This window comes from Acidobacteriota bacterium (assembly GCA_026393755.1).
In the GTDB taxonomy this organism is placed as follows: Bacteria; Acidobacteriota; Vicinamibacteria; order Vicinamibacterales; family JAKQTR01; genus JBAXOX01.
Genome location: JAPKZO010000039.1, coordinates 1 through 207899, shown reverse-complemented (window position 1 = coordinate 207899; position 207899 = coordinate 1). Strand labels below are relative to the sequence as shown.

Sequence of the window (207899 nt, the reverse complement as noted above, 5' to 3'; positions counted from 1 at the left end):
GTGGCCTTTCGTTGCGGGGTTGAGGGTTGAGTGGTATCTCCTTCTACCCTCAGCGGAAGGCCTTTTTCAATAGAAAAGTAAGTAATCAGGGCGTGGGCCGCTCCGTTGCGCGCGCACTCACGATTGACGCATCAAGGTTAGTTCTCGGCTTCGTCTGTATCTCTCTCTTATATGGGACAGTCTGGATCTGCGACCAGCCGACGAGACCAGCACGGGAAGAAGCCGGCTGACCAGGCGCTGGATCCGACCGCGCTGGACCTTTCGCCGGCGGCGCTGCGGCTCAGAGCGAGACGTTAGCCGCAGCAACGACTGGAGTGGCGGTTCACCCCGAAAACTGGCAAGATCAGGCCACGTGAGTCCTACCATTCTTCAGAGCGGTCCGTATCGGTTCTTTTTCTTCTCGAGCGACCGAGCCGAACCGCCGCACGTGCACGTCGCACGCGAGCGAAGACTGGCGAAGTTCTGGTTGACGCCAGCCCGACTGGCGACCAATCTCGGATTCGGGGCGCACGAGGTGCAGCGACTGGCGGGTCTCGTTCAGCAGCACGAGGCCGAATTCCTGAAGGCATGGCATGAGTACTTTGGCATCGGCGGCGGCAACGGCGGCGGCCAAACAGGTTCGCGTCACTGAGGACGTGTTGACTGTGGCACTTGCCGATGGGCGGGTGGTATCGGTTCCGCTAAGTTGGTATCCACGACTGGCGGACGCGTCTCCCCGGGAGCGCCGGGCGTGGGTGTTGGTAGGGCCCGGAGCTGGCATCCACTGGCCGGACATCGACGAGGACATCTCGGTGGAGGCTCTGCTGTGTGGGTTGCCTTCAGGCGAAAGCGCGGCGTCGTTGCGGCGTTGGCGGGCTGCCCGCAAGCGCCCGGCTAACAGGGCGCTGCAGCCGACGAGCCGCCGGAGAGGCGACACCAAGTCAACGCGCCCCGTACAGGCGGCTCGCGGCTGAGCGCTGATCGTAGGCTGACTGAAACCAACATGATCCATCGGGCTTCGCGCGACCGACTTGCCGAACGGCTGCGGCATTATGTCTCCGGTCGAATCACCAACGACGACTTGGATGAAGTCGAAGTCGACTGGCGAGACCGCGGGGCCGTGGCGGTGAAGCAGATGGCCTGGCAGCTCTATGACGACACCAAGAACCATTTCGTCGAGGGCAGGCTGCCGCGAGGGTCAGTCGGACGGAGGACCGTATCTCGTTGGATCGCCTTCCTGTATTCAAACGAGGAGTACTTCTGGCCTGAGTACTCGTTCATCCGGATCGTGAATTGGCCGCTCAACCTTGTGACGTTCGGTTGGTGGGAGCGCATGAAGCGCCGAAAGTGGGAGGAGTTCCTTGAGGCCGGAGACTTCGAGGCGTGGCCGTTCTGCCGGAAGGACGTACTGCGGGTGATCGTTCGCGAGCCCAGGCTCTTGGCAGGCCGTGGTCGGACGACCGACCCGGTTCGTGGTGAAGGCCGATGATGGCGTAGACGAGAGGCGGCAGCCTAACGCGCTGCACCCGACGGCGCGAGTGGCATGCTGCGCGCCGGCGGGTGGCCGCGGATCGTTAGCCATCCAATCGGACGGGAGTGATGAACAGGGACGATCTCGTTCGCGACACTTATGCCTATTACGGCTTGGCCATGTACAGAGCGCAAGTCCTGGAGCATGTCATCGTAAATGCGATGGTCATTGCCCGAATGCCGGATCGCGGCCGAATTGCCAGGCCACGGATCGACGCATTCATGGATCGCCAGTTCGAGAGCACGCTTGGTCAGCTTCTGCGCGAGCTCAAGCAACACGTCGACGTGCCGGCAGATCTGTCGGCACGTCTTCGAGAGGCCCTCTCCAAGCGAAACTGGCTCGCCCACGACTACTTTTGAGAACGCGCCATTGAGTTCATGACCGAACTCGGCTGCCAGCAAATGATCATCGCGCTTGAAGCGGCGCAAGAGCTCTTTCGCGACGCTGAACGCAGACTCGAGGCGCTGGTCCGGCCGATTCGAGAGACGTTCGGAATAACCGACGAGGCCATCGCTGCGGAATCAATCAGGATGGTCAGCGAGGAATCGGGGCTGAATGGCTAACAAGCGAATGGAGCCGACGGAGACGAAGTGGTGCGGCGACCCGTGAGCCGCAGGCGTTAGACAGCTTTAGTCCGAGTCGAAGTCAGCGGAGGCTCTTGGTGTGGTCGCGGAGCCACGCGACCAATTCGGCGCGCGAGACGCGACTTGTGGCAAGCCCGAGCATCAACTGCTCTTGCTCGTCGACAATGGCGTCGACCTCGAGGCCGTTCAGGATGAGGAAGGTCTCCATGGCGGCGTGCGCTAATCGCTTGTTGCCATCCAGGAACGGGTGGTTCTGCACCAACGAGTACCCGAGCGCGGCTGCTCTTTCGGCAAGCGACGGGTAGAGGTCAGCGCCATCAAACGTACTTCGGAGTTGCGCCAAGGCCGATTCGAGTGCCCCCAGGTCGCGGACGCCGACGGCACCTCCTGACGTTTCGACAATGGACCGGTGTAGTGCGACGACCTCGCCCAGGGTCAGGTAGCGCATCAGGCAAGGCGTCGGTACAGTTCGTCGTTCTTCTTGACAACGCGTTCGGCGGCCGTTCGGAAGTCGTCGTCTTTGGCCGCGAGCAAATCGACCACGGCGGCGCGTGCCAAGTCGGCAGGCGGCACACCGAGCCGGGCGGCTTCCTCGCGCAAGCGGGCGACCTGAGCGGCCGGGAGTTCAATGGCCAGTTCCATAGGGCTACTCTACAGCCAAGGGCGCTGCCCAACAAGCTCTCGCAGCCGACGGCGGCCGGCGAACTGATCCGGAGTGGAAGGCTCACCGGCCGAGGATGTCCCGCTCGATGCGGCGCTTGACCTCAAGACGCGTGGACTCTTATGCAATCGAAACTGTCCAGTATCGCATTATTGAAGCAGCCGAGTGCCTGTGTTCCGGTCGCGATGTCGATTGCCGCGCTCGCCATTGTGCTTGTTCACATCATCATGTCCGGCGTGGCTCGCGAGGTCGACGAGGGCACCGCTGCCCATCTTTGGCAGCTACTGATGGCTGCACAGATTCCGATCGTTGCGCTGTTCGCGATCCGCTGGCTGCCCCGGAGTCCAAAATCTGCACTGTCAGTGCTGGCGCTGCAAGCGGTCGCGGCGCTCGCAGCGCTGGCACCGGTCTTCTTCCTTGATCTTTAACCTGGAAGGTCGTCTGCCACGCCGGACCGGCGCCGGCCGCACCTCATGCGCCAGCACCAGCGAGCTGGAAGGACAGAATCGGGCGAACGCGCCTCGCGGAACCCTCAGTGTTTCGCGGCCGGCTTGTCCTCGGTGAACACCCACGCGTCGATAGGGGTGTTGTACGTCACGCTCGTGTAGACAAACGGCGTCTGGCTTTCGCCCTGGCGCGTCTTCGCGGTCTCCAGAATTCGAGTTGGCCACACGACCCCGCCAAACGTCTTGAAGTCCGAAAACACCCGCGAGCCCGATGGCGTCGTCTCCTTGAGGAAGCGCGACGTCTCCTTGTCGATGTAGATCTCGCGCAGCTCCTTACCGACCGTGACCGCCAAGACAAACGTCCTTCGCGTCTGCGGCGCCGGTGTTGCGCCGGCCTCGCCCGTTGGCTTCCACGTCACGTCGGCGTCGGGCTTCATCTCCGGGATCCCTGGCTGGTGCGCGTAGAACGCGATGCCAGAGCAGTGATCCATCCAGCGCTGCATCCGGGCGGTGTCGTAGCTCGCCACGACGAGATTCCGTCGGCTCCAGGCCACGCCGTCGTGCATGAAGTACTCGTAGAACAGCCGGCCGTGGTCGGCCGTCATGTCCTGGTCAACGCGAATGCGACCCGGCGCCTGCGCGCGCAGCAGAAACGCCGCGTTGTACGAGATGCCATCCTCCATCCGCACGGTGCCCTTGATTGTGAGCGTCTGCCACCTGATCAGCTTGTCGCCGCCGTGCGCCGCGACCGACTTCGCCAGAATCCCGCCGGCGGTTGACGTCGCCTGCGGCATGACGGCAGCCAGGTCCAACGGCCCGCCGGATGCTGATGGGCTTGCGCCGCCGACGGCCAGGCAGGCCGCCACGAGCATCGCGGCCAGTGTCACCAGAATTCGTCTGTCCATCATCGTCTCCTCACGCAAACCGCAACTGGCGATCCGCCTCGACCAGCCGATCACGGACGCGCAGACCGTACGGACAGGCCGGCTCGCAGGGCGCCGAACAGCCGGCGCAGGCCGTGGCCCTCGTCGACGCCGGCACCATGCCATAGCGCTGCATCGCGAACTTCTGGTCGCCGTAGTCCTCGAAGTACATCTTGTAGCGGAGGATGTCGGCCACGGGCACGTTCCTGGGACACGCCTCGTGGCAGGCCCCGCAACCGGGCCGGCAATAGCGCGAACTGACCGAGGCCGAGACCATATTCAGATACTTCTGGTCCTGGCGACCAAGGGACGTCGTCCCGGAGACCGCGAGGTACTCGTTGACCTGGTCGTAGTTGGGCATTCGGACGACGAGCGTATCGAACAGATCCGAGGCCAGGATCCACTTGAGACACGCCTGGCGAACGTTCGTGTGCTGGTTCTGAAGCGCGCGGATGTTCAGGCCAGACTGAACGACGGTCATCGTCTTCATGGCGATGGTGCCGACTCCTTTGGCCCGCGCCTTCTTGAGCACCGGCTCGACGCCCTTCGTCAGGAAGTTGGCGCCAATCAGGATGACGTCGAAGCGGTTGTTATCGAGTCCCCAGTTCATCTCCTCGATCATCTTCACACCGTGGCTCGACGCGCCGGTGAATCGGATCTTCTTCAGGCGCTTCGCCTCGTCCCACGCCTCGTAGATCGCCGGATTCTGGATCCGCTCGAGGCCGCCGTAGCGGGGGTGGCCAATCGAATGGATCATCATGCAATCGATGTACGTGGTGTTCAGCTTCTTCAGGGAGACGTCGAGCGCCTCGAGCAGCGCCCCCTTGGTCACCGTCGCTGTCACGAGCGGCGGATCCCACTTGTCGAGGACGAAGACCTTGTCGCGCCATGTGGGGAGCGCCTTGGCGACAATCTCCTCGTGCCCGCCGTACTGCGCGCCGGTATCGATCAGGTTGATGCCGCACTCGAAGGCGTGATTGAGCACGCCCGGGTCCTGCTGGCCCGATCCGGCAGAGATGTCGCCCACCTTCCATCCCGTCTTGCCGAGTGTCTTGAATCGACGAACGGTCGACCCCGTGGCCGCCTGCGCTCGTGCCGGCTCGTTGCTGATCGGAATGGCCGCGGCAGCGGCCACGGCAGTGGACGCGCGAAAGAAATCGCGGCGGCTGAAACGGCTCATCGCAAACCTGCCTTTCGGGACGACGCGGCGGAGAATCGAGTGAGGCTGCCACAGATGTCCGTCAACAGCGCGCGGGCAGCGCGTTCATCCGGGTTCCCGAGCGAGATGGCAAGCCACGATCCAGACCGGGCCGCGAAGATGAGGCCGGAGAACCGGTCATGGGCGAGCACGCTGCCATCACACGGCGCCGGCGCCGACGTGATGGGCTTGCCGTTCTGTCCGAGAAAGGCCCGGTATGTCGCGAGCGCGGCACGGGCGCCCTCTGCGTCCTTGAACGGCACGATGACCAGCGTCGAGGTTTCGGGAGTCGCTGCGTACTTCGCCTCGAAGCCGCGGCTGAATCCGGCCTGGCCGAGCATGTTGGCCGGTATGTACCGAATGGAACCGGCGACGAGACCTTTGGCAGGGAACAGCGACAATTCACGCGGCGGTGTGCCAGAGTCGCCAAGGCCGCCTGCGACGGTCGCGCCGAGTGCCACCGACGCGTCTTTCGGCGACTTGCCTGGCGGGGTCGACACCATTTTCACGTAGTAGTTGGCGCTCCAGAAGCGCACCGAGTCGGCGCCCGCCTGCCCTTCGACGCCAAGCCGGACGGGGGTGGCCTTTGGATTGTCCTCCTGGGCGTAGATGCCAAACGCGCCGACCGGCTCCTCCATCTGGTAGATGTCGACCGTCGCCGTGGCGCCAGCGGCGTTCGAGTACTTCGCGGCGACCACTTCCTGGAATCCGTAAGACACGTACTGATCTGCGCCACCGTCGATGTACTCCCAGAGATCGTCGGGTCCGTACCGCTGCGGCGCGCCGGTTCTGGTCCAGTCGCCCGCCTTCTCGGGCAGCAATCGCATCATTGGCGAGGCCGGTCCGCCTGTTGCCGTCGTGGATTGGGCGACCGCGGACGCCTGCGCGGCCGGAACTCCGGCGGGTGGCGAAGCTGGAACGGACGATCCGCCTCCGCACGCCGTTGCCGCGAGGATGCCCAGCAGCGCGATGAGACATCTTCCGAACACCTGCGCCTGGACCGCCCGCCGAAGACTCATCCCACGTAATCTCGCGAACACGTTGGTGACACTTCCAGGGGTCTCATCTCGTCGAGCGAAGCAGTTTGTCGTCACCCCGGCGAAAGCCGGGGTCCAGTCGCGCATGTCACAAGCTCCTGTAACGATCAACGAGAAGCCGGGGCGCCTTCGCTGCCTGCGGCAGCTTCGGCGTCCCAAAAGCGGAGACGGCGCCACGCGCGGCGCCGCCCCCCACCCACACTGACGCAAGCGTTACTGCAACACGATCGTCTTCTGCACCGTGCCGCCCTTGAGGCTGTCGTACTTCACCGAGATGCTGCCGGTGCCCTTGACGAAGTACTGGATCGTCTTGGTCGTCCGGCCCAGGTGTCCGCTTCGGACCATGATCCGCTTCAGGTCCTTCTGATCGATGATCTGCGCGACTGCCGGCCGCCACTTCGTCGGCAGCCAGCTCGCCGACACCACCTCCACGCCTTTCCCGTCAAGCGTGATCAGGTCCGGGCGCACCACGTTATTGGCCGCCGCCTTGGCCATGATGGTCGGCGCGATGCCGTCATTCTGAATGTCCAGCCACACCTTGAACACGCCATCGGCGAGCTTCTCCACCTTGGCGTCGCCCATCTTCATCTGGGGCATTTCTTCCGCCTGGTAGAGCGTGAACGCCATATTGCGGTGGCACAGCTCTTCGTTCATGAACCGGGGCGGCACGCGGCCGAACGTCTTCTTCATGACGCCGCCGATTTCGACCTTGCCGAACTGTGGATGGGTGAATTCCTTCCACTCCGTCAGCTCGTCGCCGAACTCCAGGTAGTCGTTGAAGAAGGTGTTGGCGACGCGCGGAGCAATCGGGCTGTTCGGATCTTTCTGCTGCTCCTTCAGTTCCGGGCTGGTGAAGTACTGCCCGTTGTTCCAGAGTTCGTTCGAGAACGAGAGGATGCCCAGCGTGTCGTTGCTCCAGTCGGTGGTGCCACCGTGTACCGTGTAGAGACCGCTCCAGATGACGAGATACCGGTAGAAGGGCAGCAGGCGCTCACCCATCCGGCCGATTTCGTCGTACGCGCGGACGTCAGAGCCCGGGTACTCGCCGGTCTGCTCGGCGCCGGGGCTGCGCAGAATCATGCCGCCGTTGTTGTGGTACGTCTGCAGCCCGGCCACGTTCGGATGCGCCAGCAGGAAGTCGTTGACCGCCTTCGCTTCGGGCAGTTCGAACGGGTAGTCCATCGAGCCGCTCTGAATGTAGTTCGGCTGCCAGTCCGCCGGGAAATTCCGATTTGGATCGTAGCTGCCCAGCCCATCCTCGCCCACGCGGCCGTCTCCGTCGTGATCGATGCCTTCCTGACCAAGCAGAATGTAGTCGCCCTTTTCGCCCGGGCCCACCGGCTCCATCATCCGTGGATCGGCGGCGCTCTTCCGGTGCGTGCCTTCGCCGGGGACGTACTTGCGGATCTGCTCGATGACGCCGTTCCCGTTCAGATCCTCCGGGCCGTCCTCATCGAATTGATAGTCGTTGTCATCATCGACCGGCATGTGGCCCGAGCGCGCGTTGCCGCCGGGGCCGTGCATGAAGTAGTCGCGGCCGTCCGGGTTGACCGTCGGCACGATGTAGAACGCCCGCTCGTTGACGAGCTTGGTGATCTTGTCGATCTTGCCGTAGTTCTCCATCAGGTACCAGATCGTGTAGATGCAGATCTCTCCGCCCTGGATCTCGTTCCCGTGAATGTTGGCTTCGATGTACATCGCCGGCTTCGACGTGTCCGGCCCCGTGTCGGGGTTGTTCACGATCATGGCGGCCAGATCGCGCCCGTCGTAGCTCTTGCCGAGCGTGATGTACTTCAGGAACTTCGGATACGCCTTCTCGAGCGTCCGCAGATCCGCCTGGAGTTCCGCGACATCGTGCCAGCGGTTGAAATCAAGCTTCACCTTGTACGTGCGCTCGGATGTCGGGGTGTCCGCCCACGTCTTGGGCGCCTGAGCGGCCACCGTGGCCTTGGACGCCTGGCTCGCCGCCGCGAGTGTGGGCTGCTCGGCTGCGGCCGGCCTGGCCTGGCCCGAGACGCCGGATGAGGTGCAGACCGCCACTGCTGCCAGCAGACCAGCGGTCGCGATGAGCTTCGCATGCATGTTCATGTCTCTTCTCCTGCGAGTGGCTGGTAATTACTGGAGGGTGATGGTCGCGGTATCGGCACCGCTCTTCTGCGACACGACCTTCAAGGTGACCGCCTGCGCCGGCTTGCCCTTGATGACCCATTCGAACGACTGGCGCGTGCCCGATCCTGCCAGGGCGTTGATGTGGTTGGTCTTCTCGTTGCCCGTGATGATCGATTCGGGGGGCACGCCCAATTGCACCATGACGGGTTTGACCGAACGGGCGATTACCCCCTGGACCATCGCCGTCGGCAGATAGCCGGTGTTCTCAACGTCGGCCCGGATCCGATAGATCCCGCCGCCGAGGGCAGTGACTTCCGTGTTCGCGATCTTCACCTTCGCGAAGAGCGACGTCAAATAGAGAACAAACTTCGCGTGGCTCGCGCCGAGATCGGCGATCTTCGCAGCTGGCGGGTTGGTCGTGGAGTAGGGCTTGAAGCCGCCGATTTCCACCTCGCCAAGCGTCGGATGCTTGAACGGCGTCCAGTTGACGAACCCGTCGATCTTCTCGCCATCCATCCACTGGAGCAGTCGCAGATCAACCCCTTCGGCGACAGTGCCCTCGCCGCCGCCTCCCGCCATCATCCCGCCGCCCGCCCCGCCGCGGCCGCGACCGGGTCCCGCCCCGGCCGTCATGCCAGCCGGCGCGGCCCCTCCTCGTCCGGTGTCGCCACCCGGCGTGCCAGCGCCCGCTGGTCGACCTGCGCCAGGCAAGCCCCAGCCCGGCGTCGAGAACGACGGGACACCGTACTGGTAGTAACCGTATTCGTAGAAGGCCCCGGCCGGTGCGCGTGTGTAGCCGGCATTACGCAGGCCAGTGATCTCGCGGTACTTGGTCATGATCGCGTTGACGTACTCGGCATCGGCGGCATTCACCGTGGTGGCCGCGACCGCTCCAGCGCCCCCGCCGCCCCGCCCGCCTGACGCCGCCGCCTGCTGTCCGCCGCGACCCTCACCGCCCCCGCCGCCCCCGCGCCCGCCGCGCCCGAATCCGCCCGAGATCTCCGGGAAGATGCCGACTCGGCGTGCATCCGCAAGGCTGCGCTCGGCGAAGTCGATGAGATTAATCGGGTTGGCCGCACCGGCGCGCGTGGAGATCAGATTGTCGTTTTCACCGAACGTGAGCACAGAGGCGATGTTGCGGTGCTTGATCACGTAGTCGAGCATCGCGCGCGTCTCGGACTCGCTCACCATGTACCGGCCCGCGTCGGTCTGGTAGTACGGGTACTGATGCTGGAAGTTGCGGTTGATGTCGGTGCCGCCCGGGCCGTCCTCGGCGATGAATCCATCGCCGTCCTTGTCGGTCCCTTCCCAGTAGATCGCGTAGCGGCCGGTCTCGCCCTTGGCTGGATCAGCGCGCTTCATCAGCCGGGCATCATCGGGATGAACCATGTACGGACCCTTCGGGTCCTTGACGCGCATCACGGTGATGAAACCGTCCTTGTTGAGATCCTCCGGCCCATCCTCGTCGATCCGGCCGTCGTTGTCGGCGTCGAACTTCGTGCCGTTGGTGCGGCGGCCGGTCTTGACCGGCGCGAACATCAGCTCGGCGCCGTCAGGATTGACGCGCGGCACGATGTAGAAGACGTGGTTGTCGAGACGCTGCTTGACGACGGCGTCCGTGGCGTACGAGGTGAGCAGATAGTCGGCCAGGTAGACGGCCAGCTCGCTGCCGATCAGGTGATCGCCTTCGAAGTTGGCCGCGATGAGCAGGCCGGGCCGCTGGTCGACGGGTGTGCCTGACTGATTGGCGATCTCGATCGCCCAGATGTCTCGACCTTCGGCCGACTTGCCAATCGACACCAGCGTCGCCAGATTCGGATGCGCGGCGGCCGCGGCCTTCAACGCCGCAGAGAGCTCCGCGTGAGTGTGGTACTTCGTGGTGTCGGCGGCCCCGGTCGGCGCGACAGCCAGCCATCCGATGATGGCCGCCAGCGTCGCCGCGCGAGCCGTGGCTCGACCGACGCGTCCTGCTGTAATCCGCACTGCGTCCTCCTGATGGAAAAATGGTGGGCAGGACCCTGCGCCGTCAGACCATGAGAAAGCGGGGTGCTGCAGGCAGAAGTGTGGCGCGGCAAGCGGGGAAACCTGCGCGGGCACACAATAAGCCCCGGTGTTTGAGAGAGGCTATCACAGCTGATGCTGCCGCGGCTGGATTCCTGCGGTTGGGTAGTGGTCAGGTTTGGCCGAAGGCTTGTCGCGGCCTACTCTTTTGCTTGGCGGTCTTTCTATTCGGAGAGGTTCCACTTGCCGCCACAGGCAATCAATGGCTGTCCAGACAATGTTGCGATCTCTCCACCTGGCGGCAAAGTGTACGCACAGAATCTCGTCACATGGCGTTTGCCAAAACTGGCGTAGCTGAAGTGGCCAAAGAACACCGGCCGCCTTGCGTTGTCCTGTATCTCTTTCAACAAGCCCTCCGTCAAGGGTTTAGCATACAGAGACATGTGGATGGATTTTGCGCCGGGCTCCAGACCGCCCGCCTCCGTCCTTTCGGGAAGGCTGAACTCAGCATTCGGTGGCAAATAGGGCAGTTGAGCGAGTTGCAGGTCGTTCAGGGTCTTCGGGCGCGTAACGATGTACAGGAACCAGGGTTCTGCCCGGATTCCAGCCATGATCTCGCTGTGCGGCTTCTTGCCAATGTCCGACATCAGGAGCGCCGGAAGGCGCATGGAGAAGAAGGCGCTCCGTTGATCTATCGCAGCCGAATGGCCGACATTCTCTACTTCGACCTGAAGTCTCGGGCGTTCACCGATCACCAACGGTTGCAGTTCGTACTTTGTGATAGCCAATCTCGCTCGGAGCGAATCTTCAGTGAGCGCGACTTGAGTCTTGGCGGCGTTTGCTTCGATGGCGCCGTATTCGACCTGCCTTTCAGCCAAGGCAGCGCTATTCTTTGCGGCCCGAGCCGCATCTTGGGCGGCTCCCACAGAGGCCTGGGCCGCGACGGATTGCTTTCTCATCTCGGCAAGAGACGCGTCGAGAATCATGTTCTGACGCAGAACAATCCCGGCCGTCAGAACGGTCGCGACCATCAAAAGTCCGTTGAACCACAACTGGATCTTGCGCTGTCTGTTTTCGCGTCGTGTTTCTTCGGCCTATTCTCTTTCTTTGCGCTCGGCCGGGCTCTCGATCAAGAACGGACCGTTGGAATTGTCGGCCATATGTTGCTGTGCTTTGTCCTGTTCTGCGCGGCGGTGTATTCCGTTAGCTTAGGCCTGGGATTCCTGACGGAGGCTAATTACTCGTCACGGCACATCCAGGCGCAGGGCGCTCAACGATGGGTATCCAACTCCTGTTGCCCGTCCAGTAAGCGCAATGTGTCCCCGAGGCTCCACAGGTGGTCCGCCAGACCGGCCTCCATCGCGGGGGTCACGCGGAGCGTCTGATGCACTGGGGCGAAGTTGTAATACATGAAGTAAAGCGCCACGGCCGAGATGTGGTTCTCGACCTTCTTCGAAAATCCGTTCGTCAGGCACGTGAACCGCCGCATCGGTCAACTTTGACAACTACCGGCGGTTGGCATGAATGACGGGACAACCAGACAGCGGGGTCACACATTGGCCGACAGCACGCATCGGCGGGCTGGGCCTCTAGCGTTGAAGGCCGGGTCTTCGGACGCGTCGCGAGATTGAGGCCGAGGCGGTGCGGCCTGGCCGGGTCTTCGGACCCGGCGACAGAGTGCCTGTCCGGTGTGAGATGAGGCACAGAGCACGACGACATGACGATGCTGTTCAGGGGACCATTCGAGGTCCGTGCGCGCATTTGCGGACGATGTTAGGATTAGCAGAGCCAAGATGAAAACCCCTGACGCGTCGTCTCAACTCGCGCCGGATCTCGATGCGTTCCTCCCGCCAGAGATCGGCTCGCTGGAGAACGACAAGACTGGCATTCCCAGGATCGCCCGAGATCCCAAACTCACCGGGCTGATCCACTCCAGGCTCCGAGATATTCCCACTCACCATTCGTTGTACTGCCACGATTCTCGGTCGTTGGACTTCTTACCCGATGAGAGCCTTCATCTCGTCGTCACGTCACCACCATACTGGACGCTTAAGAAATACCGCGATACTGAGGGTCAACTCGGGCACGTCGAGGACTATGAGGAGTTTCTGACGGAACTCGGCAAGGTCTGGCGACATTGTTTCCGAGTGCTTGTGCCGGGAGGCCGGCTCATAGTCGTCGTCGGTGACGTGTGCCTTTCCCGCAAGCGGAATGGCGGACGCCACATGGTGGTTCCCTTGCACGCTTCAATCCAAGAGCAGTGCAGGGCGATCGGTTTTGACAATCTGGCGCCGATTATCTGGCACAAAATCTCAAATGCGGTGTACGAGGTGGAAGGTGGCGGAGGGTTCCTTGGCAAACCCTACGAACCGAATGCTGTCATCAAGAACGACATCGAATTCATTCTGATGCAGCGCAAGGCTAGTGGATACAGAACCCCCTCCCTCGCCGCCCGGATCTTGAGCGTGATTTCTGCAGAAGATCACCGCGTGTGGTTTCAGCAGATCTGGTCTGGACTGACAGGGGCGTCAACCAAGGACCACCCGGCTCCCTATCCAGTAGAGCTCGCGGAACGCCTCATTCGGATGTTCAGTTTCGTCGGCGATACCGTCTTGGATCCATTTGGAGGCACAGGCTCGACAACGCTGGCCGCATCCAAGTCTGGACGTAACAGCATATCGGTTGAGCTGGATGCTGAGTATTTCAAGTTTCTGAAGAGCCGACTTGCAGAATCGCAGAGCAACTTCTTCTCGCGGGCACACTTCAGTTTTCATCCAGCGAGCGCTTCTGAGTCTGCCAGAAGTGAGTCCGGTCAAAGCAGGACACAGAAGGGAACGACGAGACCTCAGGGGCCGCGCCCTAGTACCGGCGCGCAGGCAGCGTCGAGAAGCGTTCGTCGTAGAAGCGGCTTATCCGAGTGATGAACGTAGCGTAGTGGTCCCTGTCGCCGGGCTGTGGCGCGGGTGGGTCAGTCCATAGCTTGACTTTCGTGACGTTGTCGCAGTCGATCACGACGGAAGCGTAGGCATCAAATCCGACCTTGCCGACCTCGTCCCGAATCGGCAATCCTCTCAAATGCAGGAGCATTCCAGCGGCCGCCTCAGGCTGCTTGTGATCAGAAACGTATATTCCCTGACCTGGTTGTCGGCGCAACGGAGAGACGAAGGTCCAGGCGATATTGACGACGGTGATTCCAGCTGCGATGGCATCGGGCCGACCCTGGTGGACGATTTCGTGGGATGAGCTCAATTCGTCGTACACACGAGGCTTGGATTTCCCGTGCTCGGTCATCACCGTCTTGGCCTCACAGGCTATCAAGACATCCGCGATGGCACCCTGACGGATTAGTGCCCCACCGGCCGGCGGAAGCGGATCTTGGGCCGTTCCGATTGCGAGGTCAAGCGTCTTCGTCTTGCCAGATGACGGCCACGTGAACCTGCAGTTGATCTCGTACGACAGGATTCCAAGTGCGGCGTGCTTGCGCAGAGTGGGAGAAGTGTCGAGCAGGTCCTTGAGGATTTCCTCGCAGAGTGCAATTGAATGGGCGTCGCTCCGGGAGTGGTAGCGGTACACACGACCGGTCTTCCGATCCTTGTGTTGATGGTCGTTCATCCACCGTGCGAAGCGGGCCGGTCCCTGCATTCTTCATGTTTCGGCTCGACGAAGCTGCTACTGTAGACAATTCCACGACAACATCGACCGCAGTCCGTGTTTGGCGTAGGACGAGGCCGACGGCGCGATTGTCCTGCATACCGAACCGGCGCCGGCCGCAGCGCGTCTACTTCCCTGGGATATGCTGGGTTTCAGATTGTGGAGGTGTTCATGCGCCGATTCGTGCGATCTCTGTTCGCGACGATGCTCGTGGTTCTGGCCTCCGCCGCCGGCCCCGCTTTGGCCGACGACCGGCCTATCGTGAGCGGCGAGGTCGGCAAGCGGCTCGACGAGTACCTGACCCGGCTCGAACGGTTCGGTTTTTCTGGCGGCGCGCTCGCGGTTCGCGGCAAAGACGTCTTGTTGAAGAAGTCGTACGGCCTGGCCGATAGGGCGCGGAACATTCCTCTGACCACCGCCAGCGTGTACAACCTGGGCTCCATCACCAAGCAGTTCACGGCGGCCGCCATCCTCACCCTTGAGATGCAGGGAAGACTCGCCGTCACCGACCTGGCCAGCAAGTACCTCGACGGCGTGCCTGCCGACAAGGCCGCCATCACCCTGCATCATCTGCTGACCCATTCATCGGGCCTTGAATCGGACTTCAGTCCGACCGACTATGAGCCGGTCGGGCGTGAGGAATACGTGCGGCGCGCACTGCAGTCGACGCTGCTCTTCCCGCCCGGCAGTGGCTACGAATACTCGAACGCCGGTTACAGCCTGCTGGCCGCGATCGTGGAGAAGGTGTCCGGCACGTCCTACGAGACGTACCTGATCGAGCACGTGCTGAAGCCGGCGGGCATGCTCGAGACGGGCTACAAAGCTCCAGCGTGGGCGGCATCACGCATTGCGCACGGGTACCGCGACGGCCAGGACTGGGGCACCATCCTCAAGCGCATCGAGCCGCCGGAGGCGCCCTACTGGATGCTGCGCGGCAATGGCGGATTGCACACGACGCTGGACGACATGCTGGCGTGGCACCGCGCGCTCAACAGCGATGCGGTCCTGTCGAAGGAGGCGCGGGCAAAGTACGTCAAGCCATACGTTGCCGAGGGACCCGCCGCACGCTCGTTCTATGCCTACGGCTGGGCTGTCGGCAAGACCGTGCGGGGAACGACTGTCGTTCAACACAACGGCGGGAACGGCGTCTATGTGGCCGAGTTCCTCCGGTTCCCCGACGAAGACGCGATGCTCTTCCTGACGTCAACCAACGCGGAGATGAAGGCCAGCCCTGTCGTGCAGGTCCTCGATCGGATTCTATTCGGCGGAGCGGTGGCGATGCCACCGGTTGTCGTCACCGTCACACCCGAGACGCTGGCGCCGCTCGCCGGCCGCTGGACGCTGCCCGGGGGCGGCGCGATCGCGATCGCCGCCGACGGCAACGCACTCGCCGTCCGCGCCGATGATCAGGAAGCCATGGCGGCGCTCGTTTCGCCGCCGGCGGGGCAGGCTGAGCGGTTTGCCCAGTTGACCTCCAGAACCGCCGACATCTCATCGCGCTCGTTCAAGGGAGATCGCTCGGGCTTGCGCGAGGCCATGGGCGGTGAGAGAACGCTCGAAGACGTCAAGACGCAGGAAGCCGGGATGATGCGCGACCGCGAACAACGGCTCGGGAGGTTCGTCAAATCGGCCGTGCTGGGGACGGTTCCCCGAGGAGGCGACACGGTCCAGACCATCGTGCGTCTCGATTTCGAGAAGGCCTCAGTGTTCAACATCTACGTATGGGGGCCGCGGCGTCTGCTGGGAATCCTCGGCATGCCGCAACTCCCCGCACTGCGCTACCTGCCCGTGTCGAACCGGCGCTTTGTGGTCTATTCGCTTGAAATGGGTGGCGCCGAGCAGGCGCTCTCATTTGCGACGACCGTTGGCGAAACCGTACTCGTGCTGCAAACGCCGGCCGGCCCCGTGACGGCCCGAAGGAAGAAGTAGGTCAACCGCGGGCCGACGTGCTCGCCGGGCTCAGCAGGTACGCGTTGGCGGCCAGCCGCCCCAGCATGACCGCAACCGCGGCGGCGAGAGCGCCCACCAGGTTGAACGTACCCACCGACAGGAAGAGCGCAGCCGCGAGGCAGACGGCTTCGATGGCGGTGGCGACGGTCACCATTCGGGTCTTTCGCGCCACAATCAGACGCGCGCGTTGGAACGAGAGGAGGTACTCGAGCGCCGGCAGCAGCACCAGGATGCGGGCTCCGTCGATCGCGAATACCCGCAGGTCGCCCTGCAGGCCCGCCACCACCCGGAACCAGACGTCGGCGACGGGCGTAAAGACGATGACCCCAAGGGCAAGGGTGGCGGCTGCGGCCAGCAGTCCGGCGACGCGCCGCACCTCAGGGACGTGCTGGTGGCGGATTCCGATCAAGGCTACGGCGACTTCCTGGTATCCAATGCCGCCGCTTCTGAACAGGAACACGAATGCGCTGATGACCGGCCAGACCGCGAGCGACTCGATCGGCGAGCGGCTGTGGCCGAGGAAGAACGTGACCAGCGGCCCGGTGATAAGTGAAATCACGGAGGTGAGTGCGAGTGGATAGTAGAAGCGGCCGATGTCCCGCAGCGACAGGGCTGAGGCCGACGGCGCGTCGGTTGCCGCCAGCAACTGAGCGACGATCTGCCGTGCCATCCATCGGCTCGCGGCGGCTTCGGCCACCACACCCGCCGTGAGCGCCATCGCCCCGATTGCCGCGCCTGGAAGCGTCGTCGTCCACGCCAGACCCGCGGCTGTCACCGACATGAAGGTCAACCGGACGACCGTGCCGTACGCGACGCGCCGCGTCAGATGATGGCGCACGAGAATGCCCTGGTAGAACCGGCGATAGCCGATGGCCGCGGGCCACGGAATCAGCAGCGCCGTGGCGATGTGCGCGAGGCGCGCCACCTCGGGGGGCAGGCCGATCAGCCGGCCGGTCAGAAAGGCAAACACCGGAGGGGTGACACCGACGAGCAGCACCGCGGTGACGCCCGCGTTCAACAGCCGCGTGAATCGCCGGAGGGCGAGAAACGACTGCCGGTCGTGCACCAGCGCATTCGACGCCGTCAGCAGCATCATGATCGGCGATTCGGCGAGCCACCCCAGCGCGAACGCCACACCGTAGGCCGCCAGGTTGAATGCCGCATCGGGCATCCGCGCGATGATGGCGGCGACGTACGGACCTTCGACCGCCATCATGAGCCACGTGGCTGCCAGCGGAAACCAGAAGGCAAGAATGAATCTGGCGCGGAGCGGACGATCCGGGGCGATATTCACAGGGATGTCATCTTGATGAAGACGGCGAGATGGGCGGCAGGGCTTGGCAACATCTCCGCCTCATTATGAATGAACGGGACGCGTTCGGGAACCACGGGCGCGAGTGTGCACCCCGAGACGCGCACGGTGCACGGCCATCGCACGGGGCGACAGAACAATTCCGGTCTCCCTCCCGTCCAACTCCTGAGGCCGTGTGTCTAACCTTGAGACGGTCCTCCGTCCGCAGTCAGGAGCGATGGTGGCGGGTACATCGACGATTCGACGGGCACGAGGGATATTCGGAGCCCTGATCTCCATCCTCATCTTTGCGAGCGTGTGCGGGGCACAGCCGGCCGCCGCTCCCTCCACACCCGCGGCTGTACCCAGCGCTCGGGCCGTCAGAACCGTGGGCCACATCGTAATCGACGGCCGTCTCGACGAGGCGGACTGGCAGCGGGCCGAGCCGGCCACCCATTTCATTCAGCGCGATCCGAACGAGGGCACGCCTGCCGAAGAGCGCACGGAGGTTCGGATCCTGTATGACGCGGACGCCATCTATTTCGGGGCGCGAATGTTCGACCGCGAGGCCGGGAAGATCGCCCATCGCCTCACCCGTCGCGATGCCGATTCGGGCGGCGTGGCCGACACTCTCATCATCGGCATCGATCCCCACCACGATCACCTGACCGGCGCCCTCTTTGCCGTCACGGCCGCCGGGAGCGTGCGCGACGGGGTCCTCTTCAACGATTCGAGCGAGGACGACTCATGGGACGGCGTCTGGGAGGCGGCTGTCTCGATCGACGACCAGGGATGGACGGCCGAGGTGCGGATTCCATTTTCCCAGCTCAGGTTCTCCGCCTCGGATCACCAGACGTGGGGAGTGAACTTCGTGCGCACGGTGACACGGACCAATGAGGAAGACTGGTGGTCGCTCGCGCCCAAGAAGGACAGCGCCGTCGTGTCGCGAGCGGGGCACGTGACCGATCTCGACGGCGTCCGGGGCCGCCGACACCTGGACTTGCTGCCCTATGCCACCGCGAAAGGTGAGGCCAAGAGCACCGTTGAGCCGGACAACCCGTTCACGAGCGGACATACCCTCGCAGGCAGCATCGGCATCGACGCAAAATGGGGCGTGTCGAGCAACGTGACTGTGGATGCGACGGTCAACCCTGACTTCGGCCAGGTCGAGGTGGACCCGGCCGTCGTCAACCTGTCGGCGTTCGAGACGTTCTACGACGAGAAGCGGCCGTTCTTCATCGAGGGATCCGAGGTGTTCAGCCGGTTTGGCCGGAACGGGGCGTCCAGTTCCTGGGGATTCAATCGAGCGAATCCGACCCTGTTCTATTCACGCCGGATTGGCCGCGCGCCGCAGGGTTCGGCCAGTGGGGATTTCGTCGATGCGCCGGGGTCGACGACGATTCTCGGGGCGGCGAAGATCACGGGCAAGACGACCAGCGGATGGACGTTCAATCTGATTGATGCGGTGACCTCGGCCGAGCGGGCCGATGTCGCCACCGGCTCGGCACGCAGCCGCGTCGAGATCGAACCGCTGACCAACTACGTGGCGGCGCGCGCGTATCGCGACCTGGGCCGGCGCGGGGGAATCGGGATGCTCGCGACACTGGTGAATCGGAGTCTGCAGACTGACAGCCTTCGAGATCGCCTCGTTGATGAGGCGTACGTCATCGGTGTGGACGGCCACGCCTTCCTCAGCAGCGGGCGCGACTACGTCGTGACGGGTGCCCTGTCGGCCAGCCGCGTCGCGGGTTCCCCGGCCGCGATCTCACGGCTCGAACGGGCGTCAGCGCGTTACTTCCAGCGTCCGGACGCGACACACCTCACGTTTGATCCGGCGGCGCAGGCACTGACGGGCTGGAATCTCCAGACGGACTTCACGAGAAACACGGGCAGTCTTCGGCCGGCCGCATCATTCTGGGCGGTCAGCCCCGGCTATGAGGCCAATGATGTCGGGTACATGAACACGGCGGATCGGATGGGCATGCACGCCGGTGCCCTTTGGCTCAAGCCGACACCCGATCGCTTCAGCCGATCCCGAAACCTGATTGCCGTCAAGTGGTACGTGTGGAACTTCGCGCACGAGAAGATGAGTGACGGAGCTTACCTCAGCGGCTCAACCACCTTCCGGAATTACTGGTCGGTTAATGTGACAGGGATACACGTCATGACCGCGTTCGACGACCGCCTGACGCGGGGCGGACCGATGATGCGCGACCCGGGTGGCAGCAACTACACCGCCTCGGTCAGCACCGACAGCCGAAAGTTGCTCGTCTTCAACGTGAATGGCAGTTACTCGACAGCCTCATCGAACTCGTGGGATTCGTCGGGCTCCGTGACCGTCACCGCGAAACCGATCCCCGCCCTGACCGTTGAGCTCGGCCCTTCGCTGCTGCGGTCGTTCGGCGTGGCGCAGTACGTAACGACATCGCTCGATGCGGCCGCCTCGGCGACCTTCGGCCGGCGAGATGTGTTTGGCGAGATCGACCAGACCGAATGGTCCATGACGACGCGCGTCAATCTCATGGTCAGCCCGCGGATGTCGCTGCAGGTGTTCGCGCAGCCCCTGCTCTCGGTTGGCCGGTACAGCAACTTCAAGCAGGCCGCGGCGCCGCGGACCTTCACCTTCCAACGGTACGGCGTTGATCTCGGTACGATCGGCTTCGATCCGATCTCGGGCACGTACAACGTCAACCCGGCCGGCAGCGACGGCGGGACGCCGTTCTCGTTTGGCGACCCGAATTTCAATTTCAAGTCACTTCGCGTCAACGCCGTCTTCCGGTGGGAATTCAAGCCAGGCTCGACCGTCTACCTCGTGTGGACGCAGCAGCGCGAAGACTACGCCCGGCCGGGACAGTTTGCCTTTGGTTCGGACATGTCCAGCCTGGTTGGCGCTCCCGCCGACAACGTCGTGATGGCCAAAGTGAGCTACTGGTTCAGCCGGTAGCATCCACGTTCTTCGGCACGGACCTCCGCTTCCAGAGCAGGTAGATCGCCGGATACACCAGCAACTCCATCGCGAAGGACGTGACCAACCCGCCCACCATGGGCGCCGCCACGCGTTTCATGACGTCGGCACCCGTGCCCATCGACCACATGATCGGCATCAGACCCATCATGGCGGCCGCCACCGTCATCATCTTCGGGCGCACGCGCTTGACCGCGCCGTGAATGATGGCCGTGTGCAAGTCCTCCCGCGTGGCCAGCCGCCCCTTCACTCGCGCCTCTTCGTACGAGAGGTCGAGGAACAACAGCATGAAGACGCCGGTTTCGGCATCGAGGCCCATGAGCGCGATCATGCCCACCCACGCGGCGATCGACACGTTGTAGCCGAGCACGTACATCAGCCACACCGCGCCCACGACAGAGAACGGCACGGCCAGCATCACGACGGACGCCTTGAAGGCGGACTTCGTGTTCATGTAGAGCAGGAAGAAGATCAGGAACAGCGTGATCGGGACAACCACCTTCAGCCGCTCGCGCACCCGCAGCATGTTCTCGTACTGGCCGCTCCACTCGAGCGAGTAGCCGCTCGGCAGCGTCAACTTCGCGGCGACCGCTGCGCGGGCGCGCTCCACATAGCCTCCCACGTCGCTATCCGTCATATCCACGAACACGTAGCCGGCGAGCAGCCCGTTCTCGTTGCGAATCATCGATGGGCCGGTCAAGGTGCGTATGGCGGCCACCTGCGCCAATGGGATCTGCGCGCCAGACGGCGTCATCACCAGCACCTGGCCGAGGCGATCGAGATCGTCGCGCAAGGCGCGGGGGTACCGGACGTTGACCGGGAACCTCGCGCGGCCCTCGATCGTAGTGGTGACATTTTCGCCGCCGACCGCCGACATGATGACATCCTGCACCGCGCCCACCGACAAACCGTACCGGGCCAGCGCCTCCCGATTCAGATCGAAATCAACGAAGTACCCGCCGGCGGCGCGCTCCGCGAACACGCTGCGCGTGCCCGGCACGGCGCGGAGGATCTCCTCGAGGCGCGCTCCGATAGCCTCAATCTGCTTCACGTCGGCACCGAACACCTTGATGCCCACCGGCGTCCGCACGCCGGTGGTGAGCATGTCGATCCGCGCCTTGATGGGCATGGTCCAGGCATTCGTCGTGCCGGGGATCTTCAAGGCGGCATCCATCTGATCGGTGAGTTCGGTCCAGGAGATGCGGTCCGCCCAGATGCGGCGCAACAGGAACGCCTGGAGCCACTCGGGCGCCCGGTCGGAGTACCAGCGCACTTTCGGCCGCCACTCGGCCGGCGGCTTCAGGATGACTGTCGTCTCCATCATCGAGAACGGCGCGGGATCGGTCGACGTCTCCGCGCGGCCGGCTTTGCCGAACACCGACACGACCTCAGGAAACGACTTAAGAATCCGATCCTGCGTCTGGAGCAGTCGACTCGCCTCGCTCACCGAAATGCCCGGCAGCGTCGTCGGCATGTACAGGATCGTGCCTTCGTTCAGCGCCGGCATGAATTCGTGTCCCAGCTTCTGGTAGATCGGGATCGTGGACACGACAATCAGCACGGCCGTCACGATCGTCGCCTTGGGAAAGCGCAGCACCAGGCGGCATGCAGGCTCATAGATCCAGAACAGCATCCGGCTGATCGGGTGCTTCTCTTCCGCGTAGTAACGGCCCACCGTCACCTGCCCGACCAGCCACGACAGGAATCGGGGACGCCAGGTCGGGAAGTCCATCCGTGTGAAGAGCATGCGGAGGGCCGGATCGAGTGTCACCGCGAGCATCGCCGCGATGAACAGCGTGAGGTTCTTGGTCCAGGCAAGCGGCGTGAACAGGCGGCCTTCCTGATCCACCAAGGTGAAAATCGGCAGGAACGCCACCGCGATCACCAGCAGCGAAAAGAACACCGACGGGCCCACTTCAAGCAGCGCCTCGAGCCGCACGGCGTGATAGTCGCCCTGGCGCCCGCCTTCCTGCCAGAGTTCGAGCTTCTTGTACGCGTTCTCGACCTCCACGATGGCCCCGTCTACCAGCACGCCGATGGAGATGGCGATGCCCGCCAGCGACATGATGTTCGACGAAATGCCCATCATCCGCATGGGAATGAACGCCAGCAGCACGGATACGGGAATTGTGATGATCGGGACGATGGCCGACGGGATGTGCCAGAGGAAAAGCAGAATGACGAGGCTGACGATGGCGATCTCCATGAGGAGCTCGTGGCGGAGATTGGCAATCGACTCGTCGATCAACTGCGACCGATCGTACGTGGTCACGAACCGGACGCCCTTCGGAAGGGACGTCTCGAGTTCCTTGAGGCGCGCCTTGACTCGTCCGATGACCTCGCGCGCGTTCTCCGCGTGGCGCATGACGATGATGCCGCCGACCGCCTCGCCGGTGCCGTCCAGATCAGAGACGCCGCGGCGCATTTCGGGACCGATGGCGACGTTGGCGACGTCGCGCAGAAGCACGGGCGTGCCGAGTGCGTCGGTCTTGAGCACAATCTGTTCAAGGTCGCCCTTCGACTTGACGTATCCACGCCCGCGGACCATGAACTCCTTGCCCGCGAGCTCCAGCAGGCGGCCGCCGACCTCACTGTTGCTGGTCCGCACCGCGTCGGAGACGTCCATCACCGCAAGGTCATACGTCTTCAGGCGGTTCGGATCGACGGTGACCTGGTACTGCTGGACAAACCCGCCAATCGAGGCAACCTCAGCGACTCCCGGCACCGATTGCAGCCGGTAGCGCAGGTTCCAGTCCTGGAGCGTCCGAAGATCGGCCAGCGACTGCGTGCCCGAATCGTCGACCAGCGCATACTGGAACACCCAGCCGACCCCCGTCGCGTCGGGGCCGATCTCGGTCTTCACGCCGCTCGGGAGCAGCGGCTGAATCTTCGACAGGTACTCGAGCACGCGGCTGCGCGCCCAGTAGATGTCGGTGCCGTCCTGGAAGATGACGTAGACGTAGCTGAAGCCGAAGTCCGAGAACCCGCGGATCGTCTTCACCTTCGGCGTGCCGAGCATCGCCGAGACGATCGGGTACGTGACCTGATCCTCGATGATGTCGGGGCTGCGGTCCCACCGCGAGTAGATGATGACCTGGGTGTCCGACAGATCCGGGATGGCGTCGATCGGAATGTGCTGCAGCGTGTAGACGCCGTAGGCCACGACGACCGCCGTGGCGAGCAGCACCAGAAGCCGGTTATGGGCGCTGAAGCGGATGATGGCGTGAATCATGGCCGATCCTCAACGCTTCTGGCGGCCTGGCGCCGCCTGCGACGTGAGGGCCGAGATGGCGGCATTCAAGCTCGACTCCGAGTCGAGGAGGAAGTTGGCGGCGGTCACGACGCGGTCGCCTTGTGCCAGGCCCCGCAGCACCTGGTAGCCGTCCGGGATTCTGACGCCGACTTCGACCTCCCGGGGTTCGAGGGCGCCGTCGGGGCGGTCGAGAAACACGAGTTTGCGATCCCCCGTGTCGATAATCGCGCTGTCGGGCACGACCAGGCCCATGCCCATGTCGGTGTGCAGGCGGACATCCGTGTACATGTCGGGCTTGAGCGCACCGTTGGCGTTGTTGACCTCGATCCGAACCTTGATCGTGCGGGTCTTCTCCTCAACCGTCGGGGCGACATTCGTGACCGCGCCGCGCCACGCCGTTCCCGGCTGGTACGACAGCGTCACGTCGGCCATCATCCCGAGCCGTACTGTCGACAGATCCGATTCGTAGACGTCGGCGAGCACCCACACGCGCGAGAGATCGGCGAGATCGAAGAGCGTGTCTGCTGGCATCACGCGCATGCCGAGAACGACGTTCTTCTGAACGACGTACCCGTTGACCTCGGAGTACAGGTCGAAGGTGCGCCTGACCGTGCCGGTGCGTTCGACCTCGGCGATGTCCTGCGGGCGGATGTCCCACTGGAGCAGGCGTTGTCGGGCCGCCTCCAGCAGGTCCGCGCTGCCCTGCGCCACCGACGGGATCACGCTCGACCCGAGCTGCTTCCGCGCCCGCAGCGCGAGCAGGTACTCCTGCTGGGTCGCGACCAGGTCCGGGCTGTAGATCGCCAGCATGGGGTCGCCCTTCTTCACGTACATGCCCGTGAAGTCGACGTACAGGCGTTCGACCGTGCCCTCGAACCTGGTGTGGAAGTGGGCGAGGCGCCGCTCGTCCGCTGTCACACGGCCCACGGTCCGAAGCGTCTTTTCGATGCGCATCAGGCGAACGTCCGCACTGCGGAGGCCCAACAGGTTGCGTCGTTCAGGCGTCAGCGACACGAGCGCCCGCCCGGCCACGGCGCCGGCTGACGCCGCGGTCTCGTCCTCGTAGACCGGCAGAAAGTCCATGCCCATGCTGTCCTTCGAGGGTGTGTCTGAGTGGACGCTCGGGTCCATCGGCGATCGGTAAAACAGGATTCGGCGGCTTCCGGTCGCGGGCGCCGCCTGGGCCGCTGGCGCCGGTTGGGTAGCGGGCTCGATCGGCACCAGCCTCATGCCGCAGATCGGGCAGTCGCCTGGAACATCCGACACCACCGTGCGATGCATCGGGCAGTGGTACTTCGCCGCGTGTGCACCAGCCGCAGGCGTTCCAGACTGGGCCGCCCGGCGGCAGCCGGCCCACGTCAGGCCACCGGCCACGATCATCACCAGCACCGCTGCGACCATTCCGTTTCGTGTGATCCGTTTCATCGTCATTACTCCTGGCGCCCTGCCATGCCCCCACCCATCGCACCCGGCACTCCGGATGGCTGGGCCGCGGTCACGGCCCCGACTGCCGCCATTTCTGGTGACGCCTCGAGGCTGGCTTCCTTGATGCTTGCGAGCAGTCGTGCGTGGTCGGTGATGAGGGTCTCCCGTGTCCAGCGGTCCGCATAGAGGGATGTCATCGCCTCGAGCACCGACACAAACGGCACGCGGCCGGACTGGTAATTGGCGATCGCGGCCTCGACCGTCATGCGGTCCTGCGGGACAATGCCCTGATCGTAGAGGTCGACGATCTTCTCGGCGGTCCGGGCTCGCGTGTATCGTTCCTGCGTCCGCAAACGCAACTGCAGTTCAATCGACTCAATCACCCGGTCGTCGCGTTCTGACCGCAGCTGCGATTCGGCAACGGCGCTTTGGCGTTTCGCCTTGTTGAACGGCCAGCTCACCCCGACGCCGGCCAGCCACATCGGACTCAGGCCCCCCCGGTTCATGTAGCTGGCTTGAACGGAGAAGTCGGGCTTGAAGTCGAGCTTGGCAAGGGCGAGGACCGACCGCTCCGTGGCCACGGCGAGTCTGGCCGCGGCGAGGTCCGGGCTGGAGGTGCGGGCCTGTTCGATCATGTCTGGCAGCGATGCGGTCATCGGGTGAAGTGCGAGCTTGGCTGACGTTTCGATGCGTGCCTCGATCGGCCGCGCCAGGAGACGATTCAGCTCAGCGAGCCGCAATTCCGCTTCGGATGCCTGTTCGATTGCGCGCTGTTCGATGCGGGTCACTTCGACCTGGACGCGCAGCACGTCCTGCTGGGCGCCCTCGCCGACGGCGTAGCGCGCCCTGGTGACCACCTCCACCTGCCGCCACAGTTCGCGTTGTTCCTTCGTGAGCTCGGCCAGTTCGCGAGCGAGGAGCAGCCCGTAGTAGGCGCGCGTCACAGCGGCCTCAATCGCGAGCCTCGTACGGGTCAGCTGCGGCTCGCCCTGGCGGGCTTCGCTCATCGCCACCTCCATGCGCTGCTGTCGCTTACCCGGGTAGGGCAGCTCCTGACTCGCCATCAACCCAAGCGTCGTCATTGGCATGCTGCCGAGGCTCGGTGCCCAGCCGTCGTTCGTCAAGATCAAAGAGACCATCGGATCGGGCAGTGCGCCGACTTGACCCGGGCGAGCGTGCGCCGCCTTGATAGCCGCCTGTGCGGCGGCCACGTCAGGATTGCGCGCCAACGCCTCGGCGACTAGCGCCTCCAGGACCGGATCGGCTCCGGGCTGAGGCCGGGCGTCCTGGCCTGCGGCGGCCCACGGCGCCACGAGCAGCAGCGTCACCACTACCGCCGGAATCACTTTCCGAATCGAGACCGCGTTCATGAATCCTCCACGCCGCGACGGCGGACCCGTCACCCCGTACGCGGCAGGCGCCGGCGTACGAAACCTGTTACACACACGCAATGAGAAACAGCAGGGCAAGCCGAAGGACAGGCACTCCTCCGGCGTCAGGGCGAATCAGACGCGCAAGATTCGGACAGGTGGGGATGAACCGCACGTCAACGCCTTCACAGGGCGGGCATCGATGCGGGCGTCGCACGTGGCGACCGGCGTCGAGACGAACAGGGGCGGCGCGACAACCACGACATCGGGAGACGTCGCGGCGCGCGGCACGAGCTCAATGTGGCAGCACGTCATCCCGGTTCCGCCGACCACCGGCGCGTGGCGATGGCAGCAGCTTTGGGATTCGGGCTGATGAGTGGGGGAATCGGGGCCCCTGTCGCGGCAGAGACAGACGCCAGCCGTGGCGTTGAGCATCGCCACCGCCAGGTACGCAATCGCGGCGCACCGAAGAACCCGCCACATGCTCCAATACGAGCATGGAGCGCGAGCTGGTGTCAAGTTCTGCCGTACACGAACGACCCCGGCCGGCAGAAGCCGGCCAGGGTCGTGAGAGGAGCATCCAGGTGCCGCGCGCGCCCGGGAAGAGCGACTACTTCAATTGCGTCAGCAACTTTGCGATCTCGTCCACCACCTGTTTGGCCATCGTCATGTTCTGCTTGGTCGTGTCGTCCGCAGTGGCGGCGGTGGGCCCGGCCATCTCGAGGAACTTGGTCATGTCGCCCTGCGCCGCGATCAGGTGCGTCTTGATTTCGGCCGTCTTGGTCTTGTCGATGGTCCCGGCGAAGTGCCGCGACGCGACGCCCCGGTAGTAGTAGCCGGACGCTTCCTCCGGGAACCGCGTGACGGCGAGGTTGAAGTACTTGTAGGCCTCGTCTGACTTGGAGGCTCGCAGCAGCATGAACCCCGGGTCGTTGAGGTCGAGCGGATCGGTGATTTGCGTCAGATCGATCGAAGAGTAGACCTGCCACGCTTCAGCGTACTGCTTCGCCTTGATGTACTCCGTGCCGAGATAGGTCTTGACGCGCACGTCAGTCGGGTTCGCCGTGACATACAGCTGCAGCTCGGCGGCGGACTCGGCGAACTTGCCTTCCATGTCCAGGCACTGCGAGAGCGCCAGATGCAGGCGATTGTACGTGGGATAGGTCGCGAGCAGCTTCGCATAGACCGCCTTGGCTTCGGCAACCTTCTTCTGTCCGATCAGGGCCCGTGCCTGATCATTGCCGTACGGCACCGCGAAGCTGGGATCGGTGCCCTCTTTGGTCATCTTCAGTTCGATGAGGGGTTCCTTGACCTTGCCGCCGACCTGAACCGGGATCATTCGCGGGTCGAACCCGTCCTTCCAGTACTGCAGCGACCACATGCCTTCGGCGATGTTCTGGAGTCTCCATTCTCCCTTGGCGTCGGTCACGACCTCGGGACCCGCATTGGCGGGAATGAACTGGAACTTGATCGTCACGCCCGGGACGAGCTTTCCCGCCTCGTCGATGACTCTGCCGCCCATCCTGCCCTTGCCGTGCCAGCCTGGCGCCGCCGCCGCGGCCGGAGCCTGCGTCTGAGCCATGCCCGCGCCGACAGAGATGAAGAACGCGATGATGGCAAATCGGAAAATCCTGACCATTGCTTCCTTGTCCCTTCAGAATGCCTGGCGAACGCGACCACAGCCCCTCTCCCAGCCCGTGCGTTCCCGAATGTGTTCGGACTGGACATCGACGACGAAACCGCCGCGCGCCATCGACGGGCGACGCGCGTCTGGCGCCGTCGCCGCGGCGCCGGTCCCAGTACGATATTGGAGTCCGCGTCCGGAGGCAATACCTTGATGGCATAATGGCTCTCTGGCCCGCTGCCGGGCCTGTCGAGGGACCGTTATGAACCGACGCCTTGCAGTGCTGTTGTTGCTGATGTCCGTGTCAATCACCGCACAATCCGGAACCCTCAAGTACCCCGACGCGAAGAAGGTGGCGCAGGTCGACAACTTCTTCGGCACGATGATCGCGGATCCGTATCGCTGGCTTGAGGATGCCGACGCGCCGGACACCCGAGCGTGGATCGAGGCCGAGAACACGATCACGTTCGGGTATCTCGACCAGATCCCCGAGCGCGCGCGCATCAAGGCGCGGCTTATGAAGCTCTGGAACTACGAGCGCTACAGCGCGCCATCGCGCGAAGGCGACTGGTACATATTCAGCAGGAACGACGGTCTTCAGAATCAGTCGGTCATCTACAAGACGAAGGCGCTCGATGTGGCGCCAGAGGTGCTGCTCGATCCGAACACTCTCTCGGCTGATGGCACCGTGGCGCTTGGCGAGAAGTCGTTTTCCGAAGACGGCCGCTACATGGCCTATTCGATCGCGGCGGCCGGGTCCGACTGGCAGGAGTGGAAGATCCGGGAGGTCGCCACCAACAAGGACCTGCCGGAGACGCTCAAGTGGTCGAAGTTCAGCGGGGCGGCCTGGCTCAAGGACGGATCCGGCTTCTACTACTGCCGGTACGACGCGCCCACCGACCGGAACCTGCTTCAGGCGGTCAACAAGAACCAGAAACTCGTCTTCCACAAGGTCGGGACGCCGCAGGACGCCGACGTGATGGCGTACGAGCGGCCAGACAAGCCCGACTGGGGCTTTGCCGCCGACGTGACTGACGACGGGCGGTTCCTGCTGGTGTACCAGACCGAGGGCACCGACAACCGCAACCGGGTGTTTGTGCGCGACCTGAAGAATCCTCTCGGCCGGATCGAGCCGTTTCTCAACGATTTCGACGCGGCGTACACCGTCGTGGGCAATGACGGCGACATGTTCTACGTGCTCACCAACAATGACGCGCCACGGTACCGGCTGGTCTTCATCAACCGCAAGAGCGGGGCTGCCGGTGCGATGACGGTGATCCCGGAGGCGCGCGGACGGGACGTGCTCGAGAGCGTCACGATGATCAACGACCAGTTCGTGACGATCTGGATGACCGACGCGAAGAGTGCGGTGCGCGTCTACGAACTCGACGGATCCAATCCAAAGGAGATCACGCTTCCGGGGATCGGGTCTGTCCCGGAACTGCGCGGGCGCCGGAAGCACCAGGAGGCGTTCTACGCCTTCACGTCGTTCACGTATCCCACGACGATCTACCGGTACAACTTTGGGAAGGAAACCAGCACCGTCTTCAAGAAGCCCAGCGTGGATTTCGATTCAAGCCGGTACCAGACCGAGCAGGTGTTCTACGCATCGAAGGACGGCACGAAGATCCCGATGTTCATCACGCACGCCAGGTGGGTGACGAGGAACGGGCGCAATCCGACGGAACTGTACGGCTACGGCGGTTTCAACATCAGTTCGACGCCGGCCTTCTCGCCGGCCACGGCCGCCTGGCTCGAAATGGGTGGCGTGTATGCGGTCGCCAACCTTCGGGGCGGCGGGGAGTACGGCCAGGCCTGGTACGACGGAGGGCGGCTGAAGAACAAGCAGAACGTGTTCGACGACTTCATGGCCGCCGCCGAGTACCTGATCCATGAGAAGTACACGTCCACGCCGAAACTCGCGATCGCCGGCGGGAGCAATGGCGGCCTGCTGGTGGGCGCTTGCCTGACGCAGCGCCCCGATTTGTTTGGGGCGGCGCTGCCGGCGGTCGGCGTGATGGACATGCTGCGCTACCACAAGTTCACCATTGGCTGGGCCTGGAAGTCCGACTACGGCGATCCCGACACGAAGGAGGGCTTCGAGATCAACATCAAGTATTCGCCGCTGCACAACATCAAGCCCGGCACGAAGTACCCTGCAACGCTCGTGACGACTGCCGATCACGACGATCGCGTCGTGCCCGCCCACAGCTTCAAGTTCGCGGCCACTCTTCAGGCCGCGCAGGCGGGAACCGCTCCCGTGCTGATCCGCATCGAGACGAAGGCCGGGCATGGCGCCGGCAAGCCGACGGCCAAGCAGATCGAGGAACGCGCCGATGTGTTCGGATTCCTGGTGAGGGAACTGAAGATGACGCTGCCGGGGACGTTTGCCCCGGCTGTCGCGAAGTAGCGCCGCTCGGGCGGGCGAGCGGCCGGGGGAATGGACATGCTTCGTTGTCATGGCGTCACAATTGGGATTCGGCAGATTCGTTTCACGCTTCTTGCCACGGCGGTTGCGTGGGTCGTGCTCGCGGCGATGACGCCCGGTCAGACTGGCGGAGGCCAGACCATCGCGGGAAGCTGGCGGGTCTACTCCGAGCGTCTCTTCTACGACCGCGGCGGCGCCGGGACCACCATTACGGCTGTTTCCACGAGGTTGGAGATCCTCCCGGACGGCACGTGGACGTTCGGCAGTTCCAACGGGAAGTGGCGGATCGCGCCCATTGCGGTCGGCGACTGGAAACGTTGGGGCACCAAGCCGTACGGCCCGACGCGCAGGGCCGTGTTCGAGGGCTGGCACCCCGGCACCGCGGATGGGCCGATCGAGGAGGAACCGGGCCGCGTGAACTTCGTGTGGGTGATCTACCACGCGGATCCCCCAGTGGTGCGTGCGCCGGGCACGGTGCAGATGAAGTTCGGCCGTTGAGCGAACCGGGCGCTTCCGTCTTGCGCTCCGCTGGACCATCCTGGATAGTCGTGCCTTACATCGGGAGTTGTCACACATGATCAGTTCGAAGTCCATCGTTGTGCTTGCCTGTCTGGCCGTTGCCGGCTGCGCGACAGCAGCTTCGGCGCAAATCGATGCGCGGATGCTGCGCTATCCGGCGGTCTCAAAGAACCAGATTGCCTTCGTGTACGCGGGTGATATCTGGCTCGTCTCGAAGAAGGGCGGCACGGCCGTGCGACTCAGCTCGCCGCCCGGTGAGGAATCGTTCCCACGGTTTTCTCCTGACGGAACGAAGATTGCTTACAGCGCCTCGTACGACGGCAACACCGATGTCTACGTGATTCCGGCTGCCGGCGGCGAACCCGTGCGTCTCACCCATCATCCGATGGGTGACCGCGTGATCGGGTGGACACCGGACGGCACGCGGGTCCTGTTCGCGTCTGGCCGCGAGAGCGGCCGCCAGCGCTTCAGCCAGTTCTTCACGGTCGGCGTCGAGGGAGGTCTGCCCGAGAAACTCCCCGTCCCGTACGGCGAATTTGGCACGTACTCCCCTGACGGCAGGCAGTTCGTCTACATGCCGATGTCACAGGACTTCCGAAACTGGAAGCGGTACCGCGGCGGGTGGGCGCCGGATCTGTGGCTCTTCGATTTGAAGACGTTCGCGTCGAAGAACATCACTGCCAACGAGGCCAACGACGCGCAGCCGATGTGGCACGGCGATACGATCTACTTCCTCTCGGACCGCGGCGCAAACCAGCGCAACAACATCTGGGCCTACAGCGTGACGAGCGGGAAGGTGCGCCAGGTCACCCGGTTCGATGACTTCGACATCACGTTCCCCTCGCTCGGCCCGGACGGCATCGTCTTCCAGGCCGGCGGACGGTTGTACTTTCTCGATCTCGCCACGGAAAAGCCGGCGGAAGTTCCGGTGAGCGTCGTCACCGACGAAGCGACGCTCAGACAACGGACCGCGAAAGTGGAACCGCTCATCCAGAATGCCGCCGTGTCGCCAACCGGCAAGCGCGCCGTGTTCGAGGCGCGCGGCGACGTGTTGACGGTGCCGGCGGAATTCGGCGCCGTCGTCAACATGACCCGTTCGTCGGGCGTGGCGGAGCGCTATCCGCGGTGGTCCCCCGATGGAAAGACCCTTGCGTACTGGAGCGATCGCAGCGGCGAGTACGAGCTGACCCTGCGTCCGGCGGATGGGACGGGTCCGGAACAGACCGTCACCAAACTCGGTGCGGGGTTCCGCTACCCGCCGCAGTGGTCGCCCGACAGCAAGAAGTTGGCGTTCATCGACCAGGCAATGCGCATCCGCATTCACGACCTCGACGGGAACCGCACGACCGCAATCGACCAGTGCCCCGACTGGATCGCGCATGACGGCCTCGAGAACTTCCGCTTCCAGTGGTCGCCCGACTCACGGTGGCTGACCTACGCTCGGCCGACGGCCAGCGCCAACAGCGCGGTGTTCCTGTACGACACGAAGGCGGCAAAACTGCACCAGGCGACGACCGGCTATCTGAACGACACGCAGCCGACTTTCGATCCGGAAGGGAAGTACCTGTTCTACGCGTCGGATCGTGAGTTCGAGCCGGTCTACGGCAGCTTCGACAACAGCTGGACGTATCCGAATCCGACGCGGCTGGTGGTCCTTCCGCTGCGGAAGGACGTCACGTCTCCACTGGCCGCGCGCAACGACGTGGAGAATGCGGCCCCCGATGCCGGCAACAAGCCGGCTGACAAGAAGGGACAGCCGGCCGGGAAGACCGACAAGCCGGAGGACAAGCAGGGCGAGCAGCCGAAGCCGGACGACAAGAAGGAAGAAGCGAGCCCGGCGGCGCCGGCCAGCGTCGAGATCGACCTCGACGATTTTGAATCGCGCGCCATCGTACTGCCCCCCAAGGCGGGCAGTTACGCCGACCTGCAGGCGATCAAAGGCAAGTTGCTGTACCGGCGCCTGCCACGGGCCGGCTCCGGCGAGGAGAAGAGCCCGATCGTGTACTTCGATCTCGCCGAGCGCGAGGAGAAGACGGTCCTGGACGAAGCCGGCGGGTTCGAGGTGACCTTCGACGGCAAGAAGATGCTCGTGGCGAGCAAGCGGAAGTTCGCCATTCTCGACATCAAGCCGGCGCAGAAATTCGAGAAGCCCCTGGCGACCGCCGACATGGAAGCACCGGTGGATCCCCGCGCCGAGTGGCGCCAGATCTTCGCCGACGTCTATCGCTTCGAGCGCGATTTCTTCTACGACCCGAACATGCACGGCGTGGACTGGGCCGCGTTGCGGACGCGCTACGGCCGGCTGCTGGACGAGGCGGTGACGCGCTGGGACGTGGATTTCCTGATCGGTGAGTTCATCGGCGAGCTGAATGCGTCGCACACGTATCACGGCGGCGGCGACATAGAACAGGCGCCGCAGCGGTCGGTCGGCCTGCTCGGGGTGGACTGGGAGCTTGCCGGTGGCGCGTATCGCATCAAGCAGATCGTCCGCGGGGGGCCGTGGGACGCCAGCGTGCGCTCGCCGCTCGACGAGCCCGGTCTCAACGTCAAGCCGGGCGAGTACGTCCTCGCGGTGAACGGCGTGGCCATCGACGCCAGGACCGATCCCTGGGCCGCGTTCCAGGGCCTGGGTGACAAGACGGTCGTGCTGACGGTGAACGCGACGCCTTCGACGACGGGCGCGCGGCAAGTGGTCGTGAAGTGTCTCTCCAGCGAGGTCGAGTTGCGCTTTCGCGCGTGGATGGAGCAGCGCCGGCAGATCGTCGACAAGGCGACCGGCGGCAAGGTCGGCTACATCTACGTGCAGAGCACCGGCGTGGACGCGCAGAACGAGCTCATGCGGCAGTTCATGGCGCAGTGGAAGAAGGACGGCCTCGTCATCGACGAGCGGTGGAACAGCGGCGGGCAGATCCCGGACCGCTTCATCGAGCTGCTCAACCGTCCCATCCTGGCGTACTGGGCCGTCCGCGACGGCGCGAGCCAGCAGTGGCCTCCGGTCGCGCACCGCGGGCCCGAGGTCATGCTGATTAACGGATGGAGCGGATCAGGCGGCGACGCGTTTCCCACGTACTTCCGCGAGGCTGGTCTCGGGCTGCTCGTCGGCACGCGGACGTGGGGCGGCCTGATCGGCATCAGCGGCGCACCGTCGCTGGCCGACGGCGGTAGCGTCACCGTCCCGACGTTCCGGATGTACGATCCGAAGGGGCAATGGTTCGCCGAAGGACACGGCGTCGAGCCGGATATCAGCGTGGAAGACGATCCTACCGAGCTCGCCAAGGGCGTCGACCCGCAGTTGCAGCGAGCCATCAAGGAAGTGATGGATCGCGTGGCGGCGGCGCCGAAAGGACCGGCACGTCCCGCGTACGAGAAGCGAATCCCCAAGGGCGGCGTCCAATAGAACACGGCCTATAATGAAGGCACACGCATCCCGCGCCGGGCAACCTCCCGGGCCGTCGTGGTGGCCACGCGGCTCTCGTGGGAATGGCGATCACGACACCCGGAGCCGATCCGGCAGGAGGACAATCCGATATGCGAACCCGTTCTGTCGCGCTGCTGAGCGCAATTCTCGTGCTGACCTCAACATTCGGCCTCAGCGCCGACGTCAAGTCGCAGCAGAAGACCCAGATCAAGTTGGAAGGCGTGCTCGGCAGCGTTGCCGGGATGTTCGGCGGCAAGGCCATGAAGGAGGGCACGGTCACGACCATCGCCGTCAAAGGGAACCGGCGGATGTCGACCACCGACACGAGCGCGGAACTGGTCGATCTGGATGCCGAGAAGGTGTATCGCCTCGATCTGCGCGCCAAGACGTACACGGTCAAGACGTTCGACGAAATGCGCGCCGAGTTCCAGAAAGCGATGGCCAAGGGAAAGCAGGAGGCCTCCCGGGAGAAGTCCGACGCCAAGCAGCCGGAGATGGAGTTCAACGTCGACATCAAGAAGACCGGCGAGAAGAGACTGGTTGCGGGCGCCTCGTGTGATCAGGTCATCATGACGCTGACGGTGCACGAGAAGGGCAAGACCGTCGAGGATGCGGGCGGCATGATTCTTACATCGGACATGTGGATGGCGCCGAAGGTTCCCGCGCTGCAGGAGCACATGGCGTTCGAGATGAAGTACTTCCAGAAGCTCTATGGCGATCAGGCCGTGCCGGCTGCGCGCGATCTGGCACAGGTGATGGCCACGTACCCCGGGATGAAGGACGCGATGGCGCGCATCCAGTCAGAAGGCCAGCGGCTCGATGGCACGCCGATGTTGACCACGATGACGGTGGCTGGCGCGTCGGGCCCAGGCGGCTCCGACACGCGGGCCAACAAGGACAGCGGCGGCGGCAGCCCGATCGGAGGCGCGTTAGGCGGACTGCTCGGCCGGAAGAAGAAACCTGAGCCGGCGGCGGAAGGCACGGCTGGCGCTCCAGGCGCCAAGACGCGCACCACAATCCTGACAACGGTCACCGAGGTGTTGTCGATTGAGACAGCCGTAGCAGCTGGCGACGTGGAAATCCCGGCCGGCTTCAAGCAGAGGTAGCGATTAGATAGAAACAGGCCGGACCGCCCGTCGGGACGATCCGGCCTGTTCCCACACCTACCGCCTGACCCCGGTTGCCACGGGGGGCGTCCTTACTGTCTGACCAGTTGACCGCGCAGAACGCCGGCCGTGTTCAGCCCCGAGTAGAGGTTGAAGTAGTACCCGGCCGGGTTGGCGAGAATCCCGCTGGCGACAGCCGACGTCACAGTCACGCCGTTGATGGTGATGAGCACTGTACCGGTCGGGCTCAGAATTGGAGCCGTCTGCGATATCGGAAGCGCCACCACCGGCGCCCCAAGCGCGCCAGCCGCTCCCTGGTGGACGTAGCCCGCCACAATGGCTGACCCGTTGTCGAGCGGGTACGGGAGCACGCCCTGCGTCAACAGGCCTCTGAGAGAGAGGGAGAAGCTCGCCGTGTAGTCGCCGCCAGTTGTCGGCGTCATCGTCATCTGGAGCGATCCGGTCGCGCCGGCTTCAAGAGCCGTGGCGCCACCGAGATAACCCGCCGGCGGCACGTTTGACGCGCCTGCCAACTGGGCCACAAGTGTGACCAACCCGGTCGGCACCGCAGGGCTGATGCTCTTGTCGCAGCCAGCCGCCACAAGACTCATCGCGCACACGAGGACCACAAAGCGCTTCATCGTAGGGGACCTCCTCCAGTAGCAGTTTCCAGAAAGTCGAATCATACACGAGGCGGGGGCGCCGAGGCCACCGGATATCGCGCGGGTGGTCAACTCCTCCGTTTCCTTGAAGTTACGGCTCAGGTCAGGGACCCGGCCTGAGCGCTCATCGAATCGGCTTGCCCACATTGAGCTTCTTCGTGGCCGCGATCCGGGCCAGGGTCCTGGCGGAAGGACCAGGCGTGAGGCTCTCAGTCAACCGTCAGGGTCTTACTCAGGTTTCTCGGAAAGTCGGGATCGTGCCCTCGGGCGACGCTCATCTTGTAGGACAACATCTGCAAGGGAATCGTCGCCAGCAGAGGATTGATCAAGGCGCCGGCGGCCGGAAGCGGCACGATATCGTGGGCGTTGCCGGTCAGCCGGCTGTCCGGCTCCGCGATGGCGATGGCGCGTCCGCCCCTGACGGTGACTTCGTTGATGGCGCTGATCAGCAACGGCACATCGTCCGGGCCGACGACGAAGATCACCGGGTAGCCCTCGTCGACGGCGCTGAGCGGGCCGTGCTTGAATTCGGTGCTCAGCATCCCCTCGCAGTGGGCGTACGTGATCTCCTTAAGCTTCAATGCGCCTTCGAGCGCGATGCCGTATGTCAGGCCATAGCCGAGGGTGTAGAGGTCGCTTCTCGGATTGACGCTGGGCAGGATTCGATCGACGTGGGCGTCGGTTGTGTCGATCGTCTGTTCCAGCAGATCCGGCACCGTCCGCAGCGCCTTGGTGTCGTGGCCGCCGATCCGCATCGCCAGATAGAGGAAGGCGAGCACCTGGTTGAGGAAGGTCTTGGTCGCCGGCACGCTGATTTCGTACCCGCACGCCAGCGGCAGGTAGGCGCTCGCATGGTGCGCCAGCGATGAACCCAGCACATTGAGCAGGCCCAGGCACCTGGTGCCCGCTCGTTCGGCGACGTCGAGCGCGCTCAGGACGTCCTTGGTCTCTCCGCTCTGGCTCACAAAAACTACCGCATCGTCTTTGGTGAGTGTGGGCCCGTACTGCGCCACAAACTGCGGGGCCAGCACCGGGATTGCGGACCGGCCGGCGAGCCTGGCCGCGTACACCGCCCCCACCATGCCTGCGTGGTAGCTCGTGCCGCATCCGACGTAGTAGAGATGCTGCGCCGATCGCATGGCGGACGCCATTACGTCCACATGGCGCGACGCCTCGAACAGGTGGAGCAGCTCCCGTGCGACGTCCGGCTGCTCGTGGATCTCCTTGAGCATGAAGTGCTCGTAGCCGCCCTTGACGGCCGCGTCCATGCCCTTGGTGAACACTTCGGGATCGCGCTCGACGCGCGCGCCGTCGGCCACGCTCCAGAGACTGGCGCCACCGGGATCGAGCACGACGATCTCGCCGTCGCGCAGGCGCACGATGCGGGTCGTCAGCGGCAGCAGCGAGGGCAGGTCGGACGAGCAGCACGTAAAACCGTCCCCCAGGCCGACGACCAGGCCTGAGCCCTTCTTGAAAGCGTACAAGCGTTCGTCGTGGACCGACGCGATCACAAACGCGTAGTCGCCCTCGAGCACGTCGTAGGCGCGGCGGATCGCCTCCACCATGTCGAGGCCCTGATTCACGTATCGCTCGACGGCGTGGACGCAGGACTCGCCGTCGTTGGTTGAACGGACGGTCAGGCCCTCGGCGATGAATTCCTGCCTGAGTGCGACGTTATTGACGACATTGCCGTTGTGGGCGCCGACCAGGTCGCCGTCGCTGTCGAGATGCGGCTGCGCGTTGATCTGCGACGGGGCGCCGAACGTGGCCCAGCGGAGCTGGACGATGCCACGGTGGCCTCTCAGCGCCGAGAAACCGAGGCGCGGCGCGACTTCGTCAACCTTGCCGACGTCCTTCCGCAGATCGACGTGACCCGCGCGATCGATGGTCGCGGCGCCCACCGAGTCGTAACCGCGGTAAGACAGACGCCGCGCCGCGCCGAGCAGGATCTCGCCCAGGGGTTGGTCGTCTCGCGTAACGATGCCGAAGATTCCACACATGGTCCGATAGTGTAGCGCGGGATTGCTGGCGGCTGTACGCCGACCCCGCCGGCACACCGTCTACATCATGTGCTTCTTGATCTGGCGGTCGAGGCCGTGGATGTGGGACCGAATCGCTTTGAGTTTCGCGTGATCGTGCGCCTCGACGGCTGCATCCCGCTCCTTCTTCAGGACGCGAATGCGTGCCTTAAGGGCGGCCTTATTGATCCCCACCACATCGTGATGCTCGTGAATGGGGATATTCAAGGCCTTGCAGATCGCAACCAGCAGATGATCCTTGTTCATCTGCGAGTACCCCTGCACGGCGTCATGCTGAATCTCTTTGGCAATCTCGCGCAGATCGAAGACCGTCTTGTCCTTCAGTTCGTGATACGTGTGCGCCATGTCGATGGACCTCATATTCGCAGCCGTCCCGGCTGAGCGGCTCCCGTGGCCGCCGGGCGACTCGAGAATTCAGCGCATTCTACCGTAAATGCCGAGCGTTCACCGACAGGATGCGCGAAACAATTTCGGTTGGGCCGTTACGCCATCTCCCTGTTGATCACGAGCAGCCGGGGTTCGGTCATTTCTTCGATCGCGTAGCGTGGACCTTCGCGCCCAGTGCCCGAGTCCTTGACGCCTCCGTAGGGCATGTGATCAATCCGCCAGGTGGGCACGTCGTTGACGATGATGCCGCCGGCTTCGAGGGTGTCGTAGGCTGCCAACGTGTGGAGCAGATCGTTGGTGAAGACGCCGGCCTGCAGGCCGAAACTCGACCGGTTCACGGCGGCCATGGCGTCATTGAAGTCGGTGAACCGGTACAATCCGATGACCGGCGCGAACACTTCCTGCGCGCAGATCCTGGATCGTTCCGGCACCTGCTCGAGGACCGTCGGGGCAAAAATCGAGCGGCTGATGGGCGAACCGCCGGTCAGCACGCGCGCGCCCTGCGCGACCGCTTCCTTCACCCACGCCTCGATCCGATCCACTTCGCCCGCGTCGATCATGGGGCCGAGGTCGGTGGCCGGGTCGAGCGGATCGCCGATGACCAGCCCGGACAGCTTTTCAATCAACAGCGTGACGAACGCGTCGTACACGTCCGCATGCACGAAGACGCGCTGCACCGAGATGCAGCTTTGTCCCGCGTACGCAAACCCGCCTGTCACCACCCGCCGCGCGGCGTACGCCAGGTTGGCGCTGGCATCGACAATGACGCCGGCGTTGCCGCCAAGTTCGAGGAGGACCTTCTTCTTCCCGGCGCGCGCCTTCATCGCCCAGCCGACTGGCGACGAGCCCGTGAAGGTCAGCAGTTTGAACCGATCATCGGTCACGAGCCGGTCGCCCAGTTCGCGCGACATCGGCAGCACGCTGAGCGCGCCTTTGGGAAGGCCGGCCTCGTCGAGTGCCGACGCCAGGAACAGCGCCGACAGCGGCGTCTTCGACGCAGGCTTGAGCACCATCGTGTTGCCGGCCGCGATCGCCGGCGCGATCTTGTGCGCCGAGAGGTTGAGCGGGAAGTTGAACGGGGAGATCCCCGAGACCGGTCCGAGCGGCACGCGACGCAGGATAGCCGTGCGGCCCTGACCGTGGGCGGCCAGGTCGAGCGGGATGACCTCACCACCCAGCCGGCGGGCCTCTTCGCTTGCGACGTGGAAGGTCATGGCGGCCCGATCGACCTCCGTCAGCGCGTCCCTGATGGGTTTGCCGGCTTCACCGGCGAGCGCCCGTCCGATCTCGTCGCGTCGTCTGATCAGCACGGCTGAAGCCTGTGCCAGGATCTCCGCCCGGCGGTAGGCCGGGAGCCGACGCATAGTGGGCGCTGCCTCGACGGCCCCCGCCGTCGCCCGCTCGACGTCAGCGTCGGCGGCCAGCCATGTGGCCGCGACGACTGAATCGTCGTACGGGTTGGTGACGGCGAGCTGGTGGGTTGACGTTTCCCACTCGCCGGCCAGGTAAAAAGGGTATTGGTGGGTCACGGTTGCGACTCCAGGGGGCGTGTTGTGAAGGATCCTGGAGGCCCCTCGCCACGCCCTGAGCTTGCCGAAGGGCGGGCTTCGACTCAGGACGAATTCAAGACCTTGGCTCTGGATTAGCCCTGAGCCAGGCGCATCAGCACCGCGTCGAACGGGCTAGCAGCCCGTGGTGCAAGTCAGTCTGCATTCGACCGACGCTGCATACCGCCTCGCGGCGTTGCTCAACGCTCAAATATTCCCGATATTCTCGCGTTTCGCGCCTTGCGATCCGGCCGCATCGACGGTCTCGGTGCGACGACCGACTTCCGCCACGGGCTGCTAACTCGCTGTAACATAACATGATATGGCGAATTTCGATCGGCAAGTGGAGGCGGGGCAGTCGCCTCACGCTCGGTCATCACGCTATAATCAGAACGGGTGCATAGACCACCCGCAGGGAGTTGAACATGGTGAACGTTTCGGCATCGGCCGCCGCCCGGATCAACGAGTTGCTGGCTGAAGAACAGAAAACAGAAAGCGGTCTTCGCGTCTTCGTGCAGGGAGGCGGCTGTTCGGGATTTCAGTACGGCCTGATGATCGAAGACAGTCCGGGACCCGGCGACCAGTCGTTCGAATCGAACGGCGTGAAGTTGTTTATCGATCCGATCAGCGCCCGGTACCTCGGGGGCGCGGAAGTGGATTTCGTTGACAGCGTGACGGGCGGCGGGTTTACCATTCGCAACCCCAACGCGAAGTCGACTTGCGGTTGCGGATCGTCGTTCAGCGCAGAATAAGGGAAAAGGGGCCGGGCCGCTTTTCCCAACCAACTCTTGAAGAAGTGGCCCGACCTTGTTTCCCCACGATGTCAACGCCAGCTGATCCCGTCGTGCCGGACGTTTCCCGTTTGGCCCTGCCAGGCGGCAAACGCTCCACCAAGCGTGAGCGCATCCTCGGGGTCTTCCTCAAGCACGAAGGCCATCTCTCGGCCGACGATCTGGTGGACCTGATCCATCGCGAGGACGCGCGCATCAGCCGGGCGACCGTCTATCGGACGCTGCAGTGGATGGTGGAGGCCGGTATCGCCCGCAAGGTGGATTTCGGCGAAGGCCGGTTCCGGTTTGAGCACTCGTATCGGCATCCGCGCCACTTCCATCTCATCTGCAAGACGTGCAACCGGTCGCTCGAATTCCTCAGCTCCGACATCGAAGCCCTGATCGAGGAAGTCGCGGCCGCCAGGAGCTTCTCCGCTCGCCAGAGCGTGCTGCAGATCTACGGCACCTGTGACGAGTGCCGCACAGGCAAGCCCGCGGTGGTCGATGGCGACACCAGTGAAATGGTGTTTGCCCGCGATGCATTGAGGATCGCCATTGCCACCGAACGCAGCGGCCTCGAGTTCTACACGCGTGCCGCCAGGACGACCCGGGACGCGCGGGGCAGGCGGGTGTTCCAGAAGCTGGCCGACGAGGAACGCGATCACCTGTCCGCGCTCGAGTCGCGCTATCAGAAGCTGCTGCAGCAGGATCCGCAGCTCGAGTCGCGGCCGACGTTCCTGTTCTTCAAGGGAGCCGCCAACGGATTGTTCGCGGCGGCGGCCGAAGAAGTGGCGCGAGGCGTGGACGATCGACAGGCGCTCAAGATCGGCATCCGATGCGAGCGGACGTCGCATCGCTTCTTCAAGCGATACGGCGAGCGATTCGAGGATTCCACCGGCAAACAGATCTTCCTGGAATTCGCCGACGAGGAACGCGGGCATCTCGATCTCCTGCTGCGCGAGTACATCAGTCTGACGAAGCGGGAGAACGAGGCCCGCGCGGCGCGCCGTGCCCGTTCCGCCCGACGCCGGGCGTAATGCTTCGACTCGCAATGACGTGGCGCACTCCCCCAATGCGATCCGGCGAAAGCGCTCACTCAGCACGACGTCCTGAATAGATGCCCTCGTGACCGACCTCATGAATCGAAGGACGTTGTCCGTGCAGAACCCCGACGCCTCTCCGCATCCGGGCCGCCCGTCACCGTTGATCGATCTGCACCTGCATTCGACGGCCTCCGATGGCGTGGACGCGCCCGAAGCGCTCGTGGCGAACTGCGCGTCGGCCGGCCTGTCGGTCGTCGCCGTCACCGACCACGACACGACTGCGGCGATTCCCGCGGCGGAGGCGGCCGCACGGTGTGCGGGCCTGGGGTTCGTGTCCGGCATCGAGATCACGGCGGTGTGGCGGCGCAAGGACGTGCACGTGCTGGGGTACTTCTTCGATCCGCTCGCGCCAGCCCTGGCCGCGTTCCTGGCCGATCAGCGCCGGGACCGCATCCGCCGCGCACGCGTGATTGGCGTACGGCTGGCGTCGATGGGCGTGCCGATCGATATCGAACAGGTGATCGCGTCGGCCGGCGACAGACCGGTGTCCAGACCGGCCATCGCGCAGGCCCTTGTCGATGCGGGCCACGTCCAGCGGCGGCAGGACGCCTTTCAACAGTACGTCGGGGAGCGCGCCCCGGCGTATGAGCCGAGGGCCGGGGTGACCGTCAGGCGCGCCATCCGGATCATCAAGGACGCCGGCGGGATCGCATCGCTGGCGCATCCGGGTGTGGCCGGGATTGACCGCGTCATCGCCGACCTCGCGGGCGCCGGTCTTGATGCGCTCGAGGTCTACCACGCCGATCATGCCGACGCGGACACAAGTCGCTATCTGGCGCTGGCCCGCCGACTGAACCTTGGCGTCACGGGCGGATCCGACTATCACGGTGACCAGTCGCATCACCCGGGCGGCCTCGGTCGCTTCGTCCTGCCCGCCCGCGATTTCGACGACTTGTGCCGCCGGGCCGGGCTTCGAGGTATCACCCTGTGAAACTCCTGCTGTTCGATGTAGACGGGACCCTCGTGCTGACCGGCGGCGCCGGCGTGCGCGCGATGAACCGGGCGTTCGAGGCTGTCTTTGGCGTTCCCGACGCCTTTCGGGGTGTGCCGATGGCGGGACGGACCGATCCGGCGATTCTGTCGGATGCGCTGGCGACGTTCGGGATTGAGCCGTCGGCAGGTCATCTTGCCGACTTCACCTCGGCCTACCTCACGCTGCTCGAACACGAGATTGATTCGCCGGTGCCCCCACCCGCCAGCGGTGCGTCCCGCCGCTGGTTCAAAGGCGCACTGCCTGGCGTTCCCGAACTGATCGGCCGCCTGGCCGCCATCGACACGGTGTTTCTCGGGTTGTTGACCGGGAACTACGTGGATGGCGCCAGGATCAAGCTCGCCTACTTCGACCTCTGGCGCCACTTCCACTGCGGCGCGTACGGCGGAGATGCCGCCCTCCGGCACGAGTTGGTACCAGTTGCCGTCGCCCGGGCCGCCGAAGCGGGTTGTCCTCCAGTGGAATCATCAGACGTCATCATCATCGGCGATACGCCGCTCGATGTGGACGCCGCGAGGAAGGCCGGGGTCAACTCTGTCGCCGTCGCGACCGGCGGCTTCGACCAGGCGGCACTCCGAGCGGCCGGCGCCGGTATCGTGTTTGAGAATCTGTCGGACGCTGACGCGGTCGTCCTCGCATTGACGCGCTAGTCCGGGCGCCTCAGCGTCAGCCCGAACTTCCAGATGGCGAGCGCGCCAAGCAGGGCCGTGGGCGCGACTTCCGCCACATGGAGGATGACGGCGAAGCTCATCGCCACTTCCGGCGTTGCGCCAAACAGCCTGAGCGCCCCTGCCGCGGCCAATTCGAACGTGCCGATATTGCCGGGCGTGGCCACCACCGCGATGCTGACGTTGATGATCAACAGGATCATCGCCGCCCGCATCACGGGCCAGTCGAGCCCGAATGCGTGGAACATGATCCACACGACGATCACCCGCGTGCACCATGAGCCGATGGCCCAGGCGATCGCCTGCGCCAGAATGTGATGCTGTCTCAGCGCGTTCAGGCCGCGCACAAACGACTCGATCCGCGGCCCGAATCCGCCGGCGCCGCTGTTCCTGCGGTGCCACCGAAGGCGCCGCCACCCCGCGGCGGCCAGCGCCACGAGCAGCAACGCCCCGCAGACCACAACCAGCAGGGCGCGAAGACTCGGCAGTCTGACGCCAACGATCGGGCCGACGATCGGCGGAATCACCATCAACAGGATGACAAGGGCCGCCAGATCGACCAGTCGATCGAGCACCACGGTAGAGGCCACTGTCGCGATCGGCGCCTTGGCCAGCCGCGCCACGGCCCACGCCCGCGCCGCCTCTCCCAGCTTGAACGGCAGCAGGACGTTGCCGACGGTTCCGACCAGCATCGCCCAGAACGCCATGCTCGCCCGCACGGCGACATCGCTGGCGCCGAGCACCGTCCGCCACCGCAGCCCCTGGACCCAGCTGTCAACGATGTTGACGGCGGCCGACGCGACCACCCACGGCCAGATCACGCGCGCCCAGGTCGCGATGACGGCCTGCCAGTCGAGCCGGTGCAGGATCACCGCCATCACGATGAGGGCGATGGCCAGCGCGACGAAGCTCGCGCGGGCTTTCATCGCCGACGCTCCCCGGCGATCAGCTGGCCGACGGTCGCGAAGCGGTAGCCGCGCCGGCGGGCCTCATCGATGATGCCAGGCAGAGCCTCCGCCACCTGGCTCGCGTCCGCGCGCAGCTCCAGGCCGCGGCCGTCGTGCAGCAGAACGATGCATCCGTTGCTCACGCCGTCGATGACGCGTCTTCGGATCACGTCGGCTCCGGGCCGGTCCGTGTCGTACACGCCCAGCGTCCACGCGACGGGCTCGCAGCCCTCCTCGCGTGCGACCCGATCCACCCACGGATTCCGCCAGCCATGCGGCGCCCGGAACAGGCGCGGGCGCACGCCGCCGATCCGCTCGATGATGTCGGAGGCCCCGCGAATGGCCGCCCGGATGTGGCGCGGGCCCCGCAGGGGAAGCACGGCGTGATCAACGGTGTGGTTGCCGAGTTCGTGGCCGTCGGCCACGATGCGCCGTACGGTCTCCGGATAGCGCTCGGCATTGGCCCCGAGCACAAAGAACGTCGCCTTGACTTGGGCGCGCTCAAGCACGTCGAGCACGCGCGACGTGTGGGGTTCGTTCGGCCCGTCATCGAATGTCAGCGAGATGACCGCGTATTGCACGGGTCCCCGCCACCAGATGCGTCCGAACACCAGAGCCCGCCGCTCGAGCATCGCGTAGAGCGCGACGGCATCGAGCAGGAGAAAGACCGCGATCCACTGGCCCACGCCAACGACCGGGAACAGCGACAAGGCCTGGGCCAGGCGGCTGACGACAAAGGCCGCACCGACATGCGCCAGCGTGACGAGGGCGATGACGCGGTAGATCATCGGGGGCTGTGTGCGGGGCGTTCCCGGCTTCCGCGAGAACGGCTCAGGATCTCCTCGTAGAAGGCGACCACCTGCCCGGCGACCTTCGGCCACGCATAGCCGGCGGCCTTCGCGATGCCGGCCCGTCCCATCCGCAGGCGGAGGTCCTTGTCGGCCAGCAGCGGCAGAATCGCGTCGGCAAACGCCTGGGCGCTGCCGTACGGCACCAGGACGCCCTCTTCGGGCCCAAGCAGGTCGCGATAGCCGTCGTTCTCGGTCGCGACGATCGGCGTCGCCGACGCCATGGCCTCGAGCAGCGTCATACCGAACGATGCCGTGCTGATGGGGGCGCAATAGACGTCGGCCGTCCGGTAGTACGACGCGCGCTCGGCCAGCACCCGGCCAACGAACTCGACGTCGTGCGCGTACTCCCGCGGCACGCTCCGTTCGTACTCCGCGCGCCCCGGGCCATCGCCGACCACGATGAGGCGAACGTCGGGCCGCTGGCGTTTGATGATCTCGAAGGCTCGGAGCACCACGTCCAGCCCGGTGCGCGGCTCGATTCGGCTCAGAAAGAGCAGATTCAGCTTGCCATCGTCGTACTTCGACAGTTTCGGGGCAGTCGGTGAGAACGCGTCGACGTCGATACCGTTCGGGATAATCCGGGCGCTCACCCGGAAGTACGGCTCGAGCGCGCGCACGCAGCTTTGTGATACCGCGATCTGTCCGTTGAGCCTGTCCAGGAACTGGCTCTGGATCACCTTCCGCAGGATCCAGTAGCTCCGGTAGTAGCCGAAGGAGCTGTGAAACGTCGCCACTATTGGGCCTGGGGCCGCGAGGATCGCGAGCGCCGGCAGCGTCGGGACGAGGGGGGAGTGGACGTGCACGATGTCGAACCGCTCCCTCAGCATCACGGCGCGCATGTCCGCCCACAGGCGCCTGAATCCCAGCGTCACGCCGGCCACTGAGCCGTTTGAGCGCACGCGGCAACCGCGGCCGAGCCGCACGATGGTGAACGGACTGTCGTCCGGCCAGTACTTCTCGGTCTCCTCCCGCCGGGGCTGGTTCGACGTGATGATCCAGACCTCGTGGCCCAGGCGGACGAGCTGCAGGCCCGAATTATGGACGTGCTCGCTGATGCCGCCGAGGAGCGGATAGTAGTACTCAGTGACGATGCAGATCTTCATGAGTCGCGCCGCACCAGCCAACTGGACGCCGTCGATACTCCCAAGACTCGTAGGATTCTACCGGAAGAAAGCCGGGGGCGTCACACCATACCTGGTCGAGCGACACCGCGTCACGCGCCGCGGGCAGCGGCGTCTGTCTGGGGGGCTCACCAGATCAGCCGCCCAGGCCGATATGGCGCGTAACCGGGTTCCCATTGTGCCTGCGCAATCACGGAACTGATCTTCTGATCGTCCATGAGCCGCCCCAGCCCGGCGTCGCGTGCCTCGATGGCGACCGCCTTCGCGATCACCCGCGACACCGCCCTGATGTCGTCCATCGGCGGGAGGAGACAGCCCTGTTGTTCCTGGGCCGGCGTCACCATGGCGGAGAGCGCCCGGCTGGCGGCAAAGAACATGGCATGGGTCACCTTGGGCGCTTTCGCGACCAGCGCGCCAAGGCCCACGCCCGGGAACATGTAGAGGTTGTTGCACTGCGACGTCGTGATGGTCCGCCCCTCCCACGACGTGTCTGGGAACGGACTGCCCGTCGCGATCAGGCCGTGTCCATCGGTGGCGCGCGCCACATCGTCTGGCGTGCACTCCGACTTGCTCGTCGGGTTGGAGAGCACCAGCACGACAGGCCGCCGCTCCCTCCGGGCGATCGCCGACAGGATGTCCTGGCTGAAGAGGCCGGGTTGGGCGGTCACGCCGACCACCACCGTGGGGTGCGCGTTGGTGACGACGTCGAGCAGATCAATCCGGCCCTGGGAGTGAAGCGTCCACCCGGCGACCGTCTCGCGATCCTGGGCGAAAGGCTTCTGCCACTTCGACAGGCCGGGAGTGTCGTGCATCAGCAAGCCCGGGACGTCGATGGCGAAGATGCGGCGCCGGATTTCCTCGTCGTTCAGTCCAGAGGCCTTCATCAGCGTGCGGATGTTCATCGCGATCCCGACGCCGGCCTGGCCCATGCCGGCACTCACGAATCGCTCGTCGCTGATGCGGCTCTTCTTGATGCGCATCGCCGTCATGATCGACGCAATCGCCACGGCGCCGGTGCCCTGGATGTCGTCGTCGAACGAGAGGAGGCGCTCCTGGTAGCGTTCGAGCAGCGTGAACGCCTTGTGTTTCGCGAAATCCTCCCACTGGACCAGCGCCTCGGGGAGGTTGCGCTTCACGCCCAGCACGAACTTTTCGACGAAATCCCAATACTCGTCGCCATCGAGCCGCGGGTGCTTCCACCCGAGATAGAGCGGGTCGTTCAGGAGCGCCTCGTTGTTGGTGCCCACGTCGAGGCAGACCGGGAGGCAGCAGGCCGGATGCAGGCCCCCGGCGGCGACGTAGAGCTTGACCTTGCCGACCGGGATGCCCATGCCGTCGGACCCCAGATCGCCCAGTCCCAGGATGCGCTCGCCGTCGGTGACGACAATCAGGTTGACGCTCGGCAGCGAGAGGCTCTGCAGCATCTGATCGATGCGGCCGACGCTCTCGGGGCTGATGTAAACGCCGCGGTACCGCCGCGTGATCTTGCTCAATTGCAGGCAGGCCTGGCCAACCGTCGGCGTGTAGATGATGGGGAGCATTTCGGGGAGGTTGTTCACCAGCAGGCGGTAGAACAGGACTTCGTTCCGATCCATCAGGCCCTGGAGATAGATGTACTTCTCCAGATCGTCCCCGGGCTTGCGCCGGTAGGCTTCCAGCGTGCGCTGTTCCTGCATGTCGAGTTCAGACACGCCAGACCGCAGCAGGCCCACCAGGTCGAGCGCGATCCGCTCCTCTTCGGTGAAGGCGGACGCCTTGTTGAGCAGGGGATCGCTGAGCAGTTGCTGGCCGCGCAGGAACACTTCCCAGTATTCCTCGTTGGTGAGCGGATCGACCTTGATGGCAAACGTCTTCATCGTGGGCCTTTCGTCGTGCCCGGTGCGGCGTGTTTTCGGCCGGGGGAGGTATCAGGGGGCGTTCGTCCGCCGTTCTCTCGGGGGCGCGGGCGGATCGGGTGAGCCGCGGCCCACACCCATCGTGCGTCCAAGCCGATCGTGGTGTCAAGAACCGGGAGGTTGAACCGGGAGGTTGGCCGACCCGGGCGGTGCGGAACATCGACAGGGGATTCCGGACGGTTCTGGTATGATAATTAGAACCGGTGGCCGCGAAATCTCGTGTCGACACCATGTCACACTGTTTGGAATCTGCCTCAGCCCCATGGCGATACATATCGGGATCGATGTCGGGTCGGTCAGCATTAACACTGCGGTGTTCTCGGACGCGCCTGAGGATGCCGAGTACCTTCAGCGCCTGACGGACAACCACGGGTTTCAGCCACCGCGCCCGCTGCACAACGAGTCGGTTGGCCATGGCCGGCTCTGCGTCGGTCCCTATGTGCGGATATCCGGCGCCCCTGCGGCGCAGGCGCACGCGACCCTCGAACGCCTGCTCGGCGGTATCGGCCGGGCCGCCCTTGGTTCGATCGCCGGCACGGGCGCCGGCGCCGAGATGCTCGCTCGGGCGTTCCAGATCGAGCCGGTGAGCGAGGTCCGGGTCGTCGCGCGGGCCGTCGAGGCCTTGCTGCCGGGCGTGCGGACCCTGTTTGAGATCGGGGGTGAGACGTCGAAGTACGTCCGCTTCGACAACCACGGCGAGGGTGGCCGGCTCCGGATTTCGGATTTCAACACGAATGGTGACTGCGCGGCTGGCACCGGGGCATTCCTTGATCAGCAGGCTGGCCGGCTTCAGTTCCGCATCGAGGACACCGGGCAGATCGCGAGCACGGCGCGGCGGACCGCGCAGATCGCCGGACGCTGTTCGGTGTTCGCGAAGAGCGACATGGTGCATGCCCAGCAGCGGGGCTTCGCGCCCGAGGAGATCCTGAAGGGCCTGTGCGAGGCCGTTGCGCGCAACTTCAAGAGCTCGATTACCAGGGGGCGCTCGCTCGAACGCGACATCGCGTTTGTCGGCGGCGTCGCGGCCAACAGCGAAGTCTCGCGAGCGTTGGAGCGGGTGTTCGGATGGGAGCCTGGCACACTGCTGGTTCCCCCTGAACACGCCTCGTTCGGGGCCATCGGGGCCGCCCTGCTGGCCTCGGACCGCGCCCGCGGCTCGGCCAGTTCGGCCTCTTCACTGGTCCTGGCCGGGAATGCGCCGAGCACCCACCAGTTTCCGCGCGCCCCCGCGCTGACGCTCGACAATGTCCTGCTGTTGCGGGAGCAACTGACCGCGAAGCCGACCGAGGAACTGCGCGGCACGGTCGACGCCTATCTCGGCATCGACATCGGGTCTGTCAGTACGAACCTGGTCGTGATCGACGGCGACGGCGCCGTGCTGAAGGAGATGTACCTACGCACCAACGCCCGGCCGATCGAAGTGGTGGCCAGCGGGCTGCGCGGGATCCAGGAAGCGCTCGGTGATCGGATTCGCATTTGCGGCGTCGGGACCACCGGGTCTGGACGGGAACTGATCGCGGAGCTGATCGGCGCCGACGCCGTCAAGGACGAGATCACGGCTCATAAGACCGGAGCGGTGATCCTGGACAAGACCCTGCTCGGCCTTGGCGTTGACACGATCTTCGAAATTGGCGGCCAGGACGCGAAGTTCATCGGTCTGCAGGATGGCATCGTCGTCGACTTCGCGATGAACGAGGCGTGCGCCGCGGGCACGGGCAGCTTCCTCGAGGAGCGCGCAAAGGAGCTGGGCATTCGGATAGAAGGCGAATTCGCGGCGTTGGCGATGTCGAGCGACGCTCCCATCCAGCTCGGAGAGCGCTGCACCGTGTTCATGGAGCGCGACGTCAACAACCGTCTGCGTGACGGGGCGGAGCTCAAGGACGTCGTCGCGGGACTGGCCCTGTCGGTGGCCACCAACTACATCAACCGGGTCGTCCGGGGCCGGCGGATTGGCGAGGTCGTCTTCTTCCAGGGCGGCACGGCCTACAACGATGCCGTCGCCGCGGCCATAAGTGCCATCATCGGCAAGCGCGTCATCGTGCCCCCGTTCAACGGCGTCATCGGCGCGCTGGGGGTTGCGCACCTGGCGCGGGAGAAGATGAGGGACGGCCGTCCGACGTCGTTCCGGGGATTTGCGATCGACCAGGTGGACTACGACATGTCCGAGTTCACCTGCAAGGGATGCACGAACGAGTGCCAGATGCAGCGCTTTACGATCGACGGGGAACAGACCTACTGGGGTGACAAGTGCGCCGTGCGCTACCGCAAGGCCGCCCGGTCCGATCGCCAGCCGGCCATCGAGGATCTCGTGTCGTTTCGGGAGCGCGAATTGATCGCGACGTACAACCCTGAAGCGGGCAGCGGTCCGGTCGTCGGACTGCCGTTCTGCCTTTCGACGTATGACTGGGCCCCGTTCTGGCTGGCGGTGTTCAAGGAGCTCGACGTTCGGGTCCTGCTTTCGGAGCCGACGAACAATCAAATCGCGAAACGCGGCCTCGAGGCGACCGTGGCCGAGCCGTGTTTTCCGGTGCAGGTCGCTCACGGTCACATCCGTTCGCTGCTGGAGAAGGGCGTCGACTTCGTGTTTGTGCCCAACAGCATCTCCGCGCCCGGGGATCCACAGGAGAAGCCGTCCTTCTTCTGTCCCTGGAACCAGACACTGCCGTTTGTGGTGCGCGCGGCGCCGTTCATCTTCGAGCATCGGCACAAGGTGGTTGCGCCGACACTCTGGTTCAATGGCGGCGCTGCTGTGGTGGCGGCGTCGCTCGCGGAGGCGTTCGGGGCGATCGGCCTTCGCTGGCGCGCCCGTCAGGTTCAGCGGGCTGTCCGAGTGGGGTTCGAGGCGATGGGTCAGTTCCAGTCATCGATCGCCGAGGCTGGCCGACGGGCTCTCGCGACGCTCGACGAGACGGGCGAGCCTGGCGTGGTCCTGCTCGGCCGGTCCTACAACATCTACGACCGTGGCGTCAGCCTCGATGTGGCGACCAAGCTCAGGAAATATTACGGCGCCAACGTCCTGGGATTCGATTTCCTCGCCGCGGAGGCGGATGGCCAGCGGTGGCACGAGGACACGATGTACTGGCATTCGGGCGCCCGTGTCCTGGCGGCCGCCTCCTTCACGCGCGACCGGCCCAATCTCCACCTCATCTACATCACCAACTTCAAGTGCGGACCCGATTCGTACGTCAAGCACGGGGTGCTTGACGTATCCGGGAGGCCGTTTCTGACACTGCAGTTCGACGGCCACAACAACGACGCGGGCATCCTGACGCGGTGCGAGGCGTACCTGGAGAGCAAGGGGGTTCTGCAGTGAGCACAGGCGAGCGTCCTGGCACACCAGTCGATCAACCGGGCGGTCCGCTGGCCGGGCGCAAGTTGTGGATCCCGGAAATGGGCCGCGGCTCGTCGATCGCGTTCGCTGCGGCGTTCCGCAGCGTGGGGGTCGACGCCGAGATCTGTCCGGAAAGCGATCAGCGGACCCTGGAACTCGGGGGGCGCCACACCTCTGGCGAGGAGTGCCTGCCCGCCAAGATCACGCTCGGGAACTTCCTGAAGGTCACCGAACAGCCGGGGTTCGTACCGGAGCGAACAGCCTTTTTCATGACGACGGCCGACGGGCCATGCCGGTTCGGCCAGTACGCGCCGTATATCACGGGCGTCCTCAAGCACCTCGCACTCGACCAAGTGACGGTTTTCTCACCCAGCAGCCGGGACGGGTACGGAGGGATCGGCGTTCATGCGCGCGAGTTGATGCGCACCGCCCTTCGCGGCCTGGTGTGTGCGGACGTTCTGCGAGCGATGGTCCACCGGACTCGGCCCTACGAGGTCACCAGGGGCGACACGGATCGAGTGCATGATGATGCGATCGCGAACGTCGCACGCGTGCTGGAGCGTCCCGGAGTGACCCACACGATCCGGATGCAGCAACTCGAGGCCGCGCTGGCGGGCGCGCGCCGGCAGTTTCAGCAGATCGCGACCCGCCAGGCTGGCGACCGGGTGCTCATCGGGGTGCTCGGCGAGATTTACTGTCGATTGACTCCGTTCGCCAACAACACGCTCATCCGAAAAATCGAGGACCTGGGCGGCGAGTGCGTGCTTGCCCCCCTTGTCGAGTGGGTGCGGTACACCAACGAGGAGCACCAGAAGCGGTTGCGCCGGAAGGGCCTCCGGTTCTCGAAAGCCATGTTGGGGGCCAAGATCTCGGACTTCGTCCAGGGGCGCGACGAGCACCGGCTGTATCGGGTGTTCAGGGAGGAGCTTCGAGGGTACGAAGAGCCATCGATCCGCGAGGTGCTCGAGGCATCACAGCCCTACCTGCCGCATACAGGAGCGCTTGGGGAGATGACCCTGAGCGTGGGCAAGGCCGTGTGCTACTACCGTCAGGGCTGCGACGGCGTGGTTGATGTGTCGCCGTTCACGTGCATGAATGGCATCGTGACCGAGGCCGTGTACCCGCGCGTCAGCGCGGACCACGATGACATTCCGATTCGCAATACCTACTTCGATGGCGTCCGGGCCAATCTCGATCGAGACCTCGATGTATTCATGGAGCTGGCCCGGTCGTACCGCGGGCGCAAGATCACCCGGCGTGGCACCCCGGCGCCGCGGTCTGGCTCGTCGCCGGCAGCCGCGTGACCCTGGCCCGCGCCTCGGTTGATCAGCGCCACGGTGCGACATGCGTGTGGCGGGGTCGGCTTCGCGGTCGTCCGTGCCTTTGTCTGATCCGCTCGAGATGGGATAATCTATACAGCGCCATTCTTCGGCTGGAGGCATAGGGGCCGGCCGCCATCACTTCCTAACGTCCCCCGCGGAAGCGTTCTTTGCTCATCAGGTTCCAGGTGAGGCCACTGTCATGATCAAGATCAGCGACGACGATGTGTTTGAGTACCACGAGAAACCAAGGCCGGGGAAGCTCGAAGTCATCACTTCGAAGCCCTGCCTGACCCAGCGCGACCTGTCCCTCGCGTACACGCCCTGGGTCGCGCGTCCCTGCCTCGAAATCGAGAAGGATCCCGAGGCAGCCTACCGCTTTACCGGCAAGGGCAACCTGGTGGCGGTCGTGTCGAACGGCACGGCCGTGCTGGGCCTGGGCGACATCGGGGCCATGGCCGGCAAACCGGTGATGGAAGGCAAGGGCGTGCTGTTCAAGAGGTTCGCGGGCGTTGACGTGTTCGACCTCGAGGTCAACACTCACGATCCGGACGAAATCGTCAGGATCGTCAAGGCGCTGGAGCCGACGTTCGGCGGCATCAACCTCGAGGACATCAAGGCGCCCGAGTGTTTCTACATCGAGGAGGCGCTCAAGAAGATCATGAACATCCCCGTGTTCCACGACGATCAGCACGGGACGGCGATCATCTCGGGTGCGGCGCTGGTCAATGCGCTGGAGGTCGTCAATAAGAAGATCGATCAGGTAAGGGTCGTCTTCACGGGCGCCGGCGCGGCCGGCATCGCGTGCGCCGAGATGTACCTGAACCTCGGCGTCAAGAAGGAGAACATCCTCTTCATCGATACCGTCGGCGTGATCTGGAACGGCCGAACCGAGAAGATGAACCCTTACAAGCAGCGGTTCGCCGTCGACACGAAACTCCGCACGCTGACAGAGGCCATGAAGGGCGCTGATGTCTTCGTGGGCGTGTCGGCCAAGGACCTGGTCACGCCCGAGATGCTGAAGACGATGGCGGCGAATCCGATCGTCTTCGCGATGGCGAACCCTGATCCGGAAATCGAGTACCAACTGGCGCTGGCGACCCGCAAGGACGTCATCATGGCCAGCGGCCGGTCCGACTATCCGAACCAGGTCAACAACGTCCTGGGGTTCCCGTTCATCTTCCGCGGCGCCCTCGATGTGCGGGCCACGGCGATCAACAACGAGATGAAGATGGCGGCGGCGCGCGCCCTGGCGGCGCTGGCGAAGGAGGATGTGCCCGAGGTCGTGCTGAAGGCCTACGGCGTTGACGCGATGTCGTTTGGCCGCGAGTACCTCATTCCGAAGCCGTTCGATCCGCGGGTGCTGACCTGGGAGGCATCCGCCGTCGCCAAGGCCGCCTGCGACACCGGCGTGGCGCGTAAGCCCATCACCGACTGGGATGCGTACCGCGAAACGCTCGAACGGCTGCTGGGGCCGTCGCGCAAGATCATGCACTTCGTGACGCGCAAGGCCCGCACGGACAAGCCGCGCCGGATCGTGTTCCCCGAAGGCGAACACGATTCGATTATCCGCGCCGCGCGCGACATCATCGATCAGCACATTGCGATGCCGGTGCTGCTGGGCCGGAAGACCGAGATCCTCGCGAGAGCGCATCGGCTGGGCATCGATCAGGTCGACTTCGAAATGGTCGACGTGCCCAACGAGAAGAACGAACAGGCCTACGCCGAGTCGCTGTACCAACTGCGCCAGCGCAAGGGCGTGACGCTGTTGGCGGCGCTGGACATGGTCCGCGATCCCACCATCTACGGGCTGATGATGGTCCACAACGGCGATGCCGATGGGTACGTCGGCGGCATGTTCAAGGCGTACCCCGAGACGATCCGGCCGGCCATCCAGATCGTGGGCCTCAAGCCCGGGGTGTCGCGCGTGTCGGCGGCGCACCTGCTGGTGCTGAAGGACCGCATCTTCTTCTGCGCCGATACGATGGTCAATATCCAGCCGACCGCCGAGGAACTGGCCGAGATTGCCGGTCTCGCCGCCGATCTGGCCCGCACCTTCGACACGGATCCGAAGGTTGCCATGCTGGCGTTTTCGAGCTTCGGATCGGTGCCGCACCCGATTTCCAAGAAGGTGGCCGACGCGGTCGAGATCGTCCGCAAGAAGTTCCCGGGATTGGTCGTTGACGGGGAAATGCACCTCGACACGGCCGTCGTCGAGGAAATCGTCGAGAAGAACTACCCGCACTCGCGCATCAAGGGCGACGCCAACGTGCTGGTGTTCCCGGACCTGACGTCCGGCAACATCGGCTACAAGCTGGTGCAGCGCCTCGGGAACGCCGACGCGATCGGGCCAATCCTGATGGGCATGAGAAAGCCCATCAACGTGCTGCAGCACGGCATGACCGTCGCCGAGATCGTCAACCTGGCGGCCATCACCGCCGTGTCGACCGACCTGCAGGCATCGGTCGGCCGGATGGTGCCGCCGGCCCCGGTTGGCGCGAGGTAAGTGACAGGCGCGGGTGCCCGGGTCGTCCGGGTTCCCGTCGCTTTGCTCCCAGTTCGCACGAGCAGAAACAAAACGGGGGATGCCGCTGCCGGCATCCCCCTTCGCGTGTCTGTCGTGATGAACTCGTCAGAGCCCTACGCGAGCTTGCGGCCGCCTTCCGCCGCCCACTTCTCGAGCATCGCCGTGGTCACCGACTTCGGCCGCTCGAGGGCATAGCCGAGTCCGCGGTCCCAGGTGATATTCGCCATGCAGCCCAGCGCACGGCCGACGCCGAACAGGACCGTGTAGAAATCCCGTTCCTTCAGGCCGAAATACCACTGGATGACGCCGGACTGTGCGTCGACGTTGGGCCAGGGGTTCTTCGTCTTGCCGTGCTCGGTGAGCACGATCGGCGCGACCTCGAAGATCATGGAGACCAGCTTGAATAGCGGGTCGTCCCTCAGGCCCGGAGTCGCCAGACAGAACTCGCGCTGCGACATGTAGCGGGGGTCGGTCTTGCGGAGCACCGCGTGGCCATAGCCCGGAACCACCTGGCCGGCGTTCAGCGTCTCCCAGAGCGCCTTGGTGATCAGTTCCTTGGTCGGCTCGGTCGTCGCGCAGTACTTCTGCTGGAACTTGATCGTCCAGTCGAGCACTTCCTGGTTGGCGAGGCCGTGCAGTGGGCCCGCCAGGCCATTGAGGCCCGCCGAATAGGCGTAGTAGGGATCCGACAGCGCCGAGTGCACCAGGTGCGTCGTGTGCGCCGAGACGTTGCCCGACTCATGGTCGGAGTGCAGGATGAAGTACATCCGCGCGACATCCTTGTACGCTTCGCACTGTCCGATCATGTGCGCGAAATTCGCGCCCATGTCGAGCGTCGGGTCGATGGCGTTCTGCTTGTCGCCCCGGAACTTGAGGTTGTAGATGAACGCCGCGATGACAGGGATGCGCGCCACGATGTCGGAGGCGTCTTCGTAGACGTACTCCCACGCCGACATCTTGTTGAACTTGCCTGAGTTGTAGAAGTTCTTGAACTTGGAATCCTTCTGCAGCGCCAGCAGCCCGACCGACAACATCACCATCGGGTGGCTGTCGCGCGGCAGCGCGCGGATCGCGTCGAACACGTACTGCGGTACGGCCTGGCGGATCTTCCACTCGGCCACGACTTCGTCGACCTGCGTCTGGGTCGGCACTTCACCGGTCAGCAGGAAATACCAGAACGACTCCACGGTCGGATACTTGGAGCCCGGGGCCTTCGGAAGCGCCTCGAACGTTTCGGGAATGGTCTTGCCACGGAACCGGATTCCTTCCTGCGGATCCAGGTAGGAAATGTCCGTGACGAGAGACCGGATGTCGCGGGCGCCGCCAATCGCCTGGTCGATGGTGACCTGGTCGATGATGACCTTGCCGAATTCCTTCACGAGCTTCGTGGTTCTTGGGCGGAATTCATCGATCTTCTGCTTGAGCGTTTCCTTTAAGGCCATGCGATTCTCTCCTTCAGAGTGGATAATAGGGGGTCGGAATAATCCCGCGGAGGCGGACCCGATAATACTCTAAAATGGCGTGCGCCGGTCTACAGGAATCGAGGGAACCCTGCGCCGTCGCAGGCGCCATCCTCTGCCGCATTTGTCCGTTCTTTGCCCGCCGCGCAGGCTATATTACAAGATTGTGGCTGCTCACCGAGAAGACGGGTAAGACCCCGTAGCCCCTCGTGGATTCCGGTTACGGCCCACCACGGTTCGCGCGCGGCAACATCGCCCGTCGAGCCCCCTTGTCAGCAGGCACCGCCGGCCTCGTCTGGCGCACAGTGGCTCCTTGCTCTTGTGGTGCGCCCCCCGCCCAACGCGGGTCAGCAGGAGAACTCGTATGTCGAAATTACAGGCAAGACTGGCACAGCAGGTTCCAGGCCTGCGCGAGAACGTCAAGAAGCTCACCAAGGGGAGCGGCGCCGTCAAGATCTCGGAGTGCACCATCGAGCAGGCGTACGGCGGCATGCGGGGCGTCAAGTCGCTGGTGTGCGATACGTCGGAAGTGCCGCCGGATAAGGGGCTCATCATCCGCGGCATCCCCGTCGGGCAGTTGACCGAGCAGCTGCCCGAAGAGACGCTGTGGCTGCTGCTCACGGGCGAGACGCCCAAGGCCGACGAACTGGCCGATTTACAGGCCGAGTTGCGAGCCCGCGCCAGGGTGCCCGACTACGTCTGGGACGTCTTGTCGGCGATGCCCGCCGATTCGCACCCGATGGTGATGCTGAACACCGCCATCCTCGTCATGGAACGGGAGTCCGTCTTCCGCCAGCGCTACGACGCGGGCATGAGGAAGGACGAGTACTGGGTTGCCACGCTCGAAGATGCACTCAGGATCGTCGCCGTCCTGCCCGAAATCGCGGCGGGCGTCTACCGCAGGCGTTTCGGCACGGGCCCCCGCATTGCCCCGAACCCCGAGCTTGACTGGGCAGCCGACTACGCGGCGATGCTTGGCATCGCCGATCCGACCGGGAACTTCGCGAAGTTGATGCGCCTTTACATGGTGCTGCACTCCGACCACGAGAGCGGAAACGTGAGCGCGATGACGACGGCCACGGTGAATTCGGCGCTGTCGGATCTCTACTACTCGCTGTCGGCCGGGTTGAACGGCCTGGCGGGACCGCTGCACGGCCTGGCGAACCAGGAATGTCTGGCGTGGGTGCTCGACACCAACAGGCAGTTCGGCGGCCGGCCGACCAAGGACCAGATCAGGACCTACGCGCAGGAGACACTGGCTTCCGGCCGCGTGATCCCGGGGTACGGACACGCGGTGCTGCGGATCACAGACCCTCGCTTCAATGCGTTCCTCGCGTTCGGCAAGAAGTACATGGCTGACGACCCGGTGTTCCAGACCGTGTCGAATGTGTTCGACACGGTGCCGGACATCCTCAAGACGATACAGAAGATCAAGGATCCCTGGCCCAACGTGGACGCTGCTTCTGGAGCGCTGCTCTATCATTACGGCCTGACCGAATTCGCGTACTACACCGTGCTCTTCAGCGTGTCACGCGCGCTTGGCGTGTGCTCACAGGCGGTGATGGCCAGGGCCCTCGGTCTGCCGATCACGCGCCCCAAGTCGGTGACCTCGAAGTGGCTCGAAGGCGAAGCCGCCAGGGCCGCGGCCGCGAAACCGTAGGCCTTCCCGCTATAATCAACTCCAGACAACAACGACAGACCCGTCGCAGAAAGGACCGGAGACCGCATGGGCGATGCTGGCGAGGGACTAATCGACGCGACCTCACGGATCGAGGAGCGCATGGAAGAGATGCAGGAAAGCCGTCGCCTGTCCAGGCAGGGGGGGCCGCCGCTCGATCCCGAGCGCGTTCGGGCGACTGAGTCGCTGCGCCTGGCCCGGGCCGACATCGAGCGGCAACTGGCCACCATGGTCCACGAGGCGCGTCGCCAGCAGTTGATGAGCGCGCTCGCCGAGATCAACCGCCGCCTCAGCGATTTTCAGTAGACGGTCTCGCGAGGCTCGGCCTCAATGCGCGGGAATTCAGTTTCATTCCATTCCTTTCCGTACGTTGCCAGGGCGTCCCCAAAGCCGATAAGCTGAGTTCATGGCACTCGAACAGGCACAGATTCTCCAGGCGCTGTCCGGCGTCTCAGACCCCGATCTCCACAAGGACATCGTCTCGCTTGGCTTCGTGAAGGACGTCGCGATCGACGGCGGGCGCGTGGCCGTCACCATTGAGCTCACGACACCGGCCTGCCCCGTGAGGGAGCAGATGAAGGAGCAGGCCCGGGCGGCCGTATTGCAGATCCCGGGAGTTACCGACGTCGACATCAGGATGACGGCGCAGGTGCGGGCCGCGGTGTCGCAGGACCTGAACAAGGGGTCCGTCCCAGGCGTCAAGAACGTGATTGCGGTCGGCGCGGGCAAGGGCGGCGTCGGCAAGACCACCGTGGCGGTGAACCTCGCGCTGGCGCTCGCGAGGACGGGCAGCCGGGTCGGCATAATTGACGGCGACATCTACGGCCCGAATGTGCCGATCATGCTGGGGATCGACGCCCCACTCGGCAGCGACGGCGAGAAGATCCTGCCCGCCGAGAAGTACGACCTGCAGGTCGTGTCGATGGGCTTCCTCGCCACAGATGATGCGCCGGTGATCTGGCGAGGCCCGATGCTGCACGGCGTCATCCGCCAGTTCTTTCAAGAGGTGCGGTGGGACAATCTCGACTACCTGGTGATCGATCTGCCTCCGGGCACCGGCGACGTCGTGCTCAGCCTGAGCCAGATCGTGTTCGTGGCTGGCGCGATTGTCGTGACCACGCCTCAGCAGGTGTCGCTTGCCGATACCAGGCGTGCGATCGCGATGTATCAGAAGCTGGAGATCCCCATCCTCGGCCTCATCGAGAACATGAGCCACTTCGTGTGCCCGTCGTGCCGCCACGAGAGCGACATTTTCGGCAGCGGAGGGGGCGAGAAACTGGCCGGGCAGATGCACGTGCCGTTTCTGGGTCGGGTCCCGATTTCCGAACCCCTGCGGGTGGGTGGTGACACCGGCGTGCCGATCATCTTGAGTGATCCGACGTCGCCCGCAGCGCTCGCGTTTGTCGCCGCTGCCGAGCGCACGGCCGCGCAGGTGTCGATCCAGAGCTTCCGCAAGGCGCCGATCATTCCGCTGCGCCAGGTCAACTAGCCCGCGTCCTGGCCCGACAAGCTCACGTTCAACGTCGTGGGTTCGCCGCTTCGGATTTCGACATCCGTCTTGAATGTCCGGAACCCGTCTTTTCGAATCTCGATGTGATGCACGCCAACCGGCAGATGCACGACCAGGCGATCAGCTCCCGGCGAACTGTGCCAGGCCTCGCCATCGATGAAGACCTGGACCCCGCCTGGCTGAGCCTTGATTGTCAGCTGCGCGTAGTCCGGCGTCTCGCCGACCGCGGGAGAAGGAGCCGGTTGCGACCGTGCCGGCTGCTGCGGTTCCGGCGGCTGTGAACGAGGCGCTGGCCGTCGAGGCCGGGCCGGACGATCCGGTGGCGCCGGCTGATCGGGCGCCACGGAGAGATCGCGACGGGCCCGTGGCGTTTGCGCGACGGGAGGAGGCACCGGTCTCGCGTCCTGCAATTCGCCTGTCGCGAGCGGTACCATCTGGCAGCTCAACTTCAATTGCCCCTCAAACTGCACGTGGACTTGCTGCGTGACTGTTCGATAGCCCAGAGACCATAGCGTGACCTCGTGGTTGCCCGGAGCAACGTTGAGGCTCCGGAACCAGCCGCCGAAGTCGGCGGCGGCTCCCGCGTAATAGCCATCGACGAACACGTCCGTGGTCTTCGGCTTGACATCAAGCTTGATCGAGCTGCCCAGATCGTCTCCACGATACCCGTACGGTTTGTACCAATACGGCCCATACCAGTAGGGCACGTACCCGAACGGATACCACCATCGCGGGAACCCCCACGTGAGGCTGCTGTAGTACGACGGGCCCCAGTACGCCCCCATTCCGAACGATCCCCGCCCGACGATCCGGCCGACGGGCTGCGGGCGCGCGACCTGCGGACGTGCAACCTGCGGACGTGCGACCGCGTGTCCGCCTCCGCGGTGCTGCGCAGCGGCGACGGCAGGCGATAGCACTATGAAGCTGCCGATGACGGCAGCCGAGAGAAGCATGTTCTTGACTCGCATAATCAGTCTCCTCGGATACTGGCAATACCCAGCATCTATGCAATCTCAGTACCTATTGCCAGATTGAGGATCTGGCCTAAAAACCATCAGACCCCAGGCAGCTCGGCCGGCATACCCGCCCCACCTGTGGCCCCCGTGGGACTGCGTGTCGCCGGCAGGTGACGCAGCGGGTTCGATATCGGTTGGAGTCCGGTGGTTGGCGAGTTGACTTGACTGGGGTCGTCCACTACCGTTGCGTGGTGCTTCGACCAGCAGTTGCGACTGCACCTTCGCGAGGCGACCCGGTGCGAGACACTCGCTCAGCGCCAGGCTCCGCGTGAACGCGTTCGTCGCCGAAACTGTGGATCGAAGGACCTAGAGGGGGACGCGGTGTCATCTTCGTCGATGGATGCGCCTCAGGGACCGGTTCCCGTGGCGGCAGCAAACGACTCAGACCGGCCGCAGCCGGCGCAGTCGTACAAGCTCGACGAAGTGCTGGCGATGTATCGATCGATCCGCGAGGAATTTCTCCGCGAGCTTCAGAAGCACGACATCATTCAGATTGCGATCACTCCCTCCGGGGAGCGGTCGATCCTGTTCCAGGACCTGCTGGTCGTGCGTCGGCTCCACGGCGAACTCCAGCGTGGGGCCTCGTTCAGAGCCGTACTCCGGGCGATCAAGACGACTCGCGCCGGGCAACTCGTACTCGATTTCCGGAAGGACGCCAGGCCGGGACAGGTTGTGGTGCTCAATCAACCGCCGGTCGTGGTCCAGGCCCGAGCCTCGCTCGAGAGTGCCGGAATCGCTGCTGCGGAATCAGCGCCGGCTGATCCGTCTCTGGCCGAGCAGTACTTCCGCCTCGCGTCGACACTCGATGACGGGACCATCGAGAACCAGGAGAGGGCCGCGGCGGCGTACCGGAAGGCGCTTGAGTCGGATCCGCATCTGGTGCCAGCGGTCATCAATCTGGCCAACATCCACTACGCGTCCGATGAACTCATCGAGGCGCAGGCGCTGTACCAGCACGCGATCGGCCTCGACCCCGACGTCTTCGAGGGCCACTTCAATCTGGGCAACATCCATCACGATCTTGGACGGTTTGCCGACGCCGAGCGTTATTATCGCCGGGCGCTGGCGATCTGCCCGGGCTACCCGGAGGTGCATCTCTATCTGGCCGTCGTGCTCGAGAAGGCCGAACGTCCAGCTGATGCCCGCATCCACTGGCAAAGCTACCGCAATCTGGCGCCCGACGGCGAGTGGGCCGAACTCGCCCATGAGTTCTCCGAGACGCCGTAGGGGAGCGATTCCTCGAGCCCGTGCGTTGAAGATGCACTGCGCCGGTCGTCGGTCGTCGGTGATCAGCAGGCAGACGCCGGGCGCGAGACGGAAGTCAAAGGCAAGCAGCAAGCAGCGGGAACAGGGGCGGTCGGATTCGGCTAGTAGTAGATGCGATTCTCCGGCACCTGCGGCACATGCTTATGCGGGTTCCGGCGAACCTTGTAAAAGCCGCAATCCGGACACCAGGCGTCTGGATCGAACCCGCACGTCCCGGCCATTGGCTGGACGTCTCTGTGCGTGCAGTGGTCTGGCACTCCGTCTTCGGCCTTCTCGCGCCACCGGCATGACTGAAACCGCAGGACGGCGGCCGTTATCTGGGGCGCTGGTGCCGGGGCAGCACTGCCGGCGGGTGTCTCAGGTTGAGGCACCGGAGAGTCAACGGGATCCAATTCAAGACCTGCCATATCCAAATATTGTGCCACATCGGTGCACTTCGTCGCAACCAAGAGGCGCCGGGCCGGAACCTGCGCCGAGCGCCCCTGGCGAATTGGGGCCTGGCCCCTTTTCTCATCTCAGTCTCATTTTCGCGGGTCGGTGGCCCGCAGAACGAGGGATGGACCGATCGGCGACACACCAGGAACTGTGGGCGGCCCGGAAGCCTCACTGGACGGAGGACTGGTTTGGTGGAGGTGGGCTCGGGAGCGAGAGAATCTCGCGGGCAGCGGCGATCGCATCTTCCAAAGTTGCGACAGAGCCATCCAACTGGCGCTCGTAGACGGCCTTCACGATTCGACCGATTCTTGGGCCCGGTTCGAGATCCATGGCGAGCAGATGCCGGCCCTTGAGCAGCGGTTCGGGCGGGCGGTGCTCGACCCCGAGCGCCCGCGCCCGCTCGACAAACCAGTCCATGGCCGAGCAGTCGAAATTGCCCGTGCGGCCCCGGCAGTCGGCCCGGGCCAGCCGGGCGAGCAGTTCGAGATCCACCTTCTGTGCGAGCCGTCTGAACGCTCCGTCACCCACCGGTGTCGCGGCCTTGTGCCACATGCCTGGCGCCAGGTGGTACGCCACCAGGCCGACGATGTGATGGCGCGCGTCGAAGCCGTCGACGGTATGGACGTTGAGGCGGTCGAGGCACGCCAGGGTCGAGGGCACACCGACAGGTTCGTGATTGGGTGAGCGGATGCGGCCGTCAACCAGCGCCGTGGTTGCCGGCTTGCCGAAGTCGTGGCACACAGCCCCCAACATGACCGTCAGACCCCTCGCCCGATCGAGGTCGTCGATGGCTACGCGGGCGTGGTCGATCACCATCAGCGTGTGCACCCAGACGTCACCCTCAGGATGCCATTCGGGCTCCTGCCGACATCCGACCAGCGCGGCCATCTCCGGCATCACGCGGGCGATCACGCCGAGATCCAGGCCCAGCGCGAATCCCACGGACGGCCGGCGGGCCCAGAGCAGCAGCTTTTCGATCTCCCCGAAGACCCGTTCGCCTGGCAGATCGTCGAGCGCGATCGACCGGCACAGCGCGCGGGTCCGGTCCTCAACCAGGAGATCGAATCGTGCCGCGAACTGAAGGGCGCGCAGCACGCGCAGGCTGTCATCGCCGAAGGTCGACGCGTCCACGGCGCGCAGGATGCGCCGATCGAGATCCTCCCGGCCATGGCACGGGTCGAGGTACTCGCCGGTCAGCGGATCCCACGAAATGGCATTGATGGTGAAGTCGCGCCGCCGTGAGGCCTCGGCGATCGACATCGACGGATCGCCCTGCACGTCGAAGCCGCGGTGGCCGTGGCCGATCCTGGATTCCCGTCGTGGCAGGGCCACGTCGAGGCCGCCCATCTTGAAGACGGTGAACTGCTCGCCGACCGTGTCGACCCGCCCGAAGCGTTCGAGCAGGGCTCGCAGCGCCGGGGCGGCGATGCCGTAGACCTCGATGTCGATGTCTTTAGAGGGAATTTCGAGGATGCGATCGCGGACCCACCCGCCGACCACGAGGGCGCGACCACCGGCCTCACCGATGGCACGGGCAATCTGCACCAAGCCCTCGGAGGGCTGAGATGGCGGGGCGGTCGCCGCGTCGAACGGGACAGCCGTCAGCGTTCTCCGAAGATGCCCTTGAGAACGAATCCCACGTTGGCCGGACGCTCGCCCAGCCGCCGCATGAAGTAGGGAAACCACTGCTTCCCGAATGGAACGTAGACCCGCAACCGGTATCCGTCCCGCACGAGCGACGCCTGCACATCACGCCGGATGCCGTAGAGCATCTGGAATTCGTACTTGTCCTTCGTGATGTGCCGCTCGGCCGCGAAGGCCTTGGTCGCCTCAATCATGGCGGGATCGTGAGTCGCGATCGCGGGACACACGCCATCGGCGAGCAGCGTCTTCATGATCCGGAGGTAAGCCGCATCAACATCGGCCTTGGCCTGATGCGCGAGGATCGGGGGCTCCTTGTAGGCGCCCTTGACCAGCCTGACCCGGATGCCGGCCTTGCACATCGCGCGGGCATCGTCTTCGCTGCGAAGGACCGCTGACTGAACCGCCACGCCCGTGTTACGGAACCCTTCGCTCCACATCGTGGCAAACACATCGAAGGTCTTCTGGAGGTAGGGCGTGTTCTCGATATCGACACGAACGAACATGCCGTGCTGTGCGGCGAGCGTGAGGATTCGCCGCAGGTTGCCGCAACAGACCTCAACGCCGACATCCAGGCCCAACTGCGTGAGCTTGACGGAGACGTTGCGATCGACGCCGGCCGCCACCACGCTGTCGATCAGGTTCAGGCATCCCCTGGTCGCGGTAGCGGCTTCCTCCGCGCTCGTGACGCTCTCGCCGAGTTGATCGAGCGTGAGCAGCATGCCCTGCGCCTCGATCACGCGGGCGGCCGCGATCGCCTCCTCAACGGTTTCGCCTGCGATAAAGCGCCGGCCGAAGCTGGTCGGCCTGGCCATGCCGTACCGCGACGCGAGACGCTCGATGGACTGGCTGCGGGCCAGGGCGTGGAAGAACGATTTTGACAACGCATCCAGCATGATCAGGTCCTGTTCGGGACAGATGGAAGAAGATGTTGAATCGACTTGGCATAATAACGGAGAAGTCCGCGATCACGCACGCGAATCCGGCTGCGTTCCACGTGGAGGATCCCGCGTCTGGCGAGCGCGGCCACGCCGTCGTCGACCGCCTGCCGCGCGTCACGCACGCCCATGTTGGCCTGATTCCCGGCCAGTTGGTCGAGCAGGGTGGCGACGCGCGACTCAAGATCCCGCCTGGTCAGCGAAGACTTCATCGCCGCCGAGACCAGGGCCGTGGGCAGCACCTTGTAGAGCTTGCCGATCGCATCCCGAGTGCGGTGCGCCAAATCGAGCACGTCACGCCGCGATTCGTGCGAATACCCGTTCAGCGGGATCGAATCACCGAAAGTGACGAACGCGCGCGATCGATACCCCACGGCGATCGTGGCCATTTCGGCCAGCTCCCGGGCAAACGACCGCTGCCGCCGTTTGACGCCCTGGCGCGCCACAATGCGGTCCTCGAGCACCAGATCGTAGGCAATCGCCACCGGCACGATGACCACGTTCGGCAGTTCGGCCTGCATGGCCGCATGCAGCAGACCGGTCTTGGGCGCTTTCAGTTCGCCGGTATACGAGCGTCCCCCCTCGATGTAGAACAGCAGATCCCGGCGATGCAGCAATTCGGCGACGTAGGCCTTGAGCGTCGTCAGATAGATCGGGTCCTTCGTGTTGCGGCGGATGGGGATGGCCCCGGTCACGTGCCGGTGCAGCAGGCCGAGCGCCCCCCCGAACAGGTTGATGCCTGCCGCCGTGATCGGCGGCCGGATGCCATGATCGTCGAGAATGATCGGCTCCACGAGGTAGTCGGTGTGGCTCCGGTGGTTCGACGCGTATATCACCCGGCTGGTCTGAAGCGTCGCCTGCAGCGAGTCGATGCGTTCCACGATCCGCTTGATCTTCCGCAGGATCGGATAGAGCGGGTGCCGCAGCGCGTGATAGAGGAAGTACCGCTGCGTCGTGTGCAGTTCGTCAATGTACGCATGGACGCGCTCCTTCGATTCGGGCGCGCTGTCGCCGTGCGTGCCCTGCAGCAACCGGACCACCTCGTCGCGAGCGAGCACCGCGCGCGTGATGTCGTCGAGCAGTTCGGGGTGTCGCATTGGCGTTCGATTTGCGCTCAGGCCCGCGCCTGCGCGCCTGTGTGTTCGATGTCGCGGCAGACGGCCTCGGTGAATTCCGTCGTGGTGGCGGTACCGCCCAGATCGCGGGTCCGTGTGCGGGGATCGGCGACCACCCTGGTCAGGGCCTGCGTCACCGCCTCGGCGCGTTCCGATTCCCCGATGTGCCTCAACATCATGACCGCCGACAGCAGGAGCGCCATCGGATTTGCCAGGTTCTTGCCGGCAATATCCGGCGCGGTGCCGTGCACCGCTTCGAACACGGCGACGCTGGTCCCCATGTTCCCGCTGCCCACCACGCCGAGGCCGCCGACCAGGCCCGCGCACAAGTCCGACAGAATATCGCCGTACAGGTTCGGCATGAGCAGCACGTCGAACTTCTCGGGCGTCATCACCAGGTGCATGCAGGCGGCATCGACAATCCGCTCGTCGTAGGCCAGATCGAGAAAGTCCCGCGCCACGGTGCGTGCACAATCGATGAACAGGCCATCACTGAGCTTCATGATGTTGGCCTTGTGCACCGCCGTCACCCGTGTTCGTCCGTGCGTGCGCGCGTACTCGAAGGCGAACCGCGCGATGCGCAGCGAGGCCCGCTCGGTGATGATCTTCAGGCTCTCGACGACCCCCGGAATCACTTCGTGCTCGAGCCCCGAGTAGAGATCCTCGGTGTTCTCGCGCACCAGCACCAGATCGACGTTCTGGAACCGCGACTGCACGCCCGGCAGATTGTAGACCGGTCTCAGATTCGCGTAGAGATCGAGCGCCCTGCGCAGGCCGACGTTCACGCTCGTGAATCCGGCGCCTATGGGCGTGGTCAGGGGGCCCTTGAGCGCCACACGGTTGTGCTCGACCGAGTCGAGCAGGGGATGGGGCAGCGTGGTGCCGTGCCGCTCGAGCGCGACGATGCCCGCGTCGTGGCGCTCCCACTCGATCGCCGCCCCGGACGCCTTGAGAATACGCACCACCGCGGCAGTCACTTCCGGACCGATGCCGTCGCCAGGAATGAGCGTGATCGTGTGTGTCATGGCCACCGCCGATCAATCGCGAACTGCCGGGAGCAGGTCGGCCGGCGCGCTCTCGCGCGGAACCGGCTCGAACACGGGTGGCATCCGCCGCTTGTGATCGCTGGCCCGTGCCAGCGCCTCAATCTTCAGCGTCACCGCGGGGGGCACGGCGGCCGGGCCCTCGCGCAGGAACCGCTCGAGTTCGGCGTAGCTGAACCCCATCTCGCCCTCGTCGGTCTGGCCGCGCCAGAGCCCCGCGCTGGGCGCCTTCTCGATGATGCCCCTCGGCACATCCAGTTCGCGCGCCAACTCGCGCACCTGACTCTTGACCAGCGCACCCAGGGGCAGCACATCCACGCCGCCGTCCCCGTACTTCGTGAAGTACCCGATCGCGATCTCGCTCCGGTTGCCGGTCCCCGCCACCAGATAGCCGTAGCGATTGGCCACGGCGTACAACGTCGTCATGCGCAAGCGCGGCTTCAGGTTTGCGAGCGCCAGCCTGGACGGCGCCTCGGTCGCTGCCGCGCCCCTTCCAGCCTGGTTGTCCAGCGCCTGTCCGATGATGTCAAGCAGATCGTCGTAAGCCGCCGACAGGTCCACGACAACGACCGGGAGCTTGAAGCGCTCGGCGACCAGCCTCGCGTCCTGCTGGTCCTGGTGATCGCTGTGGGCAGGCATGATCACGCCGAGGACCGCGTCTCCCATGGCCAACTGGGCGACCCGAGCGACGACGGCCGAGTCCACGCCTCCGCTCAATCCGACGACTATGCCTTTCTCGTTGGCGTCTGCGACCTGCTGTCGCAGCCAGACCGCCATCTGATCGACGAAGATGGACATGATTTGACTATAGCCTATCCGCGCCGCTCCTCCGCGTTGACGATGGCCTCGGCTGCGGGCGAATCGGGCCATGAGGGAACCGGCGCCGCCGTGTACTCGGCGTGAGCGAGCGACTGCTGAAACAGCGCCGTCTGCGACGCGTAGAACATCAGCTTCACGAAGAGGCGCGCGAAGATGTAGATCTGGCCAATGGCAAATGCCGCCCAGATCTGGAGGCCGCCGCCTGCGGCTCCCGGCGCGACCACAGCATAAAGCATCAAGACGATGACGAGGCATAACCCGTTCAGCAGATACAGTCCGCCGGCCGCGGCGGGCCGGCGGATCACGAACCGCCATCCGGCCAGCATCGCTCCCAGCATGCTGTACCGGTCTTCTACCACCGCGCGGATCTTCGCGTAGTCGAGAACGACATTCCAGATCGCGAGCAGCGCTCCGAATACCGCGTACAACGCCAGGCGCAGCACAAATGCCGTGCGCTCGACGGTCAGGTCGTGGGTTACCGCATTCCACGCGCGCTCGAAGAGCCACCCGTGCACGAATGCGAAGAGCAGCCAGTACCCGACCAGGCCGAGGATGCCGAGGCGGAGGAAGCGCGGAAAGTACACGCCGCACGCGCCAAAGAACGCGCGGCCCCGGGTGGCTCGGCTGCGCGCGAACCGATCCAGAATGCCGCCGGCCAGGAACAGCCAGCCGAACATGTATGCGGCGGCCAACCCCACCACGGCGATCGGCAGTGACCCGTTGTCGAGCAGCCGGCTCACGTTGTCGAGGGTCGCGCCGAATCCGATGATGGTCGGCGAGAAGCTCTTGCTGAGGCCGGACGCGGATTCGCCAAACCGGTCCCACCACTCCAGGCTGACGCCATTCACCATCGTGTCGGCGTCGGCGCTCGAGCCAAGCGACAGGGCGATGTCCTCCCGGACCACAAGTCCAGGAAGCGTCGTCGTGATGAGCATCAGCAGGTACACGCCGGCCAGGATGACCGGTGCCCGCCACACGCGCCTCGTACCGTCCGTGAACGCGGAGATGATGTTCGTCATAGCGATTCGCCCCGCTAGATCAGATGAAGAACGCGTACGTGGCCAGCGCGTCCTGCAGCCACACCATCCACTTCAGCATCCATTTCTGCGCGGCCTGGCCAGAAACTGGATGCGCCCGGTAGCTGTTGTTGGTCCGGTTGATGTCGAGCAGCAGGACTCGATCGGGATCGACGACAACGGTCTCGACGCCGACGCCGCGCTCGTAGACGTACGATATCCAGCGCTCGCGGCCGTCCCAGTGTTCGCGCGCCTGCTCGCCATTGGCGAACGTCACCTGGACGTCGACCGGGAAGATCGCTTCGCCGTACCTCCGGACCACGACCGTCGAACGGACACGCGCTGGTCTCCCCGTGCCGCTGTCGAAGGCCACCTTGCCGTTGCGGTCCACGTATCCCGGCCCCGGGACCGGCTGGCTGGCCACGGTCTGGACCCCGTAGTCGAACACGTTCGAACTGCGATACACCTGGTCGAAGAACCAGGTCATGTCCTGGCCCGACACCTCGTTGACCACCTCAAAGAAGTCCTGCGGGGCCGGGTGCCTGAACTTCCAGCGCTCGAAGAACGTGGACATGATCCGCTGCATCGTCGGCCAGCCGAGGTGGCGCTCCAGGGTGTTCAGCCAGAGCGCCGTCTTGTCGTACGAAAGCGCGCCGCCGGATGCGGGAAAGTACTTGTAGCTCGGTGTGGCCGGCGTGTCCGACTTGGCGTCCACACGATAGCCGCTCAACCGATTGCCGAACACTTCGCGCGACATCACCATGTCCGGGAATACGTGCGGAACGAAACCCCCGAAGTACCTCCGGGAATAGAAATTCGTCTTCAGCCGCGGATTCGCCTCGATCGCTCTGGCCGTCGAGAAGGTATTCAGCCCTTCGTCGAGCCACGCGTCTTCAAACTCGTTATTGCCGACGAGGGCGTACCAGAACTGGTGGCCGGCTTCGTGGATCGTGACACCCTCGGGTTGCGTGACCTGCGCAGGCACCAGGTATCTGGATCCGGCCGTGAACAGCGTCGGATACTCCATCCCGCCGGTGCCGCTTTGCCATGCGGGATCGATGATCGTGATGTTGGGATAGGGGTACGCGCCGAACCACTCACCGTAGAACCGCAGGGTCGTCCGCGTCGCATCGAAGTGGCGCTCCGCCTGGTCCGCGTGCTCGGGTTGCAGCAGCAGGCGCATCTCGACTGACGGCAGTGACGGGTGATCGAATCGCGCCCGGCGTTCGATGAAGTCGGGGCTGGTGGTCCACGCAAAATCGTGCACGTCCTCGGCGTGGTACACCCACGTCGTCGTGCTGTCCGCGTTGTCGGTGTGCGACTGCTCCCGGCCGCTGGCGCCGACGATCCATCGCGTGGGCACCTTCATCCGTATGTCATAGACGCCATAGTCCGAGAAGAACTCCGTACCGGCGTGGAACTGGTGGCAATTCCAGCCGCTCGGCTCGAGCACGCCGAGCTTGGGAAACCACTGGGCGATGAAGTAGTAGTTCCCGATCGTGCCCGTGCGTGAGAAGGTACGCGGGACTTTCGACGTCCACGTGACCTCCACGGTGATCGTCTCTCCTGGCTGGACCGGCGCGGGCAGCGGCACCTGGAGCACCGTCTGATCGTTCGGGTTGCCGTCATCGGGACTGATGTAGCGCCGGCGCGACGTGAGGTCGACGGGGGACGAACCGCCCGTGAGCAGCCGCACGGAACCGACCTCGATCCAGCCCCAGTCACCTTCCGCGATCGTGTCCGGCTTGCGCTCGGTGAGGGCCCGCTCACGCAGCCACGTCGACTGGCTGTTCTTCCAGGCGTTGTAGTACAGGTGGAAGCGCAGTTCGGACGTGCTCGCACTGGTGATGTTGCGCCAGGTCACGACTTCCCGCCCGCTCAACGTCCGCGAGGTATGATCCAGCGCGACATCGACCGAGTAGTTCGCGTTGCGCGGCGACAGGGCCCCCGGCTGCGCCGATTCCGCCACCGACGCCACCGCCGGTGGCACTGGAGTCGCACCGGGCTGGGCTGCCGCCGCCGCAGCAGGGCGTCCGGGCCGTTGTGCGAACCCAGATCCGGCGCCGGCCGACGTTGCCACGGCCAGCGTCAGGACCGCGATAGGCAGCAGGTGAGCGCGCATGAGCATCCTTCCTGATAGCGACGTGCGTGCAAATCGTAGCAGAAGCAAGTAGCAAGTAGTAAGAAGTAAGAGGGAATGCGACACATCACCGCGACCGCGCCGACCAGAATCTGCGACTGTGGCGGGTGGACGGATACCTGGTTTGCCAGGCACGGCGGGGTGTTTCACATCGCCATCACCCCTGGGGCTCAGGTGGACGTGCAGACGAGCGCGCGCCAGGCCGGCGATGTCCCGGTCACGATTCACGCCGAGAACTTCGGCGACACCTACGACTTCGTCCCCGGCTCCCGGCCGTGGGGACGCCACCCGTTGATCGAGGCGGCGATTGAGTCGATCGGCGTTCCGGAGGGAATGCGCCTGGATGTGCGGGTTCGTTCAGGGATGCCGCCGGGCGCGGCCGTCGGCACCTCGGCATCCGTCTGTGTCGCGCTGGTAGGCGCTTTGATGCGATTGGCGGGTGATGCCGTAGACCGACTCGCCGTGGCGACGGCGGCACAACAGGTCGAAACGGAACGGCTGGGGCAGCAGAGCGGCATTCAGGATCAACTGGCGGCTGCGTATGGCGGTGTGAACTACATCGAGATTGACGCCTACCCGCGCATCCGCGTCCATCCGATCGTCCTGCCGCCGGGAATCCGCGATCGGTTGCAGGCGCGGCTCATGCTGATTCTGCTCGCGCAGCGTCACCAGTCAACGGCCATGCACGAACGCGTGATTCGTGACGTCGTCGACACCCCGCTTGCGCAAACCGCGCTGCAGGATCTTCGTCGGGCGGCCATCATGGCGCGCGAGGCGGTCCGATCCGGCGACCTCAGTGCGCTCGGGCGCGCGATGCGCGACAACACTGATGCACAGCGCCGGCTGCATCCGGCGCTGGTGTCGGCGGAGGCGAAACGTCTCATCGATCTGGCGCGGCGGCACCACGCATCGGGCTGGCACGTCAACGGCGCCGGCGGGGAGGGCGGGTCGCTCACGATTCTGTGCGGGCTCGGTCCGGCCGATCGAGCCGCGCTCGAATCCGCCATCTCCGCGGCCGTGCCCGACTGTCGAGTGGTGCCCGTTCGGATCGCGGCCGAAGGGCTGCGCGTGACTGAACACGAGACCTAGCAGCCCGTGGTGCAAGTCACGGGATAAGTGGTCGGTAAGACCCGGGGGGATCGACATGATCGATCCCTTGTACTACACTGACGCCCATGGCGATGGGCACACGCCGGCAACGGCGCCGACAAGAGAGCCTCTGGATTTCGGTCGCGGAGTTGCCGAGCACGGCGGCGCATCCGTTCTACCAGCGGCTGAATGACATTCTGGACGACGCGGGCTTTGATGCCTTTGTCGAGCAGGCATGCGAGACGTTCTATGCGCCGACGATGGGGCGGCCGAGCCTGGCGCCGGGGCGTGGCCGTTGAGGTGCGCTATCTTCGAACACAGGAGCGGTTGCGCGGCGAGCGCTCGCTCAATGCCCTCCGCGACCTCGGGCTTGCGCTCCAGAAGGTCGACGGGCCGAAGACGATGCTCCTGGTGTCGGGTGGAAGCCCCCCGCCGGATTCGAAATCCAACACCTCGTACACGCTCATCGCAAACGCGTTTGCCGCGGCAGAGATATCCCTTTACACGCTCTATGTCGAGCAGCCTGAGTTCGGCCAGGTGAAATACCGAGCATCGCCGACAGCCGCGCAGGACCACGTAATTGAGCGTGAGGGCATCGAGAATGCGACATCCGCGTCAGGCGGCACATTCATGGAAGCTGTCGGCACGTGGGGCCAGCACTTCGACCGCATCGTCAGCGAACTCTCGGGAGCATACCTGCTGGGCATCGAAGTGGAACCGGCGGATCGCAATTGCCGACCGCACCAGGTGTCGGTGAAAGTCACCCGACGGGATGTGGACGTTCGGGCCCGCCGGCAGTACGTCATCACATCCCGCGTTCAGGAGCCTTCGGGTGACGACCGACGGGAAGGTCACGATCAAGAAATAGGGGCGACTAGGCTGCTAGCCTTCTCGAAGCCTCGCGGCTAACTCATCGTTGACCACCGCCGCCCGGCGCACGGGTTGCTCGACGAAGATCAGGCGTTCAGTCACCCGATCGGCAAGCGACACGATAATGGTGCGAGTGGAGCCGTCGGCGAGCTTGAGCGCCACGGTCACCGGCACATCGAAGAGCAGCGGTCCCTGCTCGGCCCTGATCGTCACCGCGCTTCCGCCGTCGCGCGGTTCGATGGTCGTAGTGATGGCCAGCGTCGGCAGGGTCTCGCCGTAGACCCATCCTTCGAAGAAGCGCTCGAGCGAACGGCCGGCTTCGGCTTCGAACACCCGCCGCACATCTTCGGTTCCCGCGTGGCGGAACTGGAACTCCGCGTAGAATCTGCGGATGCTCCGAAAAAAAGCGTCGTCGCCCAGCATGAGGCGCAGCATATGCAGGACCAGCGCGCCCTTGTTGTAGACCAACGCCCGAAAGACACGGCTGTCGCCCTGGAGGTGGCCAAGGCGTGAGCCCAGGTGAATCGGGCCGTCGGCGCTCCTGTCCATCGTGGACTTGCGGAACTGCCTGATGATCGCGCGGTAGGCGTCGACACCGCGGATCCGTTCGGTGTAGAGCGCCGCGAAGTACTGGGCAAAGCCCTCGCTGATCCACTGCTCGTGATAGTTCTTGGGTCCGACCGCCTGACCCCACCACTGGTGGGCAAGCTCGTGCGCGAGAAAGTACTCCGGATAGTCGGGGAACGCAGACGGATCGGACGACCACTTGAGGTTCGAGCGCCCGGAACGTCCGACCTTCTGAAGCATCGCGAAGTAGGCCGGGCTGTGGCCGCCTGGCAGATCGTCCTCGACCAGGGCGAGCGCGAACGCGGGGTACGGGCATGCGCCCGCGATCTCCGTGTAGACACGCGCCATCGACGCGGCCTGGGCCATCACCTCCTGGCCTTCCGATCGGAAACGCGCGGAGACTTCTGCCGACAGCCGCAGCGGCGTTGTGGCGCCTGACGCCTGGCCCGTCGCTGGCGAAGCCGATCCCGGGGAAGCCGCCGCTGCCACATCCGGCTCGAGGTGCGTCAGACGGCTCGCGACAAACGCGAGGTACTTGATCGGGCGCGCGGCTTCGAACGTGTAGACGCGCTGCGGCGCCGACGGCCCGGACTGCCCGACCACACCCGACACCGATGGCGCCCCGTTGAGGAGTTCGCCGCTGGCGACACAGGTATAGGCGGTCGGTACGCGCAGCGTCATCCGCGCCGTCGAATAGCCCTCCTCGTCCGCCTGCGCGTACCAGTAACTGCGATTGCTGTACAGGAAAGACGCCTCGAGCGATCCCGGCGGACTATCGTCGTTCTCGCCGGCGGCCGAACCGGGAGTGATCCGGCCCTCGAGCTCGGGCGATTGGGGCGACAATCGGCCCTTGTACGCGACCACCACATCGAGCGTGCTGCCAAGGGCGGCCGGTTTGGGCAACGCCACAACCAGCGTGTTGCGATTCTGGACACGCAATCCCAGCACGCGGCCGTGCTGAGCTGTCCATACCGATTCGACCTCCAACGAGTCGGCCAGCCGCAGCGAGACCCGCGTGAGGTTGTCGGTGAGCACCTTGACACTCAGCCGGGTTCGCCCCTGGATCCACAGCCGGTCCGGGACGAAGGTGGCGTCGACGTCGTAGTGCAGCACCTCGTAATCCCGGCCGTCGCTCTCGCTGTAGAAGCGGCCGCGGGCCGCCAGCTTGTCGGGTGACGCGTAGAGGGCGATGTGGCGCCGGCGCTGTCGATCGAACAGCGTCACGTCCTCGTGTGCCTGCCACGAACGGGCGTACGTGAGCGTGCCGTATTTCTTCGTCCGGACTTCGGCCACCAGGTCGCCCGACAGCGGTTGCACCCACCAGCGCTCGGGACTGAGGTCGCCGATATTGACGACAAAGGATTTGTCCGACTCGGCATTGAAGATCTCAGTCGAGCGGTTCAGCAGTTGCCGGTCGACGGTCTCAGGAGTGAGGGCGTCCTGGCGGAGCAGGCGATCGGCGTCGAGCGGCGAAAATCGAAGGTACGCACCCTCGAACTGGGCGCGCAGAGTGTCGGCGCCAGAGAAGATCCGCACCTGACCGCGCTCGACGGGGGAGGACGGCGCAAACGTCATGTCGCCCTCGCCAACCAGGACGGCCGCCGTCAACTGGCCGCCGGATCGCACCACGAAGACGCGGCCCTCCGGCAAGCGAATCTCAACGTCTTCGGCTTTGATCACCAGATTGAGCGCGCGATATTGAGTGGATGGATCGATCGACAGGCGCTCCAGCCCCTCGACACTGGTCAGTCGTTCGGCGGCCAGGATGCGCCACATCTGGCCGGCCGGATTCGACGTCGCCGACGCCAGCGGCGGTACGATGTCGAGGTGGCACGCGTAGACGTCGGCTCGAGGGCCCTTTTCGATGAGGACGTCGACAGCGAGCCTGACCCCTGGCGCCGCAGTCGAAGAGGAGAGCGGCACACGACCGCGCTCAACAACGGCCACCCGGCTGGCAGGACCCGACCCCAACAGGGCGCGGGCAAACGCGAGCGCAGCCTGGCCATCGGCCTCCGGAGCCGTCAGCCGCAGGTATCCTTCGACATCGCCGTTCTGAACGACAGTCCGGAAGGCGGCAAGCAGGCTGGCCGGTTCAGACTGCGCGGCAGACGGGAGCGGAGCCTGGCCAGCCACGGGGACCGCCAGCGCGATGGCGATAACCGCGCCGCACACCCGCCATCCGAACCACCTCGGGCGAGTCCGCGATTGGTTCATCATCGGTGGAGACGCCGAACTGTCAGTCGATGTTCCCACGTTCTGTTAGACACCCAAATCGAGATTGGCGGTGTCTAAACTGGCCATGACAGGAATCGGACGCCGCGCATGGGCATCGGCCGTCATGGCCGCGGCGTTGGGGCTGGCGTCCTGCTCGTCGATCCGTCCGCGCGTTGATTTCACGCCGTCGTTTGCGGCCACGGCGGATCTGGCCAGGGCGGACGAACTCGTGAGGGCCGGATGCTACAGGTGCCTGGGCGAGGGACTCGCCATTTACGAGAGGCTCGCAGCGGGATCCACGGCGGTTCCGGTTGCCGCCTATCGCGCCGTGGATACGGCCGTGCTGCTCGCGATGCGCGAGCGGGAGCTGGGACTGGGAAGTGGCCGATCGCGCCAGGTCGCCGAAGATCTTGCAGCCCGGCTCCCCGTACCTTCTGATTACTCGCCGTTCCTGATGATGGTCGACGCGATTGGCTGGACTCGCACCGGCGTGTCAGCGGAGCAGCAGGACGCGATCCTCGCGACGCAACGATCGGTCAACGCAAACTTCTCACAGTGGAGGGTGAACCTCCTGGCGCAGGCCCCAACCGACCAGTTGAGTGCGTACGGACTGGTGGCGCTCGATTGTCTCTACACGTACCGGCTGAGGGAGGCGAAGCAGACGCCCTGGGCGCTGCCAGCCGGGGCACCGCCGCTGTTGCGTTTCCGCGCGGCCATCTGTGCGAATGCACGCTCGGGTCTTCTCGACGCGGTCCTGCGCGATGAACCTCGGCTCCGCGAGCTGTATCTGTTCACGGGCGAACGCGCGTTTGCGCAAGGCACGCTTCGCACCGCCGAGCGCCATCTGTTGACGGCGCTCGAGGAGATCCCGGTCCTGATGCCGGCGAAGCTCGTCCTCGGTCACGTCTACCTTGGGATGGAAGATGTTGAGGCCGCGTTCAGGGCGTATCACGACGTGGTCGCCGCGGTTCCGGGTCAGCGCGACGCGATGATTGGCGAGGCCAAGACGCTCAGTTATCTCGATCGCTCCGAGGAGGCGATTGCCGTCCTCGACGAGATGGTACGCCTCGGCACGTGGTATCTCGGTGAAGCGCACTACTGGCTCGGATGGAACCGGCTGCATCTGGCGCAGAACGATCGGGCGCGTGACGAAGTCGCCGCGGCGCGGAGGTATCTGCCGATGGACCCCCTGGTCGACAAGCTCTCTGGGCGCGTGGCGCTGGCGCGCAACGAGATTGAGCAGGCCGAGCGCGAGTTCCGGGCGGCTGTGGAGCACTTTGCCGGACGCCAGACTCGCGATTGCGACACGAATTACCTGCTGGCGAGCGTGGTGGTGATGCAGCGCAAGTGGCCCGAAGGCGCCGAGATGTTCAGCCAGGCCGTCCCGTGTTTCGTCGAAGATGAGCAGGCCGCGCGCCGCAAGATCGACGAGATCAACGCGGCCGACTTGCCGGCCGAGCGAAAGGTCAGACTGGTCGCCGCCAAGCAGAAGACGATTGCCGCGCTCCAGTCGCAGCAGGCGCGCGCCGCCTACAACGGCGCGGTGGCCTACGCCAATCTGGGTGACAAAGAGAAGGCACGGTCGCTGGCGGAGCGCGCGGCCCAGCATCCCGACCTGGCCGACCTGGCCAAGAAGCTTCTGGCCCGCCTCCAGTCCGGCGGCGAACGCTAGCGCGTCGCCGTCGGATTCGGTCGACCGCTTCGCTCTTGGCTGCTTCCACACCTCGCTCGTGGCTCTCGACCGTCCCGTGGCCGCCTTGCGGCGGGTGTCGCTAAGGGTCATCCCGTCGCGCGCGGGTTCACGGGCAATGGACTTCAGAGGGCCTTCCATACCAGAATCACCCCGTGACCCACTCCCTCATCATCGGCAGCGGTTCGAGCATTCCTACGCGGTGCATTACCAACGACATGCTCGCCACGGTCATGGAGACAAGCGACACGTGGATTCGCGAGCGCACGGGTGTCGAGACGCGCTATTTCGTGGATCCGGGCACGTCAACGCTCGACCTGTCGATCCCGGCCGCCAGGCAGGCGCTCGAAGCCGCCGCGATCCAGCCCGGCGACATCGATGTGGTCGTCTACGCGACGATGACGCCGGATCACTACATGCCGGGCAATGGCGGACTATTGCAGGCCCGGCTGGGCCTGCGGAATATCCCGTGTTTCGATATCCGTCAGCAGTGTTGCGGCTTCCTCTATGCCTTGCAGTTGGCCGACGCGCAGATTCGCTCGGGTCTGGCGAAGACCGTGCTGGTCGTGGGTGCTGAGGTCCACAGCATCTTCATGACGTTCGGGGCCGGGAGTTGGGCCCGGCTCAGCGGAGTCCTCGACGCTCCCGTCCCGCAGGAGGAATGGGACCTCACCACCAGGAACCGTCATCTTGTCGTGCTGTTCGGGGACGGGGCCGCCGCAGTCGTCGTGCAGGGGCAGCCAACCGGAAACCGGGGCATCATCGACCACATCATCTGCGCCGATGGCACCGACTATGACCGGTTGTGCGTGCCGGGTGTCGGGTCGGCTCATCGGCCCTACGTGGACACGGACATGATCAGCCGGGGCGATCACTACCCGATGATGGACGGCCGCTACATCTTCAAGCAGGCGACCGGGCGAATGGCCGAGGTCGCACAGGCCATCCTCAAGCGCAACGGCCTCACGCCGGCGGATCTCTCGCTGGTGTTGATGCACCAGGCCAACCGCCGCATCAACGAATACGTGCAGAAGGTGCTGGGCCTGCCGGACAGCAAGGTGATTCACAACATCCAGAAGTACGGCAACACGACGGCCGCCACCATCCCGCTGCTCTGGGACGAAGGGGTCCGCACGGGCCGCATCACCCCGGGCGGCCTGGTGCTCTGCGTGGCCTTCGGCGCGGGCGTGAACTGGGGAGCGACGCTCATTCGGGCGTAGCGGCCTCTCCTCTCGGATTTTCGCCGAGTTCACGGTACAATTCCGGCGTCCCGTGAGCCCGGGTGGATACGGGCGGCGGTGCCTCAGACCGCTCGAGCGGGCACCGCCAGTGTGAGGTCCTTTCCTGGCAGGAGGTCGCGATGCACGCACCGCATAAGTACCTCGAGAAGCTGCTTTGCATATTCGCCAATATCGTCTGGTACCTGATGCTTCCGTTCTTCCTGTTCTCGAAGAACAAGTCGTTTACGCCGAAATGGTCTGACGTGCCACTGCTGAAGTCGAAGGAAAAGTACAAACCAACATTAGGCGTGCCGCGCGACACGACGTCGCTCTGCCCGGCGTGCGTGCCCGAACTGCGGCAGCAAGTGGTGGACGGGAAGGCCGAACCGGACGTGTTCGTCAAGGCGCGCGCCGGCGAGATTCCCGCGCAGATCATCGAACGCGATGGCAAGATCCTCATCGTCAAGGACTGCCCGGCGCATGGTCATTTCGAGGACGTGCTGTCGACGGATCCGGCGTTCTACAAGCGGATGGAGGCGCTGCACCCCGGCGGCGACATCCCCGTCCACGGCGACGTCAGGCTTCACCATCACGGATCGAGCGACATCCATTACGGGCGCGGCGCGGTGCTGAACGTCGATCTGACGAACCGCTGCAACATGATGTGCGACCCGTGTTTCACCGACGCGAATCAGGTAGGCTTCGTCCACGAGCTCGACTGGCCGGCGATCAAGGCCATCCTGGACCGCTCGGTCGCCGCCAAGCCCCACCGGCAGATGTCGGTGCAGTTCACGGGAGGCGAGCCCACGCTTTCTCCGCACTTTCTGAAGGCGGTGGCCTACTGCAAGGAGATTGGCTACAACAGCGTGCAGGCCGCGACCAACGGCATCGAGTTCGCCCGCAGCCCCGAGTTCTGCCGGCAGGCGTTCGAGGCCGGTCTCCGATCCGTGTACTTGCAGTTCGACGGTGTCGGCAATGCGGCCAATTCGCACCGGCATGTTCCCAACCTGTTCGATGTGAAGCTGCAGGCCATCGAGAACCTGCACGCCGCGGGCATGGATATCGTGCCGGTCAGCACGATTATCAATGGCGTGAACAACGAACAGGTCGGCCGCATCGTCGAGTTCGCGCTCGACAATCCCAAGAAGATGACGCTGCTTGCGTTCCAGCCCGTGTCGTTTACGGGCCGCGACGAGCACATCAGCGATGAGCGGCGGGCCGCGCAGCGCTACACCGTCGCGGATCTGGCGCACGACATCCAGAAGCAGACCGGCATCGGTGACCCGCTCCGCGACTGGTTCCCCATTTCGATGATGAGCACGTTCGCCGACTGGGCCGATCTGGCGCATGGCCCGCTGGCGGAGTGGGGCTACCTGAATTGCTCGAGCCACCCGGATTGCGGCGCGGGCATGGCGGTGATGGTGGACAAGGAAACCCGGGAGCGCGTGGCCATGACCCGGTTCGTCAATTTCGAACGCGGTGCCCGAGACGTGGCGATCATCAACGATGCCGTCCGGCGCACCCGACCGATGTGGCTGGTGAAGCTGCTGTCGCGCGTCCCGTACATGGAGCAGTTGCTGTATCCGTCAACGCTGGCGATGGCGGCGTCGGTGCTCCGCAACTTCGATCCGTTCAAGTCGCCGAAGCATTTTCGCCTCTTTGACCTGCTGGCCAGAGTCGACAAGTTGTTCGGCGCGACCCCGCGCGATTATGGCCGCGTGGGCAAGGAACGGACCGCCGAAGATATCACCCGGCGCCGCTCCGACAGGTGGCTGGTACTGGTGGCGGCGGGCATGTGGTTCCAGGATCTCTGGACGTACGACTTCGACCGCACGCGGCAGTGCATCATTCCCTACGGCACCGAGGAAGGCGAAATCTCGTTCTGCGCGTACAACACCGGCGTGGGCTGGCGGCAGATGATCGAGAGGAAACACCAGACGGCGACCTTGGCCAAGTGGTACGACCTCAAAGGCCGCCACGAGATCTATACCGGCGGCCGGCCGGTGCCGTTGCCCACGACCGAACACTCGTTCAAGCTGGACCCTGCGGCGATGGCCGCCGGGCCGCAGCATGACCTGGAACTGGCCGGGATTGCCAGGACGGCGCGCGAAGAGAAACTCAAGGCCAGGCAGAGCGAACCCGCGAAGTAGTCTGCACCGGCAGGCGCCAGGGTCTTGCCAAGAGCGAGGATCGGTGGGGCAGCCACTTCCGGTCCGCCTTCGCTCGCCCAGCGAGCTTCGGCGCGACAGCCTTCGCGTGTCTCTGGCTCGCCAGCCGAAGCGATCCTGAGGAAGAAAGCGAGCCGGAAGGATCGCGAAGGCTGGCGGAAGCGCCTGGGAGTCGAACCCAGCCCCCCCGCGGGTAGCGGGGAGCGACCGATTTTGAAGACCGGGAGGGCCACCGGGCCCCGTTCGCTTCCGTTCCAGAGAGCGCGCGGACCTCATCTCGTTATCTGCCACTCTCATTTTCGGACTTGACGCCGGCTTTGGCAATGGCCGCACAGATCTCAGACGATCCACCAGGAGCGGGGCGGATGGCGAGTCGGTAGATTCGACGCGCTGGAGGGTCGCCGGACGAGTCTCCCGCAGGAGGGGCGCCAGCAGCAGCTTTCACGACGCGCGACCAGAACGAGCGACGCGGCCGGTCCCGGACAAACCGCAGGACCGGCCGATCGGAAAGAACGCTATCCCTCGATCAAACGAACGTCACCCGCGCGCGGTCCCTTTTGCGACTCCTCAACCACAAACTCCACGCGCTGGCCCTCGCGCAACAGTTCGAAAACCGCGCCCCTGACGGCGCTCCGGTGGAAGAAGTGCTCGAGGCCGGCCTCGTCGCGGATAAAGCCGAAACCCTTGTCGATAAGAAGGCGTGCAATTGTGCCCGTCTGCATAGTCTGCTCCTCCGAACAGATGTTACCCAGGATCGTCCTGGGGCTCCCCCACGAGCGACCTGCCCGCCGCACATTCGCCTTGCAGACGAAGACCCGGCAGGCCAATCGGGTCGAGAATTGCCGCCAGTGTAGGGGCATCGCTACTGGAAGTCAAGCGTTTAGCGACATTTACGGGTGCCCTACCGGGCAGGGTCGCCTGAGGGCGTGCCGGGGAGGTCATGACTGGCCTCAGGGCGGCATTGTCGCAATTCCAAAACATGGCGCGCACCGGCGTCCAGAACCGCGTCCCGTCCGCGCGTGTAGCATAATCACGCCATGGTGATCGGCATCATTCTCGCCGCCGGCGCGTCGACGCGAATGGGACGTGCGAAAGCGCTTCTGCCAGTTGGGCCTGACACGTTTGTCACCCGGCTGGCTCGATCATTTGTCGCCGCAGGAATCGACGATCTGGTCGTTGTCACAGGCCCCGAACGTGATGCCATCGATTCGGCGCTGGCCGCCAGCCGGATCCCGGCCCGAGTCGTCCGGAATCCCCGACGCGACGACGGTCAACTCTCGTCGCTGCTGGTGGGACTGGCGCTGGCCGACACGCCAGGCGTTGTGGCAGTGGTTGTCGGCCTGGTGGACGCGCCTCTAGTACTGCCCGGTACCATTCGCGCGGTTGTCGAGGCCTACCGCCGCACGCGCTCGCCAATCGTGCGTCCTGTGAGCCACGGCCGCCACGGGCATCCTGTGCTGTTCGCGCGCGAGGTGTTTGACGAATTGCGGCACGCGGACTCGGCCCTCGGAGCGAAGGCCGTCGTCCGCGCGCATGAACAGGATCGACTGGACGTGCCGGTCGATGACGACGGCGCGTGGGCCGACATCGACACGCCAGACGATTACGCTCGCCTTATCGGCTCTGCTTCAGGTACTTGAAGAACTCTCCGTCGGTCGACAGGATCAGTGTCGTGTCCTGCGCGAACGTCTTCCTGTACGTCTCCATCGTCTTGAGGAACTGGTAGAGCTCTGGGTCTCGGCTGTACGCCTCGGCGTAGATGCGCGTCGATTCGCCGTCGGCCTTGCCCATGATTTCCTGGGCCTTGCGGTAGGCCTCAGACTGGATGCCCTTCAGTTCGCGTTCCTTCTGTCCGCGGATCTCGGCCGCCTTGCCCTGGCCCTCCGACCGTGATCGTTCTGCCACGCGGCGCCGTTCGGAGATCATCCGTTCGAACACTTTCTGCTGGACGTCCTGGATGTAGTTGACGCGCTTGATCTGGACATCGACCAGCTCGATGCCGTACTTGGCCACCAGCGGGCGCGACTTCTCGAGGATGGCCCGCGTGATCTTCTCGCGCCCCATCGTAATGGGCCGGCTCGCTTCGGCCGTGCCCATGTCGGCAACCTCCTCGGTCTCGGCGAACTTGCGATCCGTGCTGCGCACCATTTCGATCAGGTCATTGCTGGCCACGACGTTGCGGATCTCGCCGTCCACGATGTCGTCGAGGCGCGACTGCGCATTGGTCTCGTCGGTGACCACCTGGAAGAAGACGACGGGGTCCTTGATGCGCCACCGAGTGTAGGTTTCCACCTCGAGGAACTTCTTGTCTTTCGTGACCATCTGGGTGGGTGCGCCGCTCCACTCGAGCCAGCGCTTGTCGAATCTGATCACCTGTTGGATGAAAGGCATCTTGATGTGCAGGCCAGGATCAGTGTGCGCTGGTCCGACAAGCTCGCCGAATTGCGTAATGATGACCTGTTCGGTCTCGCTGATCGTGTAGAGCGAGCTCGAGAGGACCAGCAGGCCGCCGACGACGATCACGCCGATGATTGGGCCCTTCACTGTTTTGGCTCCTGCTTGATAGTGTCGAGGTTCAGGAGCGGTAGCAGCCCCTTCATGTTCGCGTCGACAATGAGCTTGCGCCCCGTCTTCGGCAGGACGTCGTTGAGGGTCTCGAGGTACAGCCGCCGGCGCGTGACCTCGGGCGCCTTGCGATACTCGTCATAGATGTTGACGAAGCGCGCCACGTCGCCGCGCGCGTTGTTGACGCGCTCCAGGGCGTACCCCTCGGCCGTGCGGATGGCGCGCTCGGCCTCGCCCCTCGCGTTGGGCACGGTCTGGTTGTAGTCCGCCCACGCCTCGTTGATGAGGCGCTCCTTCTCCTGGATCGCCTGGTTGACCTCGTTGAACGCCGGTTTCACCTTGTCCGGAGGGTTTACGTCCTGGAGCACGATCTGATCGATCTGGATGCCGGTTTCATAGCGCTCGCAGAGCTGCTGCAGCTGCGCCTTGGCCTCCATCTGGACAATTTCGCGCCCCACCGTCAGCACCTCGTTGACGCTATGGTCGCCAATCACCCCGCGCATCACCGCCTCGTTCATGTCCCGGAATGTGGTCTCGGTGCGCCTGCTTGTGGAGTCGAGGTTGCGGACGTTGAAGAGGTAGTCTCTCGGGTTCTTCACCTTGTATTGCACGATCCATTCGACTACCGCGACGTTCAGGTCGCCTGTCAGCATCTGGGATTCGTTCCGGGTTGACGGGCTGGCCTCCTCGTAGGTCGATTGCACGTCCGCCACCTTCGTCCGGAATCCGAATTCCGCCTTGAGCTGGCGCTGCACCGGCACCTTGGTCACCTTCTCGATGAAGGGGATCTTCAGGTGCGGGCCCGGGGCGGTTGTTCGCACATACTTGCCGAACCGCTGGACGACGCCGACGTCCTTCTGGTCGATCTGGTAGTAGGTGGAGAAGAGCCCGATCACAACAAGGAGGACCAGGGCCACCTTGCCGACCAAGCCTCCCCGCCCCTTGAGAGAGAACGACGGCAGGTTGCCGACGTCAATCACCGACCCTGCCCGTTTCTGCCAATCAGAGACATCCATACGGCCTTGTCTTTCTGCGGCTCACATATCCGCCGCGTCGACGTGGAAGAGTCCTGCGGCTCGCGCGAGAGTGTCTGTTCTCGGGTTGAATCAGGGAAGGTCCACCTTTGCCCGGCCGCTTGCGATTGAACGGGCTACGGTGGACAACCTTCGCCGGAGTCAGCGTCACCCCCATTCGAACGGTGGTTTACCAGCCGAAGCTCGGCGTCCCGTTGAGGGAGCGAAGGTTGGTGGACCAGACGGGGATCGAACCCGTGACCTCGTGAATGCCATTCACGCGCGCTCCCATCTGCGCTACTGGCCCACAGACGATGGAATAGACATTCTAGCGCAAACCAGCGGGACTGGGCCAGCCGATGCGGTGCCGGACCGGATGATCAGTATTCGAGGAACATCCTCTGGATTTCGGCAGGGTCGTTTGTCCTGGTCAGCGCGAGCATCAGCAGGATCCTGGCCTTGATGGGCTGCAGGTCCTCGCCTCCGACAAACGCCCGCCGCCGGCGCGGAACCTGGGCCGGGCCGGTCGCTTGTGCACCCCCACCGGCGGGTGTGCCGATCCCTCCGGTGCCAGCCGGCGCAGCGGCAGTCGCGCCGATGGCGGCTGCTGGAGACGCTCCCATCGACCGGCCTCCGGAAATTCTCCCGCTGCCGGTGCGCGTCGTTGTGACCACGACGGCGCCTTTGTCTGCCGCGTACGACAGGCCGTCCGACTGTGTGCCACTGGTCGCACCGGCGCCGGCCGAGGCGATCACGATCCCCTTCGCGCCGAAGTCGACGGCCGCCTTGATCAGATCGCCTGGCGCGCCTTGGTACACGATCAGCACATCCACGCGCGGAAGCGTAGCGATCTTGGACACGTCGAATTCGCTGTGGGATGTATGCCGCTTCACGGTGCCACGGTAGAACACGACGCGGTCGGCGTCGACCACTCCAAGCACGCCCACGGTCCTGCTCTGAAACGTCTGCAGCCTCAGCGCATCTGTCTTGGTCACTTCGCGGGCCGAGTTGATCTCATCGTTCAGCACGACGAGCACACCCTTGCCGCGTGCGTCCGGAGAGGCTGCCACGCGAAACGCCTCCAGCAGATTCGCCGTTCCCTCGTAGCCGACAGTGCTCGGATTGCGCATCGATCCGACCACGACGACCGGTCGCTCGTCGCGCACGGTGAGGTGCAGGAAATAGGCGAGCTCCTCCAGCGTGTCGGTGCCGGATGTGACGACAATGCCACCCAGATCAGGCTGCGTGGCAAACAGCTCGTTCAGCCGCCGCGCCAGCGCGAGCCACTGATCAAGTGTGATCTCGGAACTCGCGACATTGGAGAACTGTTCGAATTCCGGCCGCGCAAACCGCTGCACGTCGGGAATCATCGTGACCAACTCGCTCGCCGTCAGCCGGCTTCCCACGCGGTTCGAGATCGTTCCGCCCGTGGCTACCAGCTTCACGCGCGGCAACTCAGCAGCCGTCGCAGAGGCGGCGGCTGCCAGCAGCAAGCCAAGGTAAACAACAACAAGTCGTCGTCGCAGAAATGTCATCGTTGAGGTACCCTTCAGCCGGTGTTGAGCAGCGCACCAACCGACTCTACTGGCATGTGGTCAAGGTCTACTTGGCCGGTTCGATCGCGACGTGGTGAGCGAGCGAGAGCCACTGCACCAGCCGCGTCGCCGCATCGTCTGGCGTTGTGCCGTAGAACGGCATCAGCGCCGACGCCATCCCCGGCCGGCGTGCAATCTGGGCGCGCCAGCGATCCGTGTGGATCGGCGACGCTTCGATCACGTACACCTGTCCGCCGATTTCCTTCTCGAATCGATGAGTGACCGTGGTCATAAATGATTCCCGCCGCCGGCAACATCCGTTGTGGAAGTCCATGCATTCTACGCGTTTCAGTCACGCAAACAAGCGAAGATCTGCACGAAGGTCGCATCCACAACCGGGAATGACGAGTGTCGCCATATTCTGCCGCGTTGTTTCGTTCGCATTGTCTGATCGTCCACAGGCTTTCGCCTCGACATTCACAGTATTTCCACAGGACCGGCTCTGTGTCGTGCGCGCCGACGCGCTTGACGCTCTCAGGGGCCCGCACTACGCTTGCGACGTGCCTCGATCCCGAACGACGGCCACGACAATCCGAAGCCTGATGGTCGAGAATGCCTGCGGTATGCGGGGCAGGACTCATCCGCGGCTGTTCCGGGGACGCAGTGGCTGCTGCGGGCCTGTCCATCGGCTCGCTCGATGGCTGGCGACGGGAATGCTGCTGATGTGTGCCGTGTCGGCGGCCGCCCAGCCCGCCGCCTTCGAACCAGTGCTGTATCGCATCTTCCTCAAGACCGGCACGCCGCTGGTGAGTTGGGGCGAATTCGCACGCGTGGGTGACCGCGTGGCCTTTACGCTGGCTCTCGGTGATCCGATCCGCCCGGACACGCTGCAGATGATCAGCCTGCCGTCTGACGTGATCGACTGGGAGCGTACCAACCTCTACGCCGACACGGTACGAGCGCGCCGGTACGCGCAGACGCGCGGCGAATCCGACTACAAGGCGTTGACCGACCAGATGGCGCGCGCCTTGACGTCCATCGCGTTCTCGACCGACTCGGTGGCACGGCTGGCGCTGGCCGAGCAGGCCAGGCGGAACCTCGTCGAGTGGCCGGCTGAGCATTTCGGCTACCGCGCCGCCGACGTCCGCGACCTGGCATCCGCCGTCGAGGAAACGATCGCCGGCATTCGCGCTGACGCCGGGGAACGCCACTTCTCGATTGATCTCGTGGCGACGGTGGAGCCGCCGTCGGCGCTCCTGCTTGATGCCCCAACCCTCGGGCAATCGATCGAGCTGGCGGCCGAGGCGGCCCGATCCACCGACGTGCCAGCCGACCGGATCTCGCTGCAGACGGCGATTCTCGTGACACTCGCCCGCAGTCAGTCGTCGCTCGGTGCCGTCTGGGTGACGGCGATGAGGCAACGGCTCAGCAAAGATGCGAACGCGGCGGCGCGGATCGATCGTCGATACGCAAGCCTGGTGTCACACGCAACCAGAGACGCCGAGCGACGCGCAGCACGGGCCGACGTCAAGGGCGTCGAGCGTGTGCTGGCGGACGTGCTCCGTCAGGACGAGCAGTTCGGCCGCCGGCGCACGACGGAGATCAAGACGCTGGTTGCGGCGTTGGAATCACGCCTCGATGCGGCCCGGCAGCGAAGGCTCGATCTGGATCGATGGGCGTATCGGGACGAGACGTATCGGGCGTACCGGCGCGGCATCGCCCGCAGCCTGAAGCTGGTGGAAGATGTCACTCGGGCCGCCGAAGCCATTCGCTCGATGTCCGGTCCGGACCGTCGGGGCCTGGGCGTGGCCGACCAGCGTCTGGTCGAGGCAGGCGCGGTCGCGGCACTGCTGTCGCCTCCCGACGAACTTCGGGCCTCACATGACGCGCTCGTGAGCGCCGTGCAGCTGATGCGAGCCGCCGTCAGCTCGCGGGGCTTGGCGATGCAGACCTCCGACCTCGAGGCCGCCCGCAATGCATCTGCAGCCGCGGCCGGCGCGCTGCTGCTGGTGGCGCGCGCCCGCGAAGAGATTGACGCGTTCTTCGCTCCCCCGAAATTCCAGTGATCACGCCCCGGACGACTCGCCTGATTCGGGCCGATGACCTGCGCGAGTTCCGCGATTGGCTGGTGAACCTCGCACTCGCCGGCGACGTGGCCTCCGTCAGGAGCCGTGCCGTGATCGTGCCGACGCGGACCGCAGCGGAGCAATTGCGGCGTGTGCTCGAAGACCGCGCGCTCGCCTCAGGCGGCCGCGCGATCGTGCTGCCGCACCTGGTGACGCGCGACCAGTGGCGGACGCTGCTGCACGACGGACTGACCGACCGCCGACACGGCCTGTCGTCGCACGAGCGCGAGGTGCTGCTGGCCGCAGCCGCGCGAGACGCGGTCGCTGGCGGTGTGACGCCGCCCTTTACGATTCGCCCTGGGATCGTGGCGGAGATGCTGGCCTTCTACGACGCCCTTCGCCGGCACCTCCACTCCATCGCCGACTTCGAGCGGCTGATTGGCGAACGGTTCGCGCGCGAAGTGGAAACCGATCGGGGAGCGGTCCGCCTGCTCGCGCAGACGCGGTTCATGGCAGAGGCGTTCCGGGGATACGAGGCGCGGCTGCCGGCCTCGGGCGGGCTCGACGAGCATCAGCTCCGCGAACGCCTGCTCGACGAGCCGGTTGCCCGCTTCATCCACGTCGTTGTGGCCGTGGCCGACAGGGCAGGCGATGCCAACGGATTGTGGCTGGCGGATTTCGATCTGCTGGCGCGGATGTCAGGCCTCGCGCGCATAGACGTCGTCGCTACCGCATCAACGCTCAAAGCCGGATGGCTGGGTCGCGTGCGTGATCTGTTGCCGGGAATCGACGAGGAGGCCGAGTCCGACGCGGCCGCCGACACGCCTCCAGTCCTGGTGGCGCCCGGCGGCCCGGATGCTCCGCTCCATGCCGTGCATCGCGATCGCGAAGAGGAGCTGCGAGCGGTCGCCAGACGCGTCAAACGCGACGCCCGCGATGGAACCGCGCCCGCCCTCGGGCGAATCGGCATCGTGTTCAGACGCCCCTTGCCATACGTGTACCTGGCCGGTCAGGTCTTCCCTTCTGCCGGCGTGCCGCACGACGTATTCGACGCCCTGCCCCTGGCGTCCGAACCCTACGCCGCCGCATTGGATCTCGTGTTCGACTGTCTCGACTCGAACTTCGCGCGCGAGGCGTTGGTGGCGCTGGTCAGATCACCCATCTTCACCTTCGACGTGAATGGCTGCCGCCTCGTACCCGCCGACGTGCTCGCCTTCGATCAGGCGCTCAGTGAGGCGCGATTCCTCGGTGACGCGGCGGAACTGCGGAAGCTCGCCGGAGCCTGGTCCGTCGCGCCGAAGGGAATCCCCGGCTCCGGCAGATCGAGGAGAGGCCCTTCGCCACTGCCGGCCTGCCTGGCAGCGGTCCGAATCGCGGACGAACTGGAGGCGCTCACCCGCGTCGATCGACCCTCGACGCATCTCGAGACCGTGATCGCGTTTCTCGCGGCTCACGAACACGTGGCCCCCAGGGACGACGAGACCCGCGACCGCCTCATGCGGGCACGCGCCGCGATTCACGGATCGATCCGCGGCTTGCGCGACGCGCACCGCCGGCATGATGACGAGCCCCGGGCATTTGCGGAAACGGCCGCGTCCATCCGGCGCTGGATCGGTCAGCAGACGTTTGCCCAGCACCGCGGGCGTTCCGGCGTGCAACTGGTCGACGCGGATGCCGCGCGCTTCGGCGAGTACGACACGCTCTACCTGGTGGGTCTGACGGAACGTGACTGGCCAGGCTCCGAGCGCCGGAACATCTTCTATCCGGCTGCGCTGCTGTCCCAGCTGGGCTGGCCCGCTGAGCCCGACGCGCGGGCGGCCGAGCGCGCGTCCTTCGGGGATCTGCTGCGGGCGCCGTCCCGCAGGCTCGTCGTCTCGACATTCACGCTCGAAGACGATGCCATCGTCGAGCCGTCGCCGTTTCTCGAGGACCTGTCAGAAAGCGGGCTGGCCGTCGCGCGCGACAGTGCGGCCTCTCAGACCAGGATTTTCGAGGAGGAGGCGGTGCGTCTGGACCCGATACGCGCGGATGCGCTCCACGGGCCGGCGTCAGACTGGCTGTCGATTCGCCGTGACCGCACGGCGGCGTTTCTTCCGCAATTTCACGGACAGACGGGCGATCCGCGGTTGGATGCCTACAAGGTCAGCTCGCTCGATCTGTACCTGGCGTGCCCGTTTATATTCTTCGCGACGCAGGTGCTTCGGCTGACCGAAGACCCCGATGATGAGGAATCGCTCGGACCACGGTCGCAGGGCAAACTGGCTCACGAAGTGCTCCAGTTCTTCTTCCAGGCGTGGCAGCAGGAAGGGGGCGGGGCAATCACGCTGGACAACCTGGACCTGGCGCGCCGCCGATTTGCGGAGGTTGCCGAGGAGCGTCTCGCGCGGCTTTCCGAATCTGACGCCGCGCTCCAGCGCATGCGCCTGATGGGCTCGGCCATCTCGCCCGGCTTTGGAGACACCGTCTTCCGCATCGAAGCCGAGCGCCCCATGCCTGTCGTGGAGCGGTTGACGGAGTTCTCTCTCAACGGCGACACGCGCCTCAGGTCCGGGGGCACAGAACGCTCGGTGCGACTCAAGGCCACCGCAGATCGGATCGATCTGCTGGCCGACGGGACGTTCCGGTTGCTGGACTACAAGCTGTCACGCGCCCCGGCGCCCAGTCGGGTGGTCCAGTTGCCTGCGTACGCGGCGAGCGCGCGCCAGCGGCTCGAGGGACACCGCGGAGGCTCGTGGCGTCCGGTGGACGCGGCCTACATCACGTTTGGCAAGACCCACTACGTGCCGCTGGCAAAGAGGGCGGGCGAACTCGACGCGGTTCTCGCCGAAGGGGAAGCGCGGCTCCTGGCGGTGGTTGATCGCATTGAACGCGGCGAGTTTCCGCCCTCGCCGCATTCGCGGCACATGTGCGCGCACTGCCCGTATTCGTCCGTGTGCCGGAAGGACTACGTCGGTGACGAATAGGGTGCCACCCCTGTCGGGTCCGTTGGGTTCGTTGCCCGGGCCTGGGCGGCTTCATGACGCGGATGCCCGCGCGGCGGCGGTCGACCCGCGTCGCAACGTCGTGCTGGAGGCGTCGGCCGGCACGGGCAAGACCCGCGTGCTGGTGGGACGATACGTCAATCTCATCAGACTGGGAGTGGATCCGGCCAACATCCTCGCCATCACCTTCACGCGGAAGGCCGCGGCCGAGATGCGCGAGCGCATCGTCGAGGAACTTCGCCGGGCATCGACCGAGTCGCCCGAGGACGCCGAGCGCTGGCGAATCCTGCGCGACCGGCTCAATGAGATTGCCATCTGCACGATCGACGCGTTCTGCCTGCTGCTGTTGCGCGAGTTTCCTCTCGAGGCCGACCTTGAACCGGGCGCGCCTCGATGAGGATGTCGCGTTGCTGTTCGCCCAACTGGGTGACGCCAGGCTGCGGGAAGGGTTGACGGCGCTGCTTGGACGGCGCCAGGTCGCTGCTGGCGTGCTGCGCCGTGTGCTCGCGGCGGGACCACCCGACATGACCGTGGCCCGTGCGTGCGCCCTCGGCGCGCGGCGGCTGCGAGACCTGCTGCGCGCGGTGCCCGGCGGCCTCGATGCATTTCTGGACGAGGGACCGGCAGGGCACCCGAGATTCGCGATGCTCGCAGCCGGCATTCGCGCACTCGTGGAAGCCGAGCACCCCGACCCGGCGTCGCTGCGAGGCCTGATCGAACAACTGCGCTCGCATGTCCTGACCAAGGCCGGCGAGCCACGCAAGCGACTGCCCTCGGAGTACGACGAGACCTGCTTCTCGAGCAAGGCGGCGCGAAAGGCGCATCTGCAGCGCGTCGCGGCAATAGCCGCCGGCATTGACGAAGCCGTTCGCGCGCTGCGGCGCGATCTCAATGTCGTGTTGTCCCGGGCTGTCTGGCAGGTGTTCCAGATCGCCGCGGACCGCCACCGGCGGACACTCGAATCGCACGGCGTGCTCGACTTCGGCGAACTGCTTGCACGCGCCGGCGAGCTCCTGCTGCAGATGGACGAGTTCGCCCGCAGCCGCTTTCTGCTGGAGGCGCGGTACCACCACGTGCTCGTGGACGAATTCCAGGACACCTCGCGCGCCCAGTGGGACCTGGTCCTGCAACTGGTACGCGCCTGGGGCGAGGGACTCGGCCTGGCCGATGAGGCCCCGCTCCGGCCGTCCATCTTCATCGTCGGCGATCGCAAGCAGTCGATCTTCGGATTTCGCGACGCCGAAGTCGCGGTGCTGGACGAAGCCGCCGAGGCCATCGCCGGTCTCAGAGAGAACGACGATCCGCTGCAGAGCATCCGGCAGAGTTTCCGCTCGGTGCCGCCGTTGCTGGCGTTCGCCAACGACGTGTTCCACGAAGTCGTGAAAGCGCCGAATCGGGCCGACGCCTTTCGGTACGACGATCGGGACGAGTTCCCAATCGATGATGCAGCCGGCGACGCGACGGCTGAGCCCGCGCTGGGCGTCATCGCCGATGACGAGGCAGGGAAGTGTGCGGCCGCAGTGGCGGCCGAGATCAACCGTCTGCTCGCATCCGCCACAATTCGCGATCGCCAGACCGGCCTGCCACGGAGGATGCGGCCTGCTGATGTCGCCATCCTGTTTCGTTCGCGATCGAGCCACCGCGAATTCGAACGGGCGCTGGAGTCCCGCGGGATTCCGACGTACGTCTACAAAGGGCTTGGGTTCTTCGACGAAGACGAGGTCAGTGACATCTTCGCGCTCGTGAGGTACCTGTCCGACCCGGCATCGGATCTGCGGGCAGCAGCGTTCCTCCGATCGCGGTTTGTGCGGCTGTCAGACCCGGGTCTGCAGCGCCTGGCCCCGGGGCTGGCCGCGGCGCTTTCTGGCGGACGCGCCCCCGCCCGGTTTGGCGATCTGGACCTCGAGGATCAGCGGGTGCTTGGCGCGATTCGCGCGAGCGTGCCCGGATGGCTCGCGCTGGCGGACCGGATTCCGCCGGCAGAACTGGTGGATCGAATTCTCAGCGAGACCGCGTACGCGTTCGAAATACGCGGCGGGCGAGCCGAGCAGGCGCGCGAGAACATCAAGAAGATGCGCGGGCTGATTCGCCGCATCCAGAACCGCGGGTTCTTGACACTTGCGAGACTCGCCGCCGATCTTGATCAGTTGTCGACGGGCGATGAGTCGAATGCCGTCGTGGACGCGCTCGATGCCGTCAGCCTGATGACCGTTCACTCGGCGAAGGGCCTCGAGTTTCCGGTGGTGTTCGTCGTCCATCTCGCCCGCGGGGCGGGCGGCCCCCCGGACCCGATCCGGATTGCCCCCAACGCGCCTGACGATGAAGCGGTGGCCGTCGGAGACTTCCAGGCGGAGTTCGACGAGGATGTCGCCGATCGCGACGGCGAGGAACTCAAGCGCCTGCTGTATGTGGCAATCACGCGTGCTCGCGACCGGCTGTACCTGGCGTCGGCCACGAGAAAAGGCGTCCTTGTGCCGGGACGGGGGAGTCTGGCCAGCGTGCTGCCCAGGACGCTGTGTGACGTCGTTGCCAGCGCTGCGCAGCCTGACGCGAGCGGAGCCGGCCTCGAGTGGCGGGCCGCGTCAGGTCGCGTACACCAGTTCCGCCGGTGCGTGGTCGCGCCACCCGCGGAGATGGCCCGGATCACCGGCAGCGAGCCGGCGATCGATGTCACGCACGAACCCCCGGGAGCGTCTGCGCAGGACAACCAGGCAGCGACCGTTGGCGCCGCGCGTCCTGATGATTTTGACAGGCTCACCGATTCCGGCGCGGTGGCACGCGCCGCAGTCACCGACGTCGTGGCGCCAGAAGCGGCGCTCGACCACAACGGCCCCGCCTCCGGGCGTCACGATTCTGCGGCAGCGGGCCGTCTCGTGCATCGGTTGTTTCAGTTTGGCGTGGACGCGTCTGACGCCGATGCGGTCACGGGGAGGGCCGGAGCGCTGCTCGACGAGGAGGATCGGTACGATGTCGAGGATCTGGATGGCATGATCCAGCGCGCCGTCTCGGTATACCGACGCATGCGAAATCAGCCCGAGGTCGCTGCCATCCTCGGCGGTTCCACTTGTTTCTATGAAGTGCCGGTGTCGGTGGCCATCGACTGCGCGCCCGGCCGTATCGTGCGCGGTGTCATCGACTGCCTGGCTTGCGCCCCGAACGGCGAGGTCGTCGTCATCGACTTCAAGACGGGTGCCCCGCGTGAGACCGACCGCCGCCAGCTCGACGTCTATGTCGAGGCGGCCCGCGGGCTGTTCCCCGATACCACCGTCCGTGGTCTGCTGGTCTACCCGGAGTGACTACTTCACGCGGCCGCTCGCCCGATCGTCGGCACGCTGCTCGGCTTCCTCTTTCGTCCGGCCGACCAGCAGGATCGATCCGTCCGGCTTCCCGTCCGGCGTCCTGACGATCCAGGCCACCCAATGACCGCCGCGCAATTCAGACCGGATTTCGTACGTCGTTGTGCTCATGTCGCGATCGCTCCACGCCGCCCGCGCCGATACCGTCCACCGGCGGATGCGGCTGAACGAATATACCTCACCGCCGCCCGCTGAAGATCTTGATTGCCTCCGGCGCCCGCCATTCCATACAATCAGTAGACGTGGCGTAAGCCTGCGCGGGCCTGATCCGCGCGTGAAGGAGTTGACAATGGCTGTAGCGTGCCCCAGTTGCGGCAACGCGAAGAACTTTCTCGTGAAGACCCTGCAGATGCACGTGGTCCAATTGGAAGGCTCCGACGTGAACGTGGCCGAAGAGAGCCGCCCGTCTGTATTCGAAGTGTTGTGCGACGAATGCGAAGCGGAGTTGGCATTTGACCAGTTCGACGACGACATCCGTCGGGAGATCCTGCTGAGGCTGGGCGCTCGCTGACCGCCCCGGAGGAACCCGCTGCTTGGATTGGTGACGCGGGCGGCGCATGTCATTTAGTCCCGCGCCTCAGTGCTTCGACTCGTCATTGCGGTCACGCATTCTTGAGAGGCGCCGCGGTCAGATCGCTCGCTCAGCACTGAGTCCTGAGGGAATCGGGTTGATGACCGGACTCATGAATCGAAGGACTCAGTCATTTTCGCCGACTTCCTCCTCATACGAACACTCCGGGCACTCCCATTCCTCGACATCGCGCGTGACGGTCTGGCCCGTCCCCGGAATGCGCTCGGTCAGCTTGCGCGGCTTCCGGTGCATGTTCTCAAAACAGACCGGGCATTCCTTCTCTTTCGCCCGCGTATCGGTGTCGGCGTCTGGCATCGGACAGCCTCTCCTTGAAAAGTCATCAGGACAGATCGCGCGGCTGATGGCAGAATACTAGCACGCGCCGTTTGCGCTTGAGGACCATCAGGCATGACTCGACACGTGGACCTGCTCGCCGTCTTATACCAAATCTGGGGCGCACTCGCGCTGGTAACCGGGCTGGCCATCCTCGTGCTCGGCTTGGGTGCCGTGGCGGTCGTGACCTCCGCCCAGCATGCGGCATACGAGGGCGGCCTGCTGGCAGGTCTCACCGCGTTCACGTTCTTCGTCTTCGGGATTGGCGCGATGGTGTGGGGCGGCGCCCACTTGGTCATCGCCAAGGCCGCGCGCCGGCGCCGGCACTGGGCGAGGCTCGGCGGCCTGTCGCTCGCCGTGCTCAATTTGTTCTTCCTGCCCTTCGGCACGGCGCTCGCGATCTACGCGTTCTGGGTGCTGCTCAACAACGAATCGCGGCGGCTGTTCGACACGAAGAAGTAGTGCTACGGCATGTCCACCGTCCCCCTCGGCGTCCAGGGTCCGCAACGAATCACGCGCCTGGCGGCCAGCCACGACCCGCGAACGATCCCGTCGCGCGCGATGACCGCAGCCGCGTAGCGGCTGCAGGACGGCGTAAATCGACACTCGATGCCAAGCCGGCCCATCAGCGGCGAGAGTGTCGACTGGTAGACGCGAATTCCGAGAAGCGCCGCCCGCGAACTGATCTGGGCGGACGGCGAACGTGTGACGTCGTAGGCGAGCGCGACCAGGACCAGCACGAGCAGCGCACGTCGAGCCAGCCTCACTCTCAGAACTTATTGGCGAAGTCGCTGACAACCGGGATAATCAGCCGCTTCCCGTTCAGTCCCTGGACGATGGCGAAGATGTGGAGGCCGAGAATCGCCAGCCCGATCAGCGGTCCGATCAGGGCGACCAGACAGCCAAGGCCGAGCGTCGCCATCGCGAACAGGTTCATGAAGATCGAGAACACGATCCAGAACGCGAATTCGGCGACCATCAGGACGATGCCGTGCTTCGCGTGCCAGCGAACTTCCTGATCCTCCTTCTCCGTCAACAGTGGCACCAACGCGAGGATCCAGAGGTACGACAGAACAATCATGACTCCGCGGTTGCTGGGCTGAGCGCTCGGGGAGGTCGAATCGGCCATGGTGGATCTCCTTCGTGTATGGGGCGGACAGAACCCGAGCGAAGTGTAGCGAATCGCCAGCGTGGCGTAAAGGCCGCGTCTGGTCAGACGTTGACCGTCGTTACCAAGGGGTCGCCCAACCCGAGCATGGCCAGCCTGGATTCGAGCGTGCCCCGATCGCCCACGGCGACCACGACCAGTTCGTCCGGATGAAGGTGGCGCCGGGCCGCAGCGGTGAGGTCGCCGGCTTCGACCGATCGAATGCGGGAGACGAAACGATCGAACGTGTCGCCGGGCAGATCGTACATGGCCAACTGCGCCAGCGCGCGCCCGATCTGGCCCGTGGTCTCGAAGCTCCGCGCGTAGCCGCGTGTCAGCGTCGCGCGTCCGAAGTCGATTTCCTGCAGCGTCGGGGGGCGCTGGTCCCGGATGGAGGCGATCTCGCCGAGCGATGCTCCAATCGCGTCGGCGGTGGCATCGGTCTGGACACTGGTCTCCAGCACGAACGCCCCAGCCAGCCGGCGAAAGTCGAATGCCGTGTGCGCGCCGTACGTGTAGCCCTTCCGCTCCCGCAGGTTCAAATTGATGCGGCTGACGAACTGTCCGCCCAGGATGGCGTTCAGCAGGACCAGGGCGTGATAGTCCGGCGTGCTGCGCGGCACCGCCACGTGTCCGATCCGGAGTTCGGTCTGCGCCGCGCCCGGGCGATCGACCAGCAGAACGCGAGGCGCGGACGAAAATGGGGCCAGGCCCCATTTCTCGTCTGGCGGCGAAATGGGGTCTGACCCCATTTTCCATCCGCCGAACGCGGCTTCCGCGATGCGCGCGACGCTGGCGGGATCGAGCGACCCGACCACAATCATCGTCGTGGACTCAGGCCGATAGGCGGCCTCGTGCAGTCGGGTCACATCCGAAATCGCCATCCGTTCGATCGCGTCGGTCAAGCCCCACGGCTGATGGCCATACGGATGGGCCCAGAAGATCGCCTGCGCGAATGCCTGATCGGCGACCGCGGACGGTGAATTGCGCAGCTGCCGAAGGCGGTTGAGCCGCAGCGTTCTCACCCGCTCGAAATCCTCATCGGCCAGTGTCGGCCGCATCACCAGGTCGGCGACAAGCGCGCAGGCTTCGTCGGCGTGACGCGGGAGCACTGCGAGCGACAGCATGACCGCGTCCCAGGCTGCGTCGGTTTCGAGCGTGGTGCCCAGGCGTCCGAGCGCCTCCTGAATTTCGATCGCCGAACGGCCGGCGGCGCCTTCGTCGAGCATGTCGGCGGTGAGCGACGCCACTCCAGGGAGCGCGATCGGGTCGATCGCCGATCCGGCCGGCACCAGAACCGACACGCTGACAATGGGCAGCCCGCGGCGCTCGACAAACCAGACGGACAGACCATTGGCCAGCCGGATGCGCGTGACGGGCGGAAAGACGACCGGCTGATCGGGGCGGATGTCCGGCGGTTGACGACGGGCCGTGGTGTTCACGAGACGTCCACCGGGTCCGATCCCGACGCCGCCAGCGCTGCGCAACCGGCTGGGACCACGCTCAGGGTCACCTGGTGTCCGGGCAGCAGATGGCGAGCGGCAGCCGCCCGAACCGATTCCGTCGTGGCGTCGCGATAGCGGTTCAGATCCCTGGTAAAGAACCCGGGCTCTCCCAGCGACACGTTGTAGCTGTTCAGCTGATCCGACCGGCCGCCGAACCCTCCAACGTGCTGGAGACGCGACACGAAGGCCGTTTCGGTGAGCGCTTGTGCGCGGGCCAGTTCGTCGCGGGCTGGCCCCTCCCGCGCAAACGCGGCCAGTTCGCCGGCGACCGCCTCTTCGATGACGTCGAGGCTGACGCCGGGGACGGCGGTCACGGCGACGGCGAAGAAGCTGCCGAGATCGCGCGAACTCTGCGATGCGCTCACGTCGGTAGCGATCCGATCCGCGTACACCAGGCGCCGGTACAGGCGAGACGGCTTGCCGCCGGCGAGGATGTCGGCCGCCAGATCAAGATCGGCATCGCCGTCGGCGAAGTGGGCGGGCGTGAGCCACGCCTGGTAGAGACGCGGCAGCTCGACGCGGTCCTCGAGAACCAGACGCGAGGTCGCCGCGCCGACCGGCGCGAGCGCAATCGCCGGCGGCGCCTCGCCGGCAGAGCAGGTCCCGAAGTAGTCGTTGACCAGGTCGAGCACGGCACTTGGATCGACATCGCCGGCGATCGCCAGCGAGGCGTTGGCCGGATGGTAGAACTGGCGGAAGAACGCCTGCACATCGCCGAGTGTCGCATTGCGAAGATCAGCCGGCGCGCCGATGGTGATCCAGTGATACGGATGATCGGGAGGGAAGAGCGCCGCCGCGAGCGCGACCATGGCCAGTCCGTACGGCCGGTTCTCGTAGTTCTGGCGCCGCTCGTTCAAGACCACATCGCGCTGGGTCTCGAACGCGGTGGACGTAAGGCTCGGCAGCATGTTCATCATGCGATCCGATTCCATCCACAGCGCCAGCTCCAGCGCATTCGATGGCACAAGCTCCCAGTAGTTGGTGCGGTCCGTGTTGGTCGATCCGTTGATCTGGCCTCCTGCGCGCTGCAGCAGTTCGAAGTACGTCTTCCCGAAGTGCTTCGAGGGCTCGAACATCAGGTGCTCGAACAGGTGCGCAAGACCGGTGCGGCCGGCCGCCTCGTTCTTCGATCCGACGTGATACCAGAGATTGACGGCTGCCAGCGGGCACGCGTGATCCTCGTGGATAATCACCTGCAGCTGGTTGCCGAGGATGTGCTTGCTGAAGGGAACGTCGATGGACTGGCTCTCCATGCTGGTCATCGCGTAGGATGGTCACTTCGCCTGACTCATCGTATCGGTAAACGCGGCACATGGGAAACCAGCAACAGGCATGGCGCATGCTCGCGCTGCTCGGACTTGCCGAGCTGCTGGGCATGACGCCGTGGTTCTCCGCGACCGCGGTGACCTCCGGCATCGTCGCCCACTACCACCTCACGAGCGCACAGGCCTCATGGCTCACGATGGCCGTGCAGGGCGGGTTTGTGGCCGGAACGCTGGTGAGCGCACTGTTGAACGTAGCGGATCTCATCAGCGCCCGCTGGGTGTTCGCGATCGGCTGCGCGGCGGCGGCCGGCGCCAACGCGCTGGTGACTGTGGCCGCGTCGCCGCTTGAAGCGGTCGGATGGCGCTTCGTGACGGGGTTGGCGCTGGCGCTGGTCTATCCGCCGGCGATGAAGATTGCCGCAGGGTGGTTCAGGGAACGGCGCGGGGCGGCACTCGGGATCCTGATTGGGTGCCTGACGCTCGGCAAGGCCGTGCCGTACCTGCTGGCGGCAGTGTCCGACGGGACCTGGGCGTCGATGATGCTGTGGTCGTCCTGGTTCGCCTGCGCCGGCGGCCTGATCGTGGCGGTCACGGTTCGCGACGGCCCGTACGTGTCTGCCAGCGCACCATTCAATCCATCGGCAGCGCTGTCGGTCTTCGCCAGGCGCGGCACGCGGCTCGGCATCCTCGGCTACCTCGGGCACATGTGGGAGCTCTACGCCATGTGGACCTGGGTTGGCCTGTACGTCGCGGCAGCGATGCGCCTGCAACACGATCCCGCCGCCGATCATCTGGGATCGCTGGCGGCGTTTGTGGCCCTCGGCGCCGGCGCGGCGGGGTGCGTGGTGGCCGGCTTCTGGGCCGACCGCGCCGGCCGGGCCAGGGTGGCGGCGTGGGCCATGATGGGCAGCGCCACATGCTGCGCGCTCACCGCGGCGACATTCAGTGCGCCGTACGCGGTGCTGCTTCTGCTGGTCGGGGTCTGGGGGTTCTTTGTCGTTGCCGACTCGGCACAGTTCTCGGCGATCGTCGCGGAGACGAGCGACGACGATTACGTCGGCACGGCGCTGACCGTTCAAACGTGCCTGGGCTTCCTGCTGACCATGTTTTCGATCAGGCTGACCTCGGCGGTGGCGGATTGGATAGGGTGGCAGTGGGCATTCCTCGTGATTCTGCCGGGCCCGGTGCTCGGCGTGCAGGCGATGATGGCGCTGATGAAACCGCGAATCAGACGCGAATAGGCAATGGTAAGATCCCGCGCCGGAACATGCGACGGCGCAGGCACGTCATATCTAGGGATTCGGGCGGGCCGCGTCCTTTGGCTGCGGGAGGTCTCCGTGATTGACGTATCCAACCTCCGCAAGAAGTTCGGCGACAACGAAGCGCTGAAGGGCATCTCGTTCCACGTCGCCGCCGGCGAGATCTACGGCCTGCTCGGGCCGAACGGAGCCGGCAAGTCGACCACCATTGGCATCCTGTGCGGCTTGGTGAAGCCGGATGCCGGGCAGGCGCGGCTCAACGGGATCGACATCGCGCAACGGCCGGTCGACGCCCGGCGCGTGCTCGGGGTGGTCCCGCAGGAAGTGGCGCTCTATACGGAGTTCTCCGCCCGGGACAACCTGAAGTTCTTCGGGCGGCTGTACGGGCTGTCGGGAGCCGATCTCGCCGCGCGCATCGATCGCGTCCTGGCGCGGGTCGGCCTGACCGAGCGCGCCAAAGAGCCGATTGAGGGCTACTCAGGCGGCATGCTCCGGCGGCTCAACATCGCCGCGGGGCTGGTGCACGATCCCAAAGTCGTGCTGATGGACGAACCGACCGTCGGCCTCGATCCGCAGACACGTGCGAGCATCCTCGATCTGGTCCGCACGATTGCGTCGGCTGGAGCCGCCGTCGTCTACACGACGCACTACCTGGATGAGGCCGAGCGGCTCTGCGACCGCCTGGGCATCATCGACCGCGGCACGATTCTGGTCGAAGGCACGCTGCAGGAACTGCGCGAGGCCGCAGGCGCGCGCGAGATCATCGCGTTGCGCGGCGTATTCAAGACCGACGCCGTAACGCGCGAACTGCAGCAGCATCCCGAGTACGAGCTGCTCAAGGCGTCTGATGCCGAGCTCCTGCTGACCGTGCAGCGGGCCGACCAGCACCTGGCCGGCATCCTGGCGATCGCCGGCAGTCTCGGATCGGTGCGCGAGGTGGCCATCCGCCAGCCGAGCCTCGAGAGTTTGTTCATCAAGATGACGGGGAGAGAACTGAGGGAGTAGTCAGTCGTCTACGAACAGATTCGGATCCTCATGACTGCAGCCATCACCATCGCCACGCATCATCTCCGCCGGGTGGTTCGCAACCCGGGGCTGATCCTGCTGCTGGTCGCCATCCCACTCACTATCGCCCTCATCGAGTACGCCGCGTTCGGCCAGACGGCCGCCGCCGGCAAGCTGCCCCCGACCAAAGTGCTGTTTCTCGACGAGGACGGATCGCTGGCTTCGGGTGCGGTGCCGCAGGTGTTTGCCGGCAGCCCGGTAAAAGACATGTTTGAGCTTGCGCATGTCGCGAGCCGCGACGAAGCGATCGGCCTGTTCAAGAAGAGCCAGGCGGCCGCGCTCATCGTCGTGCCCAAAGGGTTTCAGGACAACCTGCTGGCCGGGAGGCGGTCCGAGCTCGTGCTGTACAAGAACCCCATTCAGAGCATCGGACCCGACATCGCGCAGAGCATGCTCGAGATGACAGTTGTCATCGGCAACGGGCTCTACGGACAGGCGATTGAGCCGATCAGCCGGATCAAGACCTACGTCGACCAGCGACGGGATCCGACCTCCGACGAGGTGGCTGAAGTGTCGCGGGGGTTCTTCGAGGCGGGCCGGCGGATGGTCAGCCTGCAGGGCCTTCAGAACATGAAGGTCGGCGTGATCCGTCCCGGAGAGGCAGCCGCGAAGACCGGGTTCGGCAACGATCCGAAGCTGTTCTTCGCGTACGTGTTTCCCGGGCTGGTGGTGTTCGCGTTGATGTTCATCGCGCAGTCGCTGGCGATGCGGCTCCTGCGCGACCGGATGAAAGGGCTGCAGCGGCGCATCGCCATCGCCCCGGCATCGGGCCTGGCCGTGATCTTTGGCGGGGTGATCTTCATGGTCGTCTCGATGCTGGCCCTGCTGCTCGTTCTGGCCGCGCTCGGGGCCATCGTGTTCCGGCTCCAGCTTCGCGACCCGATCGCGCTGATGGCGATCGGCATCGGCTTCGCGATCTTCGCCTCGGGCCTGCACCTGTTGTCGAACAGCCTCGCGAAGAGCGACCGCGGGGCGTCGTTTGTCGGCGGCGTCGTGGTGATGCTGCTCTCGCTGGTCGGAGGATCGTTTGTGCCGGCCGAGCAGTTCCCGCCCTTCCTTCGGAGTGTAGCGATGATCGTGCCGAACGGCGCCGCCCAGCAGGGGTTCATCGACGTGCTCGTGCACAAGCTGCCGATCGCGCAACTGGGCGGGCGCCTGGCCGTGACGTGGGCCTGGGGGCTGACAACGGTTGGACTGGCCATGTGGTTCGAAGGTCGGAGACTCAAGCAGTGATGCACCCGGCTCTTGTGATTGCCTGGTACGACATCAAGCGCGTGTTGCGCGAACGCGAGACGCTGTTCTGGCTCTTCGTCGGGCCGGTCATCTTCACGGTGTTTTTTGGCCTGCTGTTCAGGCCCGAACCCGCGCGCCGACCGATGCTGATCGTCGTGAACCAGGACGCAACCGACGACATCGTGCGGCGCGTGTCGCCCTATCTCGAGCAGGACGGCGTGACCGTCAGGCTGGCAGACGCCGTCGCGGCGAATCGCCTGTCGCTGGTCGTTCCGGCCGGCGCGCTGAAGGCGCTCGAGGCCGGCAAGTCTGTCGACTTCGTGCTGCACGCGGGCGCCGAGGAAACCGGCAGCGAACGCACCCTGCGGTTCAAATTCCAGAAGGCCATCACGAACGTGTACTTCGCACTCGATCGAAACGCCGACCGACCGCACGCGCCGGCGACCGGCGACGGCCTGGCCACTGTCACTTCAGGACCGTTGTTTATGACCCAGGCCGACATCGGCGTGCGGAAACAGGACGTGACGGCCGGATTTCAGCGCAGCGTGCCGTCGTATCTCGTGATGTTCGTCTTTCTCAACCTGCTCGTCTCAGGCGCGGGCATCGCGGAAGATCGCGCCAGCGGCAGGCTTCGCCGGATGAGCATGGCTCCCGTGTCGCGTCGCGCGATCGTGCTTGGCAAACTGCTGGGCCGGTTCACGATTGGATGGATCCAGATCATCTACATGCTCGGGTTCGGCCTGATCGTCGGGATTCGCTGGGCGGACCATCCGTGGGTGTTCTTCGCGTTCCTGAGCCTCTTTGCCCTGGCTGCCGCCTCGCTCGGCATCCTGCTGGGCACGCTGTTCAAGGACCCGGACAAGTGCGCCAGCCTCGCCGTCTGGGTGGCGGTGCTGCTATCGCCGCTCGGCGGGCTCTGGTGGCCGATCGAGCTGGGCAGTCCGGTGATGCGCCAGATCTCCTATTTCGTGCCGACCGGGTGGGCCATGGAGGGAGTCAACTCGATGCTGGCGTTCGGAGCCGGTGCGGTTGACGTCGCACCGTTCGCCCTCGGCTTCCTTGCGCTGTTCGCCGTCAGTTTTCCCCTCGCTGCACGGCGCCTGGAGACGGGACCCTGAACTCGACGCGGTCGGACCGCGGCGGCCACGCGCCGCGCTGGTGGCCGAGAGAAGGCAGGGCGCGAGTCGAATTGTGAGCACAGCCCCAGCCAGATGCTTCCGCCCGGCGTCCAAGAGGGTAGAGCGGTTGCCGATGGGGCTCTCACCATAATCTGCAACCCCCCGAGCGTCCGGCGCGTATAAGTATCTGGATGCCCGGTGCGGGGTGTAAACTATGCTCGGGTCGCTGCTGTCTATGAGCTTTGCCCGCCTAAGCCTCAGCCTGTTCGGCGCCGTGGCCGTTGTCTCGGCGGTGCTGGCCAGCGCGACCATCTGGCTGCTGATTACTGATCCGGTAACCGTCGCCGATGCCGTCGAATCGGGACAGGTCTCGCCGCTGGTCCAGGCCCTGGCCGGTGTTCTCTACACGGCGTTCCAGGGCATTCTCAAGTATCTCTAGAGATTGGACCCCTACAACTCCTTCTGCAGAAACCGCAGCAGGTAGAAGGCGTCCAGGTACTTGAACGGGGTGACGCCCGTCGTGTAGTGTCCGCAAGGCAGCACACGGATTCGCGTCGGCGTGTTGTGCGCCCGGAATTCCTTCACCGCCGCGCGAGACAGATGAAGCGGGAATGACAGGTCGTACAGCCCGTAGATGATCAGGGAAGGCCTGTTCGCAATCCGGTGCATGTACGACTGCGGGCTGATCGGTCCCCAGATCTCGCGCAGCCGCGGCAGATCGATGTGTCCTTCCATCCCGGCCCGCACGTGCGCGGTCGAAATGCCTTCCCAGATCACGTCGGCGAACCACAAAGACGCGTGGTTGAACGCCATTGCCTTGACCAGCGGCTCGTGCGTGGCCGTCAGCATCGAGAGACAGGATCCGAGGCTGGTGCCCATCAGCCCGATGCGTTCGTATCCCTGCTGATCGAGCCACGCGACCGCGCGGCGCGTGTCGAGGACGGCCTGCCGACAGACCTGCAGCGTCTGCGCCATATTGCTCGATACGATATAGTCGGCGCGCTGCAGCTCGGGCGGCCTGCGCCTCTCGTGATACGGCAGCGTCAGGCGCAAGGCGCTGATGCCGATGCGCTGCAGCAGCCGGCACAGCGCGACGTGTCCTTCCTCATCGGCGTTCCATTGCGGCGTCACCACCACCGCGCGCCTGGTCACGGGCGCGCCTTTCGCGCGAGGCTTCGCCACCGCCGGAAAGTACCGCGTGTAGACCGTGTTGTTCTCCTTGTCCCTCGTGGTGACCCCGCTCTCAAACGTCACCATCCGTTCGCCCGGCTTCGCGTCGGCCGGCAGAGTGGCGGTCCCGTAACTGCTCGCGGGCTCGACGGCAAACCACGCGTCAGAGTTGCTCATGGCGCGCTCGACCCAGGCCCGCACCACCAGTGCCGGATCACGGTGATCGACGCCGTCGCGTTCGGCGGCCGGAATCCAGTCGACGCCCCACTCGAAGGGACGGACGATGCGGTTCTGGTCAGCCGCGGCGAGCCGGCGCTCCCACCGATGGAAGTAGTGACGTGCAAGACCCACGCTGGCATTATCTTCGGTTTGGGCAGCCGAGACACCCGAATTGGGCCGCCAGCCCACGTGATATCATCCGTTTTCCGCAGTCGAATCTGCTGTCTTCGATCGACGAGACAGCCGGGTATCGCCGTGGAGATGCCGATGAAGCTGTCCATCATCATGCCGGTCTACAACGAACGCGTGACGATTCGCGAGATCGTCAGGCGTGTGCTGGCCACCGATCTCCCGACGCTCGATCGTGAACTGCTGATCATCGACGACGGCTCGACCGACGGCACGCGCGACATGATCGCGGAGATGGACGGGCGCGACGGCATCCGGGTCGTGCTGCAGCCTCAGAATCTCGGAAAGGGTGCCGCCGTGGCGCGGGGTGTTCGCGAAGCCTCCGGCGACATCCTCATCATTCAGGACGCCGATCTGGAGTACGACCCGGCGGAGTACCCCATCGTGCTGCGGCCGATCCTGGCTGGCGACGCCGATGTCGTGTTCGGGTCGCGTTTTCTCGGAACCCCCTCGGGCCATCGCGTGCTGTACTTCTGGCACTCGGTCGGCAACTTCTTTCTGACGCTGCTCTCCAACGCCGTCAGCGGGCTGAATCTCACGGACATGGAAACCTGCTACAAGGCGATGACCACCGCCGTGGCCTCCCGCCTGGATCTGCGGTCGCGGCGTTTCGGCATCGAGCCGGAGATCACGGTCAAGGTCGCGCGCCTGCGCGCCCGGGTGTTCGAGGTGCCGATCTCGTACTATGGGCGGACCTACGAAGAAGGCAAGAAGATCGGGCTCAAGGACGGGTTCCAGGCGATCTGGACCCTGTTGCGCTTCGCGTGGTGGAAGGCGCCGAAGCGATAGGGCAGCCTCGGGCGGCAGCCCTGGCCGCCCGCGCCTGCGGTCAATCACGATGATTCCAGACACCGCGCAACCCGCCCCACACCGGATACCCATGTGGCAGCACGCCGCAGTGGCGCTGCTCTTTTGCGCGCTCACGGCCCTGATGGTCCCATCGCTGGTGAGCGATCCGTTCGGCGTGGTGATCGGCTGGCCAGGCGACAACACTTTCTATATCAGACAGTTCTGGTGGATGAAGCGAGCGCTGGTCGATCTGCACACGTCGCCGTTTTTCGACCCATCGACCTACTATCCGGCCGGCCATGCGACGGCGAACGGAGAACTCGTTCCGGCTGTCACGCTGCCCGGGATCCCGCTCACGATGATGGGGGGCGCGGTCTTCGCCTACAACATCAGCCTGTTGGTGACGTTTGCGATGACCGGGTTCGGGACCTATCTCTGGGTGCTGGAATTGACTGGCAGCCTGCCTGGCGGCATTGTCGCGGGCATCGTCGCGGCGTTCCTGCCGTACCGATTCGCGCACGTGCTCGGTCATCTCCCGATGGTGAGTACCCACTGGGTACCGCTCACACTGCTGGCGTTTGAGCGATTCTTCAAGCGCCGCCTGGTCTGGCCAGCCATCTTGCTGGGATCGAGCTTCGCCCTGGTCGCCCTCTCGTCCTGGTACTACGCCTACGCGATAGGGCTGATGCTGCCGATCTACGCCTTGGTGCGCAGCCGGCCATGGCGAAAGAACTGGGATGCAGCGTGGTGGCGGGGTCTGGCGGTGGCGGCGGCGACGGCGGCGATGCTGTTGCTGCCGTTCGTCGTGCCGTACCTTCGGCTTCGGGCAGGCGGAGGTTTGACGCGGGGCATCGGAGAGATGGAATCGTGGTCGTTGAACTTCTACGATTTCCTGCTGCCCAATCGTCTCAACCCCGCGTTCGCCGGATTTGTGCTGCACTGGTTTCCGCAGCAGGCGGCGCAGTGGGTCGAGCGCGGCGTGTCGCTTGGCTACACCGCCATTGCCCTCGCACTGGTGGCTTGGGCGGCTCGACGCCGTCACCCGGCGATGGCTGCTCTGCTGGCCGTGTGGATCGCGTCGTTCGCCATTGCGCTCGGACCGACGTTTCACACCGGCGACCGGCAATGGCTGATTCCTGTCCCCTTGCCCGTCACGGCACTAGTGGCAAAGGCGTTCGGGTCGTTCGGGTCGATGGCCCAGATCAAGGATGAGATTCTCGCCCGCCAGGCGCTGGCCATTCCGATGCCCGCCATGTTCCTGTTTCTGTTCGTGCCAATGACCAGCGGTATGCGCGTCATGTCGCGCTTCGGGATGTGGACGGGGCTGATGACGGCCGGTCTCGCCGGCTGGGGCACCGCGCTGGTGCTGCAGAGACTGCACCAGAGGTTCGGCCATCGCCCCGTGATCACGGTTATCGTGGTTGCCGTGCTTGGAGGTCTGGTGCTGTCAGAAAGTCAGAGCCGGATTCCGACGATGGCCCTCCGACCGCGCGGCGTCGACGTGTGGCTGGCGCAGCAGGCGCAACCCGGAGCGGTGGCTGAACTGCCCCTGGAGTCAGCGTTTCTCCCCATCCAGGACTACTACAAGACGATCCACCAACGACCCACAATCTTCGGTCCGGTGGGCGACAGCTTCTTCCCGCCACTGTTCGAGCCGCGCAAGGCGGCGCTGGCAGACTTTCCGTCCGATCCGAGCGTGGCAGCGCTGCGGAGCTGGGGGGTGCGGTACGTGCTATTCACGCCTTCAATCATAGGCGGCTGGGCGACGCTGAAGCAGAAGGTCGATGCCCAACCAGGGTTGTCCTTCGACCGCGAGATTGACGGCGTGCTCGTGTACCTCATTCGCTAGGCGTCCGGGCGTTGCCAGATTTTGGCACTCAACGGACAATTTCTGTCGGACCCCCCTCACAGTATTGCAGTCTGGAACGGACCCGGACGTTGGTCAGGCACCGTTCGCCTCGGGTGGCCATGCGGGCATGGCTCTTGCTCTCAGATCCAGAAGGTGCAGTGTCTCCAGCGTCTTCTAACGGGCGGCGCAGGCGCCGCCGTGTACCCGAGGGAGTGGCAATGCGGCAGGGAATCCTCGCCATCGCGGCCGTTGGTCTGGTTGCAGCAGCTTTGGCATCGCATGCGGCCGGCCAATCCGTGGGGGCGCCAGCCAGCCAGATCGTCGTGGCGGCTGGACAGGATTGGGCGACGCGGACGTTCCAGAAGCCCATTGACATGAATCAGTGGACCGATGTCAGTTGGTGGCTGTATGCCAACGACGGCCCGCTCACGAATTTGAGCGGCGTGACTCACACCACCTGCACCGGCGGCGGATCGACCTCGACCTGCCTCAAGGCGACGACGTCAGGTACCGACAGCAACCTCTGGATCCTTGAAACAGGCAACCCTCCCAGTTCGAGGATTGGCAAGACGGGCGACAACTTTCCGATCGACGCCAGCACTTACAAGACTGTCGCCGTTCGCATGAGACTCGATACCGGCGGAGCCTGCACGTTGGCGTTGCCGACGCTCGCGTGTACGGCCGGCTACCTCTGGCACAAAGGGACCCTCTACGACACTCCGACGACTGAAACTCGTTCGAATAGTTTCTTCACCTTTGACGGATGGCAGATCTACTTCATAGACCTGCCGACGTTCGGCTATGCCAGCGGATCCCCTCTGGCGCCGTGGACCGGCACGATCGGCGACCTGCGGCTGAATCTGACGGCCACTGCCGGCGCGGCGATCGAGATCGACTGGATCCGGCTGGTTCCCGATAACCTGCCCACCCAGACCATTACATGGAGTGGTTTTTCGGGTAACGTGGACGTCTATCTGGACGACAACCAGACGGCGTCAGATGGCAACCTGGGTGTGCTCACCGCGTCCAACCAGGCGCTGCCTGCGCGCAATGTCTCAGGCGGGTCGCACACCTTCCAGCCCGGCGCCCTGGCCGCGGGCGACTATTACGTGGAGATTTGCCCGACCGGCGCCGATCCGGCAACCAGCAACGGGTGCAGGTACTCGTCCGGTTTCTACCGCGTCAACGACACTCCGACGTTCACGTTCACGTCTCCCTCGCCCGAGGGCAGCAGCGACGACTTCGCGACGGTCCAGCTGAACCAGGCGTGGGACATGACGAGCACGTCGCAGGTCGACTATGCCGTCAACGTCTCAGGCCTGACCGCGACGACGATCGCCGCAGTCAATGAAGCGGGAAGCTCGCTCGGGAACGTCAACGTCCTCCAGGGCACCAGTGCGGCGGCAGGGCAGGTCGGGTCTGGCGATCCGTACATGTACTTCCTGTGGTTTGCGGGTGATGGGCGCGGGCGCTACAAGAAGATCGACTCGAGCCGCTACCACATTCTCACGCTGGAAATGGGTGTTCCCGACAAGGCCCGCGACATCAACCTCGGATCGATCGCGCGCGTCGTCTGGCTGATCGAGGGCGAAGAGGCCAAGGAGAACGTCAGCAAAGACCTGATCTTCAACTCGCGCGCCGGCTCTAACGTGATGTCGAAGATCATCACGTCGATGCGGACATGCGAGCCGTCGGTAACCGAATGGAATCACTGCCTGCGGATCGTGACCGAAGCCGGCACCGAGCTGTCGACGACGGGGTGGGCCGGCAACATCGAGAATTTCCGTCTCGATCCGCACGAGTACCCGGACGCCACGACGTTCTACGTCAAGAACTTCAAGCTCGCCGCCAACGAGAAGACGGTCAGCAACCAGTACACCATCCGGTGGACGTACGCCGATTTGCTGGCGCCGGGTACCCCGACGCTGACGCTGTACTACGACACCGATATCGACCCGTCGAGCGGCCTCACACAGATCGTCACAGGCGTGAATCCGGCGATCTCCAGCAGCTACACGTGGAATACGACCGGTGTTCCCAATGGCACCTATTACATCTACGCGAGCGTTTCGGACGGCCTGAACGCCAACGCCGCGTATTCCCGCTGGCCGATTATCGTGGATTCGTCGACAACCAGCGCGTTGTTGCCGCGAATCGCGCTGAATCGCCGCCGCCTCGATTTCGGTGGCAACGACAATGGCCGACTCGTCGGCGATCCTCAGACAGTCAGCGTCGCAATCTCAGGAACTGGCGCGAGCAGTGTACGGTGGAAGGTCACGTCGAGCAATCCGTTGGTCCTTGTCTCGCCGGTATCGGGCACTGGCAGCGGCACCTTCGACGTCTCGATCGCGTCGAGCACGATCTACCCGGACAACATGTGGGGCGACTACTACGTGACGGTGGAGGAGTCGGTCGCGGGAACGACATCGAATTCCGCGCAGTACATCCGGGTGGTCTTCACGATGTACCCAAAGACAGGAACCTCCGCGCCATTCGGAGCGTTCGACACGCCAGTGAACGGTACGGCCGGGATGCAGGGGTCGTTCGCGGTGACCGGTTGGGCGCTTGACGACGTCGGGATCGATCACGTGGAGATCTGGCGAGACTTGACGCCGACAGAGAATCTTGCTCATGCCTACACTTCCGATCCGTCTCACCCCGCGTACGGCAAGGTGTTTATCGCGAGGCCGTTGTTTGTGGCAGACGCGCGCCCGGACGTAGAGAGTTTGTACGCCGGCACCCCGGCAGCCTACCGCGCGGGCTGGGGGTACCTGCTGCTGTCATGGGGACTGGAAGGTCGAGGGAACGGCTCGTACACGCTCTACGCGTTCGCGTTCGACAAGGATGGCCACGCGACGCCGCTCGGAACCAAGACTATTTCCGTGGACAACGTGCATGCGTCCAAGCCGTTCGGATCGATTGATACGCCGGGGTACGGGGAGACCAAGTCCGGGGTCTTCGTCAACTTCGGCTGGGCGCTGACGCCGGCGGGGGACTCGTCGTGCCGGATCGACAACGGTCACGTGTTTGTGAGCATCGACTCGCTCCCGCTCGCGCTGGTCAACTATGGGGACGCGCGCAGTGATATCGCGACGGCGTTCCCGGACTTCTTGAACGGCACCAACGCCAGTGGCGCCTACTACGTGGATACGACGGCGCTCACCAACGGCCGACACCAGATCGGCTGGCTGGTGTACGACAACTGCGGCCGGGGTGATGGCATCGGCAGCCGGTTCTTCAACGTGCTGAACAGCGGCGCCAGGCCTTCCCTCGATTTCGCGGCGGCGTCGGGCGCCCGACCTCCGGCGCCTGCGCTGCCTGGCGTCAGCCGCGAGCCCGTGACCGTGCGCCACGTGGCTGGCGACTGGCAGGTGATCGAGCCCAACGCCGATGGCGTTCGGGTGATCGAGGTCGGACAATCCGACAGGATTGAAGTTCGGTTGCCGCTGGCAGCAGGTTCGTACACCGGGTATCTGGACACGCAAGGTGCGCGGCGCCGGCTGCCGCTCGGATCGTCGCTTGACGAGCGCGGCGGCATCTTCTATTGGCAGCCGGCCCCGGGTTTTCTCGGCCGCTACGACCTGGTATTTGTCGCACCGGGCGGCATGGGCGTGCGCCTCGGGGTCGTCGTCGGGCCGTCGATGCGGATGGCGATTGACACGCCTGCCAGCGGCGCCGAGGTGCGCCGGCCATTTGCCGTAGCGGGCTGGGCGCTCGACCTGGCTGGGGAGCAGGGCTCAGGCGTCGATACGGTGCATGTGTGGGCGTACCCTGCCGGCGGCGCCCCGCCGATCTGGCTCGGCGTGGCCGAGTACGGTGATCCGCGGCCGGATGTGGGCGCGCTCTACGGAACGACATTCACGAAGGCGGCGTACACGCTCGTAGTCGGTCACCTTTCGCCGGGCACCTACGACATCGTGGTCTACGTGCACCGGGCGAAGACCGGATCGTTCGACGCCGCCCAGATCGTGCGCTTCACGGTCAGATAGCCTGGTTCATCTGCCTTCGCGAAAAGCTCCGGCGGCCGTGCCCGTCGGCCCGGGAACTACCGGACGGCGATCCGCACGATCTGCGCGCCTTCAAACGCGTTGGTCCGCGCGCGGTGAGGATAGACGACGACATCGTAGGAACCAGGCGCCAGGTTGCCGACGTTCAGGCTGTACGACGACTCACTGAAGGCCGCTCCGTAGACGTCCCCGACATCAGGGCGGGGATCGCCTCGGTCGGCAACACCAAGCCATATCGGTGCGGATCCGTCGAGCGGGTACGCCCACACGTGCACTGTATCGATTCCCGACCCGTTCTCGCTGGCAAGATCGACGGCCCAGCCCTCAACCGTGAAGGGCCCCGACACTGTCCGGTCGGATTCCGGTACGTCGATGGCCATCCGGACCGCAGGGCCAACAATCACACGCACCGCGACGGCCGCCTCATCGGGCGTGACGAACAGTAGATCGAAACTGCCAAGAAAACCGGCGGCGGGCTGCCAGTAGTAGACGCCCTCGCCGGTGTCCAGTGACGAGCCCAGCGGCAAGGGCCGGTGCTGCCCGTTCACCATCTGGTATCCCCTGAACGTGCCGGATCGTCGGTGGGGCAGCGCGATGTCCACGCGGCCGTCCTGAACGATTTCGACCACTCTGTCACCGCCGCGGTTCGGCCAGACAGCCTGCCACACCTCGCCACCGTGCCGAACCGAGATTGCGTCGGCGCTGACGGAGGGAGGCCGCGCCTTCGTCGCGCCCGCATCGACGGCAGGCCGGGCGCCGCCGCCTCCATTCAGCACGGTGAAGAACCGGCTGCCGATGCCATCCTGCCGGCCGCAGCTATCGGTCACCAGCCAGCCGATCTGATGCTGGCCATTGGACAACTGCCTGGTGTCGACCAGGTACGCGCCGCTCGCGTTCGTGCTATTCAAGAAGGCTGGAAAGGCCGCCGCAATATCACTGCGCGCGTCCCCATACATGGCGGTTGCGAGCGGGAGCGAGTCAATGCTCACCTGCACACCGCCGTTGTCAATTCGGCACGATGCCGATCCGAGCGGCGTCAGGGCCCAGCCGAAGTTGAAGAAGCTCCCGGACGTCGTTTCCCCGTACGCCGGCGTATCAATCGATCCAAACGGTTTGGACGCATGCGCGTTGTCCACGGAGATGGTCTTGGTCCCGAGCGTCGTCGCGTGGCCTTCCTGGTCGAACGCGAACGCGTAGAGCGTGTACGGTCCGTTCCCCTGACCTTCGAGCCCCCACGACAGCAGCAGGTAACCCCAGCCTGAGCGGTACGACTGCGGGAATGTCGGATACGCCGCCTCGACGTCTGGTCGCGCTCCTTGGACGAACAGCGGATTCGCGATGAACACCTTGCCGTACGCGGGATGAGACGGATCGGTGGTGTAGGCATGAGCCGGGTCCTCTCCCGCTACCAGGTCGCGCCAGATCTCGACATGATCGATCCCGAGGTCGTCGAGCGCCCAGCCCGTCACAGCGAACGAACCCTGCATACCGGCTGTTCCATCGGTCGGCGTGTCGAACGCGCCGAATGGCGCGCCCGTCGTACCAGGCAGGGAGATCCTCAAGGTCACCGGAATCGACGCCGATGACGCTGGCGTCGTTAAGGTCGATACCGTGATCGTCCCGCTCAGCAACGTGCTTCCAGCAATGATGTCGGCCGGATTGACAATGCTCACGGTGAACTGTCCCGCGCCGGTTCCAGACCCGCCCGTCACCTGCAGCCACGCCTGACCCGCTGTCGCGGTCCACGCCGTCGAGATGCCCGACACGCTCACGGTTTGTGCCGGCGTCACAAACGCAATCGCCCGTCCCGCCCCGTTCTTTGAAGCGGCGAACAGCAGGGGCGACGGGTCGAGCGTGATCTGGCCTGAAATCGTCAACGTCGCCGCGTTGGTCGGCGTGCTGCCTCCGTCACTGGTGAACACCGCACGGTAGCGGTTGTTGTGATCGGCGGCAGCCGCAACAAACGTGTACGTGGTTGCGGTGGCTCCCGTCAGGTCGGTGAAGGTCGCTCCGCCGTTGGTGCTGATCTGCCACTGCACCGTCGGAGCCGGGCTGCTGCTGGCTGCGGCCGAGAAACTTACGGATCCGCCGGCCCGGGCCGTCGCATCACTCGGATGCAGGGTGATTGAGGGCGGCGTCCTCACCGTCAGCGTGGCGGCACTGGTCGCCGCGCTGCCCATGAAGTTGGTGAACACGGCGCGGTACTGCTTGCCGCTATCACCGAATCCCGCGACGAGCGCATACGTAGCGGCAGTCGCCCCGCCGATGTCGTTCCAGCTTCCACCGCCGTCCGTGCTCACCTGCCAGCGAACCGTTGGCGAGGGGTTGCCACTTGCCGACGCCGCAAATGTCGCGGTCGATCCCGCCGTGACCGTCTGGCTGCCCGGCTGGGAGGTGATCGCGGGACCCGACGGCGAGGCCGCCTGCCGGAAATTCGCGACGGTGAACGCCGTGTTGTTCAACGCCTGGTGATCGTCGGCGTCGCACGACATGTTCGAGGCATCACCGGTCGGGCAGTCCGTCTTCGTGCCGCCGGGAATGCCCATCGGGGCACTCCCGTTCGCGCCAGGGGACATGATGGCGGGGTTCGACCAGTAGAGCAGCCGCGTGCAGCTGAAACCCAGATCCTTGGTGCAGGCGAAGTTATAGGCCATCACCGTCCGAAACCGGTTCCGGGTATCGACATAGCCATGTGCGTACGAGTAGGGCGTTGTCGAGTTGTCCATGTACCAGTCGTGCTGGGCCCCCATGTTGTGGCCGAGTTCGTGAGCCAGCGTGAAGCCGGGGATGCAGGACCGGTCGACAACGTTGAACGCATAGCGCTCGAAATACAAGCCCACCGAATCCATCATGTAACCCATGCCACACCAGTCGGTCGCCCTTCTGATGATCAACGACACGAGATCGGCCCCGTAGCCGTCGCGAAGACCTGCGACGCCGCTCAAGGCACCCGCTCCGCCTTGCAGGTTGTCCAGGTCCCGCTCCATTCCCGTGTTCGTGTCGCCCGAGACGTACGGGCTTTCCGTGTACTCCACCTCACCGACATACACCGCGTTGAGTCGCTGCGTGATCCCGCTGTTCGCATACGAGGTGTTCGCGTCACTGACCCCCTGATTGATCAGCGCACGAATGCCGCTCGTGCCGCCGGCCTCCGCTGCCGCCGCAGGCGTGTAGAGCACCATCACATCGATCGTCGCCCCGCTGTCTCCCGCGGCAGCCGGATCGCGAGGTGCGGCGGCGGCTGCCGTGCGACCGACGGACACGGCGATCGGATTGGCCTCCGGAAGAAAGTTCGCCTGATCGATCTGAGCCACCTCGTGGACGCCGCCCCCGACGTACCTGATGGTGTAGGCCGCTTCCGGCATGACGATGCCCCCGGCGACCACACCGTCAACCGTCGCCAGCGTCACCGTGCTGAGATCATGGCCAGGGATGTGACCGACCCACGTGAAGCCCCCGACAGCGGGATCGATGCGATCCACGACAGCGTTGTACGCGAGGTCGTCGAACAGATTGATCAGAAGGGACGGGCCAGCCGCGGCGCCAGGATCGACAGGCCGCGCGGCCTGAAGCGCGCCGAGGTCGATGGTCACAAGCCGGGACCGAATCACTGTGGGATCGGCAGGTCGAGCCTGGGCCGCTGGCTGCGAAGAGGCGGCAAACAGGATTCCACGAATGTCGCGGGAGCGGAACGCCGACAACGGCGAGCCGGCAGGGGCGCCGAGCGCGAGGACCGCCACCAGCAGCAGACCGAACGTCCTCGTGCTCGGGACAGACATTTCAGCTCCGCAAGAGAATCAGCAGGCGCTGCAGGGGGTATATCGGCTATTGTCGCACGGTTATCCGCACGGACAGCGCCGCTTCAAACGCGGTGGTTCTGGCCCGGTGCGCGTATGCGACAACGTCATAGGTGCCAGCTGGCAACTGGTCCACGACGAGCGAGAACGACGCGTCAACAAACGTCGGTCCGTACAGGGCGCCGACGTCGGGTCGCGACCCTCCGCAGGCGGCCACTCCGAGCCACAGAGGCGCGCCTCCGTCGGCTGGATAGGCCCACACGTGAACGGTGTCCACACCCGCGCCGTGATCACTTGCCAGATCCACCGCCCAGCCGGAAACGGTGAAGGGCGATGACACGACCGCTGCCTGAGCCGGCGTATCCACGACCATTCGCATCGGCGGGCCGACGACGACACGCACGCGAACGAATCCGTCCGCGCCATCTACCGGCGCGAAGAGCAGGTCGAAGATCCCCAGGAACCCGGGCGATGGCTGCCAGTAGAAGATCCCTGCGCGCGCGTCGAGCGACGAGCCGAGCGGAAGCGGCCGCCGGCCCGGGCCGAGCTGCTGGAATCCTGCGTAGGTCCCGTGCAGCAGTGCGGGCAACTGCACTTCGATGCGTTGATCCTGATCGACCTCGATGACGCGCGTCCCGTCCGCATTCAGGGCCACCGCCTGCCATTCGCCGCGCAGACGACGCACGTGCACGGGGTCGGTGCGCACCGCGGGGCGGGCCGCCGCCGCGGGCGCCGCCCAGTGCACAGCATCAGGCGTCTGCGTTCCCGCGTAGGGGCGCGATTCATCGCGCCCGGCCGCGGTGGCAGGCTCTCGAGCGGGCGCCATCAATGGCGCCCCTACGGCCCGGGCTGAGCCGGGGCTCGTCGCCTCGGCGCCCGCGTCATCCGCCGGCCGCGCGCCGCCATTCAGTACATTGAAGAACCGGCTGCCGACTCCGTCCTGCCGGCCGCAGGTGTCTGTCACGAGCCAGCCAATCTGATGGATGCCGTTGCCGATCGTCGACGTGTCGAGGTAGTACGCGCCGCTGCTGCCAGTGTCGTTGCTGAAGCCCGGAAACGCAGCCGCGATATCGGTGCGGAGATCGCCGTAGTTGACGGCAAGCAGCGGCCCCGAGTCGATATTCATCTTCACGTCGCCGTTCGAGATGGCGCACTCCGGTTCCGCAGGCGGCGTGAGCGCCCACCCGAAATTCCAGAACGCGCCCGCGACGGTCGCGCCGTACCCGGGCGTGTCGATCGCGCCGAACGGCCTGGTCGCATGCGCGTTGTCGACCGTGATCGTCCTGGTGCCGAGCAGGGAGTGATGGCCCTCCTTGTCGAAGGCGTACGCGTAGAGGGTGTACCGATCGTTTCCCTGATTCCACAGTCCCCACGAGAGCAGCAGATAGCCCCAGCCGGCCCGATTCGCAAAGGGAGATTCCGGGAATGCCGCCTCGACATCGGTTCGGGCTCCCGAGACAAAGAAGGGATTGGCGATGAAGATCTTCCCGTAGGCCGGGTGGGCTGGATCGGTGATGTACGGCGGCGTCGTCTCGTTTGGCACCGGGTCGCGCCAGAGTTCGACACGATCGATTTCGATGTCATCGAGCGCCCAACCGGTCACCGCAAGTGACCCTTGCAGGCCGGTGGCACCGTCCAATGGGGTGTCGAAGGACCCGAACGGAGGGGCTGAAGCCATGTCGTTGGTGAGCACGACCGGCACATTGATCGTGCGCACGCCCTCCACCGAACCCGGCCCCGACACGGTGACGACCGCCGTGTAGGTGCCAGGAGACATGAGCGCCATCCGGCCCGGGTCCACTGAAATGGTGAAGGTGCCGTCGCCATGGCCCGACTCAGGCGATAGCACAATCCACGGTTTGTCAGCGCTCACTGACCAATCCACCGTTCCGCCGGTCGGCTGGCTTACCCGCACAATCTGTGTGGACGTGAAGTTGGCCGTGACGCCTTGCACTTGTTGCACGGTGAAAGCCACGGACGTGCGATCGACCTTGAGGGTCGGCGCCCACCCGTCGCGCAGATACTCGGCGAACCGCCGCAACGCGGTTTCGAATCCGGTGTCCAGGATCCTGTAGGCGCTCGACTCCCACATGAATGGCGCGAGCACCCGGGGGCGGTAGCGCCGCAGGATCTCGATCTCGTCCTGGTAGATGGCGGTATCGAACGGCTGGGGACCCGTTCCCGGGCTTCCGGACCCGGGGGAGCCCGGAGATCCAGGAGAGTCCGAGGACACCAATGTGGCCGGCGCAGCACGCGCTGCCCAGCGCCGCTGCTCGGATTGCCGCAGCGCCCGTTCGGCAGAGTCTGCCGACGCCAGCGGCACCACCGGGTTCCACTCGAAGATGCCCCACGAGGTGCCCGCGAGGCCTCCCCGTCCTTCGACGCAGGTCGGCGGCGACGTGATGCCCGGCTCGCACGACTTGATTGCGGCGGAATAGCCTGGCAGCGTTCTCAGGTACGTGTTGGTGCCGAAGCGAACGCCGAACGACGTGAACCCGAGGCCGCCATAGGGCATCACATTGGCGGTCCACCACGGACTCGCCGACCCGAGCAGGCGCGAGTTCGGATTCTCCGGGGTTCCGCCAAACAAATAGTCCGCCGGGATCTGATATGAGAACCATCGATCAGCCGGGACGACACGACCCATGTCGTCGGGCGTCGTCGTCATCCACCTGGCCAGGTCCTTGTTATGTCGCCAGATCATGGTCTGGCGGAACTGATCCCAGATGTTCCACCACGGGTCGGACGCATTCACAATCCGGGAGGCATCGAAGTACTGCGCGCCGGCGTCTGGCATCGGATCGAAGGCGGCGTCCGCATAAACGCTTTTCGGGATGGCCTTGGGATCCGGCGTGTCCGGGTCGGACAGGGACCAGTCGAAGTAGCGAAGATTCCACGATGTGAACGATGTGCCGAAATCCCCGTTGAGGGTGTGTCCATCGCCGTTGGTATCGACCGCCGGGCTGGCATCATGACGGTATCGCGCCGCGCTGGCCCAGGCTTCGCCATCAAACGGCGCACCCGGGGCATACAAACCCTCGCCACGGAGCCAGTCGCGGAATTCCGCAATCGCGAATGGCGAATAGTCGGCCACCTTCGGCAGGTCTTCCGAGTCGAGTTCGATCTCGCCGTCTCCCGCGATGGCGACGAGCGTCTCCGGATCCTGGGCGATGCGCGAGGCGAGGATCTTCGCGACTTCCTTCATGTAGGCCTGTTGGACGCGGTACTGCCGCCGCGCATACCGTGAAAACGTCCACCAGCCGTCTTTCGCCTGGTTGTCCCCCAGCCATTGCATGACCCGTCGATCCTCATCGCACGACGTCCGCTGCGCGGGGTCGACCTTGGCCCGGAGGGCCGTCAGCATGGTGACGACAAACGGAATATTGTTCGCCCGCGCGTGTCGGATGCCTGCGTCGAGTTGACCCTCGAAATCCCCGAGCGCCGCGCGGATTGCGGCGGGTGACGAAAGGTCGACATTCCAGTCGGCCATGTTGACGAACAGATAGGCCGCAAATCCCACCTTAAGGCCCCCGCCCTCGCCGATCCTGGTCCGAAGTGTGGCCACCTGGGCCGCCACTTCCGCGTCCGAGGCCCCAATGATGCCGCCCCAGATGGGAGTGAGGTACGTCACGTGAGGCGTGGGCGGCACGGGGCCGGACTGAGCCCGCACGACGCCCGTACATACGACTGCCGCCGTGATGACGGCGGCCGGGATCAGTCTGATCAGTCTTGCAGAAACACTGTGCCTACGTGGCATTGAGCATGAGTGTACCCTACGTGACAATGCTCTGGCGGAGTCGTATGATGCAAATCAGGCTCGAAAAGGTACTGGTCGTGAAGATCCCACTGCCGCCGTTCGTGTAGAGGGCAGCCTCGGGCGCGACTTCGCAGAAGAACCCCAGGGAGGCAGTCGTGGCGGACAGACGGTGTGGCCGGTGTGGCGCGAACCGACGGGTGCGTGTGATCCTGGCGGCGGTCTCGATCTTCTGGGCCACTGGCAGTGCAATTGCCGCGGGCGGCCAGCAGCCTTCTGCCGGTCAATCCGGCGACCAGGTCTGGCAGGCCGTCAGCGCGCAAGCACGCGCACTGGACGCCCGGCGACCGGATCTGGGTGGGCCGTACTCCCGCCTGCGATTCAACAAGACGGCCTTCGATGCCATTGCACGGCGGGCGCAGCGCCAGCGCGCGGCGCGCAACGCCGTCGCCGACGTCATCCTGACATTGCCCATGCCGGACGGCCGCTACGAGCGCTTCCGTGTGCAGGAGTCGCCCATCCTGGCGCCGGAATTGGCGGCGGCGTTTCCCGAATTCAAGACCTATCGCGGTCAGGGCCTCGATGATCCCGCTGCCACCACGCGGTTCGGGTGGACCGCCGCCGGTTTCCACGCCATCATCCTGTCGGCCGGCGGAACGGTGTACATCGATCCATGGGCGCGCGGCAATCTCGACGACTACGTGTCGTTTCGCAAAGCCGATGCCGTCCGGCAGGGTGCCAGACCCATCTGCATGGTCGGTGACGCCGGTCATACCGGGCAGAGCCGTGGGGTCGACACGTTTCCGATCACCAACGGCGACACGAAACGCACGTACGTGCTGGCGCTCGCGGCCACCGGCGAGTACACAGCGGCCGCCGGCGGGACCAAGGAACTGGCGCTCGCGCGGATGACTACGACCATCAACCGCGTCACCGGGATCTATGAACGGGATCTCTCCGTCACGCTGACGCTGAAGACCGGCACCACTATTGATCCCACGGCTTTGATCTACCTCAACGGCAGCACCGATCCGTACACGAACACCGACGCCGTGGCGATGATCGACGAGAATCAGAGCAACCTCGACGCCGTCGTTGGCACGGCCAGCTACGATGTCGGCCATGTCTTCTCCTCGGCTGGAGGAGGATTCGCCGACGTCGGCGTGATCTGTTCGGCGAGCTTCAAGGCCAAGGGCGCGACCGGCTTGTCGAACCCGACCGGCGACGCGTTTGACGTCGACTACGTCGCGCACGAACTCGGTCACCAGTTCGGCGGCGACCACACGTTCAACAGTACGTCGTCGGACTGCGGCGGTTCCGCCAGGTCGTCGACGCACGCGTACGAAGTGGGCAGCGGATCGACAATCATGGCCTACGCCGGCATCTGCTCGCCGGAGAATCTGCAGCCTAACTCGAACGATCAGTTTCACGTCGAGAGCCTGAACCAGATCACCGCCTACCTGACGTCGGGCGCCGGTGCCTCGTGCGGAACCACCTCGGCGACTGGCAACGCGCTGCCGGACGTGAGCGGCGGTTCCAATTACACGATCCCCAAGCAGACGCCATTCACCCTGACCGCCACGGGCAGCGACGCGGACACGGACCCCATCACGTATCAATGGGAGGAGTTCGATCTGGGCACCGCGTCATCCTCGGTGGCGACGGCAACGACCGATGATGGTTCGCGGCCGCTGTTCAGGTCGTACCTGCCGAGTTCGAGCCCGACGCGCACGTTTCCGAGCCTGGCGTACATCCTGAACAACGCCAACGTGCCGCCGGCGACGTACTTGTGCTCCAGCAACACGTGTCTGACCGGTGAGACGCTCGCGGTCACGAACCGCACGATGAACTTCCAGGTGACTGCGCGCGACAACCACTCCGGCGGTGGTGCCGTGGCGACGTCACGCGTGCAGGTCACCGTGACGACGGCGGCCGGGCCTTTTGCGGTGACCTCGCCCAACAGCAGTGTGGGTTGGACCAGCGGCGCACAGACGGTGACGTGGATCGTGGCGGGCACGAGCGCGTCGCCTGTCAGCGCCGCCGACGTGAAGATCTCGCTTTCGACCGATGGCGGAATCACATTCCCAACGGTGCTGACCTCGAGCACGCCGAACACCGGAAGCGCGGTGGTGGCGATCCCGGACGCCGCCACAACCACGGCTCGCATCAAGGTCGAGGCCGTCGGCAACATCTTCTTCGACATTTCAGATGCCGACTTCGCGATCGTGGGTCCGCCCGCGGCGCCGACATTAACGACGCAACCGTCAGATCAGTCGGTGGCCCCGGGTGGCGCGGCATCATTTACAGCGGCGGCCAGCGGCAACCCCGCGCCGACGGTTATGTGGCAGGTGAGCACCGACGGTGGCTCCACGTGGACCGATATCGCTGGCGCCGCGTCACCCACGTACGCATTCACGGCGTCGATCGCAGACAACGGCAAGCGTTACCAGGCGGTCTTCACCAACTCATCGGGTTCGGCCACCTCCAACTCCGCGGAGCTCACGGTGTATGGGCCCGCCACGGCGAGGCCGTCGTCGTTGAGCTTCGGGGCCGTCAAGGCCGTCGGATCGGCGACGCTGTCGTCGCAGACGCCGGCGCAGACGGTGGTGCTCACATTCAGCATCGCATCGAGTGTGTGGACCGCGACCACGACGGACGCCTGGCTGAGCGTCACTCCGGGATCGGGAGCCGGTGCCGGCACGTTCACCGTTGCGATTGTGAATCCGGGCGACACGATCGGTGCGAGCACCTCGCTCTCGGGCGCGGTGACGATGACGTCGCCGACCGCGTCCAACTCGCCGCTGACGATTCCGGTGACGCTGACCGTCTTGCGCCCAGGCGCGTCCGCGCCGCCGTTCGGCGCGTTCGACACGCCGGGGGACGGCACGACGGGGATGCAGGGGTCGTTTGCGGTGACGGGGTGGGCGCTGGATGATGTGGCCATTGACCGGGTGGAGATCTGGCGGGACCTGGTGCTGGGGGAAGATCCCGCTCATGCCTACACGACGGATCCGGCGCACCCCGCGAATGGCAAGGTATTCATCGCGAGTCCGCTGTTTGTAACATACGCGCGTCCAGACGTAGAGGGGATTTATGCAGGCTATCCGGCCGCGAACCGGGCGGGCTGGGGGTATCTGCTGCTGTCGTGGGGCCTGGAGGGGCAAGGGAACGGTCCGTACACGCTCTACTCTTACGCGTTTGACGTGGACGGGCACTGGACGAGCCTCGGGAGCAAGGCGATTGCGGTCGACAACGCGCATGCGTCCAAGCCGTTCGGGTCGATTGATACGCCGGGGTACGGGGAGACCAAGTCCGGGGTCTTCGTGAACTTCGGCTGGGCCTTGACGCCAGTCGGGGACTCTTCGTGCCGGATCGACAACGGCCATGTGTGGGCAACCGTCGACTCGCTCCCGGCCGCGCTCGTCAACTATGGCGACGCGCGCAGTGATATCGCCTCATCGTTCCCGGGCTTCTTGAACAGCACCAACGCGAGTGGCTCGTACTATGTGGATACGACGGCGCTCACCAATGGCCGGCACCAGATCGGCTGGCTGGTGTACGACACTTGCGGCCGAGGGGACGGGATTGGGAGCCGGTTCTTCAACGTGCTGAATGGCGGCGCGCGGGGTTCGGGATCTGATCCGACCGTAGGGGCGCCATTGATGGCGCCCGATCGAGAGACCGCCGTCGCGGCCGGGCGCGATGAATCGCGCCCCTACGCGGGAACGCAGACGCCTGAGGCTGCGCACTGGGCGGCGCCCGCGGCGGCGGCCCGTCCCGCGGCGTCCTCGAGCACTGTGTCGGTGCGTCATCTGGGCGGTGACTGGGAGGACCTGCCGGCAGATGCCGAAGGCGGCCATCTCATTGACGTGACGCAGGGCGGCCGGATTGAAGTGCAACTGCCGCCCGCGGCGGGTGGGGCCTACACGGGCCACATCGTGGTGAACGCCGAGCGCCGGCCACTGCCACTGGGATCCTCTTTCGACGCGATGGCCGGGATCTTCTATTGGCAGCCAGATTCGGCATTCCTCGGCGCATTCGACCTCGCGTTTGAGGCACCCGGAACGAACGCGGTGCGGGTGCGTGTGGTCGTGAAGTAACGGAACGACTGCGGGCTGGCGCGGCGTATGAGCTGGCGGTGGACCCGCTGCCGCCCGGCACCTACGACGTGGTGGTGTTTCCGCATCGCGCGCGTCCAGCGCGCCGCGTGATCTGTTATCATCTCGCCGATTCTCAAGATTCGCGGTCGTCGCCCCCCCCGATGAATGGGCGTCGTTCAAGCATCTGCCCCTTCCCGGCAGTTCACCATGTGAACGAACGAGGAACACGATCATGACAGCCTGCCGTTCGCGTCGTACGTCACGACTGATCTGCCTTTGCGCGGTGATCGCTCTCGGGGTGATCACGCCTGAGCCTTCGCCCACCGAGGTCGGCGGGCGGTCGCTCGCGGCGACACCGCGTGTCGATCGTTCGCACGGGGCAGCCGGTGATGCGCCGACGTTGCCGTCGGGCGTGGCGGCAGACTGGTGGACGGCGGTGCGCGCGCAGATTGAGCAAGACGCCTACGCCGTGCGGCCAGTGGCGGACACGGCCCCGGGGACCTACGAAGCGGACAATCCGGGGCAGCGGTGGAAGGCGCGCTTCAGTTCGATGGGTGTGGCCATCACACCGATGCGGCCGCCAGCACGCGACCCTCGAGAAACGCGGCACTCGCGGACCCCAGTGGACGCCGACTCGCCGGGAACGAGTGCATCGACGACCGAAGCAGGATCTGACATGGACTTGCCGGGCGCCGTCGCGGATTGGACTGTCGGTCTGCGGCTGGTGGCCTACGGCGTCGGCGACGACTTGACGCCGATGCCGGTCGTGGCGCCGCGGGCGGAGGGCGGCCGCGTGGAATTCCGGCATGGCGATTCACACGAGGGCGCGCCGGCACTGAGCGAATGGTATGTGAACGAAAAGGGGGGCATCGAGCACGGCTTCACGCTGGCAGAGGCGCCGGCCGGCGCCGGGCAAGTGACGCTCAAACTGGCGGTGACCGGTGAGCTGCAGCCTGCTCTCCAGCAGGACGGATTGGTGGTGGAGTTGCGCGGGCCCGACGGTGTGGTTCGCGCCCGATACGCCGATCTCATCGTGACCGACGCCAGCGGCCGCACACTGCCCGCCACGCTCTCGGTTCTCTCGGGCGAATCCGCACATATTCGCCTGACGCTCGACACCCGTGGCGCCGTCTACCCGGTCACCATCGATCCCCTGCTCACTGAACCGCCAACGACGCTGACGGGGGAGGCTGCCAACAACCACTTCGGCTTTCCCGTCGCGCCGGCGGGAGATGTGAATGGGGACGGCTACTCGGACGTACTCGTGGGAGCGTATGGCTACGGGAGTGACACCGGGCGCGTGTACTTGTACCTCGGGGGAGCGAGCGGCCTGGCGACGACGCCTGCGACAACACTGACGGGCGAGGCGGTCGGCGACATGTTTGGCTACACCGTGGCAACCGCGGGAGATGTGAACGGGGACGGCTATGCGGACGTAACGGTCGGAGCACCAGGCCGCAGCGCGAACACCGGGCGGGCGTATGTGTATCTGGGGGGACCGGGCGGTCTGGCGACGACCGCCGCGACGACACTGACTGGCGAGACGGCGGGCGACTTCTTCGGCGCAGTCGTGGCGCCGGCAGGGGACGTGAACGGGGACGGCTATGCCGACGCCGTGGTCGGGGCGCCCTACTTCAGTGGTGCCGCCGGACGCGTGTACGTATATCTGGGAGGGCCGAGCGGTCTGGCGACGACAACGGCGACGACATTGACGGGCGAGTCGGCCGGCATCAACTTCGGCTTCTCTGTGGCCACGGCGGGCGATGTGAACGGCGACAGCTACGCGGACCTGGTGGTCGGGGCCTATGGTTACGCCACGAACACCGGGAAGGTGTACGTGTATCTGGGCGGCGCAAGCGGCCTGTCGACAACGGCCTCGACGACGGTGCTGGGCGAGACTGCTGGCGACTACTTCGGCTTTTCGGTGGCGCCGGCGGGTGATGTGAACGGCGACGGCTACGCGGACATCGTGATCGGGGCATTTTGGTACCAATCTGCCACCGGACGGGCATACGTGTTCCTGGGGGGCGCGACCGGCTTGGCGGCGACGGCGCCGACGATCCTGACAGGCGTGGCGCCCGGCACCAATTTCGGCGTCTCGGTCGCGACGGCGGGAGACGTAAACGGGGACGGCTACGCTGACGTGGTGGTCGCGGCGGAGGGCACCGGAAGTCTCACAGGATTGGTGTCCGTGTATCTCGGCGGGGCGAGCGGCCTGGCGACAACGGCGGCGACGACACTCTCGGGTGAGGTGGCCGGCGACAGCTTCGGCAGATCGGTTGCGACCGCGGGAGATGTGAACGGCGACGGCTACGCCGATTTGGTGGTCGGGGCGCACGCCTACAACAGCAGTACTGGGCGGGCGCATGTGTACCTTGGCGGCGGGAGCGGAGTGGCGACCACGGCGGCGACGACCTGGACGGGAGAAGCGGGGACCTACAGCGACTTCGGCCGGTCGGTGGCGTCAGCGGGAGATGTCAATGGCGACGGCTACGCGGACGTCGTGGTCGGGGCGTACTACTACGATTACTCCGGGACCGGTCGGGTGTATCTGTATCTTGGCGGACCGAACGGCCTGGCGACGACCCCCGCGACCATCCTCACGGGCGAGACGGCTGGCAACGAATTCGGCTATGTGGTGGCGACGGCAGGGGATGTAAACGGAGACGGCTACGCGGACGTCATCGTCGGTGAGACTGGCTATGTCAGAGGATACGGACGGGTATACGTGTATCTGGGCGGGCCGGGTGGCCTGGCGACGACGCCAGCGACAACGCTGACCGGCGCGGTCGATGAGCAGGTTGGCTGGTCGGCGGGGACAGCGGGAGATGTGAATGGGGACGGCTACGCGGACGTCTTGGTGGGGGCGGCTGGCAGTGGGCGGGCGTACGTGTATCTGGGTGGGGCGGGTGGCCTGGCGACAACGCCGGCTACGACGCTGACGGGCGCGGCAGGCGACCAGTTCGGCTGTTCGGTGGCGACGGCCGGAGACGTGAATGGGGACGGCTACGCCGATGTCGTCGTCGGCGCGAAGAGCTACAACAACTGGGATGGGAAGGCGTATCTGTTTCTCGGTGGAGCGAGCGGCCTGGTGACGTCGCCGGCAACGACAATGGCAGGAGCGGGAAGGGAGGCGTTGGGAGCCTCGGTAGCGACGGCGGGAGATGTCAACGGCGACGGCTACGCAGACGTTTTGATCGGAGCTGGGCAGACTTTCACCGGCGCCATCGGGCGAGTGTACCTGTATCTGGGAGGCGCGAATGGCCTGGGAATGGCGCCGGCAGCGACGCTGGACGGTGTCGGAACCAACGAGAGCTTCGGCTATTCGATAGGGACCGCGGGAGATGTGAACGGCGACGGCTATGCGGACATCGTGGTCGGGGCACCTGGCTACGTGACGGCGACCGGGCGGGTATATGTGTATCTGGGCGGAGCAAGTGGTCTGACGACAACGCCCTCGACGACCCTGACCGGCGAGACGACCAGCAACAGCTTTGGGGTCTCAGTGGCAACGGCCGGAGACGTGAACGGGGACGGCTACGCCGACGTCGTCGTTGGGGCAGATGCCTATGACTACTACGTCGGCCGGGCGTATGTGTACCTGGGCGGCGGGGGGCCCGGGAGGAGTCTGGCGCCGCGCGCCCGCCAGGCGGACAACTCCGCTCCCATCGCGCATGGGGGCCGATCCGAATCCATGACGGCGTTCCGGTTGGCGGCGATCGCGCACAGTCCCTTCGGCCGCACCCAGGTGAAGCTGGAGTGGGAGGTGAAGCCACTCGGCACCTCGTTCACTGGAAGCGGAACGAGCCGGAGTACGGCTTGGCTGGATTCGACGATGGCGGGAACCAGTTTCAACGAACTGGTGAGCGGCCTGACTCGGGCCACCTCGTATCACTGGCGCGTGCGCGTACGGTATCACTCGGCCAGCAGTCCGTTCGCCCAACACAGTCGCTGGGTGACGCAGCCCTGGGTGGGTGCGCAGGAATCGCGACTGCGGACGAAGAACGCGGCGCCGACGGTATCCCAGATCTACCCCGCGAGCGGATCCACGTTGGGCGGCACCGTGGTGACGATCAACGGCACCGGTTTCGTCCAGGGCGCCACGGTGACGATCGGCGGCGTGGCGGCATCGGATGTCACGGTGACGAACGCGACGACGCTGACGCTGGTGACGGCGGCACATGCGGAGGGTGTGGTGGACGTCGTGGTGGCCAATCGCGACGCGCAGGCGGCGACGATTGGCGGATCGTTTACCTACGTGGCGATGAAAACGCCGGTCATTACATGGGCGACCCCGGCGAGTATCGGGCTCGGCACGGCACTGTCTTCGACCCAGTTGAATGCGACCGCGAGCTTCGACGGCGCGGCGCTGCCTGGCACGTTCGCGTACACGCCCGATGCCGGGATCGTCCTCGCGGAGGGGACGCACACGCTCTCGACGACGTTCACGCCCACCGATAACGTTTACTACACGACGGCTACGAAGACGGTGGACTTGGTCGTGCTGCCGGCGCCGACGATGGTGGCGGCCCCGGCGTCGCTGTATTTCGGCGCGGTCAAGGCCGTCGGATCGGCGACGTTGTCGTCGCAGACGCTGGCGCAAACGGTGGTGATCACGTTCGGTGGGGCGTCCAGTGGGTGGACGGCGACGACGACGGACCCCTGGCTTAGCATCACGGGGGGATCGGGGACCGGTGCCGGCACGTTCACCGTGGCGATTGTGAATCCGGGCGACACGATCGGTGCGAGCACGTCGCTCTCGGGCGCCGTGACGATGACGTCGCCATCGGCGTCCAATTCGCCCCTGTCGGTGCCGGTGACGCTGACCGTATCGCGGCCAGGCGCGTCCGCGCTGCCCTTCGGGGCGTTTGACACGCCTGGGGACGGCACGACGGGGATGCAGGGGTCGTTCGCGGTGACGGGCTGGGCACTCGACGACGTGGCGATTGACCGGGTGGAGATCTGGCGGGACCTGGTGCCGGGGGAAGATGGTAGGCATGCCTACATCACGGATCCGGCTCACCCGGCCTTCGGGAAAGTGTTCATTGCGAATCCGCTGTTCGTGACCGACGCGCGCCCGGACGTCGAGAGTTTCTATCCGAGTTACCCGTTCGCGAACCGCGCGGGCTGGGGCTATTTGCTGCTGTCGTGGGGCCTGGAGGGTCAGGGGAACGGCCCGTACACGCTCTACGCTTACGCGTTTGATGTCGACGGCCACAGCGCGTCGCTCGGCACCAAGACGATCGCGGTCGACAACGCGCATGCGTCCAAGCCGTTCGGGTCGATTGATACGCCGGGGTACGGAGAGACCCGGTCGGGGACCTTCGTGAACTTCGGCTGGGCGCTGACGCCGGCGGGGGACGCGTCGTGCCGGATCGACAACGGCCATGTGTTTGTCACCGTCGACTCGCTTCCGGCCGCGCTGGTCAGCTATGGGGACGCGCGCGCGGATATTGCCGCCTCGTTCCCGGGCTTCCTGAACAGCGCCAACGCGAGTGGCGCGTACTATGTGAACACGACCACGCTGACCAATGGCCGGCACCAGATCGGCTGGCTGGTGTACGACAACTGCGGCCGGGGGGATGGCATCGGCAGCCGGTTCTTCAACGTGCTGAATGGCGGGGCGCGGCCCACTGGTGACGCCGGCGCCGCCGCGGACGCGCCGGGTCTGCAGACCCGGCCCACCCTCGGACCCGATGCTTCGGGCCTGGCGGCTCTGAGCGCAGGCGAAGGGAAGAGCCGGCCTACACTGCAGGCAGATCCAGGACGGGGCGTGGATCCTGCCGAACTGACGCTGAGGCCGCTAGCCGGGCAGGAGCCCGGCGATCCCAGGCGGGCAGCGCGTGCGGCCAGCGATCAATCCCTGGCCGGTCGTCGCGATGCGGGCAGCGTCGCGCCCGCAGCCGGCGGCACCGTGGCGGTGCGTCACCTGGGCGGCGACTGGCAGGACGTGCCGGCGGATGCCGACGGCGGCCGCCTCATTGACGTGATGCAGGGCGGGCGCATCGAAGTGCGACTGCCGCCCGCCGCGGGTGGGGCCTATACGGGTCACCTCGCGGTGAACGCCGAGCGCCGGTCGCTGCCGGTGGGGTCGTCGCTAGACATGACGGCGGGCATCTTCTACTGGCAGCCAGATCCGGCATTCTTCGGGGCGTTCGACCTCGTGTTTGAGGCACCGGGGACGGACGCAGTGCGGGTGCGTGTGGTTGTGAAGTAAGGCGTCGACATCGGTGTTTCTGTCCTTGACAACGCCAGAGCGCGGGTGTAAATCCAGAGGCGATTTGCTCGCTAACCTGACCCCACGGGCCGTGGAGGAGCGACGTGACCCCGTCGCCGGTACCGCGATTCGCCGGGCCCCCTTCCCTCACGACCCGTGAGGACTGCTATCCCTCTGTTGTGCCAGCCACGACTGGCCTTCGAGATTCGTTCTGCCCCTGCCTCTGCACGCGCCGTGCGTTCGCTGAACTCGTGGCCGTGGATCGTTCACGGAGGGCATTTCCATGAAAGTGAGAGCGTTCTTCTGGTCGTTGCTGGTTGTTGGCGTGAGCTGCGCAGGACCCGGCATTGCGGCCGCAGACGACGGCTGGATGCAGCAGGGAGTGCGCGTGTGGTACCTGGGGGCGGTCGACGGCGGTGGCGTCATCTCCTCGAACGCGGAGGAAACGTACCGTTTTGATTCCATTGTCGGAACAAACGCGCAGGTGGTTCACCATTCAGCCCTGACCAACTGGACATCACCTCTGCCAGCGGATACGACCACCTACTCCCTGCTGGACCAGGGACCCTGCTGGATGCCCCCGCAAACGCTTCAGACCATTGCGCCCGGAGACTACTGGCAGAAGACGAACGAGGTCATCACGTGGGTGGAGCGGACGTCGTACACCTACTCGACGTTTGTGAACAATGTTCTCCCCGCCAAGGTCCACTTCCTCCCCATCAAGGCGCTGTTCGACCTCAAGCCGACCCGGCAGATAGTGAAGGTCGTCTACAGGATCGACCTGTTCAGCACGGGGGTCGCCCACTTCGACGCAGAGACCGGCATCGTGCTCTACCAGAACCAGGTCTGGGGGGGATCCAAAATGTTCTTTGTGCTGGCGGAGATCAATTACGACTTCGCCCGCCAGACCGTGGTCGCGGAGGACGGCGGCCCCCATACTGGCTTCAAGTCGACCGTCGTCGAGGCGTCCTTGGGGCGCAACTGGGTGGGCGGCGGTTCGGTCGTCTTCCAGTCTCTTGTCGAGAGCCGCTATGGCTCCAACGTGGAAACGCGGGTGCAGTGGTCGTGGACCGCCCAGGTGGGTGGCGGAATGGGGGACGAGAACTACTGTTTCTTCGGCGATGTTCCGCTTGTCACGCGTATGGACGCTACGCTGGCTCCCAACTCTCTGCCCGAGCAGTGGAACCCGTTCGGCCAGTACCTGTGGTGGTGGCTGCCGCCGGCCGCGATGGGGCTTCAAGCGGACACCGCGGTGGGCACCCAGGCCGACGCGGCCGTTCAGAACATCAACGTCTTCAACGTGCCGATGGAGAAGACGTCGGACGCACCGCTCACGTACGTCGCTACGCAGACGCCGGCGGCGTTCTACTTCTCGACATTGTGGTTCGACGGCAATGGCTACATGACTGCCTTCGCGGCCAAGGGCCCAGGCGGATTCGATGTGAAGCCGGGCGACGACGCCTTCGAGAACCACACGACGGTCAACGGGCGCGACTACTACCTGGCGAACATGGCGCCGCCCGCGCCTCCGGCCGTGACGACCAACGCCGCCACGAACGTCGGGCAAGGCAGCGCCCAGCTCAGTGCGACAGTGAACCCGAAAGGGCTGAGCACGACGCTGTACTTCGACCATGGGCCAACCACCAGTTACGGCAACACGGCGACGTACGGCGTGATTGGCTCAGGGGCGGTCGACGTGACTCAGACTTACACCCTCAGCGGCCTGAGTTGCGGGACGTCGTACCAGTACCGGGCGCGTGTGCAGAGCAGCGCCGGCACGACCAACGGCGCCAGTCAGCCCTTCACGACATTGGCGTGCACGGCGACCCCGGTGATTACGTGGGCGACGCCAGAGCCGGTCAAGGCCGGTACCGCGCTCAGCGCAACGCAGTTGAATGCGACAGCCACGGTAAACGGGAATCCGGTGCCGGGAACGTTTGTCTTCACGCCGCCCACCGGGACCGCAATGAACACGACAGGAACGCAGACGCTGTCAGTGACGTTCACCCCCACCGATGCCGCTACTTACGCAACGGTCACGAAGACGGTGGATCTGGTGGTGCAGCCCGTTCCCACGCTGGCGGTGACACCGGCGACTCTGCGGTTTACGGGGACGAACACGGGCGGCACGTTGAACCCGCTCACGGGGCCGCAGATGGCCACGGTCATCTTCAGCAATTCGCCGGCGCTGGCGTGGACGGCGGTGGCTGATCAACCCTGGGTGCAGATCACCCACGGCGCCGGCACGGGCAGTGGCACCTTTACCGTGGGGATCATCAACCCCGACAACGTGTTGGGCGCGGCGACGAGCGCGTCGGCGACGGTGACGGTGACGGCCGCGGGCGCGAGCAACTCGCCGCAGGCGGTGGCGGTGACGCTGACGCTGCAGCCGGCCTCGGCGAACCAGCCCCCGTTCGGCGCGTTTGACACGCCTGGGGACGGCACGACGGGGATGCAGGGGTCGTTTGCGGTGACGGGGTGGGCGCTGGATGATGTGGCCATCGACCGGGTGGAGATCTGGCGGGACCTGGTGCTGGGGGAAGATGGTTCGCATGCCTACACGACGGATCCGGCGCACCCCGCGCATGGCAAGGTGTTTATCGCGAATCCGTTGTTTGTGACGGACGCGCGCCCGGATGTTGAGGGGATCTATGCCGGCTACCCGTTTGCCAACCGGGCGGGCTGGGGGTATCTGCTGTTGTCGTGGGGCCTGGAGGGGCAGGGGAACGGCCCGTACACGCTCTACGCATTCGCGTTTGACGTGGACGGGCACTGGACGAGCCTCGGGAGCAAGGCGATTGCGGTCGACAACGCGCATGCGTCCAAGCCGTTCGGGTCGATTGATACGCCGGGGTACGGGGAGACCAGGTCGGGGACCTTCGTGAACTTCGGCTGGGCGCTGACGCCGGCGGGGGACGCGTCGTGCCGGATCGACAACGGCCATGTGTGGGTCACCGTCGACTCGCTCCCGGCCGCGCTCGTCAGCTATGGCGACGCGCGCGCTGATATTGCCGCCTCGTTCCCGGGCTTCCTGAACAGCGCCAATGCGAGTGGCGCGTACTATGTGAACACGACGACGCTGACCAACGGCCGGCACCAGATCGGCTGGCTGGTGTACGACAGCTGCGGCCGAGGGGACGGGATTGGCAGCCGGTTCTTCAACGTGCTGAATGGGGGCGCCGATGCTGGCGCATCGCGACTGGAGGCCGGGCCGGAGCCCGGCGATCCCAGGCTCGCGACAGTCCCTGATGCCGCCCCGCGCGGGACGACGCCGCCCGCCGAGCCCGTTGGCGTGTCCGCCCTGGCGCGCAGCGCTGCGGCTGGACCTCGACGAAGCTCAGGGAGCGAAGTGGGGGAGCCCACCAGTCAGCGCTCAACGGTCGGTGGTCGGCGTGCGGGCGTTCCCCTGGGATCGCCGGGCTCCAGCCCGGCCAGACTGCGCAGCGCACGGGACGACAACCAGTCGCCCCTCGTCGGCCCGGTTTCCGTCCGCCAGTTGGGCGGCGAGTGGGAGGACCTGCCGGCAGATGCCGAAGGCGGCCACCTCATTGACGTGATGCAGGGCGACCGCATCGAAGTGCAACTGCCACGAGCGGCCAGTGGGGGCTACTTGGGCCACCTCGCAGTGGACGCCGAGCGCCGCCCGTTGCCGGTGGGCTCCTCGCTGGACGCGACGGCGGGGGTCTTCTACTGGCAGCCCGCGCCGGCCTTCCTGGGCGCGTTCGACCTCGTGTTTGAGGCCCCGGGGACGGACGCGGTGCGGGTGCGTGTGGTGGTGAAGTAAGAGATCGACTGCGGGCTCAGGACGAGGACGGCGGCGCGGTTCTGGTCTTCCACCAGCCTCGTGCGCGCAGCAGCAGAAACGCGATCCACCTGGCCGGATGCCAGGCCGACCTCGCCACGTGCGTCGAGTAGTAGAGGTACGCGCTCTGGTGAAACGCGCGAATGGCCAGCCGTTGCGCTGTTCGGCTTGACCGGCCAACGGTATGCACGACGCGGGCGTCGGGACGATACCTTGTGCGATAACCCACCGCGCGCAGACGCCGGCAGAAGTCCGCATCTTCCCAGTACAAGAAGTATTGCGGATCGAAGCCGCCGACCTGCTCGAACGCGGTGCGGCCGACGAGCATACACGCGCCACTGACCCAATTGACCTCGACGCTGTCCTCCGAGCGCCGCGATTCGCGCGCGTTCACGACATTCCTGCGTGTGACCGCGGCGCCAGGGAACAGGCGCGTCAGCAGCGTCGATCTTCCGAAGAGGCCGGTGAGCATGTTCGGGTCGCCGCGCGCGCTTCCCTGGATCCCACCGTCTTCATCAACGACGGTGGGTCCGACCACGGCACAGTCGCTGTGCGAACGCAGCACGTCCTGCAGGCCTTCGACCGCGCCCTTCAGCAGGCGGGCATCAGGATTGAGCAGCAGGACTACGGGAGCACGCGTGGCAGCCATCCCCTGATTGACGGCCCGGCCGAACCCGATGTTCTCGGTGTTACGCACGAGCGCAACCCGGGGGCCGAACCTCGCGACGGCACGATCGCTTTGGTCAGTCGAGGCATTGTCGATGACCAGCCCCTCCCACTCCATGCCGGGCAAGTGCTCGGCCAGCGATGACAGGCAGCGCTCGAGATGATCGCCGGCGTTGAAGTTGACGATGATGACGGACAGAGCCGGTGTCACCGCCCACCAGCCCTCTCGGCATCGAACCGCTTCTCACGCCACTTGAGCCCCAGCCAGCCGCGATCCATGAGCGCCCACAAACGGCGCAGTTCCGTTCGGCGGGATCGCTGCACGCGCCGGCGTTTCCGCAGAACCGACGGCAGCCCGGAAAGCGCAGCCAGTTTGGCGGAGATCCATGTCCGAAAGTGTCCGGCCCTCATCAGATAGAGACCACCGGCCAGCGAGTAGATCAGATGGCCTGGCAGAGTGGCGAGCAGCAACGGCCACGGCGTGTTTTTCAAGTAGACCCATTCGAGATTGCGCTGGCCAAAGAACACCGACAGCCGGCTCACCGTGCCCATCGTGCCGCTTCCTGCATGCCTGACGATGGCGTCTGGCACGTAGGCGCAGCGAGCGTTCAGCAGTTGCGCCCTGTAGGACAGATCGACGTCTTCGTACACGAGAAAGAAGTCTTCGTCGAACCCGCCAAGCGTCTCGAACAACTCGCGGCGAATCATGAAGGCGGCACCGCAGGCGCCAAACACCTCCGCCGCATCCCGATACGCCGAATCGGGCTGGCCGTGTCCGCGTTTGAAGGCGCCGCCCGATCGCGTGTATCCGTCGCCGGCGCTGTCGATGACGGCAGAATCGTGTAGATAGACGATGCGCGAGGTGGCCAGGCCGACACCCGAGTCTCGATCGAACACGGCTTTCAGCGTCGACACCCAGCGTGGATCGACCTCGGTGTCGTTGTTCACGAACGCCAGCAATCGGCCATTCGCCTGGCGGGCGCCCGCATTGTTGCCGCCGGCAAAGCCGAGATTGCGATCGAGCCGCACCAGCCTGACGGACGGAAAGCGCTCGGCGACAAACGCGGCGGATCCGTCCGATGAACCGTTGTCGATCAGCACGACTTCCGCGGGAACGTCGCGTTGCGCGGCGAGCGACGCCAGGCACACGTCCAGCCACGCTCGTCCGTTGTAATTGACGACGATCACCGATACGTCCGGGCGGGTCGCGGTCATGGCGTCATCGTCGGTTGCGGGCTGTGTCTCCGCCGAGGCATCGCCGGTACACTTCGAGCGTCTGTCTGGCTGTCCGATCCCAGGAGAATTCCGCGGCGCGCGCCAGGCCGCGATCGCGCCGGGCCTGGCGGCGATCCGCATCAGTCAGCAGCATCGCGATTGCGTCGGCCATCGCCAACCAGTCGCCGCTTTCGACGAGAAGTCCACCGTCGCCAACGACCTCGGGCAGCGACCCAGCGCGGGCCGCCACCACGGGCGTTCCACAGGCCATGGCTTCGAGCACCGGCAAGCCGAAACCCTCGTAGAGCGAAGGATAGACCAACACGACCGCGCGCTGGTAGAGGCAGAGCAGCACGTTTTCCGACACCGGACCCGGAAGGACCAGCACATCGGGGGCGCCCGCGTCGGCGCTTGCCTGGCGGAGCACGCGTGCCGCCCCGTAGTCGCGGCCAGCGCAGACCAACATGAGACCTGGTTCGACACGCGCCTGACGCTGACGGACGTTGAGCACGGCCCGTAACGCCGTCATCACGTCGCGGCGGGGATGCAGATCGCCGACATGCAGGACAAACGGGGCTCGAACCCCCGCCGGGAGCGAGACGGCGATATCCGCCCGCGCCGGCGAAAACGGCGAGCCGACACCCAGCGGCGCCACCGTGATGCGGGTTGGCGAGATGCCGTAGGCGGCGACGATCTCCCGTTCAGAGAATGTGGAGCCGGTGATCACATGCGCAGCGCGCAACGCGCTACGGCGGTAGAACCACTGGCGGATGACCCCGGACTGATGGGCGTAGAACTCGGGCCGCCGCACATAGCTGACATCGTGAATCGTCAGCACCACGGGTGTGCGGCCTACAAGTGGCGCCGTGTACGCCGGCGCATGAAACAAATCGAGGCGGGCCTGTGCGACGACGGCCGGGAGCGCAACGGCCGCGCGGGCGAGATTGGTGGGCAACGTGACCGCGTCCGGGCCGCGCACCGTTCCCGGAAGCAGGTCGAGCCCGCGTGGTGAATCGACGGCGACAAACTCGATATCCGGCGCAAGCGCCGGCAGGCGTCCGAACAGTTCTCGCACGTAGCGCCGCACACCTCCAGCGGGAAAGACAAGCGCGCGTGCATCAAAGCCGACACGCGGCCGCGCGGGCGAACGGGTCACTCGGTAATCTCCAGCCGAAACCGCCGCACGCGGATGCCGCGGTTTGCGCAGATCGCCTGCACTCGCTGTTCGCGCTCCGAGTCAATCAACCCGGTGCTGAACACCACTTCCTCAATCCGGTAGCGCGTCAGCACCGATTCAATCGAGCTGGCACTGCCCCGGACGGGGATGCCCATCAACCGTCGCCTGAGTTTCGCGGCATCGTCATCCAGAAAGGCCACGGGGTTGAGGTTCCACTCCGAGTTGGTCCGCATCTCGCGAACCAGGAGTTGCCCGCCCGATCCGGCGCCGTAGATGAGTGTCCGTTTCGCCCGAGCGCTTTGGAATCTCGCGGCCTCGCCCATCAGGCGAAACGAGGCGCGAGAAGCGGCGAGCGCCAGGATCAACAGCGCCGCGTCGACGACGAAGACGCCGCGCGAGAAACGCTCGAAGCGATACACGTACGCCGCCACGAACACGGAGGCCGCCGATCCGAGCAGCACACCACGCACGATCGAGAACAGGTCGCGGATGCTGAACGAGCCCCACATCCGGTCGTACACGCCTGATACGTGGAGTGCCAGCAGCTTGCAGCCCAGGACCACAGGCAGCGACGCGGTAAAGGTCGGGAGAAAGACGTCGAGTTGCTCGCCCTCGAACCTGACGCGATACGACGCGTACAGCACGATCGAGATCAGCACGACATCAAGCAGCATCTCGATTGCATGCCAGCGGAACGTGATCACCCCAAGGAACGGAGCAAAACTGGCCCTTTGCAGCACCCTGAAATCTTCGCCGTCATAGGCGGGCACGCGGGCCAGGTAAACGCTCGCCAGGACGAGCGCCACACCGAACAACGCCGCCGAGGGTATCCGCGACAGGCCGTCCCCGTGAATGTACCAAGCCACAGCGCCACCCGTCAGCGCCATGCCATACAGCACCGACACGGCGGTGCGCTCGGGCAAGCCCAGCGACACCAGCCGGTGCGACAGGTGGTCGGTGCCGCCTTTGGTCGCGCCGCGGCCGGCGAGACGCCGCAGCACCAGCACGAACGACGTATCGAGCAACGGCACGACCAGCACGAGACAGAGGATCGGGCCGTCGAACGCCAGCGCGGCACCGGGAAGGACAAGAACGGCGACCGCCGTGCCGGCAATCATCGAGCCGAGAAACAGGCTCCCGCAATCCCCCATAAACAGACGGGCGGGTCGCACGTTCCAGATGAGGAACCCGCCGATGGTCCCGGCAAACGCCACCAGCACCACGGTGAACAACCGGCCGAGCACCCCGCCGAAAATGGTCGCCAGGACGATCGTGGCGATGAGCGCGACCCCACCGGCCAGGCCGTCCATGTTGTCCAGCAGGTTGAAGGCATGGACCGTTCCCGCGTACCAGATGACGACGATGATCGTTTCCCACCACGGCACACGGGTCGCAGAGATGATCGAAAGGCCGTACAGGAGAAACGATCCGATCGCCAGAGTGGCGACCAGTTTTGTAAGAGGCGCGAGTTGGAGCCTGTCATCAACCAGGCCGACGCCGAACAGGATGCTGGATGTGCCCAGGATGAGCAGAATGTCGTGCCACGCCGCCGGGACGCCCCAGAGCCAGAGCGTCGGGATCGTGATGATCACGGTGGCGGCCGCCATCGCGATACCGCCAAATGTCGGCGTGGGATCACGATGCCATCGATCCGGGCGAGCAGAAACCACTGCCCCTCGGCTCGCCGCGACACGGCGCACCACAAAGGAGAGCGCCGCAGCGATGGCGACACCCAGCACGAACACGAGCGGGAGCATCATGCGCGCCCTAGAGTACCACGATCATAGGAGCGCTCGCGGACGCCGAACGCGGGCACATCAAGAAATGCCACCAGCGGGACACGTCATCCGGAGCGGGTGTGTGCCGTCGGCCAGTCTGTGGCGCGCTATCGCACCACCACTCGGACGATCTGCGCCCCGTCGAACGTGTTGGTTCGGGCACGGTGCGGGTAGACGACCAGATCATAGGTGCCCGGCGGCAGGTCGCGCACGCGAAGCCCGTAGCCCGCCGCGTCGAACTGCCGGCCAAAGAGCGCGCCGACATCAGGCCTCGGGTCGCCCTGGACCGCGACACCAAGCCAGATAGGTGACTCGCCCGTCAGCGGATACGCCCAGACATGCACGGTGTCGATACCCGATCCGCCTTCAGCGGCGAGATCAATCGCCCAACCAGCCACTTCAAACGGCTGCGTGACCATCGTTTCCGGCTGCGGCGTGTCGATCATAGCCCGCATCGGCGGGCCCACCACGACACTCACGCGGACGGCATCGCCGCTGGTGACCGCTGCACCCGAGGACGGACCAAACACCAGGTCGAACTTGCCCAGGAACCCGGGCGCCGGTTGCCAGTAGAAGACGCCCGCGCTCGCGTCCAGCGACGAGCCCACAGGCAGTAGCCGCCGGTTCCCACCCACCTCCTGCGCGCCCGCGTACGCCCGGCCGTCGAGCGGGGGCAGCCGCACCTCGATGCGGCCGTCCTGTGGGACGTCGATCACATAGCGGCCGTCGGTGTTCGGCGGGACGGATTCCCACGCACCGCCAAGGCGGCGCACGGACACAACGCCGTTCTGAACCGCCGGCGCTGGCGCCCCCCGGCGCGCAGCCTCAGGCCTCAGCGTTCCCGCGTAGGGGCGCGATTCATCGCGCCCGGCCGCGACGGCGGTCTCTCTCGAGAGCGCGGTCAATGGCGCCCCTCCAGTTGGGTCAGATCCCGGACCCCGCGCGCCGGCACTGTCGCCGCTCGGCGCATTCAGCACGTTGAAAAACCGGCTGCCGATCCCGTCGCCCCGGCCACAACTGTCGTACACCAGCCAGCCGATCTGGTGCCGGCCGTTGGTCAGCGTTGTCGTGTTCACATAGTACGCACCACTCGCGTTGGCGCTGTTCAGGAAGCCCGGGAACGCCGCCGCAATATCGCTACGCGCGTCCCCATAGCTGACCAGCGCGGCCGGGAGCGAGTCGACGGTGACCCACACATCCCCATTGTTGATCCGGCACGACGCGTCCCCCGCCGGCGTCAGCGCCCAGCCGAAGTTCACGAAGGTCCCCGACCTGGTCTCCCCGTACCCCGGCGTATCAATCGACCCGAACGGCTTGGACGCATGCGCGTTGTCGACCGCGATCGTCTTGGTGCCGAGCGACGCGCTGTGGCCGTCGACATCAAACGCGTAAGCATAGAGCGTGTACGGGCCGTTCCCCTGACCCTCCAGGCCCCACGACAGCAGCAAATAGCCCCAGCCCGCGCGGTTCGCGGCCGGATAGCTGGAATACAACGCCTCGACGTCCGGGCGCGCGTCGGTCACGAACAGCGGACTCGCGATAAACACCTTGCCATGAGCGGGGTGAGACGGATCGGTCACGTAGGCATGAGTGGGATCTTCCCCCTGTACCAGGTCCCGCCAGATCTCCACCCGGTCAATCGCCACGTCGTCGAGCGCCCAGCCCGTTACCGCGAACGACCCCTGCATCCCCGCCGTGCCGTCGGCCGGCGTGTCGAACGCTCCGAATGGCGCGGTGCTCGTGCCGACCTGTTTGACCGTCAGCGTGACGGGAACCGACCCGCCGACGCCGACGTTTGAGGCGGTGATCGTGACGGCACCAGAGAGCGATGACGATCCGCCAATCACGTTGCCGGGATTGACGATGGCGACCGTAAACTGCCCGACGCCGGGCCCGCTCGTGATCTGGAGCCACGTTGCGGAAGAACTGGCTGACCAGACGGGAATTCCGGGCCCGCTGTACGACGCGGTGATGATCTGCGCAGGCGTGGTGGCGACCAGGTCGCCCCCACTTCCGGCCTTCGTGGTCCCGAATGCCAGCATCGCCGGACTGAGCGCCGCCGCTCCATAGCCGACCGTCACGCTCACCGTGGCGGACACATTGAACGTCTCACTCACGGTGCTGCGCCCGAAGGCGACCAGGTCGTAGCGGCCCACCGGAAGGCCGCGCACGGTCAGCGAGAAGCCTGACTTGGTGAACTGGCCGAACTGACTAGGGTACCTGGCGGCCACGTCAGTTCGCGTGCCGCCATATGTGGCTGAGCCGAGAAAGATGGGCGCTTGGCCGGATCCAGGGTTCGGATACGCGTAGATATGGACCGTGTCGATGCCCGGCCCCCGGCCTGGACCGGGAATCTTTCCGAGGTCAACAGCCCAGCCGGTGAGCGTGAACGGCTGAGTCACGGTGGCGCCTGGCGCATCAAACGCCATCTGCCCATTGGAGGGCATGCCATCCTTGAGGTATGCCACCAGTTCGGCGAGCGTCGTCTGGAACAGCGTGTCCTTGATTTCGTAGTTGTGGAAGTCCCACCCGAACGGTAGAAGCAGGCTCGGCCGGTACTGCTTGACCAGCTCCATATCGACCTGGAAGAGGCCCAGCCAGGACGACACGCCGCCGCCTGGCAGGAGACCGGGGTGCCACTCGATGATGCCCCATCGCACGTCGCGTGCGGCGATGGCCGGCGCCGCGTTCTGCAGCGTGAAGGATGCCCCCGCCGGGCGGTAATCGAGATTGAACGCTGTGATGCCAAGCGAGCCGTACGGCGAGACATCGGCCGTCGACAGCGAGCTCATCGAACTGTACCAGCGTGGGTTTGGAACCTGCGGCGACCCGTTGAAGAGATAGTCGGCGGCAACCTGATCCGAATACCAGCGCGCGGGCGGAATCGTCGCTCCCGTCGCCGGTTCAGGCGACGTCGTCATCCACTTCGCGAATTCCTGATTGTGATGCTGCAGCATCGTCTGCTTGAACAGCACCCACAAATCCCACCACGCGTCGGCTCCTATCGCCTTCGGTGTTCGTGGCGGATCGAAGCCGCCCGGGATCTGTGCCGGCAGCTTGTTGTACCCGGTGGATTGGTAGGCGGTCAGCGGAATCGCGTGCGGGTCGGCCGACACGAACTGATCGCTGAGACTCCAGTCGAAGTGCAGCAGGTTCCAGGTCTGAAAGGACGTGCCGAAATCACCGTTCAGCGTGTGGCCGTCGCCATTGGTGTCGGAGCCCGGCGTCGCGTCACCGGCATACCGCGCGGCGAGGGAATAGCCCTGGCCCGCGTAGATGGCCCCTGGCGCGTAAAGTCCGGCATTCCGGAGCCAGTCCCGGAATTCCGCCACCATGAATGGCGAGTAGTCGGCGTATCTAGTGGCATAGGTCGGATCGGGAGTACATCCGAGATTGTCTTTCGGTTGTAGCATCAAGGCCAGGGCGCCGCTGTCGGCCACCGCAAACACCCAACAGTCAGGGAACGTCACTCGCCCATCTACAATCGAAAACGTCTGCCCGTTGTACCTGAGCGTCGTTCCGCTAACCGATCCGGTGGCCGGGCCTCCCGTACTCGGGTTCCAAAACTTGGCTAGCGCCAACTCCACTTCGCCATCGCCGCTTGCGGCGACCAGCGTGTCCGGGTACTGACGCATCAGGCGTGCGATCTCTTTCGCAATTTCGCGCATGTACGCCTGCTGGATGGCAAACTGCTTGCGCGCGTAACGCGAATGCGTCCACCACCCCCCCGCCAGGACATTGTCCGCGTACCACTGCATGCTGCGGATGTCCTCGGCCTCAGAGGCAGACTGCACCGGGTCGTAGCGTTCCCGGATGGCCGTCTGAATCGCGAGCGCGACCGGAAACCCATTGGCGTGCGCCTTGGCCACCGCATCATCGATCTGCGTGATGTTCGTACTGATGGCTGCCCGGACCGCTGTCGGATTGGAGATGTCCACGTTCCAATCCTGCATCGACAGGAAGATATACAGCGAGAAGCCTAGCTTGACGTAGGGCCCTTCGGGGCCGACTCTCTTACGCAGGTCGGTAATTTCTGCACTGACAGCCGCGTCGTCGGCACCCAGGTAGCCTCCCCAATACGGGAGGATGTAGAGGATGTCGTCGCGGTTCACCGTTTGCGCGGCCGCGTCGCCAGCCGGAAGGGCGACCGCGAGCATCGCGACGAATAGGAGCACTAGAAGGCGAACGGGGCGCTCTGAATGGACCATATGATAACGACCGCGGGGAGTAACGGCGGCGATTGTACCATGGCGGTAACTCGTCACACGCGACGCGTGGCCGCTGTTGACGCCACCGGGAGCCAATGAGCGACTGCAAGATCCAGGCCGCGCGATCGGGCGGCAATCAAGGTCGTCTCTGCTCCGGCTTCCACGATGCCCGTGTCGAAATCGTCTCTGCACGGCAATTCTTGTCGGTCGCGCGTGGTCTCGCCGGCCGCGCCGAAGCCTCTCGCCCATTCGCAGCGGTATACTCATCTGATTCGCCGAGCGGCCGAGCCAGCTATCCATGCCTTTCCGGCAGCGGTTTTCGATCTGCGAGCAACACGGTGCGAGGGAGCAATCACTTGCGCCACGGGCTGCGAGCAGGAGATGTCACATTGAAGCCTGTCATCATCATTCCGGCCTACCAGCCAGGCGAAGAGTTGATTGCTTTGGTAGATGGCCTCACCCGGGATCCATCTCAATACATCGTTGTTGTCGATGACGGATCCACTGGAGCATCCCGACGCACGTTCGATGCCATCGCCGCCCACTCCAATCAAGTTGCAGTGCTCCATCATGCCGTCAATCTCGGAAAAGGCCAGGCCCTCAAGACCGCGTTCAACCATTTCCTGGTCCACTATGCCGAAGACTGCGTCGGCGTTGTCGCAGCGGACGCGGATGGACAGCACGCGATAGAAGACATTCTGCGCGTTTCAGAATCTCTTCAGGCTTTTCCCGAAGCACTTTGTCTGGGCAGCCGTAAGCTGGAAAGAAACGTACCCGTGAGAAGTCTTCTGGGGAACAAACTCACCGCCCTGGTGTTCAGGATGGTGACAGGTGTCACCCTGGTGGACACACAAACCGGGCTCCGCGGTATTCCAAGAGGGGTGCTTTGTGATCTGCTGCGCTCAGTAGAGTCAGGCTACGATTTCGAATTGGACATGCTGATTCGCGCGGCGAGAAGCCGGCGCACGTTTCACGAAGTCCCTATCCGCACCATCTACAAGGCCAACAACGAAGGCTCCCACTTCAATTACCTGCGCGATTCACTGAAGATCTACTTCGTGTTTCTGCGCTTCTCAATACTGTCCCTGGCCACCGCCGCCATCGACTACCTGATATTTGCGCTGTTCCTCCTGAACTCAGGAAGCCTGTTTCTCAGCATTGCTGCCGCCCGACTGGGAGCAGGGACGTTTCAATTCACCCTGGGCAAGTCGTGGGTGTTCAAATCGGGGAATAGCGCGGCCAGTGAGATCGTCAAGTATTGCATTCTCGTCGTGGTCCTCATGATGTTGTCGTACAGCCTTATCGCGCCGATGGTCACATATCTCAATGTGAGCCCCTATATCGCCAAGATCATTGCCGAGGGAACCATCTTTCTATTGAGCTTTGCCGCCCAGAACATACTGGTCTACTCAGCCCGATCGACCAGGGAGCAGAAGACCCACTGGGATGCGTACTACAATGCGCCATTCAAGACATCGTCGATATCACGCAAGTTCACCGAAGATAGAATCCACCGACTAGTCGATACGTATGGCACGACGCCCATTTCTCGAATTTGTGAACTGGGCGGCGGAAATAGTTGTTTCTTTTCAGGATTGAGGGCGAAATACCCCGACGCGGCGTACGCCATTATTGACAATAATCAACGGGGCCTGGCTATATTCCGGGAACGACATGGCGATGACGAAGCCGTTGAAGTCATCAACGACGATGTGATCAATTCCACGAGTAGTGTCGCGCCCGCCGACCTCGTGATCAGCGTCGGTCTGATAGAACATTTCGGGCGTCAGGATACCGCCAGAGCCATTCACGCGCATTTTGTCCGCGCGAAACCCGGCGCCCTGGTGATCATCACGTTTCCGACTCCGACGTGGTTATACGTCGTCGCGCGTTTCCTGACGGAACTGGCAGGGGCCTGGAGGTTTCCGGACGAGAGGCCTTTGCCGCTCAACGAGGTCGTGACTGAGGTGCGCAGGCACGGGGACGTCCTGGACGTATCCATTAACTGGCCGGTCGTGTACACGCAGGGGATCGTGGTCGCGCGGGCCTTTCCTGCGGATTCCCTTCTTTCGGAACCAGCGGTACTGAAATGATCGGACTGGGGACGTTTCCCGGGGAGCGGCGGCAGCGCGCTCCTATTCCCCCATGGGTGTGGCTCACGCTGATTTACGTTGTCAGCGTCGCCGTGCATTTCCTGCGTCTTCGGGCGCAAGCGAAATTCCCATTGCTCGCCACCGATGAGGTGCAGTACATCGGCCTCGGGGATAGTATCCGCCTGGGTGCCGGCTTCACCACGCGCGGTGAAGTCCACACCGCCCTGCCGCCGCTGTATCCCCTGTTTGTCGCCTTTGCGCACTCGGTGGGATCAAATGCACGGATCTCGGCGCTCTTCTTCAGTTGTGCGTTTATCTCACTGGTGGTCTTTCCGGCATACCGGTTGGGCCGTCTCATCGGGCTCGACCGTCTCTCCGTCTATCTGATGGCGGCTGCGGCGGCGTTTCTCCCACACACCTTGTTCGCCGGCATGTACATGGCGGAGACGGTGAACTACCCGCTCTTCATGACGGCCTTCGTCGCATTTGCCCTGTGGGTCGAACAGCCCACCTGGCGTCGCGCTATGCTCGGCGGAACCTGCTTGTCGTTGATGCTGCTCACGAAGCTGGCGTCGTTGTCCTTCGCTGTCGCCGTGTTGGTCACCGTGATTGTGGTCACGGCGACCCTGCTCCGGCGTAAGCAGACCCCCCCGCGCTTTGCGTGGCAGATCGTCTCCATGTGTGGCCTCGTGATCGCTACGCAGGCACTCTGGCAGGCCTACAAGTACACGAGTCAGTCTGCCGGGCTCGGAATGTACGGCCGCACCTTGGGTGACTACGGGTTACCGCATCTGACCGCGTCCGTCTTCGGACTCTATCTCGCCGATCTGCTTCTCGCCCCCGGGTTGTTGGTGGCGATTCCGCTGCTTCTCTGGTTCACACAGTGCGGCCGCACCCGATTCCCACTGGCCGTCCTCCTGGCAGCCACCATAGGCGCCCAGATTACGATTCACGGAATCCTGCTGGGCGGACTCACTGGTGAACTGGACGAACGGCTGTTCTTCTACTCGTTTCCGCTCATCGCCATGTTCGCGGTGAAGGGCACCGATTCGCTGAAGGGTTCCTGGATGAGTACCCGCGCGTTGTTCATCCTGGTGCCACTGCTTCTATTGATTCCGATCTACCGGGCCGCGCACTACAATCCGGTCGTCGCCGTGCCTTGGGTCAGCGCCGTCGGTTCCTTCGCGTGGGTCTCCGTCGATTCTTTTTCGCCGCGCCATCTGATCACGGGTGCCGTCGGTCTCGTGTTGGTGGCTGGTGCCTTGATTCTGTTGACGCCTCGCTTTCGAGTGCAGCGCGTTGCCGCGGTGCTCGTCTTCGCGTTCTTCTCGCTGACGTTCGTCAGCAGCGCCAGGGAGATGTTCGCGTTGGCGGGCAGCGCCGGATACCCCGTGTCGCGCATCACCAGTTTTCTGTCACGGAGCAACGTCAACGCGAATGCGCGGTTGATCGTGTGCGCCAACATGGCGTACTACCAGGAACAGCACCTCGTCACGCCGCTCGATCAGTTCTTTATCAACTGGCACCGGAGGTTCGATCTCAGCGATCTGTTCGTGCTGCAAATTGAAGCACTGGGGCACTACGACGTCCGGATTGCGCGCTATCCCGAACAGATCCGGACCTGGATGCGCCCCGGCGATCATCTCCTTTCCGCCACCCGCATGACCGATCTCCAGCTGGTGAGCTACCAGTATCCGTACTATCTGTACAGGCTGACGGAGACGCTGCATGCCGATCCGAAACCGATCTATGTCATCGACATCACCGAGGAATTGTCGTACCTCTGGCCACTCGGACTCCCTCCCGCGCAGCAGGTGTATCAGATGTTGGGACAACCGGTGAACCTGCTCGCCGGTCACTATCGCGCGACGTTCTTCGTCAGACCGGATCCGTCGCGGCCGTTCTTTGCCGAAGTGGAACGAACCGTGGGCAAACTGGTCCTGGCCAGGCGGCAGGGGAGTGCGTCCGGTGTGACCACGTTCGATTTCGCGACGCCGGGAGATTCCCCACTGCAATTTCGTCTGAGTGGTCCCGGCATGCTCGGCGCCGTCTTCAAGGCCGCGAGCGTAGAATATCTTCGTCCATTCGTCACTCCGTTGCCGCCGGCCGCAGCGACGGGCCAGTTCGTCTCCGAACCAGGACGGCCAGGTGCGATCGTCGATCCGGCGTTGCGGCTGGCGTGCGACTTCTCGTCCATCAATGGTGAGGGGCCCGCTCCGATGTATACGATCCGGCGGGGAGCCCCGCTGGATTTCAGAGGCGAGGCGTCGGGACCGGCGTGGAAACCGTCTGGAGAACGCTGGATCGAACTGATATCCAGCCGTGGGAAGCTGTTCTATCTGCGAACCGAATCGCAGGGCGCCCACTCATTTCGAGCCGCGGGCAGCACCAGCGCGTTGACTCCTGACGTGTATACCGCGACCGTGGCACAAGTGGAAGGCGATCATCAGGTCTCCTGCGTCAACCACTGGAGACTGACCATCACTTCCCGCTAGAAGTACCGCGCCAGGATGAAGCGCAGCGCCCAGGCATGGATGCCGCACGCCGTCGCGGCGATCAGCCACTCGCGGCTGATGCCGGCGCGCCAACTAGGCTCGTCATGCACCCGCCGCGGCAGGATCGCGGCAATGCTCCAGAAGACAGCGAGCGAGGTCAGGTAGAACCCCACAAGGTAGCGGCCCATGAGGTTCCGATGCAGGTAGTAGCTCGACACGGCGTACAGCACGAGCGCCGCGACCCACCCGCAGACGAGCATCGCGATCCAGATGCCGCGTCGAAGCTGACGGGTTTTTCCCACGTAGATGAACAGGCCGATCGCGGCTGCCCCGCTCAGCAGGACGAGTACCGACATGAACCCGTCGCCGGGCAGCGTATCGACCCAGCCGAAGCCTTCCCAGAACGATGATGACAGCAGGAGATCGTGATGAACCAGCCGTAATCCCGTCAGGGCAACCGCAAGCACGTGGCCCGCATACGCACTTGCCGACGAGGGCATAGACACTTCGCGCGTGTCGAGCGTGGGATATGGCACGACGATCGAGACGATCAGACTCACGATGATTGCGGCGGCGGCCCCATAGCTCACCCATCGCACCAATCCGGTGACGAAGCGCCCCGGGTTCCCCAGGCGCCGTCTGATCCACCCAGTGCCCAGCTCGAGCACGAACCCGACCGGGGCGGCCGCCGTGATCCATCCGGGATGAGCGCGGAGCAATTCGGCCCACGCCTTGACGCGTTCTGGCACCTGCCCGGCGTCGCCAGGCCACAGGCCGTTTCTGAAGGTCGGCGTCGTTAGCAGTTCGAACGTTGCGAGTCCGGCGCCCAGACCGGCCCAGAAGATAAGGCTGCGGCGAAGGTCGCGGCTCGCCGGACCATCCAGCCGCGATCCGAGCCATGCGCGCCCCGCCACCACGGCGGCCAGAACAGCGCCGAACGGCAGTCCGCTGCGCCCGCTTCCGAACACCGCCGCCATCGCCAATCCGAGCGGCAGCCCCAGCAGATGAGATCCGCGGCCATCGAGGCAGAGGCCGGCGATCATCGCCGCCACCACGACGTAGGCCGACGTCAGAACCGCGAACTCGGATACATGCGTGGCGTAGGACGGCAGCGTCGGCACCAGCAGCAGGGCCAGCACGACGGCGGACGGTGCCGCGACCGACTCCGAAACAGAGATCCGGACCAGCGCCGCAGCGAGACCGAGCACGAATGCGAACAGCAGGGCATCGGCGAACCTGATCGCCAGCAGCGTGTGCGCCGTATCGAGCGGCCGAACGGCCCGTGTCAGCAACTTCCACCAGAGCCATGTTGTTGTGCTCCGCTCAGCCACATTGTGAGCGAACACCTCCTTGCCCCAGGTCGTGGACGCCGGGCTGCCAATGTCGACGGGCCGGAAGCGGCTGTCGCCGTGAAAGCGAATCCGATCGAAATGGCCGGCTCTGGCCAGCGCGGCGGTGCCCTCGCTCAGTTCTGGACGGTTCGCGACGTTGGCAAAGGCCAGCATGTGATCCGGTTCATCCGGCGCCTGGAGCGGAGGAATCAGCACGGCGTAGAGCAGCGCGAGCGCGAGTCCAAGACAGGCGATTCCCACGGCGCCCGAAACGGCCTTGACGGGTCCGTCGCGATTGTCGGTCGGCGCCAGCATCATCCCGGCGGCGAAGACCAGGGCCAGAGCCAGGGCGACCGCGCCCCACAGCCACGCCGTTGGTACCGAACCCTGCCACATGTACGAGAGGAGGTCAGCGCGGCGCCTGGCGACCCCGGGGAACGAATCGACGTAGAGTCCGTGCGCCACGGCGATGCTCGATTCTCCAGCGGATCCCGGATCCGAGAGCGACATCCATTCCGGATCGTACTGACGTGCCGGGATCCAGTGAGAAACAAGACCCAGGTGGCCCGGGCCCCGGAAGGTGACAGTCAGATCAACACGCCCGGGGAGCGAATCGAAAAACAGTGATGAACACCCTGTGCCGCGCTTGAAGACGATGTAGCGGCCGTTGGGAATTCTGGCGCCCGATTCCGCCTGGTATACGCACTCGGTGCCCCGGATGCGGATCTCGCCGCTGAGGAGCGTGGGCGCGGCGTCATACGTGACAAACGGGAGGTGGATTTCCTGGTGGCCAATGATGCGCTCGGGCCGGTTCTGCCAGAGGCCGATCTGCGCCCGCTTGATGCCACCCGGAAGATAGGTGACGCCGAGATCCACCGCGGTTGCCGGCCACTTCGTTCCGTCGCCCACGATCTCGGTGTCCAGGGTATTGGGTACCTGATGGAGGAGAGCGCTGATGACGGGAACGCCCAGCACCGCAGTCAGCAGCGCCGGCCAGATGATCGTTCTGAGCTTCACGCCTGGCGACCCTACTGAGGCACGGTGACCGGGACGACCCCGATGTCCCTGGTCGCGCCGCTGTCGTCGATGGCCTGCACGAGAATCGTGTGAGGGCCCGGACCGATGCCAAAATCCACCTCGACGTTCCAGCCATAGATGTCGCCGCGTCGCGCGTACCGGGGCATCGCTCTGGCGACATCCGGCCGGGGCACGCCGAGCCGCACGCTCGTCTTGTAGTGGCCGTCAAAGTAGATCCGGATCTCGGAGACCCCCGAGTCGTCGACGGCCCAGCCGCCCACCAGGGTCTTTCCAGGTTTGAGCACGTCGCCCGCCTTGGGCGTATCGACGACGCCCTGTGGCAACTCGTTGTCCGGGTTCTTCACCCGTTCTCCGCAGGCGAGGAACGAGGAGAGAGCGACGGCGATGGTCGCGATGCGAACGACGCGCCGACAAGTCACCAGATCTCTCATGGCGCACTCCCTGTGTTGCCACCTTGCTCCGCGGCCGGCCCCGGCGGCACACCGAAGGTCCGACATCGTTCGATTCTCCGTCATATCCTGACGCGATAGTCGGGGAAGTCGCGCGTCAGATGGGGATTGTAATAGGGATCACGTTCGCAGACATCGGCCCACGTCGTCCTCATCAGCTCGAGGTCGCTGGATTTCCAGGTCCGAGCCGGAGCCGTCGCGGATTCGACATGGCACAACTCCGCGTGTGGCGTGAACACGATTCTGTACCCGGCCCGACGAAGGCGCATGCAGTAGTCGACATCGTTGAAATCAAGCGCGAAACGCTCGTCAAACCCGTTCATCCGCTCATACAGGTCGCGGCGCGTCATCATGCACGCTGCCGTGACCGCCGAGTAGTTCTTGATGATGAGGGCACTCGACCCGTAGCCGGTGGAGGACCCTGCGTGGCCATGAAACGCGTGCGCGGCCAGCCCGCACACACCCATCACGACGCCGATGTGCTGAATTCGCCCGTCCGGATAGAGCAGCTTGGGGCCGACCGCGCCGATGGCATCCTGCTGGGAGAACTCGAGCATCGCCTCGATCCACTCGGGAGTGATCACCTCGATGTCGTCGTTGAACAGGAGAAGGTGGCTGCCGTGGCTCTCCCGCACGGCAGCGTTCAGCTTGCGGGGGTAGTTGAATGCGCCTTCGACGGGATGATGCACGCGCGTGTGCGGCACCGCCTCCAGGAACGCCTCGGTCGCCTCCGGCAGGCTGCTGTCATCGGCAATCACGAGCTCGTAGCGGTCGTACGTGGACTTCCGCACAATCGATTGGATGCATTCCAATACGCTGATCTGAGGTCCCTCGACGTCGCGCGTACGACCGGTGGTCGGAATGATGATGGAGACGAGCGGCTTGCCGGCGATTCTGTGACGCACGCGGTACAGGCCGTTCGCCGGGCCGGGCACCACGGTGGCATCCAGCCCGCAGCGGGCCACGTGGTCCTGCAGCGCCCGTTCCCCGGCGTCTGAAGCCCAGTTCTTGGCGGTGCCAGACGAGGCGGTCGACTCGGGGAGCTTCCGCCACCGGTAGAGCATCTTCGGGATGTGATGGATGCGCTCGGAGCGCTCACTGACGCGCAGCGCGAGGTCGTAGTCCTGCGCACCATCGCAACGTGACCTGAACCCGCCCACGTCCCTGACCAGGCTGGCACGCAGCACCATCAGGTGACAGGTGTACATCGTTGACCGGAAATGCTCGGGCGACCAGTCGGGTTTGAAGTACGGGTCGCAACGCTCCCCGGCCGCGTCGAGCTTGTCTTCGTCGGAGTAGATCCAGTCAGCGTCCGGAACCTCGTTGAGGAAGCGGGCCACCTCATACAGCGCTTCCGGCGCCAGTTCGTCGTCGTGATCGAGCAGGGCGAAGAACTCGCCGGTTGCCACATCGAGCGCCGCGTTTGACGCGGCGGAGATGCCGCCGTTTCTCGCGCAGTGGACGACATGGATCCGCGAATCGCCTAGCGCTTCGTACTCCTTCAGAACACGAAGAGTCCCGTGCCTGGTCGATCCGTCGTCGGCCAGGCACAGCTCCCAGTCGGGGTACACCTGGCCGCGCACCGATTCGACGCAGGCGCGCAGCCACCTCGGATCCGTGTTGTAGACAGGCGTGATCACACTGATCCGCGGGCGAATGCCAAACCCCGCCACCGCGGCAGCCATCTGTGCGAGATCAGTCTCCATCGGCGTGTTGATCGCGATCCAGCGCCTGTATCGCGCCGTGTGCTCGTCGGCCGACTGCAGATCTCTGATTTGCCGGAGCGTCCCAATCAGTCCCGAGCGTCGGATTCGAACACCGAACGCCCGAATCGACCGCCACCTGTCGGCCAACGTCCGCCGCCATTCGATCCGCGGCTCACCCCAGACGGCCCACGCGTTGGCCCCGGATACTCCCGCAGGCAGCGTCGTCGCGAAACCCACGACGACCTCTGGGAGTGCACCCGGCGGCAACTGCACGGCCACGCGGCGCCAGCGGCGATCGGCGAACCGTTCGCCGGGATTGATGCGAAGCGAACGCGTGGTCCGCCAGTCGAGCGAGGGGACCTCGACATCGAGCGCAAACACCACGCCGCCCCGGTTGTTCGCCCACACGATCGGCAGCAGGCCGCAGTCGGCGATCACGCGCGAGCCGGCCTGAGGAGCAAACCGGAACGAGACCGCCGACGTGGGGTGCATGAACAGCGCGTGGCGGGTCTGGTGGCTGATCCGAACCGGGGGCAGCCACCGAATCGCGTCACCGGCGTGAGGCTGATCGGTTCGTTGATCCTCCAAGGGATGGAAGCGAAACAGATCGGTGGTCCAGAAGAACCGATGCAGGGCCGTGCCAATCCCGCCGGCCAGGCCGCGACTGCAGATCAACCGCCACAGGGCGCCAAGGGTCCATGACGGGTGGGTGGCAAAGACCATGTTGGCGCGCAACCGGATCCACGCCCGCCGGGGGCGCGAGAGGATCAGGTGATGCAGTTGCAGGTGAACCCGGCTGGCCTCTTCCTCAAGGCGGGACAGTGCCGCTCGCCGCCTTGCCAGCACGCGTTCCGGCGATTCGTCGCGTTGGGGCGCGGCGTCGGACCCGGGCTGCCCATCCCCGTCTGGCCGCAGCGGTTCCGATGGCAGAGACAGGTCGGCCCCGAGTGTCTGAGCCGCTCCGCGGCGCGGAACGACCAGCCGCACGACGTGTGTGATCCGGTAGATCCAGGTGGCCCTGATAGCCTTGATACTGGCGAGATTCGCGTCCAGTGCCAGGCGCAATTCGCGTTCGCGCGCCGCCAGGGCATCGAGTTCAATTGCGATCTCGTCGCGGCGAGTCTGCACGGAACCCTCATGCGCGGGCAACCGGGTCGGAGCGGCGCCGTGAGTCATCGGATCGGCGTGGCCGCGAGGTCCGCGTAGCAGGCAAGTCCCCCATCGACCGCGCCATCATACAACAGCCGTCCATGGTCGAGGACGAGCACCCGGTCGCAGATCGCCCGTACCGCCTCGGGCGAATGCGAAACGAACAGGATCGTCTTGCCGCGTGCCCTGAAGTCCCTCACGGTATGGATGCACTGCTGCTGAAAGTCCGCATCGCCCACCGCGAAAATCTCGTCGAGCAGCAGAATGTCCGGATCGAGATTGGCGGCGATGGCAAAGCCGATCCGCATGTGCATGCCCGACGAGTAGTTCTTGATTGGCACGTCCATGAAGTGCTCGAGCCCCGAGTACGCGACGATCGCGGGATAGAGGGCCTCGGTCTCGCCCCGCGACAGGCCGTTGATCGAGGCATTCAGAAACACATTCTCGCGTCCGCTCAGCTCACCATGAAAGCCGACTCCGAGTTCGATCATCGTGCCGATCCGGGCGGCGCGGGCCACCAGCAGGCGCCCTGCGGTGGGCTGGTACAGCCCGGCGACGAGCTTCAGAAACGTGCTCTTTCCCGAACCGTTTCGTCCGACCACGCCGACCGTCTCGCCCCGGCCAATCGACAGCGACACATCCCGGAGCGCCCAGAACTCTTCGACCATCTCCCGCTTGTTCGCGTGAAACACGCCCAGAAACCGGACTTTCAGTTCGCCGGCCCGGTTGTGGCGCAGAAAGAACCGTTTGGACAGACCTTCGGCGATGATGGCCGTGTCCATCAGAGTCGCTCCGACAGCCGGTCTTCGACCGCCAGAAATACCCGCACACCCGCCCACAGGGTGCCGAACGCGTACACGGTGGCGATCATCCAGACCCGGGTGCCAGGCCACTGGCGGTAGTAGAAGATCTGCTGGTAGGCGACGATGAACGGCGACAGGGGCGTCAACAGGATCAATGCCCGCAACCCTTCTGACACCCGGGCCAGGGGGTACACAATCGGTGTCAGCCAGAAGAGAATCGAGAGGGCGATGTCAAGCAGATGCCGGATGTCCCGGAAATACGCCGTTCCCGCGGCGAGCAGCAGCGCGACCCCCACGGTGAACATCACCTGCAGGCCGAGGAAGACGGGGTACAGCAACATCGGACCTGATGGCGGCACCCGGTACACCAGCAGCATCAGCGGTAGGAACACGACGATCGTCAGCAGGTACTGCGCCAGGTTGAAAAGCACTGTCGCGATCGGCAGGATCGCCGGCGGGAACCTGACGCTTCTCATCAGGCTGCCGCTGTCGATGATGGCGCCGGTGGACATCGTGGCCGAGCTGGCGAAGAAGCTCCACGGCAGGATTCCCAGGAGCAGGAAGAACACGAATCCCTCGACGCTGGTGCGCAGGATGTACGTGAACGCGACGGCGTACACGCCGATCATCATAAGCGGATTGACGAGCGACCAGAGGAATCCGAGCACCGATCCGCGGTACTTGAGCTTCAGGTCCTTCAGGACCAGGTTCTTCAGCAGTTCCCGATAGCGTATCAATCCCGCAATCGTGCTCCCGATGCTCGGGCGCTCGGTCGCGCGGTCCATCATATCGGTCATATTTCGCGCGATTAGATTATCATGGGCTCCATTGCCGGACATGCGAATCCTCCACGTCACGCAAGGCTATGCCCCCGCGATTGGCGGCACCGAACTGTTGATTCAGCGGGTGTCGGAGGAGTTGGCCCGGCGATACGGCGACCAGGTCGCCGTCTTCACGACCGACTGTCTGAATGGGGAGGCCTTCTTCTCGCCGCGGCTGCCTCACCTGACGACCGGATGGGAGGACATCGGCGGCGTGCGCGTGCGGCGGTTCCCCGTCCGCCGCGGCGTGAGCCGGGCGCTGCGCGGTCCTCAAGCGCTCGCGTACAGACTCAGACTGCCGTTCAACCAACGCCTTCGGGCGCTGGCGGGCGGTCCCATCGTGCCTGGGCTCCGCCAGGCCATCACGGAGTGGCCGTGCGACGTGGTAGCCGCCGCATCGTTTCCGTTGCTGCACATGTTCGACGCGCTCGCCGGAGCCCACGTGACGGGCCGCCCGTGCGTGCTCACCGGCTGTCTGCATCCCGATGACGACTGGGGCTTCCAGCGGTCGATGATCTACAAAGCGATTCGCGAAGCCGACGCGTACGTCGCGCTCACACAGTTCGAGGCCGACTACGTAATCGCGAGAGGCGCGGCGCCCGAACGGGTGCACGTCGCCGGTGTTGGTATCGATGCCGAGACGTACGACGGCGTGACCAGCGAGGAAGCCAAGTGGCGCATGGGCTTCGACAAACGGCCGCTGGTCGGCTTCATCGGGCAGCTTGGCGGCCACAAAGGGCTGGATACGCTGCTCCGCGCCATGCCTCAGGTGTGGCAGGCGGAGCCCCATCTCAATCTGCTCGTGGCCGGTCACCGGACGCTGTATACGCCGCACGTCGAGCGGATCATGCACGCGTGGCCGGCGGACTTCCAGCGCCAGTCGCGTCTCCTCGTGGATTTCCCAACCGCCAAGAAGCCGTGGCTGTTCGGGGCGATTGATCTGCTGGCGTATCCGTCGGGGTACGAATCGTTCGGGATCTCGTATCTCGAGGCCTGGGCGGCGGGCAAGCCGGTGATTGGCGCGAGATCGGGCGCGGTGCCCTCGGTTATCTCAGAGGACGTGGACGGGCTGCTCGTCGACTACCAGGACGATCAGGCCCTCGCGCGCGCCATTCTGGATCTCGTGCGCTCTGCAGAGCGGGCGCGGAACATGGGGGAAGCTGGCCGCACCAAGACCCTGGCCCGGTACACGTGGAGACGCGTCGCCGAGCGCTTCCGCGAGATCTACACGGGGGTGCTGAATGCGGACGCCACGCGCGACGTGGCGTCCAGACTACCGGCGAACTGAGAACAGGCGCCTCAGCCGGACCAGGGCCTCGCGCAACCGCCAGAAGCGGCTCCGTTTCATGTGGCCAATCGCGTCAAGAGCCTGATTCAGTCTGGTGGCCACCCGGTCGTGGCTGTCGCGCAGGTCATCACGTTCCCTCCGCAGGGCCTCGCGCTGTACGGTCATTGAGTCGTACGCCGTCTTCAACCCGCCCCGCTCGGCCAGCAAGGCGTCCCGCTCGGCCAGCAAGGCGTCCCGCTCGACCCGCAACGCGCTCCGCTCGGCCAGCAAGGCGTCCCGCTCGGCTTCCGTCGCCGCCAGCGCGTTCTGGATGTCGGCCGAGTAGTTCCGGGCATCGGTCGCCGCCGACAGCAACGCCCAGTAGCGGCGCTCGTAGTCGAGCACCAGGCGAGGCACCGTCTCCTGCCGCCTCCGGAACCGGGCCGCCCACGGCACGATGTATGTCGCGTCGTAATCGACGTCGCGATAGAAACCGTGCCGCGCAAACTGTTCCGCCCAGTATTCAGGCGGGTGGACGTTGACGTGCGTCGGTTCGCGGTGGTCGACCGGCGAAGACGAGAACAGGATGTCGGTAGTCTGAGCGCACATGTTTGCGATCGCCGCCTCGGCATCGCGGATCGGCATGTGCTCGGCGACTTCGATCGACACGACGAGATCCCAGGGACCACCCAGATCGCCGGTCACCGAACCGACCCGGCAGTAAGGCTTGATCGGATCGTAGACCTGCTCTATCGCGAACGGAGAGATGTCGACGCCCCAGGCGTCAACCCCCCGGTCGCGGAGCGTCTCGACCAGAAACCCCAGGGCGCACCCCGCGTCGAGCACGCGCGCAGGCGCGATGTCGGCCACAATCCGATCGGCGATGCGGCCAAACGAACCCAGCCACACGTCATTGCGGACATACGGCTGCCCGCAGCAGTGCTGGTAGTAGTAGGCGTCGAACGAATCGGCTGGAATCACGGGCAGTCTCCGGCGCGAAGCACGCTCACGTTACCACAGGGGAAGGGCAATGGGCCCGGAGTCCTGGCTTGAAGGCCCCAGGGCGAAAAACAAGAATGTAATCTGCCGGGGCCGGCGCAACCGAGATTACAATTTTGAGACGGTGATCAGACGGCTGATTCAATGACTGCCAATCTCCTGCTGAACCAGAACGCGCGCGCCGCCGCATGAGAGGCGCACTCGAAATCCTCCGCGCGCGGCGATGGCCATGGGCCAGCCTGCTGGCGTTGCCGGTCGTCGCGATCTTATGGCAGTCGTTCTTCTGGTTCGATCGCTTTCCTGTCGCGGCCAGGGCTGCCTACGCAGGCCTGACGCTGTTGTCGGCGCTGCGCCCGGCGCAGGGATTGCTCGCGATCGCGGCGCTCGCGACGCTGGGCGGGCCCATCGCCTTGATGGTCGGCGCCCCGCAAGGGCGAACGGCGGAGCCGCTCCTCCTGGCGTTTCTGGTCGGCTGGCTGGTGCACAGCGTCGTGAGGCGCCAGTCAATCCTCGATCGCGACGACAGCCTGTCGGCGCCCCTCGCGCTGTTTGCGCTGGCCGTCTCCGCCTCGCTCGTCGTGGTGTCAGTCGCCGTGCAGAGCGCAACCGCGCCCCCCTGGCAGTTCATCCGGTTGATCACCGGTCTCCTCGCGCACGACTATTTCCGTTTGACGCACTTCGAAACGCAGAACTGGGACCCTGCGGCGCTCCTGCTCGAAGGCGTTCTGGTCATGGCGGCCGTGCTCCAGGTGACCAGGCGGCGCCCCGACCTGCAGTCTGCCGTGGCTCGCATGCTCGCCATCGGGATTGCCGCCGCGGGTGTCCTGTCGTTGGTCCGCCTGGGAACGGCCCTGGTGCGGGAGGCCGATCCGGTTGCGTTCCTGCTCTATGCGCTCACGTCGCTCCGGTTGAGCGTGCACACGTCCGACTTCAATGCCGCCGGTTCGCAGTTCGTGCTGGCGCTCCCGCTGCTCTGGGTGCTCGGAATCATGGTCGGAAGATGGCGGCCGGTGTGGTGGCTCGCCGCCGGCGCGGTCATCGCGGCCCTGTGGCTGACCGGATCACGGTCCGCCCAGTTCTCAATCCTGCTGACACTCGCTGCGGTGATGGCGGTCGGAGCCGGACGCCAGGCCAGGGCGCGGCTCGCGCTGGTGGCGGTTGCCCTCGTCGCCCTCGTCTACGCGATCATCGTGGGGCGCCCAGGGCCCGAGTCGTCGATCGTGGCCACCCTGGAGAATCGATGGCTGTTCCTGCAACTCAGCTGGGACATGCTCAAGTCGGCGCCGCTGTTCGGCGTGGGGATCGCCGAGTACTGGAACCTTTCGAGAGTGTGGATGCCAGAAGGGCTCAGGACGCTCTACGCCGCCGAGAATGCCCATAACAACTTTGCCCAGATCGGCGTCGAGCTGGGCGTGACGGGCCTGGGTCTGTTCCTGTGGGTGCTCGCCTCAAGCTGGCGCCGCGCCCGCCAGGCGCTGTCGGCCGATGCCGATCCACTCCTCCGAGCCCTGCTACTGGGTCTTGTCGCCACGCTCTTGACGTTTCTGACGGGACACCCGCTGCTCATTGGCGCGTTTGCCTGCAGCTTCTGGATCGCGCTCGGCCTCGCCGTCGCGCGGGCTGATGCTCTTTCGGGCCGTTCCGCGAGTACCGAGCAGCCGCTGTCGATCCAGGACGGCCGTCCGGCTTCCGGCCGCTGGAGATCGCGTGCCGCAGCGCTCATCGCGCTGCTCATCTTCGTGTCGGTGCCGTTTCGCGCGCGTCTGGCCAGCGACCAGGTGGACCTGTCCCGCACGCGGTATGGCTTTGCGGAGGGCAGCGTCGACCCGGTGTCGAACGCCCGGTTTGAATGGATCGGGCCACGTGCGACGATGTTCGTGCCCGCCGACGCACAAAGTCTGTACCTCTCGGCCAGCCCGGCGGCCGGTGAGGATGGAGCGGATCTGGAGTTGATGGTGGACGGGCGCCTGGCCAATCGCGTCGTGCTGCGTGACGGCCTCTGGCTGGACATGAGGCTGATCCTGCCCGTCACGAAATCGACCCGCGCCTTCAGGAGGATCGATCTGATCGTGAGGCGATCCAGCGGCGATTATCCGTCCGGATCGCCGGCGCGTGATTCGAACGACCCCCGGGTGCGTCTCCGAAACGTCCGCGCCAAGTAGCGGCGTCAGCGAACCGGGGCGGCGCGCGGCTAGAACGCCATGTGGGCCTCACAGGCCGACGCCAGACCCAGGAGCGCCTCGGTGGCGTGGCGGCGTCCCACCAGTTGCATGCCGCACGGAAGGCCCGCCGCCGTCTGGGCCATCGGCAGCGAGATCGCCGGATGCCCCGTGAGATTGAACAGCTGCGTGGCGCGCAGCATCATGTTGCGAACAGGCTCCGGCTTGCCCGCGATGTCGACCGAGTTCGCGCCGATAAGCGGTGCGGTGATCGGCAGCGTCGGCATCGCCAGCGCATCGCAGCCGGCCAGAGCCGTATCCACCTCTGCCCGCAGCACGCGCCGGCCACGTTGCGCGCGCACGTAATCCTCGGCCAGCAGGTACCGTCCCATCTCGATCCGAAGGCGGACATTCGGCGTGTAGAGCTCAGGGTGCTCCTCGATTGCGCGGGCATGATACGCCGACGCCTCGGGCAGCGACGTGTGAAGGTAGATCGTCCCGATCTCTGCCGCGTGCGGGATGACCACGTCGACCGTCTCGGCCCCGGCCTGCCGCAGCCACGCCAGGCTCTCGGCGAATCGCTGCCGAACCTGGTCGTCGACCAGGTCGAGAAAGTAAGGGCGCGGGACGCCCAGGCGGAGACCCCTGACGTCTGACCTGGCGGGCAACGGCCACAGCGCAGCTGACCGGTCTCCCCGCAGGATCAGATAGAGCAGCCAGGCATCGGCCACGCATCTGGCGAGCGGCCCGACGTGATCGAGCGATTCGCTGAGCGGCACGACGCCATCACACGGCACTTCGCCCCACGTCGGCTTCAGGCCCACCGTGCCGCACGCAGCCGAAGGAATACGAATCGAGCCTCCAGTGTCGGTGCCGATCGACGCGACCGACATGCCCGTCACAATCGACACTGCCGATCCGCCGCTCGACCCGCCGGGCGAACGCGCCGGGTCGTGCGGGTTGCGCACCGCGCCGTACGCCGAATCCTCACTGGTGGTGCCAAAGGCAAACTCGTGCAGGTTGGTCTTGCCGACAAACACCGCGCCAGCCTCGCGCAACCGTGCGGTGACCGGAGCGTCCTTCGACGCGACGTGACCCTGCCGAACCTGCGATGCCGCCGTGGTGGGCACGCCGCCGACGTCGATCAGGTCCTTGAGCGAGATGGGGATGCCGTGCAGCGGCCCCCGACACCGGCCGGCAGACAGTTCGCGGTCGAGCGCCCGCGCCTGATCGAGCGCCTCGTCGCCGGTCACGGTGATGAAGGCGTGGAGCGGCTCGCTCTTGCCCGCAATCTCCGCCAGGCAGGACTCGGTCAGTGCCTCCGACGTGATTGCGCGCGCGGCCAGCAGCGGCGCCAGTTCGGTGATCGATCGAAAGTGCGGCGGCTTGGCGCTCATCCTCGCGCTCCCTGCGGTCCGCGCGCGCCGTTTACTGGCAATCCGGCGTCGGCCGGCTGACGGACGGCCCCGGCCAGATCGTTCCAGTCGGCCGCACGCAGAAACCGTGTCGCCTGAGCCAGGTTGGCCAGCAGCGGCTTCAGCTCCGGCAGTTCCCGCCGATCCGCATCGGCACACGCGCTATCAAGCCAGTCGTCAAGGGTCATATGAGTGCCTGTTCGCCTGTCGCGCCGTCGCGCTTGAACGAGAGCCCGACTCCATCGCCGATCGGGAGCACCGTCGTGATCAGCCTCGGATCGGCCGCCAGCCGACGATTGTATCCGGCGACCGCGTCGATCGTGGCCGGATCGTGGTGAGGCGTCCCTTGTGAAAACCCAGGGACGACATCGCCGCTCCACAGCACATTGTCGGTGATCAGCACGCCACCGGGCCGCAGCAGCGCGACGATTCGATCGAGCATCGGCTGATATCTGAGCTTGTCGCCATCCTGAAGAACGAGATCGAATGGGCCCGCCACTTTGTGGAGCAGCCGCGCCGCGTCACCGACCAGCACGTTGACACGATCAGTGAGCCCGGCCTGCGCGAAGTGCTGGCGCGCCATGGCCGCTCGTTCCGGGTTCAACTCGAACGTGAAGAGCAGTCCCTCATCGGGCATGGCCCGAGCGAGGTGGATCCCCGAGTACCCGTAGCCCGTGCCGATTTCGAGTACTCGCCGAACTCGCATCGCGCTCGCCATCACGTGCAGGAACCGCGCCGTGAGCCTGTCCAGTGCCGGCACGCCGTCTGCCTTCGCTCGGCGACGCACCTCCGTCAGCAACGCGTCTTCGGCAAGAGACAGACTTTCAATGTAGGCGCCGACAGCGCCATCCACCATCTCGCGCATGTCCTGTGATTCTAAACCCTGAGCGCACCTGGACGTCGGGCGATCGTCACACGTCTGCGTGCCGCGCCTCATGATACCGATCGACGGGCACTTCGAGACGCCTCAGTGAGGCAGTTTGCCAACGACCTTGTTGATGCCCCGGTGGATTCGATGGAACCACTTCGTGGGCTCGGCAAACATGAGGATGCACTCCCCATGGACCGCCGCCAACCCCTGTTGCTCGCAGAACTGGATCGCCTCGGGCGATTCGGCTCCCTGCTGAATCCAGATCCGCCGGATGCCCGCCTCCGCGGCTTCGCGCACGAGCGTCGAGGTCGAAGCGGGCGGCGTCACCAGAATGACCCCGCCAACGCGCGTGGCCAGGTCTTTCAGGCTTCGCACGCACGGCGCGCCCGCGATGAGGTCCGCCTCGGGATGCACCAGCAGGACGGAGTAGCCCTTGCCGGCCAGTTCCTTGCGAACCATGTTGCCGAATCCCTCGCCGTTGCGCGACACGCCAACCAGGGCGAGTGTCTTCTGCGAAAGAAACTCGTCTACAATTTTCCGCGACATCATGAGCGTGGCCTCCAATCGGGGGTCGGCGTGGCTACTTTCCGCCCGTCTTTGTCTGCTCACCGATCCACGTGCTGATCAGATCGAGGAATCCCGGCACGAACTCCTTCTTGAGTTTCGCGTATTCAGCGACGCCCCCGGTCTCCGAGTCCTGGTAGAGATGATTGGCGCGCGGAAACACCTCGATGCGGTAGTTCTTGAGGCCGCCGCGTGCGAATGCCTTCTCGATGGCGGCGCGGTTGGGACCCGCCGGCACCTGCACGTCGTGTCCACCAAACAGCACGAGCACAGGACATCGCACCTTTTCGAGCGCCGTCACCGGATCGAAGTCGAGGAAGAACTTGAACCACGGCGTGCGGACCGCGTCGAGCTGGCCCTTGACCTGTGCCGCCATGAACTTCTCGGGATCGCCGATCGCCTTCCGCTGAGCGTCGGGCATCGCGTCGATCGCGGCCTTCATCTCGCCGCGCATCATCGCCTCCACCTCGTCCCAGCCCGTCCCGCTGCGGACCGCCGTGAACATCTTGCGCTGGATGTCCTGGTTGCGGCGCGCCTGCTCTTCGGTGCGTCCCGCCGCGCGCCCGACGGTTTCAGACTGCGCGAGCATGATCTGTTCGCCCGTCAGTCCCGGGCCAGACATCATGATGACGAACGCAATCTCCGGGACCCGGGCCGCCAGCATCGGCGCCACGAGGCCGCCTTCGCTATGTCCCATCAGGCCGACGCGCGTCTTGTCGATCTCGGGGCGCCCCTGTAGCAGTCTCACGCCGGCCAGCGCATCTTCGGCGAAATCCGCCGTCGTCGATTGACTCGTGCTGCCCGACGATCCGCCCACGCCACGATCGTCCATCCGGAGCACCGCAATTCCGTGCCTGGTCAGGTGGTCGGCGATGCCCCGGAAGATCTTGAAGCCGAAGATCTCCTCGTCCCGGTTCTGGGCGCCGCTGCCGGTAATCAGAACGACGGCGGGAGCGGGCTTGCTGGCGACGGGAAGCGTCAGGGTGCCGGCCAGCGTCACCGAGCCCGACTTGATCGTCACCTCTTCCTCCTTGTAGGGAGGAGGGGGCACTGGCGCAGCCGGTACGGCAGGTGTCGCACCCGCGGCTGGACGCTTGAGCTCGAACGTCCCTTTCATGCCGGCTTGTTCGAACGTCCCCGACATCACGTCATTCTTGAGTTCGCCGTCGAAGACCGCCAAACCCGGACCAGCCGGCAATTCAAAATGGACCTTCGCCGCGTCCACTTGCACATTGGTCAGCGGCAAGGCCTTGGCGCCCTGTTGCGGGATGTCGATGGTGGCCTTGTAGGTGTTGCCATCGGCGGCCAGCACCACGCTGACGCCGAGTTGTGAGCCCATGATGCTGATGCTGCCTTCCCACCGCCCGGCCACACCCGGCTGGGCCACGGCCAGACCAGCGAACACGAGACTCGACATCAACGTGATGAGCGCGACACGCGAAACTACACGGCGCATAAGGACCTCTCGCTACCTGACTGGGGCGTGGCTTTGTGGCATCGACAGCGAGATGCCCAGAACAGCGCCGAGGATGATGAAGAAGGCGGCGATACACGCGACGGCTGCCGGGTTGCCCAGATTGATCGTGTAACCCATGCCGAAGCGCTTCTCGACGAAGATCGACGGATCGTCGCGATTGACGTAGAACATTCCCAGTACCCAATGGGTGTTGTCGGCGAGGCCGTTGGTCAGCGGCGCACCCGACGCCGATCGTTCGAGCCGCGCGCCGCCCTGACCGAAATGCAGCATCAGATACAAGGCGCCTCCGAGCGCGTAGATCACGAGCGCGGCGGTCATTCCCATCCCGACCACCGACAGGCGTTCGGCGAGGCCGAGCGCGACGCGGACCGCACCGATGGACATCATCGTCAGCATCAGCGTGACCAGCACGACCGTGCCGCTCAGAAACAGCGTCATTGCGCGCCGGAACCGGATCTGCGCGTCGAACGACACGCCGTGATCGGATTGGCGGATGGCTCGTTTGGCGCGCGCGGTCAGACAGGCCATCAGGCCGAGCGTCGGGCAGACGACCAGCGTGAGGATCGGCAGCACCATTACCGACCGGAACGAGCGCGGCGACCAGGCATCGGGCCGGCCGCTCGCGCCGAAGTGCGTCGGGATGCTCGCTGGCATGTCGGCGAAGTGCCACCAGGCGTACCCGACCGCCATCGCGCCGCCGACCAGCGCGACCGCCGTGGCGATCAGCGGAATCGTCAGCGACTGGGGCTGATCGATGACGAACGCCGCCGCCGACACGGGTGCGCCAGGCGCGGCCAGCGCGCGCGACCGGATGTGCGCCCACAGGTAACTGGCGACGGTTGTTCCGAGCAGAACGAAGAGCGGCACGAACGCACCCTTCGGCGAGTGCGGGTGCCTGAGGGCCAGGCCGACCCCGAGCACCACCGAGGCCGCCAGCGCGGCCACCATTACCACGTACCATCCCTGCGTGATGGCTCGTGCCTGGTCGCTGGTCGATCGGGCCTCTCCGACATAGACGCCGAACAGCAGACCGCGACGCGTGATCTTCGGAATGAGCAGCATGAAACCGCCCGCCGCGATGGTTTCGACGACAAGCACGATCCAGACCGTCAGGGCTTCCATCTCAGCGCTCGCTTTCTCCCGCTGGCGTGAACAGCTTGTCCAGTTGCCGGTCGATCTCCCGCCGGATGCCCGCCGGCGGCATGCCCGCCTGACGCATGCGCAACAACACCTGCCAGAGTTCGTCCCGAAACGCCGCGCTGGCTTCCGCGGGTGCGCGCCGCGCCGGTTCCGCCACCTCCACGCCCGAGCGATCGCGGATCTGGACGAACCCCTGGTCCTCGAGCAGGCGATACGCGCGGGCAACGGTGTTCAGATTGACCCCGAGATCGGAGGCCAGGCCGCGGACGCCAGGGAGCAGGTCGTGCGGCTTGAACGCGCCGGTGGCAATCGCGTCTCGAATCTGGCGGGCCGCCTGCTCGTAGGCAGGCTCGTCGAGGCTCCGATCAATCTGGATGACCATGGGCCGGTCCATGATCCAAACTGTATACCAATCAGCGTACAGACGTCAATGTCGAATCCGACCCGCGAGACCGCGGCGAGAAACACGAACCAGGCGGTGAAAGCCTCGCCGCGCCGACCGCTGATAGAATGCTTGTGTGGACCCGACGCTGGACCTGTTCGCCGAGATCGCGCGCCTCAAGCGCGAACGCCGCGCGATCGTGCTGGCGCACTTTTACCAGGAGCCCGACATCCAGGACATCGCCGATGTGGTCGGCGACAGCCTCGCCCTGGCCCAGGCCGCCGCCCGTGCGAGCGAGGACGTCATCGTGTTCTGTGGCGTTCACTTCATGGCGGAGACAGCCAAGATCGTCAATCCTGGCAAGCTCGTCGTGCTGCCGGATCTGGCCGCTGGCTGCTCTCTTGCCGACAGTTGTCCGGCACCGGAGTTCGAGCGCTTTGTCCGGGCGCACCCGGATCACTACGTCATCAGCTACATCAACTGCAGTGCCGGCGTGAAGGCGCTGAGCGATGTGATCTGCACGTCCAGCAACGCGGAGCGCATGATCGCCCACGTGCCCGCGGGAAGACCGATCATCTTCGCGCCCGACCAGCAACTGGGCCGCTATCTGATCAGGAAGACCGGCCGCGACATGCTGTTGTGGCCGGGAGCCTGCTCCGTGCACGTCATCTTTTCGGAGCGCGCCATCGTCCGGCTCAAGATCGAGCATCCCGACGCGCTCGTGCTCGCGCACCCGGAGTGCGAAGAACGCGTGCTCGCGCTGGCCGATCACATCGGCTCGACCACGTCGATCCTCGAGTACGCGAAGAAGAGCCCGGCCCGGAGCTTCATCGTCGTCACCGAGGCGGGCATCATCCACCAGATGAAGAAGGCGTGCCCCGGTAAGACGTTCATTCCTGCCCCGACCGACAGCGGCTGCGCCTGCAATGAGTGTCCGTACATGCGGCTGAACACGCTCGAGAAGGTGTACCGGTGCATACGCGACGGCGCACCCGAGATCACGATGCCGGAGGATCTGCGCGTCAGGGCTCTGGCGCCGCTCCAACGCATGCTTGACCTGAGCGCGCCATGACCCTTGACCCCTTGCGGCGGAGCGGCATCATCACCCTGGACCCGGTAGTGGTTCGCCACGAGATCCGGCGCTTCCTCGCGGAGGACGTCGGGACGGGAGACGTCACCACTGAGCGCGTTGTGCCGTCCCATGCGACCGGCCGCGGCTGGATCATGGCGCGCCAGGCGTGCGTGATCGCCGGCCTTGATCTTGCCCGCGCAGTCTTCTGCGAACTGGATGCGACGCTCAGTTTCAAACCGACAGTGGACGATGGCGGGCAGGTGGCCGCTGGCACACAGGTCGTGCTGCTCGAAGGGCGGGTGGCGCCGATCCTGACGGGTGAGCGGCTGGCGTTGAACCTGCTCCAGCGTCTCTCAGGCATCGCCACGATCACGCGCCGCTACGTGAATGCGATTGCCGGCACGTCGGCCTCAGTCTCGGATACGCGAAAGACGACGCCCGGCCTGCGCGTGTTCGAGAAGTACGCAGTGCGGACGGGCGGCGGACGCAATCACCGCCTGGGTCTGTTCGACGCCGTGCTCATCAAGGACAACCACATCGCCGCGGCCGGCGGCGTCGAGCAGGCGATACGAGCGGCCAGGGGCTCAGCGCAAGCCGTCATGCCAATCCAGGTCGAGATCGACACGCCCGATCAACTTGCCCTTGCGCTCGAATGCGGCGTGGACGCCGTCCTGCTCGACAACATGACGCCGGAGCGGGTCGCCGCCTGCGTGGCCACGATTCGCGCGCATCCACGGGGCAGAGGCTGCTGGATCGAGGCGTCCGGCGGCATCACGCTTCAGAACATCCGCGCGTATGCCGAAGCCGACGTCGATACGATCTCGGTCGGCACACTGACCCACTCGGCCCCATCGGTGGATCTCGCGCTCGACGTGGAGTCGCGTCCCGCACTACCGTAGGCATATGGACAGGCGCGAAACAGACGTTCTCGTAATCGGCAGCGGGCTCGCCGGCTGCGCGGCCGCGCTGATGGCCGCCCGCGGCGGCGCGCGCGTCGTCATGCTCAACAAGGCCGACCGCGCCGAGGAGAGCAACACCTGGCACGCGCAGGGCGGCATCATCTACCGCGGCGCGATAGATTCGCCGGAGCAACTCGCATCCGACATCACCGCGGCTGGAGCCGGCTTGTGCGATCCCGCGGCCGTCGAGTTGCTGAGCCGCGAGGGCCCGCGCCTGGTCAAGCAGTTGCTGATTGACGATGTCGGCGTGCCCTTCGACCGCGCGACCGACGGGCAGCTCGACCTGACCGCCGAAGCGGCGCACTCGGTGGCCCGCATCATCCACACCGAGGACATGACCGGCCGGTCCATCGAAGAGTCGATGATGGCTGCTGTCGGGCGCGAGCCGAACGTCACCCTGCTCACGGGTCGAACAGCGATCGACCTGCTGACGCTCTCGCATCATTCGCGCAACCCGCTGGACGTGTACGCGCCTCCCACGTGCGTCGGCGCATATGTGTTCGATCACGCCGCGCAGCACGTTGAGCTGCTGATGGCGAAAGAGACGATTCTCGCCACCGGCGGTCTCGGGCGCATCTTCCTGCACACCACCAACCCGGCAGGCGCGTGCGGTGACGGCGTGGCGATGGCGTACCGTGCCGGGGCGCGCTGCATCAACATGCAGTTCGTCCAGTTCCACCCGACGACGCTCTACCACGGCAGCGAGCGCTTCCTGATTTCGGAGTCGTTGCGGGGAGAGGGAGCGCGGCTCATTGACGCGGCGGGGCGCGAGTTCATGGTCGCGTACCATCCCGATGGGTCGCTCGCTCCACGCGACATCGTGGCGCGCGGGATTCACCAGATGATGCACGAGACCGGGGCGCGCTGCGCGTATCTCGACATTTCGCACAAGCCTGCCGACTGGATTCGTTCACGGTTTCCAGGCATCTCCGCCAAGTGCAGCGAGGTCGGCATCGACATCACGACCCAGCCCATCCCGGTCGTGCCCGCGGCCCACTATAGCTGCGGCGGCATCGCGGTGGATGAGTGGGGCCGATCGAGCATGCACCGTCTGCGCGCAGTGGGCGAAGTGTCGTGCACGGGCCTGCATGGCGCGAACCGGCTGGCCAGCACGTCACTGCTCGAATGTCTCGTGTGGGGCACGCGCGCCGGCGAGGATGTCGCCCGCGCCGTCGCGTCCGGCGGCGATTACTACCTGCCCGAGATTGCGCCGTGGCAGTACGAGACCGAAGCGGTCGATCCGGCGCTGGTCGCGCAGGATTGGCTCACCATCCGACAGACGATGTGGAATTACGTGGGGCTGGTGAGGACACGCAAGCGGCTCGACCGGGCGCAGCAGATTCTGCGCGAGCTGCACCTCGAGGTCGGCCGGTTCTACGCGCGTTCCGAGCTGAACGACGGGCTGATTGGGCTGAGAAACAGCATTCAGGCTGCGCTCGTCGTGCTGTTGGCCGCGACCGAGGCCCGCGAAAGCCGAGGGTGCCACTACCGCGTGGACTGACGCCCCGGGATGCATGCCCGATGCATGCTGCGGTTCCTGCGCCTCTAGCCGCGCATCGCCGAGACGACGTCGAGCACGCGGTCGATGTCGGCCGGGCTGACGTACAGGTGCGCGGAGAGACGCACCCCCGGATCGCCTTGCGAGCGCACGCGAATCTTCTTCGCCCACAGCGCATCCTGCAACTCGCGCCCGGTATGGCCGTTGACCCCGAATGTCGTGATGCCGGCCGCAAATCGCGCGTCGGCCGGCGACACCAGGTGCACGTGCGGCATCGTCGCGAATCCGTCGCGGAGCCGCTTGGTCAGCATCGCATCCCAGCGCGCCACACGATCGATCCCGAGCTTGTTGATGAGCTGGAGCGCGGCGCGCAGGCCCCACACCACGGCGGGGCTTCCCGTGCCGTAGTGCATGAAGCGAAACGCGCCGGTGGTGTCGTCGTCGAACCCGCCGCTCGCCAGCGTGTTCCAGATCCGGGGCTGCACGTCGCGCCGGATGTAGAGCAGGCCCGTCCCCTTGGGTCCGAGCAGCCACTTGTGCGGGCTTGCGGCGTAGGCGTCGCAGCCGAGCTCCTTCACATCCACGCGAATCTGTCCTACCGCCTGCGCGCCGTCCACTACCGACAGCACGCCCCGCTCGCGCGCGAGTGCGCACAGCGCCTTGGCCGGCATCACGATCCCGCGCCCGGACGTGATGTGGCTGAACATCATCACCTTGGTACGCGGGGTGATCGCGTTCGCGAACATCGCGACGACGCCGTCGGGGCCCTTGTCGAGCGCGCCGGCCAGCGGCAGCTCCTTCACCACCACGCCGTGCCGCTTGGCCCTCAGTCGAAAGCCGCCGATGCCCCCGGTATGTTCCTGGTCCGTCGAGACCACTTCGTCGGCGGCCGCCAGGTCGACCCCGTTCGCCATAAAACTCATACCCATTGTCGCGTTCAGCGTGAACGCGATCTCGTCGGCCGGCGCGTTGATGAAGGCTCCCGCCTCCGCCCGGAATTCCGTCAACAACTGGTAGCCGGTCAGCGGTTCGCCGTCGGCCTGGAAGTACGGCCAGTCTGGCAGCTCCGTTTCGAGCCGCTCGAGGCCCTTGACGACGACGTCCATCACGTCGCGGGGGATGGCCCCGAGCGTGCCGGTGTTGCAGTACGTGACGCTCGTCGGAAAGAGGAATCGCGCCCGGGCTGCGGCAAACACCGCGGCGTCGTCGTCCCCGGCCTGAAGGACGAAGGGCTCGTCCGAGATCGTCCCCGAGGCGGCGCCGAGTGACGGGACGAAGCCCGCCGCGAAACCCGTGGCGGCGAGGCGGGTGAGGAAGTCGCGTCGTGCGAGAGAGTTTGGCATAGGAGTCCTCATGAGACTGCCGGGGTGGCGAAGATGGGCCGATTCTCTCACGCGACGCCGTCGGGCGCCAAGAAGTGGTCGCGGTCGCGGCCCAATGACCCTCCGAGACTACAGGCGGCTCTTCCAGTATCCCGGGCGGCGCTTCGCGTGGGCCAGCGCGACGATGACGGTATCGTGCGACCGAAGTCGGTAGATGACTTGATAGGGGAAGCGGGACACCAGAAGACGGCGCGTCTTCTGGTCCGAGGACATGGACTCTCCACTCTCTGGCGCGGCATCCAGTCGCTGGATGGTCTTGGCGACTTCTTCGAGCAGTTCAACACCGAGGCCGCGGTGCCGTGATTCGTACCAGCTGACAGCCTCGGCCAACTCTCGTGCAGCGGGCGAACTGGTCCGGATCGGCAGGCTCACGGGCCGAGGATGTCCCGCTCGATGCGACGCTTAACCTCGTCCCAGGGCTCGAGCACTGCCGTGCCGGCTTCGATGGACGCGACACGACGTTCGATCTCCTCGGCCCACTCGACGTCTGCGCGGGCGTCGGGAGGGCCGTCGAGGCTCGCGATGAGTTGCGCGGCGAGTTCGGCTCGCGCGTGTTCGTCGAGGCGCAGCGCGTCGGCTAGCACTGCGGCGGTTGCCTGCGTCATGATGAGCCAATTCTACGCCCGGGCAGGCCGCCCTACAAGCGCATGCGCCGGTGGTCGGAGGTCGCGTCGATACGTCATGGGTTCCGGTCAAGATTGAGTCAAGCGCGGGCTTCTGCCCCCTGAGGCTGTGCTATAAGGCTAACGTCCCGATGCGCGCCTCACGCCGACTCGACCGCACGTCGCCCATGTCGTGGCGCACATTCGTGCTGTTCGCCTTGGCCGTCATCCTGCCCGGCTTCGTCCTGTCGGCCCTCGGTATCATTACCCTGCGGCAGGACCGCAGCCTGGCCGACCAGCAGGTCCGCGAACGGCGAGACGTGCTCGCGGACCGCGCCGTGGCGTCGCTTGAAACCGAACTGCGGGGATGGACGTCGGCGCTGGCCGCGTTCCCGCTCCAGTCGAGTCCAGACCCCCTCATGTTCAGGCCGTTGATCCGCGCGGCTCTCGAGAGGTCCGACCTCTCGGTGTGTGTCATGAGCGGACCGAGTGGCACTCGCGTCTGGCCTGATCGCCGATTGTTGTACGAGGTCGCGGCTTCCGACGCGAGGCCACTCGCCCCGCTCCCGGTCGTGCCCGCGCTTGCGGCTGCCGAGCGCATCGAACTGGAACAGCGCGACCTGGTGCGTGCGGCCGCCGCGTATCGCGCGCTCGCGGCCACCGCCGATCCCGCAGCGCGCGCCGACGTGCTTGTCAGACTCGCGCGCACGTACCGAAACTCGGGGCGCGAAGACCTCGCAGCCTCCGCGTACCGAGACCTCGAACGCCTGGCGGGCACAAGCGTGAACGGGGTGCCGGCCGGCCTGCTGGCGACCTGCGCGCTGTGCGTGGTTGCGCCTGCCCAGCAACGCGACGCGTGCGCCTTGCCGATCTATCGCGATCTCGTCGATGGGCGCTGGCGACTCGACCGCACCTGGTACTGGGCCTACTCGGGACAAGTGCGCGGCCTTTTCAGCGGCAGCGCCGCCAGAAGCGCGGAGGTCGAGAAACTCGCCGCCCGCGAAGAGGAGAAACGCTCACTCTCGCGCGCAGTGGAAGCCATCGTCTCGGAACCCCGTGCGGGCGGAGCGCCCGCGTCCACGCGCATGCTTCAGGTTGACGACCGGGTGTTCCTGGTCTTCACAAGTGTGTCCTCCGGCCATTTGCGCGCGATCGTGCTCTCATCATCCACCCTCTCCCAGCATGTGTGGCCGGCGGTGTTCGCCCAACTCCTCGCCGAGGTGACAATCACGCTCGCTGACTCCAATGGGACACGGTTGTTCGCGTCCATCGAGGACGGGGCTCCACCCCCGCCGGATGCGCGGCTTGCCACCGCGCGCCTCGTCCACCACGCCGGTCTCACTTGGAAGATCGACGTCCGACTGCGGCACCCGGACGTTCTGCTCTCGGGGTTTCAACGGCGGCAGTGGCTGTATGTGGCGATGCTGCTCGTGATGGCGGCTTCGCTCGTGGTGGGCACCACGCTCACGCTCCGCACGGTCTCGCGCGAGCTCGCGGTCGCGCGGCTCAAGTCGCAGTTCGTTTCGGCCGTGTCGCACGAATTCCGTACTCCGCTCACCGGCATCCGTCATTACGGGGAGATGCTGCTGCACGACCGGGTCGCGACGGAGGATCGGAAGCACCACTACTACGCCCAGGTCGTCGCCGCGGCTGAGCGCCTGAGCCGGCTCGTGGAGGACGTGCTGGACTTCGCGAGGATGGAAGAGGGGCGGCAGCAATACCAATTCGAGAACATCGAGACGACGGCGTGGCTGCGGCAGACGGTCGCGGAGTTCCAAGCGACGCTCGGGCAGGACAAGCGGCTGGAATCGGCGATCCCGGACGCACTCGCGTTCATCCGTGGAGATCGGTCGGCCCTCGCCAGGGCGATCCACAATCTGCTCGACAACGCCGTCAAGTACTCGCCAGACTGCGACACGGTCTGGATCGACGCAAGTCAGAACGGGGCCGGGCTGTGTGTTTCTGTGAGAGACAAGGGCGTTGGCATTCCGGTCAGCGACCGGCCGTACGTCTTCGATCGCTTCTTCCGCGGCCGCGCGCTTGACGGTCCCGCACGGGGCACCGGCCTCGGCCTGAGCCTCGTCCAGCACATCGTCTCCGCGCACGGCGGGACAATCGACGTGGCGAACGCGGGTCAGCCGATTCGGCTGACCGCGACGGAGTTCAAGATTCTCAGGACGCTCTACCAGAGCCGCGGCAAGGTGGTCACGATCGACCAACTCCTGCAGCGCGTGTGGGGTGCCGACGTGTTCCTGACCGACCGCGTCATCTACACGCACGTCAACAACCTGCGGTCGAAGATCGAGCCCGATCCCGCCACGCCGAGAATCGTCGTCGGCGTGCGGGGCCTCGGCTACCGGTTCGACGGATGAGCCGATTCGCCCCCGGGACTGAGACCAATCTTGACCTGGATCTTGACTCGCCTCTGACGCGCGCACCGTGTGTGCGAGATAGGCTTCCGAGTCAGGAGGCACGACGATGAAGATGTGGCAACGGCGGATGGCGGTGGCGGCATTGATGACCGTCACGTGTGGTGGCTGGCTGGCCGTCGCCAGTGGCCAGCAGAAGGCCGCGACGACGCAACAGGCAACGGCGGACGCGCTGCTCGGAGCGGCGCACTACCAGGAGCAGATCGAAGGGAGGCTCGACGCCGCCATTGCCAGCTACCGCAAAGTGTTGGCGGCGGCCGATGCCACGCGCGAGCAAAAGGCCCGCGCCCAGTTCCGCATCGGCGTCTGCTACGAGCGCCTGGGCGCCGGCGAAGCGCTCAAGGCCTACGAGGCCGTCGTCGCGAACTTCCCCGACCAAGCGGGTCTCGCAACCCAGGCAAAGGCACGGCTGGTGGCGCTGGGCACGGAACCCACACTCGCCCCCAGGACGGCAGCCGCCCGCCTGATCTGGTCCAAGGCCAACGGCACGCTGCCCACACCGATCAACGACGGCGGCGGCGTGGCCTCCCCCGATGGAAAGTACCTGGTCTATACGAGTTTCACATCGGGAGACGGGTACAACCTGCAGATCTACGACATGGCAAGTGGCACCAGTCGTCGGCTGACACCGAGCACGGGCTGTACGGCAGCCGCGTGCGACATGAGCATGTATTCGACGGTCTGGTCTCACGACGGAGTGCGCATCGCGTACGCCTGGTCATCGGGAGACAAGTACGTGCTTCGCATCATCAACGCGGATGGAACCGCCCAGCGGCTGTTGCGAGACGGCATCATGTCCGTCTACGACTGGTCACCAGACGGCCAGGAACTGCTAGCGATGACTTCTACGCGCCCGGGCGTCCTCGTCGCCGTCAGAGCGTCTGACGGCTCGATGCGAACCCTGGCGGGGCCAGACAGCCCAGACAACGGAAGGCTCCATGTCAGCGGAGTGCGGTACTCACCCGACGGCCGGTATATCGCCCTTGATCGCGCCAAGCCAACCGATGTCCTCGACTCCGATCTCTATCTCATGCGCGCCGATGGCAGTGGGCAGACGGCCGTTCTTGACGATTCTTCCTCGACGAAGCTGGTGGGCTGGACGCCGGACGGGTCCGCGCTGGTCTTCGTGAGCGACCGGGGGCAGTCGCTTGGGCTCTGGAGTTTGCCAGTCACCGACGGGAAATCCACTGGCGCCCCGCGACTGGTGAAGGCAAACCTCGGTGGATGGCCCTCGTCTCTCACGCGAGATGGCAGCGTCTTCTACAGCGTCCGCGGTTCAACGACCGACGTCTATACCGTGACACTCGACCCGTCAATGGCCATGCTCACCGCGCCGCCGTCAAATGTCGCCTCGGTTGACGTCGGTGGGACTACTGCTCCGGCGTGGTCGCGGGACGGGAAGGTCCTCGGCTATTTGTCTTCGGGGACGGGCATGCAGAGCGTTGCCGAATTGCAGGTCCTCCAAACGCTCTACATCGAGACGGGGAAGCGCCGTCGAGTGACGTTGTCGGAACCGGCTTCGTTGTTCGGCGTGGCGTACGCCATCACGGGCAGGGCAGACGCATTGGCATTTCTGACCTTGGTTCACGGAAAGGACGGCGCGTCGGCGCTCGGGTCGATTGACATGCGTACCGGAGACATAACTCGGAAGATCCCTCGCCTCCAGGCAGCTGCCTATTCGAACGACAGGGCGCGCGCCTATTCCTTGACGAGCGACCGGGCTACCAAAACTGCCACGCTCAACGTGACCGACCTCGAGACGCAGGTCATGCGTGAGATCTACCGCGGCACCGAACTGTACAGCTACCCGAGGATCAGCGTATCGCCCGATGACAACGCTGTCGCCTACGAAGAGCGAACGGGCCCGAACCGGGAAGCGTCAGTTCTCAAGGTCTTGCAGGTTGAGTCCGGAGAGTGGAGAGAAGTCTATCGGGCGGCGGAACATGTCACCATCAGGGCCGTGGCCTGGTCCGCTGACGGCACACGCATCTTCTTCAGCACCTACGCCGGGACCGGTGAGCGAGATGGACAGTTATGGTCCATCCCGGCGGGCGGGGGACCGGTCGTTCGCTACGACACGAATATTGGCCTGATCAACAACATCGCGGTTCATCCAGACGGCCGGCGGCTCGCGCTGCACGCGCGTCGCTATGAGCCAGACCAAATGTGGGTGCTGGAGCGATTCCTCCCACCTGCGAACGGAAAGGCCGCCACGGCAAAGAAGTAGCCTGGGGGCACCGCATGCCGTGCCCCTACGCCCTTCGGATGACAGACGGGAGGGTCCTGGAAAGGGCCCAGGGCTGGGAACGCCGCGTTCCAACTGCGGCGGTGTATGCTGTTCCGTAGGATGGAGATGCTGCGCCGCCCGACTCCGTCGACCCCATGAGCGACGAATCCACGCCGAACCCCGAAGCCGTCGCGGTCATCGACATCGGCGCCAGTGCCGTGCGCCTGGTCGTTGCCGAAGTCCGGCCCGGCCAACGCCCGTTCCTCATCGAAGAGGCGTCGCGCGGCGTGCTGCTTGGCAAGGACACGTTCTCGAGCGGCAAAATCGGCGCGCCGTCGATGGAAGCCGCGCTCAAGGCGCTCGAGGGCTTCCGCCGGCTGATGGATACCTATGGCGTCGCCCGCTACCGGGCGGTGGCGACCAGTGCCGTCCGCGAGGCGTCCAACTCCGACACCTTTCTCGACCGCGTGCAGCTGCGGACGGGCCTGCTCATCGAGATCATTGACGGATCGGAAGAGAGCCGCCTCACCTACCTGGCCGTCCGCGATCGCTTGAAGGGACATCCGGCCCTCGATGCGCCCCACACGCTGCTGGTCGAAGTGGGCGGGGGATCGGCCGACCTGACGTTGCTCGAGAGCGCCAAGCCGAAGTACTCAGGCGTCTACGCGCTCGGGTCCGTGCGCATGCGGCAAGGCCTCGCCGCCGCGCAGCGCCCGCACGATCGCAGTGTTCGTGTCATGAGCCGCCACATCGCCAACATCGTCACCGACATCTGCAACGAGATGCCGCTGCGGAAGGCGGAGCACGTCATTGCGCTCGGTCAGGATGTGCGGTTCGTCGCGCAGGAACTGGTTGACGCGCCCGAAGGACACGTGCGCGAAGTTCCGCGCGAGGCGTTTCTGGAGTTCTGTTCCCGCATCGAGAAGCTCGACGAAGACGAGCTGGTGGATCGCTATGGGCTGTCGCCGGTGGATGCCGAGACACTGGTGCCGGCGCTGCTCGTGTACCGCGCGCTGCTGGTCGAGACGGCCGCTGCCGCGGTGATTGTACCTGACGTGTCGCTTCGCGTGGGGCTGCTGACGGACCTGGTCGGGGCGGGCGTCGAGGGCGATTTGACGGATTTCGGCGCGCAGGCGCTGGCGAGCGCGGAGTCGCTCGGCGAAAAGTACCGGTACGATGCCAGACACGCCCGCGCCGTGGCCTCTCTGGCGACACGGCTGTTCGACCAGCTTCAGGAAGAACACGGGTTGTCGCGCCGCGATCGGCTGCTGCTGGAGGTGACCGCGCTGCTGCACGATATCGGCCTGTTCGTGGGACTGCGCGCCCACCACAAGCATGCGCAGTACCTGATCTCGGCCTCCGAAATCTTCGGCCTCACGTCGGACGACAAGGACGTGATTGCCAACGTGGCCCGGTATCACCGCCGGGCCCTGCCGCAACGATCACACCTGCCGTACATCGCACTCGACCGGCAGGACCGCGTGCGGGTCAACAAGCTGGCGGCCATCCTCCGCGTGGCCAATGCGCTCGATGCCGAACACGCGCAGAAGATCCGGAACCTCACCCTCCGGCGCGAGGAGAACGGCTGGGTGCTCGACGTCGATGGCACCGGCGATCTGTCGCTCGAGCGGATGGCGAGCGAGGCGCGGGCCGATCTGTTTCTCGACGTGTTTGGCATGCGCCTGCTGGTGCGGGGCGCCGGGGTGCAATCGTGAGCGCAAAGCGCGCAGGAAGAACCTCGAAGGCGAAGACGAAGGTCGAGCGCCAGCCGGGACAGTTCTTCAACCGCGAACTGTCGTGGCTCGCCTTCAACGAGCGCGTGCTTGAAGAGGCTGCCGACACGACAACCCCGCTGCTCGAGCGCGTGAAGTTCGCCGCCATCACGGCGTCGAACCTCGACGAGTTCGTGATGGTGCGTGTGGCCGGGCTCCGCAACGCCGTGCGCGATGGAGACGCCGACCCGGACGCCGCCGGGCTGTCGCCATCCCGCCAACTGGCCGAGGTGTCCGCCCAGGCCCATCGGCTTGTGGAGCGCCTCTACACGCTGGTCGTGTCCGAGTTGCTGCCTGCCCTGGCGCGGGAGGGCATTCACGTCGCGACGCTATCCGAACTCGCCGAATCGCAGCGCGCCGCGGTGACGGCGTACTTCAGGGAAGAGGTGCTGCCCGTTCTTACGCCACTGGCGATTGATGCGGCGCGGCCCTTCCCGATGCTGTCGTCGCTCAGCCTGAACCTGGCGCTGTGTCTGGCGCCGGGCGAAGACGAGTCGGCCCAGCGGCTCGCCATCGTGCAGGTGCCGTCGCGGCTGCCGCGCCTGGTCAGAGTACTCGGCGGCGGCGGCAAAACGGGGAGCGATCTCGCTCGCGGGGGTGAGGCGCGAACCGCAGGCGTCGCCGATCCGGTCACATTCGTGTGGCTCGAGGCGATCATCCTCGCGCATCTCGAGACGCTGTTCCCCGGTCAGCAGGTGATCGAGTCGGCGGCCATCCGACTGTCGCGAGACGCGGAACTCGAGCTCGATGACGAGGGCGGCGGGTCGTACGTCGAGGCGCTCGAGGAGGAGTTGCGCCAGCGGCGCCGCAACGACGTGGTGCGCCTCGAGGTCGAGGCGGGCGTCAGCCGTGAGCTGCTCGCCGAGGTGGCGGATCAGGTTGACGTCCGCACGCCGGACATCTACCGCGTGGCCGGCCCGGTCGATCTGCGCGCGCTGATGACGCTGGTTGAGCTCCCGGGGTTTGACCGCCTGCGCGACATCCCGCAGAAGAGCGTGCCGCTGGTCGACGCGCGCGACGAGAGCCACATCTTCGAGACGCTCGACAGCCGCGACCTGCTTCTCCATCACCCGTACGACTCGTTCGATCCGGTCGTGGCGCTGGTCGATCAGGCGGCCGAGGATCCCGACGTGCTCGCCATCAAGATGACGCTCTATCGGCCGGGCACGGACTCGCCGATCATCCGCGCGCTCGAGCGGGCAGCCGACCAGGGCAAGCAGGTGACCGTGGTGGTCGAACTGATGGCGCGCTTCGACGAGGAGCGCAACATCAAGTGGGCCCGCGCACTCGAGGAATCCGGCGCACACGTCATTTACGGCATCCGCGGCCTCAAGGTGCACGCCAAGATTTGCCTCGTGGTCCGGCGCACCGCGCAGGGCATCCGGCGGTACGTGCACCTGGGCACGGGCAACTACAACCACCGGACCGCCAGGCTCTACGTCGACATGGGGCTGATGACGTCACGCCCGAGCGTCGGCGTCGACGCGTCCGCGTTCTTCAACGCACTGACGGGATTCTCGGATCCTCCGCGGATGGAGCATCTGGTGATGGCGCCCACGCAACTGCGGGAGCGGGTGCTCAAGCTCGTCGAGCGCGAAACGCGCCGCGCGCAGAACGGCCAACCGGCGCTAATCCGCGCCAAGATGAACGCGCTCGTCGACGAGCGCGTGATCCAGGCGCTCTATCGTGCGTCGGGGGCGGGCGTCACCATCCAGTTGAACATCCGCGGCACCTGCATGCTGCGACCCGGCGTCGCGCGCCTGAGCGAACGCATTTCAGTCGTCTCGATCGTGGGGCGTTTCCTCGAGCACACGCGCGTCTTCCACTTCCACAACGGCGGCGATGACGAGGTGTATCTGTCGAGCGCCGACTGGATGCCCCGCAACCTCGACCGGCGCATCGAACTGGCGTTTCCCGTCGACAGCCCCGATTGTCGCAGGAAGGTGCTCGACGCGCTGGACCAGTTGTTCAAGGACAACGTGAAGAGCCGTCGGCTGGGCCCGGACGGCGTATGGAAGGTGCCGGCGCGGCACGCCGCGGAGGCGCCATTCTTGGCGCAACAGGCCTTCTACGACCAGGCGCGCCGCGCGTTCGACCGGCGCGAATCCGCATCACCGGACGTGTTCGACCCGATCACCTCCAAGCCCGCACCGCGCTGAAGTCGGCCCCTGGCGCGAGCCTTCGACGATCCCGCCCCCGGCGCCCCTGACGCCCTCCGCTACTCCGGCCGATCGGCCAGACAATGCAGTCCATCTGCGATCCCCAGACGTTGCACCTGTCGAAGAAAGAACGGGGAGAGGCGGTTGACCAGCGACGTGTACGCCCTCGTGCGTCGTGATTTCGGCTCGTGACTGTGCGTCGGCAGCATCGTCTCGTAGCGGCCGTCGCCCGCGTATTGCCTGTCGAAGCGCACGTTCACATAGCCGGCGCACCTAAGCAACTCGTCGAGCGTCTTCTCGTTGAAGTAGGACAGGTGCTCGGCAGGACTAAGGACTGCCCACGCCCGGCCAAGAGCGAGATGACTGAACGACGAAATGTTGGGTGTGCTGATCGCCACGGATCCCCCCGGCCGCAACAGGCTGAGAATCCGGCGAAGGCTGCCGGCCGGATCGGAGAGGTGCTCGATGACCTCAAACACGGCGACGACGTCGTAGGCCGCAGCCGGCAGGTCGGCATCCTCGAACGCCACTTGCCGGACGTCAAGACCAAGTGTGGTCTGCGCGAACTCCGCGCCCGCCGTCATCACTTCCAGGCCCGCCACCGTCCACCCGTCGCGTTCCGCGGCCTTCAGAAACAGGCCCGCGCCGCTTCCGATTTCGAGCAGGGTGCCAAGTCGGCGGCAGAGCCGGATGTGATCGAGAGTCCGCCTGTGCCGGCCGTCGAGTGTCGCCAGATCCACCTTCCCGTCAACGACACCGAGCGAAGGCAGGTACTCGCCGAAGAAGTAGGTCGAACTGTAGCGCGCCCACGTTTCTTCGCGCGTCAGGCGCTGCGGCCCCGCATACACCATCCCGCAGGCCCGGCACCTCGAGATGTCGAGACCAAATTTCTGATACAGACGGCGCGGCCGATTCGCGCCGCACAGCGTGCAGACGGTTGTTTCCATGTGGGGGCCTCCCGGCCGCCGTCGCTCCCTGCCCGTTCGCGGGCATTCACGCGCTCATTGTAGCCGGTCGGGCCGATCGGTTCGACCCCGCGTTCCGTTGTACACTGCGGCATGGTGATCGACGTCCAGCACCTGACCAAGACGTACGGCGCGTTCAAGGCCGTTGACGACTTCTCATTCGGCGTCGCCGCCGGCGAGGTCGTCGGCCTGATCGGCCCCAACGGCGCGGGCAAGACCTCTACACTGCGCTGCCTGGTCGGCATCCAGGCGCCCACCACAGGCACTATCACGATCGGCGGTCACGACATCGTGTCGGATGCGGTCGCCGCCAAGTTCAACCTCGCGTTCATGGCGGACGAACCGCAGTTGTTCGACTACCTCACGGTGATGGAACACCTGCGCCTCACCGCGCGGCTCTACAAGGTGTCCGACGTCGAGGCGCGTGCCAGAAAGCTGCTCGACGAACTGGAACTGACCGGGAAAGAGCAGTCGCTGCCGGTGGAACTCTCGCGCGGCATGAAGCAGAAGGTGGCGATTGCCTGCGGCCTGCTGCACGACCCCGCGGTGCTGCTGTTCGACGAGCCGCTCACCGGCCTCGATCCGCTCGGCATCCGGCGCATGAAGGAGACGATCGTCTCGCGCGGGCGCGCCGGCGCGGCGGTGATGGTGTCGTCGCATCTGCTGCACATGGTCGAGGAGATCTGCACACGCGTCATCATCATCGACCACGGCCGGAAGATCGCCGACGGAACGCTCGACCAGCTGAAGGCGCAGCCCGAGCTGGCCGCGGCCGGATCGTCGCTCGAGCAGATCTTCCTCACGGCCACTGCGCGCGAGCCGTAGATGATCGGCACCTTCGCCTACCTGACGTTCTGTTCGTTCAAGAACCGCACGCTCCGCCGCTTCCGGCGGCTGCGCGAGCCCCGCTACCTGGTGGGCCTCATTGTCGGCGTGCTGTACTTCTATTTCACGATCTTCCGCCCGCGCCCGGGCGCGCGGCGCGGCACTCGGGGCATGCCCGGGCTGGAGTTGCTGGCCGGCCCGATTCAGGTGATTGGGAGCGTGGTGCTGTTTGCCATTGCCGCGCTGGCGTGGGCGTGGCCCGGCGTGGGCAAACCCATCGCGTTCTCGCGCGCCGAGGTGCAGTTTCTGTTCACCGCGCCGGTCACCCGCCGCCAGTTGCTGCACTACCGGCTGATCCGCTCACAACTGGGCCTGCTGATCAGTTCGGCGATCATCACGCTGTTCATGCGGCCATCCACGCTTGCCAACAGCTGGATGGTCCTTATCGGGCTCTGGTTGATCTTCACAGTCGTGCGCCTCCATCTGATGGGGGTCGCGCTCAGCCGAAGCAGCCTGGCGCAGCATGGCAGAAGCGGCCTCCTGCGCCAGTGGGTGCCGCTGGCCGTCGTCTTCGGCGCCATCGGCGTCCTGATCGAAACCGTCATCGGCGGGTGGCCCGTGCTCGCGGCGTCGCCCGACGTGCAGGCGCTCTTCGGCGAACTGCAGCGACTGGGCACGACAGGCGCGGCCGGCATCGTGCTCTGGCCGTTCCGCACACTGGCGGGGCTTCCGCTCTCGTCTTCGCCCGCGGCATTCGCATCGGCGCTGCCCTGGGCGCTGGCTCTGGTCGCGTTGAACTACGCGTGGGTACTGCGCTCGGATGCGTCGTTCGAGGAAGCCTCCGCCGAACATGCCGAGAAGCGGGCGCTCGAGAAGGGCAAGCCGAAGTCGGTGGCCCGCGGCCCGATCGCCACGCCGTTTCGATTGGGTCGGACAGGACCGCCCGAAACCGCCATCCTCTGGAAGAACCTCATCCTGGTTGGCCGCTACCTGTCGGCGAGGACGCTGGTGCGCGTGGTGCCGATCGTCATCATGCTCGCGATTGCGGCGCAGACCTTCGGACGCCACGGCGGGCTCGCTACAGTCGTGGCCGGGATGTCCATGTGGCTGGCCGGCATGCTCGTCCTGATGGGCCCGCAGATGATGCGCAACGATCTCCGGCAGGATCTCGCGCATCTCGCCCTCATCAAGACGTGGCCCGTTTCTGGCGCCGCCATCGTCCGCGGCGAGGTGCTGGCGCCGGCCATGGTGATGTCGGCCATTGTGTGGCTGCTCATCCTCCCCGCCGGCCTGCTGAGCGGGGGACTTGTCGCGCGCATGGGTGCGGCCGCGCCGGCGCTTCTCGATCGTGTGTCGTACGCCCTGGCGGCGGCGATTCTCGCGCCGCCGGTCATCCTGGCGCAGACCGTCGTGCTGAACGGGATCGCCGTGATGTTTCCGGCCTGGGCGTCGCTCGGGGCATCCCGATCCCGCGGCATCGACGCGATGGGACAGCGCCTGTTGATGGTGGCCGGCATTCTGGTGACGCTTGCGCTGTCGTTGCTGCCTGGCGCCGCCGCGGCAGCCGCGCTGATGTTCGTGGTCTACTGGCTGACAGGCACACTGCTCATCGTGCTTCCGGCGATGCTGGTGGCAGGTGTCGTCCTCGTCGAATGCTGGGTGGCAGCCGAACTTCTCGGCCGCGTCCTCGACCGCACCGATGTGACGGCCATCGAGCCAGTCGAATAGGGCGCCGCAGGGGCACGGCATGCCGTGCCCGTGCCTCGGCGTGGTAGTTTGGGATTCGGACGGCGGGGACGCGGAGGAACCGCCGTCCCGCAGGCAATTGGCGCAGGGAGGTCTTTGATGAATCGGATGATCGCGTTGTGTGTGTTGACCGGGATAGCAATGATGGCGACCGTGGCGGCCCAGAAGCCGGCCGCGCCTCCACTGGCGTCGGGCATCGATATCACGGCGCTCGACAAGTCCGTGCGCCCGCAGGACGATTTCTTCCGCTACGTCAACGGCGCCTGGCTCGACAGAACACCCATCCCCGCCGACAAACCCTCCTACGGCAGCTTCGAGGTGCTCTACGACAAGGCCCAGGACGACCTTCGCGCCATTGTCGAGGACGCCGGCAAGTCCGGCGGGGCGCCCGGTTCAGACGCCCGCAAGATCGGCGACTTCTACGCCAGCTTCATGAACGAAGCCAGGATCGAAACGCTCGGCGTCGCGCCGCTCACGGCCGAACTCGCCGCCATTGACGCGATCAAGACCAGGTCGGAACTCGCGAAAGCGTTCGCCCATATGTACGTGCTCGGGTGCGATACGCCGCTGGCCGCGTTCACCGAAGGCGACTTCAAGGATCCGAAGACGAACGCCGCGTTTGTCTATCAGAACGGCCTCGGCCTGCCCGATCGCGACTACTACACCAAGGAAGACGCGAAACTGGCCGAGTACCGGACCAAGTACGTCAGCTTCCTCGCCGCGATGCACAAGCTCGCGGGGCTTCCGGCGCCAGACGCCGCGGCCGCCGACATCATGGCGCTCGAGACCCACCTGGCGAAGAACCAGTGGACCAATGTCGAGACCCGCGACATGGTGAAGATGTACAACAAGGTGGCCATCGCCGATTTGGCCACCCAGTTCCCTGGCTTCGATTGGACCGCGTGGACCGCCGAGCTGAAGATCGCGTCGGCGCCGGCCCTCATCGTCGCGCAGCCAAGCTATGTGAAGGCGGTGGCGGCCGCCGTCAGCGAGTGGCCTGTCGATCGCTGGAAGCCGTATCTCAAGTCGTCGCTCGTCCGCGGCTACGCACCGTATCTGCCCACAGCGTTCGTCGACGCGCGCTTCGAGTTCTATGGCAAAACGCTCGCCGGCACACCCGAACAGCGGCCGCGCTGGAAGCGCGCCGTGCAGGCGATCGACGGCAATCTCGGCGAGATGCTCGGCAAGCTGTACGTCGAGCGCCATTTCCCGGCCTCGGCGAAAGCCCGGATGGAGCAGCTGGTTGCCAACCTCCGCCTGGCCTACAAGGACGGCATCAACCGCCTCGACTGGATGAGCTCAGAGACCAAGGCTGAGGCGCAGAAGAAGCTGGCGGCCTTCACGCCGAAGATCGGCTACCCGAACAAGTGGCGCGACTACTCGAAGGTCCAGATCGTCCGCGACGATCTGGTGGGCAACATGATGCGCGCGCAGGCAGCCGAACTGGCCTTCCAGCTCGCCAAGGTCGGCAAGCCCATCGATCCCGAAGAGTGGGGCATGACGCCGCAGACGATCAACGCCTACTACAACCCCGTCCGCAACGAGGTGGTGTTTCCGGCGGCGATTCTCCAGCCGCCGTTTTTCAACATGGCGGCTGATGATGCGGTGAACTACGGCGGGATCGGGGCCGTGATCGGCCACGAGATGGGGCATGGATTCGACGACCAGGGCCGGCGGTTCGACGGCACGGGCACGATGCGCGACTGGTGGACCGACAAGGACGCGTCGGAGTACCAGAAGCGGACCGCCCGCCTGGTGGCGCAGTTTTCCGCAATAGAGGTGCTGCCCGGCCTCAAGGTGAACGGCGAGTTGACGCTCGGCGAGAACATCGGGGATCTGACCGGGCTGACCATTGGCTATCGCGCCTATCAGATGTCGCTCGGCGGCAAGCCCGCGCCCGTCATCGACGGGCTGACCGGGGACCAGCGTTTCTTCATGGGCTGGGCCCAGGTGTGGCGGTCGAAGGAGCGCGACGATTCGCTGCGGCAGCAGGTGCTGTCGAACGTGCACTCACCGGGAAAGGTGCGGGGGTACGCGCCGCTCAGCAATGTGCCGGAGTTCTATGCCGCGTTCAACGTAAAGCCAGGCGACAAGCTGTATGTCGACCCGGCCCAGCGCGTGAAGATCTGGTAGGGGAGGCGTGGTCTCGCCACCGGCCTGAACCCTTGAGAGGGGGAACACGGAACTGGTGACGGGTCTGGTGATCGGCGCCGCCTGCGGCTGTCGCGTGTCTGTTCTGTGGCTTGGTGTCCTGTAGGGACAGGCCCGTCGTGTTCTTTAGCGAGGAATGATGGTCGCCAGGCCCGGCACGACGTTGAAGTGGCGAGCGTTGAACGTGGCGACCACACTGGTGCGTTCGATGGCCGTCGCGGCCACAATCATGTCGTAGGAGCCAACCATCTTGCCGGCGGCCTCGAGTTCCGCCCAGATTCGAGCGTGTTCGTACGCGGTGTGCTCCGTGTAGGGAACAATGGGCAACGGCGACAGGAATGTCTGCAGGTAATGCAGCCGCCTCGCCCTGTGGGGCCCCGTGGCCCTCTCCACGCCGTGCCAGAGTTCAGCGACCGTGATGGAGGCCACCTCAAACAGGTCGTCCGGCCGGCTCGCCAGCCACGTCCCTAGATCGAAGGTTCCCTTTTCGCCGCGGATGATGACATCTGCGTCCAGGATTATCGCCATTTGGCGCTCGGTGTCTTGAGGGATGTTTGTGCGGCTCGGAGATCGCGATGCCAGGCGCTGGCCTCGCGAGGCGAGAGGTCGGCGTGGGCCAGCGCGTCAGCCAGATCGCGGCCGGTGCAGCGCTTCTCAGCCTCCGGTGCGAGCCGGGCGACGGGCCTGCCATTTCTCAGCAGCACGAATGTGACGTTCTGGTAATGCGCACGGTTGACGCAGTCGGCAAAATTGCGGGCCGCCTCGGTCACCGTCATGGTCGTCTTTCTCATACAATCAGATTATCATATTTTGTCTGACCCGCACCGGGACCGATGGCTCTTGGGGCTGTCGAGCGACGTCTGGTGGCCGGGGTCAGCCCACGCGAGCGCGGGGTTCCGCTGCGCTACTTCGGTGCGATAGAGAACTGCGAGATCCTGTTGTCGGGCACCACGGTCACACAAGCCCGAGCCAGCGGCGCAATTCGTCGTCTACGGCGTCGAGTTCTCTGGCGTCGCACTCGCCACAGTCTGCGCGGATCGCGGCCCGTGGCACGCTGACGATCTTGTCGATCATGACCTGCGACACGCCTTTCAAACCTGGTCGCCTGCCCGGAGGCAGCGAGGCGGGACTGGCTCTCTGAAGTGATCTGTGCAAGGACGAAGGTCTTCAACGTGTAATACTATCGGCGACATTGGTCCTGTTCCGCTTGCTGTTCCGCCTGGAGACACGTCCATGACTCGAACGACTCGATTGATGCGCGCGGCGGGCGCCGCGCTGGTGTGCGCGTCGGTGTGTGCCGCGTCCGTGGTGATCGCGGCCCGACAGGCCGGCGGCGCGGCTGCGCCCGGACAGATCACGTCAGCGCCACGGCAGGCGGCGCCGGTCGCCCCGCGGCCCAAGCCCGTCCTGATGGCGGCGGTCGATCCCGCGCTGCTAAAGGGCCTGAACTACCGGCTCGTCGGTCCATCGCGCGGCGGCCGGGTGACGACGGTCACCGGCGTGCCGTCGCAGCCGAAGACGTTCTACATGGGCGTGGCGAGCGGAGGAGTGTTCCGCACGACCGATGGCGGCGGCACGTGGACGCCCATTTCTGATGGGCAGATTCCGCTTGGCTCAATCGGATCGATTGCGGTGGCCGACTCCAACCCCGACATCATCTACGTCGGGACCGGGTCGGATGGCGTACGCAGCAACGTGTCGACCGGCCGCGGCATCTACAAATCCATCGACGGCGGCAAGACGTGGGCGTTCGCGGGGCTCCGCGACGGCGGCCAGACGGGCGCCATTCGCATCCATCCGTCCAACCCGGACCACGTCATGGCGGCGATGACGGGCGACATCTTCAAGGCGAATTCCGAGCGGGGAGTCTTCAAGAGTGTCGACGGCGGCAAGACGTGGAAGAAGACGCTGTATCTCTCCGACGAGCTCGGCGCGATGGACGTGGAGTTCCAGCCCGGCAATCCGGGCGTTGTCTACGCGTGGATGTCGCGCCTCGAGCGCAAGCCGTGGACGATCATCAGCGGCAGCAGGGAAGGCGGGTTCTACAAGAGCACGAACGGCGGCGACTCGTTCACGAAGATCATGACGGGCCTGCCTGGCGAACTCATCGGCAAAGGCAATCTCGCGACGACCGCCGCGAATCCGAATCGCATCTATGCGCTGGTTGAAGCGAAGCCCGGCGGCGGCCTTTATCGATCGGATGACGCGGGCGAGACGTGGGCGCTTGTGAACGCGACACCGGCCCTGGTGCAGCGGCCGTTCTACTACACGACGCTAGGCGCCGATCAGCTGAACGCGGATGTCGTGTACGCCGGCGCGGAAGGGTTCTTCAAGTCGGTGGACGGCGGCAAGACGATGACCACGCTGCGCACGCCGCACGGCGACAACCACGACATCTGGGTCAGTCCCAAAGACGGCAGCATCATGATTCAGTCGAATGACGGCGGCGCCAACGTCTCGACCGACGGCGGGCGCACCTGGTCGACGCAGCAGAATCAGGTGACCGGCGAGTTCTACGCGGTGACGGCCGACAACGCCTTCCCGTACAAGATCTACGGCGCCCAGCAGGACGACAGCACCGTGATCCTGTCGAGCGTGGCGAATCCCTATAACCTGGCCGACTGGCGTGGCGGCCCGGGGTGCGAGACCGGCCCGATCTTCCCGCATCCGACCGATCCGAACACAATCTACGGGTCGTGCAAGGGTCAGTACGAAGTGATGGATGTGCGGACGGGGCAGAGCAGGAGCTACTGGATCGGCGGGCAGTCGCTCTATGGCAACGCCGGCAGCGAACTCATCCTGCGCTTCCAGCGCGTGTCGCCGATGAACACGTCGCCGTTCGATCCCAACGTCCTGTATTTCGGGTCGCAGTACCTGCATCGCACCCGCGACAAGGGCGTGACGTGGCAGAAGATCTCGCCGGATCTGACGGCGTTTCCGGCGTGCTGTCAGGGCCCGAGCGGCGAGCCCATCACGCGCGACGTGACGGGCGAAGAGTTCTACTCGACGCTCTATGCCATCAGCGAGTCGCCTCTCGAAAAGGGCGTCATCTGGACAGGATCGAACGACGGCCCGTTCAGTGTGACGCGGGATGACGGCAAGACGTGGGCGCGCGTGACGCCGAAGGAGCTGGCCGAGGGCGGGCGCGTCGCGTTCATCGATCCGTCACCGCACCGGCGCGGGTCGGCGTACTACGCGGTCTATCGGTACCTGCTCGGCGACTACGCGCCGTACATCTACAAGACCGACGACTACGGCAAGACGTGGCGGCGGCTCACCGACGGCAAGAACGGTATTCCCGCCGATACGCCGACGCGCGTGGTCCGCGAGGATCCGAACCGCGAGGGCCTGCTTTACGCCGGCACGGAATTCGGGATGTACATCTCGTTCGATGATGGGGCGCACTGGCAGGCGTTCTTCCAGAACATGCCGCAGATCCCGATCAACGACATCAGGATCCACAAGAAGGATCTGCTCGTGGCGACGCAGGGCCGGGCGTTCTGGATCATGGACAACCTGAGTGGGCTTCACCAGTTGACGCCGGCGGTCGCGAAGAACGCCGTCAAGCTGTTTGCGCCGCGCGACGCGTATCGCACGCAGGTGAGTCCAGCCACGCTGGGGCCGGTGTTCGAGTACTACCTGCCGTCAGTTCCTGCGGGGCCGGTGCAAGTCGATGTGCTCGATGCAAAGGGCGCTCTTGTGAACACCTACAGCAGCGATGCCCCGGTGGCTGGCGCTGGACGCGCTGGACGCGGCGGCCGAGGGGGACGCGGCCCTTCGACGGGCTCAGGGCAGGGCGGCCCGCCTTCGCCTGGGGCTTCGGCGGGGCAGGCTGGCGGGGCAGATCAGGCGCAGGCGGATCCCGACGCGGCGCCAGCCTCGTTTGGCCGCGGCGGCGGTGGCGTGCAGACGCGCGTGACCAAGGAGACCGGCATCAATCGCGTCGTGTGGAATGTTCAGAGCCGCGACGGCGCGACCATGCCGCCCGGGGCCTATCAGGTGAAGCTCACCGTCGGCGGCGCCTCGCAGACGCAGCCGTTCAAGGTCCTCATCGACCCGAACGTGGCGGCGTCGGGCGTCACAGTCGCCGATCTGACCGAGCAGTACCAACACGTGGTCACAATGCGCGCGTTTACCCAGCAGGTGACACAGTTGGTGACTCGCGTGCGTACAGCGCGTGATGCCGCGCGCAGCGGGCCGCCGGATCGGCTCGCCGCGATCGAGAAGATCTACTCGCAGCTGGTCATCTGGCCGGAGGGCGTGCGCTACGCCAGGCCTGGGCTGCAGGCGCACACGTCGTACCTGGCGGGTCTCGGCACGAGAACCGATCAGAAGGTGGGGCGCGACGCGTTCGAGCGTCTCGCCGTGCTGAAGAAGGACTACGCGCGCCTGAAGGCGGAAGCCGACAAGTTGCTCGGACAGTAGGCGCCGGCACCAGCCAGGAGATAACGGGCGCCTACCCGCCCAGCGCCTCTCTGACCTTGGCGCCGAGATCTTCGCGCGAGAACGGTTTCTGGATGAAGTACACCCCGTGGTCGAGCACACCGTGTTGGGTGACGACATCGGAGGTATAGCCCGACATGAACAGGCGCTGGATGTCGGGATAGACAGACAGGACGTGCGCGGCCAGGTCCCAGCCGTTCATCTCGGGCAGGACGACGTCGGTCAGGAGCAGATGAATCTGACCGGCGTAGTCTGTGGCCAGGCGGATGGCCTCGCCCGGCGACCGCGCGACCAGCACGGTATAGCCCTGCCGTTTGAGCATGAGCGTCGTCAGCTTCAGAAGCGCCGGCTCGTCTTCCACGACCAGGATCGTCTCGTCGCCGCGCAGGGCCGCCCCCTCGACCCCTTCGGTTTGAACCGGCTTGGCGTTGCTCCTGTCACGCGGCAGATAGATCGTGAACGTCGTCCCGCGGCCAGGTTTGCTTGAGACGTCGATGAAACCGTTGTTCTGCCTGACGGCGCCGTACACGGTGGCAAGGCCCAGCCCCGTGCCCTTGCCCACGGCCTTGGTGGTGAAGAACGGTTCAAACAGATGCGAAAGCGTGTCGGCGTCCATGCCGCAGCCGGTGTCGCTGACAGAGAACCGCACATACTCCCCGGGCGTCGAGCCCAGATGATTGGCGCAGTAGTCCGCGTCGAGCATGCTGTTTCTCGTCTCGATCGTGATGGTGCCGACGTCGGCGATCGCGTCGCGGGCGTTGACCGACAGGTTCGCCAGGATCTGGTCGATCTGGGAGGGATCCATCTTGATCGACCACAGATCCGCCCCCGGCTGCCAGGCGAGATTGATATCCTCGCCGATGAGCCGGCGCAGCATCGCGAGCATCCCCACCATCGTCTCGTTCAGGTCGAGGATCCTGGGCGCGACGGTCTGCTTGCGGGCAAACGCCAGGAGCCGCCGCGTGACGTCGGCGGAGCGGTTGGCCGCCGCGCGGATGCCCTCCAGGTCGGCCACGAGCGGATGCCCAGGGTCGACTTGCTCGATCGCCAGTTCGACATGCCCGAGGATCACGCCGAGCATGTTGTTGAAGTCGTGTGCCACGCCGCCTGCCAGCCGCCCCACCGCCTCCATCTTCTGGGCCTGGAGAAACTGCGCCTCCATCTTGTCGCGCGCTTCTTCAGCCTTCTTCAGATTGCGGAGCACGTCCTCGGATCGCTTCCGCCCGCTGATATCGCTGACGATGCCGATCGCCCCAACGACGTTGCCCTCATGGTCCTTGATCGCATCGGCTCGTTCGTAGGCTTCGAAAACACGCCCGCTCTTCGTGACCATCTCCAGCTCGCCGGCCCACGATCCGCCGTTCAGGATACTGTCGAACACGGCCCTGGCCACTGCCGGATCCTTGACGACCGCCGCCCCCCCTCCCGCGGCTTGCAACTCCTCGGCCGTGGCGTAGCCAAACAGATCGGACAGCGCTTTGTTCTGATAGAAGTGGCGCCCCTGCGCGTCCGAGATCCCGATAGCCTCACTCGTGGATTCGACGGCCTTCGTGACATACAGCAGCTGGCGTTCGACGCTCTGCCGCAGCGCCTCCGCGTCATTCGAACCTCTGGCGGCGCCGGGCGACGTTGGTCGGGGGCCGGGAGAGTCGGGTGACGCAGCGTCCTGAACTGGGAGGGCGTTCTTCATGATCATACGTACGGCCGCGGAGGCACTCGGCCTTTTGCGCATCGCTGCAGGCTTCGAGCCCGTTCTCTTCAGTCTACTCCGCGTTCGGTCCGGCCAGCGCCCGGACTGATGGCATCGGGGAGCCAACGCCTGTTTGTCGGCACGAAGGCTGCTGGAGGTTAGCGTGTGGCGGCGCGAGTTCACGATAGCGCGCCGTCTGCCCCGCGCATGCGGCAGGTCGGCGCCGATCGCGTCCACTCCTGGAGTTCAGTTCGCGTGCGACAGCACTTCCCGGACCTTGTCGGCGAGCGCGCTGACGGCGAACGGCTTCTGAAGGAAGTTGATCTCCTCGTCGAGTACCCCGTCGTCGGTGAGCGCATCCGCCGCGTAACCCGACACGAAGAGGCACCTGGATCCCGGCTTGAGCTTGTCCAATTGCTCTTTGAACTTGCGGCCGCTCATCTCGGGCATCACGACATCGGTGAGCAGCAGATGGATCGGCGCAGGGTGGTCCTCCGCCAGCGCCAGGCCCTCCGACGGCGTGCGGGCGGCCAGCACCGTGTACCCCAGACGCTGCAGGGCCGGCTTGACCAGATTCACAATGGCCTCTTCGTCCTCGAGGAGCAGAATCGTCTCGGTTCCTCCCGGTTCCTTCCTGTCCGCGACGCGGCCTTGTTCGACGACCTTGGTCTGGGATCGAGGAAGGTAGATGCTGACGGTCGTTCCCCGGCCCAGTTCGCTGCTGACATCGAGGTACCCGTTGTTCTGCTTCACGATGCCGTACACCGTGGCCAGTCCCAGGCCCGTTCCCTTCCCAATCGCCTTGGTCGTAAAGAACGGCTCGAAGATATGGCTCAGTATTTCCCCGTCCATGCCTGCGCCCGTGTCACCAATGGCCAGAAGCACGTACTGCCCGGGCTTACTGCCGATGTGCGACTTGCAGAACGTCGGGTCGAGTACGACGTTGGCCGTCCTGATTGTCACGTTTCCCACGCCCGCGATCGCGTCGCGCGCGTTGACCACCACGTTGACGAGGATCTGGTCGATCTGGCCCGGGTCCATCCGGACCGGCCAGATGCTGTCGGTGGGGAGCCAGGCCAGGTCGATGTTCTCGCCGATCAACCGCCCCAGCATCTTCAGCATGGCCGCGACCGTGACGTTCAGATCGACGCCCCTGGGACTGATGATCTGCTTGCGGGCAAAACCCAACAGGTGGCGCGTCAGATCCGCGGACCGATCGGCGGCCTCCTGGATCGTCTTGAGATCCTCACGAATCGGACTGTCGGCGTCGAGTCGCTCCAGCGTCAGTCCGACCTGGCCGATGATCACGGTGAGCATGTTGTTGAAATCGTGAGCCACGCCGCCGGCCAGACGTCCCACCGACTCCATCTTCCGCGCCTGGAGAAACTCCGCCTGCCACTTGCGGTTTTCTTCCTCCGCCCGTTTCTGGCTCGTGACATCCCGCCCGAAGGCCATTGCACCGATCACCACCTCATCCTCATAGAGCGGCACGCTATTGACCGCCAGCGTGAGTGTGCGTCCGTCCTTCGCCCGCACGTTCACCTCGTAACTGTGCGGTGTCCCCGCCAGTGTCGCGGCAAACAACTGCTGAACGATGGGCAGTTCTTCCGGCTGAAGCAGCAGCAGGAAGCTGCTCCCGATCAGTTCAGACTTCGTGTATCCGCTGAACTCCTCAGCGCGACGATTGCAGGACGTGAAGATCCCCTGCCTGTCCAGTGTCCAGATGGCATCGTGTGATGTTTCGATGATCGTGTGATACCGCTGCTCAGATCGGCGCGCCGCGTCTGCCGACGCCTGTTCCTCGCGCCAGTGCCGCGCCTCTTCTCTGACCTTCGCCTTGGATCGCTGGCTCCGGACGAGCAGCGTGGCTCCCCCGACGAATTCGAGAACGACCAGACCGAGAAGAAGCGTCAACGCGCCGCGAGAGTCTCCGGGCTGATGCTCCCCGGTCCCCTGTGCGCCCTCTTCCCGCAGGGAGAGCACAGGCCTCCCCGGCTGATCGCGGACCTCGAGCGCAGACGGGCGTCGAAGATCGAGGGCCGTGAACACGCCGGCCAACAGACCGACAACCATGAGCCCGAGGATCGCGACGGTGAGTTTCATGTTCGCACCTGGAACAATCGTTGCCCCTGCCTAGCCGGCTCAACCACAATTTGACAGAGCTAACGCGGCCCGCTCTGGCATTCCAAAGCACAAGCGATGCCAGATACGAGCCCGCGCCAATTCTCTGTGCAACTGCATAGGCAATTGGAGGTTAACGTCGCTTGCGACCGCTGATTTGAGCGGGCGACCTGGCCAAGGTCTTAACCACCCGGCCAAGATTCTGGCCGGTCGTCGAGCCCGCCGACCGCCGCGGCCGATCAGGGTTCTGTCTGTGGGGTTCGTTCTCCCATTCAGGTTCATGTCGATCCTGTAGAATCCTCCTGACTTGGTGGTGGCGTGAATCTCCTTCTACTTGTGCCCGGCGACATTCTCGATGATGGGACCGCCCTGTTGACAGGCCGGCGGCACGAGCACGCGCGCGAGGTGCTGCGCGTTCTGGCGGGTGAGACGCTGCGGGTCGGGATGCGTGGAGGGAAGTGCGGGACCGGGGAAGTGGTATCGGAGGGGCCGGAAGGTCTGCGCCTCAGGCCGACGTTCGATGCTGATCCGCCGCCGCGCGCAGGCGTCTCGATCGTGGTGGCCATCCCCAGGCCCAAAGCGCTCAGGCGAGTCATCCCCGCCGTCGCATCGCTCGGCGTCGATCGCATCGTGCTCGTCAACGCCGCGCGCGTCGAGAAGAGCTACTTCGACTCGAGAGTTCTCGACCCGGCGTATCTGGACAGCCTCATCGACCTCGGCCTGGAGCAGGCACGTGACACGCGTCCACCCCGGATCGAAATCCGCGAGCGGTTGCGGCCGTTCGTCGAGGACGAGCTCGACGAGTGGGCGGGCCGGTCCGTGCGCCTGGTGCCCCATCCAACCGCGAGTGCCGCGGTACCGCGCGTCGAAGCGGATCGGCCAGTGACGCTCGCCATCGGCCCAGACGGCGGCTGGGTCCCATTCGAGGTGGATCTGCTCGAGCGATGTGGATTTGCGCCCGTCTCGCTCGGGCCGCGCATCCTTCGCGTCGAAGTCGCCGTCGGCTACCTGCTCGGCAGGGTTCGGTAAGATTCTCAACGATAAGTTCCGAGGTCCAGCAGCATTACAAGCCTGCCCGATCTCCGATCCGGTAGAATCGTCGCGGAGGCACACCTTGCGGTGGTTCGCGTTCGGACCTCGTCGGAGGAGACGCGGCGCGTTTGCCGGCATTGAGCAGGTCGCGGTGCTGCTGTTTGTGCTGGCCGCCGGTCGGCTGCCAGCCGAGGCGCTGGACCCGGCGCGCGCACTGACGCAGTACCAGAACGACCGCTGGCAGACCGAGCAGGGACTTCCGCAGAGCACCGTCCAGGCGTTAGCCCAGACGCGGGATGGCTACCTCTGGGTGGGAACGCTCGAAGGCCTCGCCCGCTTCGACGGGATCCGCTTCACCGTTTTCGATGGCCGCACCACTCCCGAGCTCGGCTCGGGGTCGATTCTCGGCCTGATGCAGGACGCCGAGGGGAACCTCTGGATCGGCCGCTCTGGAGCCGCCGTCCGCTACAAGGATGGACGCTTCCAGATCGCCTTCTCCAAAGAACTGACCGCCGGCACCGCCGTCTGGTCGTTCTGCCAGGCGAAAGACGGCGCGGTGTGGGCGGCGACCAACAATGGCCTTGTCCGGTGGGAGAACGGCGCCACCCGGATCTTCCGGAAGGCCGACGGCCTGCCCACCGACAAGCTCCGATCGCTCGCGTTCGATCGGGACGGTGTCCTCTGGATCGGCACGACGGGTGGAGGACTGGTTTCGTATTCGGGCGGCCGGTTCGAAACGCTTCGTCCGGAGAACGGCTTTCCGCATGCCGAAGTCCGGGCCGTCCTCGCAGATCCGGAGGGAGGGATCTGGGCGGCGACCGCAGGCGGCGGGCTTGCGCGCGTTCTTCACGGCAGGATCACCACCTTTACGCTTGCCGATGGCCTCCCGACCAATCAACTCTCGGCCCTCGCGCTCGACGCGAAGGGCACGCTCTGGATCGGGACGTGGGGCTCTGGGCTCTGCCGGATGAGCGCGGGGCGTGTGTCCTGTCTCTCGTCGGCCGAGGGTCTCTCGGCGGACCAGGTGTGGTCTCTCCACGTCGATCGCGAGGGCAGCCTGTGGGTTGGGACCTGGGTCGGCGGCCTGAACCGATTGCGAGACAGACACTTCCTCGTCTTCGGCGTCCCCGAGGGGCTCTCGAGCGACAACACGCGCGCCGTTCTCCACGCACGCGACGGTGCGACATGGGTGGCGACCGCCGGCGGAGGCGTGAACCGCGTCGTTGGCGAAACGGTCACGACGTTCCGGATGAGGGACGGCCTGCCCAGCGATGAGGCCTCGTCGCTTTGCGAGGACCGGGACGGTTCCCTCTGGATCGGGACGTACACCTCGGGCCTCGCCCGGCTGAAGAGCGGACGGATTACCGCGTTCGGGATCCCCGAGGGCCTCTCTGGCACCGACGTTCGCGCCATTCATCAGGATCGCGCCGGGACGCTCTGGGTCGCGACGATGACTGGCCTCGCACGATTTGACGGGCGGGGCTTTGTCCCCGTGAAGGCCCAGGGGGTGTCGCTTGACGCGATCGTCTCGATTTTCGAAGATCGCGCCGGGACGCTCTGGTTCGGGACGTCCGGAGAGGGGCTCGTTCGGGTCCGCAACGGCGAGTTCGCCGCCCTGACGATGAAGGACGGCCTCGCGTCCAACAGAGTCCTGGCGTTTTACGAAGACGAGCGCGGAAGCCTGTGGATCGGGACAAGTGGAGGCGGGATCAACCGCCTTCGTGACGGCCGGTTTGTTGCCATCCGCGCCACGGACGGGCTCTGGGATGGCATCGCGCAGACGATCCTCGAGGACCGCACCGGAAATCTCTGGATGACGTGCAACCGCGGTTTCTTTCGCGTGTCACGACACGAGCTGGACGAATTCGCGGAGGGGCGGCTCGCCAGGGTGACATCGGTTGGCTATGGAGCCTCGGACGCGCTCCGGAGCACGACCTTCGCGGGAGGCCAGTCTCCGGCGGGCGCGACCGATTCCCGAGGGCGTCTGTGGCTTCCGAGCTACAAGGGGCTCGTCGTCGTCGATCCGTCGAAACTGCCGGAGTCGACGAATCCTCCGACCGTTCGCTTCGAGGAAGTTACGGCGAACGGGGTCGCGCTGGATCCTGGCCAGGCCGTCCTTCTCCCGCCCGGCGCTGGAACGCTCACGATCCGCTACACCGCGATGACGCTCGTTGATGCCGATCGCGTCCGGTTCCGCTGGCGGATGGACGGGCTTTCCGCCGACTGGGTGGACGCGGGGACCCGGCGTGAAGCGTTCTATCCGAGCCTTCCGCACGGCCGCTTTCTCTTCCGGGTGGCCGCGTCGGCAGATGGAAAGACGTGGGGCGAGGTGTCGGCGCCGCTTGCCGTCACGGTGCGGCCCTTCTTCTACCAGACCGCGTGGTTCCTGGCGCTCGCGGTTGCAGGGACGCTGACTGCCGCAGGAACGGTCTACAAGCTGCGGACCGTCCAACTCAGGCGACGTCAGCATGAGATGGAACGGATCGTCGCGGAGAAGACCGAGGAGTTGCGGCTTGCGAACGAAGGCCTCTCGCGCCTGTCGTTTCTGGACGCGCTCACGGGTCTTGCCAACAGGCGGCGCTTTGACGAGGCGCTCAATGACGAGTGGCGGCGTGCGGCGCGCTTCGGGACGTCTCTCGCTCTCGTGATGGCCGACGTCGACGCGTTCAAGGGCTACAACGATTCTCTGGGACACCAGGCAGGTGACCGGTGCCTCGCGGCGGTTGCCGGCGTGTTCCTGCGATCGGTCCGTCGCGCGGGCGAACTCCCCGCGCGATACGGCGGCGACGAGTTCGCGGTGATCCTGTCCGGCCTCGACCGGGCGGCGTCCGTGGAGGTGGCGGAGAGGATCCGGCGCGGCGTCGCGTCGCTCCCGATCCCGCACCCCGCCTCGCCGACAGCCTCGGTGGTCACCGTCAGCTTCGGCGTGGCCGCCTGCATGCCGTCGAGAGAGATCCCGATAGCCTCGCTCGTCACAGAGGCCGACGCCGCCCTGTACCGGGCCAAGCACGCCGGCCGGAACCGGACTGCCTGAGTCGGTGACGTCCAGCGTGTGACACGTCCGAGCAACGTTGTGCCGTCGAGGAATTGCAGGCTGCCGGCGAAGCCGTCCGCATCACACGCGCCCCTGGGAGACTACGCGATCTTGTTGCGCGCAAATCGCCGCACGAACGCGGCCGGCGGATTGTGCCCCGTCGCCAGGCCGTAGGCCTTTCCGTACAGCTCACGCGCTTTCGCGTCCAGTCCCTGCTTCTCGAACGTCATCGCGAGCAGGCACTGCATGAAGGGATCGTTCTGGTTGCCGGCCATCCCGACTGCCTTGGTCAATTCCGCCTCGGCTGTCTTCAGGTCGTTGGTATGGAGCGCCACGTACCCCACCAGATACGGGAAGAACCGTTCCTGCTGCTTGGCCATCTCCGGATCGCCGTCCAGCGCCGCCCGGGCCGCGGCAATCTGGCGCTGGGCCTCGATCTTGTCGCCCCGGCGCGCCGCGATGCGGCCGAGCGCGTGCGCGAGGCGGAACTGCCACAGGCTCTTCGCATGCGTCTGCGGGCTCGGCTCCTTCAGCCCCAGCCCGGCGCCGGTGCGGTACCAACGCTCGGCGGCAGCCAGGTCGCCCGCGTCGATGCAGACGCGCGCCGCCTCGTTGGCCACCTCGCCCTGCTGGTAGAACGCGTTCTGCGGCTCGGCCTGTTCGCGCGTCACCCAATACGCGATCACGAGTTGCTCGTGCTTCACCGTGTTGGCGCAGTCGCCGTCGAACGCAAACGACATGGCCATCGCGCGCTCGGCCGTTGCTTTGGCGGCCGGATCGGGAGCGGCGTCGATCACGCGCTGAAATACCACGCGCGCTTCAGACGTGCCCCCGAGCGTATCCAGCATGTTTGCGGCCCGGGCGGAGGCGGGGTTCGTCTCCAGCTCTTTCTTCACGGCCGCGATGGCGTCGGCGGTCTTGCCTTCGCGCATGAGCGCCGAAGCCTGTTGAAGGTTGGCCGAGAGCGGCGGCTGCCCTGTCTGTCCGCGCTGAGCAGCAGCGTTCAGCAGGGTGGCGGTGAGCAACATGGCCGCAACCAGCGCGGCCGCGAGCGCCAGAGAGTGGGTCGAAGATGTCTTCTGCATGACGCCGATTATCTCACGCAGGTCTGGTCAGAAATGTGGGAAAGCAGTCTGCGTAGGTGTGTCTTATGGCACATTCAGGAACCCCCGTAGCGCCATACGCTGGAGAGCATGGGGCCAACAGGGGTGCGCAGCAGTTATTGCCTTGTGCCGGTGCCGGCGACGCGCCCGCTCCCACCATCCGTTCTCAGCAGGAGGTTGACACATGATGATCAAGATCGCCATCGTGATCGGCAGCACGCGTCCGGGCCGCAAGGCCGAGGAGGTCGCCCGCTGGGTCTATGAGCATGCGGCGAAGCGCAGCGACGCGGAGTTCGAACTCGTGGACATCAAGAATTTCGACCTGCCGCTCCTGGATGAGGCGATGCCGCCTTCCATGGGGAAGTACGCCCAGCCGCACACCAAGGCGTGGGCTGCGAAGGTCGCGTCGTTCGACGCGTACGTGTTTGTGACGCCCGAGTACAACCACGGGCCGTCTGGCGCGCTCAAGAACGCGATCGACTACCTCTACCGTGAATGGAACAACAAGGCCGCCGGATTCGTGAGCTATGGTTCAGCTGGCGGCGTGCGCGCGGTTGAGCAGTTGCGGCTGGTGATCGGGGAGTTGCAGGTGGCCGATGTCCGGGCGCAGGTCGCGCTGTCGCTCGTCACCGACTTCGAAAACTTCAGCACGTTCAAGCCGGCGCCCACGCACGAGAAGTCCCTGAACGCGATGCTCAGCCAGGTGATTGCCTGGGGCGGGGCGCTGAAGACGCTACGGTAAGAGGGCCCGATGAACGCCGCTGACGTCGCGACGCCAGTGGGCCCCGGTGAGGTGCAGTTCGGCGAACGCCGCCGCTAGTCTCGTGCGATGTCGGTATCCCCCCCGCCGACGTACATGTCCACGTGCCCGCATCCCGGGCACACGTACATGTCGAACGACTGGTTGATCTCGAACATGGGCTTATGTTCCGTGAGCGCGCCCGCGTCGGCCGCCTGCCGGAACCACCTCGCGCCCAGGTAGCGCTGCGGGACCTCGCAGCGCAGGCACATTGGATTCCGGGCCGGAGGTTCGTCTCCGTCTTCCGGCTGGACGACTGCCTCTTCCGGCGCGAGGAATCTCGCCTGATCGACCGGGTCTTCGAGGCCGCGCCGCCGCAGTTCGTCGCGGATCGCGCGCTGTCCCTCTTCTTCGTATGTGTCCAGTTCTCCCGCGGCGACCAGCAGGTCGTCGTCGCTCTTCTCGCGCCAGATCTGTTCGACGTCGGTCATGCCGCGCCTCTTGCCCTCTCTTCGGCGGGCCGGTTCGACAAGACGGCTACTTCTTCTTCGGCACCACCAACGTCGACTGCGAGGTGACGACCTGCCAGCGGCCGTCCCTCTTCACGAACACATCCGTGAACCGATACGCGCCGTTCGAGGCCTTTCCAACGACCGTGGCCTTGATAGTGTTGAGTCCAGTGACGACGGCGGTGTCGCCGTACACGTGCACCTTCAGGTCTGAGAAGAGAAAGGACTCCACTTTCGTCGTTGCTGCCGTGGTATTGGCGATGTCCTGCGTCTTGGAGAACGTTACGCCCTCGGGATCCGTGAACAGGTACTCATCAGCGAACAGCTTCTGCAGGAACGCGGCGTCCTTCTTCTGCCAGGCCGTGCTCCAGTCGTGTTCGAGCTTGATGATCTCACGATCGACCGCGCTCGGCGCCTGCGCAAAGGCGGGTGAGACGGTGAGCAACGCGACGACGATGAGCAGCAGGTTTCGGAACATGGCAGCCCTCCAGATGTTGGACCCGTCGTGAACGGAACTGTGCGTTTCCGGGCATTGTCGCCGGTGCGCAGGGTTAAGGCAAGCACGGATTTCATGTGCACGGATTTCATGGGCCCCTGGCCGGGGCGGGCGGGGCACGTGGACGATGAAGCTCACGCCGAAGGCCGAAGGGATCGCTCCCTTCAGCGATACCGCGAGCTGGGTGGTGGTTGCCTCGCGTCAGGCGGACGGGTCGTGGAAATGGGACTGGGTCGTTCCCAACAGCAGCCAGCCGATGCCCGGGGCCGCCGCGACCGGCGAGGACGAGCAGGCGCTCTTCCAACTCGAACAGCAGTGGAACGCGGCCGGTCCCGCCAGGGACACCGCGGTGGTCGAGAAGTTTCTCGCCAACGAATTCGTCTCCAATGTCGAGGGCCGGCATCAGAACAAGACGCAGTACCTCGCGGAGATGAAAGCCAATCCCGCCAAGATCGAATCGGGGGGCCCCAGCGGCACCGCTCACTTCAGCTGCTGGTTGGCACGCGGGCGACGCGCGACAGGACGACCGGGAAGCTGCCAAGCGGGGTCCACCCGAGGGACGGATCGGTCGGGTCTGGACAGGTGAACTCGCTCGAGCACGGGGCGAAATCGAAGTCCAGCGTCCCAACCAACTTCGAACTGCTCCCGTCGTAGCGGAGAGTTGACCTTCCGCGAGCGAAACCGATCACCACGCTGGTGACAGGATCGAACATCAGCCCGATCGCCGTGGTGCCGAATCTGTTGTGACCTGTCCTCTCCCACACTCCGTTGTAAGGTCCGAACTTCATCGGAGCCATCACGAAGCCGCCGAACAGCGTCGCGTCAGAGTCGGTCGCCGTCCCGTCGGCGTTTGTGACCATCCCGGGCGGCTCGTGACACGCGACCAGTTGCGGGCCGACGCCATCGTCGAAGGCACTGTCCTCCACGCCCGGTCCCATCACGCTCGGCTTTGTCGGCCACCTGTACGGCCGGACGGGCCGCAGCGCGGAAGCGCACGCGCTTATCGAGCGCCTGACGACCGGCGATGCGGCGAGCCACGTGCCCATCAGGAACATCGTCTCCATCTACGCCAGGCTCGGCGACGCGGACCGCGCCTTCGAGTGGCTCGAGCGCGGGCTGGGCACGCGCGACGCCGGGTTGCTGGCGCTGCGCGTTTCGCCGCCGTTCGAGCCGCTCCGGAGCGACCCCCGATTCGACCGGCTGGCCGCGCGGATCGGCCTGCGGTCCACTGCCAGATCTTCCGGCTGCGAGCCCGTCGTGGAAGTCGCGACGTAGTGTGCGCCGCACACGGCGAATTGTCCGTGACAATCCTCCGAGTGCGTCCATAATGGGCGAACACCACCATCGACTTCGCGCAAATACAGATAGGGAGAGCTGAATGCTGTTGACTGCAGTCTCGCTACGGCGCCTCGGCGCTGCGCTCGCCTTGGGCGTGTCGGTCACCGCGGCGGCTGCTCAGAATTCCGACTACGCGGCGCGCGTCGCGCGCGTGCTCGCCGCGACGCCGCTCATCGACGGCCACAACGACCTGGCGGAGAACCTGCGAGGGCGCTTCAAGGGCGACTTCGCCGCATTCGATCTCGCGGCCGATACCGCGAAGCTCCCTGCACCGGCCGGCGCGCTGCCGTTGATGACGGACATCCCGCGCCTGCGCGCGGGCCATGTCGGCGGCCAGTTCTGGTCGGTCTGGGTCTCGCCGGCGCTCCCGGGACTCGAGGCCGTGCAGGCCGGCATCGAGCAGATCGACCTGGTCAAGCGCCTCGCCGCGCGTTATCCGAACGATCTGGAGATGGCGTACACGGCGGCGGACATCCGCCGGATTCACCACGCCGGCAAGGTCGCGTCGCTCATCGGCATCGAGGGCGGCCACCAGATCAACAACTCGCTCGCGGTGCTGCGGCAGCTGTACGCGCTCGGCGGCCGTTACATGACGCTGACGCATTCGTTGAACAACGACTGGGCGGACGCCGCCACCGACACGCCGGCCCACAACGGCCTGACGCCCTTCGGCCGCGAGGTGGTCCGGGAAATGAACCGCCTCGGCATGCTCGTCGACCTGAGTCACGTCTCGCCTGCGGCCATGCAACAGGCGCTCGGGGTCACCGAGGCGCCGGTGATCTTTTCGCATTCTTCGGCGCGAGCGCTCGACGATCACCCGCGCAACGTGTCGGACGACGTGCTCGCGCTGGTCGGCGCGAACCGCGGCGTCGTCATGGTGAACTTCTACGCCGCCTACGTGTCGGACGCCTACCGCCGATGGGATGCCGACCACCAGGCCGAGAAAGTCCGTTACAACAGTCCGCCGTTCGGCGGTCTCTACATCGGCCAGCCGGAACGGGCCAGGGCGGCGCTTGAAACGTGGGAGCGCACGCATCCGGCGCCAGCCGCGACGCTCGCCCAGGTGGCCGACCACATCGAGCACATCCGCAAGGTCGCCGGCATCGACCACGTCGGCATCGGCTCCGACTTCGATGGCATCGAGGCGACGCCGGTCGGCCTCGAGGGCGTCGACAAGTTCCCGGCACTGCTCGCCGAGCTCATGCGCCGCGGCTGGTCGGATGCCGACGTCGCCAAAGTCGCCGGCGAGAATCTGCTGCGCGTATTCGCGGAGGCGGAAGCGGTCGCCGCCCGCCTCGCCGCGCGCCCAGCCTCGGGCGCGACGATCGCCGCGCTCGATCACCCGCCCGGGGCGCGCTAGCGACACGCACGGGGGCCCGAGCATCTCTGGCGCTCTGCGCCTCCGGCGAGCGGAACTCATCGCGTTCGACGATGATCCGGAAAGTGCTGCAGTCGGTCGCCATCGGTCACGAATCACTGAAGAGAAAAGTTGACCGTGGTCGTCAGGCGCACGGCTGCGGGCGTGCCGGCCACCAGCGCCGGTGTAAACTCCCACTGCGCCACCGAATCGATCGCGGCCTGATCGAGCAGCGGCACCGACCTGAGCACGCGCAGGCATCTGACGCGGCCATCGACCGCGATGACCGCTTCCATCACGACGGTTCCGGTGACGCGCGCCTTCTGGGCGAGCGGCGGATAGGTCGGGTTCACATGCTTGATCTTCCGCGGCGGCTCGATGCGGCCGAGATTCGCGCCCATCGGGGCCCAGCCCATCGGGAGCGCATCGGTGAAGCATGCGGCCTCCTGCGTGATCGCCGCCCGCGCGCGGACCAGGGCGATTTCCGCACTCACTAACTCGCCGCGGTCGGCGTAAAACCTGGCCAGGTCGAGGTCGTCGGTCGGCAGGGGCGCGCGGCGGAAGGTAAAGGGCAGCACGAGCGTCGCCGCCACTTCGGCGGGTGCCCCATTGAGGGTCGAAGGGGCGAACCGCCACTGACGGACCGCGTCGAGCGAGACTCGATCGAGCGCTGGAATCGAGCGCGCGATACGCGCGTTGCGGACCTTGCCGGTCCTGTCGATCACGGCGTCGATGATTACGACGCCCCTGATGCCCTGCTGGGCCGCCTCGAGCGGATAGGTGGGTTGCGATCGTTTAACGATCGCCGGGAATGGCACGTCCCTCCCCGCGCGCGGCAGTTGTTCTCTGGCTCCGGCTGCCGGCTGGGTGCCCTCTGCCGCCCGCGCCGCGCGAACGCGATCGATCGTGTCCGACAACTCCTGTTCGGCATCCGCGAGACGGTTATTCGCGTAGTGCTGGCGCGCCAGTTCGAGATGGCTGATGGCCGCCTGGATGTCCGCCCTGTCTGCAACTGATGGCGGCGCCGCCGCCGCATTCTGCGACTGTCCGCCCACAGGTATGGCGATCGCGACCAACAGCGCGAGGGTGACGAGGATTCGAACGGGGCTGGCCATGTGGCTCTCCATCTCCCGGGGGCGGGATCGCACCGGACACGGGGCCAATTGTGGCCGCAGCGGATGCGTTGTTCAAGCGCATTCACGCGTGGCGCAATCACGTGCGACCAACGGACGTCACGTTGGCGAAGGCATCGTCGCCTACTTGCGCGCGCTGCTGATCGCGGTGATCGCTCTCGTCATGGCTCTCGTCATGGCGGCGTATGTGAATCGCGAACACTCCAGCGCGTAGAATCAGGCAAACGAGTTCTGGATGTCGACGGGTGTGCGCCGACTGTGCCTGGCGGGCGGGGCGGCTCTTCCGAACGCCGCCCACGGTGTCTGAGAGCGGGTGTGTTAACCTCGCGCAGCGGCACGCGAGTGGAGGCGCCTCTCGTGCTTCCTATAGTCTACGGCCGGCGCCAAGCCGATGGAGGAGCGCATGAACTTCCCGCTTTGCGGACTCGTATTGCTGGCAGCCACGGCGTCACTGCAGGATGGCGCCGTGCCCGTTGAGAACGAGCCGGTGCACAAGACGGCCTTCAAGAACGAGTATGTGCAGGCGTTTCGCGTGATGGTCGAGCCCGGCAAGGCCACACTCATGCACACGCACGCTCATGATGATGCCGCGGTCCGGCTGAACACCGCAGTCATCGCGGTGGACATCCCTGGCCAACCGGTTGGTCCGCGCGAATACGTCCGGCCCGGCCTCATCTCGACGCGAGACAACGAGGACAAGCCGTACACGCATCGCGTTCACAACGTTGGCACCACCGTGTTCGACGTGATCGACCTCCAGGTTCTCAAGCGGCCGCCCGGTCCCGAAGTCCCCGCGATCGCCGTGCCCGCGGCTGAGAACGCGAGGATGCGTGTGTATCGCTACGAACTCGCGCCAGGTGCGTCAAGCGTGCAGCACAGCCACGCGCGGCCGTACATGCTCATCGCCGCCACCGATGTTGACCTCCGGATGACGGCGCCCGGCGGGGCATCCAGCCAACACCCGGTCAAGGCCGGCGACATGCACTGGGTCGACTCGGCGGTCACGCACACGCTCGTGAATCGCGGGACGAAGAACGCCATCCTGGTGGAAATCGAGATCAAGTAGTGCGCGCCGGAGGACGCGTGCCTGGGGGCGACCGTGAGGGGAGCCGCCCTGGCGTGCTGGACAAGCTGCGGTTCTACGTGCCGTTTGCGTGGCGATTCGCGATCCTGCGGCGGCCGGCGCCGCTCATCTACGGCATCGCGCTGACCGATCGCTGCAACCTGTCGTGTCGAGGATGCCGCGTTTCCAATACGGGCCGCCCCGACATGAGCTGGGCCCAGATCGTCCGGGCATTGAAGGGCGCCTGGGCACGCGGATTCCGCGACGTGTACCTGTCAGGCGGGGAACCGACGCTCTGGCAGGACGGGAAGCGCACGATGGAGGACGTCGTCACCGCAGCCCGGCGCCTGGGCTTCTTCCACGTGCACGTGTATACCAACGGGATGGCCGGCATCAGGACGTCGGCCGACGTGGTCTGGGTGAGCATGGATGGTCTGCCGGGGGTCTTCGACACGCGGCGCGGGCCCGTGTTCTGCGACGTCGAACGCGCCGTGCGCGACGGAGGCCATCCGAGGGTGGCGGTGATCTGTGTCATCGATCGCCGCACCGCCGTCGGCGTCGAACCGTTCCTCCGGTGGGTGCGGGACACGGCGTTTCCAGTGCTCGGAGTCATGTTCTACTTCCACACGCCGTACTACGGCCGCGACGACCTGTTCCTGGACGCCGCCGAACGCGCGCCCGTCATCGCGCAACTGCTGGCGCATGTCCGGGCCGGGTTGCCCGTCCTGAATTCGCGCGCCGGACTGCGGGCGCTGGCGTCGGGTCGATGGCCCCGGCGTCTGCCGGTGGCGTACGTGGCCGACGTCGATGGCGAGTCCGTCTGCTGCCGTGCGTCGGCGCTGGCCGGCGATGTGTGCGCCGACTGCGGCTACGCCGCGTGCACCGAGTTGGCCGAGGCGCGGCGTCTGCGGCCCAGTGCCCTGATTGGGCTGGCGAGGTACTGGTGATCGCCCGGACCGACGCGTGGCGGCGGCTCGCGACGGGACTGGTCCGGCGCTGCCTCGTTGGCCGGGGGCACCGGTGGGAATTCCACGCGCCCCTGCCCGGCTGGGTGCCGCCCCCGGTGGACCGGACCTCGTTGTACCTGCACGTGCCGTTCTGCCGGCATGCGTGCCCCTACTGTCCGTATACGAAGTTCCCGCACGACGACGCGCTCGTCAGGGCCTACACGCGCGCGGCTGTCGCCGAGGTCGATTGGTGGGCTCGAGCGGTGGGACGCTGCGAGGTTACGAGCATCTACGTCGGCGGCGGCACGCCGACGCTGGCGCTGGACAGCGTGGACGCGGTCCTCGACCAGGCACGCCTGCGCTTCCGCCTGACGGGCGACATCGCCATCGAGACCAATCCGGCAGATATCGACGCCGCCAGCGTCGCCCGGCTGCACGACATGGGCGTGGGGCTCGTGTCGCTCGGCGTGCAATCGTTCCACGCGGCACACCTCAGGTCCATCGGCCGGGCGTACGCGCCGGTGGTCGCCGAGCGCGCGCTCGCACTCCTGGCCTCGCGCGGGTTCGCGTCGGTGAACGTGGACCTCATGTTCGCCTTGCCCGGCCAGACGACTGCCGGGCTCCTGGCCGACCTGGACCGTGCCGCGCAGCTCGGTGCCAGTCAGATCACGGCGTACCCGCTCTTCACCTTCCCCTACACGGCCGTGGGCGCGTACCTCGATTTGAAGGCGGTCCGGCTGCCCGACTGGCGGACGCGCCGCGCGCAGTACCGCGCCATCTGTCGGTGGAGCGCCGCGAACGGGTTCGATCGCGTGTCGGTGTGGGGATTCCGAAAGGGGACGGCGCCGCGATACTCGTCGGTGACGCGGACCGGATACATCGGCATCGGGCCCGGCGCCGGTTCGCACCTGCCCGACGGATTCGCATTCAACACGTTCGACCTCGACACCTGGACCAGCGCCGCGACGAAAGGGGCGGGCGCCGTGGCGCTTCGCATGCCGTTCTCACGGGCGTTCGCGGGCTGGTGGTGGTTGTACTGGAGGCTCTACGACACGCGGATTCCATTGGACCAGATGGATGTCGCGCTGGGGCCCGACGCGCCGCGGGTGCGGCGGTGGCTGCGTGTCGCCGAACGGGCGGGACTCGCGACTCGCCGTGATGGCACCGTCACGCTCACCGACCGCGGCGCCTTCTGGCTGCACCTCGCCCAGAACTACTTCGCCCTCGACTGCGTGAACACGGTCTGGACCGCGGCGCGCCGACAGCCGTGGCCCGCCGACGTGGTCTTGTGACGAACGGGCTGGCGGAGCGTCGCGGCCGAGGTTGCCGGGACCCGCTAACCTTGATGCGTCAATCGTGAGTGCGCGCGCAACGGAGCGGCCCACGCCCTGATTACTTACTTTTCTATTGAAAAAGGCCTTCCGCTGAGGGTAGAAGGAGATACCACTCAACCCTCAACCCCGCAACGAAAGGCCAC

The 207899-nt window shown here is 65.4% G+C and carries 150 protein-coding genes, 2 tRNA genes and 1 pseudogene; 74 read left to right on the top strand and 79 right to left on the bottom strand.

From position 1 onward, the window contains the following. Nucleotides 1-352: 352 nt before the first annotated feature. From NTV05_17135 to NTV05_17115, 5 genes are all read left to right on the top strand, one after another. Nucleotides 353-631, top strand: a complete 279-nt coding sequence (locus NTV05_17135; GenBank protein ID MCX6546121.1) for a DUF4160 domain-containing protein — start codon at nucleotides 353-355, stop codon at nucleotides 629-631. Beyond that, entirely contained in the window at nucleotides 573-953 is a 381-nt protein-coding gene (locus tag NTV05_17130; protein ID MCX6546120.1) for a DUF2442 domain-containing protein, read from the top strand. The genes NTV05_17135 and NTV05_17130 overlap by 59 nt, the downstream gene beginning before the upstream one ends. 29 nt (nucleotides 954-982) lie before the next feature. Then, nucleotides 983-1468 carry a hypothetical protein gene (locus tag NTV05_17125; GenBank protein ID MCX6546119.1) on the top strand — a complete coding sequence of 162 codons (486 nt, stop codon included), beginning with the start codon at nucleotides 983-985 and terminating at the stop codon, nucleotides 1466-1468. A gap of 110 nt (nucleotides 1469-1578) precedes the next feature. Beyond that, nucleotides 1579-1869 carry a hypothetical protein gene (locus NTV05_17120; protein MCX6546118.1) on the top strand — a complete coding sequence of 97 codons (291 nt, stop codon included), beginning with the start codon at nucleotides 1579-1581 and terminating at the stop codon, nucleotides 1867-1869. 18 nt (nucleotides 1870-1887) lie between these two features. Next, nucleotides 1888-2073 carry a hypothetical protein gene (locus NTV05_17115; protein MCX6546117.1) on the top strand — a complete coding sequence of 62 codons (186 nt, stop codon included), beginning with the start codon at nucleotides 1888-1890 and terminating at the stop codon, nucleotides 2071-2073. Between the two features lie 82 nt (nucleotides 2074-2155). Here the strand turns inward: NTV05_17115 and NTV05_17110 are convergent, their stop codons facing one another. Beyond that, nucleotides 2156-2545 carry a type II toxin-antitoxin system death-on-curing family toxin gene (locus NTV05_17110; protein MCX6546116.1) on the bottom strand — a complete coding sequence of 130 codons (390 nt, stop codon included), beginning with the start codon at nucleotides 2543-2545 and terminating at the stop codon, nucleotides 2156-2158. Next, complete coding sequence (locus tag NTV05_17105) at nucleotides 2542-2736, bottom strand: DNA-binding protein (protein MCX6546115.1); 195 nt, start codon at nucleotides 2734-2736, stop codon at nucleotides 2542-2544. The genes NTV05_17110 and NTV05_17105 overlap by 4 nt, the downstream gene beginning before the upstream one ends. Nucleotides 2737-2877: 141 nt before the next feature. Here NTV05_17105 and NTV05_17100 point away from each other — a divergent pair, with 141 nt between their 5' ends. Further along, a complete protein-coding gene (locus NTV05_17100; protein MCX6546114.1) occupies nucleotides 2878-3183 on the top strand; it encodes a hypothetical protein in 306 nt (101 codons plus the stop codon). Nucleotides 3184-3287: 104 nt separating this feature from the next. Here NTV05_17100 and NTV05_17095 read toward each other — a convergent pair whose 3' ends face one another. From NTV05_17095 to NTV05_17065, 7 genes and pseudogenes are all read right to left on the bottom strand, one after another. After that, nucleotides 3288-4106 carry a hypothetical protein gene (locus NTV05_17095; protein MCX6546113.1) on the bottom strand — a complete coding sequence of 273 codons (819 nt, stop codon included), beginning with the start codon at nucleotides 4104-4106 and terminating at the stop codon, nucleotides 3288-3290. A 10-nt stretch (nucleotides 4107-4116) separates the two neighbouring features. Next, nucleotides 4117-5304: an aldo/keto reductase gene (locus NTV05_17090; GenBank protein ID MCX6546112.1), complete on the bottom strand. Its 1188-nt coding sequence runs from the start codon at nucleotides 5302-5304 to the stop codon at nucleotides 4117-4119. Next, nucleotides 5301-6341, bottom strand: coding sequence for a hypothetical protein (locus NTV05_17085; GenBank protein ID MCX6546111.1), 1041 nt, complete (start codon nucleotides 6339-6341; stop codon nucleotides 5301-5303). Before NTV05_17085 ends, NTV05_17090 begins: the two co-directional genes overlap by 4 nt. Nucleotides 6342-6572: 231 nt before the next feature. Next, nucleotides 6573-8447: a M14 family metallopeptidase gene (locus NTV05_17080; GenBank protein ID MCX6546110.1), complete on the bottom strand. Its 1875-nt coding sequence runs from the start codon at nucleotides 8445-8447 to the stop codon at nucleotides 6573-6575. Nucleotides 8448-8474: 27 nt separating this feature from the next. Continuing rightward, nucleotides 8475-10451, bottom strand: a complete 1977-nt coding sequence (locus NTV05_17075; GenBank protein MCX6546109.1) for a M14 family metallopeptidase — start codon at nucleotides 10449-10451, stop codon at nucleotides 8475-8477. Between the two features lie 242 nt (nucleotides 10452-10693). Then, complete coding sequence (locus tag NTV05_17070; GenBank protein MCX6546108.1) at nucleotides 10694-11500, bottom strand: hypothetical protein; 807 nt, start codon at nucleotides 11498-11500, stop codon at nucleotides 10694-10696. Between the two features lie 239 nt (nucleotides 11501-11739). Next, a pseudogene (locus NTV05_17065) lies at nucleotides 11740-11958 on the bottom strand (IS1 family transposase). Between the two features lie 304 nt (nucleotides 11959-12262). Between NTV05_17065 and NTV05_17060 the strand changes: the two are divergent. Next, on the top strand, nucleotides 12263-13390 hold the full coding sequence (locus tag NTV05_17060) for a site-specific DNA-methyltransferase (protein ID MCX6546107.1): 1128 nt from the start codon (nucleotides 12263-12265) through the stop codon (nucleotides 13388-13390). On the opposite strand, the gene NTV05_17055 is transcribed toward NTV05_17060, so the two are convergent. After that, nucleotides 13329-14081, bottom strand: a complete 753-nt coding sequence (locus tag NTV05_17055; protein ID MCX6546106.1) for a hypothetical protein — start codon at nucleotides 14079-14081, stop codon at nucleotides 13329-13331. The genes NTV05_17060 and NTV05_17055 overlap by 62 nt on opposite strands. A gap of 210 nt (nucleotides 14082-14291) precedes the next feature. Between NTV05_17055 and NTV05_17050 the strand changes: the two genes are divergently transcribed. Beyond that, entirely contained in the window at nucleotides 14292-16049 is a 1758-nt protein-coding gene (locus NTV05_17050; protein MCX6546105.1) for a serine hydrolase, read from the top strand. 1 nt (nucleotide 16050) lies between these two features. On the opposite strand, the gene NTV05_17045 is transcribed toward NTV05_17050, so the two are convergent. Then, complete coding sequence (locus NTV05_17045; protein ID MCX6546104.1) at nucleotides 16051-17364, bottom strand: hypothetical protein; 1314 nt, start codon at nucleotides 17362-17364, stop codon at nucleotides 16051-16053. A 385-nt stretch (nucleotides 17365-17749) separates the two neighbouring features. Here NTV05_17045 and NTV05_17040 point away from each other — a divergent pair, with 385 nt between their 5' ends. Then, entirely contained in the window at nucleotides 17750-20305 is a 2556-nt protein-coding gene (locus NTV05_17040; protein ID MCX6546103.1) for a DUF5916 domain-containing protein, read from the top strand. Here NTV05_17040 and NTV05_17035 read toward each other — a convergent pair. The 3 genes from NTV05_17035 to NTV05_17025 are packed head-to-tail and all read right to left on the bottom strand — an operon-like array spanning nucleotide 20295 to nucleotide 26374. Continuing rightward, nucleotides 20295-23558 carry a CusA/CzcA family heavy metal efflux RND transporter gene (locus tag NTV05_17035; protein ID MCX6546102.1) on the bottom strand — a complete coding sequence of 1088 codons (3264 nt, stop codon included), beginning with the start codon at nucleotides 23556-23558 and terminating at the stop codon, nucleotides 20295-20297. The genes NTV05_17040 and NTV05_17035 overlap by 11 nt on opposite strands. 9 nt (nucleotides 23559-23567) lie before the next feature. Continuing rightward, nucleotides 23568-25004, bottom strand: a complete 1437-nt coding sequence (locus tag NTV05_17030; GenBank protein MCX6546101.1) for an efflux RND transporter periplasmic adaptor subunit — start codon at nucleotides 25002-25004, stop codon at nucleotides 23568-23570. A 5-nt stretch (nucleotides 25005-25009) separates the two neighbouring features. Then, nucleotides 25010-26374 (bottom strand): TolC family protein, encoded by a 1365-nt coding sequence (locus NTV05_17025; GenBank protein MCX6546100.1) that lies wholly within the window; start codon nucleotides 26372-26374, stop codon nucleotides 25010-25012. Between NTV05_17025 and NTV05_17020 the strand changes: the two genes are divergently transcribed. Next, on the top strand, nucleotides 26373-26747 hold the full coding sequence (locus NTV05_17020) for a hypothetical protein (protein MCX6546099.1): 375 nt from the start codon (nucleotides 26373-26375) through the stop codon (nucleotides 26745-26747). The two genes, NTV05_17025 and NTV05_17020, sit on opposite strands and share 2 nt — an antisense overlap. Nucleotides 26748-26984: 237 nt before the next feature. On the opposite strand, the gene NTV05_17015 is transcribed toward NTV05_17020, so the two are convergent. Continuing rightward, nucleotides 26985-28013: a carboxypeptidase regulatory-like domain-containing protein gene (locus NTV05_17015; GenBank protein ID MCX6546098.1), complete on the bottom strand. Its 1029-nt coding sequence runs from the start codon at nucleotides 28011-28013 to the stop codon at nucleotides 26985-26987. Nucleotides 28014-28260: 247 nt separating this feature from the next. Between NTV05_17015 and NTV05_17010 the strand changes: the two genes are divergently transcribed. From NTV05_17010 to NTV05_16995, 4 genes are all read left to right on the top strand, one after another. Continuing rightward, nucleotides 28261-30408 carry a prolyl oligopeptidase family serine peptidase gene (locus NTV05_17010; protein MCX6546097.1) on the top strand — a complete coding sequence of 716 codons (2148 nt, stop codon included), beginning with the start codon at nucleotides 28261-28263 and terminating at the stop codon, nucleotides 30406-30408. 36 nt (nucleotides 30409-30444) lie between these two features. Beyond that, nucleotides 30445-30924, top strand: coding sequence for a hypothetical protein (locus NTV05_17005; GenBank protein MCX6546096.1), 480 nt, complete (start codon nucleotides 30445-30447; stop codon nucleotides 30922-30924). Between the two features lie 76 nt (nucleotides 30925-31000). Then, the gene (locus tag NTV05_17000; protein ID MCX6546095.1) at nucleotides 31001-34342 is read left to right on the top strand and encodes a PDZ domain-containing protein; all 3342 of its coding nucleotides are present in this window, start codon (nucleotides 31001-31003) and stop codon (nucleotides 34340-34342) included. A gap of 131 nt (nucleotides 34343-34473) precedes the next feature. After that, nucleotides 34474-35469: a hypothetical protein gene (locus NTV05_16995; GenBank protein ID MCX6546094.1), complete on the top strand. Its 996-nt coding sequence runs from the start codon at nucleotides 34474-34476 to the stop codon at nucleotides 35467-35469. A gap of 92 nt (nucleotides 35470-35561) precedes the next feature. Here the strand turns inward: NTV05_16995 and NTV05_16990 are convergent, their stop codons facing one another. The 4 genes from NTV05_16990 to NTV05_16975 form a co-directional block, all read right to left on the bottom strand. After that, nucleotides 35562-36110 (bottom strand): CHRD domain-containing protein, encoded by a 549-nt coding sequence (locus NTV05_16990; GenBank protein ID MCX6546093.1) that lies wholly within the window; start codon nucleotides 36108-36110, stop codon nucleotides 35562-35564. A gap of 230 nt (nucleotides 36111-36340) precedes the next feature. Further along, nucleotides 36341-38131, bottom strand: coding sequence for a glutamine--fructose-6-phosphate transaminase (isomerizing) (gene glmS, locus NTV05_16985; GenBank protein ID MCX6546092.1), 1791 nt, complete (start codon nucleotides 38129-38131; stop codon nucleotides 36341-36343). 60 nt (nucleotides 38132-38191) lie between these two features. Further along, nucleotides 38192-38515 (bottom strand): Rho termination factor N-terminal domain-containing protein, encoded by a 324-nt coding sequence (locus NTV05_16980; GenBank protein MCX6546091.1) that lies wholly within the window; start codon nucleotides 38513-38515, stop codon nucleotides 38192-38194. Between the two features lie 137 nt (nucleotides 38516-38652). After that, complete coding sequence (locus tag NTV05_16975) at nucleotides 38653-40086, bottom strand: aldehyde dehydrogenase family protein (protein MCX6546090.1); 1434 nt, start codon at nucleotides 40084-40086, stop codon at nucleotides 38653-38655. A gap of 443 nt (nucleotides 40087-40529) precedes the next feature. On the opposite strand from NTV05_16975, the gene erpA reads away from it, so the two are divergent. The 4 genes from erpA to NTV05_16955 all read left to right on the top strand — a co-directional run bounded on the left by erpA (nucleotide 40530) and on the right by NTV05_16955 (nucleotide 43618). After that, nucleotides 40530-40856 (top strand): iron-sulfur cluster insertion protein ErpA, encoded by a 327-nt coding sequence (gene erpA, locus NTV05_16970; protein ID MCX6546089.1) that lies wholly within the window; start codon nucleotides 40530-40532, stop codon nucleotides 40854-40856. A 68-nt stretch (nucleotides 40857-40924) separates the two neighbouring features. After that, nucleotides 40925-41911, top strand: coding sequence for a transcriptional repressor (locus tag NTV05_16965; protein MCX6546088.1), 987 nt, complete (start codon nucleotides 40925-40927; stop codon nucleotides 41909-41911). A gap of 100 nt (nucleotides 41912-42011) precedes the next feature. Then, nucleotides 42012-42908 carry a PHP domain-containing protein gene (locus NTV05_16960; protein ID MCX6546087.1) on the top strand — a complete coding sequence of 299 codons (897 nt, stop codon included), beginning with the start codon at nucleotides 42012-42014 and terminating at the stop codon, nucleotides 42906-42908. Next, nucleotides 42905-43618: an HAD family hydrolase gene (locus NTV05_16955; protein ID MCX6546086.1), complete on the top strand. Its 714-nt coding sequence runs from the start codon at nucleotides 42905-42907 to the stop codon at nucleotides 43616-43618. Before NTV05_16960 ends, NTV05_16955 begins: the two co-directional genes overlap by 4 nt. Here the strand turns inward: NTV05_16955 and NTV05_16950 are convergent. The 4 genes from NTV05_16950 to NTV05_16935 all read right to left on the bottom strand — a co-directional run bounded on the left by NTV05_16950 (nucleotide 43615) and on the right by NTV05_16935 (nucleotide 48411). Next, the gene (locus tag NTV05_16950; protein ID MCX6546085.1) at nucleotides 43615-44562 is read right to left on the bottom strand and encodes a lysylphosphatidylglycerol synthase transmembrane domain-containing protein; all 948 of its coding nucleotides are present in this window, start codon (nucleotides 44560-44562) and stop codon (nucleotides 43615-43617) included. The two genes, NTV05_16955 and NTV05_16950, sit on opposite strands and share 4 nt — an antisense overlap. Further along, nucleotides 44559-45371: a polysaccharide deacetylase family protein gene (locus NTV05_16945; GenBank protein MCX6546084.1), complete on the bottom strand. Its 813-nt coding sequence runs from the start codon at nucleotides 45369-45371 to the stop codon at nucleotides 44559-44561. The genes NTV05_16950 and NTV05_16945 overlap by 4 nt, the downstream gene beginning before the upstream one ends. After that, entirely contained in the window at nucleotides 45368-46537 is a 1170-nt protein-coding gene (locus tag NTV05_16940) for a glycosyltransferase family 4 protein (protein MCX6546083.1), read from the bottom strand. The genes NTV05_16945 and NTV05_16940 overlap by 4 nt, the downstream gene beginning before the upstream one ends. A 146-nt stretch (nucleotides 46538-46683) precedes the next feature. Then, complete coding sequence (locus NTV05_16935; GenBank protein ID MCX6546082.1) at nucleotides 46684-48411, bottom strand: NAD-dependent malic enzyme; 1728 nt, start codon at nucleotides 48409-48411, stop codon at nucleotides 46684-46686. Between the two features lie 301 nt (nucleotides 48412-48712). Between NTV05_16935 and NTV05_16930 the strand changes: the two genes are divergently transcribed. The 3 genes from NTV05_16930 (at nucleotide 48713) to NTV05_16920 (ending at nucleotide 55606) form a co-directional block, all read left to right on the top strand. Beyond that, complete coding sequence (locus NTV05_16930; GenBank protein MCX6546081.1) at nucleotides 48713-51763, top strand: acyl-CoA dehydratase activase; 3051 nt, start codon at nucleotides 48713-48715, stop codon at nucleotides 51761-51763. Continuing rightward, the gene (locus NTV05_16925) at nucleotides 51760-53085 is read left to right on the top strand and encodes a hypothetical protein (GenBank protein MCX6546080.1); all 1326 of its coding nucleotides are present in this window, start codon (nucleotides 51760-51762) and stop codon (nucleotides 53083-53085) included. The genes NTV05_16930 and NTV05_16925 overlap by 4 nt, the downstream gene beginning before the upstream one ends. 217 nt (nucleotides 53086-53302) lie before the next feature. Next, on the top strand, nucleotides 53303-55606 hold the full coding sequence (locus tag NTV05_16920; GenBank protein MCX6546079.1) for an NADP-dependent malic enzyme: 2304 nt from the start codon (nucleotides 53303-53305) through the stop codon (nucleotides 55604-55606). A 134-nt stretch (nucleotides 55607-55740) separates the two neighbouring features. On the opposite strand, the gene NTV05_16915 is transcribed toward NTV05_16920, so the two are convergent. Beyond that, nucleotides 55741-57069, bottom strand: a complete 1329-nt coding sequence (locus NTV05_16915; protein MCX6546078.1) for a citrate (Si)-synthase — start codon at nucleotides 57067-57069, stop codon at nucleotides 55741-55743. Nucleotides 57070-57451: 382 nt separating this feature from the next. Between NTV05_16915 and NTV05_16910 the strand changes: the two genes are divergently transcribed. The 3 genes from NTV05_16910 to NTV05_16900 all read left to right on the top strand — a co-directional run bounded on the left by NTV05_16910 (nucleotide 57452) and on the right by NTV05_16900 (nucleotide 60254). Beyond that, entirely contained in the window at nucleotides 57452-58747 is a 1296-nt protein-coding gene (locus NTV05_16910; protein ID MCX6546077.1) for a citrate (Si)-synthase, read from the top strand. 66 nt (nucleotides 58748-58813) lie between these two features. Next, a complete protein-coding gene (locus NTV05_16905) occupies nucleotides 58814-59071 on the top strand; it encodes a hypothetical protein (GenBank protein ID MCX6546076.1) in 258 nt (85 codons plus the stop codon). Between the two features lie 100 nt (nucleotides 59072-59171). Continuing rightward, complete coding sequence (locus tag NTV05_16900; protein MCX6546075.1) at nucleotides 59172-60254, top strand: Mrp/NBP35 family ATP-binding protein; 1083 nt, start codon at nucleotides 59172-59174, stop codon at nucleotides 60252-60254. On the opposite strand, the gene NTV05_16895 is transcribed toward NTV05_16900, so the two are convergent. Then, nucleotides 60251-61243 carry a PEGA domain-containing protein gene (locus NTV05_16895; GenBank protein ID MCX6546074.1) on the bottom strand — a complete coding sequence of 331 codons (993 nt, stop codon included), beginning with the start codon at nucleotides 61241-61243 and terminating at the stop codon, nucleotides 60251-60253. The two genes, NTV05_16900 and NTV05_16895, sit on opposite strands and share 4 nt — an antisense overlap. A gap of 369 nt (nucleotides 61244-61612) precedes the next feature. Here NTV05_16895 and NTV05_16890 point away from each other — a divergent pair, with 369 nt between their 5' ends. After that, nucleotides 61613-62518, top strand: coding sequence for a tetratricopeptide repeat protein (locus tag NTV05_16890; protein MCX6546073.1), 906 nt, complete (start codon nucleotides 61613-61615; stop codon nucleotides 62516-62518). 642 nt (nucleotides 62519-63160) lie between these two features. On the opposite strand, the gene NTV05_16885 is transcribed toward NTV05_16890, so the two are convergent. From NTV05_16885 to NTV05_16855, 7 genes are read right to left on the bottom strand one after another with little or no spacing between them, the layout of a single operon-like run. Continuing rightward, a complete protein-coding gene (locus NTV05_16885; GenBank protein MCX6546072.1) occupies nucleotides 63161-64537 on the bottom strand; it encodes a polynucleotide adenylyltransferase in 1377 nt (458 codons plus the stop codon). 56 nt (nucleotides 64538-64593) lie between these two features. Next, complete coding sequence (locus NTV05_16880) at nucleotides 64594-65529, bottom strand: proline dehydrogenase family protein (GenBank protein ID MCX6546071.1); 936 nt, start codon at nucleotides 65527-65529, stop codon at nucleotides 64594-64596. Between the two features lie 2 nt (nucleotides 65530-65531). After that, the gene (locus tag NTV05_16875) at nucleotides 65532-66668 is read right to left on the bottom strand and encodes a 1-acyl-sn-glycerol-3-phosphate acyltransferase (GenBank protein MCX6546070.1); all 1137 of its coding nucleotides are present in this window, start codon (nucleotides 66666-66668) and stop codon (nucleotides 65532-65534) included. Nucleotides 66669-66685: 17 nt separating this feature from the next. Continuing rightward, nucleotides 66686-67711, bottom strand: a complete 1026-nt coding sequence (locus NTV05_16870) for an isocitrate dehydrogenase (NAD(+)) (protein MCX6546069.1) — start codon at nucleotides 67709-67711, stop codon at nucleotides 66686-66688. Nucleotides 67712-67723: 12 nt separating this feature from the next. Beyond that, nucleotides 67724-68527 carry an NAD(+) synthase gene (gene nadE / locus NTV05_16865; GenBank protein MCX6546068.1) on the bottom strand — a complete coding sequence of 268 codons (804 nt, stop codon included), beginning with the start codon at nucleotides 68525-68527 and terminating at the stop codon, nucleotides 67724-67726. Nucleotides 68528-68541: 14 nt separating this feature from the next. Then, a complete protein-coding gene (locus NTV05_16860; protein ID MCX6546067.1) occupies nucleotides 68542-69567 on the bottom strand; it encodes a hypothetical protein in 1026 nt (341 codons plus the stop codon). A 19-nt stretch (nucleotides 69568-69586) separates the two neighbouring features. Further along, nucleotides 69587-71686 (bottom strand): M1 family metallopeptidase, encoded by a 2100-nt coding sequence (locus NTV05_16855; GenBank protein MCX6546066.1) that lies wholly within the window; start codon nucleotides 71684-71686, stop codon nucleotides 69587-69589. Nucleotides 71687-71761: 75 nt separating this feature from the next. On the opposite strand from NTV05_16855, the gene NTV05_16850 reads away from it, so the two are divergent. The 3 genes from NTV05_16850 to NTV05_16840 all read left to right on the top strand — a co-directional run bounded on the left by NTV05_16850 (nucleotide 71762) and on the right by NTV05_16840 (nucleotide 73702). Further along, nucleotides 71762-72793: a GHMP kinase gene (locus NTV05_16850; GenBank protein ID MCX6546065.1), complete on the top strand. Its 1032-nt coding sequence runs from the start codon at nucleotides 71762-71764 to the stop codon at nucleotides 72791-72793. 86 nt (nucleotides 72794-72879) lie between these two features. Beyond that, on the top strand, nucleotides 72880-73092 hold the full coding sequence (locus NTV05_16845; GenBank protein MCX6546064.1) for a hypothetical protein: 213 nt from the start codon (nucleotides 72880-72882) through the stop codon (nucleotides 73090-73092). Continuing rightward, on the top strand, nucleotides 73043-73702 hold the full coding sequence (locus tag NTV05_16840; protein ID MCX6546063.1) for a hypothetical protein: 660 nt from the start codon (nucleotides 73043-73045) through the stop codon (nucleotides 73700-73702). The genes NTV05_16845 and NTV05_16840 overlap by 50 nt, the downstream gene beginning before the upstream one ends. On the opposite strand, the gene NTV05_16835 is transcribed toward NTV05_16840, so the two are convergent. Continuing rightward, nucleotides 73676-76402, bottom strand: coding sequence for a M1 family aminopeptidase (locus tag NTV05_16835; protein MCX6546062.1), 2727 nt, complete (start codon nucleotides 76400-76402; stop codon nucleotides 73676-73678). The genes NTV05_16840 and NTV05_16835 overlap by 27 nt on opposite strands. 112 nt (nucleotides 76403-76514) lie before the next feature. On the opposite strand from NTV05_16835, the gene NTV05_16830 reads away from it, so the two are divergent. From NTV05_16830 to NTV05_16820, 3 genes are all read left to right on the top strand, one after another. Further along, nucleotides 76515-78116, top strand: coding sequence for a hypothetical protein (locus NTV05_16830; protein ID MCX6546061.1), 1602 nt, complete (start codon nucleotides 76515-76517; stop codon nucleotides 78114-78116). A gap of 173 nt (nucleotides 78117-78289) precedes the next feature. After that, nucleotides 78290-79354 carry a 3-oxoacyl-ACP synthase gene (locus tag NTV05_16825; protein ID MCX6546060.1) on the top strand — a complete coding sequence of 355 codons (1065 nt, stop codon included), beginning with the start codon at nucleotides 78290-78292 and terminating at the stop codon, nucleotides 79352-79354. 140 nt (nucleotides 79355-79494) lie between these two features. Further along, nucleotides 79495-81504: a radical SAM protein gene (locus NTV05_16820; GenBank protein MCX6546059.1), complete on the top strand. Its 2010-nt coding sequence runs from the start codon at nucleotides 79495-79497 to the stop codon at nucleotides 81502-81504. 171 nt (nucleotides 81505-81675) lie between these two features. Here the strand turns inward: NTV05_16820 and NTV05_16815 are convergent. Both NTV05_16815 and NTV05_16810 read right to left on the bottom strand, forming a co-directional pair. Next, nucleotides 81676-81773: transfer RNA gene (locus NTV05_16815), tRNA-Sec, on the bottom strand. Between the two features lie 264 nt (nucleotides 81774-82037). Further along, complete coding sequence (locus NTV05_16810) at nucleotides 82038-82244, bottom strand: cold shock domain-containing protein (protein MCX6546058.1); 207 nt, start codon at nucleotides 82242-82244, stop codon at nucleotides 82038-82040. Between the two features lie 315 nt (nucleotides 82245-82559). On the opposite strand from NTV05_16810, the gene NTV05_16805 reads away from it, so the two are divergent. Beyond that, nucleotides 82560-83162, top strand: a complete 603-nt coding sequence (locus tag NTV05_16805; GenBank protein ID MCX6546057.1) for a nucleotidyltransferase family protein — start codon at nucleotides 82560-82562, stop codon at nucleotides 83160-83162. Here NTV05_16805 and hflC read toward each other — a convergent pair. From hflC to NTV05_16780, 5 genes are all read right to left on the bottom strand, one after another. Continuing rightward, complete coding sequence (gene hflC / locus NTV05_16800; GenBank protein MCX6546056.1) at nucleotides 83137-84066, bottom strand: protease modulator HflC; 930 nt, start codon at nucleotides 84064-84066, stop codon at nucleotides 83137-83139. The two genes, NTV05_16805 and hflC, sit on opposite strands and share 26 nt — an antisense overlap. Continuing rightward, the gene (gene hflK / locus NTV05_16795) at nucleotides 84063-85103 is read right to left on the bottom strand and encodes an FtsH protease activity modulator HflK (GenBank protein MCX6546055.1); all 1041 of its coding nucleotides are present in this window, start codon (nucleotides 85101-85103) and stop codon (nucleotides 84063-84065) included. Before hflK ends, hflC begins: the two co-directional genes overlap by 4 nt. Nucleotides 85104-85331: 228 nt before the next feature. Next, nucleotides 85332-85407, bottom strand: a tRNA-Ala gene (locus NTV05_16790). 73 nt (nucleotides 85408-85480) lie between these two features. After that, nucleotides 85481-86635, bottom strand: coding sequence for an asparaginase (locus NTV05_16785; GenBank protein MCX6546054.1), 1155 nt, complete (start codon nucleotides 86633-86635; stop codon nucleotides 85481-85483). 67 nt (nucleotides 86636-86702) lie between these two features. Then, nucleotides 86703-86927, bottom strand: coding sequence for a hypothetical protein (locus tag NTV05_16780; protein ID MCX6546053.1), 225 nt, complete (start codon nucleotides 86925-86927; stop codon nucleotides 86703-86705). Nucleotides 86928-87258: 331 nt separating this feature from the next. Here NTV05_16780 and NTV05_16775 point away from each other — a divergent pair, with 331 nt between their 5' ends. Genes NTV05_16775 through NTV05_16760 form a run of 4 tightly spaced genes read left to right on the top strand, consistent with a single transcriptional unit; the run spans nucleotide 87259 to nucleotide 94978 of the window. Then, entirely contained in the window at nucleotides 87259-88701 is a 1443-nt protein-coding gene (locus NTV05_16775; GenBank protein MCX6546052.1) for a hypothetical protein, read from the top strand. Then, a complete protein-coding gene (locus NTV05_16770; protein ID MCX6546051.1) occupies nucleotides 88698-91664 on the top strand; it encodes a PD-(D/E)XK nuclease family protein in 2967 nt (988 codons plus the stop codon). The genes NTV05_16775 and NTV05_16770 overlap by 4 nt, the downstream gene beginning before the upstream one ends. Then, entirely contained in the window at nucleotides 91654-92079 is a 426-nt protein-coding gene (locus NTV05_16765; GenBank protein ID MCX6546050.1) for a UvrD-helicase domain-containing protein, read from the top strand. Before NTV05_16770 ends, NTV05_16765 begins: the two co-directional genes overlap by 11 nt. Continuing rightward, nucleotides 92057-94978 (top strand): UvrD-helicase domain-containing protein, encoded by a 2922-nt coding sequence (locus NTV05_16760; protein ID MCX6546049.1) that lies wholly within the window; start codon nucleotides 92057-92059, stop codon nucleotides 94976-94978. The genes NTV05_16765 and NTV05_16760 overlap by 23 nt, the downstream gene beginning before the upstream one ends. Here NTV05_16760 and NTV05_16755 read toward each other — a convergent pair whose 3' ends face one another. Then, a complete protein-coding gene (locus tag NTV05_16755) occupies nucleotides 94979-95149 on the bottom strand; it encodes a hypothetical protein (protein MCX6546048.1) in 171 nt (56 codons plus the stop codon). 178 nt (nucleotides 95150-95327) lie between these two features. On the opposite strand from NTV05_16755, the gene NTV05_16750 reads away from it, so the two are divergent. Further along, the gene (locus tag NTV05_16750; protein MCX6546047.1) at nucleotides 95328-95549 is read left to right on the top strand and encodes a hypothetical protein; all 222 of its coding nucleotides are present in this window, start codon (nucleotides 95328-95330) and stop codon (nucleotides 95547-95549) included. Between the two features lie 186 nt (nucleotides 95550-95735). Here NTV05_16750 and NTV05_16745 read toward each other — a convergent pair whose 3' ends face one another. Next, nucleotides 95736-95924, bottom strand: a complete 189-nt coding sequence (locus NTV05_16745) for a YgiT-type zinc finger protein (protein MCX6546046.1) — start codon at nucleotides 95922-95924, stop codon at nucleotides 95736-95738. Between the two features lie 93 nt (nucleotides 95925-96017). Between NTV05_16745 and NTV05_16740 the strand changes: the two genes are divergently transcribed. Next, on the top strand, nucleotides 96018-96404 hold the full coding sequence (locus NTV05_16740) for a hypothetical protein (GenBank protein MCX6546045.1): 387 nt from the start codon (nucleotides 96018-96020) through the stop codon (nucleotides 96402-96404). 2 nt (nucleotides 96405-96406) lie between these two features. On the opposite strand, the gene yidD is transcribed toward NTV05_16740, so the two are convergent. From yidD to NTV05_16720, 4 genes are all read right to left on the bottom strand, one after another. Beyond that, nucleotides 96407-96709, bottom strand: a complete 303-nt coding sequence (yidD, locus tag NTV05_16735) for a membrane protein insertion efficiency factor YidD (GenBank protein MCX6546044.1) — start codon at nucleotides 96707-96709, stop codon at nucleotides 96407-96409. Nucleotides 96710-96711: 2 nt separating this feature from the next. Then, nucleotides 96712-97071 (bottom strand): hypothetical protein, encoded by a 360-nt coding sequence (locus NTV05_16730; GenBank protein ID MCX6546043.1) that lies wholly within the window; start codon nucleotides 97069-97071, stop codon nucleotides 96712-96714. Between the two features lie 83 nt (nucleotides 97072-97154). Beyond that, nucleotides 97155-98531 (bottom strand): pitrilysin family protein, encoded by a 1377-nt coding sequence (locus NTV05_16725; GenBank protein MCX6546042.1) that lies wholly within the window; start codon nucleotides 98529-98531, stop codon nucleotides 97155-97157. Further along, nucleotides 98528-99847, bottom strand: a complete 1320-nt coding sequence (locus NTV05_16720) for a pitrilysin family protein (GenBank protein ID MCX6546041.1) — start codon at nucleotides 99845-99847, stop codon at nucleotides 98528-98530. The genes NTV05_16725 and NTV05_16720 overlap by 4 nt, the downstream gene beginning before the upstream one ends. Nucleotides 99848-99906: 59 nt before the next feature. On the opposite strand from NTV05_16720, the gene NTV05_16715 reads away from it, so the two are divergent. The 5 genes from NTV05_16715 (at nucleotide 99907) to NTV05_16695 (ending at nucleotide 104973) form a co-directional block, all read left to right on the top strand. Further along, a complete protein-coding gene (locus NTV05_16715) occupies nucleotides 99907-101100 on the top strand; it encodes an MFS transporter (protein MCX6546040.1) in 1194 nt (397 codons plus the stop codon). Nucleotides 101101-101196: 96 nt separating this feature from the next. Continuing rightward, on the top strand, nucleotides 101197-102123 hold the full coding sequence (locus tag NTV05_16710; protein ID MCX6546039.1) for an ABC transporter ATP-binding protein: 927 nt from the start codon (nucleotides 101197-101199) through the stop codon (nucleotides 102121-102123). A gap of 30 nt (nucleotides 102124-102153) precedes the next feature. Continuing rightward, nucleotides 102154-103416, top strand: coding sequence for an ABC transporter permease (locus NTV05_16705; GenBank protein ID MCX6546038.1), 1263 nt, complete (start codon nucleotides 102154-102156; stop codon nucleotides 103414-103416). Then, nucleotides 103416-104534 carry an ABC transporter permease gene (locus NTV05_16700; GenBank protein ID MCX6546037.1) on the top strand — a complete coding sequence of 373 codons (1119 nt, stop codon included), beginning with the start codon at nucleotides 103416-103418 and terminating at the stop codon, nucleotides 104532-104534. The genes NTV05_16705 and NTV05_16700 overlap by 1 nt, the downstream gene beginning before the upstream one ends. 214 nt (nucleotides 104535-104748) lie before the next feature. Beyond that, nucleotides 104749-104973, top strand: a complete 225-nt coding sequence (locus NTV05_16695; protein MCX6546036.1) for a hypothetical protein — start codon at nucleotides 104749-104751, stop codon at nucleotides 104971-104973. An 11-nt stretch (nucleotides 104974-104984) separates the two neighbouring features. Here NTV05_16695 and NTV05_16690 read toward each other — a convergent pair whose 3' ends face one another. Then, nucleotides 104985-106055 carry an alpha/beta hydrolase family protein gene (locus NTV05_16690; GenBank protein ID MCX6546035.1) on the bottom strand — a complete coding sequence of 357 codons (1071 nt, stop codon included), beginning with the start codon at nucleotides 106053-106055 and terminating at the stop codon, nucleotides 104985-104987. 135 nt (nucleotides 106056-106190) lie between these two features. Here NTV05_16690 and NTV05_16685 point away from each other — a divergent pair, with 135 nt between their 5' ends. From NTV05_16685 to NTV05_16675, 3 genes are all read left to right on the top strand, one after another. Then, a complete protein-coding gene (locus NTV05_16685; GenBank protein MCX6546034.1) occupies nucleotides 106191-106901 on the top strand; it encodes a glycosyltransferase family 2 protein in 711 nt (236 codons plus the stop codon). 91 nt (nucleotides 106902-106992) lie between these two features. Further along, nucleotides 106993-108750 (top strand): hypothetical protein, encoded by a 1758-nt coding sequence (locus NTV05_16680; GenBank protein MCX6546033.1) that lies wholly within the window; start codon nucleotides 106993-106995, stop codon nucleotides 108748-108750. Nucleotides 108751-108968: 218 nt separating this feature from the next. Then, a complete protein-coding gene (locus tag NTV05_16675; GenBank protein ID MCX6546032.1) occupies nucleotides 108969-112739 on the top strand; it encodes a hypothetical protein in 3771 nt (1256 codons plus the stop codon). 56 nt (nucleotides 112740-112795) lie between these two features. On the opposite strand, the gene NTV05_16670 is transcribed toward NTV05_16675, so the two are convergent. After that, nucleotides 112796-116536, bottom strand: coding sequence for a M12 family metallo-peptidase (locus NTV05_16670; protein ID MCX6546031.1), 3741 nt, complete (start codon nucleotides 116534-116536; stop codon nucleotides 112796-112798). A gap of 46 nt (nucleotides 116537-116582) precedes the next feature. Continuing rightward, the gene (locus tag NTV05_16665) at nucleotides 116583-120311 is read right to left on the bottom strand and encodes a hypothetical protein (protein MCX6546030.1); all 3729 of its coding nucleotides are present in this window, start codon (nucleotides 120309-120311) and stop codon (nucleotides 116583-116585) included. 197 nt (nucleotides 120312-120508) lie between these two features. Between NTV05_16665 and NTV05_16660 the strand changes: the two genes are divergently transcribed. The 3 genes from NTV05_16660 (at nucleotide 120509) to NTV05_16650 (ending at nucleotide 134409) form a co-directional block, all read left to right on the top strand. Next, nucleotides 120509-124408: a M12 family metallo-peptidase gene (locus NTV05_16660; GenBank protein MCX6546029.1), complete on the top strand. Its 3900-nt coding sequence runs from the start codon at nucleotides 120509-120511 to the stop codon at nucleotides 124406-124408. Between the two features lie 232 nt (nucleotides 124409-124640). After that, nucleotides 124641-130625: an FG-GAP-like repeat-containing protein gene (locus tag NTV05_16655; GenBank protein MCX6546028.1), complete on the top strand. Its 5985-nt coding sequence runs from the start codon at nucleotides 124641-124643 to the stop codon at nucleotides 130623-130625. Nucleotides 130626-130908: 283 nt separating this feature from the next. Continuing rightward, the gene (locus NTV05_16650; protein ID MCX6546027.1) at nucleotides 130909-134409 is read left to right on the top strand and encodes a hypothetical protein; all 3501 of its coding nucleotides are present in this window, start codon (nucleotides 130909-130911) and stop codon (nucleotides 134407-134409) included. Nucleotides 134410-134425: 16 nt separating this feature from the next. On the opposite strand, the gene NTV05_16645 is transcribed toward NTV05_16650, so the two are convergent. The 5 genes from NTV05_16645 to NTV05_16625 form a co-directional block, all read right to left on the bottom strand. Next, nucleotides 134426-135304, bottom strand: a complete 879-nt coding sequence (locus NTV05_16645; protein MCX6546026.1) for a glycosyltransferase family 2 protein — start codon at nucleotides 135302-135304, stop codon at nucleotides 134426-134428. After that, nucleotides 135301-136308: a glycosyltransferase family 2 protein gene (locus NTV05_16640; GenBank protein ID MCX6546025.1), complete on the bottom strand. Its 1008-nt coding sequence runs from the start codon at nucleotides 136306-136308 to the stop codon at nucleotides 135301-135303. The genes NTV05_16645 and NTV05_16640 overlap by 4 nt, the downstream gene beginning before the upstream one ends. Nucleotides 136309-136312: 4 nt before the next feature. Next, a complete protein-coding gene (locus tag NTV05_16635) occupies nucleotides 136313-137464 on the bottom strand; it encodes a glycosyltransferase family 1 protein (GenBank protein MCX6546024.1) in 1152 nt (383 codons plus the stop codon). Continuing rightward, nucleotides 137461-139245 carry a hypothetical protein gene (locus NTV05_16630; GenBank protein MCX6546023.1) on the bottom strand — a complete coding sequence of 595 codons (1785 nt, stop codon included), beginning with the start codon at nucleotides 139243-139245 and terminating at the stop codon, nucleotides 137461-137463. The genes NTV05_16635 and NTV05_16630 overlap by 4 nt, the downstream gene beginning before the upstream one ends. A gap of 125 nt (nucleotides 139246-139370) precedes the next feature. After that, nucleotides 139371-143438 carry a hypothetical protein gene (locus tag NTV05_16625; protein MCX6546022.1) on the bottom strand — a complete coding sequence of 1356 codons (4068 nt, stop codon included), beginning with the start codon at nucleotides 143436-143438 and terminating at the stop codon, nucleotides 139371-139373. 128 nt (nucleotides 143439-143566) lie between these two features. Between NTV05_16625 and NTV05_16620 the strand changes: the two genes are divergently transcribed. Beyond that, a complete protein-coding gene (locus tag NTV05_16620) occupies nucleotides 143567-145564 on the top strand; it encodes a GtrA family protein (protein MCX6546021.1) in 1998 nt (665 codons plus the stop codon). Then, nucleotides 145561-148059 carry a hypothetical protein gene (locus tag NTV05_16615; protein ID MCX6546020.1) on the top strand — a complete coding sequence of 833 codons (2499 nt, stop codon included), beginning with the start codon at nucleotides 145561-145563 and terminating at the stop codon, nucleotides 148057-148059. The genes NTV05_16620 and NTV05_16615 overlap by 4 nt, the downstream gene beginning before the upstream one ends. Here the strand turns inward: NTV05_16615 and NTV05_16610 are convergent. The 5 genes from NTV05_16610 to NTV05_16590 form a co-directional block, all read right to left on the bottom strand. Next, nucleotides 148056-150407, bottom strand: coding sequence for a hypothetical protein (locus NTV05_16610; GenBank protein ID MCX6546019.1), 2352 nt, complete (start codon nucleotides 150405-150407; stop codon nucleotides 148056-148058). The genes NTV05_16615 and NTV05_16610 overlap by 4 nt on opposite strands. 11 nt (nucleotides 150408-150418) lie before the next feature. Further along, entirely contained in the window at nucleotides 150419-150859 is a 441-nt protein-coding gene (locus NTV05_16605; protein ID MCX6546018.1) for an Ig-like domain-containing protein, read from the bottom strand. A gap of 80 nt (nucleotides 150860-150939) precedes the next feature. Continuing rightward, nucleotides 150940-153711: a glycosyltransferase gene (locus NTV05_16600; protein MCX6546017.1), complete on the bottom strand. Its 2772-nt coding sequence runs from the start codon at nucleotides 153709-153711 to the stop codon at nucleotides 150940-150942. 44 nt (nucleotides 153712-153755) lie between these two features. Further along, nucleotides 153756-154514, bottom strand: a complete 759-nt coding sequence (locus NTV05_16595; protein MCX6546016.1) for an ABC transporter ATP-binding protein — start codon at nucleotides 154512-154514, stop codon at nucleotides 153756-153758. After that, nucleotides 154514-155323: an ABC transporter permease gene (locus NTV05_16590; GenBank protein ID MCX6546015.1), complete on the bottom strand. Its 810-nt coding sequence runs from the start codon at nucleotides 155321-155323 to the stop codon at nucleotides 154514-154516. The genes NTV05_16595 and NTV05_16590 overlap by 1 nt, the downstream gene beginning before the upstream one ends. 49 nt (nucleotides 155324-155372) lie before the next feature. On the opposite strand from NTV05_16590, the gene NTV05_16585 reads away from it, so the two are divergent. After that, nucleotides 155373-156644, top strand: coding sequence for a glycosyltransferase family 4 protein (locus tag NTV05_16585; GenBank protein MCX6546014.1), 1272 nt, complete (start codon nucleotides 155373-155375; stop codon nucleotides 156642-156644). On the opposite strand, the gene NTV05_16580 is transcribed toward NTV05_16585, so the two are convergent. Continuing rightward, on the bottom strand, nucleotides 156630-157604 hold the full coding sequence (locus NTV05_16580) for a methyltransferase domain-containing protein (protein MCX6546013.1): 975 nt from the start codon (nucleotides 157602-157604) through the stop codon (nucleotides 156630-156632). The two genes, NTV05_16585 and NTV05_16580, sit on opposite strands and share 15 nt — an antisense overlap. Nucleotides 157605-157810: 206 nt before the next feature. Here NTV05_16580 and NTV05_16575 point away from each other — a divergent pair, with 206 nt between their 5' ends. Then, the gene (locus NTV05_16575) at nucleotides 157811-159784 is read left to right on the top strand and encodes an O-antigen ligase family protein (protein MCX6546012.1); all 1974 of its coding nucleotides are present in this window, start codon (nucleotides 157811-157813) and stop codon (nucleotides 159782-159784) included. A 29-nt stretch (nucleotides 159785-159813) separates the two neighbouring features. Here NTV05_16575 and NTV05_16570 read toward each other — a convergent pair whose 3' ends face one another. From NTV05_16570 to NTV05_16540, 7 genes are all read right to left on the bottom strand, one after another. Further along, entirely contained in the window at nucleotides 159814-161178 is a 1365-nt protein-coding gene (locus tag NTV05_16570) for an amidase (protein MCX6546011.1), read from the bottom strand. Beyond that, nucleotides 161175-161384: a hypothetical protein gene (locus NTV05_16565; GenBank protein ID MCX6546010.1), complete on the bottom strand. Its 210-nt coding sequence runs from the start codon at nucleotides 161382-161384 to the stop codon at nucleotides 161175-161177. Before NTV05_16565 ends, NTV05_16570 begins: the two co-directional genes overlap by 4 nt. Further along, a complete protein-coding gene (locus tag NTV05_16560) occupies nucleotides 161381-162061 on the bottom strand; it encodes an O-methyltransferase (protein ID MCX6546009.1) in 681 nt (226 codons plus the stop codon). Before NTV05_16560 ends, NTV05_16565 begins: the two co-directional genes overlap by 4 nt. 102 nt (nucleotides 162062-162163) lie before the next feature. After that, nucleotides 162164-162616, bottom strand: coding sequence for a CoA-binding protein (locus tag NTV05_16555; GenBank protein ID MCX6546008.1), 453 nt, complete (start codon nucleotides 162614-162616; stop codon nucleotides 162164-162166). A 31-nt stretch (nucleotides 162617-162647) separates the two neighbouring features. Next, nucleotides 162648-164087, bottom strand: a complete 1440-nt coding sequence (locus NTV05_16550) for an alpha/beta fold hydrolase (GenBank protein MCX6546007.1) — start codon at nucleotides 164085-164087, stop codon at nucleotides 162648-162650. A 12-nt stretch (nucleotides 164088-164099) separates the two neighbouring features. Further along, the gene (locus NTV05_16545; protein MCX6546006.1) at nucleotides 164100-165230 is read right to left on the bottom strand and encodes a DUF5808 domain-containing protein; all 1131 of its coding nucleotides are present in this window, start codon (nucleotides 165228-165230) and stop codon (nucleotides 164100-164102) included. Nucleotide 165231: 1 nt separating this feature from the next. Then, a complete protein-coding gene (locus NTV05_16540) occupies nucleotides 165232-165630 on the bottom strand; it encodes a GntR family transcriptional regulator (GenBank protein ID MCX6546005.1) in 399 nt (132 codons plus the stop codon). Nucleotides 165631-165766: 136 nt separating this feature from the next. Between NTV05_16540 and nadA the strand changes: the two genes are divergently transcribed. From nadA to nadB, 3 genes are read left to right on the top strand one after another with little or no spacing between them, the layout of a single operon-like run. Next, complete coding sequence (nadA, locus tag NTV05_16535; GenBank protein ID MCX6546004.1) at nucleotides 165767-166702, top strand: quinolinate synthase NadA; 936 nt, start codon at nucleotides 165767-165769, stop codon at nucleotides 166700-166702. Continuing rightward, nucleotides 166699-167601: a carboxylating nicotinate-nucleotide diphosphorylase gene (gene nadC / locus NTV05_16530; GenBank protein MCX6546003.1), complete on the top strand. Its 903-nt coding sequence runs from the start codon at nucleotides 166699-166701 to the stop codon at nucleotides 167599-167601. Before nadA ends, nadC begins: the two co-directional genes overlap by 4 nt. A gap of 4 nt (nucleotides 167602-167605) precedes the next feature. Next, nucleotides 167606-169162, top strand: a complete 1557-nt coding sequence (gene nadB, locus NTV05_16525; protein MCX6546002.1) for an L-aspartate oxidase — start codon at nucleotides 167606-167608, stop codon at nucleotides 169160-169162. Nucleotides 169163-169206: 44 nt separating this feature from the next. Here the strand turns inward: nadB and NTV05_16520 are convergent, their stop codons facing one another. The 3 genes from NTV05_16520 to NTV05_16510 form a co-directional block, all read right to left on the bottom strand. Beyond that, nucleotides 169207-170502: an aminotransferase class V-fold PLP-dependent enzyme gene (locus NTV05_16520; GenBank protein ID MCX6546001.1), complete on the bottom strand. Its 1296-nt coding sequence runs from the start codon at nucleotides 170500-170502 to the stop codon at nucleotides 169207-169209. A 108-nt stretch (nucleotides 170503-170610) separates the two neighbouring features. Next, nucleotides 170611-170913 (bottom strand): type II toxin-antitoxin system RelE/ParE family toxin, encoded by a 303-nt coding sequence (locus NTV05_16515; protein MCX6546000.1) that lies wholly within the window; start codon nucleotides 170911-170913, stop codon nucleotides 170611-170613. Continuing rightward, the gene (locus tag NTV05_16510; GenBank protein ID MCX6545999.1) at nucleotides 170910-171146 is read right to left on the bottom strand and encodes an addiction module protein; all 237 of its coding nucleotides are present in this window, start codon (nucleotides 171144-171146) and stop codon (nucleotides 170910-170912) included. The genes NTV05_16515 and NTV05_16510 overlap by 4 nt, the downstream gene beginning before the upstream one ends. A 149-nt stretch (nucleotides 171147-171295) precedes the next feature. Between NTV05_16510 and NTV05_16505 the strand changes: the two genes are divergently transcribed. The 4 genes from NTV05_16505 to ppk1 all read left to right on the top strand — a co-directional run bounded on the left by NTV05_16505 (nucleotide 171296) and on the right by ppk1 (nucleotide 179730). Next, nucleotides 171296-173515, top strand: a complete 2220-nt coding sequence (locus NTV05_16505) for a winged helix-turn-helix domain-containing protein (GenBank protein MCX6545998.1) — start codon at nucleotides 171296-171298, stop codon at nucleotides 173513-173515. Between the two features lie 106 nt (nucleotides 173516-173621). Further along, nucleotides 173622-175799, top strand: coding sequence for a tetratricopeptide repeat protein (locus tag NTV05_16500; protein ID MCX6545997.1), 2178 nt, complete (start codon nucleotides 173622-173624; stop codon nucleotides 175797-175799). Between the two features lie 155 nt (nucleotides 175800-175954). Further along, nucleotides 175955-177514, top strand: coding sequence for an HD domain-containing protein (locus tag NTV05_16495; GenBank protein MCX6545996.1), 1560 nt, complete (start codon nucleotides 175955-175957; stop codon nucleotides 177512-177514). Then, the gene (gene ppk1, locus NTV05_16490; GenBank protein ID MCX6545995.1) at nucleotides 177511-179730 is read left to right on the top strand and encodes a polyphosphate kinase 1; all 2220 of its coding nucleotides are present in this window, start codon (nucleotides 177511-177513) and stop codon (nucleotides 179728-179730) included. Before NTV05_16495 ends, ppk1 begins: the two co-directional genes overlap by 4 nt. Before the next feature lie 59 nt (nucleotides 179731-179789). Here ppk1 and NTV05_16485 read toward each other — a convergent pair whose 3' ends face one another. Then, nucleotides 179790-180677 carry a class I SAM-dependent methyltransferase gene (locus NTV05_16485; protein ID MCX6545994.1) on the bottom strand — a complete coding sequence of 296 codons (888 nt, stop codon included), beginning with the start codon at nucleotides 180675-180677 and terminating at the stop codon, nucleotides 179790-179792. A gap of 111 nt (nucleotides 180678-180788) precedes the next feature. On the opposite strand from NTV05_16485, the gene NTV05_16480 reads away from it, so the two are divergent. The 3 genes from NTV05_16480 (at nucleotide 180789) to NTV05_16470 (ending at nucleotide 185399) form a co-directional block, all read left to right on the top strand. Continuing rightward, entirely contained in the window at nucleotides 180789-181520 is a 732-nt protein-coding gene (locus tag NTV05_16480) for an ABC transporter ATP-binding protein (protein ID MCX6545993.1), read from the top strand. Beyond that, nucleotides 181521-183248 carry a hypothetical protein gene (locus NTV05_16475; protein MCX6545992.1) on the top strand — a complete coding sequence of 576 codons (1728 nt, stop codon included), beginning with the start codon at nucleotides 181521-181523 and terminating at the stop codon, nucleotides 183246-183248. Between the two features lie 117 nt (nucleotides 183249-183365). Further along, nucleotides 183366-185399 (top strand): hypothetical protein, encoded by a 2034-nt coding sequence (locus NTV05_16470; protein MCX6545991.1) that lies wholly within the window; start codon nucleotides 183366-183368, stop codon nucleotides 185397-185399. 144 nt (nucleotides 185400-185543) lie between these two features. Here the strand turns inward: NTV05_16470 and NTV05_16465 are convergent, their stop codons facing one another. Together NTV05_16465 and NTV05_16460 are read right to left on the bottom strand one after the other, a co-directional pair. Then, the gene (locus tag NTV05_16465) at nucleotides 185544-185945 is read right to left on the bottom strand and encodes a PIN domain-containing protein (GenBank protein ID MCX6545990.1); all 402 of its coding nucleotides are present in this window, start codon (nucleotides 185943-185945) and stop codon (nucleotides 185544-185546) included. After that, nucleotides 185936-186208: a hypothetical protein gene (locus tag NTV05_16460; GenBank protein ID MCX6545989.1), complete on the bottom strand. Its 273-nt coding sequence runs from the start codon at nucleotides 186206-186208 to the stop codon at nucleotides 185936-185938. Before NTV05_16460 ends, NTV05_16465 begins: the two co-directional genes overlap by 10 nt. A gap of 442 nt (nucleotides 186209-186650) precedes the next feature. Between NTV05_16460 and NTV05_16455 the strand changes: the two genes are divergently transcribed. Further along, on the top strand, nucleotides 186651-189842 hold the full coding sequence (locus NTV05_16455) for a hypothetical protein (protein MCX6545988.1): 3192 nt from the start codon (nucleotides 186651-186653) through the stop codon (nucleotides 189840-189842). Between the two features lie 31 nt (nucleotides 189843-189873). Here the strand turns inward: NTV05_16455 and NTV05_16450 are convergent, their stop codons facing one another. After that, on the bottom strand, nucleotides 189874-191550 hold the full coding sequence (locus NTV05_16450; GenBank protein ID MCX6545987.1) for an ATP-binding protein: 1677 nt from the start codon (nucleotides 191548-191550) through the stop codon (nucleotides 189874-189876). A 246-nt stretch (nucleotides 191551-191796) separates the two neighbouring features. Further along, a complete protein-coding gene (locus NTV05_16445; protein ID MCX6545986.1) occupies nucleotides 191797-193653 on the bottom strand; it encodes a PAS domain S-box protein in 1857 nt (618 codons plus the stop codon). A gap of 336 nt (nucleotides 193654-193989) precedes the next feature. On the opposite strand from NTV05_16445, the gene NTV05_16440 reads away from it, so the two are divergent. Together NTV05_16440 and NTV05_16435 are read left to right on the top strand one after the other, a co-directional pair. Continuing rightward, nucleotides 193990-194700, top strand: coding sequence for a 16S rRNA (uracil(1498)-N(3))-methyltransferase (locus NTV05_16440; protein ID MCX6545985.1), 711 nt, complete (start codon nucleotides 193990-193992; stop codon nucleotides 194698-194700). Nucleotides 194701-194785: 85 nt separating this feature from the next. After that, entirely contained in the window at nucleotides 194786-197737 is a 2952-nt protein-coding gene (locus tag NTV05_16435) for a diguanylate cyclase (GenBank protein ID MCX6545984.1), read from the top strand. Between the two features lie 101 nt (nucleotides 197738-197838). Here the strand turns inward: NTV05_16435 and NTV05_16430 are convergent, their stop codons facing one another. After that, nucleotides 197839-198822: a hypothetical protein gene (locus NTV05_16430; GenBank protein MCX6545983.1), complete on the bottom strand. Its 984-nt coding sequence runs from the start codon at nucleotides 198820-198822 to the stop codon at nucleotides 197839-197841. A 205-nt stretch (nucleotides 198823-199027) separates the two neighbouring features. On the opposite strand from NTV05_16430, the gene NTV05_16425 reads away from it, so the two are divergent. Then, nucleotides 199028-199582 carry an NAD(P)H-dependent oxidoreductase gene (locus NTV05_16425; GenBank protein ID MCX6545982.1) on the top strand — a complete coding sequence of 185 codons (555 nt, stop codon included), beginning with the start codon at nucleotides 199028-199030 and terminating at the stop codon, nucleotides 199580-199582. A 74-nt stretch (nucleotides 199583-199656) separates the two neighbouring features. Here NTV05_16425 and NTV05_16420 read toward each other — a convergent pair whose 3' ends face one another. Together NTV05_16420 and NTV05_16415 are read right to left on the bottom strand one after the other, a co-directional pair. Further along, nucleotides 199657-200070: a hypothetical protein gene (locus NTV05_16420; GenBank protein MCX6545981.1), complete on the bottom strand. Its 414-nt coding sequence runs from the start codon at nucleotides 200068-200070 to the stop codon at nucleotides 199657-199659. A 46-nt stretch (nucleotides 200071-200116) separates the two neighbouring features. After that, a complete protein-coding gene (locus tag NTV05_16415; protein MCX6545980.1) occupies nucleotides 200117-200566 on the bottom strand; it encodes a nuclear transport factor 2 family protein in 450 nt (149 codons plus the stop codon). Between the two features lie 145 nt (nucleotides 200567-200711). Between NTV05_16415 and NTV05_16410 the strand changes: the two genes are divergently transcribed. The 3 genes from NTV05_16410 (at nucleotide 200712) to NTV05_16400 (ending at nucleotide 203282) form a co-directional block, all read left to right on the top strand. Then, nucleotides 200712-201170 (top strand): hypothetical protein, encoded by a 459-nt coding sequence (locus NTV05_16410; GenBank protein MCX6545979.1) that lies wholly within the window; start codon nucleotides 200712-200714, stop codon nucleotides 201168-201170. A gap of 452 nt (nucleotides 201171-201622) precedes the next feature. Beyond that, on the top strand, nucleotides 201623-201859 hold the full coding sequence (locus NTV05_16405; protein MCX6545978.1) for a hypothetical protein: 237 nt from the start codon (nucleotides 201623-201625) through the stop codon (nucleotides 201857-201859). A gap of 103 nt (nucleotides 201860-201962) precedes the next feature. Continuing rightward, nucleotides 201963-203282, top strand: coding sequence for a dipeptidase (locus tag NTV05_16400; GenBank protein MCX6545977.1), 1320 nt, complete (start codon nucleotides 201963-201965; stop codon nucleotides 203280-203282). Nucleotides 203283-203395: 113 nt separating this feature from the next. On the opposite strand, the gene NTV05_16395 is transcribed toward NTV05_16400, so the two are convergent. Then, nucleotides 203396-204394, bottom strand: a complete 999-nt coding sequence (locus tag NTV05_16395) for an energy transducer TonB (GenBank protein ID MCX6545976.1) — start codon at nucleotides 204392-204394, stop codon at nucleotides 203396-203398. Between the two features lie 88 nt (nucleotides 204395-204482). On the opposite strand from NTV05_16395, the gene NTV05_16390 reads away from it, so the two are divergent. From NTV05_16390 to NTV05_16375, 4 genes are all read left to right on the top strand, one after another. Next, nucleotides 204483-204626 (top strand): hypothetical protein, encoded by a 144-nt coding sequence (locus NTV05_16390; protein ID MCX6545975.1) that lies wholly within the window; start codon nucleotides 204483-204485, stop codon nucleotides 204624-204626. Nucleotides 204627-204815: 189 nt separating this feature from the next. Continuing rightward, nucleotides 204816-205478 (top strand): hypothetical protein, encoded by a 663-nt coding sequence (locus NTV05_16385; protein ID MCX6545974.1) that lies wholly within the window; start codon nucleotides 204816-204818, stop codon nucleotides 205476-205478. A gap of 53 nt (nucleotides 205479-205531) precedes the next feature. Next, nucleotides 205532-206422: a radical SAM protein gene (locus NTV05_16380; protein MCX6545973.1), complete on the top strand. Its 891-nt coding sequence runs from the start codon at nucleotides 205532-205534 to the stop codon at nucleotides 206420-206422. Beyond that, the gene (locus NTV05_16375) at nucleotides 206419-207714 is read left to right on the top strand and encodes a radical SAM protein (protein ID MCX6545972.1); all 1296 of its coding nucleotides are present in this window, start codon (nucleotides 206419-206421) and stop codon (nucleotides 207712-207714) included. The genes NTV05_16380 and NTV05_16375 overlap by 4 nt, the downstream gene beginning before the upstream one ends. The last annotated feature ends 185 nt before the right edge of the window (nucleotides 207715-207899 follow it).

Bases quoted from the DNA above. Each gene is read 5' to 3' on its own strand.
- NTV05_17130 (MCX6546120.1), top strand. From the start codon at position 573: ATGAGTACTTTGGCATCGGCGGCGGCAACGGCGGCGGCCAAACAGGTT.
- NTV05_17125 (MCX6546119.1), top strand. From the start codon at position 983: ATGATCCATCGGGCTTCGCGCGACCGACTTGCCGAACGGCTGCGGCAT.
- NTV05_17120 (MCX6546118.1), top strand. From the start codon at position 1,579: ATGAACAGGGACGATCTCGTTCGCGACACTTATGCCTATTACGGCTTG.
- NTV05_17115 (MCX6546117.1), top strand. From the start codon at position 1,888: ATGACCGAACTCGGCTGCCAGCAAATGATCATCGCGCTTGAAGCGGCG.
- NTV05_17105 (MCX6546115.1), bottom strand. From the start codon at position 2,736: ATGGAACTGGCCATTGAACTCCCGGCCGCTCAGGTCGCCCGCTTGCGC.
- NTV05_17100 (MCX6546114.1), top strand. From the start codon at position 2,878: ATGCAATCGAAACTGTCCAGTATCGCATTATTGAAGCAGCCGAGTGCC.
- NTV05_17095 (MCX6546113.1), bottom strand. From the start codon at position 4,106: ATGGACAGACGAATTCTGGTGACACTGGCCGCGATGCTCGTGGCGGCC.
- NTV05_17090 (MCX6546112.1), bottom strand. From the start codon at position 5,304: ATGAGCCGTTTCAGCCGCCGCGATTTCTTTCGCGCGTCCACTGCCGTG.
- NTV05_17085 (MCX6546111.1), bottom strand. From the start codon at position 6,341: ATGAGTCTTCGGCGGGCGGTCCAGGCGCAGGTGTTCGGAAGATGTCTC.
- NTV05_17080 (MCX6546110.1), bottom strand. From the start codon at position 8,447: ATGAACATGCATGCGAAGCTCATCGCGACCGCTGGTCTGCTGGCAGCA.
- NTV05_17070 (MCX6546108.1), bottom strand. From the start codon at position 11,500: ATGGTCGCGACCGTTCTGACGGCCGGGATTGTTCTGCGTCAGAACATG.
- NTV05_17060 (MCX6546107.1), top strand. From the start codon at position 12,263: ATGAAAACCCCTGACGCGTCGTCTCAACTCGCGCCGGATCTCGATGCG.
- NTV05_17055 (MCX6546106.1), bottom strand. From the start codon at position 14,081: ATGAACGACCATCAACACAAGGATCGGAAGACCGGTCGTGTGTACCGC.
- NTV05_17050 (MCX6546105.1), top strand. From the start codon at position 14,292: ATGCGCCGATTCGTGCGATCTCTGTTCGCGACGATGCTCGTGGTTCTG.
- NTV05_17035 (MCX6546102.1), bottom strand. From the start codon at position 23,558: ATGATTCACGCCATCATCCGCTTCAGCGCCCATAACCGGCTTCTGGTG.
- NTV05_17030 (MCX6546101.1), bottom strand. From the start codon at position 25,004: ATGAAACGGATCACACGAAACGGAATGGTCGCAGCGGTGCTGGTGATG.
- NTV05_17020 (MCX6546099.1), top strand. From the start codon at position 26,373: ATGAATCCTCCACGCCGCGACGGCGGACCCGTCACCCCGTACGCGGCA.
- NTV05_17025 (MCX6546100.1), bottom strand. From the start codon at position 26,374: ATGAACGCGGTCTCGATTCGGAAAGTGATTCCGGCGGTAGTGGTGACG.
- NTV05_17015 (MCX6546098.1), bottom strand. From the start codon at position 28,013: ATGGTCAGGATTTTCCGATTTGCCATCATCGCGTTCTTCATCTCTGTC.
- NTV05_17010 (MCX6546097.1), top strand. From the start codon at position 28,261: ATGAACCGACGCCTTGCAGTGCTGTTGTTGCTGATGTCCGTGTCAATC.
- NTV05_17005 (MCX6546096.1), top strand. From the start codon at position 30,445: ATGCTTCGTTGTCATGGCGTCACAATTGGGATTCGGCAGATTCGTTTC.
- NTV05_17000 (MCX6546095.1), top strand. From the start codon at position 31,001: ATGATCAGTTCGAAGTCCATCGTTGTGCTTGCCTGTCTGGCCGTTGCC.
- NTV05_16995 (MCX6546094.1), top strand. From the start codon at position 34,474: ATGCGAACCCGTTCTGTCGCGCTGCTGAGCGCAATTCTCGTGCTGACC.
- NTV05_16990 (MCX6546093.1), bottom strand. From the start codon at position 36,110: ATGAAGCGCTTTGTGGTCCTCGTGTGCGCGATGAGTCTTGTGGCGGCT.
- glmS (MCX6546092.1), bottom strand. From the start codon at position 38,131: ATGTGTGGAATCTTCGGCATCGTTACGCGAGACGACCAACCCCTGGGC.
- NTV05_16980 (MCX6546091.1), bottom strand. From the start codon at position 38,515: ATGGCGCACACGTATCACGAACTGAAGGACAAGACGGTCTTCGATCTG.
- erpA (MCX6546089.1), top strand. From the start codon at position 40,530: ATGGTGAACGTTTCGGCATCGGCCGCCGCCCGGATCAACGAGTTGCTG.
- NTV05_16965 (MCX6546088.1), top strand. From the start codon at position 40,925: ATGTCAACGCCAGCTGATCCCGTCGTGCCGGACGTTTCCCGTTTGGCC.
- NTV05_16960 (MCX6546087.1), top strand. From the start codon at position 42,012: ATGAATCGAAGGACGTTGTCCGTGCAGAACCCCGACGCCTCTCCGCAT.
- NTV05_16950 (MCX6546085.1), bottom strand. From the start codon at position 44,562: ATGAAAGCCCGCGCGAGCTTCGTCGCGCTGGCCATCGCCCTCATCGTG.
- NTV05_16945 (MCX6546084.1), bottom strand. From the start codon at position 45,371: ATGATCTACCGCGTCATCGCCCTCGTCACGCTGGCGCATGTCGGTGCG.
- NTV05_16940 (MCX6546083.1), bottom strand. From the start codon at position 46,537: ATGAAGATCTGCATCGTCACTGAGTACTACTATCCGCTCCTCGGCGGC.
- NTV05_16935 (MCX6546082.1), bottom strand. From the start codon at position 48,411: ATGAAGACGTTTGCCATCAAGGTCGATCCGCTCACCAACGAGGAATAC.
- NTV05_16930 (MCX6546081.1), top strand. From the start codon at position 48,713: ATGGCGATACATATCGGGATCGATGTCGGGTCGGTCAGCATTAACACT.
- NTV05_16920 (MCX6546079.1), top strand. From the start codon at position 53,303: ATGATCAAGATCAGCGACGACGATGTGTTTGAGTACCACGAGAAACCA.
- NTV05_16915 (MCX6546078.1), bottom strand. From the start codon at position 57,069: ATGGCCTTAAAGGAAACGCTCAAGCAGAAGATCGATGAATTCCGCCCA.
- NTV05_16910 (MCX6546077.1), top strand. From the start codon at position 57,452: ATGTCGAAATTACAGGCAAGACTGGCACAGCAGGTTCCAGGCCTGCGC.
- NTV05_16905 (MCX6546076.1), top strand. From the start codon at position 58,814: ATGGGCGATGCTGGCGAGGGACTAATCGACGCGACCTCACGGATCGAG.
- NTV05_16900 (MCX6546075.1), top strand. From the start codon at position 59,172: ATGGCACTCGAACAGGCACAGATTCTCCAGGCGCTGTCCGGCGTCTCA.
- NTV05_16895 (MCX6546074.1), bottom strand. From the start codon at position 61,243: ATGCGAGTCAAGAACATGCTTCTCTCGGCTGCCGTCATCGGCAGCTTC.
- NTV05_16880 (MCX6546071.1), bottom strand. From the start codon at position 65,529: ATGCTGGATGCGTTGTCAAAATCGTTCTTCCACGCCCTGGCCCGCAGC.
- NTV05_16875 (MCX6546070.1), bottom strand. From the start codon at position 66,668: ATGCGACACCCCGAACTGCTCGACGACATCACGCGCGCGGTGCTCGCT.
- NTV05_16870 (MCX6546069.1), bottom strand. From the start codon at position 67,711: ATGACACACACGATCACGCTCATTCCTGGCGACGGCATCGGTCCGGAA.
- nadE (MCX6546068.1), bottom strand. From the start codon at position 68,527: ATGTCCATCTTCGTCGATCAGATGGCGGTCTGGCTGCGACAGCAGGTC.
- NTV05_16860 (MCX6546067.1), bottom strand. From the start codon at position 69,567: ATGACGAACATCATCTCCGCGTTCACGGACGGTACGAGGCGCGTGTGG.
- NTV05_16855 (MCX6546066.1), bottom strand. From the start codon at position 71,686: ATGCGCGCTCACCTGCTGCCTATCGCGGTCCTGACGCTGGCCGTGGCA.
- NTV05_16850 (MCX6546065.1), top strand. From the start codon at position 71,762: ATGCGACACATCACCGCGACCGCGCCGACCAGAATCTGCGACTGTGGC.
- NTV05_16845 (MCX6546064.1), top strand. From the start codon at position 72,880: ATGGCGATGGGCACACGCCGGCAACGGCGCCGACAAGAGAGCCTCTGG.
- NTV05_16840 (MCX6546063.1), top strand. From the start codon at position 73,043: ATGCGCCGACGATGGGGCGGCCGAGCCTGGCGCCGGGGCGTGGCCGTT.
- NTV05_16820 (MCX6546059.1), top strand. From the start codon at position 79,495: ATGCACGCACCGCATAAGTACCTCGAGAAGCTGCTTTGCATATTCGCC.
- NTV05_16810 (MCX6546058.1), bottom strand. From the start codon at position 82,244: ATGCAGACGGGCACAATTGCACGCCTTCTTATCGACAAGGGTTTCGGC.
- NTV05_16805 (MCX6546057.1), top strand. From the start codon at position 82,560: ATGGTGATCGGCATCATTCTCGCCGCCGGCGCGTCGACGCGAATGGGA.
- hflK (MCX6546055.1), bottom strand. From the start codon at position 85,103: ATGGATGTCTCTGATTGGCAGAAACGGGCAGGGTCGGTGATTGACGTC.
- NTV05_16785 (MCX6546054.1), bottom strand. From the start codon at position 86,635: ATGACATTTCTGCGACGACGACTTGTTGTTGTTTACCTTGGCTTGCTG.
- NTV05_16780 (MCX6546053.1), bottom strand. From the start codon at position 86,927: ATGACCACGGTCACTCATCGATTCGAGAAGGAAATCGGCGGACAGGTG.
- NTV05_16775 (MCX6546052.1), top strand. From the start codon at position 87,259: ATGCGGGGCAGGACTCATCCGCGGCTGTTCCGGGGACGCAGTGGCTGC.
- NTV05_16755 (MCX6546048.1), bottom strand. From the start codon at position 95,149: ATGAGCACAACGACGTACGAAATCCGGTCTGAATTGCGCGGCGGTCAT.
- NTV05_16750 (MCX6546047.1), top strand. From the start codon at position 95,328: ATGGCTGTAGCGTGCCCCAGTTGCGGCAACGCGAAGAACTTTCTCGTG.
- NTV05_16745 (MCX6546046.1), bottom strand. From the start codon at position 95,924: ATGCCAGACGCCGACACCGATACGCGGGCGAAAGAGAAGGAATGCCCG.
- NTV05_16740 (MCX6546045.1), top strand. From the start codon at position 96,018: ATGACTCGACACGTGGACCTGCTCGCCGTCTTATACCAAATCTGGGGC.
- NTV05_16730 (MCX6546043.1), bottom strand. From the start codon at position 97,071: ATGGCCGATTCGACCTCCCCGAGCGCTCAGCCCAGCAACCGCGGAGTC.
- NTV05_16720 (MCX6546041.1), bottom strand. From the start codon at position 99,847: ATGGAGAGCCAGTCCATCGACGTTCCCTTCAGCAAGCACATCCTCGGC.
- NTV05_16715 (MCX6546040.1), top strand. From the start codon at position 99,907: ATGGGAAACCAGCAACAGGCATGGCGCATGCTCGCGCTGCTCGGACTT.
- NTV05_16705 (MCX6546038.1), top strand. From the start codon at position 102,154: ATGACTGCAGCCATCACCATCGCCACGCATCATCTCCGCCGGGTGGTT.
- NTV05_16700 (MCX6546037.1), top strand. From the start codon at position 103,416: ATGCACCCGGCTCTTGTGATTGCCTGGTACGACATCAAGCGCGTGTTG.
- NTV05_16695 (MCX6546036.1), top strand. From the start codon at position 104,749: ATGCTCGGGTCGCTGCTGTCTATGAGCTTTGCCCGCCTAAGCCTCAGC.
- NTV05_16685 (MCX6546034.1), top strand. From the start codon at position 106,191: ATGAAGCTGTCCATCATCATGCCGGTCTACAACGAACGCGTGACGATT.
- NTV05_16680 (MCX6546033.1), top strand. From the start codon at position 106,993: ATGTGGCAGCACGCCGCAGTGGCGCTGCTCTTTTGCGCGCTCACGGCC.
- NTV05_16675 (MCX6546032.1), top strand. From the start codon at position 108,969: ATGCGGCAGGGAATCCTCGCCATCGCGGCCGTTGGTCTGGTTGCAGCA.
- NTV05_16670 (MCX6546031.1), bottom strand. From the start codon at position 116,536: ATGTCTGTCCCGAGCACGAGGACGTTCGGTCTGCTGCTGGTGGCGGTC.
- NTV05_16665 (MCX6546030.1), bottom strand. From the start codon at position 120,311: ATGCCACGTAGGCACAGTGTTTCTGCAAGACTGATCAGACTGATCCCG.
- NTV05_16655 (MCX6546028.1), top strand. From the start codon at position 124,641: ATGACAGCCTGCCGTTCGCGTCGTACGTCACGACTGATCTGCCTTTGC.
- NTV05_16650 (MCX6546027.1), top strand. From the start codon at position 130,909: ATGAAAGTGAGAGCGTTCTTCTGGTCGTTGCTGGTTGTTGGCGTGAGC.
- NTV05_16640 (MCX6546025.1), bottom strand. From the start codon at position 136,308: ATGACCGCGACCCGCCCGGACGTATCGGTGATCGTCGTCAATTACAAC.
- NTV05_16630 (MCX6546023.1), bottom strand. From the start codon at position 139,245: ATGATGCTCCCGCTCGTGTTCGTGCTGGGTGTCGCCATCGCTGCGGCG.
- NTV05_16620 (MCX6546021.1), top strand. From the start codon at position 143,567: ATGAGCGACTGCAAGATCCAGGCCGCGCGATCGGGCGGCAATCAAGGT.
- NTV05_16615 (MCX6546020.1), top strand. From the start codon at position 145,561: ATGATCGGACTGGGGACGTTTCCCGGGGAGCGGCGGCAGCGCGCTCCT.
- NTV05_16605 (MCX6546018.1), bottom strand. From the start codon at position 150,859: ATGAGAGATCTGGTGACTTGTCGGCGCGTCGTTCGCATCGCGACCATC.
- NTV05_16595 (MCX6546016.1), bottom strand. From the start codon at position 154,514: ATGGACACGGCCATCATCGCCGAAGGTCTGTCCAAACGGTTCTTTCTG.
- NTV05_16590 (MCX6546015.1), bottom strand. From the start codon at position 155,323: ATGATGGACCGCGCGACCGAGCGCCCGAGCATCGGGAGCACGATTGCG.
- NTV05_16585 (MCX6546014.1), top strand. From the start codon at position 155,373: ATGCGAATCCTCCACGTCACGCAAGGCTATGCCCCCGCGATTGGCGGC.
- NTV05_16575 (MCX6546012.1), top strand. From the start codon at position 157,811: ATGAGAGGCGCACTCGAAATCCTCCGCGCGCGGCGATGGCCATGGGCC.
- NTV05_16570 (MCX6546011.1), bottom strand. From the start codon at position 161,178: ATGAGCGCCAAGCCGCCGCACTTTCGATCGATCACCGAACTGGCGCCG.
- NTV05_16565 (MCX6546010.1), bottom strand. From the start codon at position 161,384: ATGACCCTTGACGACTGGCTTGATAGCGCGTGTGCCGATGCGGATCGG.
- NTV05_16560 (MCX6546009.1), bottom strand. From the start codon at position 162,061: ATGCGCGAGATGGTGGATGGCGCTGTCGGCGCCTACATTGAAAGTCTG.
- NTV05_16555 (MCX6546008.1), bottom strand. From the start codon at position 162,616: ATGATGTCGCGGAAAATTGTAGACGAGTTTCTTTCGCAGAAGACACTC.
- NTV05_16550 (MCX6546007.1), bottom strand. From the start codon at position 164,087: ATGCGCCGTGTAGTTTCGCGTGTCGCGCTCATCACGTTGATGTCGAGT.
- NTV05_16545 (MCX6546006.1), bottom strand. From the start codon at position 165,230: ATGGAAGCCCTGACGGTCTGGATCGTGCTTGTCGTCGAAACCATCGCG.
- NTV05_16540 (MCX6546005.1), bottom strand. From the start codon at position 165,630: ATGGTCATCCAGATTGATCGGAGCCTCGACGAGCCTGCCTACGAGCAG.
- nadC (MCX6546003.1), top strand. From the start codon at position 166,699: ATGACCCTTGACCCCTTGCGGCGGAGCGGCATCATCACCCTGGACCCG.
- nadB (MCX6546002.1), top strand. From the start codon at position 167,606: ATGGACAGGCGCGAAACAGACGTTCTCGTAATCGGCAGCGGGCTCGCC.
- NTV05_16520 (MCX6546001.1), bottom strand. From the start codon at position 170,502: ATGCCAAACTCTCTCGCACGACGCGACTTCCTCACCCGCCTCGCCGCC.
- NTV05_16510 (MCX6545999.1), bottom strand. From the start codon at position 171,146: ATGACGCAGGCAACCGCCGCAGTGCTAGCCGACGCGCTGCGCCTCGAC.
- NTV05_16505 (MCX6545998.1), top strand. From the start codon at position 171,296: ATGCGCGCCTCACGCCGACTCGACCGCACGTCGCCCATGTCGTGGCGC.
- NTV05_16500 (MCX6545997.1), top strand. From the start codon at position 173,622: ATGAAGATGTGGCAACGGCGGATGGCGGTGGCGGCATTGATGACCGTC.
- NTV05_16495 (MCX6545996.1), top strand. From the start codon at position 175,955: ATGAGCGACGAATCCACGCCGAACCCCGAAGCCGTCGCGGTCATCGAC.
- NTV05_16485 (MCX6545994.1), bottom strand. From the start codon at position 180,677: ATGGAAACAACCGTCTGCACGCTGTGCGGCGCGAATCGGCCGCGCCGT.
- NTV05_16480 (MCX6545993.1), top strand. From the start codon at position 180,789: ATGGTGATCGACGTCCAGCACCTGACCAAGACGTACGGCGCGTTCAAG.
- NTV05_16475 (MCX6545992.1), top strand. From the start codon at position 181,521: ATGATCGGCACCTTCGCCTACCTGACGTTCTGTTCGTTCAAGAACCGC.
- NTV05_16470 (MCX6545991.1), top strand. From the start codon at position 183,366: ATGAATCGGATGATCGCGTTGTGTGTGTTGACCGGGATAGCAATGATG.
- NTV05_16465 (MCX6545990.1), bottom strand. From the start codon at position 185,945: ATGGCGATAATCCTGGACGCAGATGTCATCATCCGCGGCGAAAAGGGA.
- NTV05_16460 (MCX6545989.1), bottom strand. From the start codon at position 186,208: ATGAGAAAGACGACCATGACGGTGACCGAGGCGGCCCGCAATTTTGCC.
- NTV05_16455 (MCX6545988.1), top strand. From the start codon at position 186,651: ATGACTCGAACGACTCGATTGATGCGCGCGGCGGGCGCCGCGCTGGTG.
- NTV05_16450 (MCX6545987.1), bottom strand. From the start codon at position 191,550: ATGAAGAACGCCCTCCCAGTTCAGGACGCTGCGTCACCCGACTCTCCC.
- NTV05_16445 (MCX6545986.1), bottom strand. From the start codon at position 193,653: ATGAAACTCACCGTCGCGATCCTCGGGCTCATGGTTGTCGGTCTGTTG.
- NTV05_16430 (MCX6545983.1), bottom strand. From the start codon at position 198,822: ATGCAGAAGACATCTTCGACCCACTCTCTGGCGCTCGCGGCCGCGCTG.
- NTV05_16425 (MCX6545982.1), top strand. From the start codon at position 199,028: ATGATCAAGATCGCCATCGTGATCGGCAGCACGCGTCCGGGCCGCAAG.
- NTV05_16420 (MCX6545981.1), bottom strand. From the start codon at position 200,070: ATGACCGACGTCGAACAGATCTGGCGCGAGAAGAGCGACGACGACCTG.
- NTV05_16415 (MCX6545980.1), bottom strand. From the start codon at position 200,566: ATGTTCCGAAACCTGCTGCTCATCGTCGTCGCGTTGCTCACCGTCTCA.
- NTV05_16410 (MCX6545979.1), top strand. From the start codon at position 200,712: ATGAAGCTCACGCCGAAGGCCGAAGGGATCGCTCCCTTCAGCGATACC.
- NTV05_16400 (MCX6545977.1), top strand. From the start codon at position 201,963: ATGCTGTTGACTGCAGTCTCGCTACGGCGCCTCGGCGCTGCGCTCGCC.
- NTV05_16395 (MCX6545976.1), bottom strand. From the start codon at position 204,394: ATGGCCAGCCCCGTTCGAATCCTCGTCACCCTCGCGCTGTTGGTCGCG.
- NTV05_16385 (MCX6545974.1), top strand. From the start codon at position 204,816: ATGAACTTCCCGCTTTGCGGACTCGTATTGCTGGCAGCCACGGCGTCA.